At 72.0% G+C, this 230,686-nt stretch carries 192 protein-coding genes, 3 pseudogenes and 1 riboswitch (2 of these 196 running past the window's edge); of the genes and pseudogenes, 121 read left to right on the top strand and 74 right to left on the bottom strand.

Going from position 1 to position 230,686, the window contains the following annotated elements; genetic code table 11:
- A protein-coding gene (locus Saso_RS32580; protein ID WP_189927748.1) for a TAXI family TRAP transporter solute-binding subunit crosses the window boundary here: on the bottom strand, positions 1-984 show its 5' portion. Its footprint begins 15 nt before the window's first position; 984 of the gene's 999 nt are visible here — the first part of the coding sequence; it begins with the start codon at positions 982-984; the stop codon falls past the left edge of the window.
- A gap of 99 nt (positions 985-1,083) precedes the next feature.
- Here Saso_RS32580 and Saso_RS32575 point away from each other — a divergent pair, with 99 nt between their 5' ends.
- The gene (locus Saso_RS32575) at positions 1,084-1,494 is read left to right on the top strand and encodes a pyrophosphohydrolase domain-containing protein (protein WP_189927747.1); all 411 of its coding nucleotides are present in this window, start codon (positions 1,084-1,086) and stop codon (positions 1,492-1,494) included.
- 1,022 nt (positions 1,495-2,516) lie between these two features.
- On the opposite strand, the gene Saso_RS32570 is transcribed toward Saso_RS32575, so the two are convergent.
- Both Saso_RS32570 and Saso_RS32565 read right to left on the bottom strand, forming a co-directional pair.
- Positions 2,517-3,758 carry a cation:proton antiporter gene (locus Saso_RS32570; protein WP_229901559.1) on the bottom strand — a complete coding sequence of 414 codons (1,242 nt, stop codon included), beginning with the start codon at positions 3,756-3,758 and terminating at the stop codon, positions 2,517-2,519.
- A 4-nt stretch (positions 3,759-3,762) separates the two neighbouring features.
- Positions 3,763-4,248 carry a cation:proton antiporter regulatory subunit gene (locus tag Saso_RS32565; protein ID WP_189927746.1) on the bottom strand — a complete coding sequence of 162 codons (486 nt, stop codon included), beginning with the start codon at positions 4,246-4,248 and terminating at the stop codon, positions 3,763-3,765.
- A gap of 331 nt (positions 4,249-4,579) precedes the next feature.
- Here Saso_RS32565 and Saso_RS32560 point away from each other — a divergent pair.
- The 4 genes and pseudogenes from Saso_RS32560 to Saso_RS32545 form a co-directional block, all read left to right on the top strand.
- Positions 4,580-5,521 (top strand): annotated as a pseudogene (locus tag Saso_RS32560) (sensor histidine kinase); the annotation flags it as partial.
- Between the two features lie 188 nt (positions 5,522-5,709).
- Positions 5,710-6,408, top strand: a complete 699-nt coding sequence (locus Saso_RS32555) for a response regulator (protein WP_189927744.1) — start codon at positions 5,710-5,712, stop codon at positions 6,406-6,408.
- Positions 6,409-6,499: 91 nt separating this feature from the next.
- Positions 6,500-8,029, top strand: a complete 1,530-nt coding sequence (miaB, locus tag Saso_RS32550; protein WP_189927743.1) for a tRNA (N6-isopentenyl adenosine(37)-C2)-methylthiotransferase MiaB — start codon at positions 6,500-6,502, stop codon at positions 8,027-8,029.
- 182 nt (positions 8,030-8,211) lie between these two features.
- Complete coding sequence (locus tag Saso_RS32545) at positions 8,212-8,928, top strand: class III extradiol dioxygenase subunit B-like domain-containing protein (RefSeq protein ID WP_189927742.1); 717 nt, start codon at positions 8,212-8,214, stop codon at positions 8,926-8,928.
- Positions 8,929-9,099: 171 nt separating this feature from the next.
- Here Saso_RS32545 and Saso_RS32540 read toward each other — a convergent pair whose 3' ends face one another.
- Complete coding sequence (locus tag Saso_RS32540) at positions 9,100-9,369, bottom strand: antitoxin (protein WP_189927741.1); 270 nt, start codon at positions 9,367-9,369, stop codon at positions 9,100-9,102.
- Positions 9,370-9,393: 24 nt separating this feature from the next.
- Positions 9,394-9,735, bottom strand: coding sequence for a hypothetical protein (locus Saso_RS32535; RefSeq protein ID WP_229901558.1), 342 nt, complete (start codon positions 9,733-9,735; stop codon positions 9,394-9,396).
- A gap of 240 nt (positions 9,736-9,975) precedes the next feature.
- On the opposite strand from Saso_RS32535, the gene miaA reads away from it, so the two are divergent.
- The 6 genes from miaA (at position 9,976) to hflX (ending at position 18,263) form a co-directional block, all read left to right on the top strand.
- Complete coding sequence (gene miaA, locus Saso_RS32530) at positions 9,976-10,914, top strand: tRNA (adenosine(37)-N6)-dimethylallyltransferase MiaA (protein WP_189927739.1); 939 nt, start codon at positions 9,976-9,978, stop codon at positions 10,912-10,914.
- A 108-nt stretch (positions 10,915-11,022) separates the two neighbouring features.
- Complete coding sequence (locus Saso_RS32525) at positions 11,023-11,529, top strand: hypothetical protein (RefSeq protein WP_189927783.1); 507 nt, start codon at positions 11,023-11,025, stop codon at positions 11,527-11,529.
- A 75-nt stretch (positions 11,530-11,604) separates the two neighbouring features.
- Positions 11,605-12,474: a diaminopimelate epimerase gene (gene dapF / locus Saso_RS32520; RefSeq protein WP_189927738.1), complete on the top strand. Its 870-nt coding sequence runs from the start codon at positions 11,605-11,607 to the stop codon at positions 12,472-12,474.
- Positions 12,475-12,774: 300 nt separating this feature from the next.
- Positions 12,775-14,973: a RelA/SpoT family protein gene (locus Saso_RS32515; protein WP_189927737.1), complete on the top strand. Its 2,199-nt coding sequence runs from the start codon at positions 12,775-12,777 to the stop codon at positions 14,971-14,973.
- Positions 14,974-15,116: 143 nt separating this feature from the next.
- Positions 15,117-16,634: a M1 family metallopeptidase gene (locus Saso_RS32510; RefSeq protein ID WP_189927736.1), complete on the top strand. Its 1,518-nt coding sequence runs from the start codon at positions 15,117-15,119 to the stop codon at positions 16,632-16,634.
- A 135-nt stretch (positions 16,635-16,769) separates the two neighbouring features.
- Positions 16,770-18,263, top strand: coding sequence for a GTPase HflX (gene hflX / locus Saso_RS32505; protein ID WP_189927735.1), 1,494 nt, complete (start codon positions 16,770-16,772; stop codon positions 18,261-18,263).
- Positions 18,264-18,354: 91 nt separating this feature from the next.
- Here the strand turns inward: hflX and Saso_RS32500 are convergent, their stop codons facing one another.
- Positions 18,355-19,578: a trypsin-like serine peptidase gene (locus Saso_RS32500; protein ID WP_189927734.1), complete on the bottom strand. Its 1,224-nt coding sequence runs from the start codon at positions 19,576-19,578 to the stop codon at positions 18,355-18,357.
- 506 nt (positions 19,579-20,084) lie between these two features.
- Here Saso_RS32500 and Saso_RS32495 point away from each other — a divergent pair.
- The 4 genes from Saso_RS32495 to Saso_RS32480 all read left to right on the top strand — a co-directional run bounded on the left by Saso_RS32495 (position 20,085) and on the right by Saso_RS32480 (position 26,831).
- Positions 20,085-21,773, top strand: a complete 1,689-nt coding sequence (locus Saso_RS32495; protein ID WP_229901563.1) for a diaminobutyrate--2-oxoglutarate transaminase family protein — start codon at positions 20,085-20,087, stop codon at positions 21,771-21,773.
- A gap of 192 nt (positions 21,774-21,965) precedes the next feature.
- Complete coding sequence (locus Saso_RS32490; protein WP_372442522.1) at positions 21,966-23,960, top strand: IucA/IucC family protein; 1,995 nt, start codon at positions 21,966-21,968, stop codon at positions 23,958-23,960.
- Positions 23,855-24,688, top strand: a complete 834-nt coding sequence (locus Saso_RS32485; RefSeq protein ID WP_189927782.1) for a GNAT family N-acetyltransferase — start codon at positions 23,855-23,857, stop codon at positions 24,686-24,688. Before Saso_RS32490 ends, Saso_RS32485 begins: the two co-directional genes overlap by 106 nt.
- Before the next feature lie 166 nt (positions 24,689-24,854).
- Positions 24,855-26,831, top strand: a complete 1,977-nt coding sequence (locus Saso_RS32480; RefSeq protein WP_189927731.1) for an ATP-dependent DNA helicase — start codon at positions 24,855-24,857, stop codon at positions 26,829-26,831.
- A 328-nt stretch (positions 26,832-27,159) separates the two neighbouring features.
- Here the strand turns inward: Saso_RS32480 and lexA are convergent, their stop codons facing one another.
- Positions 27,160-27,939, bottom strand: a complete 780-nt coding sequence (lexA, locus tag Saso_RS32475) for a transcriptional repressor LexA (RefSeq protein ID WP_057575372.1) — start codon at positions 27,937-27,939, stop codon at positions 27,160-27,162.
- A gap of 588 nt (positions 27,940-28,527) precedes the next feature.
- On the opposite strand from lexA, the gene nrdR reads away from it, so the two are divergent.
- A complete protein-coding gene (nrdR, locus tag Saso_RS32470) occupies positions 28,528-29,097 on the top strand; it encodes a transcriptional regulator NrdR (protein ID WP_189927730.1) in 570 nt (189 codons plus the stop codon).
- A gap of 163 nt (positions 29,098-29,260) precedes the next feature.
- Positions 29,261-32,161: a vitamin B12-dependent ribonucleotide reductase gene (locus Saso_RS32465; protein WP_189927729.1), complete on the top strand. Its 2,901-nt coding sequence runs from the start codon at positions 29,261-29,263 to the stop codon at positions 32,159-32,161.
- A gap of 213 nt (positions 32,162-32,374) precedes the next feature.
- Here Saso_RS32465 and Saso_RS32460 read toward each other — a convergent pair whose 3' ends face one another.
- Positions 32,375-32,908 carry a TerD family protein gene (locus Saso_RS32460; RefSeq protein ID WP_189927728.1) on the bottom strand — a complete coding sequence of 178 codons (534 nt, stop codon included), beginning with the start codon at positions 32,906-32,908 and terminating at the stop codon, positions 32,375-32,377.
- A 157-nt stretch (positions 32,909-33,065) separates the two neighbouring features.
- On the opposite strand from Saso_RS32460, the gene Saso_RS32455 reads away from it, so the two are divergent.
- The 3 genes from Saso_RS32455 (at position 33,066) to Saso_RS32445 (ending at position 35,443) form a co-directional block, all read left to right on the top strand.
- Positions 33,066-33,671, top strand: coding sequence for a YdbC family protein (locus Saso_RS32455; protein ID WP_189927727.1), 606 nt, complete (start codon positions 33,066-33,068; stop codon positions 33,669-33,671).
- Between the two features lie 194 nt (positions 33,672-33,865).
- Positions 33,866-34,525 (top strand): histidine phosphatase family protein, encoded by a 660-nt coding sequence (locus Saso_RS32450; RefSeq protein WP_189927726.1) that lies wholly within the window; start codon positions 33,866-33,868, stop codon positions 34,523-34,525.
- Positions 34,526-34,537: 12 nt separating this feature from the next.
- Positions 34,538-35,443: an ADP-ribosylglycohydrolase family protein gene (locus Saso_RS32445; protein ID WP_189927725.1), complete on the top strand. Its 906-nt coding sequence runs from the start codon at positions 34,538-34,540 to the stop codon at positions 35,441-35,443.
- A 283-nt stretch (positions 35,444-35,726) separates the two neighbouring features.
- Here Saso_RS32445 and Saso_RS32440 read toward each other — a convergent pair whose 3' ends face one another.
- Entirely contained in the window at positions 35,727-37,274 is a 1,548-nt protein-coding gene (locus tag Saso_RS32440) for an MFS transporter (RefSeq protein WP_189927724.1), read from the bottom strand.
- A gap of 187 nt (positions 37,275-37,461) precedes the next feature.
- Here Saso_RS32440 and Saso_RS32435 point away from each other — a divergent pair, with 187 nt between their 5' ends.
- From Saso_RS32435 to Saso_RS32425, 3 genes are all read left to right on the top strand, one after another.
- Entirely contained in the window at positions 37,462-38,085 is a 624-nt protein-coding gene (locus Saso_RS32435) for a TetR/AcrR family transcriptional regulator (RefSeq protein ID WP_189927723.1), read from the top strand.
- Positions 38,086-38,200: 115 nt separating this feature from the next.
- A complete protein-coding gene (locus tag Saso_RS32430) occupies positions 38,201-38,902 on the top strand; it encodes a ribonuclease HII (protein WP_189927722.1) in 702 nt (233 codons plus the stop codon).
- Between the two features lie 68 nt (positions 38,903-38,970).
- The gene (locus Saso_RS32425) at positions 38,971-39,609 is read left to right on the top strand and encodes a hypothetical protein (RefSeq protein ID WP_189927721.1); all 639 of its coding nucleotides are present in this window, start codon (positions 38,971-38,973) and stop codon (positions 39,607-39,609) included.
- Positions 39,610-40,132: 523 nt separating this feature from the next.
- On the opposite strand, the gene Saso_RS32420 is transcribed toward Saso_RS32425, so the two are convergent.
- Positions 40,133-40,753, bottom strand: coding sequence for a hypothetical protein (locus Saso_RS32420; protein WP_189927720.1), 621 nt, complete (start codon positions 40,751-40,753; stop codon positions 40,133-40,135).
- A gap of 266 nt (positions 40,754-41,019) precedes the next feature.
- Entirely contained in the window at positions 41,020-43,185 is a 2,166-nt protein-coding gene (locus Saso_RS32415) for a RecQ family ATP-dependent DNA helicase (protein ID WP_189927719.1), read from the bottom strand.
- 161 nt (positions 43,186-43,346) lie between these two features.
- On the opposite strand from Saso_RS32415, the gene Saso_RS38545 reads away from it, so the two are divergent.
- The 7 genes from Saso_RS38545 (at position 43,347) to Saso_RS32380 (ending at position 55,406) form a co-directional block, all read left to right on the top strand.
- A complete protein-coding gene (locus Saso_RS38545; RefSeq protein ID WP_229901557.1) occupies positions 43,347-45,377 on the top strand; it encodes a DUF4192 domain-containing protein in 2,031 nt (676 codons plus the stop codon).
- 599 nt (positions 45,378-45,976) lie between these two features.
- A complete protein-coding gene (locus tag Saso_RS32405; RefSeq protein ID WP_229901556.1) occupies positions 45,977-47,929 on the top strand; it encodes a glycogen debranching N-terminal domain-containing protein in 1,953 nt (650 codons plus the stop codon).
- Positions 47,930-48,057: 128 nt separating this feature from the next.
- A complete protein-coding gene (locus Saso_RS32400) occupies positions 48,058-48,816 on the top strand; it encodes an NUDIX hydrolase (protein ID WP_189927718.1) in 759 nt (252 codons plus the stop codon).
- Between the two features lie 116 nt (positions 48,817-48,932).
- Positions 48,933-51,356 carry an ATP-binding cassette domain-containing protein gene (locus Saso_RS32395; protein ID WP_189927717.1) on the top strand — a complete coding sequence of 808 codons (2,424 nt, stop codon included), beginning with the start codon at positions 48,933-48,935 and terminating at the stop codon, positions 51,354-51,356.
- Between the two features lie 162 nt (positions 51,357-51,518).
- Entirely contained in the window at positions 51,519-52,406 is an 888-nt protein-coding gene (locus Saso_RS32390; protein ID WP_189927716.1) for a FadR/GntR family transcriptional regulator, read from the top strand.
- A gap of 428 nt (positions 52,407-52,834) precedes the next feature.
- Positions 52,835-54,376 carry an RNA polymerase sigma factor gene (locus Saso_RS32385; RefSeq protein WP_189927715.1) on the top strand — a complete coding sequence of 514 codons (1,542 nt, stop codon included), beginning with the start codon at positions 52,835-52,837 and terminating at the stop codon, positions 54,374-54,376.
- A 133-nt stretch (positions 54,377-54,509) separates the two neighbouring features.
- Positions 54,510-55,406, top strand: coding sequence for a serine protease (locus Saso_RS32380; protein WP_189927714.1), 897 nt, complete (start codon positions 54,510-54,512; stop codon positions 55,404-55,406).
- Positions 55,407-55,552: 146 nt separating this feature from the next.
- On the opposite strand, the gene Saso_RS32375 is transcribed toward Saso_RS32380, so the two are convergent.
- Positions 55,553-55,783, bottom strand: coding sequence for a DUF7455 domain-containing protein (locus Saso_RS32375; protein WP_189927713.1), 231 nt, complete (start codon positions 55,781-55,783; stop codon positions 55,553-55,555).
- A 444-nt stretch (positions 55,784-56,227) separates the two neighbouring features.
- Between Saso_RS32375 and Saso_RS32370 the strand changes: the two genes are divergently transcribed.
- From Saso_RS32370 to Saso_RS32345, 6 genes and pseudogenes are all read left to right on the top strand, one after another.
- On the top strand, positions 56,228-58,348 hold the full coding sequence (locus tag Saso_RS32370) for a DNA gyrase/topoisomerase IV subunit B (RefSeq protein ID WP_189927712.1): 2,121 nt from the start codon (positions 56,228-56,230) through the stop codon (positions 58,346-58,348).
- Between the two features lie 244 nt (positions 58,349-58,592).
- Positions 58,593-59,126 (top strand): DUF1453 domain-containing protein, encoded by a 534-nt coding sequence (locus Saso_RS32365; RefSeq protein ID WP_189927711.1) that lies wholly within the window; start codon positions 58,593-58,595, stop codon positions 59,124-59,126.
- A complete protein-coding gene (locus tag Saso_RS32360) occupies positions 59,123-60,274 on the top strand; it encodes a sensor histidine kinase (RefSeq protein WP_189927710.1) in 1,152 nt (383 codons plus the stop codon). Before Saso_RS32365 ends, Saso_RS32360 begins: the two co-directional genes overlap by 4 nt.
- Positions 60,271-60,953: pseudogene (locus Saso_RS32355) on the top strand (response regulator transcription factor). Before Saso_RS32360 ends, Saso_RS32355 begins: the two are co-directional and overlap by 4 nt.
- A gap of 80 nt (positions 60,954-61,033) precedes the next feature.
- Complete coding sequence (locus Saso_RS32350; protein ID WP_189927709.1) at positions 61,034-61,612, top strand: DUF485 domain-containing protein; 579 nt, start codon at positions 61,034-61,036, stop codon at positions 61,610-61,612.
- Positions 61,609-63,201 (top strand): solute symporter family protein, encoded by a 1,593-nt coding sequence (locus Saso_RS32345; RefSeq protein WP_189927708.1) that lies wholly within the window; start codon positions 61,609-61,611, stop codon positions 63,199-63,201. Before Saso_RS32350 ends, Saso_RS32345 begins: the two co-directional genes overlap by 4 nt.
- Positions 63,202-63,280: 79 nt before the next feature.
- On the opposite strand, the gene Saso_RS32340 is transcribed toward Saso_RS32345, so the two are convergent.
- Complete coding sequence (locus Saso_RS32340) at positions 63,281-63,973, bottom strand: response regulator (RefSeq protein WP_189927707.1); 693 nt, start codon at positions 63,971-63,973, stop codon at positions 63,281-63,283.
- Between the two features lie 162 nt (positions 63,974-64,135).
- Between Saso_RS32340 and Saso_RS32335 the strand changes: the two genes are divergently transcribed.
- The 3 genes from Saso_RS32335 to Saso_RS32325 all read left to right on the top strand — a co-directional run bounded on the left by Saso_RS32335 (position 64,136) and on the right by Saso_RS32325 (position 66,983).
- Positions 64,136-64,951 (top strand): ABC transporter ATP-binding protein, encoded by an 816-nt coding sequence (locus Saso_RS32335; protein ID WP_189927706.1) that lies wholly within the window; start codon positions 64,136-64,138, stop codon positions 64,949-64,951.
- Positions 64,941-65,804, top strand: a complete 864-nt coding sequence (locus Saso_RS32330; protein ID WP_189927705.1) for an ABC transporter permease — start codon at positions 64,941-64,943, stop codon at positions 65,802-65,804. The genes Saso_RS32335 and Saso_RS32330 overlap by 11 nt, the downstream gene beginning before the upstream one ends.
- A 117-nt stretch (positions 65,805-65,921) precedes the next feature.
- On the top strand, positions 65,922-66,983 hold the full coding sequence (locus Saso_RS32325) for an ABC transporter substrate-binding protein (RefSeq protein WP_189927704.1): 1,062 nt from the start codon (positions 65,922-65,924) through the stop codon (positions 66,981-66,983).
- A 137-nt stretch (positions 66,984-67,120) separates the two neighbouring features.
- Here Saso_RS32325 and Saso_RS32320 read toward each other — a convergent pair whose 3' ends face one another.
- The 4 genes from Saso_RS32320 to Saso_RS32305 form a co-directional block, all read right to left on the bottom strand.
- Positions 67,121-67,801 carry a DUF7342 family protein gene (locus Saso_RS32320; RefSeq protein WP_189927703.1) on the bottom strand — a complete coding sequence of 227 codons (681 nt, stop codon included), beginning with the start codon at positions 67,799-67,801 and terminating at the stop codon, positions 67,121-67,123.
- On the bottom strand, positions 67,798-69,468 hold the full coding sequence (locus Saso_RS32315; protein WP_189927702.1) for an ATP-binding protein: 1,671 nt from the start codon (positions 69,466-69,468) through the stop codon (positions 67,798-67,800). Before Saso_RS32315 ends, Saso_RS32320 begins: the two co-directional genes overlap by 4 nt.
- A 67-nt stretch (positions 69,469-69,535) precedes the next feature.
- Positions 69,536-70,558, bottom strand: a complete 1,023-nt coding sequence (locus Saso_RS32310; protein ID WP_189927701.1) for a sucrase ferredoxin — start codon at positions 70,556-70,558, stop codon at positions 69,536-69,538.
- 211 nt (positions 70,559-70,769) lie between these two features.
- Positions 70,770-72,041 (bottom strand): citrate/2-methylcitrate synthase, encoded by a 1,272-nt coding sequence (locus Saso_RS32305; protein ID WP_189927700.1) that lies wholly within the window; start codon positions 72,039-72,041, stop codon positions 70,770-70,772.
- 204 nt (positions 72,042-72,245) lie between these two features.
- Between Saso_RS32305 and Saso_RS32300 the strand changes: the two genes are divergently transcribed.
- A complete protein-coding gene (locus Saso_RS32300) occupies positions 72,246-73,391 on the top strand; it encodes a citrate synthase/methylcitrate synthase (protein ID WP_189927699.1) in 1,146 nt (381 codons plus the stop codon).
- Positions 73,392-73,498: 107 nt separating this feature from the next.
- On the opposite strand, the gene Saso_RS32295 is transcribed toward Saso_RS32300, so the two are convergent.
- Both Saso_RS32295 and Saso_RS32290 read right to left on the bottom strand, forming a co-directional pair.
- Complete coding sequence (locus Saso_RS32295; protein ID WP_229901555.1) at positions 73,499-73,738, bottom strand: hypothetical protein; 240 nt, start codon at positions 73,736-73,738, stop codon at positions 73,499-73,501.
- A 267-nt stretch (positions 73,739-74,005) separates the two neighbouring features.
- Positions 74,006-74,575 carry a DUF6082 family protein gene (locus Saso_RS32290; RefSeq protein WP_189927698.1) on the bottom strand — a complete coding sequence of 190 codons (570 nt, stop codon included), beginning with the start codon at positions 74,573-74,575 and terminating at the stop codon, positions 74,006-74,008.
- Between the two features lie 324 nt (positions 74,576-74,899).
- Between Saso_RS32290 and Saso_RS32285 the strand changes: the two genes are divergently transcribed.
- A complete protein-coding gene (locus tag Saso_RS32285; RefSeq protein WP_189927697.1) occupies positions 74,900-76,006 on the top strand; it encodes a CobW family GTP-binding protein in 1,107 nt (368 codons plus the stop codon).
- 7 nt (positions 76,007-76,013) lie between these two features.
- On the opposite strand, the gene Saso_RS32280 is transcribed toward Saso_RS32285, so the two are convergent.
- Entirely contained in the window at positions 76,014-78,488 is a 2,475-nt protein-coding gene (locus Saso_RS32280; protein ID WP_189927696.1) for a DNA gyrase/topoisomerase IV subunit A, read from the bottom strand.
- Positions 78,489-78,758: 270 nt separating this feature from the next.
- On the opposite strand from Saso_RS32280, the gene Saso_RS32275 reads away from it, so the two are divergent.
- From Saso_RS32275 to Saso_RS32260, 4 genes are all read left to right on the top strand, one after another.
- A complete protein-coding gene (locus Saso_RS32275; RefSeq protein WP_189927695.1) occupies positions 78,759-80,108 on the top strand; it encodes a M16 family metallopeptidase in 1,350 nt (449 codons plus the stop codon).
- The gene (locus Saso_RS32270; RefSeq protein ID WP_189927694.1) at positions 80,105-81,493 is read left to right on the top strand and encodes a M16 family metallopeptidase; all 1,389 of its coding nucleotides are present in this window, start codon (positions 80,105-80,107) and stop codon (positions 81,491-81,493) included. The genes Saso_RS32275 and Saso_RS32270 overlap by 4 nt, the downstream gene beginning before the upstream one ends.
- A 201-nt stretch (positions 81,494-81,694) precedes the next feature.
- A riboswitch (cyclic di-AMP (ydaO/yuaA leader) is annotated at positions 81,695-81,862 on the top strand.
- A 14-nt stretch (positions 81,863-81,876) separates the two neighbouring features.
- The gene (locus Saso_RS32265; RefSeq protein WP_189927693.1) at positions 81,877-82,620 is read left to right on the top strand and encodes a M23 family metallopeptidase; all 744 of its coding nucleotides are present in this window, start codon (positions 81,877-81,879) and stop codon (positions 82,618-82,620) included.
- Between the two features lie 187 nt (positions 82,621-82,807).
- On the top strand, positions 82,808-83,503 hold the full coding sequence (locus tag Saso_RS32260; protein ID WP_189927692.1) for a GntR family transcriptional regulator: 696 nt from the start codon (positions 82,808-82,810) through the stop codon (positions 83,501-83,503).
- A gap of 161 nt (positions 83,504-83,664) precedes the next feature.
- Here the strand turns inward: Saso_RS32260 and Saso_RS32255 are convergent, their stop codons facing one another.
- On the bottom strand, positions 83,665-83,946 hold the full coding sequence (locus tag Saso_RS32255) for an HPr family phosphocarrier protein (protein ID WP_020125117.1): 282 nt from the start codon (positions 83,944-83,946) through the stop codon (positions 83,665-83,667).
- A 176-nt stretch (positions 83,947-84,122) separates the two neighbouring features.
- Here Saso_RS32255 and Saso_RS32250 point away from each other — a divergent pair, with 176 nt between their 5' ends.
- From Saso_RS32250 to Saso_RS32235, 4 genes are all read left to right on the top strand, one after another.
- Positions 84,123-86,984, top strand: coding sequence for a bifunctional acetate--CoA ligase family protein/GNAT family N-acetyltransferase (locus Saso_RS32250; protein WP_189927691.1), 2,862 nt, complete (start codon positions 84,123-84,125; stop codon positions 86,982-86,984).
- Between the two features lie 695 nt (positions 86,985-87,679).
- Entirely contained in the window at positions 87,680-88,267 is a 588-nt protein-coding gene (locus Saso_RS32245; RefSeq protein WP_189927690.1) for a DUF5998 family protein, read from the top strand.
- The gene (locus tag Saso_RS32240) at positions 88,267-89,511 is read left to right on the top strand and encodes an alkaline phosphatase family protein (RefSeq protein WP_229901554.1); all 1,245 of its coding nucleotides are present in this window, start codon (positions 88,267-88,269) and stop codon (positions 89,509-89,511) included. Before Saso_RS32245 ends, Saso_RS32240 begins: the two co-directional genes overlap by 1 nt.
- A gap of 85 nt (positions 89,512-89,596) precedes the next feature.
- Entirely contained in the window at positions 89,597-90,244 is a 648-nt protein-coding gene (locus Saso_RS32235; RefSeq protein ID WP_189927689.1) for a thymidine kinase, read from the top strand.
- 25 nt (positions 90,245-90,269) lie between these two features.
- Here the strand turns inward: Saso_RS32235 and Saso_RS32230 are convergent, their stop codons facing one another.
- Positions 90,270-91,070, bottom strand: a complete 801-nt coding sequence (locus tag Saso_RS32230; protein WP_189927688.1) for a VOC family protein — start codon at positions 91,068-91,070, stop codon at positions 90,270-90,272.
- A gap of 220 nt (positions 91,071-91,290) precedes the next feature.
- Between Saso_RS32230 and Saso_RS32225 the strand changes: the two genes are divergently transcribed.
- A complete protein-coding gene (locus Saso_RS32225; RefSeq protein WP_189927687.1) occupies positions 91,291-92,142 on the top strand; it encodes a sulfurtransferase in 852 nt (283 codons plus the stop codon).
- Positions 92,143-92,267: 125 nt separating this feature from the next.
- On the opposite strand, the gene sepH is transcribed toward Saso_RS32225, so the two are convergent.
- Complete coding sequence (gene sepH, locus Saso_RS32220) at positions 92,268-93,305, bottom strand: septation protein SepH (RefSeq protein WP_200726901.1); 1,038 nt, start codon at positions 93,303-93,305, stop codon at positions 92,268-92,270.
- Between the two features lie 471 nt (positions 93,306-93,776).
- Here sepH and Saso_RS32215 point away from each other — a divergent pair, with 471 nt between their 5' ends.
- Positions 93,777-94,625 (top strand): hypothetical protein, encoded by an 849-nt coding sequence (locus Saso_RS32215; protein ID WP_189927685.1) that lies wholly within the window; start codon positions 93,777-93,779, stop codon positions 94,623-94,625.
- Here Saso_RS32215 and Saso_RS32210 read toward each other — a convergent pair.
- Entirely contained in the window at positions 94,549-95,868 is a 1,320-nt protein-coding gene (locus tag Saso_RS32210) for a D-arabinono-1,4-lactone oxidase (protein ID WP_189927684.1), read from the bottom strand. The two genes, Saso_RS32215 and Saso_RS32210, sit on opposite strands and share 77 nt — an antisense overlap.
- Positions 95,828-97,066 carry an MFS transporter gene (locus tag Saso_RS32205; RefSeq protein ID WP_189927683.1) on the bottom strand — a complete coding sequence of 413 codons (1,239 nt, stop codon included), beginning with the start codon at positions 97,064-97,066 and terminating at the stop codon, positions 95,828-95,830. The genes Saso_RS32210 and Saso_RS32205 overlap by 41 nt, the downstream gene beginning before the upstream one ends.
- Positions 97,067-97,325: 259 nt before the next feature.
- On the opposite strand from Saso_RS32205, the gene Saso_RS32200 reads away from it, so the two are divergent.
- Both Saso_RS32200 and Saso_RS32195 read left to right on the top strand, forming a co-directional pair.
- The gene (locus Saso_RS32200; protein ID WP_189927682.1) at positions 97,326-98,453 is read left to right on the top strand and encodes a ferrochelatase; all 1,128 of its coding nucleotides are present in this window, start codon (positions 97,326-97,328) and stop codon (positions 98,451-98,453) included.
- A gap of 8 nt (positions 98,454-98,461) precedes the next feature.
- Entirely contained in the window at positions 98,462-99,274 is an 813-nt protein-coding gene (locus Saso_RS32195; RefSeq protein WP_189927681.1) for an inositol monophosphatase family protein, read from the top strand.
- Between the two features lie 74 nt (positions 99,275-99,348).
- Here Saso_RS32195 and Saso_RS32190 read toward each other — a convergent pair whose 3' ends face one another.
- A complete protein-coding gene (locus Saso_RS32190) occupies positions 99,349-99,522 on the bottom strand; it encodes a hypothetical protein (RefSeq protein ID WP_189927680.1) in 174 nt (57 codons plus the stop codon).
- 415 nt (positions 99,523-99,937) lie between these two features.
- On the opposite strand from Saso_RS32190, the gene Saso_RS32185 reads away from it, so the two are divergent.
- From Saso_RS32185 to Saso_RS32170, 4 genes are all read left to right on the top strand, one after another.
- Positions 99,938-100,591, top strand: coding sequence for a response regulator transcription factor (locus tag Saso_RS32185; RefSeq protein WP_086734600.1), 654 nt, complete (start codon positions 99,938-99,940; stop codon positions 100,589-100,591).
- 5 nt (positions 100,592-100,596) lie between these two features.
- Entirely contained in the window at positions 100,597-101,844 is a 1,248-nt protein-coding gene (locus Saso_RS32180) for a sensor histidine kinase (protein ID WP_189927679.1), read from the top strand.
- Positions 101,845-102,241: 397 nt separating this feature from the next.
- On the top strand, positions 102,242-102,538 hold the full coding sequence (locus tag Saso_RS32175) for a DUF4193 domain-containing protein (protein ID WP_003993510.1): 297 nt from the start codon (positions 102,242-102,244) through the stop codon (positions 102,536-102,538).
- 13 nt (positions 102,539-102,551) lie between these two features.
- The gene (locus Saso_RS32170; RefSeq protein ID WP_229901553.1) at positions 102,552-103,625 is read left to right on the top strand and encodes a hypothetical protein; all 1,074 of its coding nucleotides are present in this window, start codon (positions 102,552-102,554) and stop codon (positions 103,623-103,625) included.
- Positions 103,626-103,677: 52 nt separating this feature from the next.
- Here Saso_RS32170 and Saso_RS32165 read toward each other — a convergent pair whose 3' ends face one another.
- A complete protein-coding gene (locus Saso_RS32165; RefSeq protein ID WP_189927678.1) occupies positions 103,678-104,145 on the bottom strand; it encodes a DUF3093 domain-containing protein in 468 nt (155 codons plus the stop codon).
- Between the two features lie 58 nt (positions 104,146-104,203).
- On the opposite strand from Saso_RS32165, the gene Saso_RS32160 reads away from it, so the two are divergent.
- The 8 genes from Saso_RS32160 (at position 104,204) to Saso_RS32125 (ending at position 112,323) form a co-directional block, all read left to right on the top strand.
- Entirely contained in the window at positions 104,204-104,788 is a 585-nt protein-coding gene (locus Saso_RS32160) for a PaaI family thioesterase (RefSeq protein WP_189927677.1), read from the top strand.
- The gene (gene dut, locus Saso_RS32155) at positions 104,785-105,336 is read left to right on the top strand and encodes a dUTP diphosphatase (protein WP_189927676.1); all 552 of its coding nucleotides are present in this window, start codon (positions 104,785-104,787) and stop codon (positions 105,334-105,336) included. The genes Saso_RS32160 and dut overlap by 4 nt, the downstream gene beginning before the upstream one ends.
- A 1-nt stretch (position 105,337) precedes the next feature.
- Entirely contained in the window at positions 105,338-106,102 is a 765-nt protein-coding gene (locus tag Saso_RS32150) for a DUF3710 domain-containing protein (RefSeq protein WP_189927675.1), read from the top strand.
- Positions 106,103-106,323: 221 nt separating this feature from the next.
- Positions 106,324-107,502 (top strand): alginate lyase family protein, encoded by a 1,179-nt coding sequence (locus tag Saso_RS32145; RefSeq protein WP_189927674.1) that lies wholly within the window; start codon positions 106,324-106,326, stop codon positions 107,500-107,502.
- Between the two features lie 219 nt (positions 107,503-107,721).
- Entirely contained in the window at positions 107,722-110,373 is a 2,652-nt protein-coding gene (locus Saso_RS32140; RefSeq protein ID WP_189927673.1) for a sensor histidine kinase, read from the top strand.
- Positions 110,367-111,083, top strand: a complete 717-nt coding sequence (locus Saso_RS32135) for a response regulator (RefSeq protein ID WP_189927672.1) — start codon at positions 110,367-110,369, stop codon at positions 111,081-111,083. The genes Saso_RS32140 and Saso_RS32135 overlap by 7 nt, the downstream gene beginning before the upstream one ends.
- Positions 111,084-111,141: 58 nt before the next feature.
- On the top strand, positions 111,142-111,540 hold the full coding sequence (locus tag Saso_RS32130; RefSeq protein ID WP_189927671.1) for an OB-fold nucleic acid binding domain-containing protein: 399 nt from the start codon (positions 111,142-111,144) through the stop codon (positions 111,538-111,540).
- 3 nt (positions 111,541-111,543) lie between these two features.
- The gene (locus Saso_RS32125) at positions 111,544-112,323 is read left to right on the top strand and encodes a DUF3159 domain-containing protein (RefSeq protein ID WP_189927670.1); all 780 of its coding nucleotides are present in this window, start codon (positions 111,544-111,546) and stop codon (positions 112,321-112,323) included.
- Positions 112,324-112,561: 238 nt separating this feature from the next.
- On the opposite strand, the gene Saso_RS32120 is transcribed toward Saso_RS32125, so the two are convergent.
- Together Saso_RS32120 and Saso_RS32115 are read right to left on the bottom strand one after the other, a co-directional pair.
- Positions 112,562-113,239, bottom strand: a complete 678-nt coding sequence (locus Saso_RS32120; RefSeq protein ID WP_189927669.1) for a potassium channel family protein — start codon at positions 113,237-113,239, stop codon at positions 112,562-112,564.
- The gene (locus tag Saso_RS32115) at positions 113,239-113,907 is read right to left on the bottom strand and encodes a potassium channel family protein (protein ID WP_189927778.1); all 669 of its coding nucleotides are present in this window, start codon (positions 113,905-113,907) and stop codon (positions 113,239-113,241) included. The genes Saso_RS32120 and Saso_RS32115 overlap by 1 nt, the downstream gene beginning before the upstream one ends.
- A gap of 414 nt (positions 113,908-114,321) precedes the next feature.
- Between Saso_RS32115 and Saso_RS32110 the strand changes: the two genes are divergently transcribed.
- From Saso_RS32110 to Saso_RS32085, 6 genes are all read left to right on the top strand, one after another.
- On the top strand, positions 114,322-116,466 hold the full coding sequence (locus Saso_RS32110) for an APC family permease (RefSeq protein ID WP_189927668.1): 2,145 nt from the start codon (positions 114,322-114,324) through the stop codon (positions 116,464-116,466).
- Between the two features lie 94 nt (positions 116,467-116,560).
- A complete protein-coding gene (locus Saso_RS32105) occupies positions 116,561-117,901 on the top strand; it encodes a class I SAM-dependent RNA methyltransferase (protein ID WP_189927667.1) in 1,341 nt (446 codons plus the stop codon).
- Between the two features lie 132 nt (positions 117,902-118,033).
- Entirely contained in the window at positions 118,034-118,228 is a 195-nt protein-coding gene (locus Saso_RS32100; RefSeq protein ID WP_142231618.1) for a ribbon-helix-helix protein, CopG family, read from the top strand.
- Positions 118,225-118,617, top strand: coding sequence for a type II toxin-antitoxin system death-on-curing family toxin (locus Saso_RS32095; protein WP_189927666.1), 393 nt, complete (start codon positions 118,225-118,227; stop codon positions 118,615-118,617). The genes Saso_RS32100 and Saso_RS32095 overlap by 4 nt, the downstream gene beginning before the upstream one ends.
- A gap of 210 nt (positions 118,618-118,827) precedes the next feature.
- Positions 118,828-119,493: a TetR/AcrR family transcriptional regulator gene (locus Saso_RS32090; protein ID WP_189927665.1), complete on the top strand. Its 666-nt coding sequence runs from the start codon at positions 118,828-118,830 to the stop codon at positions 119,491-119,493.
- 338 nt (positions 119,494-119,831) lie between these two features.
- Entirely contained in the window at positions 119,832-121,595 is a 1,764-nt protein-coding gene (locus tag Saso_RS32085) for an MFS transporter (protein WP_229901552.1), read from the top strand.
- Positions 121,596-121,878: 283 nt separating this feature from the next.
- Here the strand turns inward: Saso_RS32085 and Saso_RS32080 are convergent.
- A pseudogene (locus tag Saso_RS32080) lies at positions 121,879-122,367 on the bottom strand (MarR family winged helix-turn-helix transcriptional regulator); the annotation flags it as partial.
- A gap of 112 nt (positions 122,368-122,479) precedes the next feature.
- Here Saso_RS32080 and Saso_RS32075 point away from each other — a divergent pair.
- The 9 genes from Saso_RS32075 (at position 122,480) to Saso_RS32035 (ending at position 133,969) form a co-directional block, all read left to right on the top strand.
- Positions 122,480-122,995 (top strand): YceI family protein, encoded by a 516-nt coding sequence (locus tag Saso_RS32075; RefSeq protein WP_189927664.1) that lies wholly within the window; start codon positions 122,480-122,482, stop codon positions 122,993-122,995.
- A gap of 378 nt (positions 122,996-123,373) precedes the next feature.
- Positions 123,374-123,763 carry a cell division protein SepF gene (locus Saso_RS32070; protein WP_189927663.1) on the top strand — a complete coding sequence of 130 codons (390 nt, stop codon included), beginning with the start codon at positions 123,374-123,376 and terminating at the stop codon, positions 123,761-123,763.
- 229 nt (positions 123,764-123,992) lie between these two features.
- Positions 123,993-125,294, top strand: coding sequence for an AAA family ATPase (locus Saso_RS32065; protein ID WP_229901550.1), 1,302 nt, complete (start codon positions 123,993-123,995; stop codon positions 125,292-125,294).
- Positions 125,291-125,620, top strand: a complete 330-nt coding sequence (locus Saso_RS32060; protein WP_189927662.1) for a nucleotide pyrophosphohydrolase — start codon at positions 125,291-125,293, stop codon at positions 125,618-125,620. The genes Saso_RS32065 and Saso_RS32060 overlap by 4 nt, the downstream gene beginning before the upstream one ends.
- A gap of 213 nt (positions 125,621-125,833) precedes the next feature.
- Positions 125,834-126,313, top strand: a complete 480-nt coding sequence (locus Saso_RS32055; RefSeq protein WP_189927661.1) for a DUF6099 family protein — start codon at positions 125,834-125,836, stop codon at positions 126,311-126,313.
- A gap of 176 nt (positions 126,314-126,489) precedes the next feature.
- Entirely contained in the window at positions 126,490-127,419 is a 930-nt protein-coding gene (locus tag Saso_RS32050; protein ID WP_189927660.1) for an LLM class F420-dependent oxidoreductase, read from the top strand.
- A 68-nt stretch (positions 127,420-127,487) separates the two neighbouring features.
- Positions 127,488-128,459, top strand: coding sequence for a DUF4232 domain-containing protein (locus Saso_RS32045; protein ID WP_189927659.1), 972 nt, complete (start codon positions 127,488-127,490; stop codon positions 128,457-128,459).
- Positions 128,460-129,923: 1,464 nt separating this feature from the next.
- Positions 129,924-131,393, top strand: a complete 1,470-nt coding sequence (locus Saso_RS32040) for a 3' terminal RNA ribose 2'-O-methyltransferase Hen1 (RefSeq protein WP_189922872.1) — start codon at positions 129,924-129,926, stop codon at positions 131,391-131,393.
- Positions 131,390-133,969 (top strand): polynucleotide kinase-phosphatase, encoded by a 2,580-nt coding sequence (locus tag Saso_RS32035; protein WP_189922873.1) that lies wholly within the window; start codon positions 131,390-131,392, stop codon positions 133,967-133,969. Before Saso_RS32040 ends, Saso_RS32035 begins: the two co-directional genes overlap by 4 nt.
- Positions 133,970-134,029: 60 nt before the next feature.
- Here Saso_RS32035 and Saso_RS32030 read toward each other — a convergent pair whose 3' ends face one another.
- Both Saso_RS32030 and Saso_RS32025 read right to left on the bottom strand, forming a co-directional pair.
- Positions 134,030-134,941, bottom strand: coding sequence for a diacylglycerol kinase catalytic domain-containing protein (locus Saso_RS32030; RefSeq protein ID WP_189922874.1), 912 nt, complete (start codon positions 134,939-134,941; stop codon positions 134,030-134,032).
- Entirely contained in the window at positions 134,938-136,140 is a 1,203-nt protein-coding gene (locus tag Saso_RS32025; protein ID WP_189922875.1) for an SPFH domain-containing protein, read from the bottom strand. Before Saso_RS32025 ends, Saso_RS32030 begins: the two co-directional genes overlap by 4 nt.
- 176 nt (positions 136,141-136,316) lie before the next feature.
- Between Saso_RS32025 and Saso_RS32020 the strand changes: the two genes are divergently transcribed.
- The gene (locus tag Saso_RS32020) at positions 136,317-137,540 is read left to right on the top strand and encodes an arginine deiminase (RefSeq protein WP_189922876.1); all 1,224 of its coding nucleotides are present in this window, start codon (positions 136,317-136,319) and stop codon (positions 137,538-137,540) included.
- Positions 137,541-137,649: 109 nt separating this feature from the next.
- Complete coding sequence (gene argF, locus Saso_RS32015) at positions 137,650-138,660, top strand: ornithine carbamoyltransferase (RefSeq protein WP_189922878.1); 1,011 nt, start codon at positions 137,650-137,652, stop codon at positions 138,658-138,660.
- A gap of 18 nt (positions 138,661-138,678) precedes the next feature.
- Here the strand turns inward: argF and Saso_RS32010 are convergent, their stop codons facing one another.
- The gene (locus tag Saso_RS32010; protein ID WP_229901321.1) at positions 138,679-139,161 is read right to left on the bottom strand and encodes an ATP-binding protein; all 483 of its coding nucleotides are present in this window, start codon (positions 139,159-139,161) and stop codon (positions 138,679-138,681) included.
- 289 nt (positions 139,162-139,450) lie between these two features.
- Here Saso_RS32010 and Saso_RS32005 point away from each other — a divergent pair, with 289 nt between their 5' ends.
- Entirely contained in the window at positions 139,451-140,278 is an 828-nt protein-coding gene (locus Saso_RS32005; RefSeq protein ID WP_189922880.1) for an enoyl-CoA hydratase family protein, read from the top strand.
- Positions 140,263-142,686: a bifunctional salicylyl-CoA 5-hydroxylase/oxidoreductase gene (locus Saso_RS32000; RefSeq protein ID WP_372442519.1), complete on the top strand. Its 2,424-nt coding sequence runs from the start codon at positions 140,263-140,265 to the stop codon at positions 142,684-142,686. Before Saso_RS32005 ends, Saso_RS32000 begins: the two co-directional genes overlap by 16 nt.
- Position 142,687: 1 nt before the next feature.
- Here the strand turns inward: Saso_RS32000 and Saso_RS31995 are convergent, their stop codons facing one another.
- Together Saso_RS31995 and Saso_RS31990 are read right to left on the bottom strand one after the other, a co-directional pair.
- Positions 142,688-143,515, bottom strand: coding sequence for a PaaX family transcriptional regulator (locus Saso_RS31995; RefSeq protein ID WP_189922882.1), 828 nt, complete (start codon positions 143,513-143,515; stop codon positions 142,688-142,690).
- A gap of 15 nt (positions 143,516-143,530) precedes the next feature.
- Positions 143,531-145,225, bottom strand: coding sequence for an AMP-binding protein (locus Saso_RS31990; protein WP_189922884.1), 1,695 nt, complete (start codon positions 145,223-145,225; stop codon positions 143,531-143,533).
- Positions 145,226-145,448: 223 nt separating this feature from the next.
- On the opposite strand from Saso_RS31990, the gene Saso_RS31985 reads away from it, so the two are divergent.
- A complete protein-coding gene (locus Saso_RS31985; RefSeq protein ID WP_189922886.1) occupies positions 145,449-146,654 on the top strand; it encodes an acyl-CoA dehydrogenase family protein in 1,206 nt (401 codons plus the stop codon).
- On the top strand, positions 146,651-147,052 hold the full coding sequence (locus Saso_RS31980) for a RidA family protein (protein WP_189922888.1): 402 nt from the start codon (positions 146,651-146,653) through the stop codon (positions 147,050-147,052). Before Saso_RS31985 ends, Saso_RS31980 begins: the two co-directional genes overlap by 4 nt.
- Before the next feature lie 16 nt (positions 147,053-147,068).
- Here Saso_RS31980 and Saso_RS31975 read toward each other — a convergent pair whose 3' ends face one another.
- Positions 147,069-147,272 (bottom strand): DUF5999 family protein, encoded by a 204-nt coding sequence (locus Saso_RS31975; RefSeq protein ID WP_189922890.1) that lies wholly within the window; start codon positions 147,270-147,272, stop codon positions 147,069-147,071.
- A 230-nt stretch (positions 147,273-147,502) separates the two neighbouring features.
- On the opposite strand from Saso_RS31975, the gene Saso_RS31970 reads away from it, so the two are divergent.
- Positions 147,503-147,931, top strand: coding sequence for a DUF6299 family protein (locus tag Saso_RS31970; RefSeq protein ID WP_189922892.1), 429 nt, complete (start codon positions 147,503-147,505; stop codon positions 147,929-147,931).
- An 83-nt stretch (positions 147,932-148,014) separates the two neighbouring features.
- Here Saso_RS31970 and Saso_RS31965 read toward each other — a convergent pair whose 3' ends face one another.
- From Saso_RS31965 to modA, 3 genes are read right to left on the bottom strand one after another with little or no spacing between them, the layout of a single operon-like run.
- Positions 148,015-149,208 (bottom strand): ABC transporter ATP-binding protein, encoded by a 1,194-nt coding sequence (locus tag Saso_RS31965; RefSeq protein WP_189922894.1) that lies wholly within the window; start codon positions 149,206-149,208, stop codon positions 148,015-148,017.
- Entirely contained in the window at positions 149,205-150,086 is an 882-nt protein-coding gene (gene modB, locus Saso_RS31960; protein ID WP_189922896.1) for a molybdate ABC transporter permease subunit, read from the bottom strand. The genes Saso_RS31965 and modB overlap by 4 nt, the downstream gene beginning before the upstream one ends.
- Entirely contained in the window at positions 150,083-150,913 is an 831-nt protein-coding gene (modA, locus tag Saso_RS31955) for a molybdate ABC transporter substrate-binding protein (RefSeq protein ID WP_189922898.1), read from the bottom strand. The genes modB and modA overlap by 4 nt, the downstream gene beginning before the upstream one ends.
- Before the next feature lie 169 nt (positions 150,914-151,082).
- Here modA and Saso_RS31950 point away from each other — a divergent pair, with 169 nt between their 5' ends.
- On the top strand, positions 151,083-151,595 hold the full coding sequence (locus Saso_RS31950) for a molybdopterin-dependent oxidoreductase (RefSeq protein WP_189922900.1): 513 nt from the start codon (positions 151,083-151,085) through the stop codon (positions 151,593-151,595).
- 43 nt (positions 151,596-151,638) lie between these two features.
- Here the strand turns inward: Saso_RS31950 and Saso_RS31945 are convergent, their stop codons facing one another.
- The 3 genes from Saso_RS31945 to Saso_RS31935 all read right to left on the bottom strand — a co-directional run bounded on the left by Saso_RS31945 (position 151,639) and on the right by Saso_RS31935 (position 153,922).
- Complete coding sequence (locus Saso_RS31945) at positions 151,639-152,034, bottom strand: TOBE domain-containing protein (RefSeq protein ID WP_189922902.1); 396 nt, start codon at positions 152,032-152,034, stop codon at positions 151,639-151,641.
- 93 nt (positions 152,035-152,127) lie between these two features.
- Positions 152,128-153,657, bottom strand: coding sequence for a helix-turn-helix domain-containing protein (locus Saso_RS31940; protein ID WP_189922904.1), 1,530 nt, complete (start codon positions 153,655-153,657; stop codon positions 152,128-152,130).
- Positions 153,658-153,721: 64 nt separating this feature from the next.
- Positions 153,722-153,922 (bottom strand): DUF4236 domain-containing protein, encoded by a 201-nt coding sequence (locus Saso_RS31935; protein WP_189922906.1) that lies wholly within the window; start codon positions 153,920-153,922, stop codon positions 153,722-153,724.
- Positions 153,923-154,385: 463 nt separating this feature from the next.
- On the opposite strand from Saso_RS31935, the gene acnA reads away from it, so the two are divergent.
- From acnA to Saso_RS31915, 4 genes are all read left to right on the top strand, one after another.
- Positions 154,386-157,103 carry an aconitate hydratase AcnA gene (gene acnA / locus Saso_RS31930; protein WP_189922908.1) on the top strand — a complete coding sequence of 906 codons (2,718 nt, stop codon included), beginning with the start codon at positions 154,386-154,388 and terminating at the stop codon, positions 157,101-157,103.
- Positions 157,104-157,236: 133 nt separating this feature from the next.
- On the top strand, positions 157,237-157,419 hold the full coding sequence (locus tag Saso_RS31925; RefSeq protein WP_229901322.1) for a response regulator: 183 nt from the start codon (positions 157,237-157,239) through the stop codon (positions 157,417-157,419).
- A gap of 83 nt (positions 157,420-157,502) precedes the next feature.
- On the top strand, positions 157,503-158,969 hold the full coding sequence (locus tag Saso_RS31920; protein WP_307822361.1) for a sensor histidine kinase: 1,467 nt from the start codon (positions 157,503-157,505) through the stop codon (positions 158,967-158,969).
- Positions 158,970-159,205: 236 nt separating this feature from the next.
- On the top strand, positions 159,206-160,270 hold the full coding sequence (locus Saso_RS31915) for a lytic polysaccharide monooxygenase auxiliary activity family 9 protein (protein WP_189922912.1): 1,065 nt from the start codon (positions 159,206-159,208) through the stop codon (positions 160,268-160,270).
- 251 nt (positions 160,271-160,521) lie between these two features.
- Here Saso_RS31915 and Saso_RS31910 read toward each other — a convergent pair whose 3' ends face one another.
- Complete coding sequence (locus Saso_RS31910; protein ID WP_189922914.1) at positions 160,522-164,343, bottom strand: GH92 family glycosyl hydrolase; 3,822 nt, start codon at positions 164,341-164,343, stop codon at positions 160,522-160,524.
- A gap of 381 nt (positions 164,344-164,724) precedes the next feature.
- Here Saso_RS31910 and ngcE point away from each other — a divergent pair, with 381 nt between their 5' ends.
- The 9 genes from ngcE to Saso_RS31865 all read left to right on the top strand — a co-directional run bounded on the left by ngcE (position 164,725) and on the right by Saso_RS31865 (position 176,943).
- Positions 164,725-166,218: an N-acetylglucosamine/diacetylchitobiose ABC transporter substrate-binding protein gene (gene ngcE / locus Saso_RS31905; RefSeq protein ID WP_189922916.1), complete on the top strand. Its 1,494-nt coding sequence runs from the start codon at positions 164,725-164,727 to the stop codon at positions 166,216-166,218.
- 44 nt (positions 166,219-166,262) lie between these two features.
- Entirely contained in the window at positions 166,263-167,189 is a 927-nt protein-coding gene (locus Saso_RS31900) for a carbohydrate ABC transporter permease (protein WP_189923383.1), read from the top strand.
- A gap of 2 nt (positions 167,190-167,191) precedes the next feature.
- Complete coding sequence (locus Saso_RS31895; RefSeq protein WP_189922918.1) at positions 167,192-168,124, top strand: carbohydrate ABC transporter permease; 933 nt, start codon at positions 167,192-167,194, stop codon at positions 168,122-168,124.
- A 225-nt stretch (positions 168,125-168,349) separates the two neighbouring features.
- Positions 168,350-169,549 carry an ROK family transcriptional regulator gene (locus Saso_RS31890; RefSeq protein ID WP_189922921.1) on the top strand — a complete coding sequence of 400 codons (1,200 nt, stop codon included), beginning with the start codon at positions 168,350-168,352 and terminating at the stop codon, positions 169,547-169,549.
- 123 nt (positions 169,550-169,672) lie between these two features.
- Positions 169,673-170,776, top strand: a complete 1,104-nt coding sequence (locus tag Saso_RS31885; RefSeq protein ID WP_372442518.1) for a sugar ABC transporter substrate-binding protein — start codon at positions 169,673-169,675, stop codon at positions 170,774-170,776.
- Positions 170,777-171,040: 264 nt separating this feature from the next.
- Positions 171,041-171,832 (top strand): ATP-binding cassette domain-containing protein, encoded by a 792-nt coding sequence (locus Saso_RS31880; RefSeq protein ID WP_078615460.1) that lies wholly within the window; start codon positions 171,041-171,043, stop codon positions 171,830-171,832.
- Positions 171,829-173,175 carry a sugar ABC transporter permease gene (locus Saso_RS31875; protein ID WP_189922925.1) on the top strand — a complete coding sequence of 449 codons (1,347 nt, stop codon included), beginning with the start codon at positions 171,829-171,831 and terminating at the stop codon, positions 173,173-173,175. Before Saso_RS31880 ends, Saso_RS31875 begins: the two co-directional genes overlap by 4 nt.
- A gap of 192 nt (positions 173,176-173,367) precedes the next feature.
- Positions 173,368-175,296: a 1-deoxy-D-xylulose-5-phosphate synthase gene (dxs, locus tag Saso_RS31870; protein ID WP_189922927.1), complete on the top strand. Its 1,929-nt coding sequence runs from the start codon at positions 173,368-173,370 to the stop codon at positions 175,294-175,296.
- 156 nt (positions 175,297-175,452) lie between these two features.
- Positions 175,453-176,943 (top strand): amino acid permease, encoded by a 1,491-nt coding sequence (locus Saso_RS31865; protein ID WP_189922929.1) that lies wholly within the window; start codon positions 175,453-175,455, stop codon positions 176,941-176,943.
- 422 nt (positions 176,944-177,365) lie between these two features.
- Here Saso_RS31865 and Saso_RS31860 read toward each other — a convergent pair whose 3' ends face one another.
- Positions 177,366-177,740, bottom strand: a complete 375-nt coding sequence (locus tag Saso_RS31860) for a PIN domain-containing protein (protein ID WP_189922930.1) — start codon at positions 177,738-177,740, stop codon at positions 177,366-177,368.
- 78 nt (positions 177,741-177,818) lie between these two features.
- Between Saso_RS31860 and Saso_RS31855 the strand changes: the two genes are divergently transcribed.
- Positions 177,819-178,835: a PLL family lectin gene (locus Saso_RS31855; protein ID WP_189922932.1), complete on the top strand. Its 1,017-nt coding sequence runs from the start codon at positions 177,819-177,821 to the stop codon at positions 178,833-178,835.
- A 176-nt stretch (positions 178,836-179,011) separates the two neighbouring features.
- On the opposite strand, the gene Saso_RS31850 is transcribed toward Saso_RS31855, so the two are convergent.
- From Saso_RS31850 to Saso_RS31835, 4 genes are all read right to left on the bottom strand, one after another.
- On the bottom strand, positions 179,012-181,153 hold the full coding sequence (locus tag Saso_RS31850) for a 3-hydroxyacyl-CoA dehydrogenase NAD-binding domain-containing protein (RefSeq protein WP_189922934.1): 2,142 nt from the start codon (positions 181,151-181,153) through the stop codon (positions 179,012-179,014).
- Positions 181,150-182,376, bottom strand: a complete 1,227-nt coding sequence (locus Saso_RS31845) for a thiolase family protein (RefSeq protein ID WP_189922936.1) — start codon at positions 182,374-182,376, stop codon at positions 181,150-181,152. Before Saso_RS31845 ends, Saso_RS31850 begins: the two co-directional genes overlap by 4 nt.
- A gap of 146 nt (positions 182,377-182,522) precedes the next feature.
- Complete coding sequence (locus Saso_RS31840) at positions 182,523-183,572, bottom strand: LacI family DNA-binding transcriptional regulator (RefSeq protein WP_189922938.1); 1,050 nt, start codon at positions 183,570-183,572, stop codon at positions 182,523-182,525.
- Positions 183,569-185,977 (bottom strand): glycoside hydrolase family 2 protein, encoded by a 2,409-nt coding sequence (locus Saso_RS31835; RefSeq protein ID WP_189922940.1) that lies wholly within the window; start codon positions 185,975-185,977, stop codon positions 183,569-183,571. Before Saso_RS31835 ends, Saso_RS31840 begins: the two co-directional genes overlap by 4 nt.
- A 220-nt stretch (positions 185,978-186,197) precedes the next feature.
- Between Saso_RS31835 and Saso_RS31830 the strand changes: the two genes are divergently transcribed.
- Genes Saso_RS31830 through Saso_RS31820 form a run of 3 tightly spaced genes read left to right on the top strand, consistent with a single transcriptional unit; the run spans position 186,198 to position 189,213 of the window.
- Complete coding sequence (locus tag Saso_RS31830) at positions 186,198-187,517, top strand: ABC transporter substrate-binding protein (RefSeq protein ID WP_189922942.1); 1,320 nt, start codon at positions 186,198-186,200, stop codon at positions 187,515-187,517.
- On the top strand, positions 187,517-188,386 hold the full coding sequence (locus Saso_RS31825; protein WP_229901323.1) for a carbohydrate ABC transporter permease: 870 nt from the start codon (positions 187,517-187,519) through the stop codon (positions 188,384-188,386). Before Saso_RS31830 ends, Saso_RS31825 begins: the two co-directional genes overlap by 1 nt.
- The gene (locus tag Saso_RS31820; RefSeq protein ID WP_189922944.1) at positions 188,383-189,213 is read left to right on the top strand and encodes a carbohydrate ABC transporter permease; all 831 of its coding nucleotides are present in this window, start codon (positions 188,383-188,385) and stop codon (positions 189,211-189,213) included. The genes Saso_RS31825 and Saso_RS31820 overlap by 4 nt, the downstream gene beginning before the upstream one ends.
- A 42-nt stretch (positions 189,214-189,255) precedes the next feature.
- On the opposite strand, the gene Saso_RS31815 is transcribed toward Saso_RS31820, so the two are convergent.
- The 3 genes from Saso_RS31815 to Saso_RS31805 all read right to left on the bottom strand — a co-directional run bounded on the left by Saso_RS31815 (position 189,256) and on the right by Saso_RS31805 (position 192,259).
- On the bottom strand, positions 189,256-190,542 hold the full coding sequence (locus Saso_RS31815) for a ribonuclease D (RefSeq protein WP_189922946.1): 1,287 nt from the start codon (positions 190,540-190,542) through the stop codon (positions 189,256-189,258).
- A 188-nt stretch (positions 190,543-190,730) separates the two neighbouring features.
- Positions 190,731-191,390: a helix-turn-helix transcriptional regulator gene (locus tag Saso_RS31810; RefSeq protein ID WP_189922948.1), complete on the bottom strand. Its 660-nt coding sequence runs from the start codon at positions 191,388-191,390 to the stop codon at positions 190,731-190,733.
- Positions 191,391-191,632: 242 nt separating this feature from the next.
- On the bottom strand, positions 191,633-192,259 hold the full coding sequence (locus Saso_RS31805) for a DUF3000 domain-containing protein (protein ID WP_372442517.1): 627 nt from the start codon (positions 192,257-192,259) through the stop codon (positions 191,633-191,635).
- A 308-nt stretch (positions 192,260-192,567) separates the two neighbouring features.
- Here Saso_RS31805 and hemE point away from each other — a divergent pair, with 308 nt between their 5' ends.
- Complete coding sequence (gene hemE / locus Saso_RS31800) at positions 192,568-193,635, top strand: uroporphyrinogen decarboxylase (protein ID WP_189922952.1); 1,068 nt, start codon at positions 192,568-192,570, stop codon at positions 193,633-193,635.
- Between the two features lie 6 nt (positions 193,636-193,641).
- Here the strand turns inward: hemE and Saso_RS31795 are convergent, their stop codons facing one another.
- Positions 193,642-194,454 carry a rhomboid family intramembrane serine protease gene (locus Saso_RS31795; protein ID WP_189922954.1) on the bottom strand — a complete coding sequence of 271 codons (813 nt, stop codon included), beginning with the start codon at positions 194,452-194,454 and terminating at the stop codon, positions 193,642-193,644.
- A gap of 125 nt (positions 194,455-194,579) precedes the next feature.
- Between Saso_RS31795 and Saso_RS31790 the strand changes: the two genes are divergently transcribed.
- Positions 194,580-194,849: a hypothetical protein gene (locus Saso_RS31790; RefSeq protein ID WP_189922956.1), complete on the top strand. Its 270-nt coding sequence runs from the start codon at positions 194,580-194,582 to the stop codon at positions 194,847-194,849.
- Between the two features lie 156 nt (positions 194,850-195,005).
- On the opposite strand, the gene Saso_RS31785 is transcribed toward Saso_RS31790, so the two are convergent.
- Entirely contained in the window at positions 195,006-196,394 is a 1,389-nt protein-coding gene (locus Saso_RS31785) for an FAD-dependent oxidoreductase (RefSeq protein ID WP_189922958.1), read from the bottom strand.
- Positions 196,395-196,421: 27 nt separating this feature from the next.
- Complete coding sequence (locus tag Saso_RS31780) at positions 196,422-197,498, bottom strand: DUF4349 domain-containing protein (protein ID WP_189922960.1); 1,077 nt, start codon at positions 197,496-197,498, stop codon at positions 196,422-196,424.
- A 161-nt stretch (positions 197,499-197,659) separates the two neighbouring features.
- On the opposite strand from Saso_RS31780, the gene hemG reads away from it, so the two are divergent.
- Positions 197,660-199,117 (top strand): protoporphyrinogen oxidase, encoded by a 1,458-nt coding sequence (gene hemG, locus Saso_RS31775; RefSeq protein ID WP_189922962.1) that lies wholly within the window; start codon positions 197,660-197,662, stop codon positions 199,115-199,117.
- A 5-nt stretch (positions 199,118-199,122) separates the two neighbouring features.
- Positions 199,123-199,854, top strand: a complete 732-nt coding sequence (hemQ, locus tag Saso_RS31770) for a hydrogen peroxide-dependent heme synthase (protein ID WP_189922964.1) — start codon at positions 199,123-199,125, stop codon at positions 199,852-199,854.
- 24 nt (positions 199,855-199,878) lie between these two features.
- On the opposite strand, the gene Saso_RS31765 is transcribed toward hemQ, so the two are convergent.
- From Saso_RS31765 to Saso_RS31745, 5 genes are all read right to left on the bottom strand, one after another.
- Positions 199,879-201,477: an alpha/beta hydrolase gene (locus Saso_RS31765; protein ID WP_189922966.1), complete on the bottom strand. Its 1,599-nt coding sequence runs from the start codon at positions 201,475-201,477 to the stop codon at positions 199,879-199,881.
- Between the two features lie 131 nt (positions 201,478-201,608).
- Positions 201,609-202,385: a TIGR04222 domain-containing membrane protein gene (locus Saso_RS31760; protein WP_189922968.1), complete on the bottom strand. Its 777-nt coding sequence runs from the start codon at positions 202,383-202,385 to the stop codon at positions 201,609-201,611.
- A 100-nt stretch (positions 202,386-202,485) separates the two neighbouring features.
- Complete coding sequence (locus Saso_RS31755) at positions 202,486-203,274, bottom strand: DUF4142 domain-containing protein (protein WP_189922970.1); 789 nt, start codon at positions 203,272-203,274, stop codon at positions 202,486-202,488.
- A gap of 242 nt (positions 203,275-203,516) precedes the next feature.
- Complete coding sequence (locus Saso_RS31750; RefSeq protein WP_189922972.1) at positions 203,517-204,926, bottom strand: MbnB/TglH/ChrH family RiPP precursor modification enzyme; 1,410 nt, start codon at positions 204,924-204,926, stop codon at positions 203,517-203,519.
- Between the two features lie 139 nt (positions 204,927-205,065).
- Positions 205,066-205,824: a peptidyl-tRNA hydrolase gene (locus Saso_RS31745; RefSeq protein ID WP_189922974.1), complete on the bottom strand. Its 759-nt coding sequence runs from the start codon at positions 205,822-205,824 to the stop codon at positions 205,066-205,068.
- A gap of 27 nt (positions 205,825-205,851) precedes the next feature.
- On the opposite strand from Saso_RS31745, the gene Saso_RS31740 reads away from it, so the two are divergent.
- The gene (locus tag Saso_RS31740) at positions 205,852-206,709 is read left to right on the top strand and encodes an ATP-binding cassette domain-containing protein (protein WP_189922976.1); all 858 of its coding nucleotides are present in this window, start codon (positions 205,852-205,854) and stop codon (positions 206,707-206,709) included.
- The gene (locus tag Saso_RS31735; RefSeq protein ID WP_189922978.1) at positions 206,706-207,377 is read left to right on the top strand and encodes an ABC transporter; all 672 of its coding nucleotides are present in this window, start codon (positions 206,706-206,708) and stop codon (positions 207,375-207,377) included. The genes Saso_RS31740 and Saso_RS31735 overlap by 4 nt, the downstream gene beginning before the upstream one ends.
- Positions 207,378-207,413: 36 nt before the next feature.
- Here the strand turns inward: Saso_RS31735 and Saso_RS31730 are convergent, their stop codons facing one another.
- From Saso_RS31730 to zapE, 8 genes are all read right to left on the bottom strand, one after another.
- Positions 207,414-207,605: a hypothetical protein gene (locus Saso_RS31730; RefSeq protein WP_189922980.1), complete on the bottom strand. Its 192-nt coding sequence runs from the start codon at positions 207,603-207,605 to the stop codon at positions 207,414-207,416.
- A gap of 37 nt (positions 207,606-207,642) precedes the next feature.
- Complete coding sequence (locus Saso_RS31725; protein ID WP_189922982.1) at positions 207,643-208,563, bottom strand: polysaccharide deacetylase family protein; 921 nt, start codon at positions 208,561-208,563, stop codon at positions 207,643-207,645.
- Positions 208,564-208,671: 108 nt separating this feature from the next.
- On the bottom strand, positions 208,672-210,051 hold the full coding sequence (locus Saso_RS31720) for an alkaline phosphatase PhoX (RefSeq protein WP_189922984.1): 1,380 nt from the start codon (positions 210,049-210,051) through the stop codon (positions 208,672-208,674).
- 91 nt (positions 210,052-210,142) lie between these two features.
- A complete protein-coding gene (locus Saso_RS31715; protein WP_189922985.1) occupies positions 210,143-210,979 on the bottom strand; it encodes a slipin family protein in 837 nt (278 codons plus the stop codon).
- A gap of 114 nt (positions 210,980-211,093) precedes the next feature.
- Entirely contained in the window at positions 211,094-212,629 is a 1,536-nt protein-coding gene (locus Saso_RS31710) for a SulP family inorganic anion transporter (RefSeq protein WP_189922986.1), read from the bottom strand.
- Positions 212,626-213,207 (bottom strand): carbonic anhydrase, encoded by a 582-nt coding sequence (locus tag Saso_RS31705; protein WP_189922987.1) that lies wholly within the window; start codon positions 213,205-213,207, stop codon positions 212,626-212,628. The genes Saso_RS31710 and Saso_RS31705 overlap by 4 nt, the downstream gene beginning before the upstream one ends.
- Positions 213,208-213,297: 90 nt before the next feature.
- Complete coding sequence (locus Saso_RS31700; protein ID WP_189922988.1) at positions 213,298-213,705, bottom strand: hypothetical protein; 408 nt, start codon at positions 213,703-213,705, stop codon at positions 213,298-213,300.
- A 186-nt stretch (positions 213,706-213,891) separates the two neighbouring features.
- The gene (gene zapE, locus Saso_RS31695; protein WP_189922989.1) at positions 213,892-214,995 is read right to left on the bottom strand and encodes a cell division protein ZapE; all 1,104 of its coding nucleotides are present in this window, start codon (positions 214,993-214,995) and stop codon (positions 213,892-213,894) included.
- A gap of 37 nt (positions 214,996-215,032) precedes the next feature.
- Here zapE and Saso_RS31690 point away from each other — a divergent pair, with 37 nt between their 5' ends.
- From Saso_RS31690 to msrB, 4 genes are all read left to right on the top strand, one after another.
- On the top strand, positions 215,033-215,860 hold the full coding sequence (locus Saso_RS31690) for a pyrimidine reductase family protein (RefSeq protein ID WP_189922990.1): 828 nt from the start codon (positions 215,033-215,035) through the stop codon (positions 215,858-215,860).
- Positions 215,861-216,052: 192 nt separating this feature from the next.
- Positions 216,053-216,526, top strand: coding sequence for an indole-3-glycerol phosphate synthase (locus tag Saso_RS31685; protein ID WP_189922991.1), 474 nt, complete (start codon positions 216,053-216,055; stop codon positions 216,524-216,526).
- A 136-nt stretch (positions 216,527-216,662) separates the two neighbouring features.
- Positions 216,663-218,048 carry a UDP-N-acetylmuramate--L-alanine ligase gene (gene murC, locus Saso_RS31680; RefSeq protein ID WP_189922993.1) on the top strand — a complete coding sequence of 462 codons (1,386 nt, stop codon included), beginning with the start codon at positions 216,663-216,665 and terminating at the stop codon, positions 218,046-218,048.
- 13 nt (positions 218,049-218,061) lie between these two features.
- On the top strand, positions 218,062-218,472 hold the full coding sequence (gene msrB / locus Saso_RS31675; RefSeq protein WP_189922995.1) for a peptide-methionine (R)-S-oxide reductase MsrB: 411 nt from the start codon (positions 218,062-218,064) through the stop codon (positions 218,470-218,472).
- 42 nt (positions 218,473-218,514) lie between these two features.
- On the opposite strand, the gene Saso_RS31670 is transcribed toward msrB, so the two are convergent.
- The 3 genes from Saso_RS31670 to Saso_RS31660 all read right to left on the bottom strand — a co-directional run bounded on the left by Saso_RS31670 (position 218,515) and on the right by Saso_RS31660 (position 222,026).
- Positions 218,515-219,525: a lysylphosphatidylglycerol synthase transmembrane domain-containing protein gene (locus Saso_RS31670; RefSeq protein WP_189922997.1), complete on the bottom strand. Its 1,011-nt coding sequence runs from the start codon at positions 219,523-219,525 to the stop codon at positions 218,515-218,517.
- Positions 219,526-219,882: 357 nt separating this feature from the next.
- Complete coding sequence (locus Saso_RS31665; protein WP_189922999.1) at positions 219,883-221,337, bottom strand: sensor histidine kinase; 1,455 nt, start codon at positions 221,335-221,337, stop codon at positions 219,883-219,885.
- Positions 221,334-222,026 carry a response regulator transcription factor gene (locus Saso_RS31660; RefSeq protein WP_229901324.1) on the bottom strand — a complete coding sequence of 231 codons (693 nt, stop codon included), beginning with the start codon at positions 222,024-222,026 and terminating at the stop codon, positions 221,334-221,336. Before Saso_RS31660 ends, Saso_RS31665 begins: the two co-directional genes overlap by 4 nt.
- 152 nt (positions 222,027-222,178) lie before the next feature.
- Between Saso_RS31660 and Saso_RS31655 the strand changes: the two genes are divergently transcribed.
- The 6 genes from Saso_RS31655 (at position 222,179) to Saso_RS31630 (ending at position 227,500) form a co-directional block, all read left to right on the top strand.
- The gene (locus Saso_RS31655; RefSeq protein ID WP_189923003.1) at positions 222,179-223,516 is read left to right on the top strand and encodes a ferredoxin reductase family protein; all 1,338 of its coding nucleotides are present in this window, start codon (positions 222,179-222,181) and stop codon (positions 223,514-223,516) included.
- Positions 223,517-223,526: 10 nt separating this feature from the next.
- Complete coding sequence (locus tag Saso_RS31650; protein ID WP_189923005.1) at positions 223,527-223,952, top strand: FMN-binding protein; 426 nt, start codon at positions 223,527-223,529, stop codon at positions 223,950-223,952.
- A gap of 1 nt (position 223,953) precedes the next feature.
- Complete coding sequence (locus Saso_RS31645; RefSeq protein WP_189923007.1) at positions 223,954-224,688, top strand: FAD:protein FMN transferase; 735 nt, start codon at positions 223,954-223,956, stop codon at positions 224,686-224,688.
- 279 nt (positions 224,689-224,967) lie between these two features.
- Entirely contained in the window at positions 224,968-226,122 is a 1,155-nt protein-coding gene (locus Saso_RS31640; RefSeq protein WP_189923009.1) for an ABC transporter ATP-binding protein, read from the top strand.
- The gene (locus Saso_RS31635) at positions 226,119-226,835 is read left to right on the top strand and encodes an ABC transporter permease (RefSeq protein WP_189923011.1); all 717 of its coding nucleotides are present in this window, start codon (positions 226,119-226,121) and stop codon (positions 226,833-226,835) included. Before Saso_RS31640 ends, Saso_RS31635 begins: the two co-directional genes overlap by 4 nt.
- Positions 226,832-227,500 carry an ABC transporter permease gene (locus Saso_RS31630; RefSeq protein WP_189923013.1) on the top strand — a complete coding sequence of 223 codons (669 nt, stop codon included), beginning with the start codon at positions 226,832-226,834 and terminating at the stop codon, positions 227,498-227,500. The genes Saso_RS31635 and Saso_RS31630 overlap by 4 nt, the downstream gene beginning before the upstream one ends.
- Before the next feature lie 126 nt (positions 227,501-227,626).
- Here the strand turns inward: Saso_RS31630 and Saso_RS31625 are convergent, their stop codons facing one another.
- The 4 genes in view from Saso_RS31625 to Saso_RS31610 are tightly spaced (at most 31 nt apart) and all read right to left on the bottom strand, a layout consistent with a single transcriptional unit that may run on beyond the window.
- Positions 227,627-228,226, bottom strand: coding sequence for a GTP-binding protein (locus Saso_RS31625; protein WP_189923015.1), 600 nt, complete (start codon positions 228,224-228,226; stop codon positions 227,627-227,629).
- On the bottom strand, positions 228,213-228,656 hold the full coding sequence (locus Saso_RS31620; RefSeq protein WP_142266664.1) for a DUF742 domain-containing protein: 444 nt from the start codon (positions 228,654-228,656) through the stop codon (positions 228,213-228,215). Before Saso_RS31620 ends, Saso_RS31625 begins: the two co-directional genes overlap by 14 nt.
- A gap of 31 nt (positions 228,657-228,687) precedes the next feature.
- A complete protein-coding gene (locus Saso_RS31615; RefSeq protein ID WP_189923017.1) occupies positions 228,688-229,164 on the bottom strand; it encodes a roadblock/LC7 domain-containing protein in 477 nt (158 codons plus the stop codon).
- Positions 229,161-230,686, bottom strand: the 3' portion of a protein-coding gene (locus Saso_RS31610) for an ATP-binding protein (RefSeq protein ID WP_189923019.1). The gene runs 1,753 nt beyond the window's last position; 1,526 of the gene's 3,279 nt are visible here — the last part of the coding sequence; the start codon falls outside the window, past its right edge; it ends in the stop codon at positions 229,161-229,163. The genes Saso_RS31615 and Saso_RS31610 overlap by 4 nt, the downstream gene beginning before the upstream one ends.

Here is a 230,686-nt window from a genome sequence, read left to right as displayed (position 1 = left end):
GCGGTAATAGCGCCGGGCGCCCTCGTGCAGCGTCAAGGGGTCGGTGTAGATGGCCGTGCGCAGATCGACCAGCTGCGCGGAGTGCACGTGGGCGCCGATGCCGTCCCGGCTCTTGATCACGGTCCGGGTCAGCCACTCGGTGAGCCGCGGGGCCACGTCCGTACGGGTCATCAGCAGGTTGGACACCGCGATCGTCGCCACGGTCGAGCCGTTCTGGATGGTCGGATACGCCGACTCGGGCATGTTCGTGGCCCGGTAGTAGCCGGTGGAGTCGTCCTGGTCGTGCATCTTGGCGACGAGTTCGGGGCTGATCGGCACGAACCGGAAGCTGTAGCCGTCGGCCAGCTTCTCCAGTCCCGCCGTGGGCACCCCGCCGGACCAGAAGAACGCGTCGATCTTGCCCTGCTTCAGCTGCGCCGGGCCGGTGTCGATGCCCCGCGCCACCGCGGTGATGTCCTTCGCCGGGTCCAGCCCCGCCGCCTTGAGCACCCGCTCGGCGATCAGCCGCACACCCGAGCGGGGCAGCCCGGTGGCCACGGTCCGCCCCCGCAGGTCAGCGACGGACCGGACGTCCGAGCCGCGCGCCACCACCAGCTGGACGTAGTCGTCGTACAGGCGGGCCACTCCGCGCAGCCGGGCGGCCGAGCCGGGATGCTGCCTCTCGTACGTCTCCACCGCGTCGGCCGCGGCGATGGTGAAGTCGGCCGTGCCGGTCGCCACGCGCTCGACGTTCTCCTGCGAGCCGTTACTGGTCGTCAGGTTGACGTCCAGGTCGGGCATGTCCCTGGCGAGCTCGGTCCGAAGACGGCTGCCGTACTCGTAGTAGACGCCACTCGTCGTGCCCGTGCTGAAGGTGATCGACCCGCTCGGCGGGTCCTCGCCCAGCGGCAGCAGCCACCACAGGAGCAGTCCGAGGACGACGACACCGGCGGCCGTGCCCTGAAGGGCGCGGCGCCTGCCGATGCGCGAGAAGACCTGGGACATGGGCGCGATCCTGCCAGCCGGGACGCGGTGCTGACCAGGGCGGGGCTCACAGGACCGGTTCCGGACCGGGATGTCGGTGGCCGTCGTTACAGTCGGTGCATGAGTGCATCGCCCGCCGACCTGGTCCGTGAGTTCCACCACGCCTTCGGACTGGACGTCCGCAGTACGCCGACACAGGTGTCGCCCAGCCTGGCCGCGCACCGCGGGGAGCTCCTCGCCGAGGAGGCGGCGGAGGTCGCCGAGGTCTCGGTCACCGGCCCACTGGACCGGCTTGCGCACGAGCTGGCCGATGTCGTCTACGTCGCCTACGGCACGGCCCTGGTGCACGGCCTGGACCTCGACGCGGTGCTCGCCGAGATCCACCGGTCCAACATGTCCAAGCTGGGCCCGGACGGCCAGGTCAGCCGCCGTGCCGACGGCAAGGTCCTCAAGGGGGAGCACTACGAGGCGCCGGACGTGTCCGCGGTGCTGCGCCGCCAGGGGTGGACCCCTGACGACGACCGCTCCTGAGGCCGGCCCCCTCAGAGGCGGCTTGCCCACGGGGGTGAGCTGACCGGGGTTCCGGGGGTTCTGGAGCCCGGGACCGGGGTTCCGGGGCCCGGCGGCCAGGAGGGGGTGTGGCAGGGGCCCGGAGGCGTGCGCGAGGGCCCCGGGTCGTGGCGAGAGGGCCGGGGGGGGGGCTTCGCGAGGGCCTGGGAGGGCTTGGCAGCGGGCGTGGCGCAGCCGTACCGGCGGCGGTGCCGTGCGGGTGCGGCTGCGGTCAACGGCCTTCGTACGCCCGCGGGCCGTGGCGTCCGTGCCCGTCGGCCGTCGTGCGCCTGCGGTCCCGCGGCACCCAGGTGCGGCACAGGTCGTCATACCCGGTCATGGGTGGCTTGAGGCCGGGCCTGGTCGTGCGAGGCCCGGCGGGGTGGCGTTGGCCGTTCGGGGTCGGGTGGGGCCTGGCGGGATGGCGTGAGCCTGGACGCCGTCGTACGCGGCAGGCGGCGTGCGAGGCGGGACCGGGTGGTGCGAGGCCCGGCGGGAGAGCGTGAGGTCCCGCCGGGGCCGGGTGATGTGAGCCTGGACGCCGTCGTGTGCGGCCCCGTCGGATGGCATGAGCCTGCACGGCGTCGTGTGCGGTCCGGCGGGTGGTGCGAGGCCGGACCCGTCGTCCGGGGCCCGGCGGCGTGGTGCGGGGCCCGGCCGGGCGGCGTGAGACTGGGCGGCCCGCCGGATGGCGTGAGCCTGCTCGGAGTCGGGTGCGGCCCGACGGGTGGCGCGTAGCCGGACCCGTCGTCCGGGGCCCGGTGGCGTGGGGCGGGGCCCGGACAGAGGGTATGCGGACCCGCCGGGGCGGTGGGGCGGCCCGACGGGTGGTGCGTAGCCGGACCCGTCGTCCGGGGCCCGGTGGCGTGGGGCGGGGCCCGGACAGAGGGTGTGCGGACCCGCCGGGGCGCTGGGGCGGCCCGGCGGGGTGAGGGAGACGCGGTCGCGGCGTTGCGCGGCCCGGGCCGGGGGGCGGGCGCACCGACCACGGCCCCGGCCGTGTCTCAGTCGTGTGCCGGCGCCTGGGGTCGGGGCTCCGGCAGCAGTTCCGCAGGGGCGATCTCCTCGGACGGGACAGCGGGGCGGGGCGCCCCGCGCCGCGCCCACCAGGCGGCCAGCGGCTCCGTGTAGCGGGCGGTCAGCGGGCCCAGCACGACCAGGATCAGGACGTACGCCGTGGCCAGCGGCCCGAGCGACGGCTCGATCCCGGCGGTCACCGCCAGCCCGGCGATGACGATCGAGAACTCCCCGCGCGCCACCAGCGCACCGCCCGCGCGCCAGCGCCCCTTGAGCGAGATACCGGCCCGCCGGGCGGCCCAGTAACCCGTCGCGATCTTCGTCGCGGCGGTGACGACCGCCAGGACGAGGGCGGGCAGCAGGACGGGCGGGATGCTCGCCGGATCGGTGTGCAGCCCGAAGAAGACGAAGAAGACGGCGGCGAACAGGTCCCGCAGCGGACTCAGCAGGGTGTGCGCACCCTCGGCCACCTCACCGGAGAGCGCGATGCCCACCAGGAACGCCCCCACGGCCGCCGACACCTGGAGCTGCTGCGCCACACCGGCGACCAGGATCGTGAGCCCCAGCACGACGAGGAGCAGCTTCTCCGGGTCGTCGCTCGACACGAACCGGGAGATGACCCGGCCGTAGCGCACCGCGGCGAACAGCACGAGCCCCGCGACACCCAGCGCGATCGCCAGGGTCACACTGCCGGCCGCCAGGCCCACCCCGGCGACCAGCGCGGTCACGATGGGCAGGTACACGGCCATCGCCAGGTCCTCCAGGACCAGCACGCTGAGGATCACCGGGGTCTCCCGGTTGCCGACCCGGCCCAGGTCGCCCAGCACCTTGGCGATCACCCCGGACGACGAGATCCAGGTGACGCCCGCCAGGACGACGGCGGCGACCGGCCCCCAGCCCAGCAGCAGCGCGGCGGCCGCGCCCGGCAGGGCGTTGAGGGCACAGTCGACGAGACCGGCCGGATAGTGCGCCTTGAGGTTGGAGACCAGGTCGCTCGCCGTGTACTCCAGGCCGAGCATCAGCAGGAGCAGGATGACGCCGATCTCCGCACCGGTGGCGACGAACTCCTCGCTCGCGCCGAGCGGCAGCAGGCCGCCCTCGCCGAACGCCAGGCCGGACAGCAGGTAGAGCGGTATCGGCGAGAACCGGAAACGGGCGGCGAACCGGCCGAGCAGGCCGAGGCCGAGGATGATGGAACCGAACTCGATCAGCAGGACAGCGGAATGCACTCGATCACTCCCGCCCGAGGATGGCCGCCGCCGCGTCCACGCCTTCGCGCGTGCCGATGACGATGAGGGTGTCGCCGCCCGCGAGACGGAAGTCCGGCGCCGGGGAGGGGATGGCCTCGGCCCGTCGCAGCACCGCCACGATCGAGGAACCGGTCTCCGTGCGCATGCGTGTCTCGCCCAGCACGCGCCCGTTCCAGCGCGAGGTGGCGGCCACCTCGATGCGTTCGGCGACCAGCCCGAGGTCCGTGGTGTACAGCAGGCTGGCGCTGTGGTGGGACGGCATCAGCGCGTCGATCATTGACCCGGCCTCCGCGCCGGTCAGCCGCAGCGACTGGGCGCAGGAGTCCGGGTCGTCGGCCTGGTAGAGGCTGACCGTACGCGCGCCGTCGCGGTGGGCGACCACGGACAGGTGGCGTTGCTCCCGCGTCACGAGGTCGTACTGGACTCCGATGCCTGGCAGTGGTGTCGTCCTGAGGCGTGGAGCAGACACGTTTCTTCCCCTTACTGGTCGAGCCGGTGGTCGCGACGCCCGTCGGTTGTCCCTGTGACGTACGCGAGGAGTGACGTCCGGGGCGAGTGCCCAAAGCCGCCATGCTGCCATCCACCCGTACGGTGACGACATGGGTGTCGTGACGGATGGACAGGGCCGACGATGGACGGAGAGGCTGGTCACGGCGGCGCCATGGAAACAGCACGGTGCTCCCGGTCCGGCGCCACGGGATCGGCGCGGTGTCGCCGGACCGGACGGACGGCCCGGAGGGGACCCGGGTCACGGGCCGAACCGGCCGGACGGGCGAGACCGACGAGGAGGAGGCACGCACATGTCGCTGTTCCGGCGGATCTTCGTGCTCAACGCCGTCGGTCTGATCGTGGCCACCGGCCTGCTGCTGGGCCCGGTCACCGTCTCCACCCCCATATTGCCGGGCGAGGTGCTGGTCGTGGTGGCCGGTCTGGCCGCCCTGCTGACCGTCAACGCGATCGTGCTGCGCGTGGGTCTTGCGCCCCTGGGACGGCTGGGGCGGGCCATGACCGACGCCGACCTGCTGCACCCCGGGGCCCGTGCCGTCGTCTCGGGACCGGTCGAGACGGCCGAGCTGATCACGACGTACAACGCCATGCTGGACCGGCTGGAGGCCGAGCGGGCCGCCAGCGCGGCGGGCGCGCTGTCCGCCCAGGAACGCGAGCGCCACCGCGTCGCCCGCGAACTCCACGACGAGGTCGGCCAGACCCTCACCGCCGTGCTGCTCCAGCTCAAACGCGTCGCCGACCGGGCCCCGCAGGACCTGCGCGAGGAGTTGGGCCAGGCGCAGGAGGCCACCCGGGCCGGCCTCGACGAGATCCGCCGTATCGCCCGGCGGCTGCGCCCCGGCGTCCTCGACGAGCTCGGGCTGCTCAGCGCGCTGCGCTCGCTCGCGGCGGAGTACACCACCCACGGACTGACAGTGCGACACGACCTCCGCGCCGGTCTGCCCCCACTGACCGAGGAGACGGAGCTCGTGCTCTACCGCGTGGCCCAGGAGGCCCTCACCAACACCGCCCGCCACTCCGGAGCCGACCGTGCCGAACTGCACCTGAGCCCCGTCCGCGGAGGCGTGGAACTCCTCGTGCGCGACAACGGCAGGGGTCTGGGCGCGGCCGCCGGGGAAGGCGCCGGTATCCGGGGCATGCGGGAGCGGGCCCTGCTGATCGGGGCGACCCTGACGGTGTCCTCGGGCACGGACGGCGGCGGCCGGGGTACGGAGGTGCGGCTCCGGGCGGCCGCGGGTACCGGTACCGGCCCGGTTACGACCACCGCCACCAGCACAGACACCGGTGTGGACACCAATACAGACACAGACACAGGAACCGAAACCGGGACGAGCACCGGAACAGGCACCGGCAGCGCCGTCGACCCCGGCACCGGCGCGCACGCCGGACAGGCGGACGCCCCCGCGCCGTACGGAGGCAAGTGATGGCAGATCGCCTCGCGCCGGGCGCGCCCGCGCCGAAGACCCCGCCGACCCGGGTCCTGCTCGCCGACGATCACACCCTGGTGCGCAGGGGAGTACGGCTCATCCTGGACGGCGAGCCCGACCTGACGGTGATCGCGGAGGCCGGCGACGGAGCCGAGGCGGTCGAGCGGGCCCGGGCCGGGGACATCGACCTGGCCGTCCTCGACATCGCCATGCCGCGGATGACCGGGCTCCAGGCGGCCCGTGAGCTGTCGCGCCGCCTTCCGGACCTGCGCATCCTCATCCTGACCATGTACGACAACGAGCAGTACTTCTTCGAGGCGCTCAAGGCCGGGGCGGGCGGCTACGTCCTGAAGTCGGTGGCGGACCGGGACCTCGTCGAGGCCTGCCGTGCGGTCGTGCGGGACGAGCCCTTCATCTACCCGGGCGCCGAGCGGGCCCTCGTCCGCTCCTACCTGGACCGGCTGCACCGCGGCGACGGCGTCGGCGGTCTGCCCGAGCGGCCCATCACCGAGCGCGAGGAGGAGATCCTCAAGCTCGTCGCCGAGGGCCACACCTCCCGGGAGATCGGCACGCTGCTGTTCATCAGCGCCAAGACGGTGGAACGGCACCGGGCCAACCTCCTTCAGAAGCTGGGCATGCGTGACCGTCTGGAACTCACCCGCTACGCGATCCGCGCCGGCCTCATCGACCCCTGACGGCCGCACGGCTTGGGGCGGGGCACGCGGGTGCCGGGAGCACGGCCCCTGGGGCAGCAGGGCGTCTCGCGCGAGCGCCTACCCTTGAGCCATGACCAGCAGCAGCGACCGGAGCCTCGCAGTGGACGTTCACGTACCCAAGAGCTATGAGATCCGCACCTACGGGTGCCAGATGAACGTCCACGACTCCGAGCGATTGTCCGGGCTGCTCGAAGAGGCCGGGTACGTGCGCGCACCCGAGGGGTCGGACGGCGACGCGGACGTCGTCGTCTTCAACACGTGCGCGGTGCGGGAGAACGCCGACAACCGGCTCTACGGCAACCTCGGACGGCTCGCGCCGCGCAAGGCGAGCCGTCCCGGGATGCAGATCGCGGTCGGCGGCTGCCTGGCGCAGAAGGACCGCGACACCATCACCAAGAAGGCGCCCTGGGTGGACGTCGTCTTCGGCACGCACAACATCGGCAAGCTCCCGGTGCTGCTGGAACGCGCGCGCGTGCAGGAAGAGGCACAGGTCGAGATCGCGGAGTCGCTGGAGGCCTTCCCCTCCACCCTGCCGACGCGGCGCGAGAGCGCGTACGCGGCGTGGGTGTCGATCTCCGTCGGCTGCAACAACACCTGCACCTTCTGCATCGTCCCCGCCCTGCGCGGCAAGGAGAAGGACCGCCGGACCGGCGACATCCTCGCCGAGATCGAGGCACTCGTCGGCGAGGGCGTCTCCGAGATCACCCTGCTCGGCCAGAACGTCAACGCGTACGGATCGGACATCGGCGACCGGGAGGCCTTCAGCAAGCTCCTGCGCGCATGCGGCGCGATCGAGGGCCTGGAGCGCGTCCGCTTCACCTCCCCGCACCCGCGCGACTTCACCGACGACGTCATCGCCGCCATGGCCGAGACGCCCAACGTGATGCCGCAGCTGCACATGCCCCTCCAGTCCGGCTCGGACACCGTGCTGAAGGCGATGCGCCGCTCCTACCGGCAGGAGCGCTACCTCGGGATCATCGAGAAGGTCCGCGCCGCCATCCCGCACGCCGCGATCACCACCGACATCATCGTGGGCTTCCCCGGCGAGACCGAGGAGGACTTCGAGCAGACCCTGCACACGGTCCGCGAGGCCCGCTTCGCGCAGGCGTTCACCTTCCAGTACTCCAAGCGCCCCGGCACCCCGGCCGCGACCATGGAGGACCAGATCCCCAAGGAGGTCGTGCAGGCGCGCTACGAGCGTCTCGTCGCCGTCCAGGAGGAGATCTCCTGGGAGGAGAACAAGAAGCAGGTCGGCCGCACCATCGAGCTGATGGTCGCCGAGGGCGAGGGCCGCAAGGACGGCGCGACCCACCGTCTGTCCGGCCGCGCCCCCGACAACCGCCTGGTCCACTTCACCAAGCCGGACCAGGAGGTGCGCCCGGGTGACGTCGTGACCGTCGAGGTGACGTACGCGGCTCCGCACCATCTCCTCGCCGAGGGCCCGGTCCTCGACGTGCGCCGCACGCGCGCGGGGGACGCCTGGGAGAAGCGCACCGCCGAGAAGGCGGCCAAGCCGGCCGGCGTCCTGCTCGGACTGCCCAAGATCGGGGCGCCCGCGCCGCTCCCGGTGGCCACGGGCAGCGGCTGCGGCTGCGACTGACGGCCCGCGCGACACCGGGATCGATCGCCGCCGCGGCACCGGTATCGACGGCCCGCGCGGCACCGGGTCGGGTGGCCGGTGCGGCACCAGCGCGGATGGCCGGTGCGGCGCGAGGGTGGGCTGCCGGTGCCGCACCACGGTCGGTGGCCCGGCGGATCCCGTACGGGGCTACGCTGCCGATCATGCTTGTCGCCGCCGCTGTCTGCCCCTGTCCGCCGCTGCTGGTGCCCGAGGTCGCCGCGGGCGCCGCTCCCGAGCTGGACGGCGCCCGTGCCGCCTGCTCGGACGCGCTGGCCGTGCTCGCCGCCGCCCGGCCGGACCGGCTCGTGGTCGTCGGACCGGCCGAGCCGTCCGGACGCGGCCCGCACCCGGAGGGCGGACACGGTGCGTTCCGGGGCTTCGGGGTGGATCTCGCGGTCCGGCTGGGCCGCGGGGGCGCCGGCACACCGTCCGCCCGCGAACTGCCGACGTCCCTCGCCGTCGCCGCCTGGCTGCTGGAGCGGGCCGGCTGGTCGGCGGCACCGGTCGAGGGGCTCGGCGTGGGCGAACCGCTCGCTGCCGGGCGATGCGTCGAGACCGGCCGGGAGATCGCCGCGTCCGCCGACCGGGTCGCCCTGCTGGTGATGGGCGACGCCAGCGCGTGCCGGACGCTGAAGGCACCGGGCTACCTCGACGAGCGGGCGGCACCCTTCGACGCCGAGGCCGCGCGAGCGCTCGGCTCGGCCGACGTGACGGCCCTCGAGGCACTGGACGCCGAGCTGGCCCACGAGCTCAAGGCATCGGGCCGGGCCCCCTGGCAGGTGCTCGCGGGCGCCGCGGGCACGGCCGAGCTGACCGGCACGCTGCTGTACGAGGACGCGCCCTACGGGGTGGGCTACGTGGTCGCGACCTGGTCGTAGCGTCGTAGCGGCCTCGGGACGGCGGGAAGTCGGGCAGTACCCCCTGCGGCCGACGCGCGGCGCGCAGCACGAAGCGCCCATCGGACGGCGCACGCCGGGCGATCGCGCGACCGCGTGCGCCCGAGCACGCGACCGTCCGCCGTCCTCCGTCCGATGGGCGTCAGGTGCCGCTCAGGAGGTGGGCGGGGGAGTGTTCGGCGGGGTGAAGGTGTCGCCGCCCCCGGCGCGTTCGTCCTTGTGCGCGAGCCGGTCCATGGCGCCCTTGGCCTTGCCGGTGCCCGACTGGATCGTGTCGCTGTACTTGCCCTTGGTCTTCTCGTCGACTACCTGCGCGGCCTTGTCGAGACCGTGCTGGACCTTGTCCCCGTGCTGTTGCGCGAGGCCCGAGACCTTGCCCTTCGCGGGGGCGAGTCTGGCCTTCAAATGCTCCAAGAAACCCATGGGCCACCTTCCTGGGGGGTTCCTCTACGCGCGGGCGCCGTCGCCCGCTCCGCTGTCGGCCGCCTCCTCGGCGGACTGCTGCCGGGGAATCTCGACTCCGTCGGTGGCGGCGAGGACGACGGGTACGGCCTCCGCCGGACCGTCCGCCTGCGGCTCGACGATGTCGCCGTGGCCGTCGCCGTCCCGCTCCCGTGCCGACGCGGTCGTGGGCCCGCCGGTCCGCTCCGCCCCGGCGCCGTCCGCCGGTGCGGACGCCGACCGCTCATCGCCGTCCGTCGTGTCCGCGGCGTCGGCCACCTCCGGTGTCGTCCCGGCGGCCGCTCCCGCCGTCGCGTCTTTCGCTCCCGTCGTGACGTCGTCCGCCACCGTTTCCGCCGCTTCCTCTGTCGCCTTCGACCTCCGGAAAAGTCGCGCCAGAACGCCCATATCCACTCCATACGGTACTCGTGCGGGCGAAATCCCGCGTCGGCCGGTGCGTCCGTCGGCGTCACCGGACCGCCGCCCCCGCGAAGGGCGACGGGAATCTTGCAACGGGCAACGAGGTCGGTCGGGCGCCGTCACCTCACTCGTTCGAGGGCGGGTGCCGGGGTTTGCGAGACTGGTGCCGTGAGCAGCGCACCCCCCGCCCCCCGCGTCATCGCCGTCGTCGGTCCCACCGCGGCCGGAAAGTCCGATCTGGGCGTCTTCCTGGCCCAGAGGCTCGGCGGCGAGGTCGTCAACGCCGACTCCATGCAGCTGTACCGAGGGATGGACATCGGCACCGCCAAGCTGACGCCCGCAGAGCGCGGCGGCGTCCCGCACCACCTCCTCGACGTCTGGGACGTCACGCAGACCGCCTCCGTCGCGGAGTATCAGCGACTGGCCCGCGAGAGGATCGACGCCCTGCTCGCCGACGGCCGCTGGCCGGTGCTCGTCGGCGGTTCCGGGCTGTACGTCCGCGGCGCCGTCGACAACCTGGAGTTCCCCGGCACCGACCCCGAGGTCCGCGCCCGGCTGGAGGAGGAGCTCACGCTGCGCGGCTCGGGCGCGCTGCACGCCCGGCTGGCCGCCGCCGACCCCGAGGCGGCACAGGCGATCCTGCCCGGCAACGGCCGCCGGATCGTCCGGGCCCTCGAGGTGATCGAGATCACCGGCAAGCCGTTCACCGCCAACCTGCCCGGCCACGACTCGGTCTACGACACCGTCCAGATCGGGGTCGACGTGGCGCGCCCCGAACTCGACGAACGTATCGCCCGCCGCGTCGACCGGATGTGGGACGCCGGTCTGGTCGAGGAGGTCCGCGCGCTGGAGGCGCTGGGCCTGCGGGAGGGGCGCACGGCCGCCCGCGCGCTCGGCTACCAGCAGGTCCTCGCCGCCCTGGCGGGCGAGGGCACCCTCGACGAGGCGCGTGCCGAGACGGTCCGTGCCACCAAGCGCTTCGCGCGCCGCCAGGATTCGTGGTTCAGGCGCGATCCGCGGGTGCACTGGTTGAGTGGGGCCGCGGCAGATCTCACCAAACTTCCGGAGCTCGCGCTGGCGTTGGTGGAACGACCGGTCACAGCCTGATCACGTCATGGCATCGGGACGCCCAGCCCGTCATCCGGGCCTCCGGTGCCGTGCCATCATCGAGCTTCGATCGACCAAGTGGAGTCCGAGTTGGGAGGGCGCGTGGCGATGGAGGCCGGCCCTCGCGACACCGCAGAAGGCACCGAGCACCTCACCACCGGGCGTGGTGAACCGGAGCCCGATGAGGGCCGTCTGAGCCCCGACGGGCCGGACGACGACGACACCGGCGGCGTGAGCGACGACGGCCCGGAGCCCGAGGAGATGTTCGCGAGCGGGCCCGAGGTCGAGGTCGAGCTGCGCCCGCAGCGCCGGCTCCGGATCTGGCAGCTCGCGCCCATCGTGGCGCTGGCCGCGGTCGGCTCCCTGATGTTCGCCTTCCCGCTCGCCTTCGACTTCGGCGACAGCGGCGCCATGATCGCCATGCTCGGGCTGCTGATCTGCTCCTGCGCGGCCGGCTGGGGCATGATGGCCGCCCGCCGCGTCGGCCACACCTGGCCCGGCCTGCCCCCGCGCGGCTCCGGGCGCCGCCCCGACTGGCGCGTCGTCCTCGCGTACGTCGTGCTGGTCGCCGCGGTGGTGGCGCTGGCCGTGGGGCGGGTCGCCCGACTGCGCTGAGCAGCACACGCGCGTGGCGCGGCGGCGGCGCCCGCTCCGGGACGAGGTGTCGTACCCACCCCGTACGATCGAGGAATGAGCACGCGGATCGCCTTCCTCAAGGGTCACGGCACCGAGAACGACTTCGTGATCGTCCCGGACCCCGAGAACGCCGTCGACCTCCCCCCGGCCGCCGTCGCCGCCCTGTGCGACCGCCGCGCGGGCATCGGGGGTGACGGTCTGCTGCACGTCGTGCGCTCCGCGGCCCACCCCGAGGCCGCGGCCATGGCGGGCGAGGCCGAGTGGTTCATGGACTACCGCAACGGGGACGGCTCCGTGGCGGAGATGTGCGGCAACGGCGTCCGTGTCTTCGCGCGCTACCTCCAGTACGCGGGGCTCGTCACCGAGGGCGACCTCGCCGTCGCCACGCGCGGGGGCGTCAAGCGCGTGCACCTGGCGAAGGACGGTGACGTCACCGTCGGCATGGGCCGCGCCCGCCTGCCCGAGGGCGAGGTCACGGTCGTCGTCGGCGAGCGCAGCTGGCCCGCCCGGAACGTGAACATGGGCAACCCGCACGCTGTCGCCTTCGTCGCGGACCTGGCGCACGCGGGCGATCTGTTCGCACCGCCGCCGGTCAGCCCCGCCTCGGCCTACCCGCAGGGGGTCAACGTCGAGTTCGTCGTCGACCGCGGCCCGCGGCACGTCGCGCTGCGCGTGCACGAGCGCGGGTCCGGCGAGACCCGCTCGTGCGGCACGGGCGCGTGCGCCGTCGCCGTGGCCGCCGCGCGCCGCGACGGCGCCGACCCGGCGGTCACCGGCCTGCCCGCGACCTACGTGGTGGACGTGCCGGGAGGACGCCTGGTGATCACCGAAAGCCCCGACGGCGAGATCGAGATGACCGGGCCGGCAGTGATCGTCGCCACAGGCGAGATCGATTCCGAGTGGCTGGAAACAGTCGCCCGCTGATCCGGTCCGGACTTGGCATCGGAGGCGGGAGCGGCCCGCCACCGCGAAGGAGTGGGCCCCGCCGGCCGGTCGTGGGTTCGGAATCACGATCGACCTCAGGTCAGGCGTCTCAAAACCGTAAAACCCTGATCCGTCGCTCGAATGGGTGATCCGTTTCACGCTCGGCGAGAGCCGGTCGGTCGCGCGTGATGGGCTCGGTAGCATCAAGCACCGGCCCGGGCGGGGAACCGTTCGCCAGTCCCCTGAGCCGTGTCCGCCTTGGGACACCCCGTCCGCCGGTCCACGCAGCCGGAGGTGCCCATGAGTGCGGAGGCCACGAACCCCGCCGCGACCCCAGGCCCGGTAGTGCCTTCAGCGCCCCGCAGGCGCAGTCGCCCCCGGATCGACCTGCGTCGCCTCGGCCGGGCCGCGCTGCTCGGCCCCGCCTCCCGCGGCCGGCTGCCCGACGCGATCGGACACGTGGTCGAGGCCCATCGCGCCCACCACCCCGACGCCGACCTCGAACCGCTGCACCGCGCCTACGTGCTCGCCGAGTCCTCGCACCGCGGCCAGATGCGCAAGAGCGGCGAGCCCTACATCACGCACCCGCTCGCCGTGACCCTGATCCTCGCCGAACTGGGCGCGGAGACCACCGCCCTGACCGCCTCGCTGCTCCACGACACCGTCGAGGACACCGACGTGACGCTGGATCAGGTCGGCGAGCAGTTCGGCGCGGAGGTGCGCTATCTCGTCGACGGCGTCACCAAGCTGGAGAAGGTCGACTACGGGGCCGCCGCCGAGCCCGAGACCTTCCGCAAGATGCTCGTCGCCACCGGCAACGACGTCCGCGTGATGTCGATCAAACTCGCCGACCGGCTGCACAACATGCGCACCCTCGGGGTGATGCGCCCCGAGAAGCAGGAACGCATCGCCAAGGTCACGCGCGACGTCCTCATCCCGCTCGCCGAACGCCTCGGTGTCCAGGCGCTCAAGACCGAGCTCGAGGATCTCGTCTTCGCCATCCTCCACCCCGAGGAGTACGAGCACACCCGCGAACTGATCGTCGACAACGCCTCCCGCGCGGACGACCCCCTCGCCGAGTTCGCCGAGGCGATGCGCACGGTCCTGCGCGACGCCGACATCCAGGCCGAAGTCCTCATCCGGCCACGCCACTTCGTCTCCGTGCACCGCGCCTCCCGCAAACGGGGCCGCATGCGGGGCGCCGACTTCGGCCGGCTGCTGGTGCTGGTGAACGAGGACGCGGACTGTTACGCCGTCCTGGGCGAACTGCACACCTGTATGACCCCGGTCGTCTCGGAGTTCAAGGACTTCATCGCCGTCCCCAAGTTCAACCTGTACCAGTCGCTGCACACCGCGGTCGCCCGCGAGGACGGCCAGGTCGCCGAGGTCCTCATCCGCACCCACCAGATGCACAAGGTCGCCGAGGCCGGCGTCATCGCGCTGGGCAATCCCTACACCGGTTCCGCGGAGGAGCAGACCCGCGGCGGCGCCGACGAGGAGCGCGTCGACCCCACCCGGCCCGGGTGGCTCTCCCGCCTGCTGGACTGGCAGGAGGCCGCGCCCGACCCCGACACCTTCTGGTCCACCCTGCGCGAGGACCTCGCCCAGGACCGCGAGATCACCGTCTTCCGCCCCGACGGCGGCACCCTCGGCCTGCCCGACGGAGCCACCTGCGTCGACGCCGCGTACGCGCAGTACGGCGAGGACGCCCACGCCTGTATCGGCGCCCGGGTGAACGGCCGTCTGGCGACCCTCAGCACCGTCCTGAAGGACGGCGACACCGTCCAGCTCCTCATGGGTCAGGACCCCGCGTCGGAGCCCTCCAGGGAATGGCTGGAGCACGCGCACACGCCCGCCGCCCGGATCGCGATCCAGCGCTGGCTGGCCACCCACCCGGCCCCAACCGAGCAGGTCGGCCCCGGCGCGGCCGAGGACCCCGCGCCCGCCAGGCCCACCGGGGCGACCGCCGGATCAGCGGCCCACACCCCGGGGACGGGCACCTCCGCGGAGAGCGCCCCCGCGACGGTCCCGCCCGCGCCCCGGCCCGGCGCCGCGGTCACCGTCGTCGGCCGCCCCGGCGCGGGCGCCCGGCTCGCCGGCTGCTGCACGCCCGTCCCCCTGGACGACATCACCGGCTTCGCGGTACGCGGGGGAGTGGTCACCGTGCACCGCACCGAGTGCGCCGCGGTGGCGCGCATGGCGGGCGCCGGGCGCGCGGAAGTGGACGTGAGCTGGGGCGACACCACCGGCTGCCGGGTCACCCTGGTCGCCGAATCGTTCGGCCGGCCGCACCTGCTCGCCGACCTCACCGAGGCGATGGCGCTGGAGGGCGCCGAGATCGTCTCCGCGACCGTCGAGCCGCCGACCGAGCAGCGGGTACGCCACACGTACACCGTGCAGCTCCCGGACGCCGGCCACCTGCCCACCCTCATGCGCGCCATGCGGAACGTACCCGGCGTCTACGACGTGGGCCGCGCCCAGCACCACGCGCAGGCCTGAGCGGAACCGGCGTGACCACGGCCCACGCGCGCGTGAGCCGCGCCGCCGGTCGCGCGCTCCGCACACGCGCGTGCGCAACCCGTTCGAGTGGGCCGGAGGCGCGTCGCCGACGCGGCGGACATGCGCGCTGGTAGCGGTGGTCCATGCTGCTCACCCCTCGCGCCCGGCTGAAATCGGCGCTCCTCGCCTCGGCCGTCTCCGTCTGCCTCCTCGCCGCGAGCGCCCCGGCGGTCCCGCTCGGCGTCGGCGACCGCCTCTTCCCGTACCTGGGCAATCCCGGGTACGACGTCGCCTCCTACGACCTGGCCCTCGTCTATGGCGGCGCCAACGACAAACCCCTCCAGGCGGTGACCACCATCGACGCCTGGACCACGACCGACCTGGACCGCATCAACCTCGACTTCGCCCACGGCAAGGTCGAGTCGGTCGAGGTGAACGGCGCGACCGCCGCCTTCGCCAGTGCAGGGGACGACCTGGTGGTCACCCCGCAGAAGTCCCTGCCCGCGGGCAGCTGGGTGCGGATCACCGTGCGGCACACCAGCGACCCGGTGAGCGCCGACGGCCAGGACGGCGGCTGGGTGAAGACGGCCGACGGGCTCGCCATGGCCAACCAGGCGGACGCCGCGCACCTCGTCTTCCCGTGCAACGACCACCCGTCCGACAAGGCGATGTTCACCATCCGTGTCACCGCGCCCGACGCCTACACGGCCGTGGCGAACGGCCTGCCGACCGGTGTCGCACGCGCCGGCGGGTCGACGACCTGGACCTACCGCACCCAGCACCCCATGGCCACCGAGCTGGCCCAGGTGTCCATCGGCCGGTCCACGGTCGTCCACCGCGAGGGACCGCACGCCCTGCCCGTCCGGGACGTCGTGCCCACCAAGGACCGCGCGGCCCTCGAACCGTGGCTGAAGAAGACCCCTGCCCAGATCGCCTGGATGGAGGGCAAGGTCGGCCCCTACCCCTTCGAGACGTACGGCCTGCTGATGGCCGACGCCTCCACCGGGTTCGAGCTGGAGACACAGACGCTCTCGCTCTTCGAGAAGGACCTGTTCACCGAGCCCGCCTACCCCAAGTGGTACGTCGAGTCGATCATGGTGCACGAGCTGTCCCACCAGTGGTTCGGCGACAGCGTCAGCCCGCGCACGTGGTCCGACCTCTGGCTCAACGAGGGGCACGCCACCTGGTACGAGGCGCTGTACGCCGAGGAGAAGGGCGGCGGCGGGCACACCCTCGAAGCGCGGATGAAGGCTGCCTACGGCGCCTCGGACCGCTGGCGCGCCTCGGGTGGGCCGCCGGCGTCGCCCAAGGCACCCAACCCCGGCCAGAAGATCAGCATCTTCCGGCCCAACGTCTACGACGGCGCGGCCCTCGTCCTCTACGCCCTGCGCCAGGAGATCGGCCGGGCCGCGTTCGAGCACCTGGAGCGGGCGTGGGTCCACAACCACCGCGACGCCACGGCGAGCACGGCGGACTTCGAGCGCCTCGCCCAGGAGATCTCCGGACGTGATCTGACCCGGTTCTTCAAGGACTGGCTGTACGGCGCGAAGACCCCGACGATGCCCGGGCACCCGGACTGGAAGCAGGCGCCGCCGGCCGCGAAGGGCGAACCGAAGGCGGTACCCAAGGTCGCCCCGCCCGCCCGGCGGTCCGCGGAATAAGGCCGTGACGAGACGGGCCGTACCGTGCGACCATCGTGAGGCCGGCGCGGCACGGGACACGGGAATCTCCCGGGGTACTCGTGCGTTGTCCACCAAGAAGGCAGCCGTACCGGCATCCAACGACGTAAGGACCCAATGACCTCCTCTTCTTCCCCTTCCCAGGACACCCAGCGCGTTGCGCACGCCTACCCCGACGGTCTCCGGGCCGATGCCCTGATGGAAGAGGACGTCGCCTGGAGCCACGAGATCGACGGAGACCGGGACGGCGACCAGTTCGACCGCTCCGAGCGCGCGGCCCTGCGCCGCGTGGCCGGCCTCTCCACCGAGCTCGAGGACGTCACCGAGGTCGAGTACCGCCAGCTCCGTCTGGAGCGGGTCGTGCTCGTCGGCGTCTGGACCACCGGGACCGCACAGGAGGCGGACAACTCCCTCGCGGAGCTGGCCGCCCTCGCGGAGACGGCGGGCGCGCTCGTGCTCGACGGCGTCATCCAGCGCCGCGACAAGCCCGACGCGGCCACCTACATCGGCTCCGGCAAGGCCGCGGAGCTGCGCGACATCGTGCTCGAGACGGGCGCGGACACCGTCATCTGCGACGGTGAACTCAGCCCCGGCCAGCTGATCCACCTCGAGGACGTCGTCAAGGTCAAGGTCATCGACCGTACGGCCCTGATCCTCGACATCTTCGCCCAGCACGCCAAGTCCCGGGAGGGCAAGGCGCAGGTCGCGCTCGCGCAGATGCAGTACATGCTGCCGAGGCTGCGCGGCTGGGGCCAGTCGCTGTCCCGGCAGATGGGCGGCGGCTCGGGCGGCGGCCTCGCCACCCGTGGCCCCGGTGAGACCAAGATCGAGACCGACCGGCGACGGATCCGCGAGAAGATGGCGAAGATGCGCCGGGAGATCGCGGAGATGAAGACCGGCCGTGACATCAAGCGCCAGGAGCGCAAGCGTCACAAGGTCCCGTCGGTCGCCATCGCGGGCTACACCAACGCCGGCAAGTCGTCCCTGCTCAACCGCCTCACGGGCGCCGGAGTCCTGGTCGAGAACGCTCTGTTCGCGACCCTGGACCCGACCGTGCGCCGCGCCGAGACCCCGAGCGGCCGCCTCTACACGCTGGCGGACACGGTCGGTTTCGTACGGCACCTTCCGCACCACCTGGTCGAGGCGTTCCGCTCCACCATGGAGGAGGTCGGCGAGTCCGACCTGATCCTGCACGTGGTGGACGGCTCGCACCCGAACCCGGAGGAGCAGCTCGCCGCCGTGCGCGAGGTGGTCCGGGACGTCGGCGCCACCGATGTGCCCGAGATCGTCGTGATCAACAAGGCGGACGCGGCCGACCCGCTGACGCTCCAGCGGCTGATGCGGATCGAGAAGCGCTCCATCGCGGTCTCGGCCCGCACCGGCCAGGGCATCGACGAACTGCTCGCGCTCATCGACAACGAGCTGCCCAGGCCGTCCGTCGAGGTGGAGGCACTCGTGCCGTACACCCACGGAAGCCTGGTCGCCCGCGCCCACACCGAGGGCGAGGTGATCTCCGAGGAGCACACCGCGGAGGGCACCCTGCTGAAGGTGCGGGTGCACGAGGAACTGGCCGCGGACCTCGCGCCGTACGTGCCGGCTCCGCTCGCCTGAGCCGGCGTGACCCGCTGAACGCCCGGAGGCCCGCTCCCTGCACACCGCAGGGAGCGGGCCTCCGTCGTGAGCACGCCGTCCGTCGGCCGGCCTACCGACCGGCGAACTTGTCACTCACCGAGTCGTACACACCCTTGGCCACCGGACCGAGCCGCGGCCCGGCCAGCCAGCCCGCGCGCACCGGGCCGATCGAGGTGTTGGACACCAGCGACGGCTTGCCGTCCGACCCCGTCGCGACCCAGCCGCCGCCCGACGACCCACCGGTCATCGTGCAGCCGATGCGGTACATCGTGGGGTCCGTGGAACTGAGCGAGAACCGCCCCGGCTTGTCCTGGCACTGGTAGAGCTTCTGCCCGTCGTAGGGCGCCGCCGCCGGGTAGCCGGTCGCGGTGATGCTCTTCACCTTCGGCACGGCGGGCGCGTTGAAGTTCACGGGGAGCGCCGCACCGACGGTCTCCTCCAGCGACTTGCCCGAACCGCCCTCCTCCGGCGTCACATGGATGACGGCGTAGTCGTACGAGGCGCCGTCACCACCGGTCTGCCCGCCCTGCGCGATCCACTGGTCGGAGGTCTTCGTCCAGTCCCCCCACCACACACCGTACGGAGCCGCTTCCTCCTTGGTCGCGGTCTCCAGCTGCTCGGCGGACTTGCCCGAGTCGTTGTACGACGGCACGAACGCGATGTTGCGGTACCAGCCGCCGCCCTTGCCCGCGTGCACGCAGTGGCCCGCCGTCCACACCAGGTTGGACTTTCCGGGGTGGGCCGGGTCCTTCACGACGGTGGCCGAGCAGACCATGGTGCCCTCGGGGGAGTCGAAGAACACCTTGCCCGCCTCGGCGGCGTTCTCGTGGTACGACGGCTCGACGGCCTTCGCCTCCACCGCCTGCGGCGTCGGGTCGGTCACGCCTTGGTCGCCGGACAGGTCGTTCTCGTCGACGCTGCGGTCCGGGTCCTCGGCCTCCCGCATCCGGTCCGGGTCCCACAGACCCTTGATGATCGGGTTGACGTAGTCCTGCGCCTCACGCAGCCAGTCGTCCCTGTCCCAGTTCTTCCAGGCGCCGTTCTTCCACTTGTCGAGGTCGATCCCGTGCTCTTTGAGCCGGTCCTTGATGTCGTCGGGGATCGTGATCTTGCCGTCGCTGCCGGTCGACGCCGTCGCGGCGGCCCGGTCGTCCGTGTCGGCGCCGCCCGAGTCGCAGGCGGTCGCGGTGAGCGCGAGCACCGAGGCGAGGGCCAAGGCGCCCAGCACGGGGGAGGTTCGGCGGCGCGCGTTCCTCCCCCGGCGAGCGGTGGACGACGGCCGTATGGATCGCATGGTCTGACTCCCCCTGCTGTCAACGAACTTGAGGCACCGGCCGCCCCGCGGAGGGTGACTCATCGTGAACTCACACCGAGTTCAAGCGGTTCTCACGGCCGTGTGTGATGCCACCACACGATATGCGGTCGTTGCGGGGGACTCCCGACCGTATGGCAACTGTTCCGCCACAGACCGCCGCCCGGACCGGGACAGGAGGGGGAAAGCGACACAACGGAGCCGCTGTTCCACACCGGATCCACACGAAGAATGCGCAGCCGGACGAGGAGCCCGCGGACCGGAACACGGGCGGGGTCAATCCCGTGACGACCCGTAACCGTAACCGGCGCGGCCCTCCGGTGTTGGTAGCGACGGAGGCCGGTGCGTGTGCCCGCCCTCCGACCGGCGGGAGGACAGGGGGAGCCGTGGCCGCTACCGAGCCAGCGCCCGAAGGGGCCCCAGCGGGGCCCACCCACCGGGCCCGACCCGACGGAGCCCGCGGCGACGCCCCCCGCACCACGGGAGTCCTGGTCACCGAGTCATCCAGTGCGAGCGGCCGCAGGAGCGTCAGGAGCACCCACGAAGGCATCCTGCGCGGCCAGTCGGCGCGCGAGTCGGCGGCCCGCACCTACGCGCGTGCCCTCCCGATCGTGCCGGTACGGGCACGCGGGCTGACCATCGAGGGCGCGGACGGCCGCCGCTACCTGGACTGCCTCTCCGGAGCGGGAACCCTCGCGCTCGGCCACAACCACCCCGTCGTGCTGGAGGCCATCCGCAAGGTCCTCGACTCGGGCGCGCCCCTGCACGTCCTCGACCTCGCCACCCCCGTCAAGGACGCCTTCGTCACCGAGCTGTTCCGCACCCTGCCGCCCGGCCTGGCCGGCAACGCGCGCGTGCAGTTCTGCGGACCGGCCGGGACGGACGCCGTGGAGGCCGCCCTCGAACTGGTCCGGGCCGCCACCGGCCGCACCGGAGTGCTGGCCTTCAGCGGGGCCTGTCACGGCATGACCGCCGGCTCCCTCGAAGTCTCGGGCGGCGCCGCCGACGTGCGGGTGGCCCGCCTGCCCTATCCGCAGGACTACCGTTGTCCGTTCGGTGTCGGCGGCGACCGCGGCGCCGAACTCGCGGCGCGCTGGACCGAGTCCGTCCTCGACGATCCCGGATCCGGGGTGCGGCAGCCGGCCGGCATGATCCTCGAACCGGTGCAGGGAGAAGGCGGGGTGATCCCCGCACCGGACGCCTGGTTGCGCCGGATGCGGCAGATCACGGCCGAGCGCTCCGTCCCGCTGATCGCCGACGAGGTGCAGACGGGCGTCGGCCGCACCGGTGCCTTCTGGGCGGTGGAGCACAGCGGGATCGTCCCCGACGTGATGGTGCTGTCCAAGGCCATCGGAGGCAGCCTGCCGCTCGCCGTCATCGTCTACCGCGACGCCCTCGACGTCCGGCAGCCCGGCGCCCCCGCGGGCACGTTCCGCGGCAACCAGCTCGCCATGGCCGCGGGCACGGCCACCCTCGCCCACGTCCGCGAGAACGGCCTCGCGGAGCGCGCGGCCACGCTCGGCAGCCATATGCTCGACCGGCTCCGCGACCTCGCCCATCACTTCCCGGGCATGGGCGACGTGCGGGGACGGGGGCTGATGATCGGGATCGAGATGGTCGACCCCGAGACGGATCACGGACCTGACGCGGTCACCACCTCGCGGGTCACGCCCGAGGCAGTCACGCCCGAGAGGGGCACGCCCGAGGGGGTCACGGCGCCCTCTTCCCTCGACGACCCCCGCGTACGGGCCGACGGCGCCGACGGCCGCGCGGGCACGCCTCACCGGCCACCGCCACCACCGGCGCCCGAACTCGCCGCCGCCGTCCGGCGGGAGTGCCTGCGACGGGGGCTGATCGTCGAACTCGGCGCCCGCCACTCCGGCGTCGTGCGCCTGCTGCCACCCCTGACGATCACCGACGAGCAGGCCTCCGCCGTCCTGGACCGGCTGGCGGACGCGATCGCGGCGGCCTCCCGCGACCACATCCCCCCTGCGAACCACACGCCTCCCGACCCGACCCGATCTCAGTACTCCCCTCCGAGCGCAACCGGGACCCAGCCGGTCGGGCAGTACGAAGACCGCGACCGGCATCGACAGCGGCATCCCGTCCGGAGCCGGTCGAGCCGTGCGCCCGGGCCGGATGAACTCCGGGGCGACCAAGCCGACCCGGCGCGGTAGCCCCGAGCCCCCGCCCACGCTCCCGACCGAACCAGTCGGGCCAGGCCCAAGCCCGAGCCCAGGGCCACGGCACCGATGTCGGCACAGGCCGGCACCCCCCGCCGGGACGCTCCGCCCCCGTGTACCGCGAGCGCCTGTGCCCGGCGCCACCACCCGCTCGCGGCAGCCCCCATGACTTCACGAGGAACCACCTTGACCACCTCCTCCCACCAGTCCTCCTCCCTCACGCCTCCGGCCCCCCGACAGCAGGGGGAGGCCGCACCGCCACCAAACCCTGTCGAACCCTCGCGCCGCGTCACGAGGGAACTCCTGGACGACCCGGACCCGCACACGGCCGCCCAGGCCGCGGCCGTGGAGAACCTTCTGCGTTGCTGGGTGCGCGAGGCAGGCCTGTCCGAGCCCTCGGACGGCGTGCTCCGCGTGCCGTTGCCGGCCAGCGGCGTCACTTTGCTCGCCCCCGTCCGCTACTGGTCCCCGACCGGCTGGCACCGCTTCGGCTTTCCTCGTCTGTCGAGCGCCCCCGAGCAGTCCCCTCCCGCGGACGCCGTGACGGTCGCCGCTCTGCTCGCCCGCGAGACACCACAGGCCGACAGGCACGGTGAACCGGGCGCCCGAGAAGGGAGCGAGGAACACGGCGAAGGGAGGGGGGACGGGGACCGGTCCGGCGACGGTGACGGGGGCGGGGACCGGGTCAGGGGCGGGGGCGGGTACGGGGACCGGGACGGCGGAGTCACCGCACGGCACCGCGCCGAAGGGACCGACCTCGTCGCGCGCGTGGCCGACTCCGTCCGTCGGACCGCGGTCTTCCTCACCGAACGCCGAGCGAACCCCGCCGACGCGCCCGATCTGTTCCTCGCCGCGGAACAGGCCCTGCTGCTCGGTCACCCGCTGCACCCGACGCCGAAGAGCAGGGAAGGCCTTTCGGACGGCGAGGCGCGCCTCTACTCACCGGAGTCGCGTGGCTCCTTCCCCCTCCACTGGCTCGCCGTCGATCCTTCCGTGGTCGCCGCCGACTCCGCCTGGACCGAGGGCGGCCGTCCCGTCCCCGCCGCCCGGCTGACGTCCCGTCTCGCGGGCGCTCCGCTGCCGCTGCCGGAGGGGTTCGCCGCTCTGCCGGCGCACCCCTGGCAACTGCGCGAGGTGCGGCACCGCCCAGAGGCGGAGGCGCTGTTCGACGCCGGACTGCTGCGGGACCTGGGCGCCCACGGCCCCGCGTGGCACCCGACCTCCTCGGTGCGCACCCTCTACCGGCCGGGTGCCCCCGCGATGCTCAAACTGTCGCTCGGGCTGCGTATCACCAACTCCCTTCGTGAGAACCTCCGCAAAGAACTGCACCGTGGCGTCGAGGTGCACCGTCTTCTGCGCGCCGGCCTGGCCGCGCAGTGGCACGCCGCCCATCCGGGCTTCGACATCGTCCGCGATCCGGCGTGGCTCGCGGTCGACGGCGCCGACGGCCGCCCGTCGGCGGGCCTCGACGTGATGATCCGCCACAACCCCTTCGCGCCGGACGACGACGTGTCCTGCGTCGCCGGTCTCGTCGCACCCCGGCCCGGCCCGGCCGGCGTCCAGCGGTCCCGTCTTGCCGCGATCGTCGCCCGTCTCGCCGCACGGACGGGGCGCCCCCTGTCCGCGGTCGCCGCCGAGTGGTTCCTGCGCTATCTGGAACAGGTCGTCCGGCCGGTGCTGTGGCTGGACGGTGAAGCGGGGATCGCCCTGGAGGCGCACCAGCAGAACACCCTCCTCCTCCTGGACTCCGACGGCTGGCCCAGCGGCGGCCGCTACCGCGACAACCAGGGCTACTACTTCCGCGAGTCCGCCCGCGGGGAGCTCGAAGCCCGCCTGCCCGGTATCGGCGGGCGCAGCGACACCTTCGTCTCCGACGATGTCACCGACGAACGCTTCGCCTACTACCTGGGGATCAACAACGTGCTCGGACTCATCGGCGCGTTCGGGTCCCAGCGGCTCGCGGACGAGCGACTCCTGCTCGCGGGGTTCCGGCGCTTCCTGACCGACGCGGCCTGTGGCCCCCGGCGGCTGCGCGGTTCACTGGCGGCCCGCCTGCTCGACTCGCCCCGGCTGCGCTGCAAGGCCAACCTGCTGACCCGCCTGCACGGCCTCGACGAACTCGTCGGCCCGGTGGACACCCAGTCCGTCTACGTCACCATCGCCAACCCCCTCCACTCCTAGGACCCTCATCCAGCCCAGAACTCCCGTCCCCTTCTCCGAAGGCGTGCCCGCCCGCCGCACTCGCGGGACGAGCCCTGTGCCCCGGCCGACCGCTGAGAGGACCCGCCGTGCCTCCCGCTAAGACCCACGCCGACAGCCGCACACCACCCGGCACGGCCGATCCGCTCACCGGACCCGACGGCTGGGGGCCCGCCACCACTCCGGCAGGCCCGTTCCGTCTCGTCCCCGTGCAGGTCGAGCGGGACCTGCCACTCCTCGGCCGGTGGATGAACGACCCCGCCGTGGCGGCCTACTGGGAACTGGCGGGACCCCTGTCGAGGACCTCTCGACACCTGCGTCGCCAACGGGCCGACGGCGGGCACAGCCTCCCCTTCCTGGGCGTGCTGGCCGGCCGGCCCATGAGCTACTGGGAGGTCTACCGGGCGGACCTCGACCCGCTCGCTCGCCACTATCCCGCCCGGCCCCACGACACCGGTATCCACCTCCTCATCGGCGGCGAAACCGACCGCGGGCGAGGCCTGGGCAGCCGTCTGCTCACGGCCGTCACCGACCTCGTCCTCGACAGGAGGCCTTTGTGTACCCGCGTCGTCGCCGAACCCGACCTTCGCAACATTCCGTCCGTCGCCTCCTTCCTGAGTGCGGGCTTCCGGTTCTTCGCCGAGGTCGACCTGCCCACCAAACGGGCCGCCCTCATGATCAGGGACCGGGTCCCGCACGATCCCTCATGACAATCAGTGATCGTGTCGTCACAGAGGGAACGCCTCGCGGGCCGGATCGGTTCCCGCCGATTTCCGGCCTTCCCGCCACCACCCCGAGACCCACGGACCTCATGCCCTCCCTCCCGTCCGCCTGGACCACACGTTTGTCAGTGCCGAGCCGTAGGGTGGTCGCGCTATGACGAAGCCCTCTCTCCCCGAACTCCTGCACGCAGCCGTCACCGCTGTCGGCGGCACGGAGCGCCCCGGCCAGGTGACCATGGCCGAAGCCGTCGCCGAAGCGATCGACGACGGTTCCCATCTGCTGGTCCAGGCCGGCACCGGCACCGGTAAGTCGCTCGGCTACCTCGTGCCCGCCCTCGCGCACGGGGAGCGAGTGGTGGTGGCGACCGCCACGCTGGCCCTCCAGCGCCAGCTCGTGGAGCGGGACCTGCCGCGTACGGTCGACGCGCTGCACCCGCTGCTGCGCCGCCGCCCCGAGTTCGCGATGCTCAAGGGCAGATCGAACTACCTGTGCCTGCACCGGCTGCACGAAGGTGTCCCGCAGGACGAGGAGGAGGGGCTCTTCGACCAGTTCGAGGCGGCCGCCCCGACCAGCAAGCTGGGCCAGGACCTGCTCCGGCTGCGGGACTGGTCGGACGAGACCGAGTCCGGTGACCGGGACGACCTCACGCCCGGCGTCTCCGACCGGGCCTGGGCCCAGGTGTCGGTGTCGTCCAGGGAGTGTCTGGGAGCCACCAAGTGCGCCTACGGTGCCGAGTGCTTCGCGGAGCTGGCCCGTGAGCGCGCCAAGCTCGCCGAGGTCGTCGTCACCAACCACGCGCTGCTCGCCATCGACGCCATCGAGGGTGCTCCGGTCCTTCCGCAGCACGAGGTCCTGATCGTCGACGAGGCTCATGAGCTGGTCTCCCGGGTCACCGGCGTGGCCACCGGCGAGCTCACCCCCGGCCAGGTCAACCGCGCCGTACGCAGGGCGGCGAAGCTGGTGAACGAGAAGGCGGCCGACCAGCTCCAGACCGCCGCCGAAGGCTTCGAGCGGCTCATGGAACTGGCGCTGCCCGGCCGTCTGGAGGAGATCCCGGAAGACCTCGGGTACGCCCTGATGGCATTGCGCGACGCCGCCCGGACGGTCATCTCGGCCATCGGCGCGACCCGCGACAAGTCGGTCCAGGACGAGGACGCGGTCCGCAAGCAGGCCCTGGCGTCCGTGGAGAGCGTGCACGACGTCGCGGAGCGGATCGTCAACGGTTCCGAGTGGGATGTCGTCTGGTACGAGCGGCACGACCGGTTCGGCGCCTCGCTGCGGGTCGCGCCCATGTCGGTGTCGGGTCTGCTGCGGGAGAAGCTCTTCACGGACCGCTCCGTGACCCTGGCCTCGGCGACCCTGAAACTGGGCGGGGACTTCAACGGCGTGGGCGCCTCGATGGGGCTCGCCCCGGAGGGCACGGAGGGCGAGGACGTCCCGCAGTGGAAGGGCATCGACGTCGGTTCGCCCTTCGACTACCCGAAGCAGGGCATCCTCTACGTGGCCAAACACCTCGCGCGCCCCGCACGGGACGGCGATCGCGGCGACATGCTGGACGAGCTGACCGAACTGATCCAGGCGGCCGGCGGACGCACGCTCGGCCTGTTCTCCTCCATGCGGGCCGCGCAGCTCGCCGCCGAGGAGCTGCGCACCCGCGTCCCCGAGTTCCCCATCCTGCTCCAGGGCGAGGAGACGCTCGGCGAGCTGATCAAGAACTTTGCGGCGGATCCGAAGACCTGCCTCTTCGGCACGCTGTCGCTCTGGCAGGGCGTCGACGTCCCCGGGCCGAGCTGTCAGTTGGTCGTCATGGACAAGATCCCGTTCCCGCGTCCCGACGACCCCCTGATGAGCGCACGCCAGAAGGCGGTGGAAGAGGCCGGCGGCAACGGCTTCATGGCGGTCGCCGCCACCCACGCGGCGCTGCTGATGGCCCAGGGCGCGGGGCGCCTGGTACGGGCGTCGGGGGACAAGGGTGTCGTCGCCGTACTCGATCAGCGGCTGGCCACGGCCCGTTACGGCAGCTATCTGAAGGCGTCACTGCCGGACTTCTGGTACACCACGGACCGCAACCAGGTCCGCAGATCACTCGCCGCGATCGACGCGCAGGCCAGACAGAGCGAGGAGCAGTAGACAGAGCGAGGAGCAGTAACGGGGCAGGCACGGGGCGGTCGGACGGCTGGGCGCCGTGCGAGGGCCAGGTGCAGCCGGAGGGCTGGGCGCTGCTGAGGGGCCAGAGTCAGTCGAGGTGCAGTCGACGTGCAGCGCGCGGCCCGGAGGCCTGGAGTACTCGGCGTCCAGCGCTCGGGCGTGAGAGGAGGGGCCGCCCGGTCACGGGAGCCCCTCTTCGGTGAGCCTGCGCGCGAGCGATCGGGCGCAGCACAGGGCCCCGGAACCGGCGCAGGGATCCCGGGGCCCAGATCAGAGGGTGGACGGGCGGGTGCCCCTTCCACCGCCGTGCTCAGACGCGGCGGAGCACCGCCACCACCTTGCCGAGAATCGTCGCGTCGTCGCCCGGGATCGGCTCGTAGGCCGCGTTGTGGGGGAGGAGCCAGACATGGCCGTCCTCCCGCTTGAAGCGCTTGACGGTGGCCTCGCCGTCGAGCATCGCCGCCACGATGTCGCCGTTCTCGGCGACGGGCTGGCGGCGGACGGTGACCCAGTCGCCGTCGCAGATCGCGGCTTCGATCATCGAGTCGCCGACGACCTTGAGCACGAACAGCTCGCCGTCACCCACGAGCTGCCTCGGGAGCGGGAAGACGTCCTCGACCGACTCCTCGGCGAGGATCGGGCCACCGGCGGCGATCCGCCCGACCAGGGGGACGTACGACGCGGCGGGCTTGCCGGCGGTGTCCGTCGGCTGCACGGAGGCGGCCTGGTCGGAGCCGCGCACCTCGTAGGCGCGCGGCCGGTGCGGGTCGCGGCGCAGGAAACCCTTGCGCTCCAACGCCATCAACTGGTGCGCGACCGACGACGTGCTCGACAGGCCGACCGCCTGACCGATCTCCCGCATCGACGGCGGGTAGCCGCGCCGCTGTACGGAGTCCCTGATGACCTCGATCACCCGGCGCTGCCGGTCGGTGAGTCCCGAGCTGTCGGCGCGGATGCCTGGAGGTCGGCCAGGCAGCGAGCGCTTGTGTCCCTCGGGGTTCATGGCTTCGTTCATCGCATGCACCGGCTCGAGTCGGCCCTGGGAGCGGTCCTGGGCAGTGATGGTGGCGCTGTCTGCGGTGGTGGTCACGTCGGCCCCTCTCGATTGTCTCCCTGCTGGACAACGGTAGTAGCTTTCGAAAGGTTGCGCCAAACACACGTTCGAGTGAAAAAGCGTGGATAACCTGACTTGATCATGTGTCCGGGTGTATCCGCTGACGTGCTGTCCGTCCGGCCAACGAGCCAGGGCCGGCTGTACTCTTCACCTCCGGGACGGACGACCCGGCGGGGTGCGGCCCCAGTCTGCCATCCGGTGCGCCGGAGGCCGGGTGGCGGTCGGCGATCTGCGCGAGAGTCCCACTCGTCCTCCCTGCGGCGCCCACGGTATCGCCGTATCCATCGCGCGCGTACGGATGCATGCGCGCGTGCACGGGTGGTTTTCGGGTGCTGGGTGTGACGGCGGGACAGCGTGAGGTGAGCCCCCGTGGCGCGACACGCGACACAGCCTGGGCATATGGGCCCAGCCCCCATATGTAGTGGTTGGATTGCATCAGTGGCCCAGAAGTTGTGGTCCCCGGTGTCTTCGGATGCTCGCGGATCGCCTATGCTTGGGGCTGCTTCGAGGGGCCCGTGAGGCCCGACGAGGTCATTGAGTCTGCTGTGAGGAGGGTTGGAGTACATGCACTGCCCCTTCTGCAGGCACCCCGACAGCCGTGTGGTCGACAGCCGTACGACGGACGACGGCACGTCGATCCGCAGGCGCCGCCAGTGCCCTGACTGCTCCCGTCGTTTCACGACCGTGGAGACGTGCTCGCTCATGGTGGTGAAGCGCTCCGGGGTCACCGAGCCCTTCAGTCGCACCAAGGTCATCAACGGCGTGCGCAAGGCATGTCAGGGGCGGCCGGTCACAGAGGACGCGCTGGCCCAGCTCGGCCAGCGGGTCGAGGAGGCGGTGCGGGCCACCGGAAGCGCCGAGCTGACCACCCACGACGTGGGGCTGGCCATACTCGGCCCGTTGCAGGAGCTCGACCTCGTCGCCTATCTGCGGTTCGCCTCCGTCTACCGGGCGTTCGACTCGCTCGAGGACTTCGAGGCGGCCATCGCGGAGCTCAGGGACCAGACGGCGCGCCTCGCCGCGGACGACGAAGACCGCGAGGGCGACGCAGGGGTCGTCACGGGGAGCCGGGAAGACGAAGGCGGGCCGGGCGACGCCGTGCGGGTTCCCGAGCCCGCCCAAGCCGCCGACTGACCGGCGGGCCGGAACCGGTGCCGTGGGCCCGGGGACGGCCGGGCGGCGGCGGACCAGGACCTGCTGTGGGCGTAGCGCGTGGTGCCCACAGCACAAGACAGAACAGCGTGCCACGGGAACAGCGTGGCATTTTAGGGCGTTTTCGCCCGCAGAGGGAGGCGGCATGACAGAGACGGCGAGCGGTCCGGCACGAGGTACCCGTGCCAAGGGTGCCAAGCCCACCAAGGGCCTGCGCATCGAGCGCATCCACACGACCCCCGGAGTGCACCCCTACGACGAGGTGGCCTGGGAGCGTCGTGACGTCGTCATGACCAACTGGCGCGACGGCTCGGTCAATTTCGAGCAGCGTGGCGTCGAGTTCCCCGACTTCTGGTCGGTGAACGCGGTCAACATCGTCACCAGCAAGTACTTCCGCGGGGCGGTCGGCACCCCGCAGCGCGAGACCGGCCTCCGCCAGCTGATCGACCGCATCGTGAAGACGTACCGGAAGGCCGGTGAGGACCACAAGTACTTCGCCTCGCCCGCCGACGCAGAGATCTTCGAGCACGAGCTGGCGTACGCCCTCCTGCACCAGATCTTCAGCTTCAACAGCCCCGTCTGGTTCAACGTCGGAACCCCGCAGCCGCAGCAGGTCTCCGCCTGCTTCATCCTGGCCGTCGACGACTCCATGGAGTCGATCCTCGACTGGTACAAGGAAGAGGGCATGATCTTCAAGGGCGGCTCCGGAGCCGGCCTGAACCTCTCCCGCATCCGCTCCTCCAAGGAGCTCCTCTCCTCGGGCGGCAACGCCTCCGGCCCGGTCTCCTTCATGCGCGGTGCCGACGCCTCCGCCGGCACCATCAAGTCCGGTGGCGCCACCCGTCGCGCGGCCAAGATGGTCGTCCTCGACGTCGACCACCCGGACGTCGAGGACTTCATCGCCACCAAGGTGAAGGAAGAGGAGAAGATCCGCGCCCTGCGCGACGCGGGCTTCGACATGGACCTGGGCGGCGACGACATCACGTCCGTCCAGTACCAGAACGCCAACAACAGCGTCCGCGTGAACGACGAGTTCATGACGGCCGTGGAGAACGGCACCGAGTTCGGCCTGCGCGCCCGGATGACCGGCGAGATCATCGAGAAGGTCGACGCCAAGGCGCTGTTCCGCAAGCTCGCCGAGGCAGCCTGGGCCTGCGCCGACCCGGGCATCCAGTACGACGGTGTGATCAACAACTGGCACACCTGCCCGGAGTCCGGCCGGATCACCGCGTCGAACCCGTGCAGCGAGTACATGCACCTGGACAACACGTCCTGCAACCTCGCCTCACTGAACCTGATGAAGTTCCTCAAGGACGACGGCAAGGGCAACCAGTCCTTCGAGGCCGACCGTTTCCAGAAGGTCGTCGAGCTCGTCATCACCGCGATGGACATCTCCATCTGCTTCGCGGACTTCCCGACGCAGAAGATCGGCGAGAACACGCGCGCGTTCCGCCAGCTGGGCATCGGCTACGCCAACCTCGGCGCCCTGCTGATGGCCACGGGTCACGCCTACGACTCCGACGGCGGCCGCTCCCTGGCCGGTGCCATCACCTCCCTCATGACGGGCACCGCCTACCGCCGCTCCTCCGAGCTGGCCGCGGTCGTGGGTCCGTACGACGGCTACGCCCGCAACGCCGACGCCCACAACCGGGTCATGAAGCAGCACTCCGACGCCAACGGCGTGGCCGTGCGCATGGACGACCTGGACAGCCCCGTCTGGGCCGCCGCCACGGAGGCCTGGCAGGACGTGCTGCGCCTCGGCGAGAAGAACGGTTTCCGTAACTCGCAGGCGTCCGTGCTCGCCCCGACCGGCACCATCGGTCTGGCGATGTCCTGCGACACCACCGGCGTCGAGCCCGACCTCGCCCTGGTCAAGTTCAAGAAGCTGGTCGGCGGCGGCTCGATGCAGATCGTCAACGGCACCGTCCCGCAGGCCCTGCGCCGCCTGGGCTACCAGGAGGAGCAGATCGAGGCGATCGTCGCCCACATCGCCGACAACGGCAACGTGATCGACGCTCCCGGCCTCAAGCAGGAGCACTACGAGGTGTTCGACTGCGCCATGGGCGAGCGTGCCATCTCCCCGATGGGCCACGTCCGCATGATGGCCGCGATCCAGCCCTGGATCTCCGGCGCCATCTCCAAGACGGTCAACATGCCGGAGACGGCGACCGTCGAGGAGGTCGAGGAGATCTACTTCGAGGCCTGGAAGCTCGGCGTCAAGGCGCTCGCGATCTACCGCGACAACTGCAAGGTCGGCCAGCCCCTCTCCGCGAAGACCAAGGAGAAGGAGAAGACCGAGGTCACCGAGAAGGCCGAGGAGACGATCCGCGCCGCGGTCGAGAAGGTCATCGAGTACCGCCCGGTCCGCAAGCGCCTGCCCAAGGGCCGTCCCGGCATCACCACCTCCTTCACGGTCGGGGGCGCCGAGGGCTACATGACCGCCAACTCCTACCCGGACGACGGTCTCGGCGAGGTCTTCCTGAAGATGTCCAAGCAGGGCTCGACGCTCGCCGGCATGATGGACGCCTTCTCCATCGCGGTCTCCGTCGGTCTCCAGTACGGCGTGCCCCTGGAGACGTACGTCTCGAAGTTCACCAACATGCGCTTCGAGCCGGCCGGCATGACCGACGACCCGGACGTGCGGATGGCGCAGTCGATCGTCGACTACATCTTCCGTCGCCTGGCGCTGGACTTCCTGCCCTTCGAGACGCGCTCCGCGCTCGGCATCCACTCCGCCGAGGAGCGTCAGCGTCACCTGGAGACCGGTTCGTACGAGCCGGCCTTCGAGGAGGAGGACGTGGACGTCGAGGGCCTCGCCCAGTCGGCGCCGCGCCAGACCGACCTGAAGGCCGTCGCCACCCCGAAGGCCGAGGTCGAGGCGGCCGCGCCCGCGCCGAAGCAGGTCCACACCAGCGCCGAACTGGTGGAGATGCAGCTCGGTATCCAGGCGGACGCCCCGCTGTGCTTCTCCTGCGGTACGAAGATGCAGCGGGCCGGTTCCTGCTACATCTGCGAGGGCTGCGGCTCGACGAGCGGTTGCAGCTGATCAAGGCCGTGCGGGCCCGGTCGCGACCATGAGGTCGCGCCGAGCCGCAGAGGGCGGTGGAGCCGGATTCCGGCTCCACCGCCCTCGGTGTTTTCGGCGTCCGTTCCGTACGGACGGCCGACGGTCGTGCCCTGCGGGGCCAGGCCGAGCCCGGCCCTGCCCGTCGTCGCCCGCAGAGGTGTCGCGGGGCGGCCGGGAGCCGCCGGACACGGCCTAGGAGCGGCGCAGCTGCCCCATGGTGCTGGTGAACGTGGCCGGGTCGTCCTCGAACCCCTGGACCCCGGAGTGGAACGACCATCCGTCGGACGACTCACGCAGGAACTCGCCGACCGTCGCCGCGGTCGCGCCGAGGACGTCCGCGAAGTCGTCCTCGTCCAGCACGGTGTAGCCCTCCCGTATCCGGAAGGCGGGGTTGAGCACACCGACGAAGCTCCGGTGCTGCTGGCTCTGCTGGATGACGACACCCACGACCACGCGCGCGTAACGCGCGTCGAGGCGGTCGAGTTCCAGCGTCATCACCTCGTCCCAGCCGAACCCCTTGCCGTCCTTGCTGTCCCGGTTGAGGTAGATCGTCCCGTCGGGGGAGCGGCTGTCGAAGTGCACCACGTAGGCCGGAGCTCCGTGCGGATCGCTCGCCAGGTACGTGGCGGCCACGATGTCCAGGTCGGTGGGCGGCTGTCCCGTCGGACTCGGGTCCCACTTCAGAGCCATCTCGACCTTGCGGATTCCCTTGTTGAGGCCGCTCACCGGAATTCCCCTCCCCGTAATCCCCGTCTGTCACGGCCCCGAACTGGTGCGTTCCCAGGGCCGGTTGTCCATCCTGCCACGCGCGCGTGCGGCCTCGCAGTGCTGCTCCCCGAACGAAGGTGACCAACGCCACGCCGACTGGCCTTACCATGGCGCGGTGCTGGTCAAGTGGATTCGCTGCACCGTGGTGGACCGCCGCGGTTTCGAACGGGGGCAGCGAAAGTGGGCGGGGCTTCTGGGGGAGCCGGGGTTCCGGGGGCAGGGCGGGGGCTGGAGCAGGGGGCGGCCCTCCGTCGCGCATGTCTTCACGTTCTGGGAGAGCCGTGCCTTCTACGACTCGTTCATGGCGCGCTCCCATGATCGACTGGCGTCGGGGCAGTCGGGCACGTTCAAGGACGTCCAGGTACGTCTGTTCGACTACCGCTTCGACGTGAAGACGGGGTTCGAGCCCCGCTTCACGGATTCGGACCTGCTGAGGGTGGCGCTGTGCCGGGTCCACGAGGAGCGCGCCGAACACTTCACCCTCATGCAGGAGAAGGTCTGGAACCCCGCGATGGCGGGCTCGCCCGGCATGATCCGGGGGTTCTTCGCCGAGGCGCCCGGACCCGAGTTCATGGTGCTCTCGATGTGGCGTTCCGAGGCGGAGCACGGGAAGTACCGCACCGAACGCGTCGAGCGGCTCGCGCTGCGCGCCCAGATCGAGGCCGACATAGCCTCGCTCACCGGCGACATCGTCGAGCTCGAGTCGACCTGGACGGTCTGAGGAGCGAACGGGTCCGGGTAGCGCTCGGGTCCGAGAAGTGAGGGGGAAAGGGAGGCGGACGACAGGGCCGGCCGGCCGCCGTGCCGGGCGACCGGGCACTGATATGTGACTTCTGTTGCGGGATTTGTGTGACCTACGCCGTATGGAGCCCCTCCGGGTGCTCGATCGGGCGTCACCCGATCTAGGGTTTTGGCATGGCACGACCACGGCGCATCGTCCTTGTCCGGCACGGGGAATCAACGGGCAATGTTGATGACACCGTCTACGAGCGTGAACCCGACCACGCACTGGCCCTCACCGGTCGGGGCCGGCAGCAGGCCGAGGAGACGGGGAAGCACCTGCGGGAGGTGTTCGGCCGCGAGCGGGTCAGCGTGTACGTCTCCCCCTATCGGCGTACGCACGAGACGCTCCGCGCCTTCCAGCTGGACCCCGAACGCATACGGGTCCGCGAGGAGCCCCGGCTGCGGGAGCAGGACTGGGGAAACTGGCAGGACAGCGAGGACGTACGCCTCCAGAAGACCTACCGGGACGCCTACGGGCACTTCTTCTACCGCTTCGCACAGGGGGAGAGCGGCGCCGACGTCTACGACCGGGTCGGCGGCTTCCTGGAGAGCCTCTTCCGCAGTTTCGAGGCCCCCGACCATCCGCCCAACGTGCTCCTGGTGACCCACGGGCTCGCGATGCGGCTGTTCTGCATGCGCTGGTTCCACTGGACGGTCGCGGAATTCGAGTCCCTCGCCAATCCGGGGAACGCGGAGATGCGCATGCTCGTTCTCGGTGACGACGACCGCTACACGCTCGACCGGCCCTTCAACCGCTGGCGGGACCCGGAACCGTACGACATCACCGGATAGAGTGGCAGGGCGATGACCGCTGACTCTTCTCCCGCCCGGCGTCTGGAACGCGCGACGGCCAGCCTGCGCGGCCTCGCCGTGGGTGACGCGCTGGGCTCCCAGTTCTTCGTTCCGGTGAACTACCCGCTGCTCCAGCGCCGCGAGCTGCCGCCCGGGCCGTGGCAGTGGACCGACGACACGGAGATGGCCTGCTCCGTGGTGGCCGTCCTGGCCGCCCACGACCGTGTCGACCAGGACGCGCTGGCCCACTCCTTCGCCCTCCACCACGACTTCGACCGCGGGTACGGCCCCGCGGTCAACCGCTTGCTGAGGCTGGTCAGGGAGGGCGCCGACTGGCGCGAGCTGTCGGCCGCCCTGTTCAACGGACAGGGATCCTGGGGCAACGGCGCCGCGATGCGGGTCGCGCCCCTGGGGGCCTGGTACGCGGACGACCCGGAGCAGGCCACCCATCAGGCCGAGATCTCGGCCTACCCCACGCATCAGCACCGTGAGGCCGTGGTGGGGGCCATGGCCGTCGCCGCGGCCGCCGCGCTGGCCGGCGCACCCGGCGGTCCGCCCGGCCCGGAGGCGCTGCTGGACGGCGTCATCGCCCTTGTGCCCAAGAGCGCCGTCGGCGCCGGACTGCGCCGCGCCCGGGACATGCTCGACTACGCCGACGCGGCCACCGTCGCCGCGGTGCTGGGCTGCGGCAGGCGCACCTCGGCCCATGACACCGTCCCCTTCGCCGTCTGGTCGGCCGCTCGCGCCCTCGGCGACTTCGAGACCGCCTTCTGGACGACGGCGCAGGTCGGCGGAGATGTGGACACGACCTGCGCGATCGTCGGCGGGATCCTGGCGGCCGGCAAGGCGGGAACGCCGCCGGAGGCGTGGGCGCGGCAGGTGGAGGCACTGCCCGGATGGGTGTCCTCGTCCGTGTGACGTGGCCACCGGCACCCCTTTTCCCTGTTTGCTGGAAACTCTGAGTACCCGGCGGGAACTCAGAGTGACCGGCGCGCGTTCTTCCGGTATCCGCTGTACGCCGTCCGTGGTCGGCCGAGCGGCTGGTGGAGGGAAACGCAGGGGGTGGGTGGAGGTGCCGTTCGTCCTGCCGGCGATCACGCCGGGTGTTCTGCCGAGCCGGCCCGGCCGACCCGGAAGCAAGGCGTGCGCCTTCCGTACGGCGTACGGCGATGCTCCCGGGCCCGTCGACGGCGCCGCCTCGTCAGCCCATGGTGGGGCTCGCCGTTCCGGACAGCGCTTCGAGGTCGCTCTTCTGAACGCGGATGACGAACCAGGCCGTGACCAGTGCAAGTACAGCCATCGCGGCGGCCGGTACGAAGGCGGTCGAGATGCCGTGGGCGAGCACCTCGTGTCCCCACGGCGCGGGCAGCTGGTGCGTCTTGGTGAACTCTGCCTTCTGTTCCGCAGAGCCGCCGGCGAGGAACTTCGGCAGTTGCTTCTCCGCCTCGTCCTTGCTGGCGGACCCGAAGACGGTCGTCAGGATGGAGAGCCCGAGCGAACCGCCGACCTGCTGCGTGGCGTTGAGCAGGCCGGAAGCGGCGCCCGCCTCGTGCGGGGCGACACCCGACACGGCGGTGACCGTCACCGTCACGAAGTTCAGCCCCATACCGAAGCCGAAGACGACCATCGGACCGAGCACCCCGCCGAGGTAGGAGCTGTCCGGGCTGATGAAGGCCTGCCAGGTGAGGCCGAGCGCCACCAGAGCCGAACCGGCGACCATGAACGGCTTCGGGCCGACGCCGGGCAGGAAGCGCTGCGACAGACCCGCGCCCGCCGCGATGGCGACCGTGACGGGCAGGAAGGCCAGGCCCGCCTTGATGGGGCTGTAGCCCAGCACGTTCTGCACGAAGAGGACGATGTAGAAGAACATGCCGAACATCGCCGCGGCGAGGCTCAGCATGATCACGTACGTACCGGAGCGATTGCGGTCTGCGAACATCTTCAGCGGGGTGATGGGCTCCTTGGCCCGCCGTTCCGTGAACACGAAGGCGATCAGCAGGACCGCCGCCACGGCGAAGGCGCCGAGGGTCAGGCTGTCCCGCCACCCGTCCTCCGCCGCGCGGATGAAGGCATAGACCAGGGAGGCCATGCCGAGCGTCGAGGTCAGCGCGCCGGCTATGTCGAAGCGCCCGGGATGACGTTCGGACTCACTGATGTAGAGCGGCGTGAGGAAGGCGATGAGGAGCCCGATGGGCACGTTGACGAACAGCACCCAGCGCCAGTCGAGCCACTCGGTGAGCATGCCGCCCGCCAGCAGGCCGATGGCGCCACCGCCCGCGGAGACCGCCGCGAAGACCCCGAAGGCCCGGTTGCGCTCCGGGCCCTCGGGGAAGGTGGTGGTGATCAACGCCAGCGAGGTGGGCGACGCGATGGCGCCTCCCACGCCTTGCAGGGCGCGTGCGGCGAGCAGCTGCCACGGTTCCTGGGCCAGGCCGCCGAGGAACGAGGCGGCGGTGAAGAGAAGGATGCCGGCCATGAACACGCGGCGCCGGCCGAGGATGTCACCCGCGCGGGCGCCGAGCAGCAGCAGGCCGCCGAAGGTGAGGGTGTAGGCGCTGACCACCCAGGTGAGATCGGTGGTACTGAAGCTGAGCGCGTCTTGAATGTGCGGGAGCGCGATGTTCACAATCGTCGCGTCGAGTACCACCATGAGTTGGCAGGCCGCGATCACGGTGAGTGCGATGCCAGGGTGCCCCTCCCGGCGGGCGCTCCCTGGTTTCTGGTCCTGAGTCAGCTGAGAGGTTGTCACGATGAGTCCCCCACAAGAGCGTTAGTGAACGCTGGCGTTCACTGGCCCGTCAACGGTAGTGAGTCCCCTGTAGTGAACGCAAGCGTTCACTTGCGACGTCGCCCCTCGGCGTGTCCCCCGTCGCGGTCCCGCAGGGCTCGCACCACCCCTTGGATCCCCGCTCCCACTGCTCGCTGGAGACACTCGGATGGTTACTTCGCGCTGGACGGCCGCCCCCTCTCGGGCGCCCTCTCCCCGCCGGCGCGGCGCCGTGCTCGAACGTGCGATTCTCGATGCCACGCTGGAGCAACTGGGCACCGTCGGCTGGAACGGCCTCACGATGGAGGGGGTGGCGGCCGGCGCCCAGACCGGCAAGGCCGCCGTCTACCGCCGCTGGCCGTCCAAGGAGGCCCTCGTGGCGGACGCCCTGCGGGCCGGGCTGCCCCGGCTGGACGCCGTTCCCGATCTGGGGAGCGTGCGGGAGGATCTGGTCGCGCTCTGTCGTGGCGCGCGGGACGCGATGTTCTCCCGACCTGGTTTCGCGCTGAGATCGATCATTCACGAATGCGATCCAGTGGAAGGGGAGCGCTTCCATGCTCTGATCATCGAGGGGGTGGTGGAGCCGACCGTCAGGCTCCTTCGTGAGGTCGTCGAGCGGGGTATCGAACGAGGTGAGGTGCGTCCCGATGCGGGAAATGCTTACGTCCTCGATGTCATTCCGGCCATGATGATGTACCGATCGAAGATGTGCGGTTGCGAATGGAATGACGATGATCTTGACGAGATGATCGACCGGCTGATGCTGCCCCTGCTGAGGCCCGTCGCATCCTGATCGCGGCTCGGCCATGCCCTGGGGGCGCTCCGGGCGCCTCCGCGGCAGACCGGTGAAGGGTCGGTGCCGACCGGGGTGTCGCAAGGGGATCCCGGCGGCGTAATCTAAGGGCGCCATGCCGTACGAACCACCTACCCATACCGTCGAGCGCTCCCTTCGCGCCACGACCGGGGCGAAGATCATTGCCGGTGTCGACGAGGTGGGCCGCGGTGCCTGGGCCGGCCCCGTCACCGTGTGCGCGGCCGTCACCGGACTGCGCCGGCCGCCCGCAGGACTCACCGACTCCAAGCTGCTCACCGTCAAGCGCCGCAACGCACTCGCCGAGGAACTGCTCACCTGGGTGACGTCCCACGCCCTGGGTCACGCCTCTCCCGAGGAGATCGACGACCTGGGGATGACTGCCGCACTGAGGCTCGCCGCCGGGCGGGCCCTGGAAGCCCTCCCCGTCCGCCCGGACGCGGTGATCCTCGACGGGAAGCACGACTATCTCGGGTCCCCGTGGAAGGTCCGTACGGTGATCAAGGGCGACCAGTCCTGCGTCGCCGTCGCGGCGGCCTCGGTGATCGCCAAGGTGCAGCGCGACAAAATGATGGCCGAACTGGGTATCGACCATGCAGACTTCGCTTTTGCGGACAACGCCGGGTATCCGTCGCCCGTGCACAAGGCCGCACTGGAGGAGCGGGGACCCACTCCGTTCCACCGGTTGTCGTGGGCGTATCTTGATGCGCTGCCCCAGTGGCGGCACCTCAAGAAGGCCCGCACCTGGGCGAACGGGAGCGCTCCGGCGGTCGAAGGCCAACTCGGCTTCGACTTCTGACGATTCCGGCCGCACCGATGTGCCACCCGCTGGCGCTCGCCGCACCGACGTTTGGTAGACAACAGCTCATGCCTCTCATTCCCGAGGAGCCTCAGATTCACGAGAGTGCCCAGGGTCCCCGCGCCACTCCGGCCAGCGGCCGCGCAGCGCAGACCCCTCGACCTGTACCCGGACCCCGTCCCGCGGCTCCGTCGCGTCCCGGTCGTCCCGGCCCCCTTCGCCCCACGCCGCCGGCGCAACGCACGCCGCGTGACGTGGCCGTCAAGCCAGGGCCCCCGGCCCCGGCCGGTCCCGCCGTCGCCGTTTCCGCTCCGGTGACCCCCCAGATCCAGCTGATCCCGGCCTCGGCCGAGGGTGCGTCGGACGCCGCGGAGGAGGCCGTCGACCTCCTCCTGGACTCGGGCCGCGCTCCGGGTGACGTGCTGGTGATCACCACCGGTGAGCTGCATCCCTGGGCCGCCCACGAGCTGTCCTTCGGTGAGGCGCCCTACTGGGCGCAGCACGACGCGGGCGACGACGTCTTCTACACCGGTGCCGCGGCGGTGGAGCGGGCTGGCGCGCGTCCCGTCGTAGTGGTCGCCGTCAATGGCGGCTCCACCACCGTGGCCGCCACCGCCCTGCAACTGGCTCGCGCCCGGGCCGCCGCCCTGCTGATCGTCTGTGGCGACCCGCAGCAGATCAACGCGGCCTTGAGCGCGGGCGTCTGAACCGGCTCCGCCGAGCCGTCGACGGCCACGGGGCACGCCTGCTCCGGTGAGCCGAAGGCGGCCGCGGGCTTGGGGGCTCCGGCAGGCCGACAGGTGGCCGGGGTCACGGAGGCGTCGCTCTTGCGGCGCCTCTGCGCTATGCCGTGACGCCACCGCTCACTGCGTGGATGAACGCCTCCGCGCAGGCGAACGGCAGGTCGCTCCGGACGCCGCGGAGTTCCGCGTGCGCGGCTGCGGGTGCCGCCAGCGCCTGCCTGTCTGTCTTGAGGGCTCAGGCCGCCTGGGTGCCGCGCGCACGCGAAGGCCGGCGGCAGGCAACGGGAGAGACGGCGATTTGCAATGCCGATGAGCAGCGGAAATGCACCCGTTCCGCAGGCCGCCTGCTACGCGCTGTGGCGGTGCAGGCAGTGCGGCGGTGCAGGCCGGGACCGGGAGGCTCATGCCACCGGAGTCCGCCGTGCCCATGGGCATGTACGCGCATCTGCCCATGGGCGCCTCGGCCGGCCGATGGCCAGGCCGCGCGTCAGCGGGCGGCCGCGCGGCGCAGAACCTCGGAGGCGGCGCCACCGGTCCGGGGCAGTGGCGGCGGTGCCTCCGACAGGGCGAACGGTTCCGGAGCCGAGTCCGCGTTGGGCCGTCGGCCTCCACGCCCCTCGCCGAGGACCTGCCAACCGTCCTTGGTCAGCGTGATGTACGCCCCGCAGCGCAACCCGTGCAAGGTGCAGGCGTCGCGCAGGCCCCACATCCAGGCGCCGTCCTCCTCCGTCCAGCGTGCGTCGCCGTCGCGGCAGTAGAGCAGCACGGCGGTGCGTACGGGGGTACGCAGCCGGAGGTCGTGCGGGATGACCCGACGCAGTTGGGCGAGCAGGGCGTTGCGGAACATCCAGCCGTCGGACGAGGCCTGCCGCCGGGTGAACGAGGCGCTCGCGCGCACCCGTTCGTCCGGGTCCAGCACCGCCACGATCGCCGTGGCCGGCCGTGGCCGGTGCCGTGAGTGCAGCCCGCTGACGACCTCCCGCGGATTGCGCAGCAGAGGGATGCCGGCCGCGGCCCATTCGGCAGGCTCGAGCAAGCGGGTGGCGGAGGTGGCGGACGTGGACGTCGACAACGATGCCGCCGAGGACGGAGCGAATCCGAAAGTCACGATCCTCCCTTCGGCTACGGCCGCACACTGCGGGCGGGTCGGATGGGGGAGCGCACGCCGCAGCAGAGCCCTACCGGACTACGGGCAAGCCGTGCGGGGAGCGGACCTCAATTCTTCCTGCCGAACTTGGATGCGGCAACGAGCAATTGGGGCCACCGACCGTTATGTGACGATGAGTGACTTATATCCTTACCCAGTGATTCAAGGAAGGACACGTGGGTCCACAGTCCACGTCCCGCGATCACTGCCGTCGTCGCCCCCTGTGATCAGCCTTGCACCGCCAGCACCAGAGGCAACACCCCCTGCGCGCCCGCACGGCGCAGCATCCGGGCCGCGACCGCGAGCGTCCAGCCGGTCTCCGTGTAGTCGTCCACGAGCAGAACGGGACCCTGGGCCTCGGTCAGCGCGGCGGCCAGAGCGGGCGGCACCTCCAGCATGCCGTGGAGCGCCTTGAGGCGTTGGGCGCTGTTGCTCCGGGAGATCGGTGCCGCGTCCGCGGTGTACCGCACCGACCCCAGAAGCGGAAGCCGGCCGACCTCCGCGATGCGCGCCCCCAGCGAGTCGATCAACCGGGGCCGCGTGCGGGAGGCGACGGTGACCACGCCGACGGGACGGGGCGAGGCGTCGGCCGCCCCGGAGGCCCAACCACCGGGGCCCTTCGCCCAGTCGGCCAGCACGCCCACCACGGCCCGGGCCACATCGTCCGGAACCGGCTCGTCGGAGGCCTGCGCGGTGAACATGGGGCGGAGCCGGTTGCCCCAACCGATGTCCGAAAGGCGTCCCAAGGCGCGCCCCGGCGAGGCCTGTTCACCGGACGGAATGCGCCCCTTGAGCTCCACGCCGATCGCCGGGAGGCCGGTCGGCCACATCCGGCGGGGCTCCACCTCGACACCCGCTCGGCCAAGGTCCACCCGCGCGGCGTCCAGGGCGGCCGAGGACGTCTCGGCGGCGTAGCGCGCGCCCGCGCAGTTGTCGCAGCGTCCGCAGGGTTTGGCGCCTTCGTCGTCCAACTGCCGCTGGAGGAACTCCATCCGGCAGTCCGTCGTCGACGCGTACTGCCGCATCGCCTCCTGCTCGGTCTTTCGCTGCCGGGCGACCCACTCGTACCGCTCGGTCTCGTACCTCCACGGTTGCCCGGTCGCCAGCCAGCCGCCCTTGACGCGTTTGACCGCACCGTCCACGTCGAGGACCTTGAGCATCGTCTCCAGGCGGGAGCGGCGCAGCTCCACCAAGGGCTCCAGGGCGGGCAGCGACACGGGGCGTTCCGCGCGTCCGAGGACGTCGAGCGTACGGCGCACCAGATCCTCCGCCGGGAAGGCGAGCGAGGCGAAGTACTCCCAGATCGCCTCGTCCTCCTTCCCCGGCAGCAGAAGGACCTCCGCGTGCTCGACTCCGCGCCCGGCGCGGCCGACCTGCTGGTAGTAGGCGATGGGGGAGGAGGGCGATCCGAGGTGCACGACGAAACCGAGGTCGGGCTTGTCGAAGCCCATGCCGAGCGCGGAGGTGGCGACCAGTGCCTTGACCTTGTTGGCCAGCAGGTCCTCCTCGGCCTGCTGCCGGTCGGCGTTCTCCGTGCGCCCGGTGTACGAAGCGACGATGTGACCGCGTTGCCGGAGGAAGGCCGTGACCTCTTCCGCCGCGGCGACGGTGAGCGTGTAGACGATTCCGGAGCCGGGAAGGTCGTCCAGGTGATCGGCGAGCCACGCCATCCGGTGGGCGGCGTCCGGCAGCCGCAGCACGTTCAGGCTGAGACTCTCCCGGTCCAGCGGGCCGCGCAGCACCAGGGCGTCCGAGGTGCCGCCGGTGCCGAGCTGCTCGGCGACGTCCGCCGTCACACGTGCGTTGGCGGTCGCGGTCGTCGCGAGGACCGGGACACCCTGGGGCAGGTCGTTGAGCATCGTGCGCAGTCGGCGGTAGTCCGGGCGGAAGTCGTGGCCCCAGTCGGAGATGCAGTGGGCCTCGTCGACCACGAGGAGTCCGGTCGCGGCGGCCAGGGCGGGCAGTACCTCGTCGCGGAAGTCCGGGTTGTTGAGCCGTTCCGGGCTGACCAGCAGGACGTCCACCTCGCCCGCGGCGATCTCGGCCTGGACGGTGTCCCACTCCTCCGTGTTCGAGGAGTTGATGGTCCGTGCGTGGATGCCGGCCCGGGCCGCCGCCTCGACCTGGTTGCGCATCAGGGCGAGCAGCGGGGAGACGATCACCGTGGGGCCGGCGCCACGGGCACGGAGCAGCGAGGTCGCCACGAAGTAGACGGCGGACTTGCCCCATCCCGTCCGCTGCACGACCAGGGCTCTGCGCCGGTCCGCGACCAGTGCCTCGATCGCCCGCCACTGGTCTTCGCGCAGTCGCGCCTTGCCCGTGGCGTCGCCGACCAGACGGGCGAGGACGGCGTCGGCGTCCGCTCGAAGATCCGTGTTGCTCGTGTGCTCCATGCCTCCATACAACAGGACGGCGCTGACAATCCGGTCAGGACCGGGTGGGAGGAAGGCTCGAAAAGGGTGCGGTGGCCGTCGTCCGCGGTCGTCTGGCATGCCCCTGATCGGACTTATCCACAGGCCAAGCGGAACTTCATGATCCGCGAGATCGTCTGCGCATGACGAATCACAGCGAAACGACTGGTTCCTCCGAAAACAGCGACATCGTCGGGCGAGATGGACAGGCGGAACGGGGCGGGTGCCCAGGGCGGGACGGACAGACGGGGCCGGAAGGACAGGAGGGGCCGGAAGGACTGACGGAGACGGGGCTGGGTGGTCAGACTGGGCGGGGCGGTCAGGCTGGGCGGGACCGGCGGCACGAGCGGGACGGCCACGCGGGCCAGGGAGGAAGCGTGCCGAGCGAGGGGCCGCCGGGTGAGGGCGAGCACGCGGTCTACGTGAGCCACACGACGTACGGCGGGAACACCGAGCACGGTGCGAGGCCCGCCGACCACCAGGTCACCCTGCGCAGTCCGGCAGAGCTGGCCGACGCCCTGCCCTACCTGCTCGGATACCGGCCCGAGGACAGCATCGTCCTGGTCGCCCTGCACGACCGGGAGGGCCGGGGGCGGTTCGGCGGCCGTGCCAGGCTCGGCATTCCGCCGAACCCGGGCGACTGGGAAGCCGCCGCCCAGCAGCTGGCCCAGGGACTCGTCAAGGGCAGCGAACGGCGGGGCACCCGCCCGGCGACCATGGTCGCTTACCTCTGCCAGGAGCCGGCGAAGGGCGAGACCGGCCGTCAGGTCAGGGAACGGCTGGAGCCGCTGGCCCGGTTCCTGCGGATCGCGTGCGGACGTCTCGACATCCCCGTGATCGAGGCGCTCTGCATCTCCGACGGGCGGTTCTGGTCCTACTGCTGCGGCGGCAAGGGCTGCTGCCCGGTCGAGGGCATGACGATGGGGCTGCCCGGCACCTCGGTGCTGGCGGCCGCCGCGACCTACGCGGGCATCCAGGTGCGGGGCACCCTGCGCGAGTTGCGGGCCCGGCTGCTGCCCCTGGAGACCGGCGCGGCACTCGAGCAGGAGGTCGCCCTGGACACGGCCGGGATGGTGCTCGTCCCGAGGATTCTCGACGAGGCCGGTCGGCCGGTGGTCGCCGAGGAGACGCTCGAACTGGCCCGGCGGGTCATGCGCCGCCTCGGTGAGGCGCCTGCCGTGTCGGGTGCCCTCCTGGCCGACCACCGCGACGACGAACTGCTCGGATTCGACGAAGCCGCGGCTCTGCTCCTCGGTCTCCAGGACCGTGTGACACGTGACCGGGCGGCTCAGTGGATGGAGGGCGACGAGGCGGCCCCGGCGCTCCGTCTCTGGCGGGCGCTGGCACGGCGCTGCGTCGGACCCTACGGCGAGCACGCGGCGGCGCCCCTCACCCTCGCGGGCTGGGTCGCCTGGTCCAGCGGTGATGAACTCGAGGCCCGGGAGGCCCTCGCGATGGCTCTGGGGGCGGACCCCGACTACCTCTTCGCCCGCCTCCTGCACCAGGCCTGCAACGAAGGCCTCGACCCCGAGTCGGTACGACGCTGCCTGCGCATCGAGCGCGAGCGCCACGAACGGCGCACGGCGGCGGACCGCTCCGGGACTGCGCAGGCGGCCGAGAGCCGAAGGAAGGCCGAAGGCATCGAGGGTCCACGGACGTCGGGCGGAACCCGGATTCCCGCACAGCCCCATGGGACCAGCACCGGTGAGGGGCTCGTCGGCCCCTGCCGCCCAGAAGTGACCGACGCGGGCGACAGCCGGCCCGACGGAGCGTCCGACTGCCCGCGCGATACCGGTGACGCGGAGGATCCCGTCGGCTCCGTCTCGCGCAGCACGTCGTGCGCCCGGGGACCGGTGCCGACGCAGGCTCCCACGGGCCGTAGGCGGCGCCGGGTCCGTCGAGCCGGACCCGGGGCGCACCGCGTGCCGACGGTCGAAGGGACGGCGGAGGACCGCGAACCGGAACGTCGTGCGCGTGGCGCGCACGACCTCCGCGCTCGCTCACCGAGGCCACAACCCGTGCGCCCTGCCTCGCCCGGCCGGGGAGCGTCCCGTACGCGTCCTTCGGGGAAAGCGTCCACTCGCCGCCTCGGTGACCGTCGTGATGGCCCGGGGTCCGAGGTCGACGACATCGCGAAGAAGGATGACGCCGGCCCGGCCGCGAAGGAGGGGTGACCCCCTCGACCACGGGTGGCCGAGGAAGACGACCGGGCCGACACCCTGCCCCCGTCGGTGAGGGCCGGTGGCAGGTCGTGCCGGTGCGGCCAGGAACGGGTCGGCGGTCCCGAAAGGGCCGGGACCGAAGTATCCGGGCTCCATTCGGGGCTGCCCGCGACCCGGTGGCGTGACCTGGCGCAGTGTCGCCCCGTTCACCTGAGTGGCGGAACGCCTGCTCGGGTCGGCCCGCCGCGGCGACCCGACCTGCCGGCCCTTCCACCAGGCCTCGACCATGGCCGAGGCGCACAGAGAGCAGAGGAAGTCACCGCATGCATCAGCCGACTCAGCCCTCCGCAGCCGACGAGCGCTCCGGCGACGACACCTCTCTCCCGAGGCGGGGCGCCGCGCCCGGCAAGTCCTCAGAAGCCCCTGATCCACGCCCCCGCCCCGCGCCAGGCCCAAGCGCCCACGGCACGGCCACGCTGCCCTCCTCGCCGTTCTTCATGTCGGTCGGCACACCACGGCGCCCGGCGCCGTCCTCTTCCAGAGGTGCGGGTCCTCCGCCCGGGGCGGGGAGCCAACCCGCCTCCACCGGTCTGCCCCCGGCCCACACGGCGATGATCTGCGTCGCCCTGCCGGGCCTCGCCATCTCGACGGAACTGGGACAGCTGACGGGCAAGGGGCTTGAGGGGTTCTACCGATCGGGCCGACGCATCCTGTCCCGTTGCGGACTGCGGGTGGCGGGACGTGAACCGCTGGCGGTCCAGGCCCGGATGACGTCGGCGGATCAGGCCCGTTTCGTCGGCACGCTCCGTGTCACTCCGCACGGCGGGCCGGACCCGGACGTCGTCGTCGAGCGGACACGGTCCGCCGACGGCACGGAGCGGATCATCCTGCGCAGCGTCGCCGCTCGAACACTGCGCCTCCCGGTGGAGGTGGCACTCGGAGCCGACCTGGCCGACCTGGGAACGATCGCCTCCGGAGCCGCGGGTCCCGAACTGGCGGCCACCGTCCACGGCTCAGGTCTGCGGTGGTCCTGCCCCACCGGCGCCTCGTACGTCACCGCCGACCCGCCCCCGGCCGACGTGGTCGCCTCCGCGGGCCTGCTGCGCTGGAATGTCGAGGTGTCTCCGGGCGGCACCGTGAGCATGGAGTTGAGCGCACGCCTGGAAGGTGCGGGACCGGTCCCACCGGCGGTCCGGGCGGTCACCAATCCCCTGGCCAGGGCCCGAACGACGGGCACCGGTCCCCTCGCCAGGGCCCGCGCCACGGGCGACGATCCACGCGTCCGGACGCTCCTGGCGACGAGCATCGAGGACCTGGACGCATTGCTTCTCCGCGATCCCGAGCACCCCACGGACACCTGTGTCGCGGCGGGCGTGCCCTGGCGCTGCGGCCTGGCCCCGGCGGAGGCGCTCGCCGCGGCCCGTATGACACTGCCGCTCGGTACCCGCGTGGCGGCGGGGACGCTGCGCATGCTGGCCCGGACCCAGATCACCGCCCCGGGACCACGGTGCGGCATGATCCCCGGCCCCCGGCGGGACGCGGGCGCGCACCTCCCGCCCGGCTGCACGGCGACCGAGGCCACCCTGCTCTTCCCGGTCCTGCTCGCCGAGGCGCGCAGATGGGGCCTGACCGATCAGGAGACGGACGAACTGCTGCCTGCGGCCGAGCGCTGCCTGACCTGGTTGCGCACCACGGTCGGCGAAGGACCGTATCTGAACGACCCGCAGCCCGGCGGTCCCGCGCGCTGCGAGACACAGGCCCATGCCCACCGGGCGGCCCTGCTGGGCGCCGACCTGCTCGACGCCTGCGCCAGACCGGGAGGCGACGCTCTGCGGGAGTGGGCACGCAAACTGCGTGCGACCTTTCGCCGGGACTTCTGGATCGACGATCCGGGCGGTGGCCGGCCCGCGGCCGCAAGAACCGCGGAGGGGCGGCCGCTTCCCCACCTGTGCGCGACGGCCGTCCATCTACTCGACACCGGGCTGCTGGGCGGTGGATCTCACGCCCCCGGATTGCTCGACAGGGTGCAGACCGAACAGCTCGCCCGGCTGCTCGGCAGCCCCGCCATGGACTCAGGATGGGGTCTGCGCGGCCTCGGTACGCAGGAGGCCGGCTACAACCCCTTCGGTCACCGCAGCGGTGCCGTCCGGATCCACGAGACAGCCGTCGCCGTCGCCGGGCTGGGCGTCGCGGGCTACGAGAAGGAAGCGACGGCGCTGCTGCGAGGCGTCCTTGCAGCAGCCGAGGCCTTCGGGCACCGCCTTCCGGAAATGTACGCGGGGGAGCAGCGCGTCGAAGGACAGGCTCCGTTGCCTCATCCGGCCGCCTGCCGTCCCGCAGCCACCGCGGCCGGCGCCGGGGTCCTGCTGCTGACCACCCTGGCCGGAGTCCGGCCGGACGCTCCGGCCGGCACCGTCGTGCTGCGCCCCCTGCGTGGCGCGCCCTTGGGAGAGGTCGCCCTGACGGGACTGCGGGTCGGGGGCGCTCCTTTCTCCGTACGGGTCGGTCGGCTCGGCCTCGCGATGGTGGAGGAGGCCGCCGGCGGCCTGCGGCTGGGATCGTGACCTCGCGCGACGTACTGGGCAGTGCTCGACGGACGGGCGGCGCCGACTGTCCGTACCGGAGTGGATCAGCCATCGAAGCGGCCGACGAAGGGAGTGTTTATCGTCAGGGAGACGACTATGATCGCCGCATGCCCTACGACCCGTCAGCCTTTCCGCCCTTCGCCGTCACCGTGGACCTGGTCGTGCTGACCGTGCGCCGTCACGCCCTGTGTGCGCTGGCGGTGCGCAGGGGCGAGGCGCCGTTCCAGGGGCGGTGGGCGCTCCCGGGCGGCTTCGTGCGGGAGGACGAGGACCTCACCCAGGCGGCAGCGCGCGAGCTGGCGGAGGAGACCGGACTGCGGGCCCACGATCCGTCGGCCCCGGCCCATGACAACGGCGCCCACCTCGAACAGCTCGGCACGTACGGGGACCCCAAGCGTGATCCCCGGATGCGCGTCGTGAGCGTCGCCCACCTGGCGCTCGCCCCGGACCTTCCGGCTCCTCGCGCGGGCGGCGACGCCAGCAACGCCCGCTGGGCGCCGGTCGACGAGCTGCTCGAGCACGGCGGATACGGCCGCGACGGAGAGCCGGTCGCGCCGCTGGCGTTCGACCATGCCCAGATCCTCGCGGACGGTGTGGAGCGGGCCCGCTCGAAGATCGAGTACTCGTCCCTCGCGACCGCCTTCTGCCCCACCGAGTTCACGGTGGGCGAGCTCCGCCGGGTCTACGAGGCGGTGTGGGGCGTGGCGCTGGACCCGCGCAACTTCCATCGGAAGGTCACGGGCACGCCGGGCTTCCTGGTGCCCACGGGCGGGACCACCACACGGCAGGGCGGCCGCCCCGCCCAGCTGTTCCGGGCGGGCGGCGCGACCTTGCTGAACCCGCCGATGCTGCGACCCGAGGTGTGACACCGCCCGCCGGCCTGCCGATTCATGCGGCGCCCGGTCCGCTGCGTACGTCCGGATGGACGATGTCACCGTGCGGTATGCGGGCAAAAGGGATATAGCCCGCTAGCTTGCTACGGGTGATCCAGGCCTTCGGACTGACCAGCAACTCCCGCAAGGCGCTCCCGCCCGCCGTCGACGATGTCTCCTTCGAGGCGCGCGCGGGTCGCGTCACCGTGCTGCTCGGGGCGTCGGGCGCAGGCAAGACCACGGTGCTGAGACTCCTGCTCGAACTCGAACAGGGTCGCGGTCTCGCGTACTTCAGAGGCCGGCCGCTGCACCGTATCGCCCACCCGTCGCGTGAGGTCGGCGTCCTCCTCGGTGATGTGCCCGGGCATCCTGCCCGCACAGTCCGTGGCCATCTGCGCATGCTGTGCGCGGCCGCCGGTGTTCCCGCCCGGCGGGCCGACGAGGTGCTCGAAGTGGTCGGCCTGGTCAGCCTGCGTGACGAACGCCTCGGCACCCTGTCCCGCGGTATGGACCGGCGGCTGGGCCTGGCCTGCGCCCTTCTCGCGGACCCGCACACCCTCGTCCTCGACGATCCGGCCGCGGGGCTCTCGGGACGCGAGAGCCGCTGGCTGTACGGCATGCTGCGCGCCCACGCGGACCAGGGCGGCACCGTCCTGACCACGACGGCCGACCCGAAGGAGGCCGCTCGAACCGCCGACCGGGTCGTCACCCTGGACCGGGGCGCCCTCGTCGCGGACCAGGAGGTCGCCGACTTCGGCCGGACCCGGCTGCGCCCCCGGGTGGCCGTGCGCAGCCCGCACGCCGCCCGGCTGGCCACGCTGCTCACCAGGGAGGCCAGGGCCGCGCAACGCTCCGTCGAGGTCGTCCAGGAGGACGGCAACCGGCTTTCGGTGTACGGCAGCAGTTGCGCCCACGTCGGCGAAACGGCGTTCAAGCACAACGTCCTGGTCCACCAACTCGCCGACGAGACAGGGGACATGGGGCCTGGAGCAGGTGTGGCGGCTCCGCGGCGGACGCGCTCCGACGCGATGCGGGGCGTCTCGGAACAGGCCGACGCAGCCGGCCAAGCCGGAGAGGGTGCCCCGAGCCTGGAGCCGAGCGCGAACGTCGCTGTCCGGACGGGCCCGGAACGCACCGATGTTCCGGGTGACACCTGTGTGGCGAATGCAGCGGATGCCGTGAATTCGGCCCGGGGGATCGGCGTCGCGGTCGGGATGCTCAAGCCCGGCGGCGACGTGCGGCCGACGCCCTCCGCGCCGTATCGGTCGGCCGAGGAGTCGCCGTACGCCACTGTGAGGGCGTCCGAAGGCGACCTCCGGTCCGATGTCGCCTCATCGCCCTCTGCCGGTTCTGCCGCAGGCGTTCGGCGCACTCAGAGCGCGATGGCGGACCCCAGTACCCGAAGCGCCGCGAGATCCATGACGGACCCCGGCTCGCGGAGTACGCGCAGTGCGGAGCCGAGCGCCCCGGAAGGCAGTGCCGCCGCGGCTCTGACAGTCCGCACGGATCCGTCTACCGACGGGCCCCGCCCGCCGGAGGCGGCCGACGTCGCCCACCGCGCCGACCACACCGGCCGCACCGCCCATGCCGACCGCACTGATGACAGCGACCGTACGGATCAAGCCGCACCGGACGCCCGCCCCGCTGCCTCCGGCAGCCCGCTTGCGCCCCTCATGCCTCCCGCCCGGCGCTCCGGACGTCGTTCCGCCGCCCGTCCGTTCGACACGCTGCCCGGCCTGCCCCCGCCGATCTCCGTCCGCTCCGCTCCCAGCCCCCTGCGGCCGCTGCGCTACGAACTGCGTCGTGCCACCGGCATCAGCACCGGATTCCTCACCGCCGCCGCCGTCCTGGCCGTCTCCGCCCTGACCGCCGTACTCCTGGCCCGCGTGGGCCACACCCCACGGGCGCGGCTGCTGGCGGCCTGGCCCGCCGAGCTGCCGTTGCCCCCGGCGGCGCTCGGGGCCGGGCTGCTCGGGGCCCTGGCCTTCGGGGACGAATTCCGCCACCCCGCCCTGGCCGCGGACCGCGGTACCGTGCCCCGCAGGCTGGGCGTACTGACGGCCAAGCTGCTCGTCGCCGCTCTCACCGCACTGGCGCTGGCGTTCCTCACGGTGGGGTGCGACGCCGAAGCGCTCTATCTCGTATACGGGCAGGAGGTCGCCCGAGTTCCCGCGGACTGGCTCGCCCTGGGCGCGAGCTGGTTCGGCCTGGTGGTCGGCTGCGCCTGGACCGGAGTGCTGGCTGCCGGTGTCTTCCGGTCCACCACGGCCGGACTGGCGGCGGTGGTCGCCATGCCCGTCGTCGTCCTTCCCGTCGTACAGAAGGTCGCGGAAGGCTCGTCCGTGCGGACGGCGGCCGGAATCTCGGTCCGGTTGCGCGAGCTGCTCCTGGTGCAGTGGCCCTTCGGAGGAGATCGCTACGTGGCCGCCGCGGCACGGGTGATCGTCCAACCGGTGGGCGGGGCAATGGCGTTGTCCCTGGCCGCCCTGATGTGCGCATACCTGATCACAACCGTGCGCAGCAGGGTCCGATGAGCTTCGTGCGGGCCGATCCGATCCGCGGGTGTGCGCAACTCCCCGGAGAAAGCCCGTTTCTTTCCGATAAGGCGTCAATTGCGACGGTGTGAGCGATCACCCTTTCGTGTGCTTTTCACCAAAGACCTCAAGGCAGTTCGGAGCCGAGCCGACAAAGGATCCGTGAGTACCCTTGCGCACACCATGATGACCGCCGCCCGCTCCGCCGACTCCGGTCTGGCCGGCCCGGGCGAACTCGACCGCTACCCCTTCACCGAGGCCCCCGTGACCGAACGCGTCGGAGCCCCTGTGTGGGAGTCCGCGGAACCCGAACTGGGCCGAGTGGGCCGCCGCGCCGCGGGCAACCGTGGGCGCGGGCTGCACGGCCAACTCGTCCAGCAGCTGGGTCAGATGATCGTATCGGGGGACCTCGGCGCCGACCGACCGCTCGTGCCCGAGGAGATCGGTCAGCGCTTCGAGGTGTCCCGCACCGTCGTCCGCGAGTCGCTGCGGGTCCTCGAGGCGAAGGGCCTGGTCAGCGCCCGGCCGAACGTCGGCACGCGCGTGCGTCCCGTGAGCGACTGGAACCTACTGGACCCGGACATCATCGAGTGGCGCGCCTTCGGACCCCAGCGGGACGACCAGCGGCGCGAGCTCAGCGAGCTGCGCTGGACGATCGAGCCGCTGGCCGCCCGTCTCGCGGCGGGACACGGGCGCGCCGACATCCAGCAGCGGCTGTCCGACATGGTCGAGATCATGGGGCACGCCATGGCGCAGGGTGACGCACTCACCTACTCCCGGGCCGACGCCGAGTTCCACTCGCTGCTCATCCAGGTCGCGGGCAACCGCATGCTGGAGCACCTGTCGGGGATCGTCTCGTCGGCGCTCCAGGTCTCCGGCGGGCCCGTCACGGGCTGTGACCGGCCGAATGACGCGTCGCTGGCTCACCACGGTCGGATCGCCGACGCCCTGGCGGCGGGCGACGGCGCCGCGGCCGAGACGGCCATGCGGCAGCTGCTCACCGTCCACCCCGAGGTGGAGCGCGTCGTGCCGGCGCCGCGCGAACACTGATCGCACCGCACGGGGGGACGGTGCAGGACGTCTTGCTCCTCCCGCGTCGTGCCCGGCCGCTCCACCCGCACGTCCGTCGGACCCCGCAGAACCCGTCTCGGGGCCCTGCGGGGTCCGACGGACGACGCGGCGGAACCGGCCGTCACGGTGCCGGTAGGCTCCACGGGTGACCTCATCTGTCCGCGTCTGACCGTTTTTGAACGCTTACGTGGTGTGACTCGGGCCACGAAGATTGGGCGTAACGCTTGTGGAAACAACGCGATGACCTAAGAGGTGACTGCCGCGGAGGGAATACGGACGCCGTTCAAGGCGCTGTGAATTCTCCCGGCCCCCGCCCGCACCGTCGGCCCACCCCCAGGCCGGTGGTCGGCTCCTGTCCGTCACGGACGGGGCCGGAAGCCGTTTTCCAACGTTCCGAGAGGTTGTTCGTGTCGGCCAGCACATCCCGTACGCTCCCGCCGGAGATCGCCGAGTCCGTCTCTGTCATGGCGCTCATTGAGCGGGGAAAGGCTGAGGGGCAGATCGCCGGCGACGATGTGCGTCGGGCCTTCGAAGCTGACCAGATTCCGGCCACTCAGTGGAAGAACGTACTGCGCAGCCTCAACCAGATCCTCGAGGAAGAGGGTGTGACGCTGATGGTCAGTGCCGCGGAGCCCAAGCGCACCCGAAAGAGCGTCGCAGCGAAGAGTCCGGCCAAGCGCACCGCCACCAAGTCGGTCGCGGCCAAGGCGGTGACCACGAGGAAGGCCACCGCTCCGGCTGCCCCGGCCACCCCTGCCGCTCCCGCCGTCGACGATTCCGCAGAGGAAGCCGCCCCCGCCAAGAAGGCGGCTGCCAAGAAGACCACCGCCAAGAAGACGGTCGCGAAGAAGACCGTCGCCAAGAAGACGGCGGCCAAGAAGACCACCGCCGGCAAGGACGACGCCGAGGCCGTTGAGGAAGAGGTCCTCGAGGACGTCAAGCCCGGCGAAGAGGAAGAGGAAGGGACCGAGAACAAGGGTTTCGTCCTCTCCGACGACGACGAGGACGACGCGCCGGCCCAGCAGGTCGCCGTCGCCGGCGCCACCGCCGACCCGGTCAAGGACTACCTCAAGCAGATCGGCAAGGTCCCGCTGCTCAACGCCGAGCAGGAGGTCGAGCTCGCCAAGCGCATCGAGGCCGGTCTGTTCGCCGAGGACAAGCTGGCCAACGCCGACAAGCTCGCTCCCAAGCTCAAGCGCGAGCTGGAGATCATCGCGGAGGACGGCCGCCGCGCCAAGAACCACCTCCTGGAGGCCAACCTCCGTCTGGTGGTCTCCCTGGCCAAGCGCTACACCGGCCGCGGCATGCTCTTCCTGGACCTCATCCAGGAGGGCAACCTCGGTCTGATCCGCGCGGTCGAGAAGTTCGACTACACCAAGGGCTACAAGTTCTCCACGTACGCCACCTGGTGGATCCGTCAGGCGATCACCCGCGCCATGGCCGACCAGGCCCGCACCATCCGTATCCCGGTGCACATGGTCGAGGTCATCAACAAGCTTGCGCGCGTGCAGCGCCAGATGCTCCAGGACCTGGGCCGCGAGCCCACCCCGGAGGAGCTGGCCAAGGAACTCGACATGACCCCCGAGAAGGTCATCGAGGTCCAGAAGTACGGCCGCGAGCCCATCTCGCTGCACACCCCGCTCGGCGAGGACGGCGACAGCGAGTTCGGTGACCTCATCGAGGACTCCGAGGCCGTCGTGCCGGCCGACGCGGTCAGCTTCACGCTCCTCCAGGAGCAGCTGCACTCCGTCCTGGACACCCTGTCCGAGCGCGAGGCGGGCGTCGTCTCCATGCGGTTCGGTCTCACCGACGGTCAGCCGAAGACCCTCGACGAGATCGGCAAGGTCTACGGCGTGACGCGCGAGCGCATCCGTCAGATCGAGTCCAAGACCATGTCGAAGCTGCGCCACCCGTCCCGCTCCCAGGTGCTGCGCGACTACCTCGACTAGGTCGCGGCGGTCTACACCGAAGGCCCGGTCTCCCCTCGGGGGGCCGGGCCTTCGGCGTAGGCGCTGGGGTGCGAGGCGCCTCGCGCTGCATGACTCTGGGTGTTCACCGATCACTTCAGAGTGAGGAGCGCGCATGCGTCGTCCCCTTGTCCGGGCCCTGGCCCGGCCGTTGATCCTGGCGGCCGCTGCAATGGCCATACCCTTGGCCTCCGCCGCCCCTGCGGCCTCCGACGGCGTCGTGGTGGGGGGCTTCCCGGTCGACGTCTCCCAGAGCCCCTGGACGGTCGCGCTGTCCAGCCGTGACCGGTTCGGAGGTACGCGCTCGGGGCAGTTCTGCGGAGGCGTGGCCGTCGGCCCGACCACCGTGCTCACCGCGGCCCACTGCATGGGCGAGGACGTGCTGGGAGCGCCGCCGGGCCAGCTGGCCGACCTGAAGGTCGTCGCGGGCCGTACGGACCTCTACGAGGACACCGGGGAGGAGATCTCCGTGCGCCGTGTCTACGTGAACCCGGGCTACGACAGTTCCAGTAACGCCGGGGACTTCGCCGTGCTGACCCTGGCCAGGTCACTCCCAGCCGGCGCGGTCATCGGCATGGCCGCCGAGGGTGATCCCGCCTACGCGGCCGGTACGGAAGCCGTCGTCTACGGCTGGGGCGATGTCACCGGGTTCGGCGCCTACGCCCGCACCCTGCGGGCGGCCCGGGTGCACGTGCTCGCCGACGCGCAGTGCGAGCAGGCCTATCCCGGCACCACGGACGGGACCTACGACGCGCGGAGCATGGTGTGCGCCGGGGAGGCGCGCGGCGGCAAGGACGCCTGCCAGGGCGACAGCGGCGGACCGCTTGTCGCCCAGGGCCGCGTCATCGGGCTGGTCTCCTGGGGCAGCGGCTGCGGACGTCCGGGGAGCCCCGGGGTCTACACGCGCGTGTCGGACGTCGTACGGACGCTGGGCTGGGCGCCCGCGTCCGAGGGGGCCGCGACGGCGTCCGAGGGGACCGTGAGCACCGCCAAGCCCGCCGCGGGCGTCTGAGCCCGCCCGGCGGGGCACGGACCCGCATCCGCGGACCCGGTACCGCAGGCATCGTGGCATGAGAGCGGGCGGCCGCCCCTGGGACACAGGGGCGGCCGCCCGTGTACCGGCCTGTGCCGGTGCTGGCTCGTCGTGGACGTGCAGGATCAGCGCTCTTCTTCGGGAGAGGAGGCCGGAACGGTCGTCAGCCGCTCTGTCTCGTCCTGTATCTCAGCGGCGATCTTCTTGAGTTCCGGCTCGAACTTGCGGCCGTGGTGGGCGCAGAAGAGCAGTTCTCCGCCGCTGAGCAGCACGACGCGTACGTACGCCTGGGCGCCGCAGCGGTCGCAGCGGTCAGCGGCCGTCAGCGGGCTCGCGGGGGTCAGAACAGTAGTCACGTCGCCTCTTCTCTAGCTCGACGAGCTGTCGTACCAGGGTCAACATCCAACCAGCCCCAAAACGTTCCCGCTCGTGGCTTGTCCTCGAAAAAATCTTTCCGAGGTGGCCGTCTGCTGCCGGTTTGGCGGCGAATGTGCCGTATTGCGTGGTCTGTAGTGCTTACGGTTTCGCGCTGTCGGTCATGGTTCCATCCTCCCGGCTGGCTTGCCGGTTTGTTCATGAGGACGTGCCCGGAGCCTAAATGGTTCATGCGTCGAAGGGAACGTGATATGTACTTCACTCCATCGAGGGATCGAACACGTATGCGACGCTGGACTAGTCTGAGATGAGACGAGGGTGGCGTTACAACGGCTCTACCAGGCCTCGGTACCCTCTTGGCGGCAACCGAAGCCGCGCCCTTACCCAGAAGGGCCTCAAGTGAAATTCAGCGAGGAGCGAACCGCGTGACCGCCGAAACGTCCGTGCCGTCCACAGCGCTGCTGGCAGGAGCAGACCGGGACGGCTCCAACTACACCGCGCGGCACCTGCTCGTCCTCGAGGGCCTCGAGGCCGTGCGGAAGCGCCCGGGCATGTACATCGGCTCGACCGACAGTCGAGGCCTGATGCACTGCCTGTGGGAAATCATCGACAACTCCGTCGACGAGGCCCTGGGCGGCTATTGCGACCACATCGAGGTGATCCTCCACGACGACGCCTCGGTCGAGGTCCGCGACAACGGCCGGGGCATCCCCGTCGACGTCGAGCCCAAGACGGGGCTGTCGGGCGTCGAGGTCGTCATGACCAAGCTGCACGCCGGCGGCAAGTTCGGCGGCGGCTCCTACGCGGCCTCCGGCGGTCTGCACGGCGTCGGCGCGTCCGTGGTCAACGCCCTGTCCGCCCGGCTCGACGTCGAGGTGGACCGCAGCGGTCACACCCACGCGATCAGCTTCCGGCGCGGGGTCGCGGGCGCCTTCGCCGCCGACGGACCCGAGGCCAAGTTCGAGACGGGCGGGCTGCGCAAGGTCAAGAGGATCGCCAAGAACCGCACCGGCACCAGGGTGCGGTACTGGGCCGACCGCCAGATCTTCCTCAAGGACGCCAAGCTCTCGCTGGATAACCTGCACCAGCGGGCCCGCCAGACCGCCTTCCTCGTGCCCGGCCTGACCATCGTCGTCCGCGACGAGTACGGCCTCGGCGAGGGCGGCAGCAAGGGCGAGGAGTCCTTCCGCTTCGACGGCGGCATCAGCGAGTTCTGCGAGTACCTGGCCACCGACAAGCCCGTCTGCGACGTCCTGCGCTTCACCGGGCAGGGCACCTTCAAGGAGACGGTCCCGGTACTCGACGACCACGGACAGATGACGCCGACGGAGGTCACCCGTGAGCTCGGCGTCGACGTGGCGCTGCGCTGGGGCACCGGCTACGACACGAATCTCAAGTCGTTCGTCAACATCATCGCCACGCCCAAGGGCGGCACGCACGTGGCCGGCTTCGAGCAGGCGGTCGCCAAGACGATGAACGAGGTGCTGCGCGCCAAGAAACTGCTGCGCGTCGCCGAGGACGACATCGTGAAGGACGACGCCCTGGAGGGCCTGACGGCCGTCGTCACCGTCCGTCTCGCCGAACCCCAGTTCGAGGGCCAGACCAAGGAGGTCCTCGGCACCTCGGCGGCCCGGCGCATCGTGAACACCGTGATCACCAGGGAGCTCAAGGCCTTCCTGACCTCGACGAAGCGCGACGCCGCGGCCCAGGCGCGGGTCGTCATGGAGAAGGCGGTCGCCGCCGCGCGCACGCGCATCGCGGCCCGCCAGCACAAGGACGCGCAGCGCCGCAAGACGGCCCTGGAGTCCTCGTCCCTGCCCGCCAAGCTCGCCGACTGCCGCAGCGACGACGTCGAGCGCAGCGAACTCTTCATCGTCGAGGGCGATTCCGCGCTCGGCACGGCCAAGCTCGCCCGGAACTCCGAGTTCCAGGCGCTGCTGCCCATCCGGGGCAAGATCCTCAACGTCCAGAAGTCCTCCGTGACCGACATGCTGAAGAACGCCGAGTGCGGCGCGATCATCCAGGTCATAGGAGCGGGCTCCGGGCGCACCTTCGACATCGACGCGGCCCGCTACGGCAAGATCATCATGATGACCGACGCCGATGTCGACGGCTCCCACATCCGGACGCTGCTCCTGACCCTGTTCCACCGCTACATGCGGCCCATGGTCGAGGCGGGCCGGGTGTTCGCCGCCGTGCCGCCCCTGCACCGCATCGAGCTCGTCCAGCCCAAGAAGGGCCAGGACAAGTACGTGTACACGTACTCGGACCGCGAGCTGCGCGACCGGCTCATGGAGTTCCAGAGCAAGGGCGTCCGCTACAAGGACTCGATCCAGCGCTACAAGGGTCTCGGAGAGATGGACGCCGACCAGCTGGCCGAGACGACGATGGACCCGCGCCACCGCACGCTGCGGCGCATCAACCTCTCCGACCTGGAGGCGGCCGAGCAGGTGTTCGACCTGCTCATGGGCAACGACGTGGCACCGCGCAAGGAGTTCATCTCCAGCTCGGCGGCGACGCTCGACCGGTCCCGTATCGACGCCTGACCGCCCTGTTGGGCCTCGGTGGGCCCCTCACCGGCCCGCCGAGACACGCGACCGCGAGGCCCGCCCGGGAAGTCCGGTTTGATCGTCAGGCCGGTGCCCTCCACCCACGGGTGGAGGGCACCGGCCTTCGGACTTCCACCCATGATCCACCCTGGCTCCGATCTGCGGAGCGGCGGATTTCCGTAGCGTCGAAGGCGTCGGCAGCGCTCGCTGCCGGCACCCTTCCCCGCTCGCGGAGGCTGTGATGTCCGGGCTCGTCGACGCACTGCTGATCGCCGCCGTGGCCGCACTGGTGATCATGCGGCAGTTCCGCGCGAGCCGCATCGACACGGATCGGCGATGGTGGCTCCTGCCGGGCATCCTGGCGGTCCTGGCCCTGCGCGAGCCCGATCTGCTCGATGCAGATCACCCCACCGGGTCCGCCCTCGTGCTCGGCGCCGAACTGGTCGTCGCCCTGGCCATGGGAGTCGCCTGGGCCCGGACCACTCGAGTCTGGGCCGAGCCGGACGGATCGGTGTGGAGCAAGAGCACGGGAGCGTCCGTCGCCGTCTGGGGCGCGGGCACAGCCCTGCGGGCGGGCCTCTTCGGCGCCGGTGCCCTGCTGGGCGTCCATCAGGGCAGCTCGGCCCTGATGCTCGGGCTGGCGGCCACCTTGCTGGTGCGCTCCGGCATCCTGGTCCGGCGCCTGGGGTCCGTGGAGCGGGTCCCCGCCCCCGCCGCGGCGTACGGTGACCGGATGCCCGGGTCCCACCGGTCCCCGTGGAAGGAGCGCGTGTGACGCCGAACGTCTGGACACGCTGGCCCTCACGGGAGGCGCTCGGTCCGAGAGGGATCTCCCGCCCCAGGCGGCTGCTGGCGTGGGCCGTGAGGCTGCTGGTCGTGGGCGCGTTGCTGTGGAGCGCCTTCCACGACAGTCATGTTCACGGTTGGGCCGCGGCCGCCGGAGCGGTCGGGGTAGTGGTCGCCGGGGCGCTGGCCTGGGCGTTGTTCCGCACCACGCTCGAGCACCGGCTCATGCCGTCCCTCGCGCTGCTCCTGATGCTGATGGGGCTGGCCGTGGGGGCCGAAGCCGCCGGTCTCCGCTCGCCGGCCGTGGTCCTGTGGTGCGGGTGCGCCATCGCGGCACTGGAGCGGCTGCCCCTGGGAGCCGCGCTCCCGGCTGCCTCGGTCGGATTCGCCGCCTTCGCCGTGGCCAACGACGACCCGGGGACGACCACGGCGATCGTCGTCGGGGGCATGGCCCTCGCGGGGTACGCCCTGCGACTGGACGCCGAGGCCAGGGGCAACGCACAGCGCCTGCTCGCCCAGGAACGGGCCGCACGCGTGGCCGAGGCCGAATCGGCCGCGCTCGCGGAGCGGGCCCGTATCGCCCGGGAGATCCATGACGTCCTGGCCCACAGCCTCTCCGCGCAGCTCGTGCACCTGGAGGCGGCCCGGCTGCTGATCGAGCGGGGCGCGGATCGCCGGCAGATCCTCGACCGTGTGGTGGCGGCGCGGGGGATGGCCCGTGACGGCCTGGAGGAGACCAGACAGTCGCTCTCCGCCCTGCGTGGTGACCTGACGCCCCTGGAGGACTTCCTGGCCGACCTCGTCCGCACGTCCGACGGAGCCGAGGTCACCGTTGGGGGTGAACGCAGACCGATTCCGGTGGAGGCGTCCCAGGCGGTGCGCAGGGTGGCTCAGGAGGCGCTGACGAACGCCCGCAAGCACGCTCCGGGCGCGAAGGTGAGCGTACGGCTGGAGTACGGGCCCCGGGAAGTGACCCTGGACGTCAGGGACTCGGGCGGTCCGCCGGGTGAACTCGCCCAGGCCGGAGGCGGGTACGGTCTGCTCGGTATGCGCGAGCGCGCCGAACTGCTCGGGGGGTCGCTCGCCGCGGGGCCGGACGAAGAAGGGTTCGTGGTGACGCTGAAGGTGCCGGTATGACGCAGGAAACGGGGGCCAGGCAGGCCAGGGTGGTGGTCGCCGACGATCAGACGGTCGTCAGGGAAGGCATCGTGATGCTGCTCGGGCTGCTGCCCGGAGTCGAGGTCGTGGGAGCCGCCGCCGACGGCGAGGAGGCCGTGCGGCTCGTCGCCGAACTGGCACCCGACGTGGTGCTGATGGACCTGCGCATGCCCCGCTGCGACGGAGTGGAGCGACCAGACGCATCCGGACCGACCACCCCGGGACGCAGGTCGTGGTGCTCACCACCTACGCGGACGACGACTCCCTGTTCCCGGCGCTGAAGGCGGGTGCCCGCGGCTACCTGACCAAGGACGCCGGCGGGGACGAGATCGTACGGGCCGTGCACAGCGTCCTGTCCGGTGACGCGGGGCTGTCGCCCAGTGTCCAGCGGCGGCTGCTGGAGCGCCTGTCGGCGCCCGAACCGGTGCCCGCGGAGTCCGCGGTGGTCCCCGACGGGCTCACCACCCGGGAGGCGGAGGTGTTGGTGCTGATCGCCGAGGGCCTCAGCAACCAGGAGATCGCGCGCACACTCAGTGTGTCCACGGCGACGGTCAAGACCCACATCAACAACCTGTTCGCCAAGACCGGGCTCAAGGACCGTGCTCAGGCCGTGCGCTACGCGTATGCGAAGGGGCTGGTCCGGCCGCCCGTGAGGTGAACGGCCAGATGGTCACCTGATGGGGTGAAGTATGCGGGGAAGAAGAGTCACGGATCTTCCCGTTCTGTCCATCCTTGGGCATGCAGTCAAGCAACGGCCGCCCCCGCGTCGACGGGGACGGTCTCGACAGCGGTGCCCCCGTGCCATCCGTACGCGCACACCACCAGGGCCCGAGCCGAACCGCCGCCGAAGCACCGGAGGGCGTGCGTTACGAGGATCCCTGGTACGACGCGCTCGCCTCGGGCTGGGGCGAGTCGGCCATCGTGAGCACGCCCGCCACCGAGGTTCCAGCGGCTCGCCGGCACAGGGAGAGCGGGGCGCCGGCGGCGGCCCAGATCTACCTGGAGGTCCAGCGCAGCGCGGCCTTCCAGGAGGTGCGCAGCCGGTACCGGAGGTTCGTGGTGCCGGCCGCCACGGGGTTCTTCCTCTGGTACGTGGCCTACGTGGTGACCGCGACCACCGTGCCCGGCCTCATGGCGAGGCCGGTCGTGGGAGCGGTGAACGTGGCGCTGCTGGCGGGGCTGGGGCAGTTCCTCAGCACGTTCCTGCTCACCTGGGCCTACGCCCGTCACGCACGGCTGCGCAGGGATCGTGCCGCGCTCGAACTGCGCTGGGACACACAGGAGCTGACTCGCGGAGTGAAGGGCGGCGCGTCGTGAACAGCAATCAGCAGGTCCTCGTGTTGCTGCTGTTCAGCGCCTTCGTCGCGGTCACGCTCGGGATCACGACCTGGGTGGGCCGCAACCGGCACGGTTCGGCTGAGGAGTTCTACGTCGGCGGACGGCTGTTCTCCCCGATGGAGAACGGTTTCGCGATCGCGGGCGACTACATGTCGGCCGCCTCGTTCCTGGGGGTCGCCGGTCTCATCGCGCTGTTCGGGTACGACGGGCTGCTCTACGCGGTCGGCTTCCTGGTGGCCTGGCTGGTGGTCCTGTTCCTCGTCGCCGAACTGGTCCGCAACTGCGGCCGGTTCACACTGGCCGACGTGGTCGCCGCGCGCATGAGCGAGCGGCCGGTACGCATCGCGGCGGGAACCTCCTCGGTCACCGTGTCCGTTCTCTACCTGGTGGCCCAGATGGTGGGTGCCGGAAGCCTCGTCGCGCTGCTCTTCGGCAACACCGGTGAGGCGGCACAGTCCTGGGCGGTCGTCGGAGTGGGCGCGCTCATGGTGATCTACGTGTCCCTGGGCGGGATGCGGGCGACCACCTGGATCCAGATCGTCAAGGCCGTCCTGCTGCTGTCCGGCACCATCGCGCTCACCGTGATGGTCCTGCTGCGGTTCCACGGCGACTTCGACCAGCTGCTCCGTACGGCGGCCGAGCGCAGCGGGCACGGTGACGCGTTCCTGGCGCCCGGGCTGAAGTACGGCGGGGACTGGACCGCGCGCCTGGACTTCATGAGCCTGGGCCTCGCGCTGGTGCTGGGCACGGCGGGGCTGCCGCACATCCTGTCCCGCTTCTACACCGTGCCGACCGCGCGGGCCGCCCGGCGTTCCGTCGTCTGGTCGATCGGGCTGATCGGCGGCTTCTACCTGATGACGATCGTCCTGGGCTTCGGTGCGGCGGCGATCGTCGGCCCCGAGGCGGTGCGCGGCTCGAACGCTGCGGGTAACACGGCCGTTCCGCTCCTGGCACTCGATCTGGGCGGCGGCGCGGGCTCCACCGGGGGAGCGGTGCTGTTCGCGGTGGTGGGGGCCGTCGCCTTCGCCACGATCCTCGCTGTCGTCGCCGGGATCACGCTCGCGTCCTCGGCATCGGTGGCGCACGATCTGTACTCCTCCCTGCGGCGCCGGCGGAGCAGTCCCCGCAGTGAGGTCACGGTGGCGCGGACGGCCGCCGTCGGCGTCGGCGTGGTCGCGATCGCCCTCGGGCTGCTCGCCCGCGATCTCAACGTCGCCTTCCTGGTCGGGCTCGCCTTCGCCGTCGCCGCATCCGCGAACCTGCCGGCCCTGCTCTACTCGCTGTTCTGGCGCGGCTTCACCACGCGAGGTGCAGTGTGGGCGGTGTACGGCGGGCTGGTGCCGGCCCTGGCGCTCGTCGTGCTGTCACCCGTGGTGTCCGGGAGCCCCGAGTCGCTCTTCCCGGACGTGGACTTCCAGTACTTCCCGTTGCAGAACCCCGGTCTCGTCTCGATCCCGCTGGGATTCCTGGCGGGCTGGCTCGGCACGGTCACCTCGGCAGAGGTCGCCGACGAGGCCAGGCACGCGGAGACCGAGGTCCGGTCACTGACGGGAGCGGGCGCCGCGTAGAGCCTTGAAGGGCGCGAGAAGGGCGGCGCGAGAAGGGCGGCGCTTCACTTTCGTGACGTGTCGGGAGGCCCGATCGAGGTCACGGCGCCACCCAGGCGTACCGGTGTTCCGGGCGGCCGGTGTCGCCGTACTTGAGGGAGAGGTGCAGCCGTCCGGCCTGTTCCAGGTGGCGCAGATAACGCTGGGCGGTGGAGCGGCTCAGGCCCGTCTCGGCGGCGACCTCGTGGGCCGACAGGGGATGGTTCGCGCGGTGCAGGACGGCGCAGATCAGGTCTGTGGTCGGCTCCGAGTGCCCGCTCGGCAGACCGGGGGCCGACGGCGCCGGACCGGTGCGCAGGGCGCCGAAGATCCGGTCGACCTGCTCCTGGCCGGCGATGCCGTGGCCGCCCACCCGGTCGACCGTCCGGCGCAGGGCCGCGTAGGAGTCCAGACGGGCGCGCAGGGCCGCGAACGTGAACGGTTTGACCAGGTAGTGCAGGGCGCCCAGCCGCATCGCCGTCCGCACCGTCGTGACGTCACCGGCCGCTGTGATCATGATGACGTCGGTGCCGTGGCCCTGGTCCCGCATGCGGTGGACGAGTTCGAGTCCGGTCCCGTCGGGCAGGTAGTGGTCCAGCAGCACCAGGTCGATGCGCCCGCGCTGCACGCAGGCGAGTGCCTGGGCGGCACTGTGCGCGCGGGCGGCCACCCGGAATCCGGGAACCTTTCCCACGTACTTGGCGTTGATCTCGGCGACACGGAAGTCGTCGTCCACGACCAGGACGTCAATCATCGGGCCTCTCTCAGTCAAGGCCTGTCGGGCGATGGGCCCGCGTTTCGGCTCCGCTGTTTCTAGCGCGAGCAAAACGAGCACAACAGGCTACTGCAAGCAAAAGAAGCGCATGCGACCAGAAGGGTGATGCCGCCCACAGGGGCGCATCTACCGTCCCCGGCCATGAGCGCACACACCAGCCCCGCCATCGAGCTGCGGGGCGCGAGCAAGGTCTTCAGGACCCCGTCGGGGGTACCGCACACCGCCGTGCGGGAACTCGACCTCACTGTCGGGCGCGGCGAGTTCGTGGCCGTCGTCGGCCCGACGGGCTGCGGCAAGTCGACCACGCTGACCCTGGTCAGCGGCCTGGAGGAGCCCACCCAGGGCGAGGTCATGGTCGCCGGGCAGCCCGTGCGGGGCGTCGGGGACAAGGTCGGCTTCGTCTTCCAGCAGGACGCCACGTTCCCCTGGCGTACGGTCCTGTCCAACGTCATGGCCGGTCCCCGCTTCCGCGGCGTGCCCAAGGCGGAGGCGAAGCGCAAGGCCCGTGAGTGGCTGGCCCGGGTGGGCCTCGCGGCCTTCGAGGACCGCTACCCGCACCAGCTCTCCGGTGGTCAGCGAAAGCGCGTCGCCCTCGCCGCGACCTTCGTGAACGACCCCGAGATCCTCCTCATGGACGAGCCGTTCTCGGCACTCGACGTGCAGACCCGGGCGCTGATGTCGGACGAACTCCTCGAGCTGTGGGAGGGCACGGGCGCGTCCGTCGTCTTCGTCACCCACGACCTGGAGGAGTCCATCGCGCTGGCCGACAAGGTCGTCGTGATGACCGCGGGACCGGCCACGGTGAAGCAGGTCTTCGACATCGATCTGCCGCGCCCGCGCAAGGTCGAGTCGGTGCGCCTGGAGCCGCGGTTCATCGAGATCTACCGCGAGATCTGGGAGTCCCTGGGCGAAGAGGTCCGCATCACCCGCGAAAGAGGTGCCGCCCATGTCGCCTGAGCTCCTCAGCACACCGGTCGTCGACACGGCCAAGGCACCGGACCGCGCCCACTCACGCGCGCGTGCGGCCCGACAGCGCAAGATCGTCGTGTCGGCGGCCCGCGTCCTGCTCCTGGTGGCCGTGCTCGCCCTGTGGGAGACGCTCTCCCGGGCCGAGGTCATCGATCCGTTCAACTTCTCCATGCCCACGAAGATCTGGGACCAGATCTACACCTGGGTGACGCACGGGACCGCTCTCGGTTCGCTGGGCGAACAGATCTGGTACACGCTCCACGAGGCGCTTCTCGGCTGGATCATCGGTGTGATCGCCGGTGTGGTGTGCGGTATCGCACTGGGGCGGATCACCTTCCTCGCCGATGTCCTTGGTCCATACATCAAGGTGCTCAACTCCATACCGAGGATCGTGCTGGCCCCGATCTTCGTGATCTGGTTCGGCCTCGGTCCCGCCTCCAAGGTCGCCTCCGCCGTCGTCCTGGTGTTCTTCCCGGTCTTCTTCAACGCCTTCCAGGGCGCCCGCGAGGTCGACCGCAACCTCGTCGCCAACGCCCGCATCCTGGGTGCCAGCGACCGCAGGGTGACGCTCCAGGTGGTCGTGCCGTCCGCCACGTCCTGGATCTTCACCAGCCTCCACGTCAGCTTCGGCTTCGCCCTCATCGGCGCCATCGTCGGCGAGTACATCGGCGCGACCAAGGGGATCGGCCTGCTCGTCGCCCAGTCCCAGGGCACGTTCAACGCTGCGGGTGTGTACGCCGCGATGGTCATCCTCGCCGCCGTCGCCCTCGTCGCGGAGGGACTGCTGACCTTCGCCGAGAGCCGCATCTTCCGCTGGAAGCCGTCGGGCTCCGACAGCTGACCCGTCGCCGAACGATCCGACGAGGGGCCGCTCCCTGTGGACAGGCCCCGCGTCGCCCCTACGCCCGCTCCTCCGTCGCACTTCCGCGCCGCCCTCTCACAAGGACGTGAACCCGCCATGCGCACAACTGCCAGATACACCGCCCTGGCCGCCGCCGGCCTGCTCGCCCTCACCTCGCTCACCGCCTGCGCCAACGACGCCGCCAGCACCGCGTCCAGCGGCTCCGGCAGCAAGGGCGACGGCAAGGGCACCAAGGTCAAGATCATGGTCGGCGGCCTGGACAAGGTCATCTACCTGCCCGCCATGCTCACTCAGCGGCTCGGCTACTTCGACGCCGAGGGACTCGACGTCGAGCTGCTCAGCGAGCCGGCCGGTGTGCAGGCCGAGACCGCGCTCGTCTCCGGCCAGGTCCAGGGCGCCGTCGGCTTCTACGACCACACGCTCGACCTCCAGGTGAAGGGCAAGGAGGTGGAGTCCGTCGTGCAGTTCTCGCACGCGCCCGGTGAGGTGGAGATCGTCTCCACCAAGGCGGAGGGTGACATCAAGTCCCCGAAGGACTTCAAGGGCAAGAAGCTCGGTGTCACCGGGCTCGGTTCCTCGACCGACTTCCTGACCAAGTACCTCGCCGTCAAGAACGGTGTGAAGGTCAGCGACTTCACCCCGGTCGCCGTGGGCGCGGGTCCGACGTTCATCGCGGCGCTCCAGCAGGGCGCGATCGACGGCGGTATGACGACCGACCCGACGGTGGCGAACATCCTGGACAAGAAGGCGGGCAAGGTCCTGCTGGACATGCGTACGCCGCAGGGTTCCGAGGAGGCGCTCGGCGGACCGTATCCGTCGTCAAGCCTGTACATGCAGACGGACTGGGTCAACAGTCACAAGGACACCGTCCAGAAGTTGGCCAATGCATTCGTCAAGACGCTCACGTGGATGTCCACCCACAGCGCGAGCGAGATAGCCGCGAAGATGCCGCCGGACTACTCGCAGGGGAACAAGCTGCTGTACTCGGTGGCCATCAAGAGCACGCTGCCCATGTTCACCAAGGACGGCGTGATGCCCAAGAACGGTCCCGAGACGGTCGAGAAGGTGCTCAAGGCGTTCAACCCCGCCATCCAGAACGCCGATGTGGACCTGAGCAAGACCTACACGACCGAGTTCGTCGACAAGGCGAAGGGCTGACGGGCGGCCGGGGGAGGGAGGCGGGACGCCGTCCGTGACCCACGGGACATGGCTCCCGCGTCCTCCCCCCTCCCTCCGACCTACTCGGCCTCCGGCCTCCGGCCCTGGCCCCGGCCCCGGCCCCCGAAGCCGTGCCCTCAGGCGCGGGTCGCCCACACGTAACGGTGTTCCGGGCGGCCCGCGTCGCCGTACTTCAAGGTGAGCCGGGCCCTGCCCGTGCGTTCCAGGAGCTTCAGGTAGCGCTGCGCCGTCTGGCGGCTCACGCCGGTGCGGTCGGCGATCTCCTGCGCCGACAGGGGACCTTCGGCGTTCATCAGGGCCTGGCGCACCAGCTCGGCGGTGGTGGGGGAGTGTCCCTTGGGCAGACCGGGCTCCGAGGACGCGGAGAGCGCGCCGAACATACGGTCCACGTCGGCCTGCTCGGCCTCCCCGCCGCCGTCCAGCGTGCGGCGCAGCTCGGCGTACGCCTCCAGTTTGGCGCGCAGCCCCGCGAAGGCGAACGGTTTCACCAGGTACTGGAGGGCGCCCTGGCGCATCGCGGCCTGCACCGTCGACACGTCCCGCGCGGCCGTCACCATGATCACGTCGGTCTGGTGGCCGCGCCTGCGCATCTCCTGGACGACCTCCAGACCCGTCTCGTCGGGCAGGTAGTGGTCCAGCAGGACGAGGTCCAGCCGGGGCACCAGTTCGAGCTGGCGCAGTGCCTCGGCCGCGCTGTGCGCCTCGGCGGCGACATGGAAGCCGGGCACCTTCTCCACATAGGCGGCGTTGACCCGCGCGACCCTGGTGTCGTCGTCCACGACCAGGACCTCAATCATCGCGATGCCTCCTCGGCGTCGGTCGTCGCCGGTGCGGCCAGTACGGGTTCGAGGTCGGCCCCGGTCAGCGCCTCGGGCAGGACGACGGTGAACTCCGCGCCTCCGCCGGCCGCCTCGCCGACCGTCGCGTGCCCGCCCTGCCGCTCGGCCAGTCTGCGCACCAGGGAGAGCCCGATGCCTCGCTTGCCGTGCGCCGGCGGCTTCTTGGTGGACCAGCCCTCGGTGAAGATCAACTCCCGTTGATCGGCCGGGATGCCCGGTCCGGTGTCCCGTACCCGCAGGATCGCCGTACGGCCCTCCGTGCGCAGCTCGACCTCCACGCGCGCGTGGGGCTTGCCCGCGACGGCGTCGAGCGCGTTGTCCACCAGGTTGCCGAGGACCGTGACCAGCCCGCGCGGGTCGATCAGACGGTCGGGCAGCCGGGTGCCGTCCGACACCCACAGGGCGACCCCGCGTTCGGCGGCCACGGTCGCCTTGCCGACCAGCAGGGCGGCGAGCAGCGGGTCCTCGATCTTCTCGGTCACCTGCTCGGCGGTGGCCCGGTGATCGCCGACGACCTCCCCGACGAAATCCACGGCGTCGTCGTACATCTCAAGTTCCAGCAGCCCCAGCAGGGTGTGCATGCGGTTGGCGTGCTCGTGGTCCTGGGCCCGCAGCGCGTCGATGAGACCGTGCGTCGAGTCGAGTTCGCGGCCGAGCTGCTCCAGCTCGGTGCGGTCGCGCAGGGTGGCCACGGCACCGCCGTCGTCGGTGGGCATGCGGTTGACGACCAGGACGCGCTGTCCGCGTACGGAGATCAGGTCGGTGCCGGTGACCCGGCCCGCCAGGACGTCGGCGGTACGTCCCTCGCCGAGCGCCCGGTCGGGCGACCTGCCGACCGCCTCCTCCCCGATGCCCAGCAGGCGCTGCGCCTCGTCGTTGAGCAGCCGGACGCGGCCCGCGCGGTCCAGGGCTACGACGCCCTCGCGGATGCCGTGCAGCATCGCCTCGCGTTCGGCCAGCAGCGCCGAGATGTCGGAGAAGGCCAGGTCTCGGGTCTGCCGCTGGATCCGCCGGGAGATCAGCCAGGCGGCCAGCGCGCCCACCGCGAGGGCACCGCCGGCGTAGGCGAAGAGCCCCGGGATCGCGTGGATCAGGCGGGCCCGCACGCTGTCGTACTCGATGCCGACGGAGACCGCGCCGACGATCCTGCCGTCACTGTCGCGCAGGGGGACCTTTCCGCGGGCCGAGCGGCCCAGTGTGCCGCTGTCGATCTCCATGACGTCCTCGCCGGCGAGGGCCTGGCGAGGGTCCGTGGAGACGTGACCGCCGACCTGTCCGGGCTCGGTGTGCGACCAGCGTATGCCGCTGAGATCCATCACCACGACGTACTCCGCGCCGCTGGCCTTGCGGATCCGCTCGGCCTCCTGCTGCACCGGTCCGTCGACCGACGGCTTTGTGTGCCGGAGGTCCTCGGCGATCTGTGGCACAGCCGCGGTGGTCTGGGCGATCGCGAGGGCGCGGCGCATCGCCTGGTCGTCCAGCTGATCGCTGAGGGGGGCGAGGAACAGCCCGGTCGCGAGCACCACGACTCCCGCGGCGATCGCCAGCTGCATGAGCAGGAGCTGCGAGAACATGCGACGGGGCATACCGAGACGCAGGCGACGGGCGGGGGGAGTGGGGCTCATACCCAAGACGGTACGTGGGAGGACCGGCGCAGCCGTAGGGGTGGGTGATGTGGAACTCTTGACGGGATCAAGAGGAAACGGTTCGGCCGCGCCCGCGCGAGGCCGCGGACGAGCCCTGTCCACAGACGGGCCGGCGCATCGGTGCAGTGCCTGCCGTGGCTGCCATGTCTGTCAGCTCGTGAACCCCCACCACGTCCATCCGTGAGGGTGAGCCGAGGACCGATGCGCCGCAGCTCTCCGGCCGGGGCGGGAGTGATGCCCCCTCGGCCACGACGACCTGCCAGCGGCGCCCGTCCGTGTGGGCGACGGTCACCTCCCAGCGCGGCGCGCCCCCGGTGGTCCGGACGACGCTCAGGGCTTCCGCGCGCTCCTCGCCGGTCGCCGAGCGCACCGCCAGCTCCGCCGCCTGACCGGGCCGTTCCCATGCCGACCGCCCGCGACACTCCTCGACGACGACTCGTCCTTCCCGCACGCCGTGCAGGGCCTCCTTGACGGTGTGGGCCTCGACGCGTCCGTACGCGTATCCGTGCGGCAGGACGAGCAGGGTCGGCGAGAAGCGATGACCACCCAGATGGGTGACCTCCCAGGTGCCGGTCACCCCTGAGGCGGCGAGCTCCGCGGCCAGCGGACGGCCGAGCAGCGCGCAGCAGCGGTCCCGTTTGCCGTTGGTGCAGACAAGGGCGAGCGGGTCACCCGTGTGCGGCTGTCCGCCCAGAGCGCGGGCGAAGCTGCGGTGGTCGCCTCCGCCGAGCGCGGCGAAGTCGAGGTCCAGCAGCTGCCGAGGGTCGTGGGTCTCGGCGCTGTGCAGCCACACCCTGCCGGGAACGGTGTGGGCCACGTACACCTGCCGCACGGATGACACGTCGTGGTCCGCGTGGCGGCCCGGACGGCGGATGAGCGCGATGCGCACGCCCGTGCCCTGCGCAGCCGCCTCCAGGGCGCGACCCAGGGCCGGATCCAGGTGGCTCGACACCAGCGCTCTGGCACCCCAGGGCCCCGGCTGCTCCAGGAGCAACCAAGTGGTTGCCGTGGCCGCGGTTCCGGAAATGGGCTCGTCGAGATCCCGCGAGACGGTCGCGCACGTACTCACAGAGGTGAGCCTAACCTGACTTGCCGGGGCATGACCTCCCGCCGCCCGATGCGCTGAGCCATGCGGGTACGCGTGCGCGTGCCGGGGGCCTGCCGCGTGCGCTTGCCGGGCGCCTGTGGTGCGGGGGCGCTCCGGCCCTCCCAGCCGCCCAGCACGCTCGTGCGCCCGGCCGCCCACCGCCCGGCCGCCCAGACGCCCGCTTCGGCGACGGCTACGGCTGGGGCAGTGGCTCTGGCAGCGGCCGGGGTGGCTTGGGGCCCACGTAGTGGCCGCTCGGGCGCATTCGGAGCGGTCGCTCGCCGTACTCCTCCAGGGCGTGGGCGATCCAGCCGGCCGTACGGGCGATCGCGAAGATCGTCTCGCTGGCCGAGGACTCCATGCCGCATGACGCGGTCAGGACGGCGAGCGCCAGGTCCACGTTGGCGTGCAGCGGAGTATGGCGGGCGGTCGTCGCCTCGATGTCCCGGGCCGCAGCGAGAGCCGGTCCGGCCTCCGGGATCTCTTCGAGGAGGGCGAACAGGGCACGCGCGCGTGGGTCCTCGCCGGGGTAGAGCCGGTGGCCGAGGCCCGGGATCCGGCGGCCGGCCCGCAACTCCTCGGCGACCACCGGAGCGGCACTGCCGGTGTCGAGCACTTCGAGCAGCATGCGATGGGCGAGGCCGCCGGCAGCGCCGTGCAGCGGCCCCTCGATGACGCCGAGCCCGGCGGAGACCGCGGCGTACGCGTGCGCACGGGCCGATGCGGCGACGCGTACGGCGAGTGTGGAAGCGGCGAGGTCGTGGTCGACGAGCAGACCGAGCGCCGTGTCGAGGACGCGCAGTTGCGCCTCGTGCGGCGGGCGACCGCTGAGCCGGGTCCACAGCCGCCGGGCGAGCGGCCCTTCGTCGCGGCGTGCGGGCCGCTTCGTCGGCAGGGCGGCGACCAGGGTGGGGATCAGGATGCGTGCGGTACCGAGCACGGCTTCCTCGGAGAGGTCGAACCGCAGGGGATCCGCGGCCGCGGCGGCGACTGCGGCGACCCGCAGCCGGTCCATGGGCCCGCTGTGCTCGGGCAGCGCCTCGACGACGCGACGGGCGGCCTCGACGGATGCCTCGGGCGCGGTGAAGGCGGCCCCGGGGCGCAGTCGTCCGGTCCACAGCCACTCCGCCACCTCTTCGTAGGAGTGCCGGGTGGCCAGTTCGACGGCGTCGACGCCGCGGTAGTAGTAGCGGTCCTGGTCGATGAGGGTGACGCGCGTGCGCACGGACAGCTCCGCTCCGGATCCCGGAGTGCCGCCGGCCTCCCGCCTGTTGCGCCGAGCGAGAGTCTGGACCTCCTCGGCGTCGAAGGTGCTGCCCCGGCCGCCCGGCGTGCGCCGACTGCTCAGCTGACCACGACTGACGTACGCGTACACGGTCTCGGGCTTCACCCCGAGCAGTTCGGCGGCCTCCTTGGTACTCAACCGTCGTTCGGGGTGGCCGGGCCCGGGTTCCTGATCGCGCATGGGGGTCACCGTATCCACAAGGCACCTATGTTGACTGAATCAATATTGACAGGATTAAAGTCAATCATGGACAGTCGAATCAAGTTCAGGGAGGAAACAATGTCCGTCAACCTGTCCCCGGCTTCCCCCGCCGATCAACCCATCGGTCAACCCCTTGATCGGCTCGTCGATGAACCGGCCCCTCGGTCCACTGTCGATCCCGCCGTGTCGGCCCCCGCCGCACCTCGGGGACTCGCCGGCGTCGTCGTTGCCGACACGCAGGTCGGCGACGTCCGAGGGCGCGATGGCTTCTACCACTACCGGCAGTACTCCGCCGTCGATCTCGCGCGCACCCGCCGCTTCGAGGACGTCTGGCACCTGCTGATCCATGGCGAACTGCCGGACGCGCGACGCGGTGCCGCCTTCGCGGCCGAGACCGCGGCGCTGCGCAGCCTGCCCGCGGAGGTGAGCGGCGCACTGCCCGCCCTGGCGAGCGCCGGCGCGGACGCGAATCCGCTGGCCGGCATGCGTACGGCACTGTCCCTGCTCGGTGCGGCGAAGGACTTCCGGCCGGTGTACGACCTCGACGCGGCCCGGCGTCGTGCGGACACCGTCGCGGCGGCCGCAGCCGTACCGACCCTGCTCACCGCGTTGTACCGGCTCGGGCGCGGTCTCACGCCCGTCGAGCCGCGCGAGGACCTGCCGTACGCGGCCAACTACCTGTACATGTTGACCGGAGCCGAGCCGGACCCCGCCCTTGCCCGAGCGGTCGAGCAATACTTGATCTCCACCATTGATCACGGCTTCAACGCGTCGACGTTCACCGCGAGAGTGATCGCCTCGACCGGGGCGGATGTTGCCGCGTGCCTCGTCGGGGCGGTGGGGGCACTCTCGGGTCCCTTGCGCGGGGGCGCGCCCAGTCGCGCGCTGGACACCCTGGACGCCATCGGCACTCCGGACCGGATCGACCCCTGGATCCGTGATCGTGTGCTTGCCGGGGACCGCATCATGGGCTTCGGCCACGCCGTCTACCGCACCGAGGACCCACGCTCCCGCATGCTCCGTGAGATCGCGCAAGGGTTCGGAGGTCCGCGGGTCGAGTTCGCCGTCGAGGTGGAGCGGCGTGTCGAGGCGATACTCGCCGAACTCAAGCCCGGCCGGGAGCTGCACACGAACGTGGAGTTCTATGCCGGAGTGGTCATGGAGCTCTGCGGGCTGCCCCGCGAGATGTTCACCCCCACCTTCGCCGCGGCTCGGGTGGTGGGCTGGAGCGCCAACATCCTGGAGCAGGCGGAGGACTCGAAGATCATCCGTCCGGTCGCGCGGTACGTCGGTCCCAGCGCGCCGGTCGAAGTGCCCGAGGCTGCCTGAAAGCCGCGCCCGGACCTCCTGGAGCGGGCGGGCGTGAGAAAGCCCGGCGTCGTCGACGGACGCGCCGGGGCTGTTGCTCCGAAAAGGGCCTGGGTTACCGATAGTTCCTAGAGGTCTGGAATGTCAGCCTTCGCTCGGACAAGGGTCTCTCGCGTGATGACGACGATTCTCTCGTGATCGCCGCGTGAGGCGTCGGACGGAAGATCCGGGTCCAATGAGTCCGTCGCGTCCGTGCCGATGACTGCGAAATTGCCGTCGGCAAGTTCGAAGATATCGGGGCAATTGGCTCCGCTCACGCTTCCCCGAGCGCGCGGAGATGCACCGATCCGACGGATGATCTGGCTCACTGTTTCTTCCCTTGGGTCCGTTGGCTTGCGCACGACGACTGCGCGGTGCAAGGCGGGCCCTGTGGGGTGCGCTCGTCATCCGGCGGCGTAGGCGACGATCTGGTGGGGTCCTCTACGCGATCAAGCGCGAGTCAACTCCCTGACGCCTCCCCTAACTGCCCACTTGACCCGTTCGTTATGGGCCGAGGGTGTGATTCCGTACGGAGGGGTGTGAGCCCCGGAGCGTGAGCCCTCGGCCGCCGGAGTGCGCCGAGGTCTCGCGGGAGTTCACGGGCTTGGCGGCTCACCTACGACCCACCATTCGTCGCCGTCCGCCTCCTCGAGTTGTGTGAGGAGTTCGTCCACCATCCGGCCGAGTTCCGCTTCGTCCGAACCTTCGGCAATGGTCGCCCGCTGGTGTCTCGTCGCGTACCAGTACTCGCGTACCACGGGATTCTGCAGAATGCCGCGAATGTATCCGAAGAACTCCTCGCGGGATATGTTGCCGATCCTGTAGTAAAACAGTGCGTTCGTGTAGAGGGCGTTGGCGTAGAGGTACTGGCGGCGTTGCTTGGTGGAGACGGGGGCCTCGAAGAGGTCCAGCACTTCCGCCAGTTCGGGATCGTCGATGGCTTTGCTCAGCAGTTCCCAGTGCAGACGCTGCTGGTTGGCCAGGTTGGTGTGCTGCTGGGAGTGGGCGGTCCGCTCCAGGTGTTCCAGTCGTACGCGGAGCGCGTCGAGAGCGTGGCGGTGTGCCGCCATGGTGGTGAGGGCGCCCGCGGCGACGCCGGCGGCCGCGGCGGCGACGGTACCGAGTCCGCGTACCCGTCCGCGTATCCCGAACCTCTGTGTGGCCATGTCAAATACCCCCGATCGGGCGGCCGTGCGCCGGTCGTCGGGGTGCGGGTGGACATGACGGGGACCGGCGAGCGGTGGGCGGCGCTTGCCGTCTCCCAGAGTGCCGAGCGGCTCTGACCGGCGGGGGAGGCGGAGGGGAGGCGCACTGAGGGAAGCGAGGGTCGCACGCCCAGGGCGCCTTGCCCAACGTCTGCCCTGCGTGTGCCCCTGACAATCGTTCACTTCGCGGGCATTCCGGCGGCTCGTATCCTGGAGCGGTATTCGCTCCTCGTACGCGCGCCGGGCCGCGCGCCGGTGCACGCGTTGGTTTCAGAAAGGTCGCACGTGTCGCAGAGCCGCAGTCCGCAGCAGATCCCGGTCGTCGTTCTCGCCGGATTCCTCGGTTCCGGCAAGACGACCTTGCTCAACCATCTGCTGCACCACAGCGGCGGCAGCCGGATCGGTGCGATCGTGAACGACTTCGGCTCCATCGAGATCGACGCGATGGCCGTGGCCGGGGCGCTCGGCGACTCCACGGTCTCGCTCGGCAACGGCTGTCTGTGCTGCGCGGTCGACACCGATGAGCTCGACACGTACCTCGAACGGCTCGCCGCTCCCGCCCTCGGTGTGGACGTCATCGTCATCGAGGCCAGCGGCCTCGCCGAGCCGCAGGAACTCGTGCGGATGGTGCTGGCCAGCGGGCATCCGGGCATCGTCTACGGCGGGCTCGTCGAGGTGGTCGACGCCGCCGAGTTCGACGGGACGAGGGCGCGGCACCCCGAGATCGACCGGCACCTCGCCCTCGCCGACCTCGTCGTGGTGAACAAGCTGGACCGGGTGCCCGATGCCGACCGGGTGCTCGGACTGGTCCGTTCCCTCGGCGACCGGGCCGCGATCGTGCCCGCCACCTACGGCCGCATCGACCCCGAGTTCCTGTTCGACTGCCGGCCGGTCGGGGAACGCGTCGGCCAGCTCTCCTTCGACGACCTGCACGACCACGCCGCGGGCGATCACGCGGGTCATCTCCACACCGCCTACGACAGTCTCTCGTTCACCTCCGAAGTCCCCCTCGAACCGCGGCGGTTGATGGAGTTCCTCGACAGCCGGCCCGAGGGGCTGTACCGCATCAAGGGCTACGTCGACTTCGGCCCGCACGACCCGGTCAACCGCTATGGCGTGCACGCCGTCGGACCCTTCCTGCGCTTCCGCCCCGAACCGTGGCCCGCCTCCGGAGCCCGCCTCACCCAGCTCGTCCTCATCGGGTCGGGCATCGACACCGCCGCCCTCGGCAAGGAACTCGAGGCGTGCAAGGACGACGCCCCGCACGCCGACGAGCACGGCATGTGGGGCGTCCTTCGCTACGTACGCGCACCTGACGACGACGGCGTCCCGGAACCCGGAGAGGGCCGGGACGCCCGGGACGCCGAGGGAACCGACGCCCCTCGGCGCTGACCGGGCCCTAGACCGGTCCGGCCACCACCGAGACCGTCTTCGACAGCGACACGCCCGAGCCGTCTCGGCGCGGGTCCATCTCCGGCAGCTCGGCCGGCAGGCCGTTCTTCTGTGCCGCCTTGGCGGGGACGGGGCCGGCCCAGGCCAGGGACAGGCAGTCCTCGCCCTTCAGGAACCGCTGGCAGCGCACACCACCCGTGGCACGGCCCTTGCGGGGGTACTGGTCGAAGGGGGTGAGCTTGGCGGTCGTCTGGACGGAGTCGTCCAGGGTGCCGCGCGAGCCCGCGATCGTGAAGACCACCGCGTCCGCCGCGGGGTCCACCGCCGTGAACGAGATCACCTTCGCGCCCTCGGTGAGCTTGATGCCCGCCATGCCGCCCGCCGCACGGCCCTGCGGGCGCACCTGCGAGGCCTGATAGCGCAGCAGTTGGGCGTCGTCGGTGATGAAGACCAGGTCCTCGTCACCGGTGCGCAGCTCGACCGCGCCGACGATCCGGTCGCCCTCCTTGAGGGTGATGACCTCCAGCTCGTCCTTGTTGGTCGGGTAGTCGGGCACGACCCGCTTGACCACACCCTGTTCGGTCCCGAGGGCCAGACCCGGCGAGGACTCGTCGAGCGTGGTCAGGCAGACCACCGTCTCGTCGCCCTCCAGGGAGACGAACTCCGCCAGCGGCGCGCCGCCTGAGAGGTTCGGCGCCGAGGCCGTGTCCGGGAGCTGCGGCAGGTCGACGACGTTGATCCGCAGCAGCCGTCCCGACGAGGTGACCGCCCCGATCTCCCCGCGCGCGGTGGCCGGCACCGACGAGACGATCACGTCGTGCTTGGTGCGCTTGCCGTCCCCGTCCTCGGCGTCCTCCGCGTCCTGCGTGAAGGGCTCGTCGTTCGCCGTGCGGGCCAGCAGGGCCGTGGAGGACAGCAGGACGCGGCACGGGGCGTCGGCGACCTGGAGGGGCACGGCGCTGGCCGCGGTGCCCGACGACTCCAGCAGGACCGTCCGGCGCTCGGTGCCGAACTTCTTGGCCACCGAGGCCAGTTCGGCCGAGACCAGCTTGCGCAGCTCCGCGTCCGAGTCCAGGATCCGGGTCAGCTCGGCGATCTCCTCGTTGAGCCGGTCCTTCTCCGCCTCCAGCTCGATCCGGTCGAACCGGGTGAGCCGGCGCAGCGGGGTGTCCAGGATGTACTGGGTCTGGACCTCCGACAGCGAGAAGCGCTCCATCAGGCGCTCCTTGGCCTGTGCGCTGTTGTCGCTGGAGCGGATCAGCCGGATGACCTCGTCGATGTCGACGAGCGCCGTCAGCAGGCCCTCCACCAGGTGCAGCCGGTCACGGCGCTTGCCGCGGCGGAACTCGCTGCGACGGCGCACCACGGTGAAGCGGTGGTCGAGGTAGACCTCCAGCAGTTCCTTGAGGCCCAGCGTGAGCGGCTGGCCGTCGACCAGCGCCACGTTGTTGATGCCGAAGGACTCCTCCATCGGCGTCAGCTTGTACAGCTGCTCGAGGACCGCCTCCGGCACGAAGCCGTTCTTGATCTCGATGACCAGGCGCAGGCCGTGCGCGCGGTCGGTGAGGTCCTTGACGTCGGCGATGCCCTGGATCTTCTTGGAGCCGACCAGGTCCTTGATCTTGGCGATGACCTTCTCGGGCCCGACGGTGAAAGGCAGTTCGGTGATGACCAGGCCCTTGCGGCGGGCCGTGACCGTCTCCACCGACACCGTGGCCCGGATCTTGAACGTGCCGCGGCCGTTCTCGTATGCGTCCCGGATGCCGGAGAGGCCGACGATCCGGCCGCCGGTGGGCAGGTCGGGGCCCGGGACGTACTTCATCAGGGCGTCCAGATCCGCGCCGGGGTAGCGGATCAGATGGCGGGCGGCCGCGATGACCTCGCCCAGGTTGTGCGGCGGCATGTTCGTGGCCATGCCGACCGCGATGCCGGACGCGCCGTTGACCAGGAGGTTGGGGAAGGCGGCGGGCAGCGCGACCGGCTCCTGCTCCTGGCCGTCGTAGTTCGGCGCGAAGTCGACCGTGTCCTCGTCGATCGACTCGGTCATCAGGCTCGTCGCCGCGGCCTGACGGCATTCGGTGTACCGCATGGCGGCCGGCGGGTCGTCGTTGCCCAGCGAGCCGAAGTTGCCGTGCCCGTCGACCAGCGGCAGCCGCATGGAGAAGGGCTGGGCCATCCGCACGAGCGCGTCGTAGATGGACGCGTCGCCGTGCGGGTGCAGCTTGCCCATGACCTCGCCGACGACCCGGGCGCACTTCACGTAGCCGCGCTCGGGGCGCAGGCCCATCTCGTTCATCTGGTAGACGATGCGGCGGTGCACCGGCTTGAGGCCGTCACGGGCGTCCGGCAGGGCGCGGGAGTAGATGACCGAGTACGCGTACTCGAGGAAGGAGCCCTGCATCTCGTCGACGACGTCGATGTCGAGGATCCGCTCCTCGTACGAGTCGTCGGGCGGCGGGGTCTTCGTGCTGCGGCGGGCCATCGCTGCCGGCTCCTTGCTGGGGCGTGGTACGGGATCTGACGCGGACCATTGTGGACCGTGGCACTGACAGCGCGGGCGACGACCCGGCGTCGGCCGACCGGCCCGAACGTGAGGGTCTCTCCTCCACGGCTGCCCGCAGGCTACGCGATCTCGCTCTCGGCGTATGTCGTCCGGGAACTTCGGCGACCGTCCGCACGCTTGCATACAGTGGCAGGACCGGCAGGAAAACCGCGGTTTCGACGACCGCGTCCGCGATCGGAAGGGACGTACATGCCCATGGGTCACACGGCCACAGCCCAGGCAGGCTCCGGGGGCCTGACAGCGACCGAGCACCGCCTGGCCAACGGCCTTCGCGTGGTGCTCTCGGAGGACCACCTGACCCCCGTCGCGGCGGTGTGCCTCTGGTACGACGTCGGCTCGCGCCATGAAGTCAAGGGGCGCACCGGGCTGGCTCACCTTTTCGAGCACCTGATGTTCCAGGGCTCCGGCCAGGTCAAGGGCAACGGCCACTTCGAGCTGGTCCAGGGCGCGGGCGGGTCCCTCAACGGCACCACCAGCTTCGAGCGCACGAACTACTTCGAGACCATGCCCGCCCACCAGCTGGAGCTCGCCCTCTGGCTGGAGGCCGACCGCATGGGCTCGCTGCTCACCGCGCTCGACGACGAGTCGATGGAGAACCAGCGCGACGTCGTCAAGAACGAGCGCCGCCAGCGCTACGACAACGTCCCCTACGGCACGGCCTTCGAGAAGCTGACGGCCCTCGCCTACCCGGAGGGCCACCCCTACCACCACACGCCGATCGGTTCGATGGCCGACCTGGACGCGGCGACGCTGGAGGACGCGCGCGCGTTCTTCCGCACGTACTACGCGCCCAACAACGCCGTCCTGTCCGTGGTCGGCGACATTGACCCGGAGCAGACCCTCGCCTGGGTGGAGAAGTACTTCGGCTCCATCCCCGGCCACGACGGCAAGCCCGCGCCGCGCGACGGCGGGCTGCCCGACGTCATCGGCGAGGAGCTGCGCGAGGTCGTCGAGGAGGAGGTCCCGGCCCGTGCCCTGATGGCCGCCTACCGCCTGCCCGAGGACGGCACGCGTGCGTGCGACGCCGTGGACCTGGCCCTCACCGTCCTCGGCGGCGGCGAGTCGTCCCGTCTCTACAACCGGCTGGTGCGCCGTGACCGTACGGCCGTGGCGGCCGGCTTCGGCCTGCTGCGGCTCGCCGGAGCGCCCTCCCTGGGCTGGCTGGACGTGAAGACGTCCGGCGACGTCGAGGTGCCCGTCATCGAGGCGGCCATCGACGAGGAGCTCGCCCGGTTCGCCGAGGACGGCCCCACGGACGAGGAAATGGAGCGCGCCCAGGCGCAGTTGGAGCGCGAGTGGCTCGACCGGCTCGGCACGGTCGCCGGCCGCGCCGACGAACTGTGCCGGTTCGCCGTCCTGTTCGGCGACCCGCAGCTCGCCCTCACCGCCGTCCAGCGTGTGCTGGAGGTGACGCCCGAGGAGGTGCGGGAGATCGCCAAGGCCCGCCTGCGCCCCGACAACCGCGCGGTGCTCGTCTATGAGCCGACCGCCGCCGAAGCCCCCGCCGACCAGGACGAGAACGAGGAGGCGGCCCGGTGACCGAGCTCGCCACGATGGACTTCCACCCCCAGCCCCGGGCGGGCGAGGCCAAGCCGTGGGCCTTCCCGGCGCCCGAGCGCGCCGCGCTGGCCAACGGCCTGACCGTGCTGCACTGCCACCGGCCCGGCCAGCAGGTCGTCGCCGTCGAGATCCTCCTCGACGCGCCCCTGGACGCCGAACCGGCGGGCCTTGACGGCGTCGCCACGATCATGGCGCGCGCGTTCTCGGAGGGCACCGACAAGCACTCCGCCGAGGAGTTCGCGGCCGAACTGGAGCGCTGCGGCGCCACGCTGGACGCGCACGCGGACCACCCCGGCGTCCGGCTGAGCCTCGAGGTGCCGGCCTCGCGTCTGCCCAAGGGCCTCGGCCTGCTCGCCGACGCGCTGCGGGCGCCCGCCTTCGCCGACAGCGAGATCGAGCGCCTCGTCCGCAACCGCCTGGACGAGATCCCGCACGAGCTGGCCAACCCTTCGCGGCGCGCCGCGAAGGAGCTCTCCAAGGAGCTGTTCCCGGCCGGCTCGCGCATGTCCCGGCCGCGGCAGGGCACCGCCGACACGGTCGAGAAGATCGACTCCGCCGCCGTGCGCGCCTTCCACGAGCGGCACGTCCGCCCGGCCACGGCCACCGCCGTGGTCGTCGGCGACCTCACCGGCGTCGACCTGGAAGAGCTTCTCGGCGACACCCTGGGCGCCTGGACGGGCTCCTCGGCCGAGCCGCGGCCCGTGCCGCCGGTGACCGCCGACGACACCGGCCGCGTCGTCATCGTGGACCGGCCCGGCGCCGTCCAGACGCAGTTGCTGATCGGCCGGATCGGCGCCGACCGGCACGACCGCGTGTGGCCCGCGCAGGTCCTCGGCACGTACTGCCTCGGCGGCACCCTCACCTCCCGGCTGGACCGCGTCCTGCGCGAGGAGAAGGGCTACACCTACGGCGTCCGCGCGTTCGGGCAGGTCCTGCGGTCCGCCGCGGACGGCTCGGGCGCGGCGATGCTCGCCATCAGCGGCTCGGTCGACACCCCGAACACCGGTCCCGCCCTGGACGACCTGTGGAAGGTGCTGCGCACCCTCGCCGCCGAGGGGCTGACGGACGCCGAGCGCGACGTCGCCGTGCAGAACCTGGTCGGTGTGGCGCCGCTGAAGTTCGAGACCGCGGCGGCCGTCGCGGCCACGCTGGCCGACCAGGTCGAGCAGCACCTGCCCGACGACTTCCAGGCCACGCTGTATCAGCAGCTCGCCTCCACCGGCACGGTGGAGGCCACCGCGGCGGCAGTGAACGCCTTCCCGGTGGACCGGCTCGTGACCGTCCTCGTGGGTGACGCCGCCCAGATCAAGGAGCCCGTCGAGGCGCTCGGCATCGGCGAGGTGAAGGTCGTGCCCGCGGAGTAGCTCCCGCCAACGACGCGCGCGTGCAGGGGCCCTGGTCGGCGAAAGCGTCACCAGGGCCTTCGCATGTCCGAATTGAGACGGAGGGCGCCGTCTGCCCTGTGGGATGCGCTACAAAACCGGGGATTCGTTTGAGGATCGAAACCCGCGCCGCTTAGCGTCATCCGGACTGTTCGTCAGGCAGTGCGCCGCAGCCGCGGCACCGGACAGTCATCGCCGAGTCCCCGTACGGCGCGAGCCAGGGGAGCCGGGGACCCACTTGTGAAGTCCCTGGGGTGAATCGGACGCCCGCGCGTGAGGCGAGGGTGCCCGTAGGAGACCTTCCTGCTCCGAACCCGTCAGCTAACCCGGTAGGCGAGAGGGAAGGAAAGGACACCCCCAACTTCATGGCGTTCACCTGCGCCACCGGGAAGCACCGTCGGCCCGGCCGGACGCAGCGCGGCACCGTCCGCGCGGCGGGCATCGCGGCGCTCACCACCACCGGTGTCATGGCCACCGTCGCCTCCACACCGGCCTTCGCCGCCGAGCCCACCCCCGAGCAGACCGGGCTGATCCCCGTCGTCGCCGCCGGCGAGTCCGTCGTCGACCAGATCGACGACCAGGTCGCCGTGCAGAAGCAGGCCGCCTTCGAGGAGGCCGCCCGGCAGGCCGCCGCCAAGAAGGCCGTGGAGGAGCGCGCCGCACGCGTGCGTGCCGCCCGTGAGGCCGAGCGCAAGCTCCTCAACACCTTCGTGTCGCCGATCACCGGCTCCTACGTCTCCACCGGCTACCAGGCCAGCAGCTCGCTGTGGTCCTCCGGCAGCCACACCGGCATCGACTTCCACGCCGCGAGCGGTACCTCCGTGCACGCGGTCGGCTCCGGCACTGTGGTCGAGGCAGGCTGGGGCGGGTCCTACGGCAACCAGATCGTCATCAAGATGAACGACGGGACGTACACCCAGTACGGTCACCTGTCGTCCATCGAGGTGTCGGTGGGCCAGCAGGTCACCCCCGGCCGGCGGATCGGCCTGTCCGGCGCGACCGGCAACGTCACCGGCCCGCATCTGCACTTCGAGGCTCGCACGACGGCGGAGTACGGCTCGGACATCGACCCGGTCGCCTATCTGCGCAACCACGGCGTGAACGTCTGACGCTCCGCGACGACGGATCGTCCCGCCCCGGCCACCCGGCCGGGGTTTTCGTCGTTTACGGGGCACCGCTGTCCAAAAAATATCCCTGGATTCCGGCCCGCCATCGGAAATTCCCGCGCATTGCAATAGAGTCACGGAACACACGTCAATCGTCGACGTTTCACGGGGATTAAGGCGGAGGTCCGTCATGCGTATTCCGGCGCACTCGGTGTGCACGGCCGTTCGGGACGACATCGTCGCGGGCGTCTACGAGCGCGGCAGCCGCCTCACGGAGGAACTCCTCGCCCGCCGCTACGGCGTCTCCCGTGTCCCCGTCCGGGAGGCGCTGCGCACGCTGGAGGCCGAGGGCTTCGTCGTCACGCGGCGGCACGCGGGCGCGTGCGTCGCCGAACCGACCGAGCAGGAGGCCGCCGACCTCCTGGAGATGCGGATGCTCCTGGAGCCGCTCGGCGCCGCCCGGGCCGCACAGCGCCGCACCGAGGCCCATCTGAAGGTGCTGCGCGGCCTCGTCCGGCTGGGCCAGGAGCGGGCCAGACGTGGCAACAGCGACGACCTGCGCTCTCTGGGGGGCTGGTTCCACGAGACCCTCGCCCAGTCCTCGGGGAGCCACGCCCTGACGTCGATGCTCACCCAGCTGCGCCACAAGATCTCCTGGATGTACGCGGTGGAGGCGCCGGCCGATCCCGTGGAGTCCTGGGCGGAGCACGGTGCGATCGTGGACGCCGTGGCCCGCGGCGACGGCGAGCGCGCCCGGGCGGTCACTTCGCTGCACACGGAACGGTCGACGGCCGCGCACCGGCTGCGCTTTTCCGGCGGATCCGAGCGCGCCGACCGCGTGAGGACTTCGCAACCTCCCGTAAACATGACGGGTCTGCGGAATTAACACGAGGGCCGTATACAAAGAGGGAGTAATTCGCGGGGGGTAATTCCTGCTGCCCCGAAGGGGAATCGGAGCGGGAATTAAGAAGGGCTCGCCCGGCAATTCGGGCGAGCCCTTCGGGATGCGCGCGACGCCTGAGCGGCGCCGGGCATCACGTCCGTCGGTCAGACGGTCTCGGGAAGCTCCTCGAGCCCCTCGGCGACCAGCTTCGCCAGCCGGTCGAGGGCGGCGTCGGCGCCGTCGGCCTCGGAGGCCAGGACGATCTCCTCGCCGCCCTGGGCGCCCAGGCCGAGGACGGCCAGCATGGAGGCCGCGTTGACGGGGTTGCCGTCGGCCTTGGCGATCGTCACCGGGATACCTGCGGCCGTGGCGGCCCGGACGAAGATGGAAGCGGGGCGGGCGTGGAGGCCCTCGGCCCAGCCGACGTTGACGCGGCGCTCAGCCATGTGATGCTGCCCTTCAGTGTTCAGGTTGTCTAGACCAGTGTTCCACACGCGAAGCGTATGAGGGAGGGGCTGTGTCGCCCTCCCGGCGTGGTCGCCGGATCGCGGCCTCGATCCGGCTTCCGTCCTCCACAGACTGCCTCGCGCCGTTGTCGTACGCGAGCCGTACTCTGGGGCCCATGCAGAGCGCGTCGGACCGCCACGAGTACCCCGCCCACTGGGAGGCCGACGTGGTGCTGCGCGACGGCGGCACCGCACGCATCCGCCCCATCACCGTCGATGACGCCGAGCGTCTGGTCAGCTTCTACGAGCAGGTCTCGGACGAGTCGAAGTACTACCGCTTCTTCGCGCCCTACCCGCGACTGTCCGCCAAGGACGTCCACCGCTTCACGCACCACGACTTTGTGGACAGGGTGGGACTCGCGGCCACGGTCGGCGGCGAGTTCATCGCCACCGTACGCTATGACCGCATTGGTGCCGACGGCATGGCGGCCCCCGCACCGGCCGACGAGGCCGAGGTCGCCTTCCTCGTCCAGGACGCCCACCAGGGCCGCGGCGTCGCCTCCACGCTGCTGGAACACATCGCCGCCGTGGCGCGCGAGCGCGGCATCCGCCGGTTCGCGGCCGAGGTGCTCCCCGCCAACACCAAGATGATCAAGGTGTTCACCGACGCCGGCTACACCCAGAAGCGCAGCTTCGAGGACGGCGTCGTGCACCTGGAGTTCGGCCTCGAACCCACCGAGCGCTCCCTCGCCGTGCAGCGCGCGCGGGAACAGCGCGCCGAGGCCCACTCCGTACGACGGCTGCTGGCACCCGGGTCCGTCGCCGTCGTCGGTACCGGACGCACCCCCGGCGGCGTCGGCCGCAGCGTCCTCGGCAATCTGCGCGACGCCGGATTCACCGGGCCGCTGTACGCCGTGAACAAGGCGTTCCCCGAGGACCTGAAGGAACTGGACGGGGTGCCCGCCCACCGCTCGGTGCGCGACATCGCGGCACCCGTCGACCTCGCGGTCCTCGCCGTCCCGGCGGAGCAGGTGCCCGAGGCGGTCGCCGAGTGCGGCGAACACGGCGTGCAGGGACTCGTCGTCCTGTCCGCCGGATACGCGGAGAGCGGGCCGGACGGACGGGAGCGCCAGCGCGAACTCGTCCGCCACGCGCGCGCGTACGGCATGCGGATCATCGGACCCAACGCCTTCGGCGTCATCAACACCTCCCCGGACGTGCGGCTCAACGCCTCGCTCGCCCCGGAGATGCCGAGGCCCGGCCGGATCGGCCTGTTCGCCCAGTCCGGCGCCATCGGCATCGCCCTGCTGTCCCGCCTGCACCGGCGCGGCGGAGGAGTCACCGGGGTCACCGGCGTCTCGACCTTCGTCTCCTCCGGCAACCGCGCGGACGTCTCGGGCAACGACGTCCTCCAGTACTGGTACGACGACCCCGACACCGACGTCGCCCTCATGTACCTGGAGTCCATCGGCAACCCGCGCAAGTTCACCCGCCTCGCACGGCGTACGGCGGCCGCCAAGCCCCTCGTCGTCGTCCAGGGCGCGGGATCGGCCCCGCAGGGACACGCCGTCCGGGCGACGCGGCTGCCGCACGCGACGGTGTCGGCGCTGCTGCGGCAGGCCGGAGTCATCCGCGTCGACACCATCACCGAACTGGTCGACGCGGGCCTCCTGCTCGCCCGCCAGCCGCTGCCGACGGGACCGCGGGTGGCGATCCTCGGCAACTCCGAGTCGCTGGGCCTGCTGACGTACGACGCCTGCCTCTCGGAGGGGCTGCGCCCACTGCCGCCGCTGGACCTCACCACCGAGGCCTCCGCGCAGGACTTCCACGCGGCGCTGGCCCGGGCGCTGGCCGACGAGACCTGCGACGCCGTGGTCGTGACGGCGATCCCGGCGATCGGGGAGCGGTCGCCCGGGGACGCGGAGCTCGCCCAGGCCCTGCGGTCGGCCGCGGCCGCAGCCCCCGGCAAGCCGGTGCTCGTCGTCCACGTGGAGCTCGGCGGCCTCGCGACCGCGCTGTCCGCCGCGACGAGCACGGCGCCGCGCTCCGGGACGGCCGCACACGCGCGTACCGACACCCCGGACCCGACCCGTCCGGGCGCTCCCGGCGGCCAGCCGGCGGCCACCCCGGACGACGCACCCCCGGCGCTCCCCGCCGTCGAAGCGCCCGAGGGGACGCACCTCATCCCGGCGTACCCCGCGGCCGAACGCGCCGTCCGCGCGCTCGCCGAGGCGGTGAAGTACGCCCAGTGGCGGCGCGAGGCGGCCGTCGCAGGCAAGGTGCCCGAGTACGACGACATCGACGAGAAGGGCGCCGCCGAACTCATCGGCGGCCTCCTCTCGCGCGGCCAGGGCCTGACCCTCGGCACCGACGAGACGTGCGAGCTGCTCGGCCGCTACGGCATCCGCACCCGCCGGGCGATCCCCGCGCCCGCCCCCGACGAGGCGGCGCGGGCGGCCGGCGCCCTCGGCTACCCCGTCGCCCTCAAGGCCACCGCCCCGCACCTGAGGCACCGCGCCGACCTGGGCGGGGTGCGCCTCGACGTGGCCGACGAGGAGCAACTGCGGCGGTCCTACGCCGAGTTGACACAGCTGTTCGGCAAGCCGGAGGAGATCCGCCCCGTCGTGCAGGCCATGGCCCCGCGCGGGGTCGACACGGTCGTCCGCGCGGTCATCGACCCCGCGGCCGGCGCCGTCCTGTCCTTCGGGCTCGCCGGAGCCGCCTCGCAGCTGCTCGGCGACATGGCGCACCGGCTGGTCCCCGTCACCGACCGGGACGCCACCTCGCTGATCCGGTCCATCAGGACCGCGCCGCTCCTCTTCGGCTGGCGCGGTTCGACCCCCGTCGACACCGCCGCGCTGGAGGAGCTGCTGCTGCGGGTGTCCCGGCTGGTCGACGACCATCCCGAGGTCGTCGCGGTCACCCTGGAGCCGGTCGTCGTCGCCCGGCACGGGCTGAGCGTCCTCGGCGCCTCCGTCCGCCTCGCACCCCCGCCGGCCCGCGACGACCTCGGCCCGAGAACCCTGCCGACGTACTGACCGGCCTGCGGCCGGCGAGCGGCGCGCGGTCGATGGCCCCGGCGCCGGCTCCGGAGAGCCCGGCCCCGGCGGCGGATCGACCCGGCCCCGGAGAGCCCGGCTCCGGGGGCAGATGACCCTGCCCCGGCCAAGGCCCGCCCTAGCTCCGGCTATGGACAGCCTCGGGTACGGATCGACCCAGCCGCAGCCACGGACCAACCCGCCGCGGCCGCCGACGGCCCCGGCCCCGACCCCGTTCCAGTCCCTGTTCGGGCCAGCCCGGCGCCGGTCGGGTCCCGCCCGGCCAGGAGAGCCCCGGCCGCGGCGGCGGACCGACTCGGCTCCGGCTAGGGACAGCCTCGGCTACGGATCGACCCAGCCGCAGCCACGGACCAACCCGCCGCGGCGGCCGACGGACCCGGCCCAGGCTCAGTCCCGCCCAGCCCTGGTTCGTCCGGCCTCCAGCCTCAGGCCCCCTGGAGACCTTCCCCGTGGCCCCGACAGGGGAGAGCGTCCCCGTGGTCCCGACAGGACGGCCGGGTGCCCCTCCGTTGCCACGCGCGTGTGCCGAACCGTCCGGGCGGCCGCTCGTCGCGCCGGCCGCTCCTCGTCGCCGGAGGCCAGGGCGCCGGCCTCGTCGCCGCGGCCGCCGCCGACGGGGCCAAGGGGTCCTGAGCGGTGCCTCGCAGTCAGTGGGTCCCCGTAGGATGGACGGCATGGCCAAGACCAGTACGACGACCCAGGGGCTGCGCGCGGCGATCGAGCGCAGCGGCTACTACCCGGCCCTCGTGGCCGAGGCGGTGGAGGCCGCCGTGGGCGGCGAGCCGATCCGGTCGTACCTGGTCCACCAGGAGACCACGTTCGACCAGAACGAGGTGCGCCGGCACGTGACCGTGCTGGTCCTCACCGGCAACCGCTTCATCGTCAGCCACACCGACGAGCAGGCCGCCGACACCACCTCCCCGACGCCGTACGCCACGACGTCCACGGAGTCCGTGAAGCTCGGCCGGATCTCGTCCGTCGTCCTCAGCCGCGTGGTCGCGAACCCGGAGTCGTACAAGCCGGGCACCCTGCCGCGCGAGGTGGTGCTGACCATCGGCTGGGGCGCCGTCTCCCGCATCGACCTCGAACCCGCCGCCTGCGGTGACCCCAACTGCGACGCCGACCACGGCTACACCGGCAGCTCGACGGCGGACGACCTCAGCCTGCGCGTGAGCGAGGCCGGCGACGGTCCCGAGACGGTACGTCAGACCCTCGTCTTCGCGCAGTCGCTCTCCGAGGCGACCGTGGACGCCACCCGCTGATGTCCCACCCGCCACGCCCCGCAGCCCACGACCGAGGCCGTTCCGTGCCCATCCCTTCCGGCTCCGCCCCCTGGGACTTCCCCGAACCGCTCGCCGTCGGCTCCGCGCCCGTGCCGGAGTACGGCTCCGGCTCCCTCGCCGACCTGCTCCCGACGCTCGCGGCGGGCATGGGCGTACCCGGCACCACCGCGGCGATCACGGAGCTGGCCCCGGCCGACCGCAACTGCGTGTTCCTGATCGACGGCCTGGGCTGGGAACAGATCAAGGCCCATCCCGACGAGGCGCCCTACCTCCACGCGCTGCTCGGCAGCTCACGCGGCGGTACCGGACGCCCGCTCACCGCCGGGTACCCGGCGACCACCGCGACCTCCCTCGCCTCCGTCGGCACCGGCCTGCCCCCGGGCGCCCACGGCCTGCCCGGTTACACCGTGCGCAACCCGGCGACCGGCGAGCTGATGAACCAGCTCCGCTGGCAGCCGTGGACGGCCCCGGCGGTCTGGCAGCCCTATCCCACGGTCTTCCAGCTCGCCCATGCGGCGGGGGTGCACGCCGCCCAGGTGTCGTCCCCGACGTTCCAGAACACTCCGCTGACCAAGGTCGCGCTGAGCGGCGGAACGTTTCACGGGCGGCTGACCGGCGAGGAGCGCATGGACCTCGCCGCCGAACAGCTCGCCGCGGGCGACCGCTCGCTCGTCTACACGTACTACGCGGAACTGGACGGCGCCGGGCACCGCTACGGCGTCGCCTCCGACACCTGGCGCGGTCAGCTCATGTACGTCGACCGGCTCGTGCAGCGCCTCGCCGAGCAGCTGCCGCCGCGCAGCGCGCTCTACGTCACCGCCGACCACGGCATGATCGACGTGCCCTTCGACGAGGAGCACCGCATCGACTTCGACGCCGACTGGGAACTGCGCGCCGGCGTGGCCCTGCTGGGCGGCGAGGGCCGGGCGCGTCATGTCTACGCGGTGCCCGGCGCCGCGGACGACGTCCTGACCTGCTGGCGCGAGGTGCTCGGCGAGCAGTTCTGGGTGGCCTCGCGCGAGGAGGCGATCGCCGCGGGCTGGTTCGGGCCGCGGATCGACGACCGGGTCCACGGCCGCCTCGGCGACGTGGTCGCGGCCGCCCGGGACGACGTCCTGCTCATCGCCTCCGAACGCGAGCCCAAGGAGTCGTCGATGGTCGGCAACCACGGCTCGATGACCCCTGCCGAGCAGCTGGTCCCGCTGCTCGAAGTACGCTCCTGACGCCCAGAACCGTTTCCCCTGCCCCTGCCTCGCCTCCGCCGCGGCGGCTCCCGCTCCACCCCCACCGAAAGGCGCTCGACTCCCCATGCCCGAGCTGGTGTTCTTCTCCGGAACCATGGACTGCGGGAAGTCGACGCTGGCTCTCCAGATAGAGCACAACCGCTCCGCGCGCGGCCTCCAGGGCATGATCTTCACCCGGGACGACCGCGCGGGCGAGGGCAAGCTCTCCTCGCGGCTCGGCCTGGTCACCGACGCGGTCGAGGTCGAGGACGGCCAGGACCTGTACGCCTATCTCGTCGACCACCTGTCGCAGGGCGGCCGCGCGGACTACGTGATCGCCGACGAGGCGCAGTTCCTGGCCGAGGAACAGATCGACCAGCTCGCGCGCGTGGTCGACGACCTGGACGTCGACGTCTACGCCTTCGGGATCACCACCGACTTCCGCTCCAAGCTGTTCCCCGGCTCCCAGCGGCTCGTCGAACTCGCCGACCGCGTCGAGGTCCTCCAGGTCGAGGCCCTGTGCTGGTGCGGCGCCCGCGCCACGCACAACGCCCGCACGGTGGGCGGCGTCATGGTCGTTGAGGGCGCCCAGGTCGTGATCGGCGACGTCGACCAGGCGGACACCATCGGCTACGAGGTGCTGTGCAGACGCCACCACCGCCGCCGTATGACCTCGGCGTCGGCGCGGGCGGCCGCCCTGTCACCCGACGTGCTGCCGGTGCAGCAGGTCTAGGGACCGGGGGCCCGGCGGACGGCGTTCACCGGGGCTCCTGGATCAGGGAGAAGCGGGCGCCCTCGGGGTCGGCGACGGCCGCCACGCGCCCGTGGGGGCTGTCGTGCGCCGGCTCGAGGACCTGCCCGCCGAGCCGCTCGACGAGGGCGAGCGCCGCGTCCGCGTCGGCCACCTCGAAGTACGTCGTCCAGTGCGGCCCCCGGTCCCTGGGCAGCGAGGCGCCCACGCCGTGGATACCGGCGACCGGGTGGCCGCCGACGTAGAGGGTCACGTAGTCGAGGTCGGCGGACGGCTCGGTCTCCTCGTAGCCCAGGACCGTTTCGTAGAACTTGCGGACACCTGCGGTCTCATAGGTCGTCAGCTCGTTCCAGACCGCCGTGCCGGGCACACCGGTGAGGCTGGTGCCGACGTGGCCCGCCGCCTGCCAGAGGCCGAAGACGGCGCCGGAGGGGTCGGAGCCGATCGCCAGCCGTCCGGCGTCGGGGGCGTCCAGGGGGCCGACTCCGATCGTGCCCCCGCACAGCCGGACGGTTTCGGCGGTCGCGTCCACGTCGTCCGTGGCGAAGTAGGGCGTCCAGGCGACGGGGAGGTGACGGTCCGGGGGCAACTGGCCGATGCCGGCCACCTCCAGGCCGTCGAGCGCCGCCCGTACGTAGGGGCCGAGCTGTTCGGGCCCCGGCCGGAACTCCCAGCCGAACAGCTCGCCGTAGAACTCCTGCGTCGCGGTCAACCCGTGCGCCATCAGACTCACCCAGCAGGGTGTACCGGGCGCGTACCGGGCGTGTGGTGCGCCGATCGGGCCGTCCGGCCCGCCTGCCTCGGTCATCGTCACTCTCTCCTCGGCCCCTTGCCGTGGCCGCGTCGTGTCCGCCTCAGGAGGATGCCTGATAGGGGGTTTCTCAAGGGTTCACATGCGGTTGTCGCCGTGTGTCGATCGCATGTACGGCATGTGCCTGATCCCGCACGCCCCGTGATCGATCCTGTCCGGCCGAGCAGAGTAGCCGGACAACTGCGATGGGGCCACCCCGTGCGCGAGGATGGTGGCCATGAACGTCATCATCACCGCATCGGAACTGGCCGGCGAGCTGGCGGGGGCGCGTCCGCCCGTCGTCCTCGACGTGCGCTGGCAGCTCAGCCTGGCGAAGGCAGCGGGAGAGCCCCCGTTCGACGGCCGCGCGGCCTACGAGGCCGGGCATGTGCCCGGCGCGGTCTACGTCGACCTGGACCGGGAGCTCGCGGGGACCCCGGGCGAGCGGGGCCGGCATCCGCTGCCGGACCTCGCGCTGTTCGGTTCCGCGATGCGCCGGGCGGGTGTCTCCGCCCGCCGACCGGTGGTCGTGTACGACGGCGGGCAGGGCTGGGCGGCGGCGCGCGCGTGGTGGCTGCTTCGCTGGACGGGTCACCCGGACGTGCGGGTCCTCGACGGCGGGTTGCCGTCGTGGCAGGGGGACCTGTCGGTCGACGTCCCCGCGCGCGTGGAGGGCGACTTCGAGCCGGTGCCGGGTGCGACGGGCCTTCTCGACGCCGACGGGGCCGCTGCTCTCGCCGGTTCCGGAGTTCTGTTCGACGCCCGCGCGGGGGAGCGCTACCGGGGTGAGGTGGAGCCGATCGACCGGGTCGGCGGACACATTCCGGGTGCCGTCTCCGCGCCCACGAACGACAACGTGGCCGCGGACGGCCGCTTCCTGCCCGCCGCTGACCTGAGGGACCGCTTCAATGCGCTGGGCGTGACGGACGGCGCCGAGGTCGGCGTGTACTGCGGCTCGGGCGTGTCCGGCGCCCACGAGGTGCTGGCGCTGGCGGTGGCGGGCATCCCGGCGGCCCTGTACGTCGGCTCCTGGTCCGAGTGGTCCTCCGACCCGGCCCGGCCGGTCGCCGTGGGCCCCGACCCCCGGTAACCGCACCGCGCGCACGTGGTCGAGGGCCGTACCGAACGGGTGCGGCCCTCGACGACGTATGCAGGGGCATGTGCACCGGATCGCGGGAACCGACCGGCGCCTCGGGCGAGTTGCCCGAGGTCCGGTCATTCCTGCTTCTTGCGCCGGGTGCCGAACACGATCTCGTCCCAGCTCGGCACCGCGGCCCGGCGGCCCGGACGGACGCCGTCCGCCTCGGCCTGACGGTCGGTGGCGCCGACGAGACGGTCGCGGTGGCTGCCGACGGAACGCGGCATGAGGACGTCCGCGTAGGCGGATCCGGCGGAGGCTGCCGACGCCGGGGGTTCCTCGGCGACGGGCTCCTCCTCGTCGGGCTCCTCCGTGACGGGTTCGGCCGTGCGCTCCGGGACGACCATGTCGCCACGGAAACTCGGCACCGCCTCCAGCAGGCTGGTCAGCGAGTCGCGTTCCCGCTCGCCGGTGCTCTCCTCGGCCGGTTCGGACGGCTGGGCCGGCAGGCTGGGCCGGTCGAGCGTGCGGTCCAGCGGGCGGTCGCGCGGCAGCCGCGCGATGCGCGGGACGAACGGAAAGCTGGGCTCCGGGGCGGCCAGGTCGTCGGACTCGCCGATCAGCGAGCGCGCCTCGTCGTCGACGGCCTGGACGAGCCGCCGGGGCGGGTCGTACGTCCAGCTCGCCGAGTGCGGTTCACCCGCGACCAGGTAGACCAGCAGGACTTCCCAGGTGCCGTCGTCGCGGCGCCAGGAGTCCCACTGGACGGTGTCCTTGTCGGCGCCGCGCAGCAGCAGCCGTTCCTGGACGGCCTCGCCCAGCTGGGGTCCGGCGTTCTCACCGGGCCGGCGGACCGGGGTCTTGCGGGCCCGCTCGGCCATGAAGGCACGCTCGGCCAGCACGGGGCCCTCGAAACGGCGGACCCGGTCCACGGGAATGCCGGCCATCTGGGCGACTTCCTCCGCGGTGGCGCCGGCACGTATGCGCGCCTGGATGTCGCGGGGGCGGAGATGGCTCTCCACCTCGATCTCGATCTGGCCGAGGCGGGGACGGTCGCCGCGGACGGCGGCGCGCAGACGCTCATCGATCGGAAGCGTGTACTCCGTGCTGTCCGCAGCCTTCAGCACCAGCCGTGTGCCGTCATTCGAGACGGCCACGACACGCAGTTCGGGCATGGGGACCTCCCGGGTGGTGCCTGCCGACGTCACGTGCGTCGCTGCTTCCGCTAGTCGAGTGTGGCCTGCCCGGGTGCAGCCTGCCACAACCTTGCCGAGTTGCCCGGCGTGTCGGGGACAGGCCCTGCGCCGCCGTTATGGCACGGTTACCTGTTCGCCACGCTGAGTGACCAACACCGTCACCCTGTGCAACCAGCTCCCCTCAAGCGGTCCAGCGAGGCCCCGGACGTCCTGGCGGGAGACCGGGCCCAGGGCTCGCAACAGTACTCCATTTGGGCCACGTGCGTGGATTGGCGCGCCACTCAACTTCTGGTCACGGGTGCGATCTGACCGTCCGTCGCGGGCCTTCGGTGATCTTGGGCGTGGCGTACTTCACGCAATGTCCCGAATCGGAACTCTCGGTTTCGCCCGTACGTCCCCTTGTCGTGCAGTTGGTTGATCAAGTGTGGGAAAGGAAGGCAAGTTCCCGGTATGCGCGAAAAGCCGGAAACCGTCGACGGGCCGAGCGCCGAGGGGGAGGGAGGGCGGAAGCGGATCGACCTGAGCGTGCCTCAGGTCGCGGGCAGCGCGGTGGCGGCGGTGGTCGCCGCGAAACTCGCCTCGTACGCCGGGGTCTACGGCACGATCCTGGGCGCGGGTCTGGTCAGCGTCGTCGCCACCTGCGGCGGGACGCTCTTCCAGCACTTCTTCCGCCGCACCGGCGAGCAATTGCGCGAGGCGCAGACACGGGACGCGCGTCCGGCGGCCGACCCGGCGGGGCGCGGCGCACCCGGGCCGGGGGAGTTCGGCCCGGGGACCGTCCACCGGGCCCGGGGCCGCAGGCGGCCGGTGACGGCGGCCGCGCTCGTCTTCGCCGTGGCGATGGCCGGGATCACCACGTACGAGCTGGTGTCGGGCGACAGCTTCGACGGCGACGGGGGCACGACGGTCGGTCAGGCGGTCACGGGCGGTGGCTCGTCCTCCGGTTCCCCGTCGGATCCCTCACCCGGGACCTCCGGCGACGGATCCGGCACCGGCGTGCCCTCCGCGGGCACTCCCTCGCCCCCGCCTTCGTCCTCCTCGGCCGGGGAGGCGGGAACGGTTCCCTCGGGAGGGACCCCCTCCTCGGCGGACGGCGGCGGCGACGGCGCGGGCGAGGACCCGAACGGCGCCACGGCCGACGCGACGACGCCGGCTCCCACGGCGACCGGGGGCGGCGCGGGGACGGACGACGCCACGGTGAGCCCCGCCCCCGCGGACTCCGCTACGAGCCCAGCACCCTCCGCAGATAGTCGTTCTGGAAGCGGCGCTCAGGATCCAGGCGGTCCCGCAGCGCCGTGAACTCGCCGAAGCGCGGATAGACGTCCGCGAAGTACTCCGCGTCACGCGTGTGCACCTTGCCCCAGTGCGGCCGGCCCTCGTGGGCGGTGAAGATGCGCTCGGCTGCGGTGAAGTACCCCTGGTAGGGCGTCCCCTTCACCATGTGGACCGCGATGTAGGCGCTGTCGCGGCCCGAGGCGGTGGACAGGGTGATGTCGTCGGCGGGTGCCGTGCGCACCTCCACGGGGAAGCTGACACGCAGGCCCGAGCGTTCCACCATCGTCCTCAGCTCGCGCAGGGTCTCGGTCACCGCCTCGCGCGGGACGGCGTACTCCATCTCCACGAAACGCACCCGGCGCGGGGAGGTGTAGACCTTGTAGGGGATGTCCGTGTAGGTGCGCGCCGACAGTGCCTTGCTGGAGACCTGGGCGATCGCCGGGACGGTGGCCGGCACCGCCCGGCCGACCCACTGGGCCACCTGGAAGACGCCGTTGGAGAGGAGCTCGTCCTCGATCCAGCTCGACACCTGGCTCACCGGCTTGCGCGGGCCCGCGCTGCGGTTGTTGCGCTTGGTGTTGGTGCTGCCGGTGTGCGGGAACCAGTAGAACTCGAAGTGCTCGTTCTCGGCCCACAGCTCGTCGAAGTCGGCGAGGACCTTGTCGAGAGGCATCGGCTCCTCCCGAGCGGTGAGGAGGAAGAGCGGCTCCACGGCGAAGGTGATCGCGGTGACGATGCCGAGGGCGCCCAGGCCGATCCGCGCGGCCGCGAAGACCTCCGGGTTCTCCTTCTCGGAGCAGACGACGACCGAGCCGTCCGCGGTGACGAGTTCCAGGGCCTTGATCTGGGCGGCGATGGAGGCCGACTCCCGGCCGGTGCCGTGCGTTCCGGTGCTGGTGGCCCCGGAGACCGTCTGCTCCATGATGTCGCCCATGTTCGTCAGCGACAGCCCCTCGCGCGCCAGCGCCAGGTTGAGTCTCTTGAGCGGCGTACCGGCCTCGACGGTGACGGTCATGCCGTCACGATCTATGTTGCGGATCCCGGTCAACAGTTGAGGGCGGATCAATACGCCGTCGGTCGCCGCGATCGACGTGAAGGAGTGGCCGGTGCCGACGGCCTTCACCTTCAGTCCGTCCTCGGCGGCCCGGCGCACGGCCTCGGCCAGTTCGTCGACGGAGGCGGGCGTGACCTCCCGCGCGGGGCGTGCGACGACGTTGCCGCCCCAGTTACGCCACGTGCCGTTCTTCGCGCTCGTCGTGCTGCTCAACGCTGCCTCCCCGACCCGGAGCCGGCCTGCTCAGCCGGCGGTAGCCCAGGAAACCGACCGCGACCGCGACGGCTCCGGACACCGCCGGAACCCCGTACCCGGCCCGTGCGCCCGCCGCGTCGATGACCCAGCCGGCGATGGAGGAGCCGAGCGCGACGCCGACCGCGAGCCCGGTGCTGATCCAGGTCATGCCCTCGGTCAGTTGTGCGCGTGGTACGTGCTTTTCGATGAGGGACATCGTGGTGATCATCGTGGGAGCGATGGCCAGGCCCGCAAAGAACAGCGCCACGGCCAGAAACGGCAAGTTTCCGACCAGTAGGAGGGGGATCATACTCACGCCCATCATGAACACGCCCAGCAGCCAGCGCCGCTCAGGGGCCCCCTTGAGCTGCAACAGCCCGAACACGAGTCCGGCCGCGCAGGAACCCGCCGCGTAGAGCGCGAGGACGACACTGGCGGCGCCCTTGTGGCCCTGCTCCTCCGCGAAGGCGACGGTGACGACGTCGATCGCCCCGAAGATCGTCCCGGTCGCCACGAAGGTGGCCACCAGCACCTGGAGACCGGGCGAACGCAGCGCCGAACCGCCGCCGCTCTGCCCGCGGGGGTGCGGCGCGGGCTCCGTGGCCCGCTGTGCGGTCAGCCAGAAGACGCCGGCGGCCAGGAAACAGGCCGCCAGGAGCGGTCCCGCCTCGGGGAACCAGACGGTGGACAGGCCGATGGAGATGATCGGCCCGAAGATGAAGCACACCTCGTCCACCACGGACTCGAAGGAGTACGCGGTGTGCAGCTGTGGCGTTCCCCGGTACAGGGCCGCCCAGCGCGCCCGGACCATCGCGCCGAGACTCGGCACGGTGCCCACCCCGGCGGCGCACACGAACAGCACCCAGTCCGGCCACCCGAGGTGCGCGGCCAGCAGCAGCCCTGCCCCGGCCGTGAGCGCGACCAGCGTCGCGGGGCGCAGCACCCTGCGCTGACCGTGGACGTCCACCAGACGCGAGATCTGCGGGCCGAAGGCGGCGGCGGCCAGCGCAATGGTCGCCGAGAGCGCTCCCGCCAGCCCGTAGCGCCCGGTGAGCTGGGAGACCATGGTGACCACGCCGATGCCCATCATCGACAGCGGCATCCTGCCGAGGAATCCCGCGGCGGAGAAGCCCTTGGAGCCGGGGGCGGCGAACAGAGCGCGGTAGGGGCTGGGCACGGGGTCTCCGGTGGTCCTGGCACGCGCGCGTGGCGGCTCGGCGCGGCATGAGGTGAGGCGGCTTCGGTGGGACTCGGCGAGGCGTGCGGTGAGCCCGGTGAACCAGGTAAGGCGTGTACGTGGCTCATACAGCTTACGAAGTTAGGCCACCCTAATACATCCGTCCGCCGCCTCGGTGTCCCCGTCCGGAACCTGTCCGGAACCCCGCCGGGCACCCCACCGTTTCCCGCCTGTCGGAGGCGGGTGGCAGGATCGACTCATGCGAGATGCGCTCGATGCCACCCCCTACGACGCCCTGCTCCTGCTCTCCTTCGGCGGCCCGGAAGGCCCGGACGACGTGGTCCCGTTCCTGGAGAACGTGACCCGCGGGCGAGGTATCCCCAAGGAACGCCTCAAGGAGGTCGGGCAGCACTACTTCCTCTTCGGCGGGGTCAGCCCCATCAACGACCAGAACCGCGCCCTGCTCGACGCCCTGCGCAAGGACTTCGCCGACCACGGCCTCGACCTGCCGGTCTACTGGGGCAACCGCAACTGGGCCCCGTACCTCACGGACACCCTGCGCGAGATGGTGGCCGACGGCCGCCGCCGCATCCTCGTGCTGGCCACCAGCGCCTACGCCTCGTACTCCGGCTGCCGCCAGTACCGCGAGAACCTCGCCGACGCGCTGGCCGCGCTGGAGGCCGAGGGCCTCGACCTGCCGAAGATCGACAAGCTGCGGCACTACTTCAACCACCCGGGCTTCCTGGAGCCCATGATCGAAGGCGTGCTGCGGTCGCTGGCCGACCTCCCCGACGACGTCCGCGAGGGCGCGCACATCGCCTTCTCGACGCACTCGATCCCGACCGCCTCCGCCGACACCTCCGGCCCGGTCGAGCAGCAGGGCGACGGCGGCGCGTACGTGCGACAGCACCTCGACACCGCACGGCTCGTCGCCGACGCCGTCCGCGAGCGCACCGGCGTGGACCACCCCTGGCAGCTCGTCTACCAGTCGCGCTCCGGCGCGCCGCACATCCCCTGGCTCGAGCCCGACATCTGCGACCACCTCGAGGAGCGGCACGCGGCGGGTGTCCCGGCCGTCGTGATGGCACCCATCGGTTTCGTCTCCGACCACATGGAGGTCCTCTACGACCTCGACACGGAGGCCACGGCCAAGGCTGGGGAACTGGGCCTGCCGGTGCGCCGCTCGGCCACCGTCGGCGCCGATCCGCGCTTCGCCGCCGCGATCCGTGAGCTCGTGCTGGAGCGGGCCGCGACGGAGAGCGGACGCGAGGTCACCCCGTGCGCCCTCGGCGCGCTGGGCGCGAGCCACGACCTCTGCCCGGTCGGCTGCTGCCCCGCCCGAGCCCCCAGGCCCGCCGCCGCGGGCGCCGACAGCCCCTACGCGTGAGGAACGGCGTGACCCACCCCCTGCACACCGAACTGCTCGCACTCGCCCAGGAGGCCGCCCGCCGGGCCGGCGAGCTCCTCAGGGACGGCCGCCCGGCCGATCTCGCGGTCGCCGCCACCAAGTCGAGCCCGATCGACGTGGTCACCGAGATGGACATCGCGGCCGAGAAGCTGATCACCGGCCTCATCTCCGAACACCGCCCCGACGACGGTTTTCTCGGCGAGGAGGGCGCCTCCAGCGAGGGCAGCAGCGGGATCCGCTGGGTGATCGACCCCCTCGACGGCACGGTCAACTACCTGTACGGGCTCCCCACCTGGGCCGTCTCCATCGCCGCCGAACAGGACGGCGAGACCGTCGTCGGGGTCGTCGCGATCCCGATGCGCGGCGAGACCTGCCACGCGGTGCGCGGCGGCGGAGCGTGGGCCACCGGCCCGCAGGGCGAGCGCGCCCTGTCCTGCCGTCCCACGGCACCCCTCGACCAGGCCCTGGTCTCCACCGGCTTCAACTACGTCACCGAGGTCCGCGCCCACCAGGCGGACGTCGCGCAGCGGCTGATCCCGCTCCTGCGCGACATCCGGCGCAGCGGCTCGGCCGCCGTCGACCTGTGCGACGTCGCGGCGGGGCGCCTCGACGGCTACTACGAACGCGGACTGCACCCCTGGGACCTCGCTGCGGGGGACCTGATCGCCCGGGAGGCGGGCGCGCTGACCGGTGGACGGCCGGGAGAGCGCCCCGCACGCGATCTCGCGGTGGCGGCCACCCCCGGTGTCTTCGAGCCCCTCCAGCGACTCCTGGAGGACTTCGGCGCCTGGCACGACTGAGCCGCTCCGGGCGGACACGCGAAGGGGCCCCGGTGCTGGATTCACCGGGGCCCCTCCGCATGCTCGCGAACTGCTCAGACGCTCGTCGCGCCGACCTCCACACCGTGGTCGGCGGCGAGGCGGCGCAGGTCGTCGAGCTCGGCCTGTTCCACCTCGACGAGGAAGTCGTCGCCCTCGTCGCGAGCCCGCGTCAGGTCGGACTCGGTCGTCCTTATGCGCTGCAGAAGTCCTGCGGTGAATGCGTCCATGCTGCGCCCCCTCGTCCTGGGTCGTGGGTCGATGGCACGGGGGTGTGCCGGTTGAGAAGGGGCGATCACGTCTGCACAGGTGCCCAGCACTGCCCTGCCGGGCGGCGACGGTGCCGGACACCCACGCCCGCTCTGCGGCAAACGGAAGGCGGAGTACCACATGGTGCTGCGGCACATGCAGAGCGTGATCGCGGGATGTAAAGCCGTCCTCCCCGCGCTCCATTCCACGGAAACCTCAACCCCGCGAGAAAATTTCGCATTCCCGGGCCTCACACCCGCCCTTCATCTTCCGCGCACCCGTCTTACCGCCGACTTATGGCCGAAAAGGGCAGGATGGAGGCACACACTCACCAGCCCCCCTGCCCGCGTGCGCTCACGGAGCGCTACGCGGGTGGACACAGGAAGGACCAGCGACGTGCGCGTACTCGTCGTCGAGGACGAGCAGCTGCTCGCCGATGCGGTGGCCACCGGACTGCGCCGGGAGGCCATGGCCGTCGACGTCGTGTACGACGGCGCGGCCGCCCTGGAGCGCATCGGCGTCAACGACTACGACGTGGTCGTCCTCGACCGGGACCTCCCCCTCGTGCACGGTGACGACGTCTGCCGGAAGATCGTCGAACTCGGCATGCCCACACGCGTGTTGATGCTCACGGCCTCCGGTGACGTCAGCGACCGCGTCGAGGGCCTGGAGATCGGCGCCGACGACTACCTGCCCAAGCCCTTCGCGTTCAGCGAGCTGATCGCACGCGTGCGTGCCCTCGGTCGGCGCACCAGCCTGCCGCTGCCCCCGGTCCTGGAGCGGGCCGGCATCAAGCTCGACCCGAACCGCCGCGAGGTCTTCCGCGAGGGCAAGGAGGTCCAGCTCGCGCCCAAGGAGTTCGCCGTCCTCGAGGTGCTGATGCGCAGCGAGGGCGCGGTGGTCTCGGCCGAGCAGCTCCTCGAGAAGGCCTGGGACGAGAACACCGACCCGTTCACCAACGTCGTCCGCGTGACCGTCATGACGCTCCGCCGCAAGCTGGGCGAACCCCCGGTGATCGTCACCGTCCCCGGTTCGGGCTACCGGATCTGACCGCCATGGCCTCGACACCCGCTCCTCCCCAGGCGCCCCCCAAGCCCACCTGGGACCCCAGGAGCCCGCAGCTCCCCTTCCCCTGGCTCCGCCCGACCATCCGCATACGGCTCACGCTGCTGTACGGCGGCATGTTCCTGATCGCCGGCATCCTGCTGCTGTCGATCATCTACCTGCTGGCGGCGCAGGCCATCAGCACGGGCAACCAGCCGCCCTTCAAGATCGTGAACGCCACCGGCGTGATCAAGGTGGCCAGCACGGACTGCTCCGGGCTCACCGCCGAGTCGGGCCTGACGCAGTTCAACTCCGCGGTCAGCGCCTGCATCGACCACCAGCGCCAGGCGGCCCTGGACGACCTCCTCAGCCGCTCCCTGCTGGCCCTCCTCGGCCTCGCCGTGATCGCCTTCGCCTTCGGCTACGCCATGGCCGGCCGCGTGCTGTCCCCGCTCGGCCGGATCACCCGCACCGCGCGCGCCGTGGCGGGCTCGGACCTGTCCCGCCGGATCGAGCTCGACGGGCCGGACGACGAGCTGAAGGAGCTGGCCGACACCTTCGACGACATGCTGGAGCGCCTCCAGCGGGCCTTCACCGCCCAGCAGCGCTTCGTGGGCAACGCCTCGCACGAACTCAGGACCCCGCTGGCGATCAACCGCACGCTGCTCGAGGTGCACCTCTCCGACCCCGGCGCGCCCGTGGAGCTCCAGCAGCTCGGCAAGACGCTGCTGGCCACCAACGAGCGCAGTGAGCAGCTCGTCGAGGGGCTGCTGCTGCTCGCCCGCAGCGACAACCAGATCGTCGAGCGCAAGCCGGTCGACCTCGCGGAGGTCGCGGAGCAGGCCATCGACCAGGTGCACGCCGAGGCGGCGGCCAAGGGCGTCGTGATCCGCGGTGAGCAGAAGCCGGCGGTCGTCCAGGGCAACGGCGTCCTGTTGGAGCGGATCGCCCTGAACCTCGTGCAGAACGCCGTACGGTACAACGTGCCCGAGGGCGGCTGGGTGGAGGTGACCACCGAGGTCCAGCACGGGCAGGCGGTCCTGGTGGTGTCGAACACCGGGCCGGTCGTTCCCGCCTACGAGATCGACAATCTGTTCGAGCCGTTCCGCAGGCTGCGCACGGAACGCACGGGCAGCGACAAGGGGGTCGGGCTGGGCCTGTCCATCGTGCGGTCCGTGGCCCGGGCGCACGGCGGGCATATCGCGGCGCAGCCGCGCGAGGGGGGTGGGCTCGTGATGCGGGTCACCTTCCCCGTCTGAGAGCATGTCGCCGACACACGCGGGGATGTTCGCTTTGCGCGGAATTTTCTGGGTCCTGACCTGGGGTCCCCGTGTGTGATCGATCACAACGGCGAATTTCCGGCCATCTACTCTCCGTGATCATGAGTGCCCTCGTAAAGCCCGGAAAATCCGGGTTTTCGGGGGTCCTGATCACGGGAAGTACACGGTGAGACGCCTTTGAAGTGCGGCATTGGGACCGTGTACGGTCCGCATCGCCATCCCAGCCGATCACTCGTGAGGAGTCCGGTTGGGTGTCGATTGAGTAACAGACCTTGATGTGAGGCAAAATCTCCGCCTCGAGGCGGGCACAAGTCCGGCCTCTCACGCGTTACGTGCGCTGGAGACACCGCAGAACACCCAGAGGGGGAGAGGCGAAATGGCTACCGATTACGACACCCCACGCAAGACCGATGACGACGTCGACTCAGACAGCCTTGAGGAGCTGAAGGCCAGGCGGAACGACAAGTCCGCCTCCGCGGTCGACGTCGACGAGTTCGAGGCCGCCGAAGGCCTGGAGCTGCCCGGCGCGGACCTCTCGAACGAGGAGCTGGCCGTCCGGGTGCTGCCGAAGCAGCAGGACGAGTTCACCTGCATGAGCTGCTTCCTGGTGCACCACCGCAGCCAGCTGGCCCGCGAGAAGAACGGCCAGCCGATCTGCCGCGACTGCGACTGAGGCGGGGTCGGCCGTGACCGGCTCGACCCCTCCTCGGAAGCGCCGCTTCCCCTTCGGGGGAACGGACAACGGGCCGTCCAGCGGCCCTCACGGCGTGCGTGACGACGAGCGAGGCTCATCCGGCAAGGGAACGGTCCCTGGCGGATCGGCCTCGCTCGAACCCGCGTCCGACCGGAATGACCACCCGGTGCCCACGCGGAACGCCGCCCCCGTCGCAGGGACGGGGGTGCCCCCACTCGAGCGCAGCCGAGAGTGGGGGAGGGTGGCCGCCACGGCCATCCGGGACAAGGCGGCAGGACTGGCCCGGGAAGGCGCCCGAAGGGGCGGCAGCCGCGCGAAAGCGGGGCTCGGGTACCTGGCCGACCGGATCATCGAGATCGCCCCGCGGATCCCCGTACGGGACCTTCGGACCCTGCGTAGACAGTTCCCGGGCCTCGGTCCGGAACAGCTCGCCGACAAGCTCGTGTCGGGCGCGGCGAACGCCACGTCCACCGTCGGGGCCGGAATCGGCGCGGCGGCCATGCTCCCGGTGCCGCCGGCGATGCCGACCGAACTCGCGGCGGAGATCACCGGGGTCGCGGCGATCGAGCTGAAACTGATCGCGGAACTGCACGAGGTCTACGGACTGCGCCCGGCGGGCGGCCTCAAGGACCGCACCACCGCCTACCTGCGCTCCTGGTCGGGCGAACGCGGCATCGACGTGCTGAAACCGTCGTCGGTCAACTCGGCGCTCGGCGGCCAGATGAAGCGCGAGCTGCGCCAGCAGATCATGAAGCGCATGGTCCGTGACCTGCCGAACCTGATGCCCTTCATGGTGGGCGCCGCCGTCGGCGCGGTCATGAACCGTCGGGACACCAGGAGAGTGGCCGCGAAGGTCCGGGCCGACCTGCGCAAGGCGCAGGTGCCGTGGGACGCCCTCCCGGAGCTTCCGCCGCTGGAGAAGCCCGCGGATCCGCTGGCCATGAACGAGATCACCGCGGACCCCCTGAAGCCCTTCGGCCCGCCGGATCCGTCGGGCCCCTCGCCCTCTTCGGACCCCTCAGGCGCGGCAGACCCCGAGGGCCCCGAGGACCCCAAGGGCCGCTAGAACCGCCAGGGCCGTGAGGGGCCCCGAGGGCGAGGCCGTGCGGCCCGCGCGGCTACGCGGCGGCCGCCTCCCGCGCCGCCTTCAGCGCCTGCGCCAGGCGTTCCGGCTTACGCGTCGACAGGTACAGGTACGGCGTGGGGTCGCCCGGGTCGGTGACCTCCACGCGCAGGGCGGTCGGAATGTAGGCGCGCAGCAGCAGGAAGGCCCGCGTGTCCGCCTTGTAGGTGCGCCACGCGCGTGCCTCGTCCGCGTCCAGGACCTCCGCCTCGCCCAGGGCCGTGACCGGGATCTTCGCCTCGCCCGCGATGAGGGAGTCGCCCACCACGCGGATGCGCAGCGAGCCGTAGGAGCTGGCCACGACCGCGGCGGCCGCGGTGCCGCCGACCAGGCCGCCGAGCAACGGCAGTGTGCCGAACGGCAGCAGGATCAGGGCCATCGAGACACCCACGAGGAACGAGACGAACCACCACGAGCGGGGGGCGGTGAGGCGTTCTTCGTACGGGGTGGCGGAGAGCTGCATGGATCCAAGCTTGGCACGGTGTCCTGATCCGGCGGACGCGCGGGTAAGGTCTGCGCCTGTGAGTGGTACTTCCGCAGCTCTTGAGCCTCCGGCCGATGCCGTGAAACCCGTCCGGCACCCCGACGCTCCCGTGCCGGGCGAGCTCCTCGGTGCCCACTACGAACACTGTTTCGGATGTGGCGGCGCCCAGACCCATGGACTGCACCTGGAGGCGCGGGCCGGCGAGGGCGTCACGGTGACGGCCGAGTTCACCGTGCAGCCCGCCCACCAGGGAGCCCCCGGCCTCGCGCACGGCGGGATCCTGGCCACGGCCCTGGACGAGACGCTCGGCTCGCTGAACTGGCTGCTGCGGACGATCGCCGTGACCGGCCGCCTGGAGACCGACTTCGTGCGTCCCGTGCCCGTGGGTACCACGCTGTACCTGGAGGCGGAGGTCACGGCGGTCGCCCGGCGCAAGATCTACTCGAGCGCCACCGGGCGGATCGGCGGCCCCGACGGGCCCCTCGCCGTCCGCGCAGACGCGCTCTTCATCGAGGTCGCCGTCGAGCACTTCGTGAACCACGGCCGCGAGGCGGAGATCCGGGCCGCCATGGACGACCCGGACCAGCGCAGGCGCACCCGCGCCTTCGAGGTGAACCCGTGAGCCGCGACCCCCTGGACGTCCTGATCCGGCGCGTCGACCCCGACGTACCGCTTCCGACGTACGAGCACCCGGGCGACGCGGGGGCCGATCTGCGCACCACGCGCGCGCAGGAACTGGCGCCGGGGGAGCGGGCCGTACTGCCCACGGGGGTGTCCATCGCGCTGCCCGAGGGGTACGCGGCGTTCGTGCACCCGCGGTCGGGGCTGGCCGCCCGGTGCGGCGTCGCCCTCGTGAATGCCCCGGGGACGGTTGATGCCGGGTACCGTGGGGAGATCAAGGTGATCGTGGTGAATCTCGACCCGCGCGAGTCCGTGCGGTTCGAGCGCTTCGACCGGATCGCCCAACTGGTCGTACAGCAGGTCGAGAGGGTCCGCTTCCAGGAGGTGGCGGAGCTTCCCGAATCGGCGCGGGCCGCGGGGGGCCTCGGGTCCACCGGCGGGCATGCCGCCGTGGGCGGTGCAAGCGGTACAAGCGCCTCGGCCGCCGACGGCGGCGCGGCGGGTGGGAATCGATACGCTTCGGTCGTATCCGACCGGGAAGGACAGTGACGTGTTCGGACGTCGCAAGAAGAAGGGTGCCGCCGAGGACGCGGCCGGCGAGGCCGAGCAGGTCGTCGACAGTGTCGACGCTGAGGCGGACGAGGCAGAGGGCGAGCGCGAGCGGGTGCGGCTCGAGCCGGAGCCGAGGCCCGACGGGCCCTGGGACGACTCGGAGGTGCGCGACCCCGCCGAGGGCCGTGTGGACCTCGGCGGGATCTTCGTGCCCGGGGTCGACGGCATGGAACTGCGGGTCGAGGTAGCGGGCGACGCGATCGTCGCGGCGACCGTCGTCCTGCGGGACAGCGCCATCCAGCTCCAGGCCTTCGCCGCTCCCAAGCGCGAGGGCATCTGGGGCGAGGTCCGCGAGGAGATCGGCTCCGGCATCACTCAGCAGGGCGGCATCATCGACGAGGTCGAGGGACCCCTGGGCTGGGAACTGCGTGCCCAGGTCCCGGTGCAGCTGCCGGACGGCACGGGCGGCTTCCACGTCGTGCGCTTCGTCGGCGTGGACGGGCCCCGCTGGTTCCTGCGCGGGGTGATCTCCGGGCAGGGCGCGGTGCAGCCGCAGGCGGCCGGTCTGCTCGAGCAGATCTTCCGGGACACGGTCGTGGTCCGCGGCGAGGGCCCGATGGCGCCCCGCGACCCGATCGTCCTCAAGCTGCCGAACGACGCGCAGATGGTCCCCGAGGGCGTGCAGCAGCAGGACGAGAGCTCCCGCTTCTCCGGTGGCATGGGTCAGTTGCAGCGCGGACCGGAGATCACCGAGGTCCGCTAGCCACGACGGCGAGACGAACGGCCGCGAAGGGCCGCACCCCGCTCGGGGTGCGGCCCTTCGCCAGGTCCGCCCTTCGCCCAAGACCTTGTCGTGTACGCGTCCCGCTTGCTTCTCGTGTGTGAACCCTTGACGGCCTATTGGTCTGGACCTACGGTCCGTGCGAACGCCTGAGTTCATAAGGGCGCTCTCTGTTCATATACGCGAACGAGAACGGAGCTGCCGTGCGTCGAACCGCTTTCCTGGTCACCGTCACCGCCCTGGTCCTGGGGGTCCTGGCGCCCTCCAACGTCCCCCGTGCCGAAGCCGCCCCCACCACCTTCGTCCACCCCGGAGTGACGGTCTCCCGGGCGCAGCTGGACTTCGTCCGCGGCAAGGTCGACGCCGTGGCCCAGCCCTGGAAGGGCGCCTTCGACCAGCTCCTGGCGAGCAAGTACGCGAGCCTGAGCCGCACGCCCAAGCCCCGGGCCGTGGTCGAGTGCGGCTCCTACTCCAACCCGAACTACGGCTGCACGGACGAGCGGGAGGACGCGCTCGCCGCCTACACCGACGCGCTCGCCTGGTACGTCACACGGGACGAGCGGTACGCGAAGAAGGCCATCGAGCTGATGGACGCCTGGTCGGCCGTGATCAAGGACCACACCAACAGCAACGCGCCCCTCCAGACCGGCTGGGCCGGCTCGTCCTGGCCGAGGGCCGCCGAGATCGTCAAGTACACCTACACCGGGACCTGGCCGGGCTCCGGACGCTTCGCGGCCATGCTCCGGGACGTCTACCTGCCCGAGGTCATCAACGGATCCAACTCCAACGGCAACTGGGAACTGTCCATGACGGAGGCCGCGATCGGCATCTCCGTCTTCCTGGAGGACCGGACGTCGTACGACAAGGCCATGGCGAAGTTCCGCGCCCGCACGGCCGCCTACGTCTACCTGGCCTCCGACGGCGAACTGCCGAAGACCGTGGCGAGCCAGAACCTGAACACCCGGGACAAGATCGTCGCGTACTGGCAGGGACAGGGCACCTTCGTCACCGGCCTCACCCAGGAGACCTGCCGCGACTTCACCCACACCGGGTACGGCATCTCCGCGATCTCGCACGTGGCCGAGACCAGCCGGATCCAGGGCCAGGACCTGTACGGCACCGACGTCGGGGAACGGCTGCGGCAGGCGCTCGGGTTCCAGGCCAAGTACCAGCTCGGCGCGGCCGTCCCGAGCTGGCTGTGCGCAGGCTCCCTGAACCTGGGACTCGGACCCGTGACCGAGGTCGGCTACAACGCGCTGCACAACCGGCTGGGCATCGCGATGAGCAACACCCAGACGTTGACCCAGCAGAACCGCCCGGCCGGCAGCAACAACCTCTTCGTGGCCTGGGAGACGCTCACCCACGGGGACAACCCCGCGTGAAGCGATCCGCCACAACCGAGCCCCCCGGATCGCCTGAACCGATCCGGGGGGCTCGTCCGATGTAGGGGTGAGGGCGCGGCTGCCCTCCGGAGGCGTCAGGGTTGCGTCAAAGGCGTCCCGCACCCTCCGGCTCGTCCCCTATGTCCGAACTGTTGGCCGTAAGGTCGACGCTGCGTACACGTCAGTCGTACGCGGCAGTAGCTGGAAGACAATGAGGCCATGGCACGCGGAAAGCTTCGGATCTACCTCGGTGCGGCACCCGGCGTGGGCAAGACGTACGCGATGCTGTCCGAGGCGCACCGCAGGGTGGAGCGCGGTACGGACTGCGTGGTGGCGTTCGTGGAGCACCACGGGCGCCCGCGCACCGAGGTGATGCTGCACGGCCTCGAGGAGGTCCCGCGCCGCGAGCTGGAGTACCGGGGCGGCGCCTTCACCGAGATGGACGTGGACGCGGTCCTCGCCCGCGCCCCGCACGTCGCCCTGGTGGACGAACTGGCCCACACCAACGTCCCGGGCTCGCGCAACGCCAAGCGCTGGCAGGACGTGGAGGCGCTGCTCGCCGCCGGCGTCGACGTGGTCTCGACCGTCAACATCCAGCATCTGGAGTCCCTCGGCGACGTCGTCGAGTCGATCACCGGGGTGCGGCAGCAGGAGACGGTGCCCGACGACTTCGTGCGGCGCGCCGACCAGATCGAGCTCGTGGACATGTCGCCGGAGGCGCTGCGGCGGCGGATGGCGCACGGCAACATCTACAAGCCGGACAAGGTCGACGCGGCGCTGTCCAACTACTTCCGGCCCGGCAACCTCACCGCCCTGCGGGAGCTCGCCCTGCTCTGGGTGGCCGACCGGGTCGACGAGTACCTGAAGCAGTACCGCAGCGAACACCGGGTGTCGGCGATCTGGGGCTCGCGCGAGCGGATCGTGGTCGGCCTCACCGGCGGCCCCGAGGGACGCACCCTGATCCGGCGGGCGGCGCGACTGGCGGAGAAGGGCGCGGGCGGCGAGGTACTGGCCGTGTACATCGCGCGCAGCGACGGACTGACCTCCGCCTCGCCCAAGGAACTGGCGGTTCAGCGCACCCTCGTGGAGGACCTGGGCGGCACCTTCCACCACGTCGTCGGCGACGACATCCCGGCCGCCCTGCTGGCCTTCGCGCGGGGTGTCAACGCCACACAGATCGTGCTCGGCTCCTCGCGCCGCAAGGCCTGGCAGTACGTCTTCGGACCGGGCGTCGGCGCCACGGTCGCCCGGGAGTCGGGGTCCGACCTCGACGTGCACATCGTCACGCACGACGAGGTCGCCAAGGGGCGCGGGCTCCCGGTGGCCCGGGGCGCCCGGCTCGGGCGGGCCCGGATCATCTGGGGCTGGCTGGTCGGTGTGGCGGGTCCGGTGCTGCTCGCGGTGCTGCTGAACACCGTCGACCTCGGCCTCGCCAACGACATGCTGCTCTTCCTGGCGGTGACGGTGGCCGCGGCCCTGCTCGGCGGGCTGCTGCCGGCCCTGGCCTCGGCTGCGGTCGGCTCGCTCCTGCTGAACTACTTCTACACACCGCCCCTGCACCGGTGGACGATCGCCGACCCGAAGAACATCGTCGCCATCGTGATCTTCGTCGGGGTCGGGGTGTCCGTGGCGTCGGTGGTCGACCTGGCGGCCCGGCGTACGCACCAGGCGGCCCGGCTGCGGGCCGAGTCCGAGATCCTGTCCTACCTGGCCGGCAGCGTCCTGCGGGGCGAGACCAGCCTGGAGGCGCTCCTGGAGCGGGTGCGCGAGACCTTCGGGATGGAGTCGGCCGCGCTGCTGGAGCGGGCGGAGGGCCGAGCGCCGTGGACCCGCGCGGGACACGTCGGGTTCGGCCGGCCGGTGGAGCGCCCCGAGGACGCCGACGTGGACGTTCCGGTCGGCGACCGCATGGCGCTGGCCCTCACCGGCCGGGTGCTGCCCGCGGAGGACCGCCGGGTGCTCGCCGCCTTCGCCGCGCAGGCCGTCGTCGTGCTGGACCGCCGGCGCCTCCAGGAGGAGGCCGACCGGGCCCGCGCCCTGGCCGAGGGCAACCGCATCCGTACGGCCCTGCTGGCCGCCGTGAGCCATGACCTGCGGACCCCGCTGGCCGGGATCAAGGCGGCGGTGTCGAGCCTCAGATCCGAGGACGTCGCCTGGTCGGAGGAGGACCGGGCGGAGCTGCTGGAAGGCATCGAGGAGGGCGCGGACCGCCTCGACCACCTGGTGGGCAACCTGCTGGACATGTCCCGCCTCCAGACAGGCACGGTCACGCCGATCATCCGGGAGGTCGACCTCGACGAGGTGGTGCCCATGGCGCTCGGCGGGGTGCCGGACCCGTCCGAGTCCGTGGAGCTGGACATCCCCGAGACGCTGCCCATGGTCGCGGTGGACGCGGGACTGCTGGAGCGGTCGGTCGCCAACCTCGTGGAGAACGCGGTCAAGTACGGGCCCGGCGGCGAACCCGTGCTGGTCTCGGCGAGCGCCCTGTCCGACCGGGTCGAGGTGCGCGTGGTGGACCGCGGGCCCGGCGTTCCCGACGAAGCCAAGGAGCGGATATTCGAACCGTTCCAGCGGTACGGCGACGCCCCGCGCGGGGCCGGGGTGGGCCTGGGACTCGCGGTCGCGCGCGGTTTCGCCGAGGCCATGGGCGGCACGCTCAGCGCCGAGGACACCCCGGGCGGCGGCCTCACCATGGTCCTCACGGTCCGTGCGGCGGGCCCCCGCCCCGAGTGCGACCCCGCCCGACCCGACGGCCCCGTACGACCCGACGACGACCGGGCAGGCCCCGAGCGACCCGAACACCCGGCACAGCCCCGACACCCCGCGCACCCCGAACACCCCGCGCAACCCGAAAGGCACGCCCCATGCTGAGCCCGGCTGGGGGGACACCCCAGGCCCCCACGAGGGTGCTCGTGGTCGACGACGAGCCGCAGATCGTCCGCGCCCTCGTGATCAACCTCAAGGCCCGCAAGTACGAGGTCGACGCGGCCCACGACGGCGCCACCGCCCTGCGGCTCGCCGCGGCCCGGCATCCCGACGTCGTCGTCCTCGACCTGGGGCTGCCGGACATGGACGGCGTCGAGGTCATCAGGGGGCTGCGCGGCTGGACCAGGGTGCCGATCCTGGTGCTGTCGGCACGGCACTCCTCGGACGAGAAGGTGGAGGCGCTCGATGCGGGCGCCGACGACTACGTCACCAAGCCGTTCGGCATGGACGAGCTGCTGGCCCGGCTGCGCGCGGCCGTCCGCAGGGCCGAACCCGCCGGCGGCGGTGAGGACGAGGTGCTGGTGGAGACCGACGGGTTCACCGTCGATCTGGCCGCCAAGAAGGTCAACCGGGCGGGCAAGGACGTGCGGCTGACCCCCACGGAGTGGCACCTGCTGGAGGTGCTGGTGCGCAACACCGGCCGTCTGGTCGGCCAGAAGCAGCTGCTCCAGGAGGTCTGGGGACCCTCGTACGGGACGGAGACCAACTATCTGCGCGTGTACATGGCGCAGCTGAGACGCAAGCTGGAGGCGGACCCCTCGCACCCGCGGCATTTCGTCACCGAACCCGGGATGGGGTACCGGTTCGAGCGCTAGCGGCAGGTCCGGGGTCGTGGCTACGGCGCGGCGGGTGTGCCCCGGTACGCTTTCAGACATGAGTGCTGTTCCTCGTTCCGAAAAGCCGGTGGGCCGGTTCCGGCGCATGCTCGACCGGCTCTCCTCGTCGCAGGAGGACCTGGAGTCCGAGGAGCTGCGAGAGGACACCGCGACGACCGGCTGCACCCGCATCGGGGACTGCCAGGACCGCCAGATCGTTACGGTTACTGGTACCTTGCGCACGGTCACCCTCCGGCCACGTGCCGGAGTCCCGGCCCTGGAGGCCGAGTTGTTCGACGGCAGTGCCGCGTTGGACGTGGTGTGGCTGGGCAGGCGCTCCATAGTCGGCATAGAGCCGGGGCGCAGGCTCATCGCATCGGGTCGGGTCTCCATGAGCCGGGGCCGCCGGGTGCTGTTCAACCCGAAGTACGAACTGAGACCCCTGGGTAGGGAGTAGCCGGTGACGTCGCTCGACAAGCCGACCGAAGACACGACCACGGCCGACAGGACCGAGGCCGACGCCCGGGCGGTGACCGAGGCCGCGCTCTTCGACGCGTTCGGCGGGGTGCGGGGCATGGTCGAGACGGTCGTGCCCGGCCTGCTCTTCGTCACGATCTTCACGATCAACAAGGACCTGCACATGTCCGCGATCGCCGCGCTCGCGGTGTCGCTGGTCCTGGTCGTGGTCCGCCTGGCGAGGAAGGACACCGTCAAGCACGCCTTCAGCGGGGTCTTCGGGGTCGCGTTCGGCGTCGTCTTCGCGATGATGACCGGCAACGCCAAGGACTTCTATCTGCCGGGCATGCTCTACACGCTGGGCCTGGCCCTCGCCTACATCATCACGACGTTGTGCGGGGTGCCGCTGATCGGCCTGATCCTGGGCCCGGTCTTCAAGGAGAACCTCTCCTGGCGCACCCGCAACCCGGGCCGTAAGAAGGCGTACGCCAAGGCCAGCTGGGCCTGGGGGCTGATCCTGCTCGCGAAGTGCGCGATCCTCTTCCCGCTGTACTGGTGGGCCGACACCGCGCAGCTGGGCTGGGTGCTGATCGCCCTGAAGATCCCGCCGTTCCTGCTCGCCGTGTGGCTGACCTGGGTCTTCCTCGCGAAGGCGCCCGCGCCGATCGACGTGTTCGCGGAGATGGAGGCGGAGGAGAAGGCCGCGGCTGCGGCCGCTGGCTCTGACGCTGGCGCTGGCGGGGAGGCTTCGGAGGCTGGTGGGCGGCACCGTCGGGAGGGTTAGGTCCCGGGGCCGGGGTGGCCGGCCCTGGGGGCTGTGCCCCCAGACCCCCCTTCGCCCCTGAACGGGGCTCGTCCTCAAACGCCGGACGGGCTGGATGGGCAGGGCCTGTGCTCGGGCGTCGGACGGGCTGGTGGGGCCTGCCTGCCCTCGGACGGCCGACTGGCTGAGGGACGCATACACGTGTGAGGGGGGCGTCCGGAATTTTCCGGGCGCCCCCCTCACACGTGTCGCTCCTGGCTCAGCGGCCGGTGTCGTCCTTGCGGACCGACAGGAGGTCCTCGAGTTGTTCCTCCCTGGCCTGCGCGGCCACGAAGAGCAGCTCGTCGCCCGGTTCGAGGGAGTCCTCGCGGGTCGGGGTGAGGACCCGGGTGCCGCGGATGATCGTCACCAGCGAGGTGTCCTCCGGCCACTCCACATCGCCGACCTGGGTGCCGGCCAGGGCCGACTCCTCGGGCAGGGTCAGCTCGACGAGGTTGGCGTCGCCGTGGCTGAAGCGGAGCAGCCGGACCAGGTCGCCGACGCTCACCGCCTCCTCGACCAGGGCCGACATCAGACGCGGGGTCGAGACGGCGACGTCCACGCCCCAGGACTCGTTGAAGAGCCACTCGTTCTTGGGGTTGTTCACCCGGGCGACGACCCGCGGGACGCCGTACTCCGTCTTGGCCAGCAGCGAGACGACCAGGTTGACCTTGTCGTCGCCGGTCGCGGCGATCACGACGTTGCAGCGCTGGAGGGCCGCCTCGTCGAGGGAGGTGATCTCGCAGGCGTCGGCCAGCAGCCACTCCGCCTGCGGGACGCGCTCGACCGAGATGGCGGTCGGCGCCTTGTCCACGAGCAGCACCTCGTGACCGTTCTCCAGCAGCTCGCCCGCGATCGAGCGGCCGACGGCGCCGGCTCCGGCAATGGCGACCCTCATCAGTGACCGTCCTCCTTGGGGCCCTCGGCGAACGAGGCCTCGACCTTCTCGACCTCGTCGCTGCGCAGCATCACGTGCACGAGGTCGCCCTCCTGGAGCACCGTCTGCGAGGTCGGCAGCATCGCCTCGCCGAGGCGGGTGAGGAACGCCACCCGGACGCCCGTCTCCTCCTGGAGCTTGCTGATCTTGTGGCCGACCCAGGACGCGGAGGCGTGCACCTCGGCGAGCTGGACGCCGCCGGTCGGGTCGCGCCACAGCGGCTCGGCGCCCGAGGGGAGCAGACGGCGCAGCATCTGGTCGGCGGTCCAGCGGACCGTCGCGACCGTGGGGATGCCCAGGCGCTGGTAGACCTCGGCGCGGCGGGGGTCGTAGATACGGGCGGCGACGTTCTCGATGCCGAACATCTCGCGGGCCACCCGGGCGGCGATGATGTTGGAGTTGTCGCCGCTGGACACGGCGGCGAACGCGCCGGCCTCCTCGATGCCCGCTTCGCGCAGGGTGTCCTGGTCGAAGCCGACTCCGGTGACCCGCCGGCCACCGAAACCGGAGCCCAGTCGTCGGAAGGCGGTGGGGTCCTGGTCGATCACGGCGACCGTGTGCCCCTGTTGCTCCAGGGTCTGGGCGAGAGCGGAACCCACTCTGCCGCAGCCCATGATGACGATGTGCACGACCGTCCTTCCGAGGGTCAAGAAGTCAAGAAGTAAATAAAAAACTCTGGCCTGGCTTTGAACAGGGTCTCAGACCGTCGACCAAGCTACACACGCGCGGTCGGCGCAGGGCACCCCCGTGCACGCTTCACGTGATCAGCGGCGGCTGATGCTCCACAGACTGAGGAAGGTAAGGATTCCGAGGCCGACGAGGGTGCCGACGGCGCCGATGATCTCCGCGGTCGTGTGCATGGACCCTCCGAGGGGCGGCAGCGGGCAGGGATTGTCATATAGACATGGGCATCGGTGCGGCCACGGAATCCGCAGCGCGGCCCCGGCCGATTTCACCCGGGAGGCAGACGTGGCACCCCGTCACCCGGCTGAGGGTGGGGGAGGGTGGGCGGCCCCGTGTTCGAAGGCCTACGATCCTCTGTTGTGTCCAAACTGACCGACGTGCCCAAACGAATTCTGATCGGGCGTGCACTGCGCAGTGATCGGCTCGGAGAAACGCTCCTGCCGAAGCGCATCGCCCTACCCGTTTTCGCTTCCGACCCGCTGTCCTCCGTGGCCTACGCGCCCGGGGAGGTACTGCTGGTCCTGTCCATCGCGGGCGTGTCGGCCTACCACTTCAGCCCGTGGATCGCCCTCGCGGTCGTCGTGCTGATGTTCACGGTGGTCGCCTCCTACCGGCAGAACGTCCACGCCTACCCCAGTGGCGGTGGCGACTACGAGGTGGCCACCACCAACCTCGGCCCCAAGGCCGGCCTGACGGTCGCGAGCGCGCTGCTCGTCGACTACGTCCTGACCGTCGCCGTCTCCATCGCCTCCGGCATCGAGAACCTCGGCTCCGCGATCCCCTTCGTCGTCGAGCACAAGGTGGCCTGCGCGGTCGGCGTGATCGTGCTGCTGACGCTGATGAACCTGCGCGGCGTCAAGGAGTCCGGCAAGCTCTTCGCGATCCCGACCTACGTGTTCGTCGCGGGCGTCTTCATCATGATCGCCTGGGGCGCCTTCCGCGGCCTCGTCCTCGACGACACCATGCGCGCGCCGACGGCCGAGTACACCATCAAGGCCGAGCACCAGGGCCTGGCCGGCTTCGCCCTCGTCTTCCTGCTGCTGCGCGCCTTCTCCTCCGGCTGTGCGGCGCTCACGGGTGTCGAGGCCATCTCCAACGGCGTCCCCGCATTCCGCAAGCCCAAGTCGAAAAACGCGGCGAGCACCCTCGCGGCGATGGGCCTGCTGGCCGTCACCATGTTCTGCGGCATCATCGTCCTGGCCCTGGTGACCGATGTGCGGATGGCCGAGAACCCGGCCGCAGACCTGCTGCACAACGGTGTCGCCGTCGGCGCCGACTACGTCCAGAACCCGGTGATCACCCAGGTCGCCGAGGCCGTCTTCGGCAAGGGCAGCTTCCTGTTCATCGTGCTGGCCGCGGCCACTGCCCTGGTGCTGTTCCTGGCGGCCAACACCGCCTACAACGGCTTCCCGGTGCTCGGCTCGATCCTCGCCCAGGACCGCTACCTGCCCCGCCAGCTGCACACCCGCGGCGACCGGCTCGCCTTCTCCAACGGCATCGTGCTGCTCGCCGGGGCCGCCACCCTGCTCGTCGTCATCTACGGCGCCGACTCCACGCGCCTGATCCAGCTGTACATCGTCGGTGTGTTCGTGTCGTTCACGCTCAGCCAGATCGGCATGGTCCGGCACTGGAACCGCCTCCTGGCGACCGAGACCGACCAGCTCAAGCGCCGTCACATGGTCCGCTCCCGCGCGATCAACACCTTCGGCGCCTTCTTCACCGGCCTGGTGCTGGTCGTCGTCCTGGTCACCAAGTTCACGCACGGCGCCTGGGTCGCCCTGCTCGGCATGGTCATCTTCTACGGGACGATGACCGCGATCCGCCGCCACTACGACGGCGTCTCCGCGGAGATCGCCGCTCCCGAGGGACCCAGCGACGACACAGTCCGGCCCTCGCGCGTCCACTCCGTGCTGCTCATCTCCAAGATCCACCGTCCGACGCTGCGGGCCCTCGCCTACGCCAAGCTGATGCGCTCCGACACCCTGGAGGCGCTCACCGTCAACGTCGACCCGGCCGAGACGAAGACACTGCGCGACGAGTGGGAACGGCGCGGGATCGACGTACCGCTGAAGGTCCTGGACTCGCCCTACCGCGAGGTCACCCGGCCGGTCATCGAGTACGTCAAGAGCCTGCGCCAGGAGTCGCCGCGCGACGCCGTGTCCGTGATCATCCCGGAGTACGTGGTCGGGCACTGGTACGAGCACCTGCTGCACAACCAGAGCGCGCTGCGGCTCAAGGGCCGGCTGCTGTTCACGCCGGGCATCATGGTCACGTCCGTCCCGTACCAGCTCCAGTCCTCGGAGGCGGCGAAGAAGCGGGCCCGCAGGCGCTCGGAGTGGAACGCTCCGGGTGCGGTGCGCCGTGGACCGTTGCAGGAGGGGCGGCCCAAGGAGCCGTCGGGCGCGGGCACCTCGCCGGGCGGCGCGGGTGAGGCGTCGGGTTCCGCCGGGAACAAGGGTTCCGGCAAGGGCGCGGGACCCTCGGGGCCGGACCCGAAGGACTGACGCGGGCGCATGGTGAACGGCCGGACGACAGCCACGTAGACTGGTGGGCTGTTGTCCGGCCGTTCCTCGTTCGACGTTGTGGAGTCACCCCGCCATGCAGGCAGAACCGAAGAAGTCGCAGGCGGTGTCGCTCGTCGGGCAGGAGTACGAGGTCGAGATCGGCCCCGTCGCCCACGGCGGCCACTGCATCGCCCGAACGGAAGCCGGCCAGGTCCTCTTCGTCCGGCACACGCTGCCCGGCGAGCGGGTCGTGGCCCGGGTGACCGAGGGCGAGGAAGGGGCCCGGTTCCTGCGCGCGGACGCGGTGCGGGTCCTGGAAGCGTCCAAGGACCGGGTCGAGGCGCCCTGCCCGTACGCCGGCCCCGGTCGCTGCGGCGGCTGCGACTGGCAGCACGCCAAGCCGGGCGCCCAGCGCCGGCTCAAGGGCGAGGTCGTCGCCGAGCAGATGCTGCGGCTCGCGGGCCTCACGCCCGAGGAGGCCGGCTGGGACGGCACGGTCATGCCGGCCGAGGGCGACAAGGTCCCGGCCGGCGAGGTGCCCTCGTGGCGCACCCGCGTCCAGTACGCGGTGGACGCCGACGGCAACGCGGGCCTGCGGCGCCACCGCTCGCACGAGGTCGAGCCGATCGAGCACTGCATGATCGCGGCGCCGGGCGTCAGCGAGCTGGGCATCGAGGACCGCGACTGGTCGGGCATGGCCTCCGTCGAGGCGATCGCCGCGACCGGCTCCCAGGACCGCATGGTGATCCTCGAACCCCGGCCCGGCGCCCGTCTTCCCCTCGTCGAGCTCGACCGGCCCGTCTCCGTCATGCGCGTCGACGAGCACGACGGCGGCATCCACCGCGTGCACGGCCGGGCGTTCGTGCGCGAGCGCGCCGACGGCCGGACGCACCGGGTCGGCAGCGGCGGCTTCTGGCAGGTCCACCCGCAGGCCGCCGACACCCTCGTCAAGGCGGTCATGCAGGGCCTGCTGCCGCGCAAGGGCGAGATGGCGCTCGACCTGTACTGCGGCGTGGGCCTGTTCGCCGGCGCCCTCGCGGACCGGCTCGGCGAGAAGGGCGCGGTCCTCGGCATCGAGTCCGGCAAGCGCGCCGTCGAGGACGCCCGGCACAACCTCGCCGGCTTCGAGCGGGTGCGGATCGAGCAGGGCAAGGTCGAGAGCGTGCTGCCCCGCACCGGCATCGGCGAGGTCGACCTGATCGTCCTCGACCCGCCGCGCGCGGGGGCCGGCAAGAAGACCGTCGAGCACCTGTCGTCGCTGGGCGCCCGCCGGATCGCCTACGTGGCCTGCGACCCGGCGGCCCTCGCCCGCGACCTGGCGTACTTCCGCGACGGCGGCTACAAGGTGCGGACGCTCCGCGCGTTCGACCTGTTCCCGATGACGCATCACGTGGAGTGCGTGGCGATCTTGGAGCCCCTCACGAAGGGGGTCTGACCTGCGGTTTTTTGCTGGTCTCCACCGGGCCTCCGCGGTGGCGATGCGCACAGGCCGCCTGGTCCCACGCCCCGCGGAGCCGAGGGCGCGGCCCGACCGCGCCGATTGATACCTGACTGGTATCATCTCCGTATGGCGATGACACTCCGACTTCCCGACGACCTGGACGCGAAGCTCACCGAGCGTGCTCGTCGGGAGGGCCGCAGCAAGCAGGAACTTGCCATTGAGGCCATCCGTGACGCCCAGAACCGGGCCGAGTTGAAGGTCGAGGATGTCCTGGCCGAGCTCATGGACAGCGATGCGGAGATCCTGGATTACCTGAAGTGACCGACGTGCGCTACATCCAGCTCGACGAGATCCTGGCCATCGCCCGCACGGTCAACGGTACCGAGCACAGCGTGCGTGACATGGGCCTTCTGGTGTCGGCGATCGAGCGACCCCGGACGAACGTGTTCGGAGCCGAGTTGTACCCCACGCTGCACGAGAAGGCCGCGGCTCTGCTGCACTCCGTCGCCCGCAATCACGCGCTGATCGACGGCAACAAGCCCATCGCCTGGCTTGCCATGCGTGTCTTCCTGCGGTTCAACGGCGTCAGCGCCGGTACCGCTCCGCCATCCGTCTCCCTTGCCGGCCCGTTCGTCGAGGAAGTCGCGCAGGACTACATCGATGTACCGGCCATTGCCAAGCGCCTGTCGGCCTGGTTCCCCATCTCCTGACGCTCGGCGTCGTGAGGTACGGGTGAGGCTCGCCTCCGGAGCCGAGGCGGCGGGCGGCAAGGCGACCCACACCTACGACAGGGTCGGCCGCCCTCTCAGTGGGGCGTTGATCTCCGTGGGTGGGGCGCCCGGGACCCCTTCGTCGCGGGGATCCGCGACAATGGGCGTCCGTTCGTCCGTTCGTCCGCACCGAACCATCCGAGGTTTTCCGTGACCCACTCCGTGGCCCGCGAGCCGCAGCGGCGCAATTCGCGGTCCAACCGGGCGCGCATCCTGGCCACGGCCCGCCAGGAGCTGGGCCGCAACCCGGACGTCACCCTGGAGGAGATCGCCCGGGCCTCGGGCGTCGTACGCCGGACGCTCTTCGGTCACTTCCCCGGCCGCGCGGCCCTGCTGGAGGCGCTCGCGGAGGAGGCGTCCGAGGCGCTGCGGGGCGTGCTGGAGGTCGCGGTCCGGCCCGAGGAGCCGGCCGAACGGGCGCTCGCGCACTTCGTGTACTCGATCTGGCCGGTGGGCGACCGTTACCGGCTGCTCCTCGCGCTGGCCCAGCGCGACCTGGGCATCGAGCGGGTGGCCGGCCTCCTCGCCCCCGCCCGCGACGAGGTCACCGCGATCCTCGCGCGCGGTCAGCGGGACGGCGTCTTCCACCCGCATCTGCCGCCCGCGGTGCTGAGCGCCGGCCTGGAGGGCATGCACATCGCGCTGCTGGAGCAGGTCAACGCCGGCGCGCTGGAGGACGACGGTACGCGTACCGCCGTCGTCACGCTCATCGCGGCCGGTGTTCCGGAGGAGCGGGCCAGGGGCGTCGTGGACGACGTCGCAGCCGCGGCGGCTGCCGATGCGGCGAGCACGGCGACCGGGCGGTCCGGCGCCTGAGCCGTCCCGGCGGGCATACGTGCCCCTGGGGTGAGGGCGGAGCACACGGGGGCACTCGGAGTGCCGGTGCCGGTAGCAGTGCCCATGGCTGCTTCTGCGTCTGCGCTTGCGTCTGCGTCAGGACTGGTGTGGGCGTGGCCTGGTGACGGTTGGTCAGTAGCGGTGATCGTCCGGTGTATCGCGCGATCTTCGCTGCCCGCTGCCCGCTGCCCGCCGTCCGTCGCCGACCGCCCGGTTCTCCGAACAGCAGCCCGTCAGGGCCTTATTTGCACATCAGTGGGTAATAAAATACTCTGCACGTCAGTGGGCAATTAACTCGTCCCCTTGAGGAGCCCTCCATGCCCTTCCCCGTCCGCACGCCGGTCGACAAGATGACCGGGCCGTACGCCAAGCGCTGGTCGGCGCTGATCGTGCTCTGTCTGAGTCTGCTGATCGTGGTCATGGCGAACACGTCGTTGATCGTGGCGGCGCCGGACATGACCAGGGATCTGGGGCTGAGTAGCAGCGACCTCCAGTGGGTGATCGACGGTTACACCGTTCCGTACGCCGCGCTGATGCTCGTTCTCGGCTCGATCGGCGACAAGTACAGCCGCCGCGGGGCTCTCCTCACCGGTCTGCTCGTCTTCGCCGGCGGGTCGGTGATGGGCAGCCTCGTCGACCGGACCGAACTCGTCATCACGGCCCGTGCGGTCATGGGGATCGGCGCGGCGGTCGTCATGCCGGCCACGCTGTCCCTGCTGGTGGCGATCTTCCCGCGACGTGAACGGGCGAAGGCCATCACGGCCTGGACCGCCACCTCCGGGCTGGCCATCGCCGTCGGCCCGCTGGTCGCCGGCTGGCTCCTCCAGGACCACGCCTGGGGCTCGACGTTCCTGATCAACGTGCCCATCGCGCTCGTCGCCGTCGTCGGCGCGCTCGCGCTGGTCCCGCCGTCCAAGGCGGCGGGCATGGGCCGGATCGACTACGTCGGCGGCCTGCTGTCGATCGTCTCCGTCGGCTCGCTGGTCTACGCGACCATCGAGGGCCCGCACTTCGGCTGGGGTACCGGACCGGTCGCCGCCGCCGTCGTCGCCGCGGTCGGACTGGCCGGATTCGTGGCCTGGGAACTGCGGCACCCGCATCCGATGCTGGACGTCCGCAGGTTCCGGACGCGGCCCTTCAGCGGTTCGATGCTCGCGGTGCTGTTCTTCTTCTTCGGCACCTTCGGCGCGATCTACTACGCCACCCAGTTCCTCCAGTTCGTACTGGACTACGACGCGCTGGAGACCGGCGTACGACTGCTGCCGCTGGCCGGTGCCGTCTTCCTGGGCGCCGCTGCGACCGGACGGCTCACCCCGAAGCTGGGCGTGCGGGCCATGGTCGTCGCCGGCATGGTGATCGGCACCGCCGGAGTCTTCCTGCTCACCCGGATCGACTCGGGCTCCACGTACGCGGACTTCCTCGCGCCGATGCTCATGCTGGGCTTCGCGATCGGCCTGAGCGTCTCCCCGGCCACCGACACGATCATGGGCTCGTTCCCGGAGAGCGAGCTGGGCGTGGGCGGCGGCGCCAACGACACCGCGCTGGAGCTGGGCGGCTCCCTCGGCATCGCCGTCCTCGGCTCGCTCCTCGGTACGGCGTACCGCGACCGGCTGGCCGAACTGGTCGGCGGCAACCTGCCGGCCGCCGCGCTGGACACCGCCAAGGACTCGGTGGGTGGCGGCCTCGCCGTCGCCGAGCGGGTCGCGAAGGATCCCGCCGGCGGGGCCCGGCAGGCGCAGGCCCTCGCCGACGCCGTGCACGAGGCCTTCGCCCACGGTGTCGCCCGGACCAGCCTGATCGGCGGGATCATCATGGCCGCGGGCACGATGATCGTGCTCGCAGTCCTGCCCGGCCGCAAGGCCGATGCCGACGTCGAGACCGATGCCGGCGTCGAGACCGATGCCGACGTCGAGACCGATGCCGGCGTCGAGACCGATGCCTGCGCGGAGCGCACGCGGGAGGCGGGCGCAGTGGACGAGGCCGCCCACACGTCCCCGTCCGCCCCCTCCTCGTCCCCGTCCGCCACCTCGTCCCCGTCCGCCGAGAGGGACGGGAAGTACTCGGACGCCGCCTCCCGGTAGCGCGGGCCGGTAGGGCGGGCCGACCGCCTAGCTGCCCCGGGGCCGATGTGCCCCGGGGCAGACTTGTGCCGCGCCGCCCGCGACGGACTTGTACCCAGATGGACTCGTGCCTGGCCGGACTCTCCCTGAGTGGCGTCCGGATTCAGTCGGCGACGGCGGCGGACTCCGGTTCCAGCTCCGGCTTCAACTCCTGACCCCGCTCCGGGTCCGACTCCGACTCGGGCTCCCGGTCCGGCTCCGGAGCCGACTCCACGTCCGGCTCCGGGGCGGGAGCCGGGTTCGTGCCGCCGTTCGGCATGAGGCCGGCCATCGCCGCGCACTGCTCCGGGCCCATCACATGGGCCAGGGCTCCCGTCACCGTCTCGGCGAGGACGCCCGACGCTTCCCGGAGCAGGCCGCGGGCCTTCTCGGTGAGGGCCACCTCGACACCGCGCTTGTCCCCGCACACCGACTTGCGGGTGACGAGGCCGGCGTGCTGGAGGCAGGCGATCTGATAGGTCAGGCGGGTCTTGGGCCGCCCCAGCAACTCGGCGACGCGGGTCATGCGCAGCCCGCTGCGGGGCTGCTCCGCGAGGAGGCACAGGACCAGGAACTCGTCGTGCGAGACGTCGAGCCGCTCCTTGACCACCGAGCGCAGCCGCTGTTCCACCGCGCCGGTCGCGGCGAGCAGCAGCATCCAGCCGCGCAGCTCGGGCGGCAGCAGACCGGCCCCGGCGCCCTGGGCGGACGGGCATGCGGGCAGGTCGGCGGGGTGATCAGCGGAGTCTGCCATGCGTCGAGTGTATCTCTGGTCCAAATTTGTACGACCATGTTGTTCAGATTTGGATAACCGGCTAGCGTGGCCACCGTCCCCATCCAGATGTGAAACACCAAGGAGAACCGCCATGACCGTCGCCGTGGAAACCGGACTGTGGCAGCTCGACGCGGCTGCCTCCACCGTCGCCGTCAAGCACAAGTCGGTGTGGGGCCTGGTCACCGTCAAGGGCGTCTTCGCCACGGTCGGCGGTGGGGGCGAGGTCGCCGCCGACGGCACCGTCACCGGCACCCTGACCCTCGACGCGGCGTCGATCGACACCAAGAACGCCAAGCGGGACGACCACCTGCGCAGCGCCGACTTCTTCGACACCGACAAGCACCCCGAGATCACCTTCGCCGTCCGGTCCGCCGAACTCGGCTCCGACGGAACCGCCAAGGTGTCCGGGCAGTTGACGGTGCTCGGGGTCGGCCGGCCGCAGAGCTTCACCGCGCGCGTGAGCCGGGCGGACGGTGACGCGGTCACCCTGGACGCCACGTTCACCGTCGACCGGACGGAGTTCGGCATGACCACGAACCAGCTCGGCATGATGGGCGGCCTGACGACGATCACCGCCACCCTGCGCTTCACGCGCTCGGCGGCCTGACGCGGAGCCGCCGGCCGGCCCGGGCCGGCGATTCCGAGGCGCCCGGTCGGCACTTCAGAGGGCATTTCAGGGGCGCCCCGGCCTGCGATTTCCGAGCGGTCCGATGTGGGGAGCGGGGGGTGTCGCCTCGTTCCCTCAAGCCCTCGCGTCGACGTCGGTGATACCGGTGCATCTGCCAAGTGCGTGCGTCCACAGCATGATTGAGGCTGGTGGGCAGGGTGCGACCGGCGGGAGAGTCCTCGCCGCGGCCGCGCGCCGCGAGCCGTCGCGCGGCAGCACAGAGCGTGGCGGTCCGTGTCGCTGTTGGGCCGAACGGGTGACTTGGCGTAAGAATTGGCTGGTGCACGCATTGAAGGCGAGTCAGTTCGGGGGGTGCCGGTGAACCGTTACGACGTCACCGATGAACAGTGGGAAGGGCTCGCTCAGGTTGTTCCGTTGCGGGGCCGGGACGCATGGCCGTCGGCGGTGGGCCATCGTGCGCTGCCGGACGCGGAGACCGAGACGCGGCGCCGGTTCGTCGTGCTGCGGATCAACGTCTTCGCGGACGCCCGTGAGGTGGCCGAGACGCTGATGGCGGGCATCCCGGTGCTGCTCGACCTGACCGGCGCGGAGACCGACACCGCCAAGCGTGTCCTGGACTTCTCCACCGGGGTCGTCTTCGGCCTCGCCAGCGGCATGCACCGGGTCGACCGCAACGTCTTCCTGCTCACCCCGCCGGGTACCGAGGTCAGCGGAATCATGGAGGGGGCTGGAGTCCCCGGCGTCTGAGCGGCCCCCGTGCCCATCGCTCGTCCGCCGCGGCGTGCGGTGGGCCCGGGCCCGCCTCCGAGTCCCGCCGCGTTCCGCCCCCTCGGGCGGTGCGTCCCGTCCGGCCGTGCGTCCCGTCGGGTCGTGCGCCCCGTTTCTGCACGTCCCCGGGGCCGTCGTCGTCGCTCGATCGTAGGAAGCTTCTCCGGGCGGAACGGTTCGGCTGATTGCGGAGTCCTACGGTCCGGATATGTCCTCGTCGTCTGCCTCCTCCGGGCCCGTGTCCGCGCCCGTGCCCCGTCCCGCGTCCGACGGTCCGTCGTCCGGGGGCGACACCGCCCGTACCGTCCCCGCGCAGGCGCCGTCCGTCGAGGCGCGGAGCGCGCCGGCCGCGCGCCCGGCGGCCGAAGCCGGGCGCACGGCGTCCGACGAGGTCCGGTACGCGCGGCCCTGCGTGACCGAACTGCGGCTCGCCGCGTTCGCGCGGCACCGGCGGGCCCGGTTCCGCCTCGGGGCCGTCACGCTGTTCGCCGGGGCGAGCGGGAGCGGAAAGAGCAGCGCGCTGCGGGCGTACGAGGCGCTGGCGCGGCTCGCGGGCGGGGCCCGGCTGGGTGAGGTCTTCGCCGATCCGGTCGCCTGTGTACCGCAGGGCGCGCTGCCCGACGCCCAGCGCCGACGCGGGTTCCGCATCGGGTGCACGGCCGACGGCCCCGGCGGGCCGGTGCGCCTCGACGTCGCCGTACAGGCCGAGCCCGAGCTGCGCATCGTCGGAGAGCGGCTGAGCGCGGGAGGTGTCGTGCTGCTGGAGACGGCGCTGCGGGATCCCGGGCGCCGCACGGTGCAGGCCGGGTGGTACACCGGCGGTTCCACGCCCGTGACGCGCGCCCCGCTGCCCGACGACCGGCTCGGCACCGCGCTGCTGCCGCTGCGGGTGGCCGGCAGGACCGACGGGCAGCGGCAGGTGCTGGCCGCCGCCGAACAGATGGTCGTCGCCCTGCGGTCGGTCTTCGCCTGCGATCCGCAGCCCGACTGGATGGGCGTGCCCGTGCCCACCGGCTCCGGCAGGCTGCTCGCGGGCTGCGACAACCTCGCGGACGTCCTGTGGCGCACCCGCGAGGAGTGCGGACGGCGGCACGCGCTGCTGGTGGCCGCGCTGTCCGCCGGATCCGCCGCACCCGTCGTGGACCTGCGCGCCGAGACGCTGGCCGACGGCACGGTACGCGCGCTGATCGACCGCGCCGACGGCAGCCGTACGGAACTGGCCCGGCTGGGCTACGGCGAACTGCGGTACGTCGCCCTCGCCCTGGTGCTGCTGACCGGGCCCGGTGTCCTCGACGTCGACCCGGTCGGCGAGGTCCCCGCCGCGATGCAGACCCTCACCCTCCTCGCCGACGGCCTCGACCGGGGCCTGGACCCGCGCCAGCGCGGCGAACTGCTGCGGCTGGCGGTGCGGATGGCGGAGCGCGGGCACATCCGCTGTGTCGGCACGGTCGGCGACGGGCACTGGGCCGCCCGGACGGAGGGCGTGACGGTGGTAGACCTTGGTCCGTGACCGAACAACACCTCGACGTGGCGAAACTTCAGCGCAGGCTGGCCGAGTTCGCGGCCGCACGGAACTGGCAGCCCTTCCACACACCCAAGAACCTCGTCTCCGCGCTGAGCGTGGAGGCCTCCGAACTCCTCGAGATCTTCCAGTGGTTGACGCCGGAGGAGTCCTCGCGCGTGATGGACGACCCGGACACCGCCCACCGGGTCACGGACGAGGTCGCCGACGTGCTCGCCTACCTGCTGCAACTGTGCGAGGTGCTCGGCATCGACCCGCTGACCGCGCTGGACGCCAAGATCGACCGTAACGAGCGGAGGTTCCCGGCGCCCTAGCGAGGCCTCGGCATCGCGCTACCCCCACAGGAGCGGCGCAATCCGTTTTCACTCTCCGCAGTCGTGGCGCGGACCGAAATCGATTTGTTGTCCACAGATTTCGGTTCACCTCTGGCTTTTCGCCCCCTGGTCACTCACTCTGGGTAGTGGAGTGGTGCAGACGGGTGTTCGGGCGGACGTGCGGGCAGCACGTCGGGCAGACGGGGGCAGCGCATGGACGCGGTGCGGCTCATCCTGACCAGCAGACGCGCGCTCGCGGGCAGCGGCGAGGGCGCCCAGATGTTCGAGGAAGTGTGGCAGGCGCAGGCCCTGGCCCAGGCGATCGGCAGCCGCCTGGCCGTCTCGGGGCCGCCCGAGCTGCGGGGCGAGGCGCTGGGCCTGACCGAGCTGGCGGGCAGAGGCTGCGGTGTGCTGGGCGCGCCGGATCTCGACCCCGGGGATCTGCTCGCCGCCCGGCTCACCGAGCTGGACGACGCCCGGCGGGCCCTGATCGACCTGAGCGGACTGCTCGGCGAGGTCGGCATCGCCCTCGTCGGGCAGGCCAGTTCGGCGGACGACCAGGGCACGTACTGGAAGTGCATGGAGGCCATCGACGCGGCGGACGAGTCCAGGGACCGGGTGCTGGAGATGCTGCGCAAGCTGTCGGCGAGGGAGGAGCGGGAGGAGAGGGAGGGCGCGTTGCCGGAGAGGTGAGGAGGCGGATGCATGGAGCGGGGGCCGGCTGCCGCGCGCGGCGGAGGGGGCCGGTGGGATCGAGGAGACCGGTGTGGTGAAGAGACCGGTGGGGTGAGACCTGTGGGGTGAAGGGGGTCGGTGGGGTCGAGGGGACCGGTGGGGTCGGTGGGCGGGGTGGAGTGCAGGATGGAGGTATGGATCTCCGTATCTTCACCGAGCCCCAGCAGGGGGCGACCTACGACACCCTCCTCACCGTGGCGAAGGCCACCGAGGACCTCGGGTTCGACGCCTTCTTCCGGTCGGACCACTATCTGAAGATGGGCGACGTGAGCGGCCTGCCGGGTCCCACGGACGCCTGGATCACCCTCGCCGGGCTGGCCCGTGAGACCAAGCGCATCCGCCTCGGCACGCTGATGACCGCCGGCACCTTCCGGCTGCCCGGCGTGCTCGCCATCCAGGTCGCCCAGGTGGACCAGATGTCCGGCGGACGCGTCGAGCTGGGCCTGGGCGCCGGCTGGTACGAGGAGGAGCACAAGGCGTACGGCATCCCCTTCCCGAAGGAGAAGATCGGCCGCCTGGAGGAGCAGCTCGAGATCGTCACGGGGCTGTGGGCGACGGAGACCGGCAAGACCTACGACTTCCACGGCACCTACTACGACCTCACCGGTTCGCCCGCGCTGCCCAAGCCCGCGCAGGCGAAGGTCCCGGTGCTGATCGGCGGCACCGGCGCGACCCGCACGCCGCGGCTGGCCGCCCGGTTCGCCGACGAGTTCAACATGCCGTTCGGCTCGGTCGAGGACAGCGAGCGCCAGTTCGGCCGGGTCCGCGACGCCGCCGCGGAGGCCGGCCGGGAGGCCGACGCGATCACCCTCTCGAACGCGCTGGTGGTCTGCGTGGGCAAGGACGACCAGGAGGTCGCCCGCCGCGCCGCCGCGATCGGTCGTGAGGTCGACGAGCTGAAGGCCAACGGGCTGGCGGGTTCCCCGGCCGAGGTCGTCGACAAGATCGGCCGGTACGCCGAGGCCGGCTCCCGGCGGATGTACCTCCAGATCCTCGACCTGGACGACCTCGACCACCTGGAGCTGATCTCCGGCCAGGTGCAGACGCAGCTGCCCCGGCTGTGACACGGCTGTGACCGGAGGTGTGGCCTCCGTCACGGTCGGCCGGGTGCGGCCCTGATGGGGTGGCCGCTATGCGTCGAACCCGTTGCCTCCTCCCGGCCCTCACCGCCCTTCTGCTCCTCTCGGGGTGCGGATCGGAAGGCGCCGACACCGGGGGCGGCGGGGCCGACGGGGTCGGCGGGGGTGGTCCGACGCCGGTCACCGAGGTCACCCGGCCCGCGGTGGACGGGGTCCGGATCACCTCGGTGACGGTTCCCACCCCCTCCTCCACTCCTTCCGGCACGTCCGGCACGTCCGGAGCGTCCGGCGGTGGGCTCGTCCGGGCCGAGAGTCTGCCCACGGGCGCTCCCGGTGACTCCGGCGTCTCGGCCGTCTACGAGGTGACCAACTCCGGTACGCGGTCGATGACGTACACCGTCCGCTTCGACTTCACGACGGGCGCGGGCGAGGTCATGGACGGTCGGCGGGTGACCGTGCGCTCGGTGGGCGCGGGCCGGACGGTCCGGGGGACCGTCCGGCAGGGGGCCCTGGTGCCGGGGGCGTCCCGGGTGACGACTGTGCGGGTCGGCGAGGTGACGAAGGTCCCGGCCGACGAGGCGCCCGCCGAGGCCGGGGTCTGTCCGACCTCCGGAGTCCGCCTCACCGCCGACGACGGCGACGCCGCGATGGGGCTGCGCGTCGTGGGACTCGTCCTGGAGAACTGCGGGGAACGCGACTACACCCTGGACGGCTATCCGCAGGTGAGCCTGCTGGACGAGGACCGCGAGCCGGTCGAGGGCGTCCGGGTGCTGAAGGGCAGCGGCGGCATCGCCACCGTCGCCGGGTTCGACGACCCGCCCCGGCCCGTCACCCTGAAGCCCGGACAGCGGGCGAGCGCCGGCCTGATGTGGCGCAACACCACCGGCTCGGGCACCGCGGTCGACGTCCCGTACGTGCGGGTGCGCGCCAGGTCGGGTGCCGACCCGGTGATGGTGACCCCGCACCTGGACCTGGGCACCACCGGAAAACTGGGCGTCGGCCCATGGCGAGCCGCGAAGCGCTAGCAACAGCGAGTGTGTCGTCCCGACGGCTGCGGCAACCCGCTCGCGGCGGTCGGCCCCCGGCAACCCGCTCGCGGCCGCCGGCCTGCAATGCCCGGTCCGGCGGTGGCTGGCCCGTGGCACCGCGCCCGCGCTGGCCCGCCCGCAGCGGCCCGCCTCGCGCGACACGCTGCCCACGCCCCCCACGGCCGAGCTCGCCTGCGGTGGTTGGCCCGCGACAACCCCTCCGCAGCGGCCCGCCTACCGTGACACGCTGAGCACGCCCCCCACGGCCGACCCTGCCTGCGGCGGCTGGCCCGTAGCGGCCCGCCTCGCGCGACACGCTGCCCACGCCCCCCACGGCCGAGCTCGCCTGCGGCGGTTGGCCCGCGACAACCCCTCCGCAGCGGCCCGCCTACCGTGACACGCTGAGCACGCCCCCCACGGCCGACCCTGCCTGCGGCGGCTGGCCCGTAGCGGCCCGCCTCGCGCGACACGCTGAGCACGCCCCCCACGGCCGACCCTGCCTGCGGCGGCTGGCCCGTAGCGGCCCGCCTCGCGCGACACGCTGCCCACGCCCCCCACGGCCGAGCTCGCCTGCGGCGGTTGGCCCGCGACAACCCCTCCGCAGCGGCCCGCCTACCGTGACACGCTGAGCACGCCCCCCACGGCCGACCCTGCCTGCGGCGGCTGGCCCGTAGCGGCCCGCCTCGCGCGACACGCTGCCCACGCCCCCCACGGCCGAGCTCGCCTGCGGCGGTTGGCCCGCGACAACCCCTCCGCAGCGGCCCGCCTACCGTGACACGCTGAGCACGTCCCCCCCACGGCCGGCCCTGCCTGCGGCGGCTGGCCCGTAGCGGCCCGCCTCGCGCGACACGCTGCCCACGCCCCCCACGGCCGAGCTCGCCTGCGGCGGTTGGCCCGCGACAACCCCTCCGCAGCGGCCCGCCTACCGTGACACGCTGAGCACGCCCTCCACGGCCGACCCTGCCTGCGGCGGCTGGCCCGCGATACTCCGCCCGCGACACCCCGTCCGCGCGGCCCGCCGCCCGCGACACGTTGCTCACAGCCCCCGTGGCCCACGGCCCCCGCCCCAGGGCCCCCGCAGCCGACGCCGTCCGCGGCGGCGCGTCCGTAGCGGCCCGTCCAGGGCAGCCCGTCCGCGCAGCGCCCCGTCCGCGGCAGCGCGTCCGCAGCGGCTCGCCTATGGCGGCCCGTCCGCGACACGTTGACCGCGGCCACGCGCCCACAGCGGTCGGCGCGCAATACCCGGCCCCCAGCGGTCGGCCCGCGATACCGCGCCCGCGGCGATCCGTCCGCGATACCTCACCCGTAGCATCCCGGGCGATGGGGCTGACCAGGGCGGACGGGGGTGGGTGGGTGGGAAAATCGTGCGTGGTGTCCGGGTGTTGTCGGTACGTTGTAGGGGCGGGCGAGCGTTCGAACAGCGCTTCCGCTCCTTTTTCCGAACCTTACCGAGGCACCCACGTGTTCCTGACGATCAGCACCACCGGCACCCCCGAGCGTCCCGCCACCGACCTGGGCTTCCTGCTGCACAAGCACCCGGACAACGCGCAGACGTTCTCCACCTCGTACGGCACGGCCCATGTCCTCTACCCCGAGGCGGCGGCCGATCGCTGCACGGCGGCGCTGCTGCTGGAGGTCGACGCCGTGGCGCTGGTCAGGCGCGGCAAGGGCAAGGGCCGGGGCGGCGCCCCGGACGCGGCCCTCGCGCAGTACGTCAACGACCGCCCCTACGCGGCCTCCTCACTGCTCGCGGTCGCCCTGAGCGCCGTGTTCTCCAGCGCGATGCGCGGGGTGTGCGCGGCCAAGCCCGAACTGCCCGCGCAGCCGCGGCCGTTGCGGATCGAGGTGCCCGCGCTGCCCGCTCGCGGCGGCGCCGGGCTCGTACGCGCGCTGTTCGAGCCGCTCGGCTGGACGGTGAGCGCCGAACCGGTCCCGCTGGACACGGAGTTCCCGCAGTGGGGCGACTCGCGGTACGTGAGCCTGGTCCTGGAGTCGGAGCGCCTGACCGTCGCCGAGGCCCTGCGCCACCTGTACGTCCTGCTGCCCGTCCTCGACGACGCCAAGCACTACTGGGTGTCCTCCGACGAGGTCGACAAGCTGCTGCGCGCCGGTGAGGGCTGGTTGCCCGACCACCCCGAACAGAAGCTGATCACCAGCCGCTACCTCTCGCGCCGCTGGTCGCTGACCCGGCAGGCGATGGAGCGCCTGGAGCTGGTCCGGCTCGCCGAGGCCGACGACAGCGCGGTCGAGGAGATCGACAACGCGGTCGAGGCGGAGGCCGAGACGGAGGAGCGCCCGACCCCGCTGGCCGTGCTGCGCCGCGAGGCGATCCTCACGGCGCTCACGCAGTCCGGTGCCGCCCGGGTCCTCGACCTCGGCTGCGGACAGGGCCAGTTGGTGCAGGCGCTGCTGAAGGACCCGCGCTTCACCGAGATCGTCGGCGTCGACGTGTCGGTGCGCGCCCTCACCATCGCCTCCCGCCGGCTGAAGCTGGACCGGATGGGGGAGCGGCAGGCGTCCCGCGTCCGGCTGGTCCAGGGCTCGCTCGCCTACACCGACACCCGCCTCGAGGGATACGACGCGGCCGTGCTCAGCGAGGTGATCGAACACCTCGACCTGCCCAGGCTGCCCGCCCTGGAGTACGCGGTGTTCGGCTCGGCGCGTCCGCGCACGGTCGTGGTGACCACCCCGAACGTCGAGTACAACGTCCGCTGGGAGAGCCTCCCGGCAGGCCACGTACGGCACGGCGACCACCGTTTCGAGTGGACCCGTGAGGAGTTCCGCGGCTGGGCGGCCGCGGTCGCCGAACGGCACGGCTACGACGTCGGGTTCGTCCCGGTCGGCCCGGACGACCCGGAGGTCGGACCGCCCACCCAGATGGCCGTCTTCACCCAGGGCGGCGCGACCGAGAAGGAGGCGAAGGCAGCATGAGCGAGACCCGGATCGTCACGGAGCAGGGCCGTACCCTGTCCGTCACCGACCTCTCCCTCGTCGTCCTGATCGGCGCGTCCGGATCCGGCAAGTCCACGTTCGCACGGGAGCACTTCAGGTCCACCGAGGTCATCTCCTCCGACTTCTGCCGGGGGCTGGTCTCCGACGACGAGAACGACCAGAGCGCCACGCGGGACGCCTTCGACGTCCTGCACTACATCGCGGGCAAGCGCCTCGCGGCCGGCCGGCGCACGGTGGTGGACGCCACCAGCGTGCAGCCGGAGGCCCGCCGTCAGCTGGTCGAGCTGGCCAAGCAGTACGACGTGCTGCCCATCGCCATCGTGCTGGAGGTGCCGGAGGAGGTGTGCGCCGAACGCAACGCGGCCCGCACCGACCGCGCCGACATGCCCCGCCGGGTCATCCAGCGCCACATCCGCGAACTGCGCCGCAGCCTGCGCCACCTGGAGCGCGAGGGCTTCCGCAAGGTGCACGTCCTGCGGGGCGTCGAGGACATCCGCGGCGCCCGTGTCGTCACCGAGAAGCGCTACAACGACCTGACCCACCTCGGCGGGCCCTTCGACATCATCGGCGACATCCACGGCTGCGCCCGGGAGCTGGAGAGCCTGCTGGCGAAGCTGGGTTACGCGGACGGCGTCCACCCGGACGGCCGGCAGGCCGTGTTCGTCGGTGACCTGGTCGACCGCGGGCCGGACAGCCCGGGTGTGCTGCGCCGCGTGATGGGGATGGTCAAGTCGGGCAACGCGCTGTGCGTGCCCGGCAACCACGAGAACAAGTACGGGCGCCTCCTGCGCGGTCGGCAGGTCCAGCAGACCCACGGTCTGGCCGAGACCGTCGAGCAGATGGCGGGCGAGAGCGAGGAGTTCCGCACCGAGGTGCGGGAGTTCATCGCGGGCCTGGTCAGCCACTACGTCCTCGACGGGGGCAGGCTCGTGGTCTGCCACGCGGGTCTGCCGGAGAAGTACCACGGCCGCACCTCCGGCCGGGTCCGCTCGCACGCGCTGTACGGCGAGACCACCGGGGAGACCGACGAGTTCGGTCTGCCGGTGCGCTACCCGTGGGCGGAGGACTACCGGGGCCGCGCGGCGGTGGTCTACGGGCACACGCCCGTCCCCGAGGCGACCTGGCTGAACAACACCATCTGCCTGGACACCGGCGCGGTGTTCGGCGGCAAGCTGACCGCGCTGCGCTGGCCGGAACGGGAGCTGGTCGACGTACCGGCGGAGCAGGTCTGGTACGAGCCGGTCAAGCCGCTGCGCTCGGAGGCTCCGGGCGGGCACGACGGCCGACCGCTGGACCTGGCGGACGTCCGGGGCCGGCGGGTCGTCGAGACCCGCTTCGAGGGCCAGAGCCGGGTCTCCGTCCGTGAGGAGAACGCGGCCGCGGCCCTGGAGGTGATGAGCCGGTTCGCGGTGGACCCGCGTCTGCTGCCGTACCTCCCGCCGACGATGGCGCCGACGGCCACCTCGCACGTCGAGGGCTACCTGGAGCACCCCGCGGAGGCCTTCGCGCAGTACGCGCAGGACGGTGTGGCGCGGGTCGTGTGCGAGGAGAAGCACATGGGCTCCCGTGCGGTGGCCCTGGTGTGCCGGGACGCGGAGACGGCCCGCAAGCGGTTCGGCGTCGCGGGCGTCCCGGGCTCGGAGGCGGGTCCCACGGGTTCGCTCTACACCCGGACGGGCCGGCCGTTCTTCGACGACGCGACCGTCACCGAGGAGGTCCTCGGGCGGATACGGACGGCGGTGGACGAGGCGGGCCTGTGGGCCGAACTGGACACGGACTGGCTGCTGCTGGACGCGGAGCTGATGCCGTGGTCGCTCAAGGCCTCGGGGCTGCTGCGCTCCCAGTACGCGGCGGTCGGCGCCGCGTCCGGCGCGGTCTTCCCGGGTGCGCTGTCGGCCCTGGAGGGCGCGGCGGCCAGGGGCGTCGACGTGGGGGACCTGCTGTCCCGTCAGCGTGAACGCGCCTCGGACGCGGCCGCGTTCACACAGGCGTACCGCCGGTACTGCTGGCCGACGCAGGGGCTGGAGGGCGTGCGGCTGGCGCCGTTCCAGATCCTCGCGGTCCAGGGCCGCAGCCTGGCCGGCCTGCCCCACGACGAGCAGCTGGCGCTCATCGACCGGCTGGTGGAGCACGACAACACGGGCCTGCTGCGCACGACCCGGCGTCTCTACGTCGACACGGGCGACGCCGAGTCGGTGCGGGCCGGTGTCGACTGGTGGCTGGAGATGACGGGCCGGGGCGGCGAGGGCATGGTCGTCAAGCCGCTGGGCGCCGTGGTCCGCGGTGAGGGCGGACGGCTGGTCCAGCCGGGCATCAAGTGCCGGGGCCGCGAGTACCTGCGGATCATCTACGGTCCGGAGTACACGCGTCCCGACAACCTCGCCCGGCTGCGCGGCCGTTTCCTCAACCACAAGCGGTCGCTGGCGATCCGCGAGTACGTGCTCGGGCTGGAGGCGCTGGCGCGGCTGGCGGAGGGCGAGCCGCTGTGGCGCGTCCACGAGGCGGTGTTCGGGGTGCTGGCCCTGGAGTCGGAGCCGGTGGACCCCAGGCTGTGAGGCCCCGGGGGTGTCCGACACCCCCTGGGCCGGTCCCCGCCGACGGCACGGACCGGGCGCTCAGCCGAGGAGGCGCAGGGCCGTCGCCGCTCTCGACACCCTGACCCGCTGGCCCCACGTCAGTTCGACGGCGTCGGACTCGATGCCGTCACCGAAGGCGATGAGGCGTTCCGACTCGACGGTGAGGGTGAGGTGGCCGCCGGCCGTCAGCTCACCGGCGACCAGGGAGGTGCCGGTGGCGGGGGAGGGCCACGCCTCCCGCACGAACCACACCAGCCGGTCCTCCGTCGGGCCGGGCAGCCGCAGTCCGGCGTCGGCCGCGCCGCCCCGCTCCTGCCACACCGACCGGATCCAGCCGGTGGCCCCCGTCCCGGTGCCCACCAGGACCCCGGAGGAGGCCTGGGCCTCGACGGCACCCCCGTCGTCGTCGAGGCCCAGGCGGTAGCGGGCGGTCTGGTGGCCCGCGGCGCCGAGGTAGATCTCGTTGAGGGCCAGCAGCCGCTGGGTGTCGTCGGCGACCGCCTCGACCATGGTCAGTTCGTCCGCGCCGGTGGCCGCGGAGAGCGCCGCGGGCAGGAGCCGCCGGGCGTCGCCGGGGCGGTGGCGGACCAGGACGCCCGGATTGCGGCCGGGGTCGGTGTCGATGCCCACCACCGGCTGACCGGCCAGGTACTTGGCGGCGTTGGCCACCAGGCCGTCCTGGCCGACCACGACCACCACGTCCTCGGGCGCGAAGAGGAAGCGGTCCAGGTCGGCGCGTTCCACCCGGGTCTGCCGCCAGGTCAGGGGGATCGCGGCCGTGACCTCCGCGAGGGCGCGCCGGGTGCGCCGGTGGCGCTCGGCGACCTCCTCGATGTCACGGCCCCGCGAGGACAGGAAGAAGGCGGCCTGGCCGTGGGTGCCGTGCCGGGCCACCAGCTCCTCGTACTCCGTGGTGCGGTGGACCAGCACGGCCCGCGGGGCGAGACTCACTCCCGTTCCCCGGCGCCGAGCCTCGACAGCAGCCCGGTGAGGACGTCCGGCGAGATCGTGACGCTCTCGATGTGCGGCAGGTTCTCGGCGAGTCGTGTCCCGGTGAGCGCGTGCAGGGTCGCCACGTCGACGTCCGCGTGGACCCGCAGCCAGGCGGCCTGCGCCTGGGCCCGTGCCTCGCCGACCTCGCGCGCCGCCTGCGCCTCGGCGCGGGCGAGCTGCACCGTGCGGGCGGCCTCCGCCTGCGTCAGCCGCTCGGTGCGCAGGCCCTCGGCGTCCGCCAGCCGCACCTGCTTCGCCGCCTCGGCCTCGGCCAGCTTCACCTGCTTCGCCGCCTCGGCCTCCGCGAGCTTCACCGCCCGCGCCGCCTCGGCCTCCGCGAGCTTCACCGCCCGCGCGGCCTCGGCCTCCGCGAGCCGGACGGACCGGGTCGCCTCCGCCTCGGCCCGCACCTTGTCCGCCGCCGCGCTCTCCTCCGCCTCACGCCGCGTGTTCGTGCCGCGCTGCTCGACCAGTTGTTCCTCGCGGCGGGCGAGTTCGATCTTGCTGGCGAGTTCGTTCTCGGCGATCGTCCGCTCCCGCTCGACGGCCACCGCCCGCCGTTCGTACGTGGCCCGGTCGGCCTCCTGCTGGATCTGCTCGCGCGCCGGGGTGCGCAGCGCGCGTTCGACCTCCGGCTCCGGACGCAGCGCGACGACGCGCACGGCCACGATCTCGATGCCCGTGGCCGGCAGCCGCGGCTCGGCCGCCAGCCCCGCCGCGACCCGCTCCCGCACCGCCGTCACGCCGTCGGCCAGCGCCGATGCCAGGGAGGTACGCGCGAGGACGTCCAGCGCGTGCTGCTGGGCCGTCTCGGTGAGCAGGGTGGCGAGCTGTTCCAGGGGTGCGCCGCGCCACACGCCGGTGTCGGGGTCGATGGAGAAGTCGAGCCGGGCGGCGGCGACGGCCGGGTCGCTGACCCGGTAGGTCACGGTGGCCTGCACCGTGACGTCCTGGAAGTCGGCCGTGCGGGCGTGGAAGGTCATCGCCAGCTCACGGTCGTCCACCGGCACTTCGGAGAGCGCGGCGCTCAGCGCGCGGAACCAGAAGCTGAGTCCGGGTCCGTCGTGCACCAGCGCGCCGGAGCGGTGGTGGCGCACGTGCGCCGTGGGAGCGCCGCGCAGATGGCGCCAGCCGAGGCGCCGGGTGATGTCGGCCATGGGTGACCCCCCTGGATCGTTTTTCGTCAGTGCGACGATAAGGAAAACGATAGTCGGGCCTCCCTTTGTCGTCAAGGGGACGAGAAGGGGAGGCCGGGGGCGGTGGGACGAACAAGCCCGTGACGGAAACGGTCCTGTAGGGGGTGAAGGCGGTCTTCGGTGGTCAGGATGGAGGCATGGGATTCCAAGTCGACTCCGAAGCCGGGCGGCTGCGCCGCGTCATCCTGCACCGGCCGGATCTCGAGCTCAAAAGGCTCACCCCCAGCAACAAGGACGCCCTTCTCTTCGACGACGTGCTCTGGGTGCGCCGGGCGCGCGCCGAGCACGACGGGTTCGCGGACGTGCTGCGCGACCGCGGGGTCGCCGTGCACCTCTTCGGCGACCTGCTCACCGAGGCCCTGGAGATCCCGGCGGCCCGGTCGCTCGTCCTGGACAGGGTCTTCGACGAGAAGGAGTACGGGGTGCTCGCCACCGACCACCTCCGCGCCGCCTTCGGCACGCTCCCCGCCCCGGACCTGGCGGAGGCCCTCGTCGGCGGCATGACCAAACGGGAGTTCCTGGAGGCGCACCCCGAACCGACCTCGGTCCGCTTCCACGTCATGGACCTGGACGACTTCCTCCTCGATCCGCTCCCCAACCACCTCTTCACCCGTGACACCTCCGCCTGGATCTACGACGGCGTGGCGATCAACGCCATGCGCTGGCCGGCCCGCAGACGGGAGACCGTCCACTTCGAGGCGATCTACCGCCACCACCCGCTGTTCCGCGACGAGACGTTCCGGGTCTGGTCCGAGGGGCAGGCCGACTATCCGTCCACCATCGAGGGCGGTGACGTGCTCGTCATCGGCAACGGGGCCGTGCTGATCGGCATGAGCGAGCGCACCACCCCGCAGGCCGTCGAGATGCTCGCCCACAAGCTGTTCGCGGCCGGCTCGGCCGAGACGATCGTGGCCCTCGACATGCCGAAGCGGCGGGCCTTCATGCACCTCGACACCGTGATGACCATGGTGGACGGCGACACCTTCACCCAGTACGCGGGCCTCGGCATGCTGCGCTCGTACACCATCGAACCGGGTGTCGGCGAGAAGGAGTTGAAGGTCACCGACCATCCGCCGGAGCACATGCACCGGGCGATCGCCGCGGCGCTCGGCCTGAGCGAGATCCGCGTGCTCACGGCCACCCAGGACGTCCACGCGGCCGAGCGGGAGCAGTGGGACGACGGCTGCAACGTCCTGGCCGTGGAGCCGGGCGTCGTCGTCGCCTACGAGCGCAACGTCACCACCAACACCCATCTGCGCAAGCAGGGCATCGAGGTGATCGAGATCCCCGGCAGCGAGCTGGGCCGGGGGAGGGGCGGCCCGCGCTGTATGAGCTGCCCGGTCGAACGGAGTGCCGTATAGACGTACAGCCGTCTGTATAAAAATGCTGAGGGTCGTATAGACTTCCGAGGGTCCCTGTCACCGCAGTGACCCGCACTGCTGTCTTCACCGCACTTCTGGAGCGACCCCCATGGCGACAGTCCCGACCGCCCTCGCCGGCCGCCACTTCCTCAAGGAGCTGGACTTCACCCGGGAGGAGTTCCGCGGCCTGGTCGAGCTGGCCGCGGAGCTGAAGGCGGCCAAGAAGGCCGGGGCCGAGGTCCAGCACCTGCGCGGCAGGAACATCGCCCTGATCTTCGAGAAGACCTCGACGCGCACCCGCTGCGCGTTCGAGGTCGCCGCCGCCGACCAGGGGGCGTCGACCACCTACCTGGACCCCGCCGGCTCCCAGATCGGGCACAAGGAGTCCGTGAAGGACACCGCCCGGGTGCTGGGCCGCATGTACGACGGCATCGAGTACCGCGGGGACAGCCAGCGCAAGGTCGAGGAACTCGCCGCCCACGCGGGCGTGCCGGTCTACAACGGCCTCACCGACGACTGGCACCCCACCCAGATGCTCGCCGACGTGCTCACGATGACCGAGCACTGCGCCAAGAGCCTCGACGACGGGATCGTCCTGGCCTACCTCGGGGACGCCCGCTTCAACATGGGCAACTCCTACCTGGTCACCGGCGCCCTGCTCGGCATGGACGTCCGTGTCGTCGCGCCCAAGGAGTACTGGCCGGCGGACGAGGTGGTCGCGCGGGCCCACGAGCTGGCCGCCGGCTCCGGGGCCACGATCCTGCTCACCGAGGACCTCGCCGAGGGCGTGGCGGGAGCCGACTTCGTCGCCACCGACGTGTGGGTCTCCATGGGGGAACCCAAGGAGGTCTGGGACGAGCGGATCACCGCCCTGCGTCCGTACGCGGTGACCATGGACGTCCTGCGCGCCACCGGCAACCCGGACGTCCGCTTCCTGCACTGCCTCCCGGCCTTCCACGACCTCGGCACCAAGGTCGGCCGCGAGATCCACGAGAGTCACGGACTGGACTGCCTCGAGGTCACGGACGAGGTGTTCGAGTCGGCCCACTCCGTCGTCTTCGACGAGGCGGAGAACCGCCTGCACACCATCAAGGCCGTGCTCGTCGCGACCCTCGCCTGAGCGCTTGCGCGGCCCCGGTCACGCCGGGTGCGGGCGCCGCTGCGGCGGAACCGCGGCCAGCCTGAACCACACCGCCTTGCCCTGTTCGGTGGGCCGGTGCCCGCACGACGAGCTGAGGGCGCGGATCAGCAGCAGCCCGCGCCCGTGCTCCTGCCAGGGGTCGGGCTCCCCGCGGGGGCAGGTGAGATCACCGGGCGGAAGCGGGTCGGGATCGTGCACCTCGACCCGGCAGCCGGTCGGCTGGAGCTCCACCACCAGCTCTATCGGCGAGTCACCCGCGGTGTGCTCCACGGCGTTCGCCACCAGCTCGGCGGTCAGCAGCTCCGCGGTGTCGCTGTCCGCCCCGTGCTTCAGCTCCGCCAGCGCCGTACGGACCAGCGCACGGGCCACCGGAACTGCTGCGGCGGAGTGCGGCAGCGCGATACGCCAGGAGGCGGCCGGTTCGGAGGGGCGTTCGTGCAAGGCGAGTCCGTTCATGGCGCAGGTCCCCGTGATCGGCATCGGACGGTCCTGCTTTCGATTTCGAGAATGGTACGGCGCTTCCGGCGCAGGCGCTCGGCGGACACCGTCCGGGGCCTTCGGCCCCCTGTCCGGCGGCTTACCCGGCACAACGCCCGGCCTCCCGCACCCGATCCCGTTGTTACCGCGCTATCGACGACCGGTGACGTGTGTGACGAGACCATGTCCCGCCGTGACACGGTGATGATTCCCGGCCCTTCTATCGCGTACTCGTGACGATGGTCAGAAGTAGGTGATAACTTCGGAGGCGACCGTCGAGGAGGCCGCCCTCATGAGTCCCTTCACCGGCTCCGCCGCCCGCACCTCCGACTGGCACCATCTGCGCGTCGACGTCGCCGACGGCGTCGCGACCGTCACCCTGGCGCGTCCGCAGAAGCTCAACGCCCTCACCTTCGGCGCCTACGCCGACCTGCGTGACCTGCTGGCCGAACTGTCCCGGGAGCGGTCGGTCCGCGCCCTGGTCCTGGCCGGCGAAGGGCGCGGCTTCTGCTCGGGCGGTGACGTCGACGAGATCATCGGCGCCACCCTCGGCATGGACACCGCGACCCTGCTGGACTTCAACCGGATGACCGGCCAGGTCGTGCGGGCCGTGCGGGAATGCCCCTTCCCGGTCGTCGCGGCCGTGCACGGCGTCGCCGCGGGCGCCGGCGCGGTCCTCGCCCTGGCCGCCGACTTCCGGGTCGCCGACCCCAGCGCCCGCTTCGCGTTCCTCTTCACCCGCGTCGGCCTCTCCGGGGGCGACATGGGGGCCGCCTACCTGCTGCCCCGCGTCGTGGGCCTCGGGCACGCCACCCGGCTGCTCATGCTCGGCGAACCCGTCCGGGCCCCCGAGGCCGAGCGCATCGGCCTCATCAGCGAACTCACCGACGAGGGCCGCGCCGACGAGGCCGCACAGGCGCTGGCCCGCCGGCTCGCCGACGGCCCGGCCCTGGCCCACGCGCAGACCAAGGCCCTGCTGACGGCCGAGCTGGACATGCCCCTGGCGGCGGCCGTGGAACTGGACGCGGCGACCCAGGCCCTCCTGATGAACGGCGAGGACTACGCCGAGTTCCACGCGGCGTTCACCCAGAAGCGCCCGGTGAAGTGGCGGGGACGGTAGGCGTGGCGGCCGGGGAGCGGGTCTCGTCCGCACAGGCCGGAGCCCACACCGGGGAGCGGCCCGGCCGCGGACCGGGAACGGCCGCCCCGCGTCCGCGGCCGCCCGGACCGGCGGGCGCCCCCCTGCGGGTCGCGGTCGTCGGCGGCGGCCCCGGCGGTCTCTACGCGGCGGCCCTGCTCAAACGCGACGACCCCGCCCGGGAGATCACCCTCTGGGAGCGCAACGCCCCCGACGACACCTTCGGCTTCGGAGTCGTCCTGTCCGACGAGACCCTCGGCGGCATCGAACACGCCGACCCGGAGGTCTACGCGGCCCTCCAGCGGGACTTCGTCCGCTGGGACGACATCGGCATCGTGCGCCGCGGCACCCGGCACACCTCCACGGGCCACGGCTTCGCCGCACTCGGCCGGCGCCGGCTCCTGGAGATCCTGCACGAACGCTGCCGCCGTCTCGGCGTGGACCTGCGCCTGCGCACCGAAGCGCCCCACCCCGCACGGCTGGCCGAGGGGTACGACCTCGTCGTCGCCGCCGACGGAGTCCACAGCGCCGTCCGTGAGGCGTACGCCGGGATCTTCCGCCCGCGGGTGAGCGGCCACCGCTGCCGCTACATCTGGCTCGCCGCGGACTTCGCCTTCGACGCCTTCCGCTTCGAGATCGCCGAGACCCCGTACGGCGTCGTCCAGTTGCACGGCTACCCCTACGCGGCCGACGCCTCGACGGTGATCGTCGAGATGCGGGAGGAGGTCTGGCGGGCGGCCGGCTTCGACGGATCGGACGAGCGCGAGTCCGTGGAGCGCTGCGCCGAGATCTTCTCGGACGCCCTCGGCGGACGCCCGCTGCGGTCGAACAACTCCGCCTGGACCGTCTTCCGCACCGTCGTCAACGAGCACTGGTCGCACGGGAACGTCGTCCTGCTCGGCGACGCCGCCCACACCGCCCACTTCTCCATCGGCTCCGGCACCAAGCTCGCCGTCGAGGACGCGCTGGCCCTGACCGCGTGTCTGGGCGAACACCACGACGTGGGCGAGGCATTGAGCGCCTACGAGGAGGAGCGCAGACCGGTCGTCGCCTCCACCCAACGGGCCGCCCGGGCCAGCCTGGAGTGGTTCGAGAACCTCGCCCTCTACCGGGACCAGCCGCCCCGCAGGTTCGCCTTCAACCTGCTCACCCGCAGCCGCCGGGTCACCCACGACAACCTGCGGCTGCGCGATCCGCGCTTCACCGACGCCGTGGAGCGGGAGGCGGGCTGCCCGCCCGGCACGCCCCCGATGTTCACCCCGTTCCGCCTGCGCGGCCTGACCCTGCGCAACCGGGTCGTCGTCTCGCCCATGGACATGTACTCGGCGACCGACGGTCTGCCCGACGACTTCCACCTCGTCCATCTGGGCGCCCGCGCACTCGGCGGGGCCGCCTTGGTGATGACCGAGATGGTGTGCGTGTCGGCACACGGACGCATCACGCCCGGCTGCACCGGTCTGTGGACCGCCCGGCAGGGCGACGCCTGGCGGCGCGTCACCGACTTCGTGCACGACCGGGCGCCGGGCACCGCGATCGGCGTCCAGCTCGGCCACAGCGGGCGCAAGGGCTCGACGAGGCTCATGTGGGAGGGCATGGACGAACCGCTGCCCGACGGCAACTGGCCGCTCGTGGCCGCCTCCTCGCTGCCCTACAAACCGGACGGCCCCGTGCCCCGGGCGCTCACCCGGGCCCAGCTCACCGACCTGCGCCACGAGTTCGCCGACGCCGCCCGGCGGGCCGCCCGGGCCGGCTTCGACCTCCTCGAACTGCACTGCGCCCACGGCTATCTGCTCTCCGGGTTCCTCTCCCCGCTCACCAACCACCGCACGGACGCCTACGGAGGCCCGCTCACCCGGCGGCTGCGGTTCCCGCTCGAGGTCTTCGACGCGGTCCGCGCGGTGTGGCCGGCCGAACGGCCGATGACCGTCCGCATCTCCGCCACCGACTGGGCCCCGGGCGGCACGTCGGCCGACGACGCCGTGGAGATCGCCCGGGCCTTCGCCGCCCACGGCGCCGACGCGATCGACGTGTCGACCGGACAGGTGGTGGCCGAGGAACGGCCCGCCCACGGGCGCTCGTACCAGACCCCCTTCGCGGACCGCATCCGCCACGAGGTGCGGGTGCCCGTCATCGCGGTCGGCGCGATCTCCTCCTGGGACGACGTCAACTCACTGATCCTGGCGGGCCGTACGGACCTGTGCGCGCTCGCCAGGCCGCACCTGTACGACCCGAACTGGACCCTGCACGCGGCCGCCGAACAGGGCTACACCGGGCCCGGCGCGCCCTGGCCCGCCCCCTACCGTGCGGGCAGCCGACCCCCGCGCACCGGCCGCACCGACGCGCCCCGGACGCGGCGCGCGGGCCGGGCGGCCGCGGGTCCGGCCGGGTGACTCACGGCGCGGGCGCCGTGACGCCCGCGAACCGGGCGCCCGCGTCCCGCAGACGGTCGTGCAGCTCCTGGAAGACGGCGGCGGAACGGGTGCCGGGCCAGCCCTCGGGGAGGAGACGGGCGGGCAGGCCGGGGTCGGTGTAGGGCAGGTGCCGCCAGGAGTCCAGCGCGAGCAGGTAGTCCCGGTAGGCCTCCTCGGGCGGGGTGTCCGTCCGCCGCCGCCAGGAGTGCAGGACCCGCGCGTGGGTGTCGAGGAAGGTCTCGTGCTCCTTGGCGATGGCCGCCAGGTCCCACCAGCGGGCGACGGACTCCACCGTCGGCGAGAACCCGAGGTGCTCGCCCCGGAACAGGTCCACGTACGGGTCCAGACGCAGCCGGCGCAGCGTGTGCCGGGTCTCGTCGTGCAGACGCGCCGGAGCGATCCACACGCCGGGGGCCGCGGTGCCGAACCCCAGGCCCGCGAGCCGCGAGCGCAGCACGTGCCGCTTCTGCCGCTCCGACTCCGGCACGGAGAACACCGCCAGCACCCAGCCCTCGTCCGCGGGCGGGGCCGTGGCGTAGATGCGCCGGTCGCCGTCCTCCAGCAACTGCCTTGCCTCGTCCGACAGTTCATATCCCGCCGCGCCCTGTGCCGTGCGGGCCGGCAGCAGCAGTCCGCGCCGCTTGAGCCGGGAGACCGAGGAGCGCACGGAGGGAGCGTCGACACCGACCGCGGCGAGCAGCCGGATCAGCTCGGCGACGGGCACCGGGCCCGGCGCGAAGCGGCCGTACGCGCCGTAGAGCGTGACGATGAGAGACCGGGGTGCGGGCTGATCGGACACGTTGATCATCTTAGGTCGTCGGTATCACTGCTGGTCACCATCGGTGTCACGATCGGTGTCATCGCCGGGGCCGGGGCCGGGGCGTGTGGCGCGGCTCGGGGCGCGGCTGCCGGGCGTGCCGCCTTCGGCGCGCAGCCTGAACCGCTGGAGCTTCCCGGTCGCCGTGCGCGGCAGGGCGTCCAGGAAGACGAACTCGCGCGGGCACTTGTAGGGCGCCAACTCCTGCCGCAGGAACCCGCGCAGGGCCTCGGCGTCCTGCCGGGCACCGCCCCGCAGGACGGCGAACGCGACGACCACCTGCCCCCGGCGCGCGTCCGGACGGCCCACGACCGCCGCCTCCACCACCTCCGGGTGGCGCAGCAGGGCCTCCTCGACCTCGGGACCCGCGATGTTGTACCCGGCCGAGATGATCATGTCGTCGGCCCGGGCGACGTACCGGAAGTAGCCGTCGGACTCGCGGACGTAGGTGTCGCCGGTGATGTTCCAGCCGTCACGCACGTACTGCCGCTGGCGGGGGTCGGCCAGGTAGCGGCAGCCGACCGGGCCGCGCACGGCGAGCAGTCCGGGCTCGCCGTCGGGCACCGGCTCGCCGTGCGCGTCCTGCACGCGCGCCTGCCAGCCGGGCACGGGGACGCCGGTCGTGCCGGGCCGGATGTGCTCGTCGGCGGCCGAGACGAAGATGTGCAGCAGTTCGGTGGCCCCGATGCCGTTGATCAGGCGCAGTCCCGTCCGCTCGTGCCAGGCCCGCCAGGTCGCCGCGGGCAGGTTCTCCCCGGCGGAGACACAGCGGCGCAGCGAGGAGACGTCGGGCACACCGGGGCCGTCCGGGTCGCCCAGGTCGTCGAGCATCGCGCGGTAGGCGGTGGGCGCGGTGAACAGCACGCTCACCCGGTGCTCGGCGATGGCGGGCAACAGCTGCCGCGGGCCCGCCTGTTCGAGCAGCAGCGCGCTGGCGCCGGCCCGCATCGGGAACACGACCAGTCCGCCGAGGCCGAAGGTGAAGCCGAGCGGGGGACTGCCCGCGAAGACATCGTCCGGCAGCGGCTTCAGCACATGCCGGGAGAAGGTGTCGGCGATCGCCAGCACGTCCCGGTGGAAGTGCAGACAGCCCTTGGGGCGGCCGGTGGTGCCGGAGGTGAACGCGATCAGCGCCACGTCGTCGGAGGCGGTCCCGACGGCCTCGTACGGCTCCTGCGGGGCCGGGCGCAGCAGCAGGTCGTCGGGCGCGTCGCCGCCGTACGTCGTGACGCGCAGCCCGGGCACCTCCGCCTTGACGAGGTCGTCGACGGCCCGGACGTCGCACAGGGCGTGCCCGACGCGCGCGATCTCGCACATGGTGCGCAGCTCGTTCGGCCGCTGCTGGGCCAGCACGGTCACCGCGATCGCGCCCGCCTTGAGCACCGCCAGCCAGCAGGCCGCGAGCCAGGGCGTGGTGGGGCCGCGCAGCAGCACGCGGTTGCCGGGGACGACCCCGAGCTCGCCGCTCAGCAGATGCGCTATCCGGTCCACGCGGGCGCGCAGCTCCCCGTACGTCCAGGACGGGCCGGTGCCGGTGTGGAACACGGGCCGCTCCGCGGCGGCGCGGTCGAGCAGCTCGGCGGCGCAGTTCACCCGGTCCGGGTAGCGCAGTTCGGGCAGATCGAAGGTGAGACCCGGCCACTGACCGGGCGGCGGAAGGTGGTCGCGCGCGAAGGTGTCGACGTGGGCCGAGACGTTCATGGGCGTTCGCCCCCTTGCCTGGATGGACCGTCCGGCCGGGCTGCCCGGGCTGGTGTCGTCATGGGGTCGCGCAACGAGCGTAGCGCCTTGGTGACGACAGTCAACGGTGCGCGATAATGTCGGAGGCGGACGGGGTCGGCGCCTGCCCGGGCCGCAGGCGCAGCAGGTACAGCAGGCAAGGCAGGCAAGGCAGGCAAGGCAGGTATGGCAGAGGAGACAGGCGATGCCCGCATTCTCACTCGAACCGGCACAGACCGCCTGGTGCGCCGAGCTGCGTGCCATGGCCGCTCAACGGCTGCGCCCGCTGGCCGAGAAGGGGGAACCGGGGTACGTCAACCGTCCCCTCGTCGCGGAACTCGGCCGACTCGGGCTGCTGGCCCGGCTGTTCACCTCCGGCGCCGTCGGCCTCTGTCTGATGCGGGAGTCCCTCGCCTACGCCTGCACCGAGGCGGAGACCGCGCTCGCGCTGCAAGGGCTGGGCGCCCATCCGGTCCACGCCCACGGCACACCCGCCCAGCGGCGGCGGTGGCTTCCCCGGGTCGCGGACGGCACCGCGATCGCCGCGTTCGCGCTGAGCGAGCCCGGCGCGGGATCCGACGCGGCGGCCCTGTCGCTCTCCGCGCGACCCGACGGGCCGGGCGGCCGAGGTGACGGGCCGGGCGGACGAGGTGACGGGTCGGGCGGGAGCAACGGCTCGGCCGGAGAACGGCGTTGGCGGCTGTCCGGGGAGAAGTGCTGGATCTCCAACGCTCCCGGGGCCGACTTCTACACCGTCTTCGCCCGCACCACCCCGGGGGCCGGCGCCCGGGGCGTGACCGCGTTCCTCGTGCCCGCCGACCGCCCGGGCCTCACCGGCTCCGCCCTCGACATGCTCTCCCCGCACCCCATCGGCACCCTGACCTTCGACGCCGTACCGGTCACCGCGGACGACGTGCTCGGCGAGCCCGACCGCGGCTTCCGGGTCGCCATGGGCACCCTCGACCTGTTCCGCCCCAGCGTCGGCGCCTTCGCCGTCGGGATGGCCCAGGCCGCCCTCGACGCGACCCTCGACCACACCGCCCGCAGGGACGCGTTCGGCGGCAGGCTGAGCGACCTCCAGGCGGTCGCTCACCAGGTGGCCGAGATGGCTCTGCGCACGGAGGCCGCGCGGCTGATGGTGCAGGCCGCGGCGAGCGCGTACGACAGCGGCGCGGCCGATGTCCGCAAACGTGCCGCGATGGCCAAGCTGTTCGCCACCGAGGCCGCCCAGTACGTCGTCGACCGGGCCGTCCAACTGCACGGCGCACGGGCGTTGCAACGCGGCCACCTGCTCGAACACCTCTACCGGGAGGTGCGCGCACCACGGATCTACGAAGGCGCGAGCGAAGTCCAACGGGGCATCATCGCCAAGCAGTTGTACGCCGAACCGGGGGATCTGGAGGCCATATGAGCATCGAACGCGTCAACCCGCCCGGGCTCTCCCCGGCCACCGGCTTCTCCCACGCCGTCGTCGCCACCGGCGGGCGCGTCGTGTTCCTCGCCGGCCAGACCGCACTGGACGCGGACGGAAAGGTCGTGGGCAGCACGCTCCCGGAGCAGTTCGCCCGGGCGCTGGCCAATCTGCTGGCCGCGCTGAGGGCGGCGGGCGGCACCGCCGGCGACCTGGCCCGCGTCACCGTCCATGTCACGGACGTCGCCGCGTACCGCGACCACGCCGCCGAACTGGGCGCCATCTGGCGGGAGTCGGCGGGACGCGACTATCCGGCGATGGCGGTCGTCGGGATCGTACGGCTCTGGGACGAGCAGGCCCTCGTCGAACTGGACGGGTTCGCCGTACTGGACCGGTGACCGGCGCCGGGCGGGCTCAGGCCGCGACGGCCAGCTGTGCGGCGGTCACCCGGTGCGGGCCCACCACACGGCCGTCGGGCCGCAGCTCGCCGGAGTCGTCGAAGACGATCGTGCCGTCGCACAGCAGGTTCCAGCCCTGCTCGGGGTGGGCGGCGACGATGTGCGCGAGAGGTGTCGAGCGGTCGTCGGTGTGCGTACCGGGGAGCTGGTGAGAACACATGGAGCACCTCCACGTCGGTGGGGTCGGCCGTCGTGTCGGCCCCCGTGGAACGACCATGCGCCCGCTCCGCGGCCGTCTCCAGAGGGCGGCGGCAAGCGTGACAGCACCAGGACAACTCCAGGACCGTTCGCCGACGACCGGTGCGGACTCGCCACCGAAGGAGTGACGATCACCGTCCCGGGCGTGTCCGCCGGGTACCTGTGGAGGCTCCCACCACAGGAGGTTCTTCCATGTCGTTGCGTCTCGCCCTCTCCGCGGCCGCCGGCGCCGCGCTCGTCCTGCTCGCCGCCCCGGCGGTCACGGCCGCCGGCGGCACCGCGGAGTCCGTCACCGTCGACCCGGCCGGCCGTATCGCCGCGGACGGCACGATCACCCTCTCGGGCACCTACCGCTGCGTCGGCAGCACGGGCCCGGTGTTCGTCAGCTCCTCCGTCGGCCAGGGCGCGGGCAAGTCCCGGCACGGCATCGGCGGCACCCGCGCGGTGTGCGACGGGGCCGAGCACACCTGGCGGAACACCGGCAAGGCCACGTCCGCGGACATCGCACCCGGCGCCGCGAACGTGGAGGCCACGCTGCTGGAGCTGCGCCCCGAGAGCGGCCTGCCGCTGCCCCGCTTCCACGCGGCACAGGAGCGGGACATCACCCTGACGGCCGTCTGACCCACCCCGCTCCGCGAGCGGCACGCGTTTCGTGCTGCCCGGGATCCGGGGCGGCGGGCGCCGGTGACGGGTCGTCGCCCGGGTCAGACCGGGTAGGCGTGGGTCTGGGCGGCCTTCACCGTCGCCCAGACCTCCGCGCCCGGGTGGAGCCCGAGCTCCGCGGCGGCCACCGTGGTGAGGTCCGCGGCGAGCGGAAGCTCACCCGTGAGGTCGGCGCGGATCTGGTCGCCGTGGGTCTCCAGACCGGCGACCCGGCAGTGCCAGAGGTTGCGCGCGCTGGAGCCGTGGGGCCGCTCGCCGTGCAGGGTGACCGCGCTCGGCGGGAAGGCCACGAAGGCCGGGCCCGCCAGGGACTCGGTCGTGGTCACACGAGGCCCGGCGTCGAGCCGGACGGTGTGCCCCTGCGCCTGGCCGCGGTAGAGGTTCAGGCCGACCAGCTGCGCGATGTACTCCGTGCGGGGACGGCGGGCGATCTCGGACGGGACACCCTCCTGGACGACGCTGCCGTGCTCGACGACGACCAGCCGGTCGGCGAGCACCATGGCGTCCAGCGGGTCGTGCGTCACCAGGACCGCGACGGCCTCGAACTCGGCCAGATGGCGGCGCAGCCGCGCGCGGACCTCCAGCCGGGTGCGGGCGTCCAGCGCGGCCAGCGGCTCGTCCAGGAGCAGCAGCCGCGGCCGGACGGCCAGCGCACGGGCGAGCGCGACCCGCTGGGCCTGACCGCCCGACAGCCTGCGCGGTTTGACGCCGGCGTGCTCCGCGAGGCCCATGCGGTCCAGCCACTCGGCGGCCAGGGCGCGCGCCCGCGTCCGGCTCGCCCCCTGGCACCGCGGGCCGAACGCCACGTTGTCCAGGGCGCTCAGATGCGGGAAGAGCAGGTAGTCCTGGAAGACGACCCCGACCGGCCGCGACTCCGGCGGCGTGCCCTCCAGTGCTCGGCCGTCCAGCCGTATCCGGCCGCCGGTGAGCGGGGTGAGACCGGCGAGGGCGCGCAGCGCGGTGGTCTTGCCGGCGCCGTTGGGGCCGAGCAGGGCGACGACCTCGCCGGGTGCGACCCTCATCGCCACGTCGAGCCGGAACGTGCCGCGCTCGACGAGGAGACGGGCGTCGAGTCCGGCCTCCGGGGCGTCTCGTCCAGGAGGGGTGCCGTGCGTTGCGAGGATGCCGTGGCCGGCGGGGTTGCCTTGTCCGGCGGGGTCGCCGGGGAGGTCCGGAGCGGGCCGGGCGAGCTCGGCGGGCCATGCGGGCCGGGCGGGTTCGTCGGGCCGGGTCATCGGGCCGTCATCCAGCGGTCGCGCAGGCCCGCGAGTACCGCCACCGATACGGCGAGCAGGACGAGACTCAGGGCGATGGCGGCCTCCGGGTCGCTCTGAAGGGCCAGGTACACGGCCAGCGGCATGGTCTGGGTGCGGCCGGGGAAGTTCCCCGCGAAGGTGATCGTCGCGCCGAACTCGCCGAGCGCGCGCGCCCATGCCAGCACCGCGCCCGCCGCGATGCCCGGCGCGATCAGCGGCAGCGTGACGCGGCGGAACGCGGTGAAGCGGGAGGCGCCGAGGGTGGCCGCCGCCTCCTCGTAACGCGGGTCGGCGGCCCGCAGGGTGCCCTCGACGCTGATGACGAGGAACGGCATGGCGACGAACGCCTCGGCGACGACGACCCCTGCCGTGGTGAACGGAAGCGTGACGCCGAACGAGGAGTCGAGCCACGTCCCGACGATGCCGTTGCGGCCGAGGGCCATCAGCAGGGCCACACCGCCGACCACCGGCGGCAGCACGAGCGGCAGGGTCACCAGGGCCCTGACCAGGCCGCGCCCGGGGAACTCGACCCGTGCCAGCAGCCAGGCCAGCGGCACGCCCACGACCAGGCTCACGGCCGTGGCGGCGGTGGCGCAGACCAGGGACAGCCGCAGTGCCTCCCACACCTGCGCACTGGTCAGCAGCCCGGGCAGGCTGCGCCACGGGGCCCGCACGAGCAGGGCGACGAGCGGCACGGTCAGGAACGCCACACCGACGAGCGCGGGCACCAGCAGCGGGAGCGGTGCTCCCCGCGTCCGGATCCGGGCACGCCGGCCCCGCGGACCGTCCTGGAGGGCGTCGGCCTCGTGTCCGCCCTCGCCGTCGGCCGCGGCGCCGGTCTCGTCGAGCGGGGTCACGGCCGCAGGAACCCGGCCCCGGTCAGGACCTTCTGGCCCTCGGCGGACCTGACCAGCGCGATGAACGCCTTCGCGGCGTCGGCGTTGCGCGCGTCCTTGAGCCGGACGATCGGGTAGTCGTTGACGGCTTCGGCCGACTCGGGGAACTCCACGCCCTCCACCTTGTCACCCGCGGCGCGCACATCGGTCTTGTAGACGAGCGCCGCGTCGGCCTCCTTCAGCTCCACCTTCGTCAGGGCGGCCTTGACGTCCTGCTCGTAGGAGACGGGGGTGAGCTTCAGCCCGGCCGCGTCGAGGGCCTTCTGCGCGGCGGCGCCGCAGGGCACCGTCCTGTCGCAGAGGACGACCTTCAGTTTCGATCCGGTGAGGTCCTTCAAGGTGGAGACCTTGTCGGGGTTGCCCGGCAGGGTGGCGATCTCCAGCTGGTTGCGGACGAAGGTGGCGGGCGTGCCCGAGGCGTCGCCGGCATCCGTGACGATCTTCATCGTCTTGGGGCTGGCGGAGGCGAACACGTCGGCCGGGGCGCCGCCGGTGATGCTCGCGGCCAGGGAGTCGCTGCCGCCGAAGCTGAAGGTGACCTTCGTCCCCGGGTGCGCCTTCTCGAACTCCTCGCCCAGCGCCGTGAAGCTCTCCTTCAGCGAGGCCGCGGCGAACACGGTCACCGTGCCGGAGAGCTTGCCCGGGGCGGACGCGGAGGAGGCGGAGCCGTCCGGCTTCGCCGAGGAGGAGTCGTCGGAGGACGAACAGGCGCCCAGGGTCAGCAGCGCGGTGGCTCCCAGGGCCGCCACCTGCATCGGTCGGCCGGTCCGGTGCGCGGTACGGGTCATCACGGGTCCACTCCCTCAGGTCTGACGGACGCCTGATCATAATGCTGCCGCAGATGCGAGGTGAAAGTCTCCTGTCGCTTTGCATGAGCCGTGATCGAGAACGGTTCGTCTGGCATGTGCGTTTGCACGGCAGGCCGGTCCGGGTACGGTCGTGCAGGAGGTGGAGCCCGTGACCCAGCCCTTCGCGTTCCCTGGTACGGAGTCCGGTCCGACGACTGCTTCCCCCGCCGGGCCGCAGGCGTGGTTCGTCCTCGCCGGGGATCTGGCCCGCCCGGCCCGGCTGACCGTGTCCGACCTGCTGGACCGGCCCCAGCATGCGGCCTACGTCAGCTTCGAGTGCGCCACCAGCGGCGTCCGGCACCACCGTTTCACCGGACCGCTGCTGCACGAGGTCCTCGCGGACGCGGGTCCCGTGTTCGACCCGGCGCGGCGCAAGGACCGTCTGCGTTTCCTGATCGCGGTGTCCGGCGCGGACGGCCATCACGCCCTGCTGTCCTGGGCGGAGATCGACCCCGACTTCGGCCGGACTCCCGTCCTACTGGCGGTCACCATGGACGACACCCCGCTCGACCGGAGCGGTCCCATGCTCGTCGTGCCGCAGGACCGCTGCGGCGCCCGGCACGTCAGCGGCATCGGCACGATCCGCGTCGACGGCGGCTACACGACGTGGGCCGCGCACTGACCGCCGCAACGAGCCGACACCCGGCCGGCGGGCCCTTGCGCGGTCAGGCCCGGTCGATGTGCACGCTGGTCGACTTCACCCGGGCGGTGGCCTCCACGCCGACCTCCAGGCCCAGTTCCTCCACGGCCTCCCGCGTCAGCAGGGACACCAGCCGGTGCGGGCCGGCCTGGATCTCCACCTGGGCGGCGACATCGCCGAGCTTCACGGCCGTGACGATGCCGGGGAAGGCGTTGCGGACCGAGGTGTAGGAGGTGCCCTCCTCGCCGCCGCCGCTCCTGGCCAGTTCCACCGAGAAGGCGGCCAGGTCCCTGCCGTCGACGAGGCGTCGCCCGGCCTCGTCCCGGTGCGTGGCCACCCGGCCCGCGTCCGCCCACCGCCGCGCGGTGTCCGGACTCACCCCGAGCAGACGGGCCGCCTGGCCGATCGTGTAGGACTGCATAGCCGCCAAGATAGGTGATCACCCCGGCCCGGTCGCACACGATGGACCCTCGCCCCGGCCGAAGCCGGCCGGGGCGAGGGCGGTGTCCGTTCCTCAGATGTCCCGGAAGATCTCGATCTGGGCGCCGATGGAGTTCAGGCGTTCGGCCAGGTCCTCGTAGCCGCGGTTGATGACGTACACGTTGCGCAGCACCGAGGTGCCCTCGGCCGCCATCATCGCCAGCAGGACGACCACCGCGGGGCGCAGGGCGGGCGGGCACATCATCTCGGCGGCACGCCAGCGCGTCGGTCCCTCGACCAGCACCCGGTGCGGGTCGAGGAGCTGGAGCCGGCCGCCGAGGCGGTTCAGGTCCGTCAGGTAGATCGCGCGGTTGTCGTAGACCCAGTCGTGGATGAGGGTCTTGCCCTGGGCGACGGCCGCGATGGCCGCGAAGAAGGGCACGTTGTCGATGTTCAGGCCGGGGAACGGCATCGGGTGGATCTTGTCGATCGGCGCCTCCAGCTTGGAGGGCCGGACGGTGAGGTCGACCAGCCGCGTGCGGCCGTTGTCGGCCGGGTACTCCGGTGTGCGGTCGTGGTCGAGGCCCATCTCCTCCAGGACCGCAAGCTCGATCTCGAGGAACTCGACGGGCACCCGGCGCACCGTCAGCTCCGACTCCGTGACGACGGCGGCGGCCAGCAGGCTCATCGCCTCGACCGGGTCCTCGGAGGGCGAGTAGTCCACGTCCACGTCGATGTCGGGCACGCCGTGCACGGTGAGCGTGGTGGTGCCGATGCCCTCCACCCGCACGCCGAGCGCCTCAAGGAAGAAGCACAGGTCCTGGACCATGTAGTTGGAGGAGGCGTTGCGGATGACGGTCACGCCGTCGTGCCGGGCGGCCGCCAGCAGCGCGTTCTCGGTGACGGTGTCCCCGCGCTCGGTCAGCACGATCGGCCGGTCCGGGCGGACGGAGGGGTCGACCACGGCGTGGTACTGCCCTTCCGTGGCCGCCACCTCGAGACCGAACCGGCGCAGCGCGATCATGTGCGGCTCGATGGTGCGGGTGCCGAGGTCGCAGCCGCCGGCGTACGGCAGCTTGAAGTGGTTCATGCGGTGCAGCAGCGGCCCGAGGAACATGATGATGGACCGGGTGCGCACGGCTGCCTCGGCGTCGATCGCCGCCATGTCCAGCCGGGCCGGCGGGACGAGCTCCAGGTCGACGCCGTCGTTGATCCAGCGGGTGCGTACGCCGATGGAGTTGAGCACCTCGAGGAGCCGGTAGACCTCCTCGATCCGCGCGACCCGGCGCAGCACCGTGCGCCCCTGGTTGAGCAGTGAGGCGCACAGCAGTGCCACGCACGCGTTCTTGCTGGTCTTCACGTCGATCGCGCCGGAGAGGCGGCGACCCCCCACCACCCGCAGATGCATCGGACCCGCGTAGCCGAGCGAGACGATCTCGCTGTCCAGCGCCTCACCGATGCGGGCGATCATCTCAAGGCTGATGTTCTGGTTGCCCCGCTCGATGCGGTTGACCGCACTCTGGCTGGTTCCGAGCGCCTCGGCGAGCTGCGTCTGTGTCCAGCCTCGATGCTGCCGGGCGTCACGGATGAGCTTGCCGATGCGTACGAGGTAGTCGTCTGCCATGTGGCTGAGGTTATCTCAGATATGAGATGGCGCCTCCCGGGGGGTCCATTCGGGTGACGTCCCGTCAACGGCGCTTCGCCTTACGGGTGTGACGCCACCCGAAAGGTCCCGGCAAATCGACCGATGTCGTACGACGTCCGGTGCTGCTGTGCGTCTGGCGCGGCCCGTGCTTGCCGCCGCCGGTCGTGATCGACCAGGAGTGCCGGTTGATGTTCAGTCGCACCCCGGGGAGGATGCGGAAGCTCTTGCGGAACGTGAGGGGCATCGGGTCTCCTTCGTCGCGTAGCGTCCGTCGGTCGACGTCTACCCCCACTCCGCGCGCCCATGGCCTGTCCGGTCGGCGCCGGAACCTTCAACGCCCCTGCCCCGCACCCGAGATGCCGGCAGAGGGCTCCGCGGGCCGGTATGACGACCGGCTCCGCGGGCCGGTGCGACGACCCCGCCCGGGGTGGCCCGCCTCCCGCCCGGTGCGCCCGCCTCCCACCCGATGCGCCCGCCGCCCGCACGGGGGCGCCCGACCGTGACGAACAAGGGTGCAGCGAGCCCGGGCATGACCATTCAGCCCCCATGTACTAGAGTTATCTCGACATCGAGATATCTGCCGAGGCGCCCCGCAGCCGCCCAGCCCCTGGTAAGGGTTACCTAACTTAGCCTGACCTCAGCGGTTCGGCCAAGCCCGCGTGGCGGCAGGATGCGGTGGTAAGCGCACATCAATGAAGGAGACTGTCGTGTCGGCGAACAGCTTCGACGCCCGCAGCACGCTGCAGGTGGGCGACGAGTCGTACGAGATCTTCCGGCTGGACAAGGTGGAAGGCTCGGCTCGCCTTCCGTACAGCCTGAAGGTGCTGCTGGAGAACCTGCTCCGTACCGAGGACGGCGCGAACATCACCGCCGACCACATCCGTGCCCTCGGCGGCTGGGACTCGCAGGCCCAGCCCAACCAGGAGATCCAGTTCACGCCGGCCCGCGTGATCATGCAGGACTTCACCGGCGTTCCCTGTGTCGTCGACCTCGCCACCATGCGTGAGGCCGTCAAGGAGCTCGGCGGCGACCCGGCGAAGGTCAACCCGCTCTCCCCGGCCGAACTGGTCATCGACCACTCCGTCATCGCCGACAAGTTCGGCACCAACGACGCGTTCGCCCAGAACGTCGAGCTGGAGTACGGCCGCAACAAGGAGCGCTACCAGTTCCTGCGCTGGGGCCAGACCGCCTTCGACGACTTCAAGGTCGTCCCGCCGGGCACCGGCATCGTCCACCAGGTGAACATCGAGCACCTGGCGCGCACGGTCATGGTCCGTAACGGCCAGGCGTACCCCGACACCCTGGTCGGCACCGACTCGCACACCACCATGGTCAACGGCCTCGGCGTCCTCGGCTGGGGCGTCGGCGGCATCGAGGCCGAGGCCGCGATGCTCGGCCAGCCGGTCTCCATGCTGATCCCGCGCGTCGTCGGCTTCAAGCTCACCGGCGAGCTGCCCACCGGCACCACCGCCACCGACCTCGTCCTCACGATCACCGAGATGCTGCGCAAGCACGGCGTCGTCGGCAAGTTCGTCGAGTTCTACGGTGAGGGCGTCGCCGCCACCTCCCTCGCCAACCGCGCCACCATCGGCAACATGTCGCCGGAGTTCGGCTCCACCGCCGCGATCTTCCCGATCGACGACGAGACCCTGAAGTACCTCAAGCTCACCGGCCGCTCCGAGCAGCAGGTCGCGCTCGTCGAGGCGTACGCCAAGGAGCAGGGCCTCTGGCTGGACCCGAAGGCCGAGCCGGACTTCTCCGAGAAGCTCGAGCTGGACCTGTCGACCGTCGTCCCGTCGATCGCCGGCCCGAAGCGCCCGCAGGACCGGATCGTCCTCGCCAACGCCGCCGAGCAGTTCAAGCAGGACGTCCGCAACTACGTGGACAACGTCGACGAGTCGGGCAAGGAGTCCTTCCCGGCCTCCGACGCCCCGGCCGTCGCCCCGAACGGCGCCCCGTCCAACCCGGTCACCGTGACCGCCCCCGACGGCTCCACGTACGAGATCGACCACGGCGCGGTGACGGTCGCGGCCATCACCTCCTGCACCAACACCTCCAACCCGTACGTCATGGTCGCCGCCGCGCTCGTCGCGAAGAAGGCCGTGGAGAAGGGCCTGACCCGCAAGCCGTGGGTCAAGACCACGCTCGCCCCGGGCTCGAAGGTCGTCACCGACTACTTCGACAAGGCGGGCCTGACCCCCTACCTCGACAAGGTCGGCTTCAACCTCGTCGGCTACGGCTGCACCACCTGCATCGGCAACTCCGGCCCGCTGCCGGAGGAGGTCTCCAAGGCGGTCAACGACCACGACCTCGCGGTCACCTCGGTCCTCTCCGGCAACCGCAACTTCGAGGGCCGGATCAACCCCGACGTCAAGATGAACTACCTGGCGTCCCCGCCGCTGGTCGTCGCGTACGCCCTCGCCGGCTCGATGAAGGTGGACATCACCAAGGACGCCCTGGGCGCCGACCAGGACGGCAACCCGGTCTTCCTCAAGGACATCTGGCCCTCCGAGGCCGAGGTCAACGACGTCGTGGCGAACGCCATCGGCGAGGACATGTTCAACAAGTCCTACCAGGACGTCTTCGCCGGCGACGCCCAGTGGCAGGCGCTGCCGATCCCGACCGGCAACACCTTCGAGTGGGACACCGAGTCGACCTACGTCCGCAAGCCCCCGTACTTCGAGGGCATGACCATGGAGACCACCCCGGTCTCGGACATCACCGGCGCGCGCGTCCTCGCCAAGCTGGGCGACTCGGTCACCACCGACCACATCTCCCCGGCCGGCGCGATCAAGGCCGACACCCCGGCCGGCAAGTACCTCACCGAGCACGGTGTGGAGCGTCGTGACTTCAACAGCTACGGCTCGCGCCGCGGCAACCACGAGGTCATGATCCGCGGCACGTTCGCCAACATCCGCCTGCGCAACCAGCTCGCGCCGGGCACCGAGGGCGGCTACACCCGCGACTTCACCCAGGCCGACGGTCCGGTGTCGTTCATCTACGACGCCTCCCGCAACTACATCGAGCAGGGCACCCCGCTCGTCATCCTGGGCGGCAAGGAGTACGGCTCCGGCTCGTCCCGCGACTGGGCCGCCAAGGGCACCGCGCTCCTCGGCGTCAAGGCCGTCATCACCGAGTCGTACGAGCGCATCCACCGCTCGAACCTCATCGGCATGGGCGTCCTGCCGCTCCAGTTCCCGGAGGGCACCAACGCGGAGTCCTTCGGCCTGACCGGCGAGGAGACCTTCTCCTTCACCGGCGTCGAGGAGCTCAACAACGGCACCACGCCGCGCACGGTCAAGGTCACCACCGACACGGGCGTCGAGTTCGACGCGGTCGTCCGCATCGACACCCCCGGTGAGGCCGACTACTACCGCAACGGCGGCATCATGCAGTACGTGCTGCGCAGCCTGATCCGCAAGTAGGCCGCGGGCACCACACGTCGAGGGCCGCATCCCCGCACCGGGGGTGCGGCCCTTCGCCGTGTTCGTCCCGAGACATCACCCACCCCCAGCCCGGACACAGGGTTCCCCCAGCCGGCCGGGACAGGATCGGGACATGACTGCCACCCCGGGGTTTCGCAGAGGACGGATCCGCGTCCTGATCGTCGACGACGAACCGGCGCTCACCCAAGTGCTGTCCGTGGCCGTCACCGACGCCGGCCGGCGCCCCTACCCGGTGCCCGACCACACCGTGCGCGGGCTCGGGTACGCCGTCCGGCCCGCGGAGGACGGAAGGTGAACACCCGCCGGTCCGGGGGCCGTTCCCTGCGCACCCGGCTCCTCCTCCTGATCACCGCCGTCCTGATCGTCGTCTGCGCCGCGATGGCCCTCACCACCGTCCTCGCCCAACGCGCCTACCTGCTGGGCGACCTGGACGACCGGGTCACCGACGCGGCCGCGCGCAGCCTCGGCGGGGCCTCGCTCCACCCGGACCTCGCGAGCGACCTGACCTTCCTCCAGGAGAGCGGACACCCGGCCGGTCTGCTCGCCGCGCGCCTGGACGCCGGGGGAAACGTCCTCGCGGCGGCGACGGTCGGCCAGGACGCCCCGCCCCGGCACCTCACCGGGGCCCGGACCGCGGCGCTCTCGGACATCGGACCCGACGGCCGTTTCCACACCCGGACCGTCCCCGGCCTCGGCACCTACCGTCTCACCGCCGTCCGCGACCACGGCGTCCGCGTCCTCGCCGGTCTTCCGGCGGACGACGTCCAGGACATGATCGGCGGCCTGGTCGTCATCGAGGCGGTCGCCGCCGCCGCGGGCCTGACCGCCGCCGGGGCCGGCTGCGCCGTCGTCATCCGGCGGCAGCTGCGCCCCCTCGGCCGGGTCGCCGCCACCGCCGTGGAGGTCTCGCGCGCCCCGCTGTGCCGCGGCGAGGTCTCCGCCCTCACCCGGGTCCCCGAACGGGACACCGACCCCGGCAGCGAGGCCGGTCAGATGGGCGCCGCCCTCAACCGCATGATCGGCCACGTGGAGTCCGCGCTCGCCGAGCGCCGGCGCAGCGAGGAGCGGATGCGCCGCAGCGAGGAGCGCATGCGCCGTTTCCTCGCCGACGCCAGTCACGAACTGCGCACCCCGCTCGCCTCCATCGCGGGCTACGCGGAGCTGATGAACCGGGGCACGGACCGTGTCGAACCCGGCCTGGCCTGGCGCCGGGTCACGGCCGAGTCGGCGCGGATGACGGGCCTGGTGGAGGATCTGCTGCTGCTCGCCCGGCTGGACGACGGCAGACCGCTGGAGTCCGCCGAGGTGGACCTCGCGGCGCTCGTCGCCGAGTCGGTCCGGGACGCCCGGGCGGCCGGCGGCGGCCACGACTGGCAGCTGGAACTCCGCCTCGAAGAGGCGCCCCTGGCCCTCGGCGACGAGTCCCGCCTCCGCCAGGTGATCGCCAACCTGCTGGCCAACGCGCGGGTGCACACACCCGCCGGCACTCGGGTCGTGACGGTCGTGGAGGCGCGCGGGGGCAGGTGCGCGGTGCGCGTCCGTGACGACGGTCCGGGCATCCCGGCGGGCCTCCTGCCCACGGTCTTCGAGCGCTTCACCCGCGCCGACGCCTCCCGGGCCCGCGCCACCGCGGGCGCCGGCGCCGGTCTCGGCCTCGCCATCGTCGCGGCGATCACGGCGGCCCACGGCGGTCGCGTCGACGTCCGCAGCGAACCGGGCCGCACGGAGTTCACGGTGGAGCTGCCGCTCGCCGGCGGGAGCGGCGCGGACTCCCCGGCCGCCGCCCGGGGCCCGCGGGCGGCGGCCGGCCGGGTCCCGGAGGCCGCCGCGCCGCCGTCGGCGTGACCGTAGCCGCGCGCTGCGGCGGACGCGCCGGTTTACAAGTGGGCCGGACAGCGCTACCTTCCGCCACAGGTGAAGTGGGAGCGCTCCCATATTCGTGCGCGGCCGACGGACCGGAACCCGTCGGGCGCGGACCGGGAGGCTCCCGCTTCACGCCCCCACACCCGCATCCGCAGTGCACACCCCATGCACGCACGGTCCGTACACGGAAGGCGGACTCCTCTGCCATGCGAACTGTCATGATCACGTCATGTTCTACGTCGAGGTTACGCACCAGAGCCCTGCTCATGGTCCTCCTCGCCCTGCTGGCCACCGTCCCCGCCCTCGGCCTGATCGTCACGGCGGGCGGCACCGCCGAGGCCCACGGCACCCCCATGAAACCGGCCAGCCGCACGTTCCTGTGCTGGCAGGACGCGCTGACCTCCACCGGTGAGATCAAACCGGTCAACCCCGCCTGCAAGAACGCCCAGCAGGTCAGCGGCACCACGCCGTTCTACAACTGGTTCTCGGTGCTGCGCTCCGACGGCGCGGGACGTACCCGCGGCTTCGTGCCGGACGGCCGGCTGTGCAGCGGCGGCAACAACAACTTCACCGGGTTCGACGCGGCCCGCAGCGACTGGCCCCTCACCCACCTCACCTCGGGCGCGAGCGTCGACTTCTCCTACAACGCGTGGGCGGCGCACCCCGGTTGGTTCTACGTCTACGTCACCAAGGACGGCTTCGACCCCACCCGCACCCTCACCTGGGACGCCATCGAGGACCAGCCCTTCCTCTCCGTCGACCACCCGCCCCTCAACGGCAGCCCCGGCACCGTCGAGGCCAACTACTCCTGGACCGGCCGGCTCCCGGCGAACAAGACGGGCCGGCACATCATCTACATGGTCTGGCAGCGCTCGGACAGCGCCGAGACCTTCTACTCCTGCTCCGACGTCGTCTTCGACGGCGGCAACGGCGAGGTGACCGGCATCCACGAACCGGGCAACCCGACGGAGCCCGTGCCCGGGGCCTGCACCGCCACCCGCCGGACCACCAACAGCTGGTCCGGCGGCTACCAGTCCGAGGTGACCGTCACCAACTCCGGTGACGTCCCGATGCTCGGCTGGATGGTCGACTGGACGCTGCCCGGCGGTCAGTCGGTGGCCAGTCTGTGGAGCGGCAACGCCACGTACGACGGCCAGGCGGTGATGGTCCACAACGCCGACTGGAACGGCTCGTTGAGCCCGGGTCAGAGTACGACGTTCGGATACGTCGTCTCCGGCGCGGGCGGTGACAGCGCCACCGCCCTGCCCTGCCGGGTCGGTTGAGCGACAGCGCGCCGGTACGGACCCGGTGGGCGGCGAGCCGTGCCCCCACCGGGTCCGTACCCTCACCGGGCCCGTTCCCCCCACCGGGTCCGCGCCCACCGGGTCCGTGCGCCGCTCCGGCCCGGTGACACGTGCGGCGGCGGCGACCTCGGGGAGGTGAGGTCGCCGCCGCCGCACGGGCAGGCGCCGGACGCCCGGGCCGGTCGGGCCGGGGACGGCAGGGAGGCCGGCCGTCCCCGGCGGTCACCGGATCACGACAGCAGCTCGATCTCCGCGAGATCGGCCCGGCCCGCCGTGCCCGTCCCTGCCGGGTCACCGTCGAGGACCAGCCGGTAGTGCGCGTAGGTCCCCGGCCGGGTGACCGTGAAGGCACGGGTCTGGTGGTCCCACGGGAAGGCCTCGGCGGTCCTGCGGTCCAGGTCGGTCCAGGTCACCGCGTCGGCGGAGCCCTGGAGCACCCAGCCCGCCGGAGCCTGGGCGTGGCCGGCCGACGTCAGGGTGTACTGCACGGCCCTGGTGGCGCCGCCCACCGGCAGGCCGACCGCGCCGGAGACCGTCTCCTGTGTCGCCGAGGTGTCGTCGAACAGGGCGCCCGTGCCCTCGAGGACGTCGTGGCGCGGCGCCGGCACCTTGTCGTCGCGGGCGATCGAGACGGGCGCCGCGTCCTTGCCCGACCCCCACGCCGAGGGACGCGGTCCCATGTCGAACTCCAGCACCCCGCCCTTGGCGAGCAGCGAGTGGGGCAGCGACGTGGACGTCCACGCCTTGCCGTCGACCTTGAGTCCCTGGACGTACACGTTCTTCGCGCTGTTCTTCGGCGCCCGGACCACCAGGTCCCTGCCGTTCTCCAGGTGCACGGTCGCCTCGGTGAACAGCGGGGAGCCCACCGCGTACTCGCCGCTGCCCATGACCAGCGGGTAGAAGCCGAGCGCGGAGAACAGGTACCAGGCCGACTGCTCGCCGTTGTCCTCGTCCCCGTGGTAACCCTGTCCGATCGTGCTGCCGGTGTAGAGCCGGGACAGCACCTCCCGGGCCTTCGCCTGGGCCTTCCAGGGCTGACCGGCCGCGTCGTACATGTAGATCGCGTGGTGGGCCACCTGGTTGGAGTGCCCGTACATCCCCATCCGCACGTCCCGCGCCTCGGTCATCTCGTGGATGACACCTCCGTACGACCCCGCGAACTCCGGCGAGGCGGTCTCCGGGGTCGCGAAGTACGAGTCGAGCTTCTTCGCCAGGCCGTCCCGGCCCCCGTACAGGTTCGCCAGGCCCCTGCTGTCCTGCGGGGCGGTGAAGGCGTAGCCCCAGCCGTTGGTCTCGGTGTAGTCGTAGCCCCACACCCGGGGGTCGTAGGCGTCCGAGGCGACCCGCCACGCGCCCTTGTCGTCTTTCCCCTGGAAGAAGCCGGCCTTCGGGTCGAAGAGGTGCACGTAGCCCTGCGCGCGGTTCAGGAAGTAGTCCGCCTCCTCCCGGTAGTGCTTCTTGCCGGTCTGCCGGTACAGGGCCTGGCCCATCCGGGCGATGCCGTAGTCGTTGAGGTATCCCTCCAGCGCCCAGGACAGGCCCTCGTGGGTGGCGGTGCTCGTGTAGCCGAGGAAGGGGGAGGTCGACATGCCCTTGCGGCCCACCCCGGAGGACGGGGGCACGACCGTGGCGTTCTTCAGGGCCGCCTCGTAGGCAGCCTCGGCGTCGAACCCGACGCCCTTGACGAAGGCGTCGGCGAAGGCCACGTCGGAGGAGGTGCCGGTCATCAGGTCGGCGTACCCGGGCGATGACCACCGCGAGGTCCAGCCGCCGTCCTTGTACTGCTGCACGAACCCGTCGGTCAGCGTGCCCGCCTGAGTGGGCGTCAGCAGCGCGTACGCGGGCCAGGCCGTCCGGTAGGTGTCCCAGAAGCCGTTGTTCACGTAGACCTTGCCGTCCACGATCTTCGCGCCGGTGTGCGTGGGGGTGTCGGGACCCGGCATCGGCGAGAAGGGCGACGCGTACCGGTACGTGGAACCGACTTTCTCGAAGCCGGAGTTGGGGTACAGGTACAGCCGGTACAGGCTGGAGTACAGGGTCGTCAGCTGGTCCTGGCTCGCGCCCTTGACCTCGACCGTGCCCAGGAGCTTGTCCCACTGCTGCCGGGCCCGCTGCTCGACCGTGTCGAAGCCGGTGCCCTGCGGGATCTCCTGACGCAGGTTGTCGCGGGCCTGGTCCACGCTGATGAGGGAGGTGGCCAGGCGCAGGGTGACGGTGCGGTCGGCGCCCGCGTCGAAGCGCAGATAGCCCTTGACCCCGCCGGCGGAGCCGTCCGTCACCGGCGCGTCGAACTCGCCGTACACGAAGAGCCGGCTCGCTCCGGCCGACAGGCCCGACTTCACGTCCGAGTAGCCGCTCACCACGCCGGACGCGGTGTCCAGGGTCAGTCCGGCCTGCTCGGTGACGTTGTCGAAGACGACGCTCGCGTCCGCGCCCGGATAGGTGAAGCGCAGGGCGGCCGCGTGATCGGTCGGCGCCATCTCCGCCGTCAGACCGTTCTCGAAGCGGACCCCGTAGTAGTACGGGCGGGCGGTCTCGTTCGCGTGCCGGAACGGCAGGGCCCGCGCGGTCCGTCCGGTGTCCGGGACCCCGGCCGCGGCGGACGGCATCACCTGGAAGGTCTGCCGGTCGCCCATCCACGGGCTCGGCTCGTGGCTCGCGCTGAACGCCTGGATCGTGGGCAGGTTGTCCGCGTTGTTGCCGCGCGCGTAGTCGTACAGCCAGCCGAGCGAGGACGCGTTGGTCACCGGCGTCCAGAAGTTGAAGCCGTGCGGCACGGCCGTGGCGGGGAAGGTGTTCCCGCGCGAGAAGCTCCCGCTGGAGTTGGTGCCGCGGGTGGTCACCGCGTAGTCCGACAGGTGCGCCTTCGCCGCCTCCGGGGCGGCCGTGCGCAGCGCGACGTCGTCCACCCAGCCGCGGAACCGGGCCGGTCCGCCGGGGGAGTCGTAGGCGAGGAGGATCCGGTCGACGGTCTTTCCGGCCGCCACCGCCCCGATCCCCGACAGCACGTCGTTCCACTGGTTGACGTACAGCGACTTCGCCGCGCCCTGTCCGCGGGGCGACAGGGGGAAGCCGTACTGGTCGACCGCCCCGAGCCCGCTCAGGTACGTGCCGTCGGTGAAGGCGAGGTCGACGGAGACGTTCGTCGCGGCGTAGTCACGCTCGCCGTCGGCCATCTGGGGGAAGATCCGGTAGGCGAGTTGCGTGCGCGGGGCGACCCGGACGTTCACGTCGAAGATCTTGTTGTACGAGTAGGCCCGGCCGGACGCGGTGTGCCGTCCGGCGTAGCGCAGCGCCCGCTTCCCGCTGAACCCGGCGCCCGCCTTCGCCGTCGGCGAGCCGCTCGGACCCCGGTCGACGACGGTGAGCATGTCCGGCGGGACGGGCGCGTCGGCGCCGCCGGTGCCGAACCGCACGTCGGCGAGCTGGAGGATCGCGGCCCCGTGGTTGCGGGTGACCTCCAGCCGGAAGTGCCGGTACTCGGCCGGGGTTCCGGCGACGGCGAAGGTGCGGCTCTGGAAGCGCTGGGCGAAGGATTCCCCGGAGCGGGTGTCCAGGGCGGTCCAGGAGGTCCCGTCCGCCGAGCCCGAGAGGGTCCAGTCGGCGGGGTCGCGCTCGGCGAAGTCGTTGGCCGACGTCAGCGCGTAGGTGGCGATCCGGGCGGGCTCGGCGAGGTCGAACTCGACCCAGCCGGTGGACGCGAACGCCAGCCACTTGGTGCCCGCCTCGCCGTCGACGAGGTTCTCCTTCACCTCGCCGCCGGCCGTGTTCTCGGCGCTCGCCCGCAGGTCCGTGACCCGGTCGGTCACGTCCCCGGGGAGGCCGCCGCCGTAGCCGCCGTCCACCCCCGAGGCGCGCTTGGCGCCGCCGGGCGAGGTGTCGACCGTGCTCTGCCAGTCGGGGGCGCGCTCACCCGCCTCGAAGGACGAGGCGAACCCCCGGCCGGGCACCGGGACGGGGGACGGTAACGCCACCGCCGTCCCCTGCGCGCCGAACGTCATGACCAGGGCGGCCGTGATCACGGCCGCCCGCAACCGCCCGAACCGTTGCATGCGTGAGCATCCTCCCCGCCCCGGACAACGCCCCGGACAACGTTGTCCTCGTGGTTGCGCAGGAATCAGTTAGTGGCCAAGTGGACAGTGATGTCAAGGATGTTGTCTGTGCCGTGCGGGGCTCGAGTCGTGCGATTCTCCGGCGCCGCGCGCATGGTCCGGTGATATGCGCGGGAGGTCTCAACTCGGAAAAGACCCATGGCCGACCTTGCATTCGATCTTGCTCCGTCGGCGGGAAGTGGACTATACCTGTCGGCGATTCATCCTCGAACCGTCGATGCCTCGAACCGTAAGATCCGCACGACCCTGCTTGACCTGACCCGCGGTGCCGGGAAGGATCCGGTGCACCGCCTGAGTCCTGGAGAAGGCGAGGACTTGAGCATGGGATCCCACTCCGAGAACAACGGCTCCGAGAACACCCCCGGCGAGCGCGGCAGCGAGAAGCGGGGAACGACGGGTTTCGGCCGCCGGGACCTGATCAGGAGATCCGCGGCGCTCGGCCTGATCTCCGTTCCCACGATGAGCTTCCTGTCCGCCTGTGCCAGCAGCGGCGGCGGAGGTGGCGAGGACAAGGCGAAGGCCGGAAAGAAGACCGCGAAGAACCCCCTCGCGGTCAACGAGACCGCCCCGCTGGAATTCGTCCTGTTCGACGGCGGTTTCGGCAAGGAGTACGCCGAGGACGCGGTCAAGATCTACCAGAAGAGCTTCCCCGGCGCGAAGGTGAAGTTCTCGGCCACGCAGAAGATCCAGTCGACCCTCCAGCCCCGTTTCAACCAAGGCACGCCGCCCGACCTCATCGACAACTCGGGTGCCGAGCAGATGGACATGGGCGTCCTGGTCGGCAAGAAGCAGCTCGCCGATCTCACCCCGCTGCTGGACGCCGCCTCCTTCGACGACCCGAACAAGAAGGTCCGTGACACCCTGCGGCCAGGCATCGTCGAGATGGGCCAGTTCGACGGCGACCCGGTGTGGATCATGTACTACGCCTACACCGTCTACGGCGTCTGGTACTCGCAGAAGGCCCTGGACTCGCTCGACGCCACGTACCCGCAGACCTGGGACCAGATGCTCGCCGTCTGCGCGAAGGCCAAGAAGAAGGGCATCGCGGGCTGGACGTACGCGGGCAAATACCCCTACTACCTGCCGTTCTCCCTCTATCCGATGATCGGCAAGGTGGGCGGCCGCGAGGTCCTCGACGCCATCGACAACCTGGAGCCGAACGCCTGGAAGCACCCGGCGGTCAAGGCGTGTTTCGACGCCTACTACGAGCTCTACAAGAAGGGTTACGTCCTCCAGGGCACCCCGGGCCTCGACCACATCCAGTCCCAGACGGCGTGGGCCAAGGGCAAGGCCCTCTTCATCCCCAACGGTTCCTGGGTGGAGAACGAATCGGCCAACGTCATCCCGGCCGACTTCGACCTGGCCGTGTCCGCGCCCACCGGCATCGACTCCTCCGACAAGATGCCCTTCGGCACCATCTGGGCCTCGGGCGGCGAGCCGTTCGTCGTGCCGGACCGGGCGAACAACGCGGCGGGCGGCATGGAGCAGCTGCGCATCATGCTCAGCGAGGCGTCCTCCAAGAACTTCACGTCCAAGGTCAAATCGCTCACCGCCTACAACGGGGGCACCGACGGCATCACCCTCACCCCGGGTCTGAAATCAGGGGTCGCGGCACTGGACAAGGCCGGCGACAACGTGGTGAATCCGCGACTCCAGGACTGGTACGTCCAGTTGCAGAAGGAGAAGATCGGGGTGTCCGGTCTCGGCGAGATGATGGCGGGGCGGCTCACCCCGGCCGAGGCGATCAAGAAGATCCAGGGATACGCCGACGAGGCGGCCAAGGACACGTCGATCAAGCATTACAAACACCAGTGACGGCGAGCGGCACGGCGAATCATCCATAAAGCACCGGAGTGGCGATGCAGCACGGCAAGTACCGGTTCGTCGTGGGGTTCCTGGCGCTGCCCCTGGGACTGTACGCGCTCTTCGTGGTGTGGCCGTTCGTCCAGTCCATCTACTACTCGTTCACGGACTGGACCGGTCTCAGCCCCGAATTCAAGATGGTGGGCCTGGACAATTACCGCAGGATGCTCGACGACGACATCTTCTGGAAGTCCTTGCAGCACAGCCTGATGTTCGCGCTCGTGCTGCCGGTGGTGACGATCGGGCTGGCACTGTTCTTCGCCTTCATGATCAATGTCGGTGGACGCGGAAGGAAGGGCGGCCCGGTCGTCTCCGGGGTCCGGGGCTCCTCCTTCTACAAGATCGTGTACTTCTTCCCCCAGGTGCTGTCGATCGCCATCGTGTCGCTGCTGTTCGCGTTCGCGTACAACCCGGACAGCGGCGCGATCAACTCGTTCCTGCGGGGGATCGGCCTGGACGGGGTCCAGCCCCTGTGGCTCGGCGACCCGGATCTCGCGCTGTGGTGCGTGATGGCGGTGCTCGTCTGGTCCACGGTCGGCTTCTTCGTGGTGCTCTTCTCGGCGGGCATGGCCTCCATCCCGGCGGACCTCTACGAGGCCGCGCTCCTGGACGGCGCGGGCCGGGCCGCGACGTTCTTCCGCGTCACCCTGCCGCTGCTCTGGGACACCGTGCAGTCCGGCTGGGTCTACATGGGCATCCTCGCGCTCGGCGCCGAGTCGTTCGCGGTCGTGCAGATCATGACGACCGGGCCCGGCGGTCCCGACTACTCGACCACCGTCATGGTCCTGTACGTGTACCAGAAGGCCTTCCGTGACGGTCAGGCCGCCTATGCCACCACCATCGGCGTGGCCCTGCTCGTCGTGACGCTGGCCTTCGCCGCCGTCGTGATGCGGCTGGGCCGGCGCGAGCGGCTGGAGTACTGACGATGAAGACGACCGAGACCCCCGCGCCCCTGCCGGCCGAGTCCGGCTCCGGCATCCCCGTCACGAAGGTCGACCTGCCGACCGGGAAGCGGCCCAAGGGCAGGGAAAAGGAAGGAAACGTCCTCAACGTCTTCTCCCACGGCATCCTGGTCATCTGGGCGGTCATGGTCGTACTGCCCCTGCTCTGGGCGGTGATGACCTCCTTCAAGGACGACGGCTCCATCTTCGGCTCGCCCTGGTCGCTGCCGGACAAGCTGCACTTCGACAACTGGTCGCGGGCCTGGACCCAGGCCAACATGAGCGACTACTTCCTCAACACCGTGCTGGTGGTGGGCGGTTCGCTCGTCGGCACGCTGGTGCTCGGTTCCATGGCCGCCTACGTCCTGGCGCGGTTCGACTTCCCGGGCAACCGCTTCATCTACTACCTGTTCGTCGGTGGCATGAGCTTCCCGATCATGCTGGCGCTGGTCCCGCTGTTCTACGTGGTGAACAACATGGGCCTGCTGAACTCCATCCACGGCCTGATCCTGGTGTACATCGCCTACTCGCTGCCGTTCACGGTGTTCTTCCTGACGGCCTTCTTCCGCACGCTGCCGACGTCGGTGGCGGAGGCGGCCTTCGTGGACGGCGCCTCGCACAGCAGGACGTTCTTCCAGATCATGGTGCCGATGGCCAAGCCCGGCCTGATCAGCGTCGGTATCTTCAACTTCCTGGGCCAGTGGAACCAGTACATGCTCCCCACGGTCCTGAACACCGACCCCGACAAGCACGTCCTCACCCAGGGCCTGGTCCAACTGGCCGTGAGCCAGGGGTACAAGGGTGACTGGTCGGGACTTTTCGCCGGCCTCGTCATGGCGATGCTGCCGGTGCTGGCGGCCTACGTCGTCTTCCAGCGGCAGGTGGTCCAGGGGCTGACCGCGGGCGCGCTGAAGTAGGCCCCGGCCCGCTCCCGCCCGCCTTCCCGCACCCCTCCGTGACGCCGCGCAGCCGCTTCCGCACACCCCGCGACCCCCGCGTCGAACACCCTCCGTGTTGCTTCACACGCATGCGGATACTGTTCAACCTCTTGACGGGAGGCGACCCGAACGGCTCAGCTTAGAGTTCACTAGTTGGACATAGACGGGGCCTCATCGATGCGGTCCCGCGCGCAGGAGGTCGTCGTGGAGACTCCGGGGTCGCAGTCGTCGCTGCACCGAGCCAACCTGGAGCGAGTCGTACGCGCCGTGCGTCTGGCCGGGTCCCTCACGCAGGCGGAGATCGCCCGGACCACGGGGCTGTCCGCCGCCACCGTCTCCAACATCGTGCGCGAGCTCAAGGACGGCGGAACCGTCGAGGTCACGCCCACCTCGGCCGGTGGACGAAGGGCTCGCAGCGTCAGTCTGAGCGGCGACGCGGGCATCGTCATCGGGGTGGATTTCGGGCATACCCATCTGCGGGTGGCCGTCGGCAACCTGGCCCACCAGGTCCTTGCCGAGGAGTCCGAGCCGCTCGATGTGGACGCCTCCTCGACACAGGGCTTCGACCGGGCGGAACAGCTGGTCACGCGGCTGATCGAGGCCACCGGGGTGGACCGTACGAAGATCGCGGGAGTCGGTCTCGGCGTGCCCGGGCCGATCGATCTGGAGTCCGGGAGCCTCGGATCCTCCGCGATCCTGCCCGGCTGGATCGGCACCAGGCCGGCCGAGGAGATGAGGGGCCGTCTCGGCGTGCCCGTGCACGTGGACAACGACGCCAACCTCGGGGCCCTCGGCGAGATGGTCTGGGGCAGTGGCAGAGGCGTCCGCGATCTCGCGTACATCAAGGTCGCGAGCGGTGTGGGCGCCGGCCTGGTGATCGAGGGGAAGATCTACCGGGGTCCCGGCGGCACCGCCGGAGAAATCGGACATATTACACTTGACGAGTCCGGCCCCGTCTGCCGTTGCGGAAACCGGGGCTGCCTGGAGACCTTCGCGGCGGCGCGCTATGTGCTGCCGCTCCTCCAGTCCAGTCACGGCACGGATCTGACGATGGAAGGCGTCGTACGGCTGGCGCGGGACGGCGATCCAGGCTGCCGTCGGGTGATCGCCGACGTCGGCCGACACATCGGCAGTGGAGTCGCCAATCTCTGCAACCTGCTGAACCCGAGCCGGGTGGTCCTGGGCGGTGATCTCGCCGAGGCCGGTGAGCTGGTGCTCGGTCCGATCAGAGAGTCCGTCGGCCGCTATGCGATCCCCAGTGCGGCACGCCAACTTTCCGTTCTCCCGGGGGCACTTGGGGGCCGTGCGGAGGTGCTCGGAGCGCTCGCTCTCGCGCTGAGCGAGATGGGCGATTCGACCCTTTTGGACGGCACGCTGAACGCAGCCACACCTGCCTTCACTTAGAGAACGAATGACGCCGTTGCCATCTCGTTAAGTATTTACTTCTTGACGTCGCACGTGTGGCCGAGTTGACTTCCAGCCACCTCGGCCGCAGCGTTGCGGCCCTGTCAGGGAGGCACACCTCAAATGAACGCAACGATGCGTAGAGTCGTGATCGGCGCAACCGCCGTGTCCATGGCGCTTTCGATTGCCGCGTGCGGCAAGGCGGGCGACGACAAGGACAGCGACTCCGGCAGCAGCAGCAACTCCGGCTCCAAGTCCATCGGCCTGCTGCTCCCCGACAGCGTCACCGCGCGGTACGAGAAGTTCGACAAGCCGTACTTCGACGCCAAGGTCAAGGCGCTCTGCTCCGACTGCAAGCTCGAGTACGCGAACGCCGCCGCCGACTCGGCCAAGCAGGCCCAGCAGGTCAGCAGCATGGTCACCAAGGGCGTCAAGGTCATCGTGATCTCCGCCCAGGACTCCGCCGCGATCAAGTCCTCGATCCAGTCCGCGGTGGACAAGGGCGTCAAGGTCGTCGCCTACGACCGCCTCGCCCAGGGCCCCGTCTCGGCCTACGTCTCCTTCGACAACGTCAAGGTCGGCGAGCTCCAGGGCCAGGCCCTGCTCGACGCCCTCGGCGCCAAGGCGACCACGAAGTCCAAGGTCGTCATGATCAACGGTGACGACGCCGACCCGAACGCCGGCCAGTTCAAGGAAGGCGCCCACAAGGCGCTCGACGGCAAGGTCGACATCGCCTACGAGCAGTCCGGCCTCTGGAAGGACACGGTCGCCGCGCAGAAGATGTCCGCGGCCATCACGCAGCTCGGCGCCAAGAACATCGCGGGCGTCTACTCCGCCAACGACGGCATGGCCGGTGGCATCGCCAACACCCTGAAGGGCGCGAAGATCAGCGGCATCCCGCTGACCGGCCAGGACGCGGAGCTCGCCGGTATCCAGCGCATCGTCGCCGGCACCCAGTCCTCCACCGTCTACAAGGCCTTCAAGCCCGAGGCCGAGGCCGCCGCCCAGCTCGCGGTCGACCTGCTCGAGGGCAAGGACATCAAGGCCCTGGCCACCCAGACGCTGACCAGCGGCTCCGGTGACAAGGTCCCCTCGCAGCTGCTGACCCCGGTGTCGGTCACCAAGGCCAACATCAAGGACACGGTCGTCAAGGACGGTCTCTACACCGTCGCCGACATCTGCGCCGGCGAGTACGCCGCCGCCTGCAAGACCGCCGGCCTCCAGTAGGCGATCCGGTCCCGGGAGCCCGCTCCGGCCGGCCCCCGGGACCCGCCGACCGCCCTGCGGTCCTGTGAGACCTGTCCGACGCCCGCCCCACCTTCACACCCCGCTGCCGGGGCGGGCGTCGGACGGAACCGTTGCCAAGCGCAGCGGATTCACGCATGTTCATCTTGTAAACCTCGTGCGTCGACGTGGCATCCCGCCCGCCGCGCACATCCCTCCGCGCCTGTCTTTGCGCGCGGCATCCCCGCCGGTCAGGCGGCGAAGGAGATGGTTCACGTGTCCGCTACGCCCGTGCTGGCGTTGCGCGGAGTCTCCAAGCGATTCGGTGCGGTGCAGGCACTCACCGACGTCGAGCTGGAGGTCCACGCCGGAGAAGTGGTCGCCCTGGTGGGCGACAACGGCGCAGGAAAGTCCACCCTGGTCAAGACGATCGCGGGTGTCCACCCCATCGATGAGGGCGTCATCGAGTGGGAAGGGAAGCCGGTCAGCATCAACCGGCCGCACGACGCGCAGGGACTCGGCGTCGCGACCGTCTACCAGGACCTCGCGCTGTGCGACAACCTCGATGTGGTCGGCAACCTCTACCTCGGACGCGAGCTGCTGCACCGCGGCGTCATCGACGAGGTGACGATGGAGAAGAACGCCCGCGAGCTGCTGTCGACGCTCTCCATCCGCATCCCGAGCGTCCGGATCCCGATCGCCAGCCTCTCCGGTGGCCAGCGCCAGGTCGTCGCCATCGCGCGCGCCCTGATCGGTGACCCGAAGGTCGTCATCCTCGACGAGCCCACCGCCGCCCTCGGTGTCGAGCAGACGGCACAGGTCCTCGACCTGGTCGAGCGGCTGCGCGAGCGCAACCTCGGCGTCATCCTCATCAGCCACAACATGGCCGACGTCAAGGCGGTCGCCGACACCGTCGCCGTCCTGCGCCTGGGCAAGAACAACGGCTCCTTCCCGGTGAAGGACACCAGCCACGAAGAGATCATCGCCGCGATCACCGGTGCCACGGACAACGCCGTGACCCGTCGTGCGGGGCGTCGCACCGCGGAGGCGGCAAAGTGAGCGACACGTCCAAGACCGTGAAGAGCGACTCCTCGGAGCCCCAGAAGGCCGGGGGCGTCATCGAGGACCAGACCACCGTCGCCCCCGCCGACGACCCGACGGCCGCGCCGATCGCCGTCGTCGACCCGCGCCTGCTGGTGCGCGAGGAGGGCTTCAAGGGCTACGTCACCGAGTTCAAGCGCAAGGTCAAGGGCGGCGAGCTGGGCCAGATCCCGGTCGTCCTCGGCCTGATCGTCATCTGGACGATCTTCCAGGCGAAGAACGACCTGTTCCTGAGCGCGGACAACCTCTCGAACATCAGCTACTTCATGTCGGCCACCGGCATGCTGGCCATCGGCCTGGTGTTCGTCCTGCTGCTCGGCGAGATCGACCTGTCGGTGGGTTCCGTCAGCGGTCTGGCGTCCACGCTGTTCGCCGTGTTCGTGGTGGACCACACCATGAACCCGTGGCTGTCGCTGGTCCTGACGATCATCACGGGCATCGGCATCGGCGCCCTGCACGGCTGGTTCTTCGCGAAGATCGGCGTACCGGCCTTCGTGGTCACCCTGGCCGGCTTCCTCGGCTGGAACGGTCTGATGCTGTGGCTGCTGGGCTCCAGCGGCACGATCAACATCCCGTCGGACTCCGGCCCGGTGCACCTGCTCGGCCAGAACTCCTTCTTCATGGACCAGGCCATCATCGGCGCCTACCTGCTGGCCGGTCTCGCGGTCGTCCTGACGGCCGTCGGCAACTTCGGTGAGCAGCGCCGCCGCCGGGCCGCCGGTGTGCCGTTCCGGCCGACCACGGAGATCCTGCTGCGTGTCGGCGCCCTGGCCGTCGCCTCCTTCCTGGCGGCGAGCGTGCTGAACAACGCGTCCGGTGTCTCCAACGCGCTGGTGATCTTCCTCGCGGCGCTGGTGATCGTCGACTTCGTGCTGCGCCGCACCACCTACGGCCGCAAGGTCTTCGCGGTCGGTGGCGGTATCGAGGCGGCCCGCCGTGCCGGTATCAACGTGCCGATGGTCCGCATCACCGTGTTCGCCATCTCCGGTGGCTTCGCGGCGGTCGGCGGCATGTTCTTCGCGGGCCAGACGGCGTCCGCGACGCTGAACGCCGGTGGCGGCAACACCCTGATGCTCGCCATCGCGGCGGCCGTCATCGGTGGCACGAGCCTCTTCGGCGGCCGCGGCACGGTGTGGTCCGCGCTCCTCGGCATGCTGGTCATCCAGTCCATCCAGACCGGCCTCGACCTGCTGAACATGAACACCTCGATCCAGTACATGATCACCGGTGGTGTTCTGCTGGGCGCGGTCGTCATCGACTCGGTGTCCCGCAAGAGCCAGAAGGCCGCCGGCCGCGGCTGACGCTCCTGGTGACCCGCTGTGCCCGGCATCCCCGCGATGCCGGGCACAGTCGTGTCATAGGGAGGGCCGATCCTGGGTACTGCCGTTCGCGTGACACCGGACCCCCGGGCCGGACACCGGACGCCCGGGCGGAACATTAGACTTCGACGAGCCCGGCAACAGCTCGATCAGCTTTTACGCAAGGAGGCACGGGTGCCGCTGCTGACCCGCATCAGGGGACCGCGCGATCTGGACCGGCTCAGCCTGGAGGAGCTGGAGAAGCTGGCAGGGGAGATCCGGACCTTCCTCGTCGACGCCGTCTCCAAGACCGGTGGCCACCTGGGCCCCAACCTCGGCGTGGTCGAGCTCACCATCGCCCTGCACCGGGTCTTCGAGTCCCCGAAGGACAAGGTGCTGTGGGACACCGGCCACCAGTCCTACGTGCACAAGCTGCTCACCGGCAGGCAGGACTTCTCACGGCTGAAGATGAAGGGCGGCCTGTCCGGCTACCCCTCGCAGGCGGAGTCCGAGCACGACGTCATCGAGAACAGCCACGCCTCCACGGTGCTCGGCTGGGCCGACGGTCTCGCCAAGGCCAACCAGATCCTCGACCGCGGCGACCACGTGGTCGCCGTCATCGGTGACGGGGCGCTCACCGGCGGTATGGCCTGGGAGGCGCTGAACAACATCGCCGACGGGGACCGGCCGCTGGTCATCGTCGTCAACGACAACGAGCGCAGTTACGCGCCGACCATCGGCGGTCTCGCCAACCACCTCGCGACCCTGCGCACGACCGACGGCTACGAGCGCTTCCTCGCCCGCGGCAAGGACCTCCTGGAGCGCACCCCGGTCGTCGGCCGGCCGCTCTACGAGACCCTGCACGGCGCCAAGAAGGGCCTCAAGGACTTCATCGCCCCCCAGGGCATGTTCGAGGACCTCGGACTGAAGTACGTCGGCCCGATCGACGGCCACGACATCGAGGCCCTGGAGTCCGCGCTGGCCCGCGCCAAGCGCTTCGGCGGCCCCGTCATCGTGCACTGCCTCACCGAGAAGGGCCGCGGCTACCAGCCCGCCCTCCAGGACGAGGCGGACCGCTTCCACGGCATCGGCCCCATCCACCCCGACACCGGTCTGCCGATCAAGGCCTCGGGCGCCGACTGGACCTCGGTCTTCGGCGACGAGATGGTCGAGCTCGGCAAGGAGCGGGAGGACATCGTCGCGATCACGGCGGCGATGCTCCAGCCGGTCGGACTGAAGAAGTTCGCGGACACCTTCCCGCACCGCATCTACGACGTCGGCATCGCCGAGCAGCACGCCGCCGTCTCCGCCGCGGGACTGGCCGCGGGCGGGCTGCACCCGGTGTTCGCGGTGTACGCCACCTTCCTCAACCGGGCCTTCGACCAGGTCCTGATGGACGTCGCCCTGCACAAGTGCGGTGTGACGTTCGTCCTGGACCGGGCCGGTGTCACCGGCACCGACGGCGCCTCCCACAACGGTATGTGGGACATGTCGATCCTCCAGGTCGTCCCCGGCCTCAGGCTCGCCGCCCCGCGCGACGCCGACCAGGTCCGCGCCCAGTTGCGCGAGGCCGTCCAGGTGGAGGACGCCCCGACCGTCGTCCGCTTCTCCAAGGGCGCCGTCGGCCCCGCCGTGCCCGCCGTGGGGCGCGTCGGCGGCATGGACGTGCTGCGCGAGAGCGGCACCGACACGCCGGACGTGCTGCTCGTCTCCGTGGGCGCCCTCGCCCCGATGTGCCTGGAGATCGCGACGCTCCTCGACCGCCAGGGCATCACCACCACCGTCGTGGACCCGCGCTGGGTCAAGCCCGTCGACGAGGCCATGGCCCCGCTCGCCGAGCGGCACCGGGTGGTCGTGACGGTCGAGGACAACTCCCGGGTCGGGGGCGTCGGGTCGGCGATCGCCCAGGCGCTGCGCGACGCGGGCGTCGACGTCCCGCTGCGCGACTTCGGCATCCCGCCCCGCTTCCTCGACCACGCCTCCCGCGCGGAGGTCATGGCCGAGATCGGGCTCACCGCCCCCGACATCGCCCGCCAGGTCACCGGTCTGGTGTCCAAGCTCGACGGCCGGTACGGCAACCCGGCGGCCGCGGAGGCCGACTCCGTGGAGTCCGCCCGCGACTGACGCCCGCCGGGCACGCCGAGCCGCCCGAATGGACCGGTTCCACCACGGAGAAGAGTGGTGGAACCGGTCCATTCGCGTTAACCGGCCCGCGTCGGGGCATACGGTCTACGCCCCCTCTCGATCATGTCGAGGACGACGCAGCGTGGGAGGTAACCCGTGAGCAGCACCCTCTTCCGGACGAAGAAGGTCGAGCAGTCCATCCTCGATACCGAGGAACCCGAGCATGCGCTCAGGAAATCCCTGTCCGCGCTGGACCTCACCGTCTTCGGCGTCGGCGTCATCATCGGCACCGGCATCTTCGTCCTCACCGGCACGGTCGCCAAGAACAACGCCGGTCCCGCCGTCGCCCTGGCCTTCGTGGTGGCCGGGGTCGTCTGCGCGCTCGCCGCGCTCTGCTACGCCGAGTTCGCCTCCACCGTGCCGGTGGCCGGCTCGGCGTACACCTTCTCGTACGCCTCCCTCGGCGAACTCCCCGCCTGGATCATCGGCTGGGACCTGGTCCTGGAGTTCGCGCTCGGCACGGCGGTGGTGGCCGTCGGCTGGTCCGGATACATCGCCTCGCTGCTCGACAACGCGGGCTGGCACCTGCCGGCGGCGCTCAGCGGCCGGGAGGGGGCCGACGGCTTCGGCTTCGACATCCTCGCCGCCGGCCTCGTCCTGCTGCTCACCGCGATCCTCGTGGTCGGCACGAAGCTCTCCGCGCGGGTCACCTCCGTCGTCGTCGCCATCAAGGTGATCGTCGTCCTGACCGTGATCGTCGCGGGCGCCTTCTTCATCCACGGCGACAACTACGACCCGTTCATCCCGAAGGCCCAGGCCGTCGACGCGGGCGGCGGCCTCAAGGCCCCGCTGATCCAGCTGATCTTCGGCTGGGCGCCGTCCAACTTCGGCGTGATGGGCATCTTCACCGCCGCCTCCGTCGTCTTCTTCGCCTTCATCGGCTTCGACGTCGTCGCCACCGCCGCCGAGGAGACCAGGAACCCGCAGCGCGACATGCCCCGCGGCATCATCGGCTCGCTCGTCATCTGCACGGTCCTCTACGTCGCCGTCTCGATCGTCGTCACCGGGATGGAGCACTACACCAAGCTGTCCGTGAGCGCCCCGCTCGCCGACGCCTTCAAGGCCACCGGGCACCCCTGGTTCGCCGGATTCATCAGCTTCGGCGCCGCCGTCGGCCTGACGACCGTCTGCATGATCCTGCTGCTCGGCCAGACCCGGGTCTTCTTCGCCATGAGCCGCGACGGGCTGCTGCCGCGCTTCTTCTCCCACGTCCACCCGCGGTTCAAGACCCCGCACCGGCCGACCATCCTGCTCGGCGTGCTCATCGCGATCCTGGCCGGCTTCACCAGCCTCAGCGAGCTCGCCGAGCTGGTGAACATCGGCACCCTGTTCGCCTTCATCGTCGTCGCGATCGGCGTGATCATCCTGCGCAGGTCGCGCCCCGACCTGCCCCGGTCCTTCCGCACACCGTGGGTCCCCTTCCTGCCGATCCTGTCGGTCTGCGCCTCGCTGTGGCTGATGCTCAACCTGCCCGCCGAGACCTGGCTGCGGTTCGGCATCTGGATGGTCATCGGCTTCGTCGTGTACTTCCTCTACGGCCGCTCCCACAGCCGTCTGGAGCGCCACGAGGAGACCCCCGCCGCCTGACCGGTCCGGACGGCCCGGTCAACCACGCCGCCCACGCCCCGGCGGGGCCGCCCGCGAACCGGACCCGCGCCCCCACACAGCCCCGGCCCCGCCCCCCGGCCGCCCGCCCGGGCACCTGGGCCCGTTCAGCCGCGGGCCGGTCCCGCGCCCGACGCTGGCGCGGAACCGGCCAGTAGTCGTCACGGCCCCCGGTGGCACCGCCCCGGCCAGTCGTTGTCACGGGCCCTGGTGGCGCCGCCCCGGCCTGTCGCCGTCGCGGGCCCCGGTGGGGCCGTCGCGGCCCCGGCGCGCCGCTGTCCCGGCCCCTGGTGGGGCCGCCCCGGCCCCGGCCGTCCGCCCGGGCGCCGGGGCCCGTTCAGCCTCGAGCCCGGGCGGTCCGGGAGCGTTCCGGCGCGAGAACCGGTGGCGCAGACCCGGTCCGGTCAGCCGTGGACCGTGCGTGGGCCCGTCACGTCGGCGCCGAGGGCCGTGACCCGGCGGCGCAGTTCGCGGTCGGCCGTGACGACCACGCGGGGGCGCCCGGCGGATCCGGCGACCAGCTCGACGATCCGGTCGTCCCCGCTTCCCGGCGCCGCCTCCACCCGCACCCCGGGCACGGGCTCCACCCCGCGGGCCGCGCCCTCCACGACGAGCACGATCTCCGTCGGCCCCTCGTGACCGCGCAGGCCCCGCGCCGCCAGCAGGTCGCGCAGCCGCTCCGCGGCGGCCCGCCGGTCGCGCCACCAGCCGTCGGGCACCGACCCGACGACGTTCGCGGCGTCGACGATCACGAGCAGCGCGGGCGGGGCGTCGTCCATGGGCCCAGGGTCGCACGGCCCCGACCCGGGAAGTGACCCTCGCGCGGGCGCCGGAAGGGCCCGTCATAAAGTGACCGGGTGAACGGCGACTGGCTCATACGCGGCCGCGACGGGCGGCTCAGTGTCTATCTGACGTCGGACGACGGCGTCCTGTGCCGGGCGGAACACCTCCCGGGCGGGTCGTGGGACGCTCCGCGCACGCTGGGCGGCGACCAGAAGGTCCACCCGGGCGCGGCCGTCGGACAGGGCGCCGACGGCTACGCCCACCTCGCCGCCTGGCGGCCGACGGTGAAGGGGGAGGCCGGCCTGGTGCACTGCACGCACTTCAGGCCGCTGCTCGCCGCCCTGGACTGGGCACCCGTCGGCCACCCCAACAAGAAGGGCGACCGCACCGGTACGCCCGCCGTCGCCGTGGACGCCCAGGGACGGGCGCACGTCTTCGCCCGCAACATCGGGACGGGACTGTGCATGGTCGCCCAGAAGGAGAAGGGCGGCTGGGACCCCTGGCGCGACCTGAAGGGGCAGGGCGTCGAGGGCCCGCCGGTCGCGGTGACGGGGGAGTCCGGCCTCGTCCAGGCGTACGCGGCCGTGTCCGGCGGCATCCTGCACTGGCGCCAGGCGGCGGCGGGCGCCCAGCCGGTGCTCCAGGAGCCGCTGCGGACACCGGTGCGGCCCCGCACGCTGCGGGCGCTGGCCACCTCCGCGGAGCACACCACGCTCTTCTACACCGACGAGAGCGGCGATGTGTGCGCCTGGCGTCCCGGCGGTGACCCCGTCCGGGTGCTTCCGGCCGCCGGAGACGGCCCGGTGGCGGCGATCCGCACCGAACTCGACGGTCACGACTGCACGTTGCTGGCGCAGCGCTCGGCGAGCGGCCGGGTGGCCTTCGCCGCGTATCCGACCGAGCGGGAGTCGGCGGGCGCCTGGTGGGCCGAGTCGGGCCCGCAGCTGCCCGAGGACGCCGTGGTGGCGCTCGCGAAGGACCACGAGGGCCGGGTGGTCGCGGCGGCCCTGTCCCCGTCGACCGGTGACCTCCGGCTCACCCGCCGCAAGGACGAGCCCGGCCTGGCTCTGACGGCCTGGCGCACGGTGTGACGGCCCCCGCGTCACGCCCCGCGTGACGGCCACCGCACGACGGCCTCCGTGTGACGGCCGCGAGGCACTGACCGCCGTCCCGTGCGGGCGCGGCCCGCGGGGCGGCGTGCGAGAAGAGGGCCCCCGCCGAGCGGGAGCCCTCTTCTCATGTCCTGCGGGGCAGGGCGGTCACGGTGTCACGCGGGCACCGAGGCCACGCCCGGCGCCAGGAACTTCTTGCCGTTCACCCGCTCCGAGACACCCTCGCGGTCCAGGTACGGCGTGATGCCGCCCAGGTGGAAGGGCCAGCCGGCGCCCGTGATCAGGCAGAGGTCGATGTCCTGCGCCTCGGCGACGACACCCTCGTCGAGCATGAGCCCGATCTCCTGCGCCACCGCGTCCAGGACGCGCGCCCGCACCTGCTCCTCCGTCAGGACGGTGTCGCCCTGCTTCAGGAGCGCGGAGACCTCGGGGTCCAGCTCCGGCTTGAAGCCGTTCTCGGCGGAGTAGACGTAGAAGCCGCGCTTGCCCGCCTTGACGACGGCCGCGAGGTTCGGGGAGACCGTGAAGCGGTCCGGGAACGCCCGGTTGAGCGTCTCCGAGACGTGCAGACCGATCGCCGGGCCGACCAGCTCGAGGAGGACCAGCGGGGACATCGGCAGGCCGAGCGGCTCCACCGCCTTCTCCGCGACCTCGACCGGGGTGCCCTCGTCGATGACGTTCTGCACCTCGCCCATGAAGCGGGTCAGGATGCGGTTCACGACGAACGCCGGGGCGTCCTTGACCAGGACCGCGGTCTTCTTCAGCTTCTTGGCGACGGCGAAGGCGGTGGCCAGCGAGGCGTCGTCGGTCTGCTCGCCGCGCACGATCTCCAGCAGCGGAAGGATCGCGACCGGGTTGAAGAAGTGGAAGCCCACGACCCGCTCGGGGTGCTTCAGCTTCGACGCCATCTCGGAGACCGACAGCGAGGAGGTGTTGGTGGCGAAGATCGCGTGCGCCGGGGCGACCGCCTCGACCTCCGCGAACACCTGCTGCTTGACGCCGATCTCCTCGAACACGGCCTCGATGACGAAGTCCGCGTCGGAGAAGCCCTCGGCCTTGTCCAGCACACCGGAGACCAGCGCCTTGAGGCGGTTGGCCTTGTCCTGGTTGATCCGGCCCTTGCCGAGCAGCTTGTCGATCTCGGCGTGGACGTAGCCCACACCCTTGTCGACGCGCTCCTGGTCGATGTCGGTCAGCACGACCGGTACCTCGAGGCGGCGCAGGAACAGCAGGGCGAGCTGCGAGGCCATCAGGCCCGCGCCCACCACGCCGACCTTGGTGACCGGGCGGGCCAGGGACTTGTCCGGGGCGCCGGCCGGCCGCTTGCCGCGCTTCTGCACCAGGTTGAACGCGTAGATGCCGGAGCGCAGTTCGCCGCCCATGATCAGGTCGGCGAGCGCCACGTCCTCGGCGTCGTAGCCCTGCTGGAGGTCGCCGTTCTTGGCGGCGGCGATGATGTCGAGGGCACGGTAGGCGGCCGGGGCGGCGCCGTGCACCTTGCCGTCCGCGACGGACCGGCCGCGCGCGACGGCCTGGTCCCAGGCCTCACCGCGGTCGATCACCGGGCGGTCGACGACGATCTCGCCCTTGAGGACGGACGCCGTCCAGATCAGCGACTGCTCCAGGAAGTCGGCGCCCTCGAACAGGGCGTCGGCGATGCCCAGTTCGTAGACCTGGACACCCTTGAGCTGCTTGTTCTGGTTGAGCGAGTTCTCGATGATCACCGAGACGGCCTTGTCCGCGCCGATCAGGTTCGGCAGCAGCGTGCAGCCGCCCCAGCCGGGGACCAGACCGAGGAAGACCTCGGGCAGCGAGAACGCGGGCAGCGCCGCGGACACCGTGCGGTACCGGCAGTGCAGGCCGACCTCGACGCCACCGCCCATCGCCGCGCCGTTGTAGTAGGCGAAGGTCGGGACCGCGAGGCCCGCGAGGCGCTTGAAGACCTCGTGGCCGCCCTTGCCGATGGCGAGCGCGTCCTTGTGCTCCTTGAGGAGCTCGACGCCCTTCAGGTCGGCGCCGACGGCGAAGATGAACGGCTTGCCGGTGATGCCGGCGCCGACGATCTCGCCCGCCGCGGCCTCCTTCTCGACCTGGTCGATCGCCAGGTCGAGGTTGGCCAGCGACTGCGGGCCGAAGGTGGTCGGCTTGGTGTGGTCGAAACCGTTGTCGAGCGTGATCAGGGCGAAGCGCCCCGCGCCGAACGGCAGGTCCAGGTGGCGTACGTGCGCCTGGGTGACGACCTCGTCCGGGAACAGCTCGGCCGCGCCCTTCAGGAGCTCAGCGGTGGTGGTGCTCACTTGTCGCCTCCGGCGGACTCGAAGTGCGGGTTCTCCCAGACGACCGTGGCGCCCATGCCGAAGCCGACGCACATGGTGGTCAGGCCGTAGCGGACCTCCGGCTGCTCCTCGAACTGACGGGCCAGCTGCGTCATCAGACGGACGCCGGAGGACGCCAGCGGGTGACCGAAGGCGATCGCGCCGCCGTACTGGTTGACGCGCTCGTCGTCGTCGGCGATGCCGTAGTGGTCGAGGAAGGCCAGGACCTGGACGGCGAAGGCCTCGTTGATCTCGAACAGGCCGATGTCGGAGATGGACAGACCCGCCTGGGCGAGGGCCTTCTCGGTGGCCGGGATCGGGCCGTAGCCCATGACCTCCGGCTCGACACCCGCGAAGGAGTACGAGACGAGGCGCATCTTGACCGGCAGGCCGTTCTCGCGCGCGAAGTCCTCGGAGGCGATCAGGGAAGCGGTCGCGCCGTCGTTCAGACCGGCCGCGTTGCCCGCGGTGACCCGGCCGTGGACGCGGAAGGGGGTCTTCAGGCCGGAGAGGCTCTCCAGCGTCGTCCCCGGGCGCATCGGCTCGTCGGCGGTGACCAGGCCCCAGCCCGTCTCACCGGCCTCCGCGTTGGTGCGGCGCACCGACACCGGCACCAGGTCGGCCTGGATCTTGCCGTTGGCGTACGCCTTGGCGGCCTTCTCCTGCGAGCGCACGGCGTACTCGTCGGCGCGCTGCTTGGTGATCTGCGGGTAGCGGTCGTGCAGGTTCTCGGCGGTCATGCCCATGAACAGGGCGGACTCGTCGACCAGCTTCTCGCTGACGAACCGCGGGTTGGGGTCGACGCCCTCACCCATCGGGTGGCGGCCCATGTGCTCGACACCGCCGGCGACGGCGACGTCGTAGGCGCCGAAGGCGACGGAGCCGGCGACCGAGGTGACGGCCGTCAGGGCGCCCGCGCACATGCGGTCGATGGAGTAACCGGGCACGGAGCTCGGCAGGCCGGCCAGGATCCCGGCGGTGCGGCCGATGGTCAGGCCCTGGTCGCCGATCTGCGTGGTCGCGGCGATGGCGACCTCGTCGATCTTCTTGGGGTCGAGACCGGGGTTGCGGCGCAGCAGCTCCCGGATCGCCTTCACGACGAGGTCGTCGGCGCGGGTCTCGTGGTAGATGCCCTTCGGGCCCGCCTTGCCGAACGGGGTACGGACGCCGTCGACGAAGACGACGTCCCTGACGGTACGAGGCACGATGGCTCTCCTCCAGGTGCGGGATGGCACTGCTGCGACACGCAAGCGCTGAGCGCGCGCTCAGGACCCATGCTACTTATGAGTAACGTAGCTGCCCAGTCCCGGAGGGCCAAGCGGTGAACGTCACACCCGTGGCGCACGCCTGCTCACCCTCCCACCCGGTCCCGCGGCGGCGCCGTCGACCCCCGCGGTGTGAGTACGGGTGTCGGCACCGGGTGCGACCCGGGGCCCGGACCGGCGATCACCGAGAACAGGGTGCGGGCCGCCTCCGCGCCGAAACCGTGCACGTCGTGGCTCATCGCCGAGAGCGTCGGATGGGTGAGCCGGCACAGCTGGGAGTCGTCCCAGGCGAGGAGGGAGACGTCGCCGGGCACCGCGAGCCCCATCTCGGCCGCCACGGCCAGACCGGCCACCGCCATGATGTCGTTGTCGTAGACGATCGCCGTGGGCCGGTCCTGCGCGGCGGCGGTCAGCATCGCGCGGGTGGCCCGTGCGCCCGTCTCCCCGGAGTAGTCCGTCGCGACCTGGCGGGCCCCGGCCAGTCCCAGCGTCCGCGCCGCCGCGTCGAAGGCGGCGGTCCGCATCACCGTGTGCCCGAGCGCCGCGGCCCCGCCCACCCGCGCGATCCGGCGGTGCCCGAGTGCCGCCAGGTACCGCACGGCCTCCGTCACCGCCGTCGCGTCGTCGGTCCACACCGACGTCAGACTCCCGGTGAGGGAGGGGTGCCCCACCGCGACCACCGGCATCCCGAGCCGCTCGGCCGCCGCGACCCGGGGATCGTCGGCCCGGAAGTCGACCAGGATCGAGCCGCCGATCTGCCGTCCGCGCCACCAGGACTCCAGCAGCCCGGCCTCCTCCTCGACCGTGCGCACCAGCCTCAGCAGCAGCGAACAGGAGTGCTCGGTGAGCACGCTCTCCACGCCGGACACGAACTCCATGTAGAACGGCTCCAGGCCCAGCATCCGCGCCGGCCGGCAGATCGCGAGCCCGACCACGTCCACCCGAGAGCTCGACAGGGAACGCGCCGTGAGGTTCGGCTCCCAGCCCAGCTCCCGTGCCGCCGCGAAGATCCGGTCCCTGGTCGCCTCGGCCAGCCCCGGTTTGCGGTTGAAGGCGAGCGACACGGCGCCCTTGGAGACACCGGCGCGCGCCGCCACGTCCTTGATGGTGACGCGGTGCGACGGGGACACGGTCATCGGGCGGGCTCCTGGCAGTACAGCGCGGCCCGGGCGGCGGCGGCGTCCGGAGTCTCCCAGCCTCGCACCCCGATGGTCACCCGTTCGCCGGGAAGCAGGGTCACCAGGCCCCGGTCGGCCCGCGCCGTCGGCCCCAGCCGGTCGGCCTGGAGCAGCAGGTCCCGTACGAGGGTGCCGGCCGTGACCGTGACGCCCCCCGGTACCAGGGACACCTCGAACCGCGGCCGGGGATAGGGGATGTCCCGGTCGGCGGCGGGGAAGTGCAGGGCCCGCAGCCCTTCTCCGGCCGCGCCCCCTCCCGGCCGCGGGGATCCCGGCGCGTCGGCCACCAGGAACTCCTTCGCCCCGGCCGGTTCCAGCCCCGGCGGCACCGGAAGTTCACCCACGGCCCGTGCGCCGACGGCCAGTTCCAGCTCGGCCGCCTCGATCACCGCACCCTCCACCGACATCCGCCGCAACGACACGGCACCCGTCCACGGCTCGCGCGACTGGTTGACGGCGGCCAGCACCAGCCCGTGGTCCCGCGCCCGCAGGGTCAGCAACCGGTCCGCGTACAGCCGCCGCAGCTCGTGGTACAGCGGCTTCTCCCGCCCGTCGCCGTCGATCGCCGCCCAGGAGGTCACCGGCCAGCAGTCGTTGAGCTGCCAGACGATCGTGCCCGCGCACACCGGCCAGTGCGACCGCCAGTGCTCGACGCCGGCCGCCACCGCCCGCGCCTGGGTGACCTGGGTGAGGTAGTGCCAGCGGTCGAAGTCGCCCTCCGGCACCGCGAACCGGCGGGCGAGCCCGCGGGCCAGCTTGCCGTTGCCGTCCTCGGCCTTCTGGTGGTGCAGCATGCCGGGGGAGTCGGGCGCGAGCTCCTCACCCGGCAGCGCGCGCCGCAGGGTCGCGTGGGCGGGCGGCGCCTGCCAGCCGAACTCGGCCACGAAACGCGGCACTTCACGGAGGTACTCGGTGTAGTCCCGCCGGTTCCACACCTCCCACGAGTGGTGCGTGCCGTGCGCCGGGTCGTTGGGATGGTGCTCCCACGACCCCGACCAGGGGCTGCCCGGGGTGTAGGGCCGCGTCGGATCCAGCTCCGCCACGACGCGCGGCAGTACGCCCAGGTAGTACCCCTCGCCCCAGGAGTCCCCGGCGAGCCGCTCCTCCCAGCCCCAGTCCCGGAACCCCCACAGGTTCTCGTTGTTGCCGTTCCACAGCACGAGCGAGGGATGCGGCATCAGCCGTACGACGTTCTCGCGGGCCTCCGCCTCCACCTCCCCCCGCAGCGGCTGCTCCTCCGGGTAGGCCGCGCACGCGAACGGGAAGTCCTGCCACACCAGCAGCCCCAGTTCGTCGCAGGCGTCGTAGAAGTCCTCGCTCTCGTACAGGCCGCCGCCCCAGACCCGGACCAGGTCGACCCCGGCGCCGGCCGCCTGCTCCAGCCGCGCGCGGTAGCGCTCACGGGTCACCCGGGAGGGGAACACGTCGTCCGGGATCCAGTTCACGCCCCGGGCGAAGAGCCGCTCGCCGTTCACGACGAGCGTGAACCCCGTGCCGTGCGCGTCCGCGGAGGTGTCCAGCCCGACGGTGCGGAAGCCGACCCGCCGCCGCCAGACGTCCAGCGGCGCGCCGCCGTGGAGCAAGGTCAACTCGACTTCGTAGAGCGGCTGTTCCCCGTAGCCGCGGGGCCACCACAGCCGCGCGTCCGGCACCTCGATCCGTACCGTCGCGGTGCTCCCGCTCACCTCCGCGCGCGCCCTGAGTCCCCCCACCCGGGCCTCGACGGTGAGTGCGGCCTCCACCCGGGTGCGCTCCACGTCCACCCGCAACTCGACCACCCCGAAGCCCTGTTCGACGCTCACCAGGGGCCGCACCCGGGCCAGTCGCGCCGTCGACCAGCGTTCCAGCCGCACCGGCCGCCAGATCCCGGCCGTCACCAGCGTGGGCCCCCAGTCCCAGCCGAAGGAGCACGCCATCTTGCGCAGGTACTGGTACGGCTCGGCGTAGGCCGCGGGACGGTCGCCGACCGTGCCCCGCACGGCCTCGGCCTCCGCGTAGGCGGAGATGAACCGGACCGCGAGCGGCCCTTCGAGCCCCGTCACGTCGAAGCGGTACGAGCGATGCATGTTCCGCACCCGGCCGAGCGGCCGGCCGTCCACCGTGATCTCCGCGACCGTGTCGAGCCCGTCGAAGACCAGGTCGGTCTGCTCGTGCCCGGACAAGGCGGCGGGCAGCTCCCGCTCGTACGTCCACTCGCGCCGCCCCACCCACGCGACCTCGTCCTCGCCCGTCCCGACGAACGGGTCCGGGACGACCCCCGCGGCGAGCAGATCGGTGTGCACACAGCCCGGCACCGAGGCCGGGAGCGGCTCGCCCTCGTGCCGCAGGGTCCAGCCTTCGTCGAGCGGTGAGGCCTCCAGCATGCGCACTCCCTAAACCGGTCAAGGCGTCAACGAGGCGCCACGGATTCATCGTTGGCGGGAATCGGACTTTACCGGTTGAGGAAAGCGCTGCCAGAGTGCCGAATCAGCCAACCCGCTCGTGCCCGACCGCCCCGCCCGTGTCCCACGGCCGCGTTGCCGCCCGACCACCCCGCACGTGCTCGTCCGTCCCGAGAACATCCCGAGAACGGAAGTGATGCACATGAACCGCCGTACAGTCCTGGTCCTCGCCACCGTCACCACGGCCGCCCTGCTGCTCCCCGGCTGCACCGGCACCGGAGGCAGCGCGAAAGGCGCGGACGCGAAGGCGCCCGACGACCCCGCGAAAGTCAGCGGAACCATCACGGTCCTCACCGTGCGCACCGACCTCGTGCAGGACGGCACGATGGACAAGTACGCCGCCGCGTTCAACAAGACCTATCCCAAGGTCAAGGTGGAGTTCCAGGCGCTCACCAACTACGAGGCCGAGATCAAGATCCGCATGAACACGGACGACTACGGCGACGTCCTGCTCATCCCCGCGGTCATCAAGAAGGACGACTACCCGAAGTTCTTCGCCTCCCTCGGCACCGCCGCCGAACGCGGCAAGAAGTACCGCTTCACCGACTTCACCACCGTCGGGGGCAAGGTCTACGGACAGAGCCCGGTCGGGGTCATGCCCGGCTTCGTCTACAACAAGCGGGTGTGGAAGGAGGCCGGGATCACCCGGTGGCCCGGCACCCCGGCCGAGTTCCTCGCCGACCTGAAGGCGATCAAGGCGAAGACCGACGCCGTCCCCTACTACACCAACTTCGCCGCACAGTGGCCGCTGACCTCGTGGACGTACGTCGACGGCGCGGTGCACTGCGATCCGAAGGCGACCACCAGGCTCGCCGAGGGCGACCCGTGGGCCGAGGGCTCCGACCTGCGCGTCGGGGACACCCTGCTGTACGACATCGTCGCCCGGGGACTCGCCGAGAAGGACCCGACCACCAGCAACTGGGAGGAGTCCAAGCCCCGGACGGCCAAGGGCGAGATCGCCACGCAGTGGCTCGGCACCTGGGCGATCATCCAGTTCCAGGACGCCGCGCGGAAGGCGGGGGCGAACCCGGACGACATCGGCTTCATGCCGTTCCCCTCCCGGACGGGCGGCTCGTTCTGCGCGACCGTCGGCCCCGACTACAACCAGGCGGTGAACGTCCACTCCCCGCACAAGGAGGCGGCCCGCGCCTGGATCGACTGGTTCACCGACAAGTCCGGCTACGACAAGGACAACCTCGCGATCTCCCCGCTCAAGGACGCGCCCCTGCCCGAGGTGCTGAAGCCGTACGAGGAGGCGGGCGTCAAGCTCATCGAACTGGACGACTCCGCGGGCGCCGCGGTCAAACTGATCGACGACCGCTCGGAGGTGGGCATCTACAAGCCCGAATACCGTCAGGACCTGGTCGACCTCGCGCGCGGCGCCAAGAAGGGCAGCCTGGACGACTTCCTCGGCGGTCTCGGCGAGAAGTGGACCGAGGCCCGAGCGGACGTGGGCCACTGATGGCGCGCACCTCGCGGCGGCTCACCCCGTGGCTGTTCCTGCTCGCCCCGCTGACCCTGCTGATCACGTTCACCTACGCGCCGATCGCCAACATGGTCGCGTACAGCTTCACCGACTGGGACGGGGTGAGCCCGGAACTGCGCTACACGGGCGCCGAGAACTACCGGGAGATCTTCACCCGGGAGGACCTGTTCCAGGTGTTCTGGGTCAGCGGCTACTACCTGGCGGCCTCGGTGGTCCAGATCGTCGTCGCGCTGTACTTCGCGACGATCCTGAGCTTCGACGTCCGGTTCCGGAACTTCTTCAAGGGCGTGCTCTTCTTCCCGTCGCTGGTCAACGGCGTGGCGATCGGCTTCGTCTTCCTCTACTTCTTCCAGGACGGCGGGACCCTCGACACGGTCCTCGGCCTCTTCGGCCGGCACACCGACCACGCCTGGCTCGGCACACCGGTCTCGGCGAACGTCTCCCTGGCGGGTGTGTCGGTGTGGCGCTACCTCGGCATGAACTTCGTCCTGTTCCTCGGCGCGATCCAGTCCATCCCGGGGGAGCTCTACGAGGCGGCCGAACTGGACGGCGCCGGCCGGTGGCACCAGTTCCGCCACATCATCCTGCCCGGCATCAGACCGGTACTGACCCTGACGGTCGTCCTGTCCGTCTCCGGCTCCCTGTCGGCCTTCGAGATCCCGTACATCATGACCGGCGGGGCCACCGGGACCGAGACCTTCGTGATCCAGACCGTGAAGCTGGCGTTCCAGTTCAACAAGACGGGGCTCGCCTCGGCGGCGGCGGTCGTGCTGCTGCTGATCATCCTGCTGGTGACCTGGGTGCAGCGCCGTCTCGTCCCCGACGACAGGGTGGACCTCGTATGACACGCCGAGCCGTTGCCCGTGCCCTCGTGTACCTGTCCCTGACCGGCGCCGCGCTGGTCGTCCTGCTCCCGCTGGGCGTCGTGTTCCTGACCTCGCTGAAGACCGAGAACGAGACGGCGAGCGGCAGCGGGGCGCTCACGCCGCCGGACGACCCCCTCAACTTCCACAACTACGTGACGGCGTTCCGGGACGGCGGGATGCTGACGGCGTTCGGGAACACCGCCTTCATCCTCGTCGTCTCCGTGGGCGGGACCGTGCTCATCGGCTCGATGACCGCGTACGCCATCGACCGGTTCACGTTCCGTTTCAGGAAAGCGGTGATCGCCCTGTTCCTGGTCGCCGCGCTGGTCCCCGGGGTGACCACCCAGGTGGCCACCTTCCAGATCGTCCACAGCCTCGGCATGTTCGACACCCGGTGGGCGCCGATCGCCCTCTACATGGGCACGGACATCGTCTCGATCTACATCTTCCTCCAGTTCGTGCGCTCGATCCCCGTCTCGCTGGACGAGGCGGCCCGTCTCGACGGCGCCAACGCGTTCACGATCTACCGGAAGATCATCTTCCCGCTGCTGAGACCCGCGATCGCGACGGTCGTGATCGTGAAGGGGATCGCCGTGTACAACGACTTCTACATCCCCTTCCTCTACATGCCCTCACAGGATCTTGGCGTGATCTCGACGTCCCTGTTCCGCTTCAAGGGCCCCTACGCGGCCCACTGGGAGACGATCTCGGCAGGAGCGGTGCTGGTCATCCTGCCGACCCTGATCGTCTTCCTGGCCCTCCAGCGGTACATCTACAACGGATTCACGTCAGGAGCGACGCGGTGAGCGCCCGGACCCCTAGCGGGAGGCGGGCCCGGGCCCCGGTGCTCAGGCGCCCGCGCCGGCCAGCGCCGCGACCAGCACCGGCGTGACCTGCTCCACCTGCCAGGGCCGCGCCCCGTACGTCCTGAGCGCGTCGGCCACCGCGTCCGCGTCGGCCGCGGGCGGCTCCCAGCACACCCGCCGGACCGCGTCCGGGGCGATCAGGTTCTCCTGGGGCATGTTCAGCTTCTCGGCCAGCGCGGAGACGGCCGCCCGCGCCGCGGACAGCCGTGCCGCGGCCGCGGGGTCCTTGTCGGCCCAGGCCCGCGGCGGCGGCGGTCCCGCCACCGGCTGACCCGGCTGCGGCAGCTGCGACTCGGCGAGCGCCTTCGCCCGGTCGACAGCCGCCTGCCACTGCTCGAGCTGGCGCCGGCCCATCCGGTGCCCGAAGCCCGTCAGCGCCGCCAGCGCCTGCACGTTCGCCGGGAGCGACAGGGCCGCCTCCACGATCGCCGCGTCGGACAGCACCTTGCCCGGCGACACGTCCCGCCGCTGCGCGATCCGGTCCCGTGTCTGCCACAGCTCCCGCACCACGCCGAGCTGCCGCCGCCGGCGCACCTTGTGCATGCCGGACGTACGGCGCCACGGGTCCTTGCGGGGCTCGGGCGGCGGCGCGGAGGCGATCGCGTCGAACTCCTGGCGGGCCCACTCCAGCTTGCCCTGCCGGTCCAGCTCCTTCTCCAGAGCGTCGCGCAGGTCGACCAGGAGCTCGACGTCGAGCGCCGCGTAGCGCAGCCAGGGTTCGGGCAGCGGGCGGGTGGACCAGTCCACCGCGGAGTGGCCCTTCTCGAGGACGAAGCCCAGCACTCCCTCGACCATCGCGCCGAGGCCGACCCGCGGGAAACCGGCGAGCCGTCCGGCCAGCTCGGTGTCGAACAACCGCGTCGGCACCATGCCTATCTCCCGCAGGCACGGCAGGTCCTGGGTGGCGGCGTGCAGCACCCACTCGGCGCCGGACAGCGCCTCGCCGAGCCCGGAGAGGTCGGGGCAGCCGACCGGGTCGATCAGCGCGGTGCCGGCTCCCTCGCGGCGCAGCTGCACCAGATAGGCGCGCTGTCCGTAGCGGTAGCCGGAGGCGCGTTCCGCGTCGACGGCGACGGGGCCCGAGCCGGCGGCGAAGGCCGCGACGACCTCCGCGAGGGAGGCCTCGTCCGCGATCACGGGAGGGATGCCCTCGCGCGGTTCGAGCAGAGGTGTCGGCGCCCCGGAGTCAGTCGATCCGCCGTCGTCCGGAGGGGCGCCTCCGGTGGTTCGCAGTGAACTGGCTGCTGCGGTTTCTTGGGCGTCGGTCACCTGTCAAGGGTATCCGTGTATGGACGGCGCCCGCCGACGGAACGTTCCGTCGGCGGGCGCCGGGGGGTCGTAAACCGGTCAGGCCGGTGCAGGAAGGGGAAGGGATCGGAAGGAAACCGGGGAGGGACGACGGGAGCCGGGCCGAACGCGCGGGACGATCCGGGGGAGCGCCGCGTGCCGGGCGGGGGTCAGTGGATGATGCCGGTCCGCAGCGCCACCGCGACCATGCCGGCGCGGTCGCCCGTGCCGAGCTTGCGGGCGATGCGGGCGAGGTGGCTCTTGACGGTCAGCGCGGACAGGCCCATGGAGACGCCGATCGCCTTGTTCGACTGGCCTTCCGCGACCAGCCGCAGCACCTCGACCTCACGGCCGGAGAGCTCGCGGTAGCCGCCCGGGTGACTCGGGGCACCCGGGGGGCGGCGGTGCAGACGGGCGGACGAGCCCATGGGGGCGGCGCCGGGGCGGCTGGGCAGGCCGAGGTTGGTGCGGGTGCCGGTGACCACGTAGCCCTTGACCCCGCCCGCGAGGGCGTTGCGCACGGCGCCGATGTCGTCGGCGGCGGAGAGGGCGAGCCCGTTGGGCCAGCCCGCGGCGCGGGTCTCCGACAGCAGGGTGAGGCCGGAGCCGTCGGGCAGGTGGACGTCGGCGACGCAGATGTCGCGGGGGTTGCCGATGCGGGGACGAGCCTCCGCGACGGACGAGGCCTCGATGACGTCGCGCACACCGAGCGCCCACAGATGACGGGTGACGGTGGAGCGGACGCGCGGGTCGGCCACGACCACCATCGCGGTGGGCTTGTTCGGGCGGTAGGCGACCAGGCTTGCGGGCTGCTCGAGGAGAACGGACACCAGGCCTCCTGGGTGGGGGACGGGGGCCGGCTCGCGGGGCTTGTGGGGAGGAAGCCGGTACGAACCGTGCTTTCAAGGTCACAGTCGTCTTCGGCAGCGAACCCGGGGTCCTTTAGAGAATGATCACGATCTAGTGAGTAACAATCTGTGCAATTCGGACACGCGATCGATCATCCGAAGATCGAGTCGGTTTAAGTGGGTGTGTTACGGGATCGAAAATGGTCGTATCGACAAAGAGATGGTCAACGTGACTGAGGTCCCCTGCGCTGTGGCAGCGTGACCACCGACGCGTCGCCCGGACCGGCCGGCGGCAGCCCCGCCACCTGCGCGAGCAGATCGGACCAGGCCATCAGGTGCGCGCCCGCCTCCGGCGCCCCGCCCAGCGACTCGCGCGGGGTCCAGGACGCGCGGATCTCGATCTGCGAGGTCGCCGGGCGCTCCGCGAGACCGCCGAAGTAGTGCGAACCCGCGCGCGTGACGGTCCCGCTCGGCTCGCCGTACGTCAGCCCGCGCGCCTGGAGCGCGCCGGTCAGCCACGACCAGCACACCTCCGGCAGCAGCGGGTCCGCGGCCATCTCCGGCTCCAGCTCCGCCCGCACGAGGGTCACCAGCCGGAACGTGCCCCGCCAGGCGTCGTGGCCGGCCGGGTCGTGCAGCAGCACGAGCCGGCCGTCGGCCAGGTCCTGCTCGCCGTCCACGACGGTCGCCTCCAGCGCGTACGCGAACGGGGCGAGCCGCTTGGGGGCCGGGGTGGGCTCCACCTCGATCTGCGGCCGCAGCCGGGTCGCCCTCAGCGCGTCGACGGCCGCCCGGAAGGGCGGCGGCCCCGACCTGTTGCCATCCCCGTCCCCCTCGTTCGAGTCATCCATCCCGCCAGCGCCGTCCGACAGTCGTCCCTGAGCCGCAGCCATGCGGGGAAGATTAAGGGGAACGGGGCCTTCGCGCAGGGCAAGACACCCGTGCGGGCCGCACGGACGGATGCGCGCTGGGCGAACAGGCGCACGGCCCGCGCACGCCCGACGCCCCCGGCGCCCCGACCGGGTCACGGCCGGGGCGTCCCCGGAAGGCCGGCCCGGAACCCCGCGTGCAGCCGCGTCCGGCCGGGGGCCGGTCGCCGGTCCCGGGGGTCGTCGGGGGGCGGCCCGGACGGGGGCGCGGGCGTGGGAGACTTGCCGTCGTGAGTGCGAACGAGAGCCCGGCGGGCCGGCAGCCGACAGCGACCTACGACAGTGCCTTCCTCAAGGCGTGCAGGCGCGAACCGGTGCCGCACACGCCCGTGTGGTTCATGCGGCAGGCCGGGCGCTCGCTGCCCGAGTACCGCAAGGTCCGCGAGGGCGTCCCGATGCTCGAGTCCTGCATGCGGCCCGACCTGGTCACCGAGATCACCCTCCAGCCGGTGCGTCGGCACGACGTGGACGCGGCGATCTACTTCAGCGACATCGTCGTCCCGCTCAAGGCCATCGGTATCGACCTCGACATCAAGCCCGGCGTCGGCCCGGTCGTCGAGCGCCCGATCCGCACCCGCGCCGACCTCGCCCAGCTGCGCGACCTCACGCCCGACGACGTCTCCTACGTCACCGAGGCCATCGGTCTGCTGACCGCCGAGCTCGGCGCCACCCCCCTCATCGGTTTCGCGGGCGCGCCTTTCACCCTCGCGAGCTACCTCGTCGAGGGCGGCCCGTCGCGCACGTACGAGAACGCCAAGGCCATGATGTACGGCGACCCCGAGCTCTGGGCCGACCTGCTCGACCGCCTCGCGGAGATCACCGCGGCCTTCCTGAAGGTCCAGATCGAGGCGGGCGCGAGCGCCGTGCAGCTCTTCGACTCCTGGGCCGGCGCCCTCTCCCCGGCCGACTACCGCCGCTCGGTGCTGCCCGCCTCCGCGAAGGTCTTCCGCGCGGTCGAGGGCTACGGCGTCCCGCGCATCCACTTCGGCGTCGGCACCGGCGAGCTGCTCAAGCCGATGAGCGACGCCGGAGCGGACGTCGTCGGCGTCGACTGGCGGGTCCCGCTCGACGAAGCGGCCCGCCGGATCGGCCCCGGCAAGGCGCTCCAGGGCAACCTCGACCCGACCGTCCTGTTCGCCGGCACCGAGGCCGTCGAGGCCAAGACCCGCGAGGTCCTCGAGGCGGCCGCCGGTCTGGAGGGACACGTCTTCAACCTCGGGCACGGCGTGATGCCGTCCACCGACCCGGACGCGCTGACCCGCCTGGTCGAGTACGTCCACACGCACACCGCCCGCTGAGCCGCCTCACCAGCTGTGCCGGGGGCGCGCCCGTCTGCCGAACAGCAGACCGCGCGGCTCCGGCGGCGGGGGCGTGCCCGCCTTGAGCGGCCAGGCGAGGAGCATGCCCGCGAGGAATCCGACGACGTGCGCCGCGTACGCCACGGTGCCCGCGCCGGAGACCCCCTCGCCGGAGGAGTACACCGCCTGGAGCACGAACCAGAAGCCCAGCACCAGCCAGGCCGGCAGGCGCAGCGGCAGGAACACCAGGAACGGGACGAGCACCCACACCCTGGCCTTCGGGTACAGCACCAGATAGGCGCCGAGCACCCCCGCGATCGCCCCGGACGCGCCGATCAGCGGGTCGGTCGAGTCGGCGTTGAGCAGGGCGAACCCGTACGACGCCGCGTAGCCGCAGACGACGTAGAACAGGGCGAAGCGCACGTGCCCCATGCGGTCCTCGATGTTGTTGCCGAAGATCAGCAGGAACAGCATGTTGCCGAGCAGGTGCAGCCAGCCGCCGTGCAGGAACATCGCGGTGAACACGCTCAGCGCGGGGGACTTGTCGTAGTCCGGCGGGTTCAGCACACAGCCCGCGCCCCGTACGTCACCGGTGGGGACCAGTTGCGGCAGCTGATGGTGGATCAACTCGCGCGGGACGGCGGCGTAGTGCTCCAGGAAGGCGTGCAGATGACACGTCTGGGCCAGGGTGCTGTCGCCCGCCACCGATCCGGACAGGCCGGGCATGAACAGGAAGACCAGGACGTTCGCCGCGATGAGGGCGTACGTCACCACCGGGGTGCGGCGCACGGGATTCACGTCATGGACGGGGATGACCACAAGGGAGTTCTGCCCCCGATCCGTTCGGTGAACCGGTGAACGCCCCTCCTCACGGGCGCGTATGAAGCGTCAACCGCTCGCGGCACGAGGAAGGCGGGCCGCGGGGACGACGTGAGGAACAGGCGATGAACGACCGAGTTACTCCCCCGATGCACGCGACCCCGGACGGCGAGGCGGAGATCTCCCTGGTGATCCGGCTGCCCTGGGAGGACGTGGCACGGCTCGGCCAGGAGGCCGGGCGGCTCGCCGCGCAGATGCAGCGGCCGGTGACGCTCGACGAGGCGGTCAGCAGCCGGCTGCGCTCGCGGCCCGCACCCGCGGCCCACGCCAAGCCGGCCGAGCAGCCCGCCGCCGCGCCCGTCTCCGCGCTGCCCCGGCTGACCGGGACCGCGTAACCGCCCCGGGGAGCGGGGTGCGGGGCGTGCGGCGGCCGGGACCGGCCGCGCCCCGCACGGCCGCTCCCGGACGGGCTCACCCCGTACCTCCGGAGGACGGCTCGCCCCGCACGCCCGGGGGCGGCGCGTCCCGGGTTCCTGACGGGGCCCGGCGTCCTAGCGCCCGCTGCCGTGCACCTTCGTGGTCGCCTTCCGGGCGGCGACCAGCACCGGGTCCCAGACCGGGCTGAACGGCGGCGCGTACCCCAGGTCCAGAGCCGTCATCTGCTCCACGGTCATCCCGGCCGTCAGCGCCACCGCGGCGATGTCGACGCGTTTGCCGGCCCCCTCCCGCCCGACGATCTGGACGCCCAGCAGACGGCCCGTCCGTCGTTCGGCGATCATCTTGACGGTCATGGGCGAGGCGCCGGGGTAGTAGCCGGCCCGGCTGGTGGACTCGACGGTGACCGTCTCGAACCGCAGACCCGCGCGCCGGGCGTCCTTCTCACGCAGGCCGGTACGGGCGATCTCCAGATCGCAGACCTTGCTGACGGCCGTGCCGACCACACCGGGAAACGTGGCGTAACCGCCGCCCACGTTGGTGCCGATGACCTGCCCGTGCTTGTTGGCGTGGGTCCCGAGCGCGATGTGCCGTTCCTGGCCCGAGACCAGGTCGAGGACCTCGACACAGTCACCGCCGGCCCAGACGGTCCCGTCGGCCAGGGGCCCGCGCACCCGCATGGCGAGGTCGGTGAGCAGCCCGCCGTGGGCGCCCAGCGGCAGGCCCGCGGCCTTCGCCAGCGTGGTCTCCGGCCGGACGCCGATGCCCAGCACGACCACGTCCGCCGGGTACGCCGCGTCCTCGGTGACCACCTCCCGCACCCGGCCGTCGTCGTCGGTCCGCAGCGCGGTGACCTCGGAGTCGTTCACCATGGTGATGCCGAGGCCCTCCATGGCCCGGTGCACCAGCCGCCCCATGTCCGGGTCGAGGGTCGACATCGGCTCGCTGCCCCGGTTGACGACCGTCACCTCGTAGCCGCGCTTGATGAGCGCCTCGGCCATCTCCACGCCGATGTAGCCCGCCCCCACGACGACGGCCCGTCCGCCCCGTGTGCGGGTCAGCGTGTCGAGCAGCGCCTGGCCGTCGTCCAGGGTCTGCACCCCGTGCACGCCCGCCGCGTCCGCACCCGGCATGTCCGGCCTGATCGGGCGGGCCCCGGTCGCGATGACGAGCTTGTCGTACGACGTCCAGGACTCCGCTCCGGAATCCAGCTCCCGCGCGCGGACCCGCCGTCCCGCGACGTCGATCCGCGTGACCTCGGTCCGCAGCCGCAGGTCGATGCCCCGCGCGCGGTGCTCCTCGGGCGTCCGGGCGACGAGATCGTCCCGGTCGGTGACGTCACCGCCCACCCAGTAGGGGATGCCGCACGCCGAGTACGACGTGAAGTGGCCGCGTTCGAAGGCCACGATCTCCAGTTCCTCCGGCCCCTTCAGCCGGCGGGCCTGGGACGCCGCGGACATGCCCGCGGCGTCACCGCCGATCACCACCACTCGCTCGATGCTCATGCGAACACGCTACGGGGCGCTCCCAGTTCAGTCCTGCCCGGGCTCACGCGCCTCGCCCCCGGGCCGCCCGCTCGCGGGCTGCCCCGCGCCGGCCGGCCCGGCCTCACCCGCGAGCTGCCCGGCCGCCCCGGGGCGCCCGGTCTGCCCGGGCACGCCCAGCCCGGCCCAGCTCGCCTCGGCGGCCCGCCGGCGCGGCCGCACCAGCCGCAGCCACGCCAGCAGCAGCAGGACGCCCACGACGAGGAACGGCAGCACCGCGCCGAACGCGACGGCGATCCAGCGCAGCATCGTCACGAACGCGTCCCAGCCGCCCGCCAGCGCGTCCACGAACCCCGGATCGTCGTCCTCGGCGGCCGTGACCACCGGCTTCTCCGACAGGGTCAGCGTGACCGTCGCCAGGCTCGTGCGGTCCTTCAGGGACGCCTGCTGGGCGAGCAGCGCCTCCAGATCGGCCTCCCGGTTGCTCAGCTCGCCCTCCAGGGTGACCACGTCGCTCAGCTTGGTGGCCCGGTCCATCAGCTCGCGGACCCGGGCGACGCTGGCCCGCTGGGAGGCGATGCGGCTGTCGACGTCGACGACCTGGTCGGTGACGTCCTGTGCCTTGGCCGTCCGTTCGAGGAGCCGGCCCGCGCCCTGGAGGTCGGCGAGGACGTCGTCGTACCGCGCGACCGGCACCCGCAGCACCACCCGGGTCCGCTCGCCGCCGTCCTCGTCGCGGACGGTCGTCTCGTCGCCGACGTAGCCGCCCGCGTTCTCGGTGGTCGCGCGCGCCTGGTCCAGGGCCTTGGGCACGTCCTTGACCTGCACGGTCAGCGAGGCCGTACGGATGATGCGGTTGACGGTGACGGAGGGCGCCGCGGTGGCCTTCGAACCGCTTGCGCCCGCCCCCTCCTTCGCGCCCCGGGCGCCGTCCGCCTCGCCTGCGCCCGGCGCGCCGGGCTCCGCGACGGCGGCCTTGTCGTCCGCGGCGCTCGACGAGCCCGAATCGCCCCCCGCGCTGCATCCGGCGAGCGCCAGGGCCGCGGTGAGTGCGACGGCGGCCCAGACCCGGGCCGGGCGGGCGGAACGTCCTGCCGGACGTCCCGCGGAAGGTGATGTACGCATCTGGGTGTCCCCCCGAGGTTTTCCGAATACCTGACGCCCCTTCGACGCCCGGGCCGGCCGGAACGTTGGCGGGGATCGGTTCCGAAGAGGTCACGTTCGGGACGCGGACCGGACACCGGGCGGCGGGCGGGGGCACCGGCACGGTCTGAGAGAGTGGGCGTATGAGCGCAACGGGTAGGGGCACGGGCCGGCACGTCGTCGTCATCGGGGCCGGTGTCTCCGGTCTCGCCGCGGCTCACCGGCTGCTGGCGTGCGGGGCCCGGGTGACCGTGCTCGAGGCCTCCGGCCGGGTGGGCGGCAAGCTGCTGCCCGGCGAGATCGCGGGCGCGCGCGTGGACCTGGGAGCCGAGTCGATGCTGGCCCGGCGGCCCGAGGCGGTCGCGCTCGCGCGGGAGGTGGGCCTGGCCGACCGGCTCCGGCCGCCGGCCACCGCGACGGCCTCGATCTGGACCCGCGGCGCGCTGCGCCCCATGCCCAAGGGCCACGTCATGGGCGTCCCCGGCACGGCCACCGCCCTGGCGGGCGTGCTGTCCGACGAGGGCCTCGCCCGGATCGAGCAGGACGCGCGCCTGCCCCGCACCGAGGTCGGCGAGGACGTGGCGGTCGGCGAGTACGTGGCGGCGCGCCTGGGCCGCGAGGTGGTCGACCGTCTCGTCGAACCCCTCCTCGGCGGGGTGTACGCGGGCGACGCCTACCGGATCTCGATGCGCTCGGCCGTCCCGCAGCTCTACCGGGCCGCGCTCACCCACACCTCGTTGACGCAGGCCGTACGCGAGATCCAGGCCGCCACCGCCACCGCCGCGCAGACCGGCCCGGTCTTCATGGGCCTCGTGGGCGGTGTGGGCACCCTCCCGCTCGCCGTCGCCGAGTCCGTCCGCGCCCGCGGCGGCGAGATCCGCACCGGAGTGCCGGTGACCGGACTGCGCCGCGCGCCCGGTGACGGCTGGCGCGTCACCGCGGGGGAGCGTGAACTGCACGCCGACGCCGTGGTCGTCGCGGTCCCCGCGCCGGCCGCCGCCGCCCTGCTGGCCGCGGAGTCCCCGGCGGCGGCCGCCGCCCTGCGCACGGTGGAGTACGCCTCCATGGCCCTGGTCACCCTCGCCTACCGCCGCACCGGCACGGAGCTGCCCGAGGGCAGCGGCTTCCTGGTCCCGCCCGTCGACGGACGCACCATCAAGGCGTCCACCTTCGCCTCCCGGAAGTGGGGCTGGATCGCGGACGAGAACCCGGACACCGTCGTGCTGCGCACCTCCGTGGGGCGCTACGGCGAGAGCGAGATCCTCGAACGGGACGACGCCGACCTCGTCGCCGTCTCCCGACGCGACCTGCGCGCCGCCACCGGCCTGGACGCCACCCCCGTCGAGACGCGCGTCACCCGCTGGACCGACGGCCTGCCCCAGTACCCGGTCGGCCACCACGCGCGCGTGGCCCGCATCCGGGAGCACGTCGCCGCGCTCCCGGACCTCGCGGTGTGCGGCGCGCAGTACGACGGCGTCGGCATCCCCGCCTGCATCGCGAGCGCGTACGCCGCCGTCGACCAGCTGGGCGGCGACCTCCGCGCCGTCCGCGCGCTCGCGGCCGACCCGGTGCAGAGTCTGCACGGCGGAGCGGGAGAATGAGGAGCATGAGTGACGACGCCCCCACCACCGAGTCCGGCAGGGTCCCGAACAAGGGCAAGCTGGCCAAGGACCTCAACGAGGTCATCCGCTACACGCTGTGGTCCGTCTTCAGGCTGAAGGACGTGCTCCCCGAGGACCGCGCGGGCTACGCCGACGAGGTCCAGGAGCTGTTCGACCAGCTCGCCGCCAAGGACGTGACGGTCCGCGGCACGTACGACGTGTCCGGTCTGCGCGCCGACGCCGACCTCATGATCTGGTGGCACGCCGAGACGGCCGACCAGCTCCAGGAGGCGTACAACCTCTTCCGCCGCACCAGGCTGGGCCGCGCCCTGGAGCCGGTCTGGTCGAACATGGCGCTGCACCGCCCGGCCGAGTTCAACCGCTCGCACATCCCGGCGTTCCTCGCCGACGAGACGCCCCGCAACTACGTGAGCGTGTACCCCTTCGTGCGCTCCTACGACTGGTACCTGCTGCCGGACGAGGACCGTCGCCGGATGCTCGCCGACCACGGGAAGATGGCCCGCGGCTACCCCGACGTCCGCGCCAACACCGTCGCCTCGTTCTCGCTGGGCGACTACGAGTGGATGCTGGCCTTCGAGGCCGACGAGCTGTACCGCATCGTCGACCTCATGCGCCACCTGCGGGCCTCCGAGGCACGTATGCACGTCCGCGAGGAGGTCCCGTTCTACACGGGCCGTCGCAAGTCGGTGGCCGACCTGGTCGCCGGACTGGCCTGACGCCCCCGCGAGGGGGCGCGGGCCTCAGCGCGCGGCGGTGGGTTCCGGCTCCGCGTGCGCCGCGCAGGCGGCGCGCCGGGCCGGGAGCCGCCCCTCCAGCAGATACGCGTCCAGGTGACCGTTGACGCACCGGTTGGGTCCGCCCGCGATGCCGTGGGTACCGGCGTCCCGCTCCGTCACCAGGACCGAGCCCGACAGCCGCCGGTGCATCTCGAGGGCCCCGGCGTACGGTGCGGCGGCGTCCCGCTCCGCCGCCAGGATCAGCGTCGGCGGCAGCTCGCCCGGCCCGGTCCGCACGTCGACCGGCCGCTGCCGGGGCGCCGGCCAGTACGCGCAGGGCAGGTTCGCCCACACGTTGTCCCACGTCTCGAACGGCGCGACCCTGGCCAGCCGGGTGTTGTCGCGGTCCCACACCTTCCAGTCCGTCGGCCAGGACGCGTCGTTGCATTCCACGGCCGTGTACACGGCGTTGGCGTTCTCCGCCTCGGCGGCGGCCTCCCGCACCGGCCCGGCCTGCGCGATCAGCTGCTTCGGGTCGCCCTTGAGGTACTCCGACAGCGCCTGTGCCCGGGCCGGCCAGTAGTCGTCGTAGTACCCGGCCTGGAGGAACGCGCTCTGGAGCTGTCCCGGCCCCACCTTCCCGCCGGCCGGCTCGGCGGCCAGCCGGGCGCGCGCCCGCTCGTAGCTGCGCAGCACCGCGTCGGCCGTGCGCCCGAGGCCGTACACGTCGTCGTGCCGGGCGATCCACTCCCGGAAGTCCGCCCACCGGCTCTCGAACGCGGCCGACTGGTCGAGGTTGTTGCGGTACCAGATCTGTGCCGGGTCCGGGTTCACGGCCGCGTCGAACACCATCCGCCGCACGTGGGAGGGGAACAGCGTCGCGTAGACCGCCCCGAAGTAGGTGCCGTACGACGCCCCCATGAACGTCAGCCGGTCCTCGCCGAGCGCGGCGCGCACCACGTCCAGGTCACGGGCGTTGTTGATCGAGTTGTAGTGCCGCAGGGCGCTGCCCGACCGCTTCGCGCAGCCGCGCGCGTACGCCTTGGCCTGTGCGATCCGCTCCCGCTTGTACGACTCCGAGGGGTGGACCGGAGCGGGCGCCGGCCCCTTGAAGAAGCGCTTGGGGTCCTGGCAGGACAGCGGTGCCGAACGGCCGACCCCGCGCGGGTCGTAGCCGACGAGGTCGTAGGCCGCGCCGATGCGCTTCCACTCCGGCAGCAGACCGATCAGGGGGAAGTACAGGCCCGAGCCGCCGGGACCGCCCGGGTTGAAGACCAGCGCGCCCTGCCGGGGCACCCGCCGCTTGCTGTTGTGCGGGTCCCGCTGGGTGGCCCGCACCCGGCTGACGGTCAGCTCGATCTGCCTGCCGCTCGGGTCCGCGTAGTCGAGCGGCACGCTGACCTTGCCGCACTGCATGCTGCCGGGCAGGTCCTGGCCGCCGGGGCACTTGGTGAAGTCGACGCCCTTCGCCTCGGCCCGGGCGGCGGCGAGCACGACGCCGGGCGAGCGGGAGAGTCCGGGGGCGCCCGCGGCGCCGTCCGCCGGGACGGCGCCCGCCGGGACTGCGGAGAGGGCGGTCAGGAGCAGGGCTCCTGCGGCCGAATGGAGGGCGGCTGCTCTCATCGGGAGTCCCTTCGGTGCACGGCGGCGACAAAGGGGATGTTTGGTTCGGTCGGAGGGGAAGGCAAGCACCACCGGCGGGTGTCGGCGCCAATGCCTCCTGTGCGCCCCCCGGCGGTCGGGCGCGCCCTGCTTCAGCCGCGCGTGTCCTGCTCACGGTGTGCGAAGGCCGCCCGCAGGTCCGGTTCGCGCACGGCGCGGATCCCGCGTACGGCGACGGAGGTCAGGCAGGTGCCGTCGTCCGCCGGGGCGCCGGTGTGCCGGGTCAGGGCGGCCAGCAGCCGCTGTCCGGCGGGGGAGGCCCAGCGCGTGTAGGGGTGCGCTTCGACCCGCGCTATGGCCAGACAGCCCAGGGTGAGGGCCAGGGGCAGCGCGAACCAGAGGGCGACCAGGTCACGGGGCATGTCCGAGGGGCCGGGGGCCAGCAGTGCGGTGGCGCCCAGGGCGAGGACGGCCGCGGCGGCGGCCCGTACCTGCCGCACCCCGGCGGCGACGGTCGTACGGGAGCCGTCGGGCACCGCGAGGCCGGCGCGGACCAGCCGGTCGGCGAGGCCGCCCACCGCGTCCGCGGCGGCCGCGGCCGCCCGCGCGGGCGCGATACGCGACTGTCCCGCGGGGCCGATCGCCCCGATGACCGACCGCTCCATCTCGTCGCGCCCGCGGGGGTCGACGACGGTCGCCCAGCCGGTGCGGGCGAGCAGCAGCCGGCGCTGGCGCGCCATCGAGACCATGGTGAGGTCGGCGACCCGGCCGGGGCCGCCGGACAGGAAGGCGGCCTCGTAGAGCGTCAGGTCGTGCCCCCGGCCCGTGTCGTCGTCGACGGAGGCCGCCCGCACGGCGGCGAGGCACAGCCGTGTGCACGCCGCGCCCGCGAGGGCCCAGGCCAGCGGCAGGAGAAGCACCCAGATCATGCGGTGTTTCTATGTCATGTGCACCACCGGGCGCCACGGTCTGTTCATCATCCGGACCGGGCGCGCGGGACGGCCGGCTCCGGCCGCCCCGGCCTCGCTCTCAGGAGCCCGGCGGTGGGCTGGCCGCGGCGGGCGGAAGCGGATAGGTGGGGGACGCCGCCGACGCGGACGCCGACTCCGCCGGCACGGCGGGCGCGGGGTTCGTCGTCGGGCCCGGCGGGGCGGGGGCGCGGGTGATCGGCGGTGTGCTGTCGGCGGCCAGGTCCCGGGCCAGGGCGTCGAAGTCGACGTACCCGGTGGCCTCCAGGATCTTGATGTGGTCCAGCACGGTGGTGTTGGCGTCGTCGGCGAGCCCGCGCACCAGTGAGTTGCGGGTGCCGGCCCGCACCTGGGCGACGACGGAGAAGACCCGCCCGTGGGCCAGGCGCAGGATGTTGGCGAACTCGCGGTCGTACGCCACGCCCTGAGCCGCGTCGAGTTCGCTCAGCCAGCCCCGCTGCTGGTCGTTGGGCTCGTTCGGCAGCGCGAGGCCCAGCCGGGAGGCGACGGCGCGCACCCGCTCGTCCAGGAAGGTGTGCCCCTCGACCAGGTGCGCGCCCGCCGTCCGCACGGCCTCGGTCGTGCCCTTGGCCTGCGCCTGCCGGCCGGCGGGCAGCTCCCACAGCCCCGCCAGGCGGACCTTCGTGACGAACTCCCGGTCCAGCGCGGACAGCGGACCGTACTGCGTCGAGACGGTCTCGGCGTTCAGCACGTCCACTCCGGTGCCCGACCGGTCGGCGTACGACCAGATCGGGAAGACCAGGGCCGCCAGGGTCGCCGCCAGGCCGGTGAGGATGAGCCCGGTGCCACTGAAGATGCCTCTGCCCTGGATCGGGGGTCGGGGCCGCATGGGGTGCCTCCTGCTCGCGGCACTGCACGCTAGTGCGCTTCGGTTGCGGAACTGGCATATTACTGCGCCTGCCCCGGCAACCCCCTTACAGGGGCAAAGAGTTGAAATACCGCCAAACCGGTCGGAGGGTGGGCGGTAAGAGGGTCCGCAAAAGGGGCGAAAGGCGGAGGAACGGCGGGGGAAGCGGTCGCCGTGTGCCCCATGCGGGGCCCGGTGTTAACCCCGGCACATTCGGGCCGCCCTCACCGCCGGATCAACGACCGGCCCACCTGCCCCAGCCGCGACGCCGGTCTCGGCGCGGGACCCGAGCGGTCCAGCCACCAGCGGCGCAGCTCGCGTCGGGCCCGGCCCTGCGCCGGATGCGCGCCCATGAGCAGCTCCTCCGCGAAGTCGAGGGCGTCCTGCCGGTAGCCGCCGCGCATCGGATGCCCCTGCGCGTAGGCCACGAAGGCGGTCCGGTACCCGCTGCCGAGGATCAGCGGCAGTTCCGGGGCCACCTTCGCCACGACGTCCGCCCGCTTGGCCGCCAGCGCCCGCGCCTGCACGCCGAGCCGTACCCGGTCGAAGCCCTCGGGTACGGGCGTCCCGGCGACCAGCGCGGACAGCAGGGCCGCCTCGGCGAGGGCCAGGCGCTGCCGGGCCGCCTCGTCGGGAGCCGCCGGTGCCGCCTCCGCGGCGGGCGGGACCGAGCCGCCGCCCCCCGCTCCTTCGCCCGGCGCCCCTTCGCCCCCCGCTCCTTCGCCCGGCGCCCCTTCGCTCGCCGCCCCGCCGCTCCGTGTCCCCTCGCGCGCCGGCCGCTCCCGGCCGTCCGTCGTGCCGCGGGCCGTCGCGCCGGTCCCGACCGCCTCCCGGACCGCGTCCAGCTCCCGCTCCAGCTCGCCCGGCCCGGGGAAGTTCTCGTCCCGCTCCAGCAGCACACCCGGCAGCGCCGTCCGGGACGCGAGATCGGTCAGGATGTCGAGGACCGGCCCGGGCACCGGGTGGGCGTGACTGTCGTGCCAGACGCCGTCCCGCTCGAAGCCGCCCGCGACATGGACGTAGGCGATGGCCTCCAGGGGCAGTTCGGCGAGCGCCTTGACGGGCTCCTCGCCGCGGTTGACGTGGTTGGTGTGCAGGTTCGCCACGTCGATGAGCAGCCGCACGCCGGTGCGGTCGGCCAGCTCGTACAGGAACTGCCCCTCGGTCATCTCCTCGCCCGGCCAGGCGACGAGCGCGGCGATGTTCTCGACCGCGAGCGGTACGGGCAGCGCGTCCTGTGCGATCCGCACGTTCTCGCACAGCACGCGCAGGGCGTCGCGGGTACGCGGGACGGGCAGCAGATGTCCGGCCTCCAGCCGCGGGGACGCCGTCAGGGGGCCGCCCGCCCGGACGAACGCGATGTGCTCGGTGACCAGCGGCGAGCCCAGGACCTCGGCCCGCTCGGCGAGGGCGGTCAGCCGGCCCGCGTCGGGCCGCTCCGCGCCGCCGAGCCCCAGCGAGACACCGTGCGGGACCACGGTCACCCCGCGCTCGCGCAGCCGCAGCAGGGAGTCGGGCAGATGCCCGGGGCACACGTTCTCGGCGACGGCCTCGACCCAGTCGATGCCCGGCATCCGCTCCACGGTGTCCGCGATCTCCGGCCGCCAGCCGATCCCCGTCCCCAGTCGCCTCATGGTCCCCGCCTCCTTCACGCCCCCTGCGTGGTGACGGGGGTATGGCCCCGCCACCGCCGCCCGAACCGCCCGCCGCCCTCCTTCAGAGCAACATTTGAGGTTCGCGCCGCCCCGCCCGCCTGGTCCTTGGGACCGGGGGCTACCGGTTCCTGAGGGCCGGGTGGTCCGCGACCACCGTGCAGCTGCCCGGGGCGATCTCGGTGAAGCCCGCGTCCCGGACCAGGGGCAGTCCGCTCGCCGTCAGCTCGCCCCAGTGCCGGGGCCCGGCCGTGCGCACGGCGAGCGGGAAGCCCGCCTCGCGCCAGGCGGTCCGCTCCTCGTCGGACAGCTCCCACCAGGCGAGCTGCGCGCCGTGCCCGGCCTGCGCCATCGCCTTGCCCGCGGACATCGTGACCTCGGGGTTCTGCCAGATCACCGGGGCCGTCAGGTCGACGCCGGGCGGCGGCTCCGGATCGTCCAGATCGGTTCCGGAGACCTGGAGCTTCGCCAGCTCCCTGGGCCAGCCGTCGAGCGGGACGGGCGGGAAGACCCGCACCTGCGCCGCCTTGCCGGTGACCGTGATGCCGGGCAGGGCCTCCGCCCGCAGCCACTCGGCGCCCCGCGCCCGCCGCACCACCTTGCGGATGCGGGCGTCCTGCCAGTCCCGCACGGCCGCAGCCCACTCGCCGTCGCCCAGCGCCCGCTCGTCGGCGAGCAGGGTCAGCACCGCGCGAGCGGCCGTCTCCAGGGCGTCCGTGCGGGCCGGCGGGGCGGCGCGCTCGATACGGACCACCAGGGGCAGGACGAACTGCGGAGCCTCGTCCCGGGTCGACGGCTCGGAACGGAAAGGGCTGTCGCTGTCGCCGGGAACGGCCGGATCACTGGTCACGTCCTCCAGTCTGCCAGGTGGAAGATCCATGGATCCGCGAGCGGGAGGACGGTCCGCATGCCAGGTGAGCTAAGGCTGGAGGGGGTGGGCCGCCGCTACGGCGTGCGCGGCCCGTGGGTGCTCCGCGACGTGCATCTGCACCCGGCCCCCGGCACCCTGACCCGCGTCGGGGGCCCCAACGGCACGGGCAAGTCCACCCTGCTGCGGCTGCTCGCCCGCCTCGACGCCCCCACCGAGGGCAGGGTCACCGGCACGCCCCGGACCGCGTACGTCCCCGAACGCTTCCCGGCGGCCCTCCCCTTCACCGCCCTGCGCTACCTCACGCACCTCGGCGCCGTCCACGGCCTGTCCCGTACGGCGGCCGAGCGGGCGGCGGGCTACTGGCTGGACCGCTTCGGCACCGGCGGCCACGCCCACACCCCGATGAGCCGGCTCTCCAAGGGCGGCAGCCAGAAGGTCGCCGTGGCGCAGGCGCTCCTCGCCGAACCGGAGCTGCTGGTCCTGGACGAGGCCTGGACCGGGCTCGACACCGACGCGCGCGCCGAGCTGGACCGGGCGGTCGCCGAGCGGACCGCCGCCGGGTCGGCCGTCGTCTTCGTCGACCACGATCCCCGTCGCCTCGCCGGCCTCGCGGACGCCGAGTACACGGTCGGCGACGGCACCCTGCGCCGCCGTACCGCGCCGGAACCGGCGGCCGCCCCCGTCGGACCGCACCTGACCGTCGAGGTGCGAGGTCCGGCCGGTGAGCTCCCCGCGCAGGCGCTCCGGCTGGCGGCCTCCGCCGAGGAGACGGCCGACGGCACCCACCGGCTCACCGTCCCCGTCTCCCACTCGGACGTGCTGCTGCGCGTCCTGCTCACCGCCCGCCCGCCGTGGCACGTGCTGAGCGTCAGCCCGCGAGGGGGCGCCCGATGACCGCCCTGCTGCGCTATCAGAGCGCGTTGCTCGTGCGTTCGCAGCGCTGGCTGCCCCCGTTCCTGCTGTACGCCGTGTTCCTGGCCGTCGGGGTGCAGGCCGGCGAGCCGCTGCTCGACTCGCTCGGCTACACGGCCGCGTTCCTGCTGCCCGTGGCCGCCTGGCTGGTGCGGATCTGTGCCGGCGGTGAACCGCCTGCCGCCCGCAGCGTCGTCGCGGCCGCGGCCGGTCCCGCGCGGGCGCACCTGGCCTGCGTCCTGGTGGCGACGGGGGCGGCCGCCGCGTTCGGCACGGCGGCGACCGTGGTCGTCACGCTCGTCAGCGATCCGGTCGGCAGCGACCACCGCACACGGGTCCCCGTCCTCGGGGCCGCGGGCGCCGGGCTGCTCGCCGTCCTGACCTGCGCCCTGCTCGGGGCGGCCGTCGGCGCGCTCACCGCCTGGCCCGTGCTGCGCTCACCGGGCCGGGGGGTGCCCGCGCTGCTGCTGGCGGTCCTGCTGGCGCTGGTGGGGACCGGCTCCCCGGCACAGGCGGCGGTGAGCGGCCTCGTCGGCGGCTCCCGTTCGGCGACCGTCCGTCCGCCGGTGCTGCCGCTCGTGGCGGCGGCCCTGGTGTGCGCCGCGGCGACCGCTCTGGCCTGCGTGCTCACCTCGCGCCGCGCACCGTGACGAGTTGTGCGTCGTCGCGCCGGGCCACCCGGCGGATCACCCCGAGCAGGCGGTCCGCTGGGCCTCCTGCCACTCGCACACCGGGCACATCGTGATCCCCTTGTAGGACTCGGGATACTCGGTGGGCCTGCGGCACAGCACGCACTCGGCGTACGGCGGCCCCTCCGCCCGGGGCGGCCGGGTCGCGTCGATCAGGCAGTAGTCGCGGTCACCGTCGTCGTCGCTCATACCCCCACCGTACGCAGCCGTGGACGACGCGGGCCGCTCACCGCCGTCCGCCCGCCGTCGCGATCAGCTCGGACACCTTCACGAAGCGGTAGCCGCGCCGCCGCAGCTCCGGCACGACGGTCCGCACCACCTGCTCGGTCGTCGGGGCCGCGCTGCGCGTGCAGTGCATGACGACGACGGAACCGGGCCGGACGCCGTCCAGCACCTGTCTCGCCACCGCGTCGGCGTCGGTCGCGAAGGCGTCCCCGCTCACCACGTCCCACTGCACCGCGGTGACGCCGAGACCGCTCACCGCGCGCAGCGCCCGCTGGTCGTAACAGCCGCCGGGGAAGCGGAAGTACGGCATCGCGGAGGGCACCCCGGCCTTGCGGAACGCCGTGTACGCCCGCTCCACGTCCGTGCGCATCGCGTCCTCGGGGACGGTCGGCAGGCCGTAGCAGTCGTCGGTGAAGGCGTGGTGGCTGTAGGAGTGGTTGGCGATCTCGAAGCCGGGGTCGCGGCCGAGGGAGCGGGCCTGGTCGGGGTACTCCTCGGCCCAGCGGCCGGTCATGAACACGGTGGCCGGCACCTTGAGCGTCCGCAGCGCGGTGATCAGCCCCGGGTTGTCGAAGTGCTCGCCGGCCGCCGCGCGGGGCCCCTGGTCGGCGGTCATGTCGGCGTCGAAGGTGAGGGCGACCGTCTTGCCCGCGGTGCGGGGCCCGTTGCGGAAGACCGGGGTCAACCCGGCCGGCCCGGGGGCCAGTGTCGGAGTGCGGGAGGGCGCGGCCGGGGTCCGGGAGGGCGCGGCCGGGGTCCGGGAAGGGGTGGGCGCGGCGTTCCGCGCGCCGGCGGCGGGGGCCGTCGCGGAGTCCGTGGTCCGGACGGCGCGGGTGTCCTGAGCGGTGCCGCAGGCGGTGAGGGGGGCGAGGGCGGCGGCGAGGGCGCAGAGGGCGGCCACGCGACGTACGGGAGTGATCATCGTACGAAGGTAGGGGCAGTGCGCCGTTGGTTGTATGTATATATGCCCGTGCCTGGGGCGGTGTCACCCGCCCGGGCTCTCACCACCCGGGCGGGCGCGGCGCCCGGGCTACCGCCGCCAGGGTCCCGTGACCGCGAACGTCGTCCCCGGGGTGTAGCAGTTGACGTACATCGTGCGGCCGTCGGGGGAGAAGGTGACGCCCGCGAACTCGCCCCACTCGGGGGCCTCGGGGGTGCCGATGTTCTGGCGGCCCCGCGCCATCGCGTACACCTCGCCGGCCCTGGTGACCCCGAAGACGTGCTGCGCGCCGTTGCCGTCCTCGCAGACCATCAGACCGCCGCTGGGCGCCAGGCAGATGTTGTCCGGGGACTCCCCGGGGAGCTGGACGTCGGTGTCGGGGCCGAAGACGACGACCAGGGTCAGGCGCCGCCGCTGCGGGTCGTACCGCCAGATCTGGCCGAAGTGGTCGGCAGCCGAACCGTCCGAGCCGCGGGCGAACGACGACACGAAGTACACGCACCGCCCGCCCCAGTAACAGCCCTCCAGCTTCTGCGCGTGCGTGATGCCCTTCGGGCCGAAGTCCTGGAGCCGGACCGGGGTCGTGACGGCGAGCGGGTCCGGTACGTCCACCCAGGTGATGCCGTCGAAGGAGGCGCCCGGGTCCTGGATCGAGGACAGGTCGGGCACCCCGGGCACCCGCATCGCCTGGAGACGGCCGCCCGCGCGCAGCGAACCGACCCCGCCCAGCGGCTTCTCGGGCAGGAAGCGGTAGAAGAGGCCGAACGGCTCCAGGAACGCGTCCTCGGTCTCGTAGACGACACCGCGGTGCGGGTCGACGGCGATCGCCTCGTGCTGGAAGCGGCCCATCGCGGTCAGCGGGACGGCCCCGCCCCGGCGCGGGTCGGACGGGTCGACCTCGAAGACGAAGCCGTGGTCCTTGGTGTAGCCGTTGGTGCCGGCCTTGTCCTCGGTCTCCTCGCAGGTCAGCCAGGTGTGCCAAGGGGTGGGCCCGCCGGCGCAGTTGACGGCCGTACCGGCGAGGGCGACCCGCTCGGAGAGCACGTCACCGCGGGAGTCCAGGGTCAGGGCCGTACAGCCGCCCTTGCCGGCCGGATCGTAGGTCAGGCCCTTCACCGTGGGGACGGAGAACTTCGCCGTGGGGCGGTTCTCGTGGTTGCGGACCAGGTGGACGCGGCCGCCCTTGCCGGGCAGGGCCGTCATGCCGTCGTGGTTGGAGGGCACCGGACCCTCACCGGACCGCAGCGGATCGCCCTCGCGGGAGAGCACCCGGTAGCGGAACCCCGCGGGCAGGTCGAGCAGGCCGTCCGGGTCCGGCACGAGCGGGCCGTAGCCCTCGTGGCCGAGGTCGCGGCCGGCCGCGGTCGCGCTGCCGGCGAAGAGGTCGGAGAGGGCGCCGGTGAACGCGATGGAGGCGCCCACCCCCAACGCACCGCTGCCGGCCAGGATCTGACGTCGTGTCGCAGACATGGGGGAAACCTTCCTGCTGGCGGACAGGAACTGTGATCCCGCTGTGTCTATCACCCGGGGTGCGCCCCGGGAACCACGCGCGTAGCACGTGTCACTCCGTCACGGCCTCCGGAGGCGGCGGGGAGGGCGGCGGGGAGGGCGGTGGCCGGTACTCCGCCGGCGGGGGCGGCTGCTGGGCCTTCTCCAGGAAGCGCAGCAGCTCCACCGGGAACGGCAGGACCAGCGTGGAGTTCTTCTCCGCGGCGACCGCCACCACCGTCTGGAGCAGCCTCAGCTGGAGTGCGGCGGGCTGCTCGGACATCTCCTTGGCGGCCTCGGCCAGCTTCTTCGACGCCTGGAGCTCGGCGTCCGCGTTGATGATCCGCGCCCGGCGCTCCCGGTCGGCCTCGGCCTGCCGGGCCATCGAGCGCTTCATCGCGTCCGGCAGCGACACGTCCTTGATCTCGACCCGGTCGATCTGCACGCCCCAGCCGATGGCCGGGCTGTCGATCATCAGCTCCAGACCCTCGTTGAGCTTCTCCCGGTTCGACAGGAGGTCGTCCAGCTCGCTCTTGCCGATGATCGAACGCAGCGAGGTCTGCGCCATCTGGGAGACGGCGAAGCGGTAGTCCTCGACGTTGATGATCGCGGCGGCCGCGTCCACCACCCGGAAGTACACGACCGCGTCCACGCGCACGGTGACGTTGTCGCGGGTGATGCCCTCCTGGGCGGGGATGGGCATCGTCACGATCTGCATGTTGACCTTGTGCAGCCGGTCCACGGCCGGCACGACCAGGGTGAACCCCGGCTGCCGCGCGTCGCCGCGCAGCCGTCCGAGCCGCAGGACCACCCCGCGCTCGTACTGCTTGACGACCCGCGCCGCCGCCCCGAGGTACACGAGACCTCCGGCGGCGACCGCCGCGGCCGCGCCCAGCAGTTCCTGAAGCATGGCGACCTCCTCGGCAAGAGGCCCGTTGGAGGGCTTTGCGCCCGTCCTCCAACGATATGCCCGCCGTGCGGCCCGGGGCCACGCCCCGGGTCCCGGGCCGCACGGCGGACGGATCTACCCGGTGGCCGACTCCGTCACCTTCTCCGGCGGTGCCGCCCTGACCGGTTCCGTCACCTTCACCGGTTCGGTGCCGGCCGCGCTGTGCCGTTCCGCCCAGGTCTCCAGGGCCGTACGGCAGGCGTGGTCGAGGTGGTGCAGACCGGAGAGGTCGAGCTCCACCGGACGGTCCTGCGGCAGGGACTCCAGGCTGTCGAGGATCTTCGGCAGCCGCAGGAAGGTCGCGTTGCCCGACAGATGGGCCTGCACCGGCCCGGCGCCCTTGTCGACGATCTCCATCCTGAGGTGCGAGGCCTCCCACGCCGTCTTCACCACGGCCAGCGCGAGACCGATCAGGACGCCCTCGAACATGCTGACGGTGACGATCGAGACGGCCGTGACGACCAGGATCAGCGCCTCGCCGCGGTGCTCGCGCCACAGCAGCACGAGCCCGCGCACCGGGACCAGCTTGGCGCCCGCGTGCACGAGGACGCCGGCCAGGGCCGGGACGGGGATGTAGGCCAGCAGGTCCGGCAGCAGGGCCGCGAACAGCAGCAGCCACACGCCGTGCATCACCCGTGACGCCTTGGTCCGCGCGCCCGCCTGCACGTTGGCCGCGCTGCGCACGATCACGGCGGTCATCGGCAGGGCGCCGAGGACCCCGCAGAGCGCGTTGCCCACGCCCTGCGCCATCAGCTCCTGGTCGTACCGGGTGCGCGGGCCGTCGTGCAGCCGGTCGACCGCCGCCGCGCTGAACAGCGACTCGGCGGAGGCGATCAGGGTGAACGCCACGATCGTGCCGAGCAGACCGATGCCGGCCAGCCCGCCGAAGGCGCTCAGGGGCGGGGGCTGCACGGAGTCCAGCAGTCCCCGGACCTCCACGGTGGCCACCGGCGCGTCCAGCAGGACGGCGGCGAGCGTCGCCAGGCCCACCGCGGCGAGCGGACCGGGGACCGTGCGCACCTTCGCCGGCATCCGCGGCCACAGGACCAGCACCGCGACGGTGCCCGCGCCGATGGCGAGGGAGGCCTGCGCGGCGGTGGAGCCCACCGCGTCCGTGAGGGCGCCGGGCAGTCCGGCCATCTTCGCGAGGCCGGACTCCGGTGCCTCGGCTGCGGCCATCGCGTACAGCTGACTGGCGATCAGCACCAGGCCGATTCCGGCCAGCATGCCCTCGACGACCGAGACCGAGATGGCCCGGAAGTACCGGCCGAGCTTCAGGGCGCCCATGGCGAGCTGGAGGGTGCCCGTGGCGAGGACGATCACTCCGAGGGCGGGCAGTCCGAACTCCCGCACCGCCTCGAAGACCAGCACGGTCAGTCCGGCCGCCGGACCGGACACCTGGAGGGAGCTGCCCCGCAGCATGCCGGTGACGATGCCGCCGACGATGCCGGTCACGAGCCCGAGCTCGGCCGGCACGCCGGAGGCCACGGCCACGCCCACGCACAGCGGGAGCGCGACCAGGAAGACCACGAGAGAGGCGGCGAAGTCCTGCCTGAGGTGGGGGAACCGGGCTATTCGCCCGTCGGGCCGCCGGTCCGTCGCGGCGCTCACAGGGCTTCGAACCCGTCGGTCTCGACGCGGTGTTCGCGCACGGCGCCGGTGTGCACTTCGTAGTACCAGCCGCGTACCCGCAGCCGGCCGTCGGCCAGCCGCTTCTCCACGCAGGGGTAGGAGCGCAGCCGCAGCAGCTGGGAGAGCACGTGGTGCTGCACGGCCCGCATGACCGTCGGGTCGTCGGGGTCGGCGGTCCCCGGTTCGTCCGCGGCGTGCGCGAGCCAGTCGCGGACGGCGGGGACGCCGTCGAGGTCGTCGCCGCGCACCAGGGCGCCGACGGCGCCGCAGTGCGAGTGGCCGCAGACGACGACGTCTTGGACGCCGAGCACCTCGACGGCGTATTCGATGGTGGCCGCCTCGCCGGTGGGGCGGTCGGAGACGTAGGGGGGCACGATGTTGCCCGCGGTGCGCAGTTCGAACAGCTCGCCGGGACGGGCGCCCGTGATCAGGGCGGGAACGACCCGGGAGTCCGAGCAGGTGATGAAGAGGACCTGCGGGGACTGGCCTTCGGCGAGCCTGGCGAATTCCTCAGGGCGCTGTCCGAACGTACGGGCGTTGTCGATGAGGGGCTGCATGAGTGGTGACTCCTCCTGGCGCGCGGTGGGGGCGCGTCGGACGTGCAGGAAACAGGACAGGTGGGGGAACTGCTGTTCTGCCCTGCCCGCTCAGCAGCGGAAGACCTGGAGCGCCGCCGGGGAGTGGGCCGCCGAGGATCTCGACGGACGGTCGTGGGGAGCGCCGGGCGGGGCCGGCTGGTGCGCGGCCGCGGGATCCAGTTCGAGCAGTGCGCGCTCGGGCTCCTGGGGTGCCGGTGCCGCCGGGGCGCCGGCGCGGTGGCGGTCGCGGCTGCGCAGGGGGTCGGCGAGGCCGCCGGGGCGGTCGCAGTCGCGGAACGTGGTGATCTCGTCGCGCTTCGCTTTGCCGGAGAGTTTGATTCCGGGCGGGGTTTTGGCCTCGGCCTGACGCACCGTATGCGCGTGTGCGAAGGAAGACGCCGGTGCGAAGAACGGGAGGGCCAGCAGGAGGGCGGCGAGGAGCGGAAGGACGGCGCGGGCCGTCGTACCTCGGAACATGCGCCCCCCTTCGGTCACTTCACACGTTTAGTCCGGACCAACGGTTGGTCAAACGCTGGTCAAGAGACACGGTAACCCTGCAAAGTAGTTTGCAGGGTTAACTCGACGTTTCGAGATGAAGTGCGCCTCAAAAGAGTGTGGTTCTTGGCGCGAACCGGCTCTTGACCCGCAGGTCAAGAGCGTTTATCAGGGCTCGACGAGCCGCTTCGCGTCGCGGGCCAGCGCGGTGAGCCGCGAGATCGCGCGGAAGTACTTCTTGCGGTAGCCGCCGTTCAGCATCTCCTCGCTGAACAGCCGGTCGAAGGACAGACCGGAGGCCAGCACCGGGACCTCGCGGTCGTAGAGCCGGTCGGCCAGGACCACCAGCCGCAGGGCCGTGGACTGGTCGGGCACCGGCCCCACGTCCGTCAGGCAGACCGCCTTCAGACCGTCCGTCAGCGCGCCGTAGCGGCTCGGGTGCACCTTGGCCAGGTGCTCCAGCAGATGCGGGAAGTCGTCCAGCGAGGCGCCCGCGGTGGCGTAGGCCGCCTTCGTCACCTGCTCGTCGGTGCAGGGCGCGGGCGCCTCGGGCAGACCGCGGTGACGGTAGTCCTCGCCGTCGATGCGCAGCGCGCGGAAGTGCGCCGACAGCCCCTGGATCTCCCGCAGGAAGTCCGCGGCCGCGAACCGGCCCTCGCCGAGCTTGCCCGGCAGCGTGTTGGAGGTGGCGGCGAGCGCGACGCCGGCCTCGACCAGCTTGCCGAGCAGCGTGGAGACGAGCACGGTGTCGCCCGGGTCGTCCAGTTCGAACTCGTCGATGCACAGCAGACGGTGTCCGGACAGCGTCCGCACCGTCTGCTGGAAGCCGAGGGCGCCGACCAGGTTGGTCAGCTCGACGAACGTGCCGAAGGCCTTGAGGGCGGGCTCGGCCGGCGTGGCGTGCCACAGGGACGCCAGCAGATGGGTCTTGCCGACGCCGTAGCCGCCGTCCAGGTAGACGCCCCGCGGCCCGGCGGGCACCTTGGGCGCCCTTGCCCTGCCGAAGCCGAGGAAGCCCCGCTTGGCGCCGCCCGCCGCGTGCGCTCCGCCGAGCCCGGCCGCGAACCCCTCCAGCACCCCGACCGCCTCGGTCTGGCTCGGCTGGTTCGGGTCCGGGAGGTACGTGCTGAACCGCACCGAGTCGAAGCGGGGCGGCGGGACCATCTCGGCGACCAGCCGGTCCGCGGGGACGTGCGGCTGACGGGTGCAGAGGGACACCGGAGCCACGTCGGCTATCGGGCGGGCACCGGGAGCGGGGGAGGAGGACGACACGGTCCCCCATGGTACGTGGCATGCCAGACTGCCTGACATGCGACGGCTCTTCCCTGTGACCGACCGGACAGCGGCGAGCGGCCCCGGCGGCGGGCCGCCCCCGGCCCCCGGCGATGCCGGGGACGCGGCGCGGGACCGGGAGTGGAGCCTCGCCGAGCTCGCGCGGGCGTACGCGTACCCGGAGCCCGCACCGGACGGGCCGCGGCCCTGGCTGCGGGCCAACATGGTCTCCACGCTCGACGGCGCCGCCCAGCACGACGGGCGCTCCCAGCCCATCTCCACCGCCACCGACATGCGGATCTTCGGCACCCTGCGCGGGCTCGCGGACGTGGTGGTCGTCGGCGCCCAGACGGTCCGCATGGAGGGGTACCGCCCCGCACGCGCGCGTGCCGAGTTCGCCGGGCCCCGCGAGGCGGCCGGGCAGGGACCCGCCCCGGCCGTCGCGGTGGTCAGCGCCGGCCTCGACCTCGACTTCTCCCTCCCGCTGTTCACCTCGCCCCTGGTCCCCACGCTGGTCCTGACCGGCGCAGCGGCCGCCCCCGACAGGGTCGCGGCGGCGCGGCGGGCGGGCGCGCGGGTGGTGGTGGCCGGGGACGGCACGGGCGTCGACCCGGCCCGGGCCGTGCGGGCACTGGCCGGGCTGGGGCACACCCGGCTGCTGACCGAGGGCGGCCCCCGGCTGCTGGGCCAGTTCGTCGCCGCCGGGGTGCTGGACGAGCTCTGTCTGACGATCTCCCCGATGCTCACCGCGGGCGACGCGCAGCGGATCACGGGCGGCCCGTCGGTGGCGGTCCCGCACCGGTTCGCGCTGGCGTCCCTCCTGGAGGAGGAGGGTTTCCTGTTCGCCAGGTACCGGCGGCCCTGAGCCGGGATTCCGGACGAGCGTCATCGCCCGCCCCGGGACGGCGGGGTCGGCCGTTGCGTCCGGCGTCCGGCGGGCACACTGGATCTCGCGGCGAGTCCTCGTGCGATCACGGGGCAGGATGGTTTCCGCAGGGCCACGGACGGCCCACGGCGAGAGAGGGCCACGGGGGTCCTCCAAAAGAATGGGGCGCCGGTGTTCACAAGTGTTCTGATGATCGAGAAAGCCCTGACGTCCGCCGACGTGGAGTTCGTCAGCACCCTGCACGGGGACGAGCCGGTCTCCTTCCACGTGCTGCTCCAGCCCCGCGGCGACCAGGCGGACCGCTTGCTGCGGGCCATCGACGACGTCGCCCTCGGCGAGCTGGACGAGGCGGCGCGCGAGGGCGAGACGCCCGAGGGCGACGAGGCGAAGGGGTTCGGCGCGAGAGCCCTGGAGGTGTCCCTCCAGGCGCTGCACGCGGCGGGCAGCGAGGCGGTGGGCCGCCTCGTCGAGGACCATCCGCTGGACGCGCTCAAGTCCCTGGTCGCGGAGGCGGGGGCGGACGAGGTCATCGTCCTGACCGACCCGCACTACGTCGAGGAGTTCTTCCACCGCGACTGGGCCTCCCGCGCCCGGCACAAGGTGGGCGTGCCGGTGCTGAAGCTGTTCTCGCACAGCAAGGCGTGAACCCGGCGCGGCCGCCCGCCGGCCGCCCGCTCCCGTCCGCCGGAGCGGCCCCGCGCCCCTGGCTGGGTACGGGGCGCCCCGCGCAATAGGGTGGGGGCGCACCGAACCCGTCGCAGCGCACCCTGGGAGAACACGCATGGCACCCGGCCTTCCTACCGCCATGGACCGACCGCACTTCATCGGCATCGGTGGGGCGGGGATGTCGGGGATCGCGAAGATCCTCGCCCAGCGCGGGGCGAAGGTGGCCGGCAGCGACGCCAAGGAGTCCGGCACCGCGGCGGCGCTGCGGGCGCTCGGCGTGACCGTGCACATCGGCCACGCCGCCGCTCACCTGGCCGACGACGCCAGCTGCGTCGTGGTCTCCTCGGCGATCCGCGCGGACAACCCGGAGCTGGCCCGCGCCGCCGAGCTGGGCATCCCGGTCGTCCACCGCTCGGACGCGCTGGCTCGCCTGATGGACGGACTGCGGCCGATCGCCGTGGCCGGCACCCACGGCAAGACGACCACCACCTCCATGCTCGCGGTGTCGCTGTCCGCGCTGGGCCTCGACCCCTCGTACGCGATCGGCGGCGACCTCGACGCGCCCGGTTCCAACGCGCTGCACGGCGAGGGCGAGATCTTCGTCGCCGAGGCGGACGAATCGGACCGCAGCTTCCACAAGTACGCGCCCGAGGTCGCCATCGTCCTCAACGTGGAGCTGGACCACCACGCGAACTACGCCTCGATGGACGAGATCTACGAGTCCTTCGAGACCTTCGCCGCGAAGATCGTGCCCGGCGGCACCCTGGTGATCTCCGCCGACCACGAGGGGGCGCGCGAGCTGACCCGGCGCGTCGAGGGCGTGCGGGTGGTGACGTACGGGGAGTCGCCGGACGCCGACGTCCGCGTGCTGTCGGTCGTCGCGCAGGGCCTGAAGAGCGAGGTGAGCGTCCTGCTCGACGGGGAGCGGCTCACGTTCGCCGTGTCGGTGCCCGGCCGTCACTACGCGCACAACGCCGTCGCCGCGCTGGCCGCGGGCGTCGCGCTGGGCGTCCCGGCCGCCGAACTGGCCCCGGCCCTGGCCGCGTACACCGGCGTCAAGCGCCGCCTCCAGCTCAAGGGCGAGGCGGCGGGCGTCCAGGTCGTCGACTCCTACGCCCACCACCCGACGGAGATGACGGCCGACCTGGAGGCGATGCGCGCGGCGGTGGGCGACGCCCGCATCCTCGTCCTCTTCCAGCCGCACCTGTTCTCCAGGACCCAGGAGCTCGGCACGGAGATGGGACAGGCGCTGGCCCTCGCGGACGCCTCCGTCGTCCTCGACATCTACCCGGCCCGCGAGGACCCGCTGCCGGGCGTCACCAGCGAGCTGATCATCGACGCGGCCCGGGCCGCGGGCGCGGACGTGACGGCGGTGCACGACAAGGACGCGGCGCCGGAGGTCGTGGCGGGAATGGCGAAGGCCGGTGATCTCGTTCTCACCATGGGCGCGGGTGACGTGACGGACCTGGGCCCGCGCATTCTGGACCGTCTTTCCCAGTGAGGGGCTGAGGCTCATGTCGTACGACGTCGAGAAGCCGGACGAGCAGTGGCGGGCGGAGCTGACCCCGGCCGAGTACGCCGTCCTGCGGCAGGCGGGCACCGAGCCCGCGTTCACCGGTGAGTACACCGACACCAAGACCGAGGGCGTCTACTCCTGCCGGGCCTGCGGCGCCGAACTGTTCACCTCCGCGACCAAGTTCGAGTCCCACTGCGGCTGGCCGTCGTTCTTCGACCCGAAGGACACCGACGCGGTGGAGCTGATCGAGGACCGCTCGCACGGGATGCTGCGCACCGAGGTGCGGTGCGCCCGGTGCGGTTCGCACCTCGGGCACGTCTTCGCGGGCGAGGGGTACGCGACCCCGACCGACCAGCGGTACTGCATCAACAGCATCTCGCTGCGGCTGGCGGAGAACGGCGGCGTCTGACGCCGGGAGCCGCGGGCCGGGGCGGGCGGCACGGCCCGCGGCTCACAGCTGCTTGCGCTGCACCAGGGCGGACAGCACCAGCATCCCCGGCAGCAGGGGCAGCCAGACCGTCAGCAGCCGGTAGCCGATGACCGTGGCCGTCGCCAGAGGCAGCGGGGTGCCGTAGCCGGCCAGGGTGAGGACCAGGGCCGCGTCGACCGGACCGATCCCGCCCGGTGCCGGGACGGCTCCGGCCGCGGTGCTCGCCGCCAGGAACGCGAAGAGCAGCTGCGCCCAGGTCAGCGGCAGGCCGAGCGCCGTCCCCACCGACGCCACCACGCTCGCCTGGATCAGCGGCGCGGCGACCGCCCCGCCCCACAGGGGCAGGAAGCGGGCGGGGCGGGTGTGCAGGTGCCGGGCGTCCGTGAGGGCCGTCCGCACGAAGTCCAGCACGGGCCGGCGCAGCGGCCGGACGAGGACGAACAGCGCCGCCCCCGCCGCGGGCGCCAGCAGCAGGCCCCCGGCGGCCAGGAGCAGGGTCCGACCTTCGGGCAGCAGCCTGGCGGGCGGCACCGCGCCGGGCGCGGCGAGCAGGAAGATCAGCACGACGGGTGTCTTCGCCACGGCTCTGACCAGCGAGTACAGGGCGATCGAAGCGGTGGCGCGGGGGAGGGGGACGCCCTGCCGCTGGAGGAAGCGGACCGTGACCGCGTGGGCGCCTATGCTCGCCGGCAGGATGTGGTTCGCGGCGCCCGCGGCGATCTGCGAGGCCACCAGCGTGCCCGGCGGCAGTCGGTCGGGGATCGCCCCCTGCCGGACACAGGCCGCGGCGACCGAACCCAGGTAGCTGAAGAGGAGCCCCGCCAGCAGCCACCAGGGGTCGGCGGCGGCCAGCAGGGCGGTGCCGTCGCGCACGGCGTGCCAGTCGACCGCCGCCCACACCGCGAGCAGCAGGACCGGGAAGAGACAGAGGGCCCGGCGGGTGGCGCCGGCGGCCCGGGGGCGGCGGCCGTCCTCGACGGGCTGCGGGGACGGAGGCGGCGACGCGGGGTCGTCGAGGGGCAGCAGGGACACGGCGCACGTCGTCCTTCCGCGTCGTGACCGCCGCGCGCGGCGGCGCGACGGATCGGGCCGGGGAGGGGACGGGGAGGTCGTTCCCCTCCGGTGTGACGGTGCGGTGTCCGTGAGCCGACGGAGTGCGGGCCGGACGGCGACCGCGGTGCGTGGGCGGGCTGTGGTGCGGCACGGCGCGGTGGGGCGGGTGCCCCGGGGCGCCGGGCGATGGGGCGGGGCAGGTGCGGTGAGGCTGTGTCATTTCTGCCCGTACGCCCCCTGGTTCATCCCGGGCGCCCGGGGAGGTTCACCGGCCCGCAGTACCACCGGCCGTCCGGGCCCCCTCCGCCCGGCCGCCCTGCGGGCGCCGCCTACCGGTCACGGCCCCGGGGCGGGCGGAGCGAGGGGGAGCGTCAGCCTGAACACGGTCGCCCCCGCGTCCTCGTCGAGTTCCAGCGCGCCCCCGTGCGCCCGGGCCAGGGACCGGGCCACCGACAGACCGAGGCCGCTGCCGCCGCGGTCACGGCTGCGGGCCTTGTCGACACGGTAGAAGCGGTCGAAGACGCGCTCGCGGTCGCCGGGCGGGATGCCGGGCCCCTCGTCGGCGACGCTCACCCGCGCCGTGCCGGACGCCACGCGGACCGCGACACGGACGGGCGTGCCGGCCGGCGTGTGCACGGCCGCGTTGGTGAGCAGGTTGTCCAGCACCTGGCGGATGCGGTGCGGGTCCATCCGCAGCGGTACGGCCGCCGGACCCGGAGCCACCGTCAGCGCGTGGTGGGGATGACTCGCACCGAACGCGTCGGCGGCCTGCCCGACCAGTTCCACCAGGTCGGCGTCCTCCATCCGCAGCGGCGTCTCCACCTCGGCCGCGTCCAGCCGGGCGAGCAGCAGCAGGTCGTCGAGGAGGAACCCCATCCGGGCGGCCTCGGCGCGCAGCCGCGCGAGGTGCTTGTCCCGCTCCTGCGGGGCGTTGGCGGCCGCGTACTGGAAGAGGTCGGCGTAGCCGCGTACCGACATCAGCGGGGTGCGCAGCTCGTGCGAGGCGTCCGCGACGAAGCGCCGCAGGCGCTGTTCCGCCTCGGCCCGCACGGCGAGGGAGTCGTCGATGTGCTGGAGCATCGTGTTGAACGCCGTGCGCAGCTCCTCGACCTCGGGGCCGCCGCCCGGCGCGTCCGCGCGCAGCGGGAGGCGGGACGCCGACTCGGTGAGGTCGTGCGAGGCGATGCCGTGCGCGGTGTGCGCCATGTCGCTCAGCGGCTTCAGGCCGCGCCGCAGCAGGGCCCGGCCGACCACCACCAGCGCGAGCAGCGCCAGCCCGAAGGTGACGACCTGGATCGTGATCAGGTGCCGGACGGTGTCCTCGAGGTCGTCCATGGGCGCGCCGCTGACCAGCACCACTCCGGGCTCGACCGCGCAGGCGCGCAGCCGGTACACGCCCTTGCCCGCGAGATGCGCCGTGCTCAGCACCTCCGTGCCGGCGGCCGTCTGCGCCGCGGCCAGGGCGGTGAGGTCGTCGGCGTCCGCGGGCACGTCACCGGGGTCCTCCGGCGTGCGCAGCACGGGCCTGCCGTCCCGTACGTCGTACACGGCGTAGTACCAGCCCCAGTACTTCTTCCCGGTCAGCGAGCCGGAGTCCACGATGCTCTTGGACTGCGCGCCCTGGGCGATCCCGAGCTGGTCGTCGAGCTGGGCCGACAGGTAGTCCCGCATGTACGTCGTCAGGGCCGTGCCGACCACCGCGAACACCACCAGCGACAGCGCGCCGAGGCCGAGCGCCAGCCGGGTGCCGAGCCGCAGTCTGCGGTACGACGGCCAGAGCCCGCCGATCACCCGGCCGCCTGCCGGATCACGTACCCGAAACCGCGCACCGTCTGGATCAGCGGGTCGTCGCCCCCCGGGTCGAGCTTGCGGCGCAGCCGGCTGACGACCAGCTCCACGACGTTGGAACGGCCGCCGAAGCCGTACTCCCACACATGGTCGAGGATCTGCGCCTTGGTGAGCACCGTGGGCGACTTGCGCAGGAGGTAGCGCAGCACCTCGTACTCGGTGGGGGTGAGCGTCAGCAGCCGTCCGCCGCGCCGCACCTCCCGGGTGTCCTCGTCCATGGTGAGGTCCGCGACCCGCAGCACCGAGCGCTGCGCCCCGGGGCCGGCGCTGCGCCGCAGCACGGTCCGCAGCCGGGCCATCAGCTCCTCCACGGCGAACGGCTTGACCAGGTAGTCGTCCCCGCCCCGGGTGAGTCCGGCGACCCGGTCGGCGACCCCGTCGCGTGCCGTCAGGAAGACCACCGGCACCATGGTGCCGCCGCGCCGGAGCCGGTCGAGCACGCCGAAGCCGTCGATGTCGGGCAGCATCAGGTCGAGCACCACGATGTCGGGACGGAACTCGGCGGCACGGCTGAGCGCCTCGGCACCGGAATTGGCGGTGACCGCGTCCCAGCCCTCGTAGCGGGCGACCGTGGCCACGAGATCGGCGATCGGCGGGTCGTCGTCCACGACGAGGAGTCGTACTTTTTCCACCCGCTCATAGTGCGCCACCCGGCCCGCGGCGCCAGACCCGCGTCCCGTACACGTGCGGATCGATAAGATCTTGAAAGTTCTACGACAGGAAAACGACAGCGAAGCACGGAGAAGCTCTGTGTTCTGAGGACCCGATCAAGGAGTTTCCGTCCGTGACGACCGTCCAATCGCCTCCCGTACCCCCCACGGCGATACGTCCCGAAGCAGTGGCCCGCACCGGCCTGTACGCCGTGCTGGCCGCGAACGCGGCCGTCGTGACCCTCTTCGCCGTCCAGGCGGGTTTCGCCTCCAACGCGCTGGTCGTGATCGGCCGCTTCGCCGGCCTGTACGGCGCCCTGCTGATGGCGTTCCAGCTGCTGCTCGTGGCCCGGCTGCCCTGGCTGGACCGCCGTATCGGCATGGACCGGCTGACCAACTGGCACCGCTGGACCGGTTTCGGCCTGCTCTGGACGCTGGTCGGCCACGTGGTGTTCATCACCTTCGGCTACGCCGCGTCCTCCTCGATGAACCCGGTGAGCCAGCTCGTCGACCTCGCCGAGACCGTCGAGGGCGTCCTGCGCGCCACCGTCGCGATGGCGCTGATCCTCGTCGTCGGCGGCGTCTCCGCGCGCTGGGCCCGCCGCCGTCTCGCCTACGAGACCTGGCACTTCGTCCACCTGTACACGTACGTCGCCGTCGTGCTGGCCTTCACGCACCAGGTCGCGACCGGGACGACGTTCACGGCCTCGTCCGCCGCCACGGCCTACTGGTACACGGTGTGGAGCGTCGCCCTCGGCGCCGTCCTCCTCGGCCGGCTGGCGCTGCCCCTGTGGCGCAACTGGCGCCATCGGTTCCGGGTCGAGGCGGTCGTCCCCGAGGCCGACAACGTGGTCTCCGTCTACATCACCGGCCGTGACCTGGACCGGCTGCCCGCGCGCGCCGGCCAGTTCTTCCTGTGGCGCTTCCTGACCAGGGACCGCTGGTGGCAGGCGAACCCCTTCTCCCTGTCGGCGGCGCCCGACGGCACCCGCCTGCGCCTGACCGCGAAGGCCGCGGGCGACGGGTCGGCGGCCCTGCGCCACCTCGTACCCGGGACGCGCGTCTTCGCCGAGGGCCCCTACGGCGCCTTCACCGCCCTGCGCCGCACCCGGCCGGAGGCCCTGCTCATCGCCGGCGGGGTCGGCGTCACCCCGATCAGGGCGCTCCTCGAGGAGATCCACGGGCACGCGGTGGTCGTCTACCGGGTGGCGGGCGAGCGCGACGCCGTGCTCTACGACGAACTGCGCGAGCTGGCCGTCGCCAAGGGCGCCGAACTGCACCTGATCACCGGGCCGCCGGTGCCGGACCGGCTGGCGCCGCGCGAACTGGCCGCACTGGTACCGGACATCGCGCAGCGGGACGTCTTCCTGTGCGGGCCGCCGCCGATGATGAACGCGGTCCTCGGCACCCTGCGCGCGCTGGACGTGCCCAAGCCGCAGATCCACTTCGAACGCTTCAGCCTGGCGGGATGAGGAAGACATCGTGAAGCGAGCCATACCTGTCCTGGTCCTGTCCGTGGCGGGGCTGATCCCGGTCTGGCGCTACGCGCCGCCGACCGCCACGACCTCCACGACCGACGCCGCCCCGGCGCCCTCGGTGTCCTCCGTCGCGCCCTCCCCGGGCGCCACCGGCCAGGGCTCCGCGGGCTCGGTCGTCGTCACCGGTACGACCGTCGCCACCGAGAAGGGCGACGTGCAGGTCCAGGTGACCTACGTGGGCGACCGGATCACGGCCGTGAAGATGCTGAAGCAGCCGGACCATCCGCAGACCACCGCGGCGGTGCCGAAGCTGGTCGCCGAGACGCTCACCGCGCAGAGCGCCGACATCGACACCGTCACCGGCGCGACCCTGACGAGCGACGGCTACCGGGAGTCCCTCCAGGCGGCGATCGACGCGAAGGGCGCCTGACGTGCGCCGCGTCGAACACGTCATGGGGTTCCCGGTCTCGCTGCGGATCGACGACACCGTCGTGCCCGAGGGGACCGGGGACGCCGTGTTCGCCTGGCTGCGCGAGGTCGACGAACGGTTCAGCCCGTTCGAGGACGGCAGTGAGGTCTCCCGTCACGGGCGGGGCGAACTGACGGCCGACGAGCTGAGCGCCGACCTCGTGGAGGTCCTCGGCATCTGCGAGCGGTACCGCGTCGCCACCGGCGGCGCCTTCGACGTCCGGCTGCCCGGCCGGTCCCTCGACCCCTGCGCGGTGGTCAAGGGCTGGTCCGTGCAGCGGGCGGCCGACCTGCTCGACCGGGCGGGGATCCGCCGGTTCTGTCTCAACGCCGGGGGCGACGTGGTCGTCTCCGGCGGGCCCTGGCGGATCGGCGTGCGGCACCCCGAGGCCGCGGACCGGCTGTGCGCCGTCCTCGACCTCACCGAGGGGGCGGTCGCGACCTCCGCCCGCTACGAACGCGGCGACCACATCCTCGACGGCCGCACGGGCCGCCCGGTCACCGGCCTCGACAGTCTCACCGTCGTCGCCCCCACCCTCACCGAGGCCGACACGGTCGCCACGGCCGCGTTCGCCCTGGGCGCGGAGGGGGTCGAATGGGCGGCCGCACAACACGGCTGCGAGGTCTTCGCCGTCCTCCCCGGCGGCCGGGTCCTGCGCACCGACGGCTTCCCGACGACGGGTCCGGCAGCGGCGTGAGCCATGTCCGGTCCCGGCAGCGGCGTGAGCCCCGGCCGGGACCGGACGACCGCGGGACCGGCCCCCGGCCACGGCGGCCGCGGGTGCCCGCCGCCGGCCGGAGACGTGAAATTCCGGGCGTACGGACGCACAGGTCGTGCACAGCGGTGGGCGCCTTCGCGGCTCGTCTCGCCCGCGAAAACGTCCGAAACGCAAGCGGTTTAGACTCTCCCCGCAACGGCCCGAACTCGTCTGGTCGAGAGTGGGCGGAAACAGCCAGCCCGAAGGGTATTCGGCGTTTTGATACGGATAGATTCAGTCACCAAGCGATACCCGGACGGCACGGTGGCCGTCGACCGGCTCTCCCTCGACATTCCGGACCGTTCGATCACCGTCCTCGTCGGCCCCTCGGGCTGCGGCAAGACGACCACCCTGCGGATGATCAACCGGATGGTCGAGCCCAGCGAGGGGTCGATCCTCATCGACGGCGTCGACAGCCGTCAGCAGCCGGTCAACACTCTGCGCCGGTCCATGGGTTACGTCATCCAGAACGCGGGGCTCTTCCAGCACCGCACGATCGTCGACAACATCGCGACCGTGCCCAGGATGCTCGGCTGGAGCCGGGAGAAGGCCCGCGCGAGGGCCCGCGAACTGATGGAACGGGTGGGACTGGACGCCTCGTTCGCCAAGCGGTACCCCTACCAGCTCTCCGGCGGCCAGCAGCAGCGCGTCGGTGTGGCCCGCGCGCTCGCCGCCGATCCGCCCGTGCTGCTCATGGACGAGCCGTTCTCCGCCGTCGACCCGGTGGTCCGCAAGGGGCTCCAGGACGAACTCCTGCGCATCCAGGAGGAACTGGGCAAGACCATCGTCTTCGTCACGCACGACATCGACGAGGCCGTCAAGCTCGGCACGATGGTCGCCGTGCTGCGCACCGGCGGGCGGCTGGCCCAGTTCGCGCCGCCCGCCGAGCTGCTGTCCGACCCCGCCGACGCGTTCGTCGAGGACTTCCTGGGCGCCGACCGGGGCATCCGCCGGCTGTCGTTCTTCTCCTCCGAAGGCCTCGACCTGCTCACCACCCCGATCGTCGCCGTCGACGCCACCGCCGAGCAGATCGCCGCACGCGGCGCGAGCGAGACGCCCTACCTCCTGGTCACCGGCCTGGACGGCCGCCCGCTCGGCTGGAGCGAGCCCGGCGCGCTGACGGCGGGCCAGGTCGACACCGGCCGACTCCTGCCGTACGGAAGGCCGTTCGTCGCCGGACGGGACTCGCTGCGCGCCGCGCTCGACTGCGCCGTCCTGTCGCCCACCGGCTGGGCGGTCGCCGTGGACGCCGAGGGCCGGGCCGCCGGGGTCGTCCCGCAGGCCGCCATCGGCGAGGCCATCCGCGGCGCCCACGCGGCGGGCCGCAAGGAGCAGGAGGCCGCCGGGGCCGACCTGCGGAAGGCCGTCCGGTGAACCGCTTCTTCGACATCCCGAGCGACCTCCAGCACGACTGGTTCGGCCTCATCGTGCTGCATCTGCGCGAGGCGCTGCTGCCGGTGCTGGGCGGACTGCTGCTCGCCCTGCCGCTGGCCCAGTTGTGCGTGCGGCTGCGCTGGCTGTACCCGCCGGTGCTGTGGGTGACGACCGTTCTCTACGCCATCCCCTCCCTGGCCTTCTTCGTCGTCCTCATCGACTACACGGGCCAGACCGAACTGACGGTGATGATCCCGCTCACCGTCTACAGCCTGGTCGTGCTCGTCCCGGCGATCGTCGACGGCGTGCGCTCGGTGCCGCAGGAGACCCTCGCCGCCGCGACCGCCATGGGCTTCGGACCCGTACGCCGTTACGTCCAGGTCCAGTTGCCGATCGCGGTGCCCGCCATCATCGCCGGACTGCGGGTGGCCACCGTGTCCAGCATCAGCCTCGTCAGCGTCGGCATGCTGATCGGCAACCAGGGCGCGCTCGGCAACCTGCTGCACGACGCGCAGATCTACAACCGGCCCGAACTCGCCTGGAACTCCGTGATCACCAGCGCCGTCCTGGCGGTGCTGGCGGACGCCCTGCTGGTCGTCGTACGGATCCTGCTCACGCCCTGGATGCCGAGCGGCGCGCGCGGCGGCAGGTCCAGGCCCGCCGGGGTCCGGCCCGACCCGGCCGTGCCCGCCCTGGAGGACGCAGCCCGGTGAACGTCATCAACTTCGTCAACGCCTTCTTCAGCGACGGCGCGCACTGGCACGGCTACGACGGCATTCCCACCCGGCTGTGGGAGCACGTGCAGTACTCCCTGGAGGCGCTCGGCCTCGCCGCCCTGATCGGACTGCCCATCGGTCTGGTCACCGGGCACTACGGGCGGGGCGGCAACGTCCTCTCCCTGGTGGCCACGGCGGGCCGCGCGCTGCCCACCTTCGGCCTGCTGGTGGTGACGACCATCGTGCTCGGGTTCGGCATGCTGCCGGTGATGATCCCGCTGGTCGTCCTCGCCGTCCCGCCGATCCTGGTCACCACCTACGAGGCGATGCGCTCCGTGGACCCGCCCCCGGTGGACGCCGCGCGCGGCATGGGCATGCGGGAGTCGGACATCCTGCTGCGCGTCGAACTGCCCGTCGCGCTCCCGCTGATCCTCGGCGGGCTGCGCTCCGCGGCCATCCAGATCGTCTCCACGGCCACCATCGCCGCGTACGTCAGCCTCGGCGGCCTCGGCCGCTACATCGTCGACGGTCTCTACCAGCACGACTACGAGAAGGTGGTGGGCGGCGCCACCCTGGTCGCCGGCATGGCGCTCGCCACGCTCGCGGTGTTCTGGGCGGTGACGAGAGCGGCCGTCTCACCGGGCGTGCGCCGCAGCAACTGACCCCGGGGCATCGAACGGGGAGCGACGCGGGGAACCGCGCGACCGGCCATCACCGGTCCGCGGTTCCCCGCCGCCATGAGCGGACACGTGTATGCCGCCATGAGCGGACACGTGTATGTGGGGCGCCTACCCGCCGCTGCGGGCGAGCGCCTGCTCCAGCACCACCAGCAGGGCGTCGCGCACCGAGCCGCGTTCGCGGGCGTCGAAGACCAGCAGCGGCACCCCTTCGGACACGTCCAGGGCCCAGCGGACCTCGTCCAGCGTGTGCGCGATCCGGCCGTCGAAGGCGTTGACCGCGACGGCGAACGGGATCTGCTTGTGCTCGAAGTAGTCGACGGCGGCGTAGCAGTCGTCGAGACGGCGGGTGTCGACGATGACCAGCCCGCCGACCGCGCCCTCCACGATGTCGTCCCACATGAAGCCGAACCGTTCCTGCCCGGGTGTGCCGAACAGGTACAGCTTCAGCGTCGGGTCGATGGTGATGCAGCCGAAGTCCATCGCGACCGTGGTGGTGGTCTTGCGCGGGGTGTGGCTGAGGTCGTCCACGCCCGCCGCGACCTCGGTGATGGCGGCCTCGGTGGTCAGCGGCTCGATCTCGGAGATCGAGCCGACGGCGGTGGTCTTGCCCACGCCGAAGCCGCCGGCGATCACCAGCTTCACCGGCAGCGGCGGCCGTACGGCGGCCTGCCCGGCCGAGGTGCGGACCAGCGGTTCAGTCGGTGTCACGGAGTACCCCCCGGGAGTCGGGGATGGCCCGCAGGCCATCGATAACCCTGCGCAGAACGGATGCGTCGTGGGTGACGCCGGAGTCGGGCACGTGCACCGAGAGCTGCCCCGCCGTCCGGAGGTCCTCGGCGAGGACCCGCACCACGTTCAGGTGCAGCCGCAGCCTGGCCGCGATCTCCGCGATGGACTGCGGTACGCGGCAGGCGGCGACGATGTCGTGCTGTTCGAAGGAGAGCCGGTCGAGCGCGTCGAGACCGCCGGTGGTCGCCACCAGCTGGGTCTCCACGGGCATCGTCCGGCCGGACGACGCCTCGCCCGCGCCGCCCGCGACCCGGCCGGCGGTGACCAGGAAGGGCCGGACGGCGGGTGCGGGGCCGACAGGGGCGACGCCGTCCTCGCCGGCCCCGCGCGGTGTGCGGCCGTCCGCCATCGGTGTTCGCTTTCTCTACGGTGGCACGCGCTCAGCGCGTACGCGTGGCGCCGACGCTGTTCTTCAGTTCCAGGACGAGCTGCGGGCTGAGCGCGGTGCCCGCGCGGTTGGCGAACACCGTCATCTCGTACGCGATGTTGCCCAGCTTGGCCTCCTTGTCGGTGACCACGCCGAGGACGGCGCCGCTGCCGATCGCGGAGACCAGGACGTGGCCGCCCTCCAGGTCGATGATGACCTTGTTCAGGCCGCCCAGGCCGTAGTTGCCCGAGGCGCCCGCGGCCAGGCTGGTGATGCCCGAGACGATCGCGGCCAGCCGCTCGGAGTCGGCGTGCTCGCGCAGTTCCGACACCGCGATCAGCAGTCCGTCGGAGGACACCGCGATGGCGTCCACCACCCCTGCGGTCTCGGTGGCGAAGCGATTGAGCAGCCATGTGAAGTCGGCTGCGGCGGCGCGCAGATCGGTCGTCTTGGCGTCTCCGGCGGGAGTCTCACCTGTCGACGTGCTCACTGCTCGGCTCCTTCCGGAAGGTGGTTCTGGTGGTGCGGGGTGTCCCGTTGGGCGAGCGGGCCGCTGCCCGGCTCGCTCCGGTCGGCCGGACCGGACGGCGCTGTCCGGTCGGTCCGGGCGGAGGGGTCGTCGGGACCCGGGCCGGGCCGGCGGCCGTCGCTGCGGCCGGCCGGGTCATCGGTGGGGCGGGGATGTTCGCCGGTGTCGCGGTGCGCACGGGCCACGGCCGCCTCGAACTCCTCCATCGCGTCGCGGACGGCGTCCGCGTCGGCGGGGCGGGCGGCCTGCCGGGCCGCCTGCTGCGCGGCGGCGTCGGCGGTCGTCCGCAGGGTCGCCCCGCGCACCCGCCTGCGCAGCGGACGGGATCCGTCGGGACCGACGGCGAACGCGTCGTCCCCGGCCGCACGGCCGGAGGGCGACGCCCCGGCGCCGGGTCCGGAGGCGACCGGCTCTGCCGCGCGCCCGGAGGTGACCGGCTCCGCCGCTCGTCCGTAGGCGCCGGTCCGGCCGGAACCGTCCGTGGGACCGGAACCGTCCGTGCGGACGGACGCGGGGCCGGACGTGCGGTTGTCCGGAGCGTGGGTGTCCGGCGCGTGGCGGCCCGCCGCCGGTCCGGTGGTTCCGGTGGTCGGCCGAGGGCCGGGGGCCTGCGCGGACGCCGATTCCGCCGGTACCGAGGGGACGACGTGCCCCGACATACCGTCGAAGCCCGAGTCCCCTGCCGTGCGGACCGGGTCCGTACGACCGGCGGTACCGGCGACGGGGTCCGTGCGACCGGCGGTACCGGCGACGGGGTCCGTGCGGCCGGTCGTGCCGACGGCCGGGTCCGTACGGTCGGTGGTGCCGACGGTGGCGGCCGTGTGGTCGGTGGCGGCGGCGGGAGACGTGTGGTCGGTGGTACCGGCGGCGACGGCCGTGTGGTCGGTCGTGCGGGGCCGGGTTCCGGTCTCGTCGTGGGCGCGGGTGTGCGGCGCCGGTTCGGGGGTCCGGGGCGTCGGGATCCCGGCGGCGGCCGGGCGCACCCGGGACGGGAGCGCCGCCGGTTCCGTGCCGCCCGCAGGGCTTTCCGCACCGGTCGCCGTGGACAGCGGGGCCCCGGCCGCCTCTTCGGCGGGGGACGCGTCACGGCGCGGCACCCGGCGGGGGAGCGCGCTGGCCTCGTCCTCCTTCGCGGCCCAGGACGGCACCGCGGACGGGATCGAGGCCGACGGGGACGGCCCGGCCGCCGGCGCCGACGGGGCGGCGAGCGCGGCCGGCGCCGCGGCGGCCGGGCCGGCCGGTTCCAGCTCGCTCATCGTCAGCAGAAGGGACGAGGGGATGAGGACCTCGGCCGTGACACCGCCGCCCGGGGTGCGGGACAGGGTGACGTCGACGTCCCAGCGGCGCGCGAGCGCGCCGACCACGAACAGACCGAGCACCTTCGTCGGGACGACGTCCAGGCGCTCGCGACGCACGAGGCGGGAGTTCTCCTCGGCCAGACGCTCGGCGCTCATGCCGAGGCCGTGGTCGGCGACGGTGATCG

This window comes from Streptomyces asoensis (assembly GCF_016860545.1).
In the GTDB taxonomy this organism is placed as follows: domain Bacteria; phylum Actinomycetota; class Actinomycetes; order Streptomycetales; family Streptomycetaceae; genus Streptomyces; species Streptomyces asoensis.
The sequence above is the reverse complement of the archived record's forward strand: the minus strand, read 5'-3'. Positions and strand labels throughout refer to the sequence as shown.

What these genes read in the sequence shown, in the direction of transcription:
- Saso_RS32575 (WP_189927747.1), top strand. Translation starts at nt 1,084, where the DNA reads ATGAGTGCATCGCCCGCCGACCTGGTCCGTGAGTTCCACCACGCCTTC.
- Saso_RS32555 (WP_189927744.1), top strand. Translation starts at nt 5,710, where the DNA reads ATGGCAGATCGCCTCGCGCCGGGCGCGCCCGCGCCGAAGACCCCGCCG.
- miaB (WP_189927743.1), top strand. Translation starts at nt 6,500, where the DNA reads ATGACCAGCAGCAGCGACCGGAGCCTCGCAGTGGACGTTCACGTACCC.
- Saso_RS32545 (WP_189927742.1), top strand. Translation starts at nt 8,212, where the DNA reads ATGCTTGTCGCCGCCGCTGTCTGCCCCTGTCCGCCGCTGCTGGTGCCC.
- Saso_RS32540 (WP_189927741.1), bottom strand. Translation starts at nt 9,369, where the DNA reads ATGGGTTTCTTGGAGCATTTGAAGGCCAGACTCGCCCCCGCGAAGGGC.
- Saso_RS32525 (WP_189927783.1), top strand. Translation starts at nt 11,023, where the DNA reads ATGGAGGCCGGCCCTCGCGACACCGCAGAAGGCACCGAGCACCTCACC.
- dapF (WP_189927738.1), top strand. Translation starts at nt 11,605, where the DNA reads ATGAGCACGCGGATCGCCTTCCTCAAGGGTCACGGCACCGAGAACGAC.
- Saso_RS32515 (WP_189927737.1), top strand. Translation starts at nt 12,775, where the DNA reads ATGAGTGCGGAGGCCACGAACCCCGCCGCGACCCCAGGCCCGGTAGTG.
- Saso_RS32510 (WP_189927736.1), top strand. Translation starts at nt 15,117, where the DNA reads ATGCTGCTCACCCCTCGCGCCCGGCTGAAATCGGCGCTCCTCGCCTCG.
- hflX (WP_189927735.1), top strand. Translation starts at nt 16,770, where the DNA reads ATGACCTCCTCTTCTTCCCCTTCCCAGGACACCCAGCGCGTTGCGCAC.
- Saso_RS32500 (WP_189927734.1), bottom strand. Translation starts at nt 19,578, where the DNA reads ATGCGATCCATACGGCCGTCGTCCACCGCTCGCCGGGGGAGGAACGCG.
- Saso_RS32480 (WP_189927731.1), top strand. Translation starts at nt 24,855, where the DNA reads ATGACGAAGCCCTCTCTCCCCGAACTCCTGCACGCAGCCGTCACCGCT.
- nrdR (WP_189927730.1), top strand. Translation starts at nt 28,528, where the DNA reads ATGCACTGCCCCTTCTGCAGGCACCCCGACAGCCGTGTGGTCGACAGC.
- Saso_RS32465 (WP_189927729.1), top strand. Translation starts at nt 29,261, where the DNA reads ATGACAGAGACGGCGAGCGGTCCGGCACGAGGTACCCGTGCCAAGGGT.
- Saso_RS32450 (WP_189927726.1), top strand. Translation starts at nt 33,866, where the DNA reads ATGGCACGACCACGGCGCATCGTCCTTGTCCGGCACGGGGAATCAACG.
- Saso_RS32445 (WP_189927725.1), top strand. Translation starts at nt 34,538, where the DNA reads ATGACCGCTGACTCTTCTCCCGCCCGGCGTCTGGAACGCGCGACGGCC.
- Saso_RS32435 (WP_189927723.1), top strand. Translation starts at nt 37,462, where the DNA reads ATGGTTACTTCGCGCTGGACGGCCGCCCCCTCTCGGGCGCCCTCTCCC.
- Saso_RS32430 (WP_189927722.1), top strand. Translation starts at nt 38,201, where the DNA reads ATGCCGTACGAACCACCTACCCATACCGTCGAGCGCTCCCTTCGCGCC.
- Saso_RS32425 (WP_189927721.1), top strand. Translation starts at nt 38,971, where the DNA reads ATGCCTCTCATTCCCGAGGAGCCTCAGATTCACGAGAGTGCCCAGGGT.
- Saso_RS32415 (WP_189927719.1), bottom strand. Translation starts at nt 43,185, where the DNA reads ATGGAGCACACGAGCAACACGGATCTTCGAGCGGACGCCGACGCCGTC.
- Saso_RS38545 (WP_229901557.1), top strand. Translation starts at nt 43,347, where the DNA reads ATGACGAATCACAGCGAAACGACTGGTTCCTCCGAAAACAGCGACATC.
- Saso_RS32405 (WP_229901556.1), top strand. Translation starts at nt 45,977, where the DNA reads ATGATCTGCGTCGCCCTGCCGGGCCTCGCCATCTCGACGGAACTGGGA.
- Saso_RS32400 (WP_189927718.1), top strand. Translation starts at nt 48,058, where the DNA reads ATGCCCTACGACCCGTCAGCCTTTCCGCCCTTCGCCGTCACCGTGGAC.
- Saso_RS32380 (WP_189927714.1), top strand. Translation starts at nt 54,510, where the DNA reads ATGCGTCGTCCCCTTGTCCGGGCCCTGGCCCGGCCGTTGATCCTGGCG.
- Saso_RS32365 (WP_189927711.1), top strand. Translation starts at nt 58,593, where the DNA reads ATGTCCGGGCTCGTCGACGCACTGCTGATCGCCGCCGTGGCCGCACTG.
- Saso_RS32350 (WP_189927709.1), top strand. Translation starts at nt 61,034, where the DNA reads ATGCAGTCAAGCAACGGCCGCCCCCGCGTCGACGGGGACGGTCTCGAC.
- Saso_RS32340 (WP_189927707.1), bottom strand. Translation starts at nt 63,973, where the DNA reads ATGATTGACGTCCTGGTCGTGGACGACGACTTCCGTGTCGCCGAGATC.
- Saso_RS32335 (WP_189927706.1), top strand. Translation starts at nt 64,136, where the DNA reads ATGAGCGCACACACCAGCCCCGCCATCGAGCTGCGGGGCGCGAGCAAG.
- Saso_RS32330 (WP_189927705.1), top strand. Translation starts at nt 64,941, where the DNA reads ATGTCGCCTGAGCTCCTCAGCACACCGGTCGTCGACACGGCCAAGGCA.
- Saso_RS32325 (WP_189927704.1), top strand. Translation starts at nt 65,922, where the DNA reads ATGCGCACAACTGCCAGATACACCGCCCTGGCCGCCGCCGGCCTGCTC.
- Saso_RS32320 (WP_189927703.1), bottom strand. Translation starts at nt 67,801, where the DNA reads ATGATTGAGGTCCTGGTCGTGGACGACGACACCAGGGTCGCGCGGGTC.
- Saso_RS32315 (WP_189927702.1), bottom strand. Translation starts at nt 69,468, where the DNA reads ATGAGCCCCACTCCCCCCGCCCGTCGCCTGCGTCTCGGTATGCCCCGT.
- Saso_RS32305 (WP_189927700.1), bottom strand. Translation starts at nt 72,041, where the DNA reads ATGCGCGATCAGGAACCCGGGCCCGGCCACCCCGAACGACGGTTGAGT.
- Saso_RS32290 (WP_189927698.1), bottom strand. Translation starts at nt 74,575, where the DNA reads ATGGCCACACAGAGGTTCGGGATACGCGGACGGGTACGCGGACTCGGT.
- Saso_RS32280 (WP_189927696.1), bottom strand. Translation starts at nt 78,488, where the DNA reads ATGGCCCGCCGCAGCACGAAGACCCCGCCGCCCGACGACTCGTACGAG.
- Saso_RS32275 (WP_189927695.1), top strand. Translation starts at nt 78,759, where the DNA reads ATGCCCATGGGTCACACGGCCACAGCCCAGGCAGGCTCCGGGGGCCTG.
- Saso_RS32265 (WP_189927693.1), top strand. Translation starts at nt 81,877, where the DNA reads ATGGCGTTCACCTGCGCCACCGGGAAGCACCGTCGGCCCGGCCGGACG.
- Saso_RS32260 (WP_189927692.1), top strand. Translation starts at nt 82,808, where the DNA reads ATGCGTATTCCGGCGCACTCGGTGTGCACGGCCGTTCGGGACGACATC.
- Saso_RS32255 (WP_020125117.1), bottom strand. Translation starts at nt 83,946, where the DNA reads ATGGCTGAGCGCCGCGTCAACGTCGGCTGGGCCGAGGGCCTCCACGCC.
- Saso_RS32250 (WP_189927691.1), top strand. Translation starts at nt 84,123, where the DNA reads ATGCAGAGCGCGTCGGACCGCCACGAGTACCCCGCCCACTGGGAGGCC.
- Saso_RS32245 (WP_189927690.1), top strand. Translation starts at nt 87,680, where the DNA reads ATGGCCAAGACCAGTACGACGACCCAGGGGCTGCGCGCGGCGATCGAG.
- Saso_RS32240 (WP_229901554.1), top strand. Translation starts at nt 88,267, where the DNA reads ATGTCCCACCCGCCACGCCCCGCAGCCCACGACCGAGGCCGTTCCGTG.
- Saso_RS32235 (WP_189927689.1), top strand. Translation starts at nt 89,597, where the DNA reads ATGCCCGAGCTGGTGTTCTTCTCCGGAACCATGGACTGCGGGAAGTCG.
- Saso_RS32230 (WP_189927688.1), bottom strand. Translation starts at nt 91,070, where the DNA reads ATGACCGAGGCAGGCGGGCCGGACGGCCCGATCGGCGCACCACACGCC.
- Saso_RS32225 (WP_189927687.1), top strand. Translation starts at nt 91,291, where the DNA reads ATGAACGTCATCATCACCGCATCGGAACTGGCCGGCGAGCTGGCGGGG.
- sepH (WP_200726901.1), bottom strand. Translation starts at nt 93,305, where the DNA reads ATGCCCGAACTGCGTGTCGTGGCCGTCTCGAATGACGGCACACGGCTG.
- Saso_RS32215 (WP_189927685.1), top strand. Translation starts at nt 93,777, where the DNA reads ATGCGCGAAAAGCCGGAAACCGTCGACGGGCCGAGCGCCGAGGGGGAG.
- Saso_RS32200 (WP_189927682.1), top strand. Translation starts at nt 97,326, where the DNA reads ATGCGAGATGCGCTCGATGCCACCCCCTACGACGCCCTGCTCCTGCTC.
- Saso_RS32190 (WP_189927680.1), bottom strand. Translation starts at nt 99,522, where the DNA reads ATGGACGCATTCACCGCAGGACTTCTGCAGCGCATAAGGACGACCGAG.
- Saso_RS32180 (WP_189927679.1), top strand. Translation starts at nt 100,597, where the DNA reads ATGGCCTCGACACCCGCTCCTCCCCAGGCGCCCCCCAAGCCCACCTGG.
- Saso_RS32175 (WP_003993510.1), top strand. Translation starts at nt 102,242, where the DNA reads ATGGCTACCGATTACGACACCCCACGCAAGACCGATGACGACGTCGAC.
- Saso_RS32165 (WP_189927678.1), bottom strand. Translation starts at nt 104,145, where the DNA reads ATGCAGCTCTCCGCCACCCCGTACGAAGAACGCCTCACCGCCCCCCGC.
- Saso_RS32140 (WP_189927673.1), top strand. Translation starts at nt 107,722, where the DNA reads ATGGCACGCGGAAAGCTTCGGATCTACCTCGGTGCGGCACCCGGCGTG.
- Saso_RS32135 (WP_189927672.1), top strand. Translation starts at nt 110,367, where the DNA reads ATGCTGAGCCCGGCTGGGGGGACACCCCAGGCCCCCACGAGGGTGCTC.
- Saso_RS32130 (WP_189927671.1), top strand. Translation starts at nt 111,142, where the DNA reads ATGAGTGCTGTTCCTCGTTCCGAAAAGCCGGTGGGCCGGTTCCGGCGC.
- Saso_RS32120 (WP_189927669.1), bottom strand. Translation starts at nt 113,239, where the DNA reads ATGAGGGTCGCCATTGCCGGAGCCGGCGCCGTCGGCCGCTCGATCGCG.
- Saso_RS32105 (WP_189927667.1), top strand. Translation starts at nt 116,561, where the DNA reads ATGCAGGCAGAACCGAAGAAGTCGCAGGCGGTGTCGCTCGTCGGGCAG.
- Saso_RS32100 (WP_142231618.1), top strand. Translation starts at nt 118,034, where the DNA reads ATGGCGATGACACTCCGACTTCCCGACGACCTGGACGCGAAGCTCACC.
- Saso_RS32085 (WP_229901552.1), top strand. Translation starts at nt 119,832, where the DNA reads ATGCCCTTCCCCGTCCGCACGCCGGTCGACAAGATGACCGGGCCGTAC.
- Saso_RS32075 (WP_189927664.1), top strand. Translation starts at nt 122,480, where the DNA reads ATGACCGTCGCCGTGGAAACCGGACTGTGGCAGCTCGACGCGGCTGCC.
- Saso_RS32065 (WP_229901550.1), top strand. Translation starts at nt 123,993, where the DNA reads ATGTCCTCGTCGTCTGCCTCCTCCGGGCCCGTGTCCGCGCCCGTGCCC.
- Saso_RS32055 (WP_189927661.1), top strand. Translation starts at nt 125,834, where the DNA reads ATGGACGCGGTGCGGCTCATCCTGACCAGCAGACGCGCGCTCGCGGGC.
- Saso_RS32050 (WP_189927660.1), top strand. Translation starts at nt 126,490, where the DNA reads ATGGATCTCCGTATCTTCACCGAGCCCCAGCAGGGGGCGACCTACGAC.
- Saso_RS32045 (WP_189927659.1), top strand. Translation starts at nt 127,488, where the DNA reads ATGCGTCGAACCCGTTGCCTCCTCCCGGCCCTCACCGCCCTTCTGCTC.
- Saso_RS32035 (WP_189922873.1), top strand. Translation starts at nt 131,390, where the DNA reads ATGAGCGAGACCCGGATCGTCACGGAGCAGGGCCGTACCCTGTCCGTC.
- Saso_RS32025 (WP_189922875.1), bottom strand. Translation starts at nt 136,140, where the DNA reads ATGGCCGACATCACCCGGCGCCTCGGCTGGCGCCATCTGCGCGGCGCT.
- Saso_RS32020 (WP_189922876.1), top strand. Translation starts at nt 136,317, where the DNA reads ATGGGATTCCAAGTCGACTCCGAAGCCGGGCGGCTGCGCCGCGTCATC.
- argF (WP_189922878.1), top strand. Translation starts at nt 137,650, where the DNA reads ATGGCGACAGTCCCGACCGCCCTCGCCGGCCGCCACTTCCTCAAGGAG.
- Saso_RS32010 (WP_229901321.1), bottom strand. Translation starts at nt 139,161, where the DNA reads ATGCCGATCACGGGGACCTGCGCCATGAACGGACTCGCCTTGCACGAA.
- Saso_RS32005 (WP_189922880.1), top strand. Translation starts at nt 139,451, where the DNA reads ATGAGTCCCTTCACCGGCTCCGCCGCCCGCACCTCCGACTGGCACCAT.
- Saso_RS31995 (WP_189922882.1), bottom strand. Translation starts at nt 143,515, where the DNA reads ATGATCAACGTGTCCGATCAGCCCGCACCCCGGTCTCTCATCGTCACG.
- Saso_RS31990 (WP_189922884.1), bottom strand. Translation starts at nt 145,225, where the DNA reads ATGAACGTCTCGGCCCACGTCGACACCTTCGCGCGCGACCACCTTCCG.
- Saso_RS31985 (WP_189922886.1), top strand. Translation starts at nt 145,449, where the DNA reads ATGCCCGCATTCTCACTCGAACCGGCACAGACCGCCTGGTGCGCCGAG.
- Saso_RS31980 (WP_189922888.1), top strand. Translation starts at nt 146,651, where the DNA reads ATGAGCATCGAACGCGTCAACCCGCCCGGGCTCTCCCCGGCCACCGGC.
- Saso_RS31975 (WP_189922890.1), bottom strand. Translation starts at nt 147,272, where the DNA reads ATGTGTTCTCACCAGCTCCCCGGTACGCACACCGACGACCGCTCGACA.
- Saso_RS31970 (WP_189922892.1), top strand. Translation starts at nt 147,503, where the DNA reads ATGTCGTTGCGTCTCGCCCTCTCCGCGGCCGCCGGCGCCGCGCTCGTC.
- Saso_RS31965 (WP_189922894.1), bottom strand. Translation starts at nt 149,208, where the DNA reads ATGACCCGGCCCGACGAACCCGCCCGGCCCGCATGGCCCGCCGAGCTC.
- modA (WP_189922898.1), bottom strand. Translation starts at nt 150,913, where the DNA reads ATGACCCGTACCGCGCACCGGACCGGCCGACCGATGCAGGTGGCGGCC.
- Saso_RS31945 (WP_189922902.1), bottom strand. Translation starts at nt 152,034, where the DNA reads ATGCAGTCCTACACGATCGGCCAGGCGGCCCGTCTGCTCGGGGTGAGT.
- Saso_RS31940 (WP_189922904.1), bottom strand. Translation starts at nt 153,657, where the DNA reads ATGGCAGACGACTACCTCGTACGCATCGGCAAGCTCATCCGTGACGCC.
- Saso_RS31935 (WP_189922906.1), bottom strand. Translation starts at nt 153,922, where the DNA reads ATGCCCCTCACGTTCCGCAAGAGCTTCCGCATCCTCCCCGGGGTGCGA.
- Saso_RS31925 (WP_229901322.1), top strand. Translation starts at nt 157,237, where the DNA reads ATGACTGCCACCCCGGGGTTTCGCAGAGGACGGATCCGCGTCCTGATC.
- Saso_RS31920 (WP_307822361.1), top strand. Translation starts at nt 157,503, where the DNA reads ATGGCCCTCACCACCGTCCTCGCCCAACGCGCCTACCTGCTGGGCGAC.
- Saso_RS31915 (WP_189922912.1), top strand. Translation starts at nt 159,206, where the DNA reads ATGATCACGTCATGTTCTACGTCGAGGTTACGCACCAGAGCCCTGCTC.
- Saso_RS31910 (WP_189922914.1), bottom strand. Translation starts at nt 164,343, where the DNA reads ATGCAACGGTTCGGGCGGTTGCGGGCGGCCGTGATCACGGCCGCCCTG.
- ngcE (WP_189922916.1), top strand. Translation starts at nt 164,725, where the DNA reads ATGGGATCCCACTCCGAGAACAACGGCTCCGAGAACACCCCCGGCGAG.
- Saso_RS31900 (WP_189923383.1), top strand. Translation starts at nt 166,263, where the DNA reads ATGCAGCACGGCAAGTACCGGTTCGTCGTGGGGTTCCTGGCGCTGCCC.
- Saso_RS31895 (WP_189922918.1), top strand. Translation starts at nt 167,192, where the DNA reads ATGAAGACGACCGAGACCCCCGCGCCCCTGCCGGCCGAGTCCGGCTCC.
- Saso_RS31885 (WP_372442518.1), top strand. Translation starts at nt 169,673, where the DNA reads ATGAACGCAACGATGCGTAGAGTCGTGATCGGCGCAACCGCCGTGTCC.
- Saso_RS31880 (WP_078615460.1), top strand. Translation starts at nt 171,041, where the DNA reads ATGGTTCACGTGTCCGCTACGCCCGTGCTGGCGTTGCGCGGAGTCTCC.
- Saso_RS31860 (WP_189922930.1), bottom strand. Translation starts at nt 177,740, where the DNA reads ATGGACGACGCCCCGCCCGCGCTGCTCGTGATCGTCGACGCCGCGAAC.
- Saso_RS31840 (WP_189922938.1), bottom strand. Translation starts at nt 183,572, where the DNA reads ATGACCGTGTCCCCGTCGCACCGCGTCACCATCAAGGACGTGGCGGCG.
- Saso_RS31835 (WP_189922940.1), bottom strand. Translation starts at nt 185,977, where the DNA reads ATGCTGGAGGCCTCACCGCTCGACGAAGGCTGGACCCTGCGGCACGAG.
- Saso_RS31830 (WP_189922942.1), top strand. Translation starts at nt 186,198, where the DNA reads ATGAACCGCCGTACAGTCCTGGTCCTCGCCACCGTCACCACGGCCGCC.
- Saso_RS31825 (WP_229901323.1), top strand. Translation starts at nt 187,517, where the DNA reads ATGGCGCGCACCTCGCGGCGGCTCACCCCGTGGCTGTTCCTGCTCGCC.
- Saso_RS31820 (WP_189922944.1), top strand. Translation starts at nt 188,383, where the DNA reads ATGACACGCCGAGCCGTTGCCCGTGCCCTCGTGTACCTGTCCCTGACC.
- Saso_RS31805 (WP_372442517.1), bottom strand. Translation starts at nt 192,259, where the DNA reads ATGGATGACTCGAACGAGGGGGACGGGGATGGCAACAGGTCGGGGCCG.
- Saso_RS31790 (WP_189922956.1), top strand. Translation starts at nt 194,580, where the DNA reads ATGAACGACCGAGTTACTCCCCCGATGCACGCGACCCCGGACGGCGAG.
- Saso_RS31785 (WP_189922958.1), bottom strand. Translation starts at nt 196,394, where the DNA reads ATGAGCATCGAGCGAGTGGTGGTGATCGGCGGTGACGCCGCGGGCATG.
- Saso_RS31780 (WP_189922960.1), bottom strand. Translation starts at nt 197,498, where the DNA reads ATGCGTACATCACCTTCCGCGGGACGTCCGGCAGGACGTTCCGCCCGC.
- hemG (WP_189922962.1), top strand. Translation starts at nt 197,660, where the DNA reads ATGAGCGCAACGGGTAGGGGCACGGGCCGGCACGTCGTCGTCATCGGG.
- hemQ (WP_189922964.1), top strand. Translation starts at nt 199,123, where the DNA reads ATGAGTGACGACGCCCCCACCACCGAGTCCGGCAGGGTCCCGAACAAG.
- Saso_RS31765 (WP_189922966.1), bottom strand. Translation starts at nt 201,477, where the DNA reads ATGAGAGCAGCCGCCCTCCATTCGGCCGCAGGAGCCCTGCTCCTGACC.
- Saso_RS31760 (WP_189922968.1), bottom strand. Translation starts at nt 202,385, where the DNA reads ATGATCTGGGTGCTTCTCCTGCCGCTGGCCTGGGCCCTCGCGGGCGCG.
- Saso_RS31755 (WP_189922970.1), bottom strand. Translation starts at nt 203,274, where the DNA reads ATGCGGCCCCGACCCCCGATCCAGGGCAGAGGCATCTTCAGTGGCACC.
- Saso_RS31750 (WP_189922972.1), bottom strand. Translation starts at nt 204,926, where the DNA reads ATGAGGCGACTGGGGACGGGGATCGGCTGGCGGCCGGAGATCGCGGAC.
- Saso_RS31745 (WP_189922974.1), bottom strand. Translation starts at nt 205,824, where the DNA reads ATGGATCTTCCACCTGGCAGACTGGAGGACGTGACCAGTGATCCGGCC.
- Saso_RS31740 (WP_189922976.1), top strand. Translation starts at nt 205,852, where the DNA reads ATGCCAGGTGAGCTAAGGCTGGAGGGGGTGGGCCGCCGCTACGGCGTG.
- Saso_RS31735 (WP_189922978.1), top strand. Translation starts at nt 206,706, where the DNA reads ATGACCGCCCTGCTGCGCTATCAGAGCGCGTTGCTCGTGCGTTCGCAG.
- Saso_RS31730 (WP_189922980.1), bottom strand. Translation starts at nt 207,605, where the DNA reads ATGAGCGACGACGACGGTGACCGCGACTACTGCCTGATCGACGCGACC.
- Saso_RS31725 (WP_189922982.1), bottom strand. Translation starts at nt 208,563, where the DNA reads ATGATCACTCCCGTACGTCGCGTGGCCGCCCTCTGCGCCCTCGCCGCC.
- Saso_RS31720 (WP_189922984.1), bottom strand. Translation starts at nt 210,051, where the DNA reads ATGTCTGCGACACGACGTCAGATCCTGGCCGGCAGCGGTGCGTTGGGG.
- Saso_RS31715 (WP_189922985.1), bottom strand. Translation starts at nt 210,979, where the DNA reads ATGCTTCAGGAACTGCTGGGCGCGGCCGCGGCGGTCGCCGCCGGAGGT.
- Saso_RS31705 (WP_189922987.1), bottom strand. Translation starts at nt 213,207, where the DNA reads ATGCAGCCCCTCATCGACAACGCCCGTACGTTCGGACAGCGCCCTGAG.
- Saso_RS31700 (WP_189922988.1), bottom strand. Translation starts at nt 213,705, where the DNA reads ATGTTCCGAGGTACGACGGCCCGCGCCGTCCTTCCGCTCCTCGCCGCC.
- Saso_RS31690 (WP_189922990.1), top strand. Translation starts at nt 215,033, where the DNA reads ATGCGACGGCTCTTCCCTGTGACCGACCGGACAGCGGCGAGCGGCCCC.
- murC (WP_189922993.1), top strand. Translation starts at nt 216,663, where the DNA reads ATGGCACCCGGCCTTCCTACCGCCATGGACCGACCGCACTTCATCGGC.
- msrB (WP_189922995.1), top strand. Translation starts at nt 218,062, where the DNA reads ATGTCGTACGACGTCGAGAAGCCGGACGAGCAGTGGCGGGCGGAGCTG.
- Saso_RS31620 (WP_142266664.1), bottom strand. Translation starts at nt 228,656, where the DNA reads ATGGCGGACGGCCGCACACCGCGCGGGGCCGGCGAGGACGGCGTCGCC.